Origin of the sequence: Flavobacterium dankookense, assembly GCF_004362665.1 — a bacterium.
Classification (GTDB): domain Bacteria; phylum Bacteroidota; class Bacteroidia; order Flavobacteriales; family Flavobacteriaceae; genus Flavobacterium; species Flavobacterium dankookense.
Genome location: NZ_SNXR01000012.1, coordinates 346,029 through 576,714 on the forward strand (window position 1 = coordinate 346,029; position 230,686 = coordinate 576,714).

General features: G+C 32.6%; 189 protein-coding genes and 2 tRNA genes (2 of these 191 only partly in view). 89 read left to right on the plus strand and 102 right to left on the minus strand.

Annotated features, from left to right (window positions below):
• On the plus strand, positions 1-990 hold the 3' portion of the coding sequence (locus tag BC748_RS05645) for a tail fiber domain-containing protein (RefSeq protein WP_133532491.1). The gene continues 549 nt to the left of window position 1, outside the view; only the last 990 of its 1,539 coding nucleotides appear in the window; its start codon lies beyond the left edge, outside the window; it ends in the stop codon at positions 988-990.
• 59 nt (positions 991-1,049) lie between these two features.
• Here BC748_RS05645 and BC748_RS05650 read toward each other — a convergent pair whose 3' ends face one another.
• Positions 1,050-4,175, minus strand: a complete 3,126-nt coding sequence (locus tag BC748_RS05650) for a T9SS type B sorting domain-containing protein (protein ID WP_133532492.1) — start codon at positions 4,173-4,175, stop codon at positions 1,050-1,052.
• Positions 4,176-4,410: 235 nt separating this feature from the next.
• Between BC748_RS05650 and BC748_RS14160 the strand changes: the two genes are divergently transcribed.
• The 5 genes from BC748_RS14160 to BC748_RS05670 all read left to right on the plus strand — a co-directional run bounded on the left by BC748_RS14160 (position 4,411) and on the right by BC748_RS05670 (position 10,266).
• Positions 4,411-4,563: a hypothetical protein gene (locus BC748_RS14160; RefSeq protein WP_162846417.1), complete on the plus strand. Its 153-nt coding sequence runs from the start codon at positions 4,411-4,413 to the stop codon at positions 4,561-4,563.
• A gap of 49 nt (positions 4,564-4,612) precedes the next feature.
• Positions 4,613-6,619: a tetratricopeptide repeat-containing sensor histidine kinase gene (locus tag BC748_RS05655; protein WP_133532493.1), complete on the plus strand. Its 2,007-nt coding sequence runs from the start codon at positions 4,613-4,615 to the stop codon at positions 6,617-6,619.
• 34 nt (positions 6,620-6,653) lie between these two features.
• Positions 6,654-7,313 (plus strand): response regulator, encoded by a 660-nt coding sequence (locus BC748_RS05660; RefSeq protein WP_133532494.1) that lies wholly within the window; start codon positions 6,654-6,656, stop codon positions 7,311-7,313.
• A gap of 390 nt (positions 7,314-7,703) precedes the next feature.
• Positions 7,704-9,473, plus strand: coding sequence for a tail fiber domain-containing protein (locus BC748_RS05665; protein WP_133532495.1), 1,770 nt, complete (start codon positions 7,704-7,706; stop codon positions 9,471-9,473).
• A 184-nt stretch (positions 9,474-9,657) separates the two neighbouring features.
• Positions 9,658-10,266, plus strand: a complete 609-nt coding sequence (locus BC748_RS05670) for a superoxide dismutase (RefSeq protein ID WP_133532496.1) — start codon at positions 9,658-9,660, stop codon at positions 10,264-10,266.
• A gap of 422 nt (positions 10,267-10,688) precedes the next feature.
• On the opposite strand, the gene BC748_RS05675 is transcribed toward BC748_RS05670, so the two are convergent.
• The 3 genes from BC748_RS05675 to BC748_RS05685 form a co-directional block, all read right to left on the minus strand.
• On the minus strand, positions 10,689-12,587 hold the full coding sequence (locus tag BC748_RS05675; RefSeq protein WP_133532497.1) for an amidophosphoribosyltransferase: 1,899 nt from the start codon (positions 12,585-12,587) through the stop codon (positions 10,689-10,691).
• Positions 12,588-12,662: 75 nt separating this feature from the next.
• Entirely contained in the window at positions 12,663-13,589 is a 927-nt protein-coding gene (locus BC748_RS05680; protein WP_133532498.1) for a PfkB family carbohydrate kinase, read from the minus strand.
• 95 nt (positions 13,590-13,684) lie between these two features.
• On the minus strand, positions 13,685-15,436 hold the full coding sequence (locus BC748_RS05685; RefSeq protein ID WP_133532499.1) for a hypothetical protein: 1,752 nt from the start codon (positions 15,434-15,436) through the stop codon (positions 13,685-13,687).
• Positions 15,437-15,575: 139 nt separating this feature from the next.
• Between BC748_RS05685 and BC748_RS05690 the strand changes: the two genes are divergently transcribed.
• Positions 15,576-16,043 carry a regulatory protein RecX gene (locus BC748_RS05690; RefSeq protein WP_133532500.1) on the plus strand — a complete coding sequence of 156 codons (468 nt, stop codon included), beginning with the start codon at positions 15,576-15,578 and terminating at the stop codon, positions 16,041-16,043.
• 23 nt (positions 16,044-16,066) lie between these two features.
• On the opposite strand, the gene BC748_RS05695 is transcribed toward BC748_RS05690, so the two are convergent.
• From BC748_RS05695 to purN, 3 genes are read right to left on the minus strand one after another with little or no spacing between them, the layout of a single operon-like run.
• Positions 16,067-17,224, minus strand: a complete 1,158-nt coding sequence (locus BC748_RS05695; RefSeq protein WP_133532501.1) for a beta-ketoacyl synthase N-terminal-like domain-containing protein — start codon at positions 17,222-17,224, stop codon at positions 16,067-16,069.
• A 34-nt stretch (positions 17,225-17,258) separates the two neighbouring features.
• Positions 17,259-17,738 (minus strand): ribonuclease HI, encoded by a 480-nt coding sequence (gene rnhA / locus BC748_RS05700; protein ID WP_133532502.1) that lies wholly within the window; start codon positions 17,736-17,738, stop codon positions 17,259-17,261.
• An 11-nt stretch (positions 17,739-17,749) separates the two neighbouring features.
• Positions 17,750-18,316 carry a phosphoribosylglycinamide formyltransferase gene (gene purN, locus BC748_RS05705; protein ID WP_133532503.1) on the minus strand — a complete coding sequence of 189 codons (567 nt, stop codon included), beginning with the start codon at positions 18,314-18,316 and terminating at the stop codon, positions 17,750-17,752.
• A 175-nt stretch (positions 18,317-18,491) separates the two neighbouring features.
• Between purN and BC748_RS05710 the strand changes: the two genes are divergently transcribed.
• The 6 genes from BC748_RS05710 to BC748_RS05735 all read left to right on the plus strand — a co-directional run bounded on the left by BC748_RS05710 (position 18,492) and on the right by BC748_RS05735 (position 23,757).
• Entirely contained in the window at positions 18,492-18,728 is a 237-nt protein-coding gene (locus BC748_RS05710) for an acyl carrier protein (RefSeq protein WP_007137004.1), read from the plus strand.
• Positions 18,729-18,897: 169 nt separating this feature from the next.
• Positions 18,898-20,151, plus strand: coding sequence for a beta-ketoacyl-ACP synthase II (gene fabF / locus BC748_RS05715; protein ID WP_133532504.1), 1,254 nt, complete (start codon positions 18,898-18,900; stop codon positions 20,149-20,151).
• The gene (gene rnc, locus BC748_RS05720; protein WP_425459546.1) at positions 20,117-20,902 is read left to right on the plus strand and encodes a ribonuclease III; all 786 of its coding nucleotides are present in this window, start codon (positions 20,117-20,119) and stop codon (positions 20,900-20,902) included. The genes fabF and rnc overlap by 35 nt, the downstream gene beginning before the upstream one ends.
• 112 nt (positions 20,903-21,014) lie before the next feature.
• Positions 21,015-21,518 (plus strand): IPExxxVDY family protein, encoded by a 504-nt coding sequence (locus BC748_RS05725; RefSeq protein WP_133532506.1) that lies wholly within the window; start codon positions 21,015-21,017, stop codon positions 21,516-21,518.
• A gap of 2 nt (positions 21,519-21,520) precedes the next feature.
• Positions 21,521-22,951, plus strand: coding sequence for a pyruvate kinase (gene pyk / locus BC748_RS05730; RefSeq protein ID WP_133532507.1), 1,431 nt, complete (start codon positions 21,521-21,523; stop codon positions 22,949-22,951).
• 41 nt (positions 22,952-22,992) lie between these two features.
• On the plus strand, positions 22,993-23,757 hold the full coding sequence (locus BC748_RS05735) for a Bax inhibitor-1/YccA family protein (RefSeq protein ID WP_133532508.1): 765 nt from the start codon (positions 22,993-22,995) through the stop codon (positions 23,755-23,757).
• A gap of 68 nt (positions 23,758-23,825) precedes the next feature.
• Here the strand turns inward: BC748_RS05735 and BC748_RS05740 are convergent, their stop codons facing one another.
• From BC748_RS05740 to BC748_RS05750, 3 genes are all read right to left on the minus strand, one after another.
• A complete protein-coding gene (locus BC748_RS05740; RefSeq protein WP_133532509.1) occupies positions 23,826-24,341 on the minus strand; it encodes a PAS domain-containing protein in 516 nt (171 codons plus the stop codon).
• An 82-nt stretch (positions 24,342-24,423) separates the two neighbouring features.
• Positions 24,424-25,506: a DNA polymerase IV gene (dinB, locus tag BC748_RS05745; protein WP_133532510.1), complete on the minus strand. Its 1,083-nt coding sequence runs from the start codon at positions 25,504-25,506 to the stop codon at positions 24,424-24,426.
• 2 nt (positions 25,507-25,508) lie between these two features.
• Positions 25,509-27,536: a recombinase gene (locus tag BC748_RS05750; RefSeq protein ID WP_133532511.1), complete on the minus strand. Its 2,028-nt coding sequence runs from the start codon at positions 27,534-27,536 to the stop codon at positions 25,509-25,511.
• A gap of 85 nt (positions 27,537-27,621) precedes the next feature.
• Here BC748_RS05750 and BC748_RS05755 point away from each other — a divergent pair, with 85 nt between their 5' ends.
• Positions 27,622-28,089 carry a CYTH domain-containing protein gene (locus tag BC748_RS05755; protein ID WP_133532512.1) on the plus strand — a complete coding sequence of 156 codons (468 nt, stop codon included), beginning with the start codon at positions 27,622-27,624 and terminating at the stop codon, positions 28,087-28,089.
• On the opposite strand, the gene BC748_RS14360 is transcribed toward BC748_RS05755, so the two are convergent.
• The 14 genes from BC748_RS14360 to BC748_RS05825 all read right to left on the minus strand — a co-directional run bounded on the left by BC748_RS14360 (position 28,090) and on the right by BC748_RS05825 (position 41,208).
• Entirely contained in the window at positions 28,090-28,641 is a 552-nt protein-coding gene (locus tag BC748_RS14360) for a septal ring lytic transglycosylase RlpA family protein (protein WP_133532513.1), read from the minus strand.
• Positions 28,642-28,720: 79 nt separating this feature from the next.
• On the minus strand, positions 28,721-29,149 hold the full coding sequence (locus BC748_RS05765; RefSeq protein WP_133532514.1) for a hypothetical protein: 429 nt from the start codon (positions 29,147-29,149) through the stop codon (positions 28,721-28,723).
• Between the two features lie 76 nt (positions 29,150-29,225).
• On the minus strand, positions 29,226-30,869 hold the full coding sequence (gene pgi / locus BC748_RS05770; RefSeq protein ID WP_133532515.1) for a glucose-6-phosphate isomerase: 1,644 nt from the start codon (positions 30,867-30,869) through the stop codon (positions 29,226-29,228).
• Between the two features lie 91 nt (positions 30,870-30,960).
• Positions 30,961-32,199, minus strand: a complete 1,239-nt coding sequence (locus BC748_RS05775; RefSeq protein ID WP_133532516.1) for a M23 family metallopeptidase — start codon at positions 32,197-32,199, stop codon at positions 30,961-30,963.
• Between the two features lie 9 nt (positions 32,200-32,208).
• Complete coding sequence (locus tag BC748_RS05780) at positions 32,209-33,144, minus strand: tryptophan 2,3-dioxygenase family protein (protein WP_133532517.1); 936 nt, start codon at positions 33,142-33,144, stop codon at positions 32,209-32,211.
• Positions 33,141-33,920 (minus strand): DUF3108 domain-containing protein, encoded by a 780-nt coding sequence (locus tag BC748_RS05785; RefSeq protein WP_133532518.1) that lies wholly within the window; start codon positions 33,918-33,920, stop codon positions 33,141-33,143. The genes BC748_RS05780 and BC748_RS05785 overlap by 4 nt, the downstream gene beginning before the upstream one ends.
• A 178-nt stretch (positions 33,921-34,098) precedes the next feature.
• On the minus strand, positions 34,099-35,781 hold the full coding sequence (locus BC748_RS05790; protein WP_133532519.1) for a T9SS type A sorting domain-containing protein: 1,683 nt from the start codon (positions 35,779-35,781) through the stop codon (positions 34,099-34,101).
• A gap of 109 nt (positions 35,782-35,890) precedes the next feature.
• Positions 35,891-37,129, minus strand: a complete 1,239-nt coding sequence (locus tag BC748_RS05795) for a hypothetical protein (protein ID WP_133532520.1) — start codon at positions 37,127-37,129, stop codon at positions 35,891-35,893.
• 74 nt (positions 37,130-37,203) lie between these two features.
• Positions 37,204-37,683, minus strand: coding sequence for a hypothetical protein (locus BC748_RS05800; RefSeq protein ID WP_133532521.1), 480 nt, complete (start codon positions 37,681-37,683; stop codon positions 37,204-37,206).
• A gap of 3 nt (positions 37,684-37,686) precedes the next feature.
• Positions 37,687-38,175: a hypothetical protein gene (locus tag BC748_RS05805; protein WP_133532522.1), complete on the minus strand. Its 489-nt coding sequence runs from the start codon at positions 38,173-38,175 to the stop codon at positions 37,687-37,689.
• A gap of 10 nt (positions 38,176-38,185) precedes the next feature.
• Positions 38,186-38,575, minus strand: a complete 390-nt coding sequence (locus tag BC748_RS05810; RefSeq protein ID WP_133532523.1) for a hypothetical protein — start codon at positions 38,573-38,575, stop codon at positions 38,186-38,188.
• Positions 38,576-38,580: 5 nt separating this feature from the next.
• The gene (locus BC748_RS05815) at positions 38,581-39,198 is read right to left on the minus strand and encodes a hypothetical protein (protein WP_133532524.1); all 618 of its coding nucleotides are present in this window, start codon (positions 39,196-39,198) and stop codon (positions 38,581-38,583) included.
• Between the two features lie 10 nt (positions 39,199-39,208).
• Positions 39,209-39,919, minus strand: coding sequence for an RING finger protein (locus BC748_RS05820; RefSeq protein WP_133532525.1), 711 nt, complete (start codon positions 39,917-39,919; stop codon positions 39,209-39,211).
• 2 nt (positions 39,920-39,921) lie between these two features.
• Entirely contained in the window at positions 39,922-41,208 is a 1,287-nt protein-coding gene (locus BC748_RS05825; RefSeq protein ID WP_162846418.1) for an OmpA family protein, read from the minus strand.
• 130 nt (positions 41,209-41,338) lie between these two features.
• Here BC748_RS05825 and BC748_RS05830 point away from each other — a divergent pair, with 130 nt between their 5' ends.
• The 3 genes from BC748_RS05830 to BC748_RS05840 are packed head-to-tail and all read left to right on the plus strand — an operon-like array spanning position 41,339 to position 43,229.
• On the plus strand, positions 41,339-41,875 hold the full coding sequence (locus BC748_RS05830) for an RNA polymerase sigma factor (protein ID WP_133532527.1): 537 nt from the start codon (positions 41,339-41,341) through the stop codon (positions 41,873-41,875).
• A 3-nt stretch (positions 41,876-41,878) separates the two neighbouring features.
• A complete protein-coding gene (locus BC748_RS05835) occupies positions 41,879-42,586 on the plus strand; it encodes a tetratricopeptide repeat protein (protein WP_133532528.1) in 708 nt (235 codons plus the stop codon).
• 31 nt (positions 42,587-42,617) lie between these two features.
• Complete coding sequence (locus BC748_RS05840) at positions 42,618-43,229, plus strand: hypothetical protein (RefSeq protein WP_133532529.1); 612 nt, start codon at positions 42,618-42,620, stop codon at positions 43,227-43,229.
• On the opposite strand, the gene BC748_RS05845 is transcribed toward BC748_RS05840, so the two are convergent.
• The 6 genes from BC748_RS05845 to uvrC all read right to left on the minus strand — a co-directional run bounded on the left by BC748_RS05845 (position 43,215) and on the right by uvrC (position 55,014).
• Positions 43,215-46,226: a CHAT domain-containing protein gene (locus BC748_RS05845; protein WP_133532530.1), complete on the minus strand. Its 3,012-nt coding sequence runs from the start codon at positions 46,224-46,226 to the stop codon at positions 43,215-43,217. The two genes, BC748_RS05840 and BC748_RS05845, sit on opposite strands and share 15 nt — an antisense overlap.
• Before the next feature lie 375 nt (positions 46,227-46,601).
• Positions 46,602-47,762, minus strand: a complete 1,161-nt coding sequence (gene hppD, locus BC748_RS05850; protein ID WP_133532531.1) for a 4-hydroxyphenylpyruvate dioxygenase — start codon at positions 47,760-47,762, stop codon at positions 46,602-46,604.
• 165 nt (positions 47,763-47,927) lie between these two features.
• A complete protein-coding gene (locus BC748_RS05855) occupies positions 47,928-49,085 on the minus strand; it encodes a homogentisate 1,2-dioxygenase (protein ID WP_133532532.1) in 1,158 nt (385 codons plus the stop codon).
• Between the two features lie 377 nt (positions 49,086-49,462).
• Positions 49,463-50,911: an amino acid permease gene (locus tag BC748_RS05860; RefSeq protein ID WP_211338548.1), complete on the minus strand. Its 1,449-nt coding sequence runs from the start codon at positions 50,909-50,911 to the stop codon at positions 49,463-49,465.
• Between the two features lie 83 nt (positions 50,912-50,994).
• A complete protein-coding gene (locus BC748_RS05865; RefSeq protein ID WP_133532533.1) occupies positions 50,995-53,208 on the minus strand; it encodes a patatin-like phospholipase family protein in 2,214 nt (737 codons plus the stop codon).
• Between the two features lie 6 nt (positions 53,209-53,214).
• A complete protein-coding gene (gene uvrC, locus BC748_RS05870) occupies positions 53,215-55,014 on the minus strand; it encodes an excinuclease ABC subunit UvrC (RefSeq protein ID WP_133532534.1) in 1,800 nt (599 codons plus the stop codon).
• 447 nt (positions 55,015-55,461) lie between these two features.
• Between uvrC and BC748_RS05875 the strand changes: the two genes are divergently transcribed.
• Positions 55,462-55,938: a hypothetical protein gene (locus tag BC748_RS05875; RefSeq protein WP_133532535.1), complete on the plus strand. Its 477-nt coding sequence runs from the start codon at positions 55,462-55,464 to the stop codon at positions 55,936-55,938.
• 18 nt (positions 55,939-55,956) lie between these two features.
• Complete coding sequence (locus tag BC748_RS05880; RefSeq protein ID WP_133532536.1) at positions 55,957-56,520, plus strand: 5-formyltetrahydrofolate cyclo-ligase; 564 nt, start codon at positions 55,957-55,959, stop codon at positions 56,518-56,520.
• Here BC748_RS05880 and BC748_RS05885 read toward each other — a convergent pair.
• The 8 genes from BC748_RS05885 to gdhA all read right to left on the minus strand — a co-directional run bounded on the left by BC748_RS05885 (position 56,507) and on the right by gdhA (position 69,585).
• On the minus strand, positions 56,507-57,121 hold the full coding sequence (locus BC748_RS05885; RefSeq protein ID WP_133532537.1) for a lipoprotein signal peptidase: 615 nt from the start codon (positions 57,119-57,121) through the stop codon (positions 56,507-56,509). The two genes, BC748_RS05880 and BC748_RS05885, sit on opposite strands and share 14 nt — an antisense overlap.
• Before the next feature lie 90 nt (positions 57,122-57,211).
• A complete protein-coding gene (locus BC748_RS05890) occupies positions 57,212-57,592 on the minus strand; it encodes a TraR/DksA family transcriptional regulator (RefSeq protein ID WP_133532538.1) in 381 nt (126 codons plus the stop codon).
• A gap of 12 nt (positions 57,593-57,604) precedes the next feature.
• A complete protein-coding gene (gene ileS / locus BC748_RS05895; protein WP_133532539.1) occupies positions 57,605-61,006 on the minus strand; it encodes an isoleucine--tRNA ligase in 3,402 nt (1,133 codons plus the stop codon).
• A gap of 189 nt (positions 61,007-61,195) precedes the next feature.
• Positions 61,196-63,136 carry a DUF3857 domain-containing protein gene (locus tag BC748_RS05900; RefSeq protein ID WP_133532540.1) on the minus strand — a complete coding sequence of 647 codons (1,941 nt, stop codon included), beginning with the start codon at positions 63,134-63,136 and terminating at the stop codon, positions 61,196-61,198.
• Entirely contained in the window at positions 63,133-65,016 is a 1,884-nt protein-coding gene (locus tag BC748_RS05905) for a DUF3857 domain-containing protein (protein ID WP_133532541.1), read from the minus strand. The genes BC748_RS05900 and BC748_RS05905 overlap by 4 nt, the downstream gene beginning before the upstream one ends.
• 72 nt (positions 65,017-65,088) lie before the next feature.
• Positions 65,089-65,802, minus strand: a complete 714-nt coding sequence (gene recO, locus BC748_RS05910; protein ID WP_133532542.1) for a DNA repair protein RecO — start codon at positions 65,800-65,802, stop codon at positions 65,089-65,091.
• Positions 65,803-65,829: 27 nt separating this feature from the next.
• Positions 65,830-68,124 (minus strand): type IX secretion system anionic LPS delivery protein PorZ, encoded by a 2,295-nt coding sequence (porZ, locus tag BC748_RS05915; RefSeq protein ID WP_133532543.1) that lies wholly within the window; start codon positions 68,122-68,124, stop codon positions 65,830-65,832.
• Between the two features lie 117 nt (positions 68,125-68,241).
• The gene (gdhA, locus tag BC748_RS05920) at positions 68,242-69,585 is read right to left on the minus strand and encodes an NADP-specific glutamate dehydrogenase (protein WP_133532544.1); all 1,344 of its coding nucleotides are present in this window, start codon (positions 69,583-69,585) and stop codon (positions 68,242-68,244) included.
• Positions 69,586-69,789: 204 nt separating this feature from the next.
• Here gdhA and BC748_RS05925 point away from each other — a divergent pair, with 204 nt between their 5' ends.
• Positions 69,790-70,578, plus strand: a complete 789-nt coding sequence (locus BC748_RS05925; RefSeq protein ID WP_133532545.1) for a THC0290_0291 family protein — start codon at positions 69,790-69,792, stop codon at positions 70,576-70,578.
• A 3-nt stretch (positions 70,579-70,581) separates the two neighbouring features.
• Here BC748_RS05925 and hflX read toward each other — a convergent pair whose 3' ends face one another.
• A complete protein-coding gene (hflX, locus tag BC748_RS05930) occupies positions 70,582-71,802 on the minus strand; it encodes a GTPase HflX (protein WP_133532546.1) in 1,221 nt (406 codons plus the stop codon).
• 162 nt (positions 71,803-71,964) lie between these two features.
• Between hflX and BC748_RS05935 the strand changes: the two genes are divergently transcribed.
• Genes BC748_RS05935 through BC748_RS05945 form a run of 3 tightly spaced genes read left to right on the plus strand, consistent with a single transcriptional unit; the run spans position 71,965 to position 83,051 of the window.
• Positions 71,965-80,217, plus strand: a complete 8,253-nt coding sequence (locus BC748_RS05935) for a choice-of-anchor J domain-containing protein (protein ID WP_133532547.1) — start codon at positions 71,965-71,967, stop codon at positions 80,215-80,217.
• A gap of 31 nt (positions 80,218-80,248) precedes the next feature.
• A complete protein-coding gene (locus tag BC748_RS05940) occupies positions 80,249-81,166 on the plus strand; it encodes a PorP/SprF family type IX secretion system membrane protein (RefSeq protein WP_133532548.1) in 918 nt (305 codons plus the stop codon).
• Positions 81,167-81,185: 19 nt separating this feature from the next.
• Positions 81,186-83,051, plus strand: coding sequence for an OmpA family protein (locus BC748_RS05945; RefSeq protein ID WP_133532549.1), 1,866 nt, complete (start codon positions 81,186-81,188; stop codon positions 83,049-83,051).
• Positions 83,052-83,338: 287 nt separating this feature from the next.
• On the opposite strand, the gene BC748_RS05950 is transcribed toward BC748_RS05945, so the two are convergent.
• From BC748_RS05950 to BC748_RS05990, 10 genes are all read right to left on the minus strand, one after another.
• Entirely contained in the window at positions 83,339-83,527 is a 189-nt protein-coding gene (locus tag BC748_RS05950) for a hypothetical protein (RefSeq protein WP_133532550.1), read from the minus strand.
• Positions 83,528-83,739: 212 nt separating this feature from the next.
• On the minus strand, positions 83,740-83,916 hold the full coding sequence (locus tag BC748_RS14165; RefSeq protein WP_162846419.1) for a hypothetical protein: 177 nt from the start codon (positions 83,914-83,916) through the stop codon (positions 83,740-83,742).
• Between the two features lie 194 nt (positions 83,917-84,110).
• The gene (locus BC748_RS05955) at positions 84,111-86,219 is read right to left on the minus strand and encodes a capsule assembly Wzi family protein (RefSeq protein ID WP_133532551.1); all 2,109 of its coding nucleotides are present in this window, start codon (positions 86,217-86,219) and stop codon (positions 84,111-84,113) included.
• Positions 86,220-86,236: 17 nt separating this feature from the next.
• Positions 86,237-86,980, minus strand: a complete 744-nt coding sequence (gene deoC / locus BC748_RS05960; protein WP_133532552.1) for a deoxyribose-phosphate aldolase — start codon at positions 86,978-86,980, stop codon at positions 86,237-86,239.
• 77 nt (positions 86,981-87,057) lie between these two features.
• Complete coding sequence (locus BC748_RS05965; protein WP_133532553.1) at positions 87,058-87,456, minus strand: VanZ family protein; 399 nt, start codon at positions 87,454-87,456, stop codon at positions 87,058-87,060.
• Entirely contained in the window at positions 87,428-87,808 is a 381-nt protein-coding gene (gcvH, locus tag BC748_RS05970; RefSeq protein ID WP_133532554.1) for a glycine cleavage system protein GcvH, read from the minus strand. Before gcvH ends, BC748_RS05965 begins: the two co-directional genes overlap by 29 nt.
• A gap of 54 nt (positions 87,809-87,862) precedes the next feature.
• Complete coding sequence (gene sov / locus BC748_RS05975; protein WP_246014008.1) at positions 87,863-95,125, minus strand: T9SS outer membrane translocon Sov/SprA; 7,263 nt, start codon at positions 95,123-95,125, stop codon at positions 87,863-87,865.
• 3 nt (positions 95,126-95,128) lie between these two features.
• Positions 95,129-95,710, minus strand: coding sequence for a Holliday junction branch migration protein RuvA (ruvA, locus tag BC748_RS05980; protein ID WP_133532555.1), 582 nt, complete (start codon positions 95,708-95,710; stop codon positions 95,129-95,131).
• Positions 95,711-95,793: 83 nt separating this feature from the next.
• Complete coding sequence (locus BC748_RS05985; protein ID WP_133532556.1) at positions 95,794-98,091, minus strand: NADP-dependent malic enzyme; 2,298 nt, start codon at positions 98,089-98,091, stop codon at positions 95,794-95,796.
• A 793-nt stretch (positions 98,092-98,884) separates the two neighbouring features.
• Entirely contained in the window at positions 98,885-102,067 is a 3,183-nt protein-coding gene (locus BC748_RS05990) for a reprolysin-like metallopeptidase (protein WP_133532557.1), read from the minus strand.
• Between the two features lie 213 nt (positions 102,068-102,280).
• Between BC748_RS05990 and BC748_RS05995 the strand changes: the two genes are divergently transcribed.
• Genes BC748_RS05995 through BC748_RS06005 form a run of 3 tightly spaced genes read left to right on the plus strand, consistent with a single transcriptional unit; the run spans position 102,281 to position 105,016 of the window.
• Positions 102,281-103,396, plus strand: coding sequence for an NAD(P)/FAD-dependent oxidoreductase (locus tag BC748_RS05995; RefSeq protein ID WP_133532558.1), 1,116 nt, complete (start codon positions 102,281-102,283; stop codon positions 103,394-103,396).
• Between the two features lie 3 nt (positions 103,397-103,399).
• Positions 103,400-104,080 (plus strand): monofunctional biosynthetic peptidoglycan transglycosylase, encoded by a 681-nt coding sequence (gene mtgA, locus BC748_RS06000; RefSeq protein ID WP_133532559.1) that lies wholly within the window; start codon positions 103,400-103,402, stop codon positions 104,078-104,080.
• A 30-nt stretch (positions 104,081-104,110) separates the two neighbouring features.
• A complete protein-coding gene (locus tag BC748_RS06005) occupies positions 104,111-105,016 on the plus strand; it encodes a lipid A-modifier LpxR family protein (protein ID WP_342772709.1) in 906 nt (301 codons plus the stop codon).
• Positions 105,017-105,051: 35 nt separating this feature from the next.
• Here the strand turns inward: BC748_RS06005 and BC748_RS06010 are convergent, their stop codons facing one another.
• The gene (locus tag BC748_RS06010; protein WP_133532561.1) at positions 105,052-105,426 is read right to left on the minus strand and encodes a DoxX family membrane protein; all 375 of its coding nucleotides are present in this window, start codon (positions 105,424-105,426) and stop codon (positions 105,052-105,054) included.
• A gap of 180 nt (positions 105,427-105,606) precedes the next feature.
• On the opposite strand from BC748_RS06010, the gene BC748_RS06015 reads away from it, so the two are divergent.
• A complete protein-coding gene (locus BC748_RS06015) occupies positions 105,607-106,407 on the plus strand; it encodes a TIGR00266 family protein (protein WP_133532562.1) in 801 nt (266 codons plus the stop codon).
• Positions 106,408-106,451: 44 nt separating this feature from the next.
• Here the strand turns inward: BC748_RS06015 and BC748_RS06020 are convergent, their stop codons facing one another.
• The 9 genes from BC748_RS06020 to BC748_RS06060 form a co-directional block, all read right to left on the minus strand.
• Positions 106,452-107,021: a type 1 periplasmic binding fold superfamily protein gene (locus BC748_RS06020; RefSeq protein ID WP_133532563.1), complete on the minus strand. Its 570-nt coding sequence runs from the start codon at positions 107,019-107,021 to the stop codon at positions 106,452-106,454.
• Positions 107,022-107,025: 4 nt separating this feature from the next.
• Positions 107,026-109,404, minus strand: a complete 2,379-nt coding sequence (locus tag BC748_RS06025) for a TonB-dependent receptor (protein ID WP_246014009.1) — start codon at positions 109,402-109,404, stop codon at positions 107,026-107,028.
• A 45-nt stretch (positions 109,405-109,449) separates the two neighbouring features.
• Positions 109,450-109,791: a hypothetical protein gene (locus BC748_RS06030; RefSeq protein ID WP_133532564.1), complete on the minus strand. Its 342-nt coding sequence runs from the start codon at positions 109,789-109,791 to the stop codon at positions 109,450-109,452.
• Positions 109,792-109,904: 113 nt separating this feature from the next.
• Complete coding sequence (locus BC748_RS06035; protein ID WP_133532565.1) at positions 109,905-110,894, minus strand: aspartate-semialdehyde dehydrogenase; 990 nt, start codon at positions 110,892-110,894, stop codon at positions 109,905-109,907.
• 281 nt (positions 110,895-111,175) lie between these two features.
• Positions 111,176-111,553: a large conductance mechanosensitive channel protein MscL gene (mscL, locus tag BC748_RS06040; protein ID WP_133532566.1), complete on the minus strand. Its 378-nt coding sequence runs from the start codon at positions 111,551-111,553 to the stop codon at positions 111,176-111,178.
• A gap of 61 nt (positions 111,554-111,614) precedes the next feature.
• Complete coding sequence (locus BC748_RS06045; protein WP_133532567.1) at positions 111,615-114,071, minus strand: bifunctional UDP-N-acetylmuramoyl-tripeptide:D-alanyl-D-alanine ligase/alanine racemase; 2,457 nt, start codon at positions 114,069-114,071, stop codon at positions 111,615-111,617.
• Positions 114,072-114,074: 3 nt separating this feature from the next.
• On the minus strand, positions 114,075-114,494 hold the full coding sequence (locus BC748_RS06050) for a PIN domain-containing protein (RefSeq protein WP_133532568.1): 420 nt from the start codon (positions 114,492-114,494) through the stop codon (positions 114,075-114,077).
• Positions 114,494-114,754: a DUF6364 family protein gene (locus BC748_RS06055; protein ID WP_133532569.1), complete on the minus strand. Its 261-nt coding sequence runs from the start codon at positions 114,752-114,754 to the stop codon at positions 114,494-114,496. Before BC748_RS06055 ends, BC748_RS06050 begins: the two co-directional genes overlap by 1 nt.
• A gap of 66 nt (positions 114,755-114,820) precedes the next feature.
• On the minus strand, positions 114,821-115,447 hold the full coding sequence (locus BC748_RS06060; RefSeq protein ID WP_133532570.1) for a thymidine kinase: 627 nt from the start codon (positions 115,445-115,447) through the stop codon (positions 114,821-114,823).
• Positions 115,448-115,630: 183 nt separating this feature from the next.
• Here BC748_RS06060 and BC748_RS06065 point away from each other — a divergent pair, with 183 nt between their 5' ends.
• Genes BC748_RS06065 through BC748_RS06075 form a run of 3 tightly spaced genes read left to right on the plus strand, consistent with a single transcriptional unit; the run spans position 115,631 to position 117,809 of the window.
• The gene (locus tag BC748_RS06065; protein ID WP_133532571.1) at positions 115,631-116,602 is read left to right on the plus strand and encodes a hypothetical protein; all 972 of its coding nucleotides are present in this window, start codon (positions 115,631-115,633) and stop codon (positions 116,600-116,602) included.
• A gap of 10 nt (positions 116,603-116,612) precedes the next feature.
• Entirely contained in the window at positions 116,613-117,284 is a 672-nt protein-coding gene (gene rsmI / locus BC748_RS06070; RefSeq protein ID WP_133532572.1) for a 16S rRNA (cytidine(1402)-2'-O)-methyltransferase, read from the plus strand.
• Positions 117,285-117,338: 54 nt separating this feature from the next.
• Positions 117,339-117,809, plus strand: coding sequence for a hypothetical protein (locus BC748_RS06075; protein ID WP_133532573.1), 471 nt, complete (start codon positions 117,339-117,341; stop codon positions 117,807-117,809).
• Positions 117,810-117,864: 55 nt separating this feature from the next.
• Here the strand turns inward: BC748_RS06075 and ade are convergent, their stop codons facing one another.
• Positions 117,865-119,487, minus strand: coding sequence for an adenine deaminase (ade, locus tag BC748_RS06080; RefSeq protein ID WP_133532574.1), 1,623 nt, complete (start codon positions 119,485-119,487; stop codon positions 117,865-117,867).
• Between the two features lie 454 nt (positions 119,488-119,941).
• Here ade and recJ point away from each other — a divergent pair, with 454 nt between their 5' ends.
• Positions 119,942-121,630 carry a single-stranded-DNA-specific exonuclease RecJ gene (gene recJ, locus BC748_RS06085; protein WP_133532575.1) on the plus strand — a complete coding sequence of 563 codons (1,689 nt, stop codon included), beginning with the start codon at positions 119,942-119,944 and terminating at the stop codon, positions 121,628-121,630.
• 55 nt (positions 121,631-121,685) lie between these two features.
• On the opposite strand, the gene BC748_RS06090 is transcribed toward recJ, so the two are convergent.
• Both BC748_RS06090 and BC748_RS06095 read right to left on the minus strand, forming a co-directional pair.
• On the minus strand, positions 121,686-122,441 hold the full coding sequence (locus BC748_RS06090; RefSeq protein WP_133532576.1) for a UDP-2,3-diacylglucosamine diphosphatase: 756 nt from the start codon (positions 122,439-122,441) through the stop codon (positions 121,686-121,688).
• A gap of 274 nt (positions 122,442-122,715) precedes the next feature.
• Complete coding sequence (locus BC748_RS06095) at positions 122,716-123,165, minus strand: 6-pyruvoyl trahydropterin synthase family protein (RefSeq protein WP_133532577.1); 450 nt, start codon at positions 123,163-123,165, stop codon at positions 122,716-122,718.
• 110 nt (positions 123,166-123,275) lie between these two features.
• On the opposite strand from BC748_RS06095, the gene BC748_RS06100 reads away from it, so the two are divergent.
• Positions 123,276-123,349 (plus strand) — tRNA-Ala (locus BC748_RS06100).
• A 37-nt stretch (positions 123,350-123,386) separates the two neighbouring features.
• Here the strand turns inward: BC748_RS06100 and BC748_RS06105 are convergent.
• The gene (locus BC748_RS06105) at positions 123,387-123,959 is read right to left on the minus strand and encodes a DUF3109 family protein (protein ID WP_133532578.1); all 573 of its coding nucleotides are present in this window, start codon (positions 123,957-123,959) and stop codon (positions 123,387-123,389) included.
• Between the two features lie 85 nt (positions 123,960-124,044).
• Between BC748_RS06105 and BC748_RS06110 the strand changes: the two genes are divergently transcribed.
• The 3 genes from BC748_RS06110 to BC748_RS06120 are packed head-to-tail and all read left to right on the plus strand — an operon-like array spanning position 124,045 to position 125,475.
• Positions 124,045-124,620 carry a MarC family protein gene (locus BC748_RS06110; RefSeq protein ID WP_133532579.1) on the plus strand — a complete coding sequence of 192 codons (576 nt, stop codon included), beginning with the start codon at positions 124,045-124,047 and terminating at the stop codon, positions 124,618-124,620.
• A gap of 37 nt (positions 124,621-124,657) precedes the next feature.
• The gene (locus tag BC748_RS06115) at positions 124,658-124,855 is read left to right on the plus strand and encodes a hypothetical protein (RefSeq protein ID WP_133532580.1); all 198 of its coding nucleotides are present in this window, start codon (positions 124,658-124,660) and stop codon (positions 124,853-124,855) included.
• Between the two features lie 11 nt (positions 124,856-124,866).
• Positions 124,867-125,475, plus strand: coding sequence for an FAD-dependent oxidoreductase (locus BC748_RS06120; protein ID WP_133532581.1), 609 nt, complete (start codon positions 124,867-124,869; stop codon positions 125,473-125,475).
• Between the two features lie 283 nt (positions 125,476-125,758).
• Here BC748_RS06120 and BC748_RS06125 read toward each other — a convergent pair whose 3' ends face one another.
• The 4 genes from BC748_RS06125 to BC748_RS06140 all read right to left on the minus strand — a co-directional run bounded on the left by BC748_RS06125 (position 125,759) and on the right by BC748_RS06140 (position 130,313).
• Positions 125,759-127,219, minus strand: a complete 1,461-nt coding sequence (locus BC748_RS06125) for a hypothetical protein (protein WP_133532582.1) — start codon at positions 127,217-127,219, stop codon at positions 125,759-125,761.
• Positions 127,220-127,535: 316 nt separating this feature from the next.
• On the minus strand, positions 127,536-129,113 hold the full coding sequence (locus tag BC748_RS06130; protein WP_133532583.1) for a S41 family peptidase: 1,578 nt from the start codon (positions 129,111-129,113) through the stop codon (positions 127,536-127,538).
• 26 nt (positions 129,114-129,139) lie between these two features.
• Complete coding sequence (locus BC748_RS06135; protein ID WP_133532584.1) at positions 129,140-129,571, minus strand: deoxycytidylate deaminase; 432 nt, start codon at positions 129,569-129,571, stop codon at positions 129,140-129,142.
• A gap of 148 nt (positions 129,572-129,719) precedes the next feature.
• Positions 129,720-130,313 carry a HupE/UreJ family protein gene (locus tag BC748_RS06140; protein WP_133532585.1) on the minus strand — a complete coding sequence of 198 codons (594 nt, stop codon included), beginning with the start codon at positions 130,311-130,313 and terminating at the stop codon, positions 129,720-129,722.
• A 135-nt stretch (positions 130,314-130,448) separates the two neighbouring features.
• On the opposite strand from BC748_RS06140, the gene BC748_RS06145 reads away from it, so the two are divergent.
• Positions 130,449-130,880, plus strand: coding sequence for a tellurite resistance TerB family protein (locus tag BC748_RS06145; RefSeq protein ID WP_133532586.1), 432 nt, complete (start codon positions 130,449-130,451; stop codon positions 130,878-130,880).
• A gap of 30 nt (positions 130,881-130,910) precedes the next feature.
• On the opposite strand, the gene fbp is transcribed toward BC748_RS06145, so the two are convergent.
• Complete coding sequence (gene fbp / locus BC748_RS06150) at positions 130,911-131,918, minus strand: class 1 fructose-bisphosphatase (protein WP_133532587.1); 1,008 nt, start codon at positions 131,916-131,918, stop codon at positions 130,911-130,913.
• 107 nt (positions 131,919-132,025) lie between these two features.
• Here fbp and BC748_RS06155 point away from each other — a divergent pair, with 107 nt between their 5' ends.
• The 10 genes from BC748_RS06155 (at position 132,026) to BC748_RS06200 (ending at position 144,774) form a co-directional block, all read left to right on the plus strand.
• A complete protein-coding gene (locus BC748_RS06155) occupies positions 132,026-132,499 on the plus strand; it encodes a GNAT family N-acetyltransferase (protein WP_133532588.1) in 474 nt (157 codons plus the stop codon).
• Complete coding sequence (locus BC748_RS06160) at positions 132,499-133,752, plus strand: aspartate kinase (RefSeq protein WP_133532589.1); 1,254 nt, start codon at positions 132,499-132,501, stop codon at positions 133,750-133,752. Before BC748_RS06155 ends, BC748_RS06160 begins: the two co-directional genes overlap by 1 nt.
• 151 nt (positions 133,753-133,903) lie before the next feature.
• Positions 133,904-137,302: a hypothetical protein gene (locus BC748_RS06165; RefSeq protein WP_133532590.1), complete on the plus strand. Its 3,399-nt coding sequence runs from the start codon at positions 133,904-133,906 to the stop codon at positions 137,300-137,302.
• A 59-nt stretch (positions 137,303-137,361) separates the two neighbouring features.
• A complete protein-coding gene (locus BC748_RS06170; protein ID WP_133532591.1) occupies positions 137,362-137,964 on the plus strand; it encodes a hypothetical protein in 603 nt (200 codons plus the stop codon).
• Between the two features lie 340 nt (positions 137,965-138,304).
• On the plus strand, positions 138,305-139,282 hold the full coding sequence (locus BC748_RS06175) for a ribonucleotide-diphosphate reductase subunit beta (RefSeq protein ID WP_133532592.1): 978 nt from the start codon (positions 138,305-138,307) through the stop codon (positions 139,280-139,282).
• A 276-nt stretch (positions 139,283-139,558) separates the two neighbouring features.
• On the plus strand, positions 139,559-142,003 hold the full coding sequence (locus tag BC748_RS06180) for a ribonucleoside-diphosphate reductase subunit alpha (RefSeq protein ID WP_133532593.1): 2,445 nt from the start codon (positions 139,559-139,561) through the stop codon (positions 142,001-142,003).
• A 74-nt stretch (positions 142,004-142,077) separates the two neighbouring features.
• Entirely contained in the window at positions 142,078-142,380 is a 303-nt protein-coding gene (locus BC748_RS06185; protein WP_133532594.1) for a hypothetical protein, read from the plus strand.
• 338 nt (positions 142,381-142,718) lie between these two features.
• On the plus strand, positions 142,719-142,943 hold the full coding sequence (locus BC748_RS06190) for a hypothetical protein (protein WP_133532595.1): 225 nt from the start codon (positions 142,719-142,721) through the stop codon (positions 142,941-142,943).
• The gene (locus BC748_RS06195) at positions 142,940-143,386 is read left to right on the plus strand and encodes a GNAT family N-acetyltransferase (RefSeq protein ID WP_133532596.1); all 447 of its coding nucleotides are present in this window, start codon (positions 142,940-142,942) and stop codon (positions 143,384-143,386) included. The genes BC748_RS06190 and BC748_RS06195 overlap by 4 nt, the downstream gene beginning before the upstream one ends.
• Positions 143,387-143,439: 53 nt before the next feature.
• Positions 143,440-144,774 carry a deoxyguanosinetriphosphate triphosphohydrolase gene (locus BC748_RS06200; RefSeq protein WP_133532597.1) on the plus strand — a complete coding sequence of 445 codons (1,335 nt, stop codon included), beginning with the start codon at positions 143,440-143,442 and terminating at the stop codon, positions 144,772-144,774.
• Here BC748_RS06200 and BC748_RS06205 read toward each other — a convergent pair.
• Together BC748_RS06205 and BC748_RS06210 are read right to left on the minus strand one after the other, a co-directional pair.
• Positions 144,771-145,721 (minus strand): DUF3078 domain-containing protein, encoded by a 951-nt coding sequence (locus BC748_RS06205; RefSeq protein ID WP_133532598.1) that lies wholly within the window; start codon positions 145,719-145,721, stop codon positions 144,771-144,773. The genes BC748_RS06200 and BC748_RS06205 overlap by 4 nt on opposite strands.
• A gap of 40 nt (positions 145,722-145,761) precedes the next feature.
• Positions 145,762-147,543 carry a 1-deoxy-D-xylulose-5-phosphate synthase gene (locus BC748_RS06210; RefSeq protein ID WP_133532599.1) on the minus strand — a complete coding sequence of 594 codons (1,782 nt, stop codon included), beginning with the start codon at positions 147,541-147,543 and terminating at the stop codon, positions 145,762-145,764.
• A 37-nt stretch (positions 147,544-147,580) separates the two neighbouring features.
• Between BC748_RS06210 and BC748_RS06215 the strand changes: the two genes are divergently transcribed.
• Both BC748_RS06215 and BC748_RS06220 read left to right on the plus strand, forming a co-directional pair.
• The gene (locus tag BC748_RS06215) at positions 147,581-148,027 is read left to right on the plus strand and encodes a nucleoside deaminase (protein ID WP_133532600.1); all 447 of its coding nucleotides are present in this window, start codon (positions 147,581-147,583) and stop codon (positions 148,025-148,027) included.
• Positions 148,028-148,088: 61 nt separating this feature from the next.
• Positions 148,089-148,847: an SIMPL domain-containing protein gene (locus BC748_RS06220; RefSeq protein ID WP_133532601.1), complete on the plus strand. Its 759-nt coding sequence runs from the start codon at positions 148,089-148,091 to the stop codon at positions 148,845-148,847.
• A 57-nt stretch (positions 148,848-148,904) separates the two neighbouring features.
• Here BC748_RS06220 and BC748_RS06225 read toward each other — a convergent pair whose 3' ends face one another.
• Together BC748_RS06225 and BC748_RS06230 are read right to left on the minus strand one after the other, a co-directional pair.
• A complete protein-coding gene (locus BC748_RS06225; protein WP_133532602.1) occupies positions 148,905-150,608 on the minus strand; it encodes a T9SS type A sorting domain-containing protein in 1,704 nt (567 codons plus the stop codon).
• A 6-nt stretch (positions 150,609-150,614) separates the two neighbouring features.
• Entirely contained in the window at positions 150,615-152,597 is a 1,983-nt protein-coding gene (locus BC748_RS06230) for an O-antigen ligase family protein (RefSeq protein ID WP_133532603.1), read from the minus strand.
• Between the two features lie 82 nt (positions 152,598-152,679).
• Here BC748_RS06230 and BC748_RS06235 point away from each other — a divergent pair, with 82 nt between their 5' ends.
• Positions 152,680-153,993: an O-antigen ligase family protein gene (locus BC748_RS06235; protein WP_133532604.1), complete on the plus strand. Its 1,314-nt coding sequence runs from the start codon at positions 152,680-152,682 to the stop codon at positions 153,991-153,993.
• A 97-nt stretch (positions 153,994-154,090) separates the two neighbouring features.
• On the opposite strand, the gene BC748_RS06240 is transcribed toward BC748_RS06235, so the two are convergent.
• Together BC748_RS06240 and BC748_RS06245 are read right to left on the minus strand one after the other, a co-directional pair.
• Complete coding sequence (locus BC748_RS06240) at positions 154,091-155,635, minus strand: Rne/Rng family ribonuclease (RefSeq protein WP_133532605.1); 1,545 nt, start codon at positions 155,633-155,635, stop codon at positions 154,091-154,093.
• A gap of 381 nt (positions 155,636-156,016) precedes the next feature.
• Entirely contained in the window at positions 156,017-156,310 is a 294-nt protein-coding gene (locus BC748_RS06245) for an HU family DNA-binding protein (protein WP_133532606.1), read from the minus strand.
• 132 nt (positions 156,311-156,442) lie between these two features.
• Between BC748_RS06245 and mutY the strand changes: the two genes are divergently transcribed.
• The 3 genes from mutY to gldD are packed head-to-tail and all read left to right on the plus strand — an operon-like array spanning position 156,443 to position 158,555.
• Positions 156,443-157,483, plus strand: a complete 1,041-nt coding sequence (gene mutY / locus BC748_RS06250) for an A/G-specific adenine glycosylase (RefSeq protein WP_133532607.1) — start codon at positions 156,443-156,445, stop codon at positions 157,481-157,483.
• A 45-nt stretch (positions 157,484-157,528) separates the two neighbouring features.
• Positions 157,529-157,957, plus strand: coding sequence for a single-stranded DNA-binding protein (locus BC748_RS06255; RefSeq protein ID WP_133532608.1), 429 nt, complete (start codon positions 157,529-157,531; stop codon positions 157,955-157,957).
• Between the two features lie 37 nt (positions 157,958-157,994).
• A complete protein-coding gene (gene gldD, locus BC748_RS06260; protein WP_133532609.1) occupies positions 157,995-158,555 on the plus strand; it encodes a gliding motility lipoprotein GldD in 561 nt (186 codons plus the stop codon).
• A 65-nt stretch (positions 158,556-158,620) separates the two neighbouring features.
• Here gldD and BC748_RS06265 read toward each other — a convergent pair whose 3' ends face one another.
• On the minus strand, positions 158,621-159,373 hold the full coding sequence (locus tag BC748_RS06265; protein WP_133532610.1) for a DUF2971 domain-containing protein: 753 nt from the start codon (positions 159,371-159,373) through the stop codon (positions 158,621-158,623).
• A gap of 208 nt (positions 159,374-159,581) precedes the next feature.
• Entirely contained in the window at positions 159,582-159,956 is a 375-nt protein-coding gene (locus tag BC748_RS06270) for a heavy-metal-associated domain-containing protein (RefSeq protein ID WP_133532611.1), read from the minus strand.
• 116 nt (positions 159,957-160,072) lie between these two features.
• On the opposite strand from BC748_RS06270, the gene BC748_RS06275 reads away from it, so the two are divergent.
• Complete coding sequence (locus BC748_RS06275) at positions 160,073-160,939, plus strand: DMT family transporter (RefSeq protein WP_133532612.1); 867 nt, start codon at positions 160,073-160,075, stop codon at positions 160,937-160,939.
• Between the two features lie 97 nt (positions 160,940-161,036).
• Here the strand turns inward: BC748_RS06275 and BC748_RS06280 are convergent, their stop codons facing one another.
• Both BC748_RS06280 and BC748_RS06285 read right to left on the minus strand, forming a co-directional pair.
• Positions 161,037-163,091, minus strand: a complete 2,055-nt coding sequence (locus tag BC748_RS06280) for a M16 family metallopeptidase (protein WP_246014010.1) — start codon at positions 163,089-163,091, stop codon at positions 161,037-161,039.
• 13 nt (positions 163,092-163,104) lie between these two features.
• Positions 163,105-164,430: a M16 family metallopeptidase gene (locus BC748_RS06285; RefSeq protein WP_133532613.1), complete on the minus strand. Its 1,326-nt coding sequence runs from the start codon at positions 164,428-164,430 to the stop codon at positions 163,105-163,107.
• 213 nt (positions 164,431-164,643) lie between these two features.
• On the opposite strand from BC748_RS06285, the gene rplU reads away from it, so the two are divergent.
• Together rplU and rpmA are read left to right on the plus strand one after the other, a co-directional pair.
• On the plus strand, positions 164,644-165,063 hold the full coding sequence (rplU, locus tag BC748_RS06290; RefSeq protein ID WP_133532614.1) for a 50S ribosomal protein L21: 420 nt from the start codon (positions 164,644-164,646) through the stop codon (positions 165,061-165,063).
• Between the two features lie 23 nt (positions 165,064-165,086).
• Positions 165,087-165,347, plus strand: a complete 261-nt coding sequence (gene rpmA, locus BC748_RS06295) for a 50S ribosomal protein L27 (protein ID WP_133532615.1) — start codon at positions 165,087-165,089, stop codon at positions 165,345-165,347.
• A 144-nt stretch (positions 165,348-165,491) separates the two neighbouring features.
• On the opposite strand, the gene ahcY is transcribed toward rpmA, so the two are convergent.
• Positions 165,492-166,808 (minus strand): adenosylhomocysteinase, encoded by a 1,317-nt coding sequence (ahcY, locus tag BC748_RS06300; RefSeq protein ID WP_133532616.1) that lies wholly within the window; start codon positions 166,806-166,808, stop codon positions 165,492-165,494.
• A gap of 127 nt (positions 166,809-166,935) precedes the next feature.
• Between ahcY and BC748_RS06305 the strand changes: the two genes are divergently transcribed.
• The 6 genes from BC748_RS06305 (at position 166,936) to BC748_RS06330 (ending at position 173,355) form a co-directional block, all read left to right on the plus strand.
• Positions 166,936-167,580, plus strand: a complete 645-nt coding sequence (locus tag BC748_RS06305; protein WP_133532617.1) for a 4'-phosphopantetheinyl transferase family protein — start codon at positions 166,936-166,938, stop codon at positions 167,578-167,580.
• A gap of 2 nt (positions 167,581-167,582) precedes the next feature.
• Positions 167,583-168,299 carry a phosphoglycerol geranylgeranyltransferase gene (locus BC748_RS06310; protein WP_133532693.1) on the plus strand — a complete coding sequence of 239 codons (717 nt, stop codon included), beginning with the start codon at positions 167,583-167,585 and terminating at the stop codon, positions 168,297-168,299.
• 37 nt (positions 168,300-168,336) lie between these two features.
• On the plus strand, positions 168,337-168,954 hold the full coding sequence (gene pnuC / locus BC748_RS06315) for a nicotinamide riboside transporter PnuC (protein ID WP_133532618.1): 618 nt from the start codon (positions 168,337-168,339) through the stop codon (positions 168,952-168,954).
• Positions 168,921-170,522, plus strand: a complete 1,602-nt coding sequence (locus tag BC748_RS06320) for a DUF4301 family protein (RefSeq protein ID WP_133532619.1) — start codon at positions 168,921-168,923, stop codon at positions 170,520-170,522. Before pnuC ends, BC748_RS06320 begins: the two co-directional genes overlap by 34 nt.
• Complete coding sequence (gene arfB, locus BC748_RS06325; protein WP_133532620.1) at positions 170,512-170,913, plus strand: alternative ribosome rescue aminoacyl-tRNA hydrolase ArfB; 402 nt, start codon at positions 170,512-170,514, stop codon at positions 170,911-170,913. Before BC748_RS06320 ends, arfB begins: the two co-directional genes overlap by 11 nt.
• 252 nt (positions 170,914-171,165) lie before the next feature.
• On the plus strand, positions 171,166-173,355 hold the full coding sequence (locus BC748_RS06330) for a TonB-dependent receptor (RefSeq protein ID WP_133532621.1): 2,190 nt from the start codon (positions 171,166-171,168) through the stop codon (positions 173,353-173,355).
• Positions 173,356-173,396: 41 nt separating this feature from the next.
• Here BC748_RS06330 and BC748_RS06335 read toward each other — a convergent pair whose 3' ends face one another.
• A complete protein-coding gene (locus BC748_RS06335; protein ID WP_133532622.1) occupies positions 173,397-173,816 on the minus strand; it encodes a Rieske (2Fe-2S) protein in 420 nt (139 codons plus the stop codon).
• Between the two features lie 161 nt (positions 173,817-173,977).
• Between BC748_RS06335 and greA the strand changes: the two genes are divergently transcribed.
• Together greA and BC748_RS06345 are read left to right on the plus strand one after the other, a co-directional pair.
• Complete coding sequence (gene greA / locus BC748_RS06340; RefSeq protein WP_133532623.1) at positions 173,978-174,454, plus strand: transcription elongation factor GreA; 477 nt, start codon at positions 173,978-173,980, stop codon at positions 174,452-174,454.
• Positions 174,455-174,456: 2 nt separating this feature from the next.
• A complete protein-coding gene (locus tag BC748_RS06345) occupies positions 174,457-174,846 on the plus strand; it encodes an HIT family protein (protein WP_133532624.1) in 390 nt (129 codons plus the stop codon).
• A 9-nt stretch (positions 174,847-174,855) separates the two neighbouring features.
• On the opposite strand, the gene BC748_RS06350 is transcribed toward BC748_RS06345, so the two are convergent.
• Positions 174,856-176,019: a sensor histidine kinase gene (locus tag BC748_RS06350; RefSeq protein ID WP_133532625.1), complete on the minus strand. Its 1,164-nt coding sequence runs from the start codon at positions 176,017-176,019 to the stop codon at positions 174,856-174,858.
• 184 nt (positions 176,020-176,203) lie between these two features.
• On the opposite strand from BC748_RS06350, the gene BC748_RS06355 reads away from it, so the two are divergent.
• The 6 genes from BC748_RS06355 (at position 176,204) to aat (ending at position 182,313) form a co-directional block, all read left to right on the plus strand.
• A complete protein-coding gene (locus BC748_RS06355) occupies positions 176,204-176,488 on the plus strand; it encodes a hypothetical protein (RefSeq protein WP_133532626.1) in 285 nt (94 codons plus the stop codon).
• Positions 176,489-176,561: 73 nt separating this feature from the next.
• Positions 176,562-177,281 carry a GLPGLI family protein gene (locus tag BC748_RS06360; RefSeq protein ID WP_133532627.1) on the plus strand — a complete coding sequence of 240 codons (720 nt, stop codon included), beginning with the start codon at positions 176,562-176,564 and terminating at the stop codon, positions 177,279-177,281.
• Positions 177,282-177,355: 74 nt separating this feature from the next.
• On the plus strand, positions 177,356-180,007 hold the full coding sequence (locus BC748_RS06365) for a peptidase associated/transthyretin-like domain-containing protein (protein ID WP_133532628.1): 2,652 nt from the start codon (positions 177,356-177,358) through the stop codon (positions 180,005-180,007).
• 266 nt (positions 180,008-180,273) lie between these two features.
• The gene (locus BC748_RS06370) at positions 180,274-181,149 is read left to right on the plus strand and encodes a flavin reductase family protein (protein WP_133532694.1); all 876 of its coding nucleotides are present in this window, start codon (positions 180,274-180,276) and stop codon (positions 181,147-181,149) included.
• Positions 181,150-181,151: 2 nt separating this feature from the next.
• Positions 181,152-181,526: a DUF3127 domain-containing protein gene (locus tag BC748_RS06375; RefSeq protein ID WP_133532629.1), complete on the plus strand. Its 375-nt coding sequence runs from the start codon at positions 181,152-181,154 to the stop codon at positions 181,524-181,526.
• Positions 181,527-181,671: 145 nt separating this feature from the next.
• Positions 181,672-182,313, plus strand: coding sequence for a leucyl/phenylalanyl-tRNA--protein transferase (gene aat / locus BC748_RS06380; RefSeq protein WP_133532630.1), 642 nt, complete (start codon positions 181,672-181,674; stop codon positions 182,311-182,313).
• Positions 182,314-182,534: 221 nt separating this feature from the next.
• On the opposite strand, the gene BC748_RS06385 is transcribed toward aat, so the two are convergent.
• From BC748_RS06385 to BC748_RS06410, 6 genes are all read right to left on the minus strand, one after another.
• A complete protein-coding gene (locus BC748_RS06385; protein ID WP_133532631.1) occupies positions 182,535-185,666 on the minus strand; it encodes a T9SS type A sorting domain-containing protein in 3,132 nt (1,043 codons plus the stop codon).
• Between the two features lie 19 nt (positions 185,667-185,685).
• On the minus strand, positions 185,686-186,195 hold the full coding sequence (locus tag BC748_RS06390; RefSeq protein ID WP_133532632.1) for a Riean_0653 family protein: 510 nt from the start codon (positions 186,193-186,195) through the stop codon (positions 185,686-185,688).
• 78 nt (positions 186,196-186,273) lie between these two features.
• The gene (locus tag BC748_RS06395) at positions 186,274-186,834 is read right to left on the minus strand and encodes a DNA-3-methyladenine glycosylase I (RefSeq protein ID WP_133532633.1); all 561 of its coding nucleotides are present in this window, start codon (positions 186,832-186,834) and stop codon (positions 186,274-186,276) included.
• Between the two features lie 2 nt (positions 186,835-186,836).
• Positions 186,837-187,178: a HepT-like ribonuclease domain-containing protein gene (locus BC748_RS06400; protein WP_133532634.1), complete on the minus strand. Its 342-nt coding sequence runs from the start codon at positions 187,176-187,178 to the stop codon at positions 186,837-186,839.
• Positions 187,168-187,455 carry a nucleotidyltransferase family protein gene (locus tag BC748_RS06405; RefSeq protein WP_133532635.1) on the minus strand — a complete coding sequence of 96 codons (288 nt, stop codon included), beginning with the start codon at positions 187,453-187,455 and terminating at the stop codon, positions 187,168-187,170. The genes BC748_RS06400 and BC748_RS06405 overlap by 11 nt, the downstream gene beginning before the upstream one ends.
• Positions 187,456-187,468: 13 nt before the next feature.
• Positions 187,469-188,128: a queuosine precursor transporter gene (locus tag BC748_RS06410; RefSeq protein ID WP_133532636.1), complete on the minus strand. Its 660-nt coding sequence runs from the start codon at positions 188,126-188,128 to the stop codon at positions 187,469-187,471.
• Between the two features lie 93 nt (positions 188,129-188,221).
• Between BC748_RS06410 and BC748_RS14305 the strand changes: the two genes are divergently transcribed.
• Entirely contained in the window at positions 188,222-188,677 is a 456-nt protein-coding gene (locus tag BC748_RS14305) for a hypothetical protein (RefSeq protein ID WP_246014011.1), read from the plus strand.
• A gap of 6 nt (positions 188,678-188,683) precedes the next feature.
• Entirely contained in the window at positions 188,684-190,336 is a 1,653-nt protein-coding gene (locus BC748_RS06415; protein ID WP_246014012.1) for a M3 family metallopeptidase, read from the plus strand.
• Between the two features lie 190 nt (positions 190,337-190,526).
• Here the strand turns inward: BC748_RS06415 and tsf are convergent, their stop codons facing one another.
• From tsf to rplM, 4 genes are all read right to left on the minus strand, one after another.
• A complete protein-coding gene (gene tsf, locus BC748_RS06420; protein WP_133532637.1) occupies positions 190,527-191,489 on the minus strand; it encodes a translation elongation factor Ts in 963 nt (320 codons plus the stop codon).
• A gap of 117 nt (positions 191,490-191,606) precedes the next feature.
• On the minus strand, positions 191,607-192,419 hold the full coding sequence (gene rpsB, locus BC748_RS06425) for a 30S ribosomal protein S2 (protein WP_133532638.1): 813 nt from the start codon (positions 192,417-192,419) through the stop codon (positions 191,607-191,609).
• A gap of 185 nt (positions 192,420-192,604) precedes the next feature.
• Positions 192,605-192,991: a 30S ribosomal protein S9 gene (rpsI, locus tag BC748_RS06430; RefSeq protein WP_133532639.1), complete on the minus strand. Its 387-nt coding sequence runs from the start codon at positions 192,989-192,991 to the stop codon at positions 192,605-192,607.
• On the minus strand, positions 192,991-193,446 hold the full coding sequence (gene rplM / locus BC748_RS06435) for a 50S ribosomal protein L13 (protein WP_133532640.1): 456 nt from the start codon (positions 193,444-193,446) through the stop codon (positions 192,991-192,993). The genes rpsI and rplM overlap by 1 nt, the downstream gene beginning before the upstream one ends.
• Before the next feature lie 182 nt (positions 193,447-193,628).
• Here rplM and BC748_RS06440 point away from each other — a divergent pair, with 182 nt between their 5' ends.
• From BC748_RS06440 to BC748_RS06450, 3 genes are read left to right on the plus strand one after another with little or no spacing between them, the layout of a single operon-like run.
• Positions 193,629-194,651, plus strand: a complete 1,023-nt coding sequence (locus tag BC748_RS06440; RefSeq protein ID WP_133532641.1) for a LacI family DNA-binding transcriptional regulator — start codon at positions 193,629-193,631, stop codon at positions 194,649-194,651.
• 47 nt (positions 194,652-194,698) lie between these two features.
• Positions 194,699-195,226 (plus strand): ankyrin repeat domain-containing protein, encoded by a 528-nt coding sequence (locus BC748_RS06445; RefSeq protein WP_133532642.1) that lies wholly within the window; start codon positions 194,699-194,701, stop codon positions 195,224-195,226.
• A 6-nt stretch (positions 195,227-195,232) separates the two neighbouring features.
• Positions 195,233-196,027 carry a T9SS type A sorting domain-containing protein gene (locus tag BC748_RS06450; protein ID WP_162846421.1) on the plus strand — a complete coding sequence of 265 codons (795 nt, stop codon included), beginning with the start codon at positions 195,233-195,235 and terminating at the stop codon, positions 196,025-196,027.
• A 66-nt stretch (positions 196,028-196,093) separates the two neighbouring features.
• Here BC748_RS06450 and BC748_RS06455 read toward each other — a convergent pair whose 3' ends face one another.
• From BC748_RS06455 to BC748_RS06485, 7 genes are all read right to left on the minus strand, one after another.
• Positions 196,094-197,404 carry a serine hydrolase domain-containing protein gene (locus tag BC748_RS06455; protein WP_133532644.1) on the minus strand — a complete coding sequence of 437 codons (1,311 nt, stop codon included), beginning with the start codon at positions 197,402-197,404 and terminating at the stop codon, positions 196,094-196,096.
• A 3-nt stretch (positions 197,405-197,407) separates the two neighbouring features.
• Complete coding sequence (locus tag BC748_RS06460; protein WP_133532645.1) at positions 197,408-197,836, minus strand: DUF1493 family protein; 429 nt, start codon at positions 197,834-197,836, stop codon at positions 197,408-197,410.
• 126 nt (positions 197,837-197,962) lie between these two features.
• The gene (gene polA, locus BC748_RS06465; RefSeq protein ID WP_133532646.1) at positions 197,963-200,839 is read right to left on the minus strand and encodes a DNA polymerase I; all 2,877 of its coding nucleotides are present in this window, start codon (positions 200,837-200,839) and stop codon (positions 197,963-197,965) included.
• Positions 200,840-201,066: 227 nt separating this feature from the next.
• Entirely contained in the window at positions 201,067-203,187 is a 2,121-nt protein-coding gene (locus BC748_RS06470; protein ID WP_133532647.1) for a tetratricopeptide repeat-containing sensor histidine kinase, read from the minus strand.
• The gene (locus BC748_RS06475) at positions 203,187-203,948 is read right to left on the minus strand and encodes a LytR/AlgR family response regulator transcription factor (protein WP_133532648.1); all 762 of its coding nucleotides are present in this window, start codon (positions 203,946-203,948) and stop codon (positions 203,187-203,189) included. The genes BC748_RS06470 and BC748_RS06475 overlap by 1 nt, the downstream gene beginning before the upstream one ends.
• A gap of 108 nt (positions 203,949-204,056) precedes the next feature.
• On the minus strand, positions 204,057-204,377 hold the full coding sequence (locus BC748_RS06480; RefSeq protein ID WP_133532649.1) for a hypothetical protein: 321 nt from the start codon (positions 204,375-204,377) through the stop codon (positions 204,057-204,059).
• 2 nt (positions 204,378-204,379) lie between these two features.
• Positions 204,380-206,245, minus strand: coding sequence for a T9SS type A sorting domain-containing protein (locus tag BC748_RS06485; protein ID WP_133532650.1), 1,866 nt, complete (start codon positions 206,243-206,245; stop codon positions 204,380-204,382).
• A gap of 454 nt (positions 206,246-206,699) precedes the next feature.
• Here BC748_RS06485 and BC748_RS06490 point away from each other — a divergent pair, with 454 nt between their 5' ends.
• Positions 206,700-207,932, plus strand: coding sequence for a metallophosphoesterase (locus tag BC748_RS06490; RefSeq protein ID WP_133532651.1), 1,233 nt, complete (start codon positions 206,700-206,702; stop codon positions 207,930-207,932).
• 26 nt (positions 207,933-207,958) lie between these two features.
• On the plus strand, positions 207,959-208,303 hold the full coding sequence (locus BC748_RS06495) for a thioredoxin family protein (protein ID WP_281275071.1): 345 nt from the start codon (positions 207,959-207,961) through the stop codon (positions 208,301-208,303).
• Here the strand turns inward: BC748_RS06495 and BC748_RS06500 are convergent.
• Complete coding sequence (locus tag BC748_RS06500; protein ID WP_133532653.1) at positions 208,300-208,935, minus strand: polysaccharide deacetylase family protein; 636 nt, start codon at positions 208,933-208,935, stop codon at positions 208,300-208,302. The genes BC748_RS06495 and BC748_RS06500 overlap by 4 nt on opposite strands.
• A gap of 78 nt (positions 208,936-209,013) precedes the next feature.
• A complete protein-coding gene (locus BC748_RS06505; RefSeq protein ID WP_133532654.1) occupies positions 209,014-212,292 on the minus strand; it encodes a glycosyltransferase family 117 protein in 3,279 nt (1,092 codons plus the stop codon).
• Between the two features lie 208 nt (positions 212,293-212,500).
• Here BC748_RS06505 and BC748_RS06510 point away from each other — a divergent pair.
• Positions 212,501-212,571 (plus strand) — tRNA-Gln (locus BC748_RS06510).
• Between the two features lie 52 nt (positions 212,572-212,623).
• On the opposite strand, the gene BC748_RS06515 is transcribed toward BC748_RS06510, so the two are convergent.
• Complete coding sequence (locus BC748_RS06515; protein WP_133532655.1) at positions 212,624-213,448, minus strand: universal stress protein; 825 nt, start codon at positions 213,446-213,448, stop codon at positions 212,624-212,626.
• Positions 213,449-213,616: 168 nt separating this feature from the next.
• On the opposite strand from BC748_RS06515, the gene rimP reads away from it, so the two are divergent.
• Genes rimP through infB form a run of 3 tightly spaced genes read left to right on the plus strand, consistent with a single transcriptional unit; the run spans position 213,617 to position 218,162 of the window.
• Positions 213,617-214,084 carry a ribosome assembly cofactor RimP gene (gene rimP / locus BC748_RS06520; protein ID WP_133532695.1) on the plus strand — a complete coding sequence of 156 codons (468 nt, stop codon included), beginning with the start codon at positions 213,617-213,619 and terminating at the stop codon, positions 214,082-214,084.
• 9 nt (positions 214,085-214,093) lie between these two features.
• Positions 214,094-215,335 carry a transcription termination factor NusA gene (gene nusA / locus BC748_RS06525; RefSeq protein WP_133532656.1) on the plus strand — a complete coding sequence of 414 codons (1,242 nt, stop codon included), beginning with the start codon at positions 214,094-214,096 and terminating at the stop codon, positions 215,333-215,335.
• A gap of 49 nt (positions 215,336-215,384) precedes the next feature.
• The gene (gene infB, locus BC748_RS06530; RefSeq protein WP_133532657.1) at positions 215,385-218,162 is read left to right on the plus strand and encodes a translation initiation factor IF-2; all 2,778 of its coding nucleotides are present in this window, start codon (positions 215,385-215,387) and stop codon (positions 218,160-218,162) included.
• Positions 218,163-218,198: 36 nt separating this feature from the next.
• Here infB and BC748_RS06535 read toward each other — a convergent pair whose 3' ends face one another.
• Positions 218,199-218,588 carry an SPOR domain-containing protein gene (locus tag BC748_RS06535; RefSeq protein ID WP_133532658.1) on the minus strand — a complete coding sequence of 130 codons (390 nt, stop codon included), beginning with the start codon at positions 218,586-218,588 and terminating at the stop codon, positions 218,199-218,201.
• Between the two features lie 220 nt (positions 218,589-218,808).
• On the opposite strand from BC748_RS06535, the gene BC748_RS06540 reads away from it, so the two are divergent.
• The 9 genes from BC748_RS06540 to ruvB form a co-directional block, all read left to right on the plus strand.
• On the plus strand, positions 218,809-220,143 hold the full coding sequence (locus BC748_RS06540) for a c-type cytochrome (RefSeq protein ID WP_133532659.1): 1,335 nt from the start codon (positions 218,809-218,811) through the stop codon (positions 220,141-220,143).
• Between the two features lie 32 nt (positions 220,144-220,175).
• Positions 220,176-223,238 (plus strand): TAT-variant-translocated molybdopterin oxidoreductase, encoded by a 3,063-nt coding sequence (locus BC748_RS06545; protein ID WP_133532660.1) that lies wholly within the window; start codon positions 220,176-220,178, stop codon positions 223,236-223,238.
• Between the two features lie 24 nt (positions 223,239-223,262).
• Positions 223,263-224,672 carry an NrfD/PsrC family molybdoenzyme membrane anchor subunit gene (gene nrfD, locus BC748_RS06550; protein ID WP_133532661.1) on the plus strand — a complete coding sequence of 470 codons (1,410 nt, stop codon included), beginning with the start codon at positions 223,263-223,265 and terminating at the stop codon, positions 224,670-224,672.
• Between the two features lie 8 nt (positions 224,673-224,680).
• Positions 224,681-225,208 carry a DUF3341 domain-containing protein gene (locus BC748_RS06555; RefSeq protein WP_133532662.1) on the plus strand — a complete coding sequence of 176 codons (528 nt, stop codon included), beginning with the start codon at positions 224,681-224,683 and terminating at the stop codon, positions 225,206-225,208.
• Positions 225,209-225,217: 9 nt separating this feature from the next.
• Positions 225,218-225,778 carry a c-type cytochrome gene (locus BC748_RS06560; protein ID WP_133532663.1) on the plus strand — a complete coding sequence of 187 codons (561 nt, stop codon included), beginning with the start codon at positions 225,218-225,220 and terminating at the stop codon, positions 225,776-225,778.
• Between the two features lie 27 nt (positions 225,779-225,805).
• Entirely contained in the window at positions 225,806-227,131 is a 1,326-nt protein-coding gene (locus BC748_RS06565) for a quinol:cytochrome C oxidoreductase (protein ID WP_133532664.1), read from the plus strand.
• Between the two features lie 20 nt (positions 227,132-227,151).
• Positions 227,152-228,327: a cytochrome c oxidase subunit II gene (locus BC748_RS06570; protein WP_133532665.1), complete on the plus strand. Its 1,176-nt coding sequence runs from the start codon at positions 227,152-227,154 to the stop codon at positions 228,325-228,327.
• 37 nt (positions 228,328-228,364) lie between these two features.
• Complete coding sequence (locus tag BC748_RS06575) at positions 228,365-230,173, plus strand: cytochrome c oxidase subunit I (protein WP_133532666.1); 1,809 nt, start codon at positions 228,365-228,367, stop codon at positions 230,171-230,173.
• 81 nt (positions 230,174-230,254) lie between these two features.
• Positions 230,255-230,686: the 5' end (the start) of a Holliday junction branch migration DNA helicase RuvB gene (gene ruvB, locus BC748_RS06580; protein ID WP_133532667.1), read on the plus strand. 591 nt of this gene lie beyond the right edge of the window; the window shows 432 of its 1,023 coding nt (coding positions 1-432); the start codon lies at positions 230,255-230,257; the stop codon falls past the right edge of the window.

Below are 230,686 nucleotides of genomic sequence, written 5' to 3' on the forward strand. Positions count from 1 at the left end.
ACAGGAACATCCACTAGTCTAAACATAACGCATCAAAACGGTTCAATAGGACCAAACATTGGTATAGGTATGTTAGTAACAAACAGTAACACTACAAGCAGTACTCGAGGCGTAAATGTAAAAATGGGTGGCGGTAATTCATCTGTAGGATTTGAATGTGTAAATACTGGTGGTTCTGTAGAAGCTATTGGTTATCTTGGAAAGACAAATGGCACAAGTCCTTTTGAAGCAGCAGTATACGGAATTACTCCTGCAAACGGAAACCAATGGGCTGGATATTTTGATGGAAAGGTATTTTCAACAGGTGGATATTCACAACCATCTGATCAAAAATTAAAAGAAAACATTCAACTGGAGAAAAGTGTTTTAGAAAAAATTGCATTATTAAAACCTGTAACTTATGATTATAAAAATCTTTCAGAAATTAATCTTCCTCGTGGCATTCAACATGGGTTTATTTCTCAAGAATTAGCTACCGTTTTCCCTGAGTTGACAGAAGATGTTCGTAAACCAGTTTATGATAAAGAAAATAATATTTCAAGTAATTTTGATTTCAAATCAGTAAACTATACAGGTTTAATTTCTGTTTTAACAGCAGGAATTCAAGAGTTGAATACTGAGTTAGAAAAACAAAAGCTAAATACAGATAAAGAATTACAAACGCTAAAAGATGAAATTGCAGCTCTAAAAGAAGAAAACACGGCTCAAAAGTTAGCTGCTTCTGCTATAAAGAATGGTTTTTCTTTAGAACAAAATATACCAAATCCTTTTACAGATAGAACAATAATAAATTATTCACTTTCTACAGGAGTAAACAAAGGTAACATCATGATTTTTGATTTAACTGGAAAATTAATCAAAGATTTTCCTGTAAACGAAAATAAAGGTCAAATTACAATTACTGCTTCTCAAATAGGGAAAGGGCTGTTTATTTATAGTTTAGTTCAAAACGGTCAGGAGTTGATTTCTAAAAAAATGATTGTGCAATAAGTTTTACTTTTTACAAACAAATAATTAAACCGTTATACATATATGTGTAACGGTTTTTTTCATCTCTTCAAAGCAAAAGCTGCAGAAAACTTTTTTTGCACACTATTAAAAAGATATTCCACCGTAAACCAATAACTGTCAGATGGCATGAGTTGTCCATTGTAAGTTCCATCCCAACCGTTGCCAATGGTGGAAATTTGTTTCAATAATTTTCCATATCGATCAAAAATATAAATGGGTAAGTTGGGTTGCAAAAACAAATCAGAGATCGTCCAGGTGTCGTTAAATCCATCACCATTGGGTGTAAAAAACAACGGATAATGAATAATCAAAATATCATTTTTAGTAATTGATGTAGCGCAACCATCATTTTGATACACCGTAACACTATGAATTCCAGAGGTAACATTTTGAAAAATATTTGAACTTTGAATACTTCCATCATCCAATTGAAAACTATAATTTCCTATTGAATTGATAATTACAGTAATGGTTGCATTAGTGGAAAAAGGATGACTTACTTCTACCTCAAAATCTTGTAAAGTTATTGGATTGATAGTGATTTCGATGGTTTGATTATTTGCGCATTGACCACTATTTGGCGTAAAAGTATAAAATCCGGAAGTTGTGCTATCGACGATGGATGGCAACCAACTACCAACAATTCCATTGGGCGAAATGCTATTCAAATTAAATGAAGTATCATTTTCACACAGTGAAATAGCACTAAAATCAGGTTGCAAATTGGGTACAATTTCGATTGATAACGTCGTCGAACTAGCACATTGTCCAGCAGTTGGCGCAAAAGTATATACTGTAGTTTGTAAATTATTTAACACTGGCGACCAAGTTCCCGAAATTCCGTTAGTTGAAACAGTTTGCAAAGCCGATAAAGTCGCACCACTACAAATTGGGTTTATGGAAGAAAATGTTGGAGTAACCAAAGGATTTACAGTAATTGTCAAACCTGTTGAAGTGGCACATTGCGCGGCGGTTGGCAAAAAAGTATATACTGTAGTTTGTAAATTATTTAACGCTGGCGACCAAGTTCCTGAAATTCCATTGGTGGAAATCGTTGGCAAAGCGGATAAAGTCGCACCACTACAAATTGGGTTCATGGCAGAAAATATTGGCGTAATCGCAGGATTTACAGTAATTGTCAAGGTTGTCGAACTAGCACATTGCCCAGCAGTTGGCGCAAAAGTATATACAGTAGTTTGTAAATTATTTAACGCTGGCGACCAAGTTCCTGAAATTCCATTGGTGGAAATCGTTGGCAAAGCGGATAAAGTCGCACCACTACAAATTGGGTTCATGGCAGAAAATATTGGCGTAATCGCAGGATTTACAGTAATTGTCAAGGTTGTCGAACTAGCACATTGCCCAGCAGTTGGCGCAAAAGTATATACAGTAGTTTGTAAATTATTCAACGCTGGCGACCAAGTTCCTGAAATTCCGTTATTGGAAATAGTTGTTAAAGCGGATAAAGTTGCACCGCTACAAGTTGGGTTTACAGAAGAAAATGTTGGAGTAACCAATGGATTTACAGTAATTGTCAAGCTTTTCGAACTAGCACATTGCCCAGCAGTTGGCGCAAAAGTATATTCAGTAGTTTGTAAATTATTTAACGTTGGCGACCAAGTTCCTGAAATTCCATTGGTGGAAATAGTTGGCAAAGATGATAAAGTTGCACCGCTACAAATTGGGTTTACAGCTGTGAATGTTGGAGTAACCAATAAACTTACAGTAATTGTTAACGTTGTCGAACTAGCACATTGCCCAGCAATTGGTGTAAAAGTATATTCTGTAGTTTGTAAATTGTTCAACGCTGGCGACCAAGTTCCTGAAATTCCATTAGTTGAAATAGTTGACAAAGCTGATAAAGTTTGTCCGCTACAAATTGGGTTTATATTGGCAAAAGTTGGAGTTATAAGCGTTGTTGAGAGTGTAATAGTTTGTGTAGCTTCGTTGTTGTTTTCGTTGCTTTCTGCTACACTTGAAAAATTTGCTCCAAAATCATCTGCAACAACTCGTAAGGTAAAATTATCAGGTATTGTATCAGGGATTGTAACAAGCTCTGAAAAAGTAAAACTTTCTCCAATAATTAAAGGGAAAATAATACTTTGAACGGTTAATAAAGTGTTATTTGCATAAAAAGCTATTGGAATAATAGGTAATGTTGCATTGCTATTTATGTTTGATATAGTACACTCCACAAGTACATTTCGATTATTACACAATTCTTGACCCGTTACTTGATTGATAGTAACCGTTGCATCGGGAAGTTCAGAGCGGATGGATGTGACAACAGTCTGAATAAAACGAAAAAGCAACGAATTTAATACTAAATTAGCTTGGGTGTCACCAACATTTATATACGGCGATATATCATAAGTATCAATATCTTGGTTCCAGTTTGTGGTGCTATTTGTAAAACTATTGGTTCCATTAAATGGATTATCTGCTGGGTTTAGAGTATTACTTAATAAATTTCCATTAAAAGTTATAAATTCTCCAAGTAATTCATTTGTACTGCCATTCCATCCTACATAAGTCATTTGTGCATTTAAAGTAGAAACAACATTTAAGTTTGAAATAGTGACAGGAGTAACGCCATTATTGAATATGTTATTTACTGCATTGAAACCATCATAAATATTTAGTTGAACATTTGGTAACCCAATTTCTTGGTAAACAACTACAATATGCCATCCGCTAAAATAAATAACATTTGAACAATATGTATCAATAATGCTGTTTAAATCCAGATTTGTAAAGGAATAGGTTGCATTTCCTGTCGTTTGAACTTGAGCTGTAATATCTCTAAATGAACCGAAATATGAAAAAATAAAGTTGTTTTCAGGATAAGCAATCGAAGTTTCACTAGAAATATAATTCACGTTATTTAACTGTATTGTTGGGTTTAATAATCCATCACCTATTCCTGCCCAATACAAATAAGCTCCAACTATGTTTTGATTGGGTTGTAAATTTAATACTGCACTAGATTGAGTAAGCATTTGGCAAGGAGGAACAGGAGTTTGCCAATTATCAAATTCATTGTGGGTATTTCCAATTATTGTATAACCGTAAGGTCCATTAAATTGAGTGCGCAAAGACATAGGCACATCACTTTGTGCGAATACCTGAGAAAATACCAATAAAAAAAGTATAGTATATTTCATTTAAAGCACTTTTTTTCACAATATTATATTGAGTTGGTTACTATATAATTAAGAAGCAATTTGTTTATGGTAGTTAAATCTAATAACAGGATGATAAAAACCAAATCATTAGTAAATATATTTATAATGAAGCTAAAAAAAAAGCATAAAAACTGCTTTATAATGACAATTAAAGTGTTACCTCTTACTTCTTTCACTAGTTACTTTTATAACTATCAATTTAAATCTAATCAAAATGAAAAAAGTAATTATCTATTCGGTAGCCATTCTAAGTGTTTTTTTAACTATTTCATGCACAGCAGATGAGATCAGTGAAAATGAAATTCCTGCACCGCAAGCAAATGTGCTTCAAACGGGAGAGATCAATACAACTCCGCCAAAAAAATAACTTTTTGGATTAATTAAAATTTAATATTTTTACGAATCAAAGCCTTATAATGATTCGTAAAAATATTATTATCCTGTTATTATTTTTTTCATGTAAAAATGAGGATAGAAAAAACAATAACAATTTTAATGATTTAAATCAAATACTTGTTGACGCTAGAAATTCTCCATCAACTGACATGGCTTTGGAGAAGCTTAAAATCGCAAAAAAAATTACAAATAGCTTACCAAGTGATACCATAAAATCATTTTTCAACAGAAAAATTTCCTGTGAATATTATAATTTTAACATTCTAGATGATTATTACAATCTAACCAAAGAAAATATTGAATTTTCAAAAAAAATTAATGATACCTTATTTATAGGTAAGCTATATTATGATTTAGGAGACTATTTTTTTGAAAAAAACATAAACGACTCTTCTTTTTATTACTACCATAAAGCTTTAAAATCAATTTCTAATAATAATAATGAAAAAGTAAGAACTCAATTTAACATTGCAAAATTATTACTAAACGAAAATCAATTAATTGAGTGCGAAGTACAACTATTTAAAACTATCTCATCAGCAGAAAAAAGAAAGGATTTTCGATTACTATACGAATGTTATAGTATTCTAGGAGGAGTTCAAAATGGTCTAAAAAATTTCGATGAAGCACTTTTAAGTTATAAGACTTCACAAACTTATTTAGATAAAATTTCTAATGATCAACAATACTCTATTTTACTCAGTGAAAACTATAACAATACAGCTACTGTATATGTTAGTATGAAAAATTACCAAAGGGCGATTGAATTATATCTTGAAGGTTTAAATAAAGGAGATATTAGAAAAGATTCCCCAAAAGTTTATGCAATTTTAATCGATAATCTTGCTTATGCAAAATTACAAAACGAAACATTACAAAATCCAAATTCTTTTTTTGAAGCGCTAAAAATTAGAGACAGTTTAGATAATAAATTGGGTATTATCATTAGTAATCAACGAATTGGAGAATACTATTTACAACAAAAAGATAGTTTGATGGCTATTAGCTATTTTTCAAAAGCTTATAATTTAGCAAAACAAATTCGGTCTTTTAGGGATCAATTAGCTTTATTGAAGTTAAAAAAACAAGTTGATCCTAAAAATGCTGCAAAATTCCAAGATACCTATATAAATATTAGCGACTCCATGCTCACGGCTGAGCGAACAACACGTAATAAATTCGCAAAAATTGAGTTTGAAACGGAGCATATTCAGCAAGAGAAGAAGGTGTTGACAAAAAAAATGAACTTCATATTACTTTTCGCTACATTGAGTTTTTTGTTACTTGGATTAGTTTATGTTTTGTATCGACAAAAGGTTAAGTATACAGTACTCTTTTTAGAAAAAGAACAGCAAAAAAGTAATGAAGAAGTATACAACTTACTTCTAACCCAGCAACAGCAAATAGAACAAGGTAAAGCATTTGAAAAAAAACGCGTATCTACAGAGTTGCATGACGGTGTTATTAGTAAACTTTTTGGAATTAGAATTCATTTGGAGCGACTTATTTTTTTGGAAAAAAAAATAGACGTTGAAAAGGTAGAAAGTTATTTGGGAAAATTAAATGAACTAGAAAATGAAATAAGGATAATATCACATAAATTATCAGATGATGCAGCATTTACAAATCAAAGTTTTATTCTAATAGTTCAAAATTATCTATCTGATTTTGGTGAAGATAATGGAATAAAAACAGAGCTACATTGTACAAGTTCTGTAAAATGGGAGTCTATAAATAGTGCACAAAAAATGAATCTTTTTAGAATTATACAAGAGTCATTGACCAATATTCGAAAATATGCTCAAGCTAAAAATGTACTGCTGTCTTTTGATATACAAAATGATGCATTTAAATTTTTAATTTCAGATGATGGAATTGGTTTTGACGTTTTGAAAAACAAGAACGGTATAGGTTTAAAAAATATTCATTTTAGACTTGAATATCTAAAAGGTAATCTTATAATTACTTCTGATGACAATGGAACAAGAGTTGAGGGAAATTTTCCCATAGCTTTGTTAATCAATTAAAAATTTTATATTTTTGAAAAAACATCCTTAGTCAATGAAAATAGCTTTAATCGATGATCACCCTATAATAATAGATGGTTACAAGGCTATTTTGATTTCTAAAGAAGTTGAAAAAGAGGAAAATATACTACTTTTAAGTTCCATTTCTGAGGCTATTTTTTTTGCTGAACAATGTTATAAAAAAAAAGAAACAATTGATGTCTTTATCATCGATTATAATATGCCAGAGGATACAAACCGTAAGATAAAAAATGGTGAAGATTTAGCGTTAGTATTACGTAGCATATTCCCAGACACAAAAATAATACTGTTAACATCCGTTTCTACTCCACTTTTATTATTTGATATCATTAATCGTCTACAACCCGAAGGATTGTGGTTAAAAGGAGATGTGAATTTAAAAATTTTTGTCCAAAATTTTAACAACGTAATAACTGGTGGTATAGTTTATAGTGACACCGTAAAAAAATCTTTTAAAAATGTCTTAAATTTTTCACCACTACTAGATGAATATAACCGAAAATTACTTCTGCTTCTTAATGATGGAGTTAAAACCAAAAATCTCCCAAATTTTTTACATCTTTCCTTAGACACTATTAATCATCGCAAAGCCAATCTCAAGGTAATTTTAGGGTTAGAATCTGCTGACGATTTCGAATTAGTTAAAAAAGCTAAATCTTTAGGATTACTTTAAATTTAATTATAGATTTATTTTAAAACTACTTCAAAACAATCAGTTTGTTTTGAAGTAGGCACAAAAACTGCCTAATCGAGGCATAAATTTCGCCATATTTTTATTAATCAGCTATTTACCTTTACAGTAGTTTCAAATTAGTTACTAGTTATTATTCCGTATATCCTTGAAGCGGAATTAAAAATGTCGAGGTTTTGTGTAATTTATTGGTGTATAAAAGCGCTGTTTTGTTAATGTTTTCTTCAAATTGATTTTGATTTTTTTAGTTTAGTTGAATCCGCAATACTACCTTAGTATCTCTAAATTTTTGTAAATAAGTAATCAAAAATTAATTAAAATGCTTATAATAATTTGAAACATTTAAGTTTATTAATCTTTAAATTTTTTATTATGAAAATTAAATTATTATTTTTTATTTTTTTTGTAACAGGATCAATCTATTCACAGAATAGATCGTTTGGGGGTATTTCTACAACTATACCAGCCACTCCAAGTTTAGGTGTTCAAGAAATATTCAGGTTTCGTTCGGGTGCCGTTGGTCAGTTAGATGGCACTACAACTGATTATAACTTTGCTGCAAACAGCAAGTGGTTTGCTTTAGGTAGAGTAAATGCTGGAACACAAAGTTTTTATGGTCTTCGTGTTCAGGAACTACAGCGAGGTTTAGTATTTGGTTATACTAGTTCAAGTCTTAATAATCCTCGTATTGAGTGGATTGGCAGTTCAACACCTGGTGTTGCATCTTTAGGTAATCTAGAGTTTAGGGTTGGAGATGGTTTTGGTGGTCCAGGTGGACCGGGACTAAACACGCTTGTTTCTACTATGACCAGTTCAGGAAATACAATCTTTGGACCACAAACTGGAAATCCATTTACTACATCTACAAATCAACCAAGAGTAGGTGTTTTTTCTAATAATACAGTTGCATTAGATGTTCGCTCAATCAATACAATTGCAACTTCAATAAGTGCATCTGGTGGTAATGTTGGAGTTAGCGCTAATGGTTCTAGTGTAGGTGTTTCTGCTAGTGGTTCTAATGCTGGTGTTACTGGTAATGGTGATACAGGTGTTATTGGTAGCGGTAATACTGGAGTTTTTGGTAAAGGTATAATAGGAGTTTTTGGTTCGGGTGAAGAAGTAGGTGTCAAAGCTGAGGCTGGACAAATTGGTATCGATGTTGTTAGCAAAGTGTTAGGTGCTAAAATTGTTTCCAATGACGGAAGAGGGTTTGAAGTAGAAGCATTTGATAATGATAATTTGGTTAACACTGGAGGTGCTATTATAACAACAACTGGAAAAATTAATACAGGTTTGCTTTTAAAAACTGATGCAGGTACAGAAACTATTGGTGTCAATTCATTTGCTAGTAGTGGAGTAGACAGAAATATTGGTGTTAAAGGAACAACTTTTAGTCAAGGTAATTTTGAGGCAGGTATATACGGCGAAACAGTGAATAATAATGGCAATCAATGGGCGGGTTTCTTTGACGGTGATATTTTTACTTCTAGTGGTTCATTTATTCCATCTGATAGAAAACTAAAGACCAATGTCGTAGAGGAAACAAATGTTTTAGAACTTATAAATAAACTAAGACCTGTTACATATGAATATAATAAAACAGCTGATATAAATTTATCTTCACAGTCGCAACATGGATTTATATCTCAAGAGTTGGCTGAAGTTTTTCCTGAACTTACAAAAGACGTAACAAAACCAACTTTTGATAAGGATGGGAAAACAACATCTTCGCTAACTTTAAAAGCGATTAATTACACAGGTCTAATTTCTGTTTTAACAGCAGGAATTCAAGAGTTAAGCAGTGAATTACAAATTCTAAAAGATGAAATTGCAACACTAAAAGAGCAAAACAACGCTCAAAAGTTAGCTAATTCTGCATCAAAAAATGGTTTTACCCTTGAACAAAATATTCCAAATCCTTTCACTGATAGAACATTGATTAATTATTCTTTATCCAATGGCGTAACAAAAGGAAATATTATGATTTTTGATTTAAGTGGAAAACTTATCAAGGATTTTCCAGTAAATGAAAACAAAGGTCAAATAACTGTTACTGCTTCTCAAATAGGAAAAGGATTCTTTATTTACAGTTTAGTTCAGAATGGTCAAGAATTGATTTCTAAAAAAATGATTATCAATTAAAAAAACAATAAATTTTTTATTAATAAAAACGTTTGGATTTCCAAACGTTTTTTTTATTCATTAATTTTTCAAATAAAAATACAGCAAATTGAAATATAAGAGACTTTAATAATTTTATAACTTAAAACAATTTATAATTCTTAAATTTGAAAATCGAATATTAATTTTAAAAAAAATACTAATTATGGCTTTTGAATTACCACAATTACCTTATGCATACGATGCATTAGAACCACATATTGATGCAAGAACGATGGAAATTCATCATTCTAAGCATCATAATGCCTATACTACAAACCTAAATGCAGCTATTGCTGGAACTGATTTGGAAGGATTAACCATTGAAAACATCTTAATCAATTTGGATATGAAAAACGCTGCGGTTAGAAATAATGGTGGTGGTTTTTATAATCACAATTTATTTTGGAGAGTGATGTCGCCAAATGGTGGCGGACTGCCAACCGGCGAATTATTAGAAGCGATTGAAAGAGACTTCAAATCGTTTGACGAATTTAAAGCGCAGTTTGCCAAAGCAGGTGCGACTCGTTTTGGTTCAGGTTGGGCTTGGCTATGTGTTCACAAAGGCGGAAAACTAGAAGTTTGTTCAACAGCAAATCAAGACAATCCATTAATGCCAGATACGGCATGTGGTGGTTTTCCAATTTTGGGAATGGATGTTTGGGAACATGCTTACTATCTAAACTATCAAAACCGTCGTCCTGATTATATTGAAGCGTTCTTTAATGTAATTAATTGGACAGAAGTTGCAAGGTTATATGCTACTGAAAAATAAGAGAGAATTTTTTCTTTTTTCAAAAACCGATTGTGAAAGCAGTCGGTTTTTTTGTGACTAGTATAAAATGAAACAGGTAGAATTGCTTCTACCTGTTTGCCCCAAATCTACCATAAACTTAACCTACACTAAATACTATGGTACGGCAAATCTAATAACAACTTATTGAATTTCATCATTTTTTGTTAAAAATTTATTGGGATGAGATAAAAAAACAGGTAGAATTCCTGATTTTGATGGTTTTGGAAGGTGCAGAAAATAAAAAAGGAGAAATTTTACTTTCTCCTTTTTTGCCCCAAATCTACCATAAACTTAACCTACTAATGCTATGGTTCAACAAATATATAGGGTGTAGATTGTTGTTTCCAAATCTTTTAGATAAACTGCATCAAAAATCGTTTAAATTCAAAAAATGTTAAAATTTAATATGTTCTAGCATTTTTGCCTTCATAAAAGTTGATAAAAGCACGGTTCACCACGCGATTTCCTCCTGGTGTTGGATAGTCTCCAGTAAAATACCAATCGCCTAAATTTTTTGGGCAAGCGATATGCAAATTATCAACTGTTTGGTAAATTATTTTCACTTCTGCTTTTATTTCTTCAGGATGTAAAAGCGTTGCTATTTTAGTCGAAATTTCTTCATCTGTAAATGGTGCATAAATTTCTTTTACATAATTGATTACTTCGCTGTCTTTCGTTTTCTCTTGCGCTTTACATTTTTTATACACTTCATCGATCACGTTAGTCATTTTCTTTTCTTTCAACAACGTTATCGCTGCTTGAAAGGCAACAAAACCATCCAATGTTGACATATCAATTCCATAGCAATCCGGATAGCGTATTTGTGGCGCAGATGAAACTACAACGATACGTTTAGGATTCAATCTATCCATCATTTTTAGAATGCTTTTCTTCAACGTTGTTCCGCGAACGATACTGTCGTCAATGATAACTAAATTGTCGGTTGGTTTGATAACGCCATAGGTAACATCGTAAACGTGAGCAACTAAATCGTCACGACTACTGTCCTCGGTGATGAACGTTCGTAGTTTAACATCTTTAATCGCTATTTTTTCTGTTCTGATTTTAACAGAAAGTATTTCTTCTAGTTTTTCTTTGGTTAATGTTTTTCTATTATCCAAAATGAATTTGTTTTTTCTTTGGTTTAGAAAATCATTGGCAGCTTCAATCATTCCATAAAAAGAAGTTTCGGCAGTATTCGGAATATAGGAGAAAACCGTGTTGTCTGTGTCGTTTTCAATGGCTTTTAAAACCTCTGGTAAAATTAGTTTTCCTAGTTCTTTTCGTTCTTGATAAATTTCTGCATCGCTTCCGCGAGAAAAATAAATACGTTCAAACGAACAAGCTTTTTTAACGGTTGGTGTAATGATTTCCTGCTCGGAAACGGTTCCGTTTTTCTTAATGATTAATGCATTTCCTGGTTGAAGTTCTTGTACTTTTTCAAATGGAACATTAAAAGTAGTTTGAATAACAGGTCTTTCAGAAGCTACAACTACAATTTCGTCGTCTTCATAAAAATAGGCTGGTCGAATTCCTGCTGGATCACGGAAAACGAAACTATCGCCATGACCTAATAATCCAGCCATAGCATAACCGCCATCCCAACCTTTGGAAGCACGTTTTAAAATTTTTGCAATATCGAGTTTTTCAGCAATTACTGGTGAAGCTTCTCTTTTTGATAAACCATTGTTTTTACATTCTTGATACAAATCGGTTACTTCGTCGTCAAGGAAATGTCCAATTTTTTCCATTACGGTAACGGTATCAGCCATTTCTTTTGGATGTTGACCTAATTCTACTAAACTATTGAAAAGTTCCGTTACGTTGGTCATATTAAAATTCCCAGCTACGATGAGGTTTCGGTGCATCCAATTATTTTGACGCAGAAATGGATGAACACTTTCAATATTATTTTTGCCAAAAGTTCCATAACGAACGTGTCCAAGAAATAACTCGCCGATATAAGGAATGTTGTCTTTTTGATGTTTTACATTGTCGTTGTATTCGGGATGTAAAGTTAGTTCTTCGTTAATGCGTTTATTGATTTGGGCAAAAATATCTTGAATGGGTTGTGCTTTGTTAGAACGAACTCGACTGATGTATCTTTCTCCTGCTTCTACATCGAATTTAATTGAGGCAAAACCAGCGCCATCTTGACCACGGTTGTGCTGCTTTTCCATGAGTAAATACATTTTTTGTATGCCATAGAAAGCCGAACCATATTTTTCTTTGTAAAATTCTAATGGTTTCTTTAATCGAAGTAGTGCAATGCCACATTCGTGTTTAATTGCGTCGCTCATAGTTGTTGTGTTGTTGTAAGTAGTTTGTATGTTATATTTTAAAACAAAAATGCCCCGAAATTTCGAGGCATAAAGTTATTGTAATTCTATTTCAAATTGTGTTAAAGCTTTGAATTGTTTCAAACGCTCGTTCACTTCTTCTTTGGTTAGTGACAGCATTCTTTCGGTTCCGAATTTCTCTACACAAAAAGAAGCTAAGTTAGAACCTTGTATAATTGCGGTTTTCATTGTCTCAAAAGAAATGTCGCCTTGTTGGGTGATGAAACCTGCAAATCCACCAGCAAATGTATCACCTGCACCAGTTGGATCGAATACATCGGCCAAAGGTAATGCTGGAGCGAAGAAAATATGTTCGTTGTGGAAAATCAATGCACCGTGTTCACCTTTTTTGATTACAACATATTTTGGTCCCATCGAGTGGATTTTAGCTGCTGCTTTCACTAATGAATATTCTCCAGAAAGTTGACGCGCTTCTTCATCGTTAATGGTGATTACATCAACACGTTGGATTACTTCTAATAATTCAGGTAAGGCACAATCCATCCAAAAGTTCATTGTGTCTAAAACAACAAGCTTTGGTTTTTGTGTCATTTGATTTAAAACTCCTGTTTGAACAATAGGATGAAGGTTACCTAACATTACAACATCGGCATTTTTAAAGTTCTCTGGAACGATTGGGTTGAAATCTGCCAAGACATTTAGCTCAGTGGCTAAAGTATCTCTCGAATTCATATCGTTATGGTAACGACCACTCCAAAAGAAAGTTTTTCCGCCTTTTACGATTTCCAAACCTGAAACATCGATATTTCTAGCGGTTAATAAATCAATATATTCTTGAGGGAAATCATCTCCAACTACAGAAACAATTGCTGATTGCAGATTGAAATGGGAAGCAGATAATCCAATGAATGTTCCTGCGCCACCAAGGATTTTATCAGTCTTTCCGAAAGGTGTTTCAATAGCATCAAAAGCTACTGTTCCTACTATTAATAGTTTGTTCATTATTTGCGTTTCAAATTAAAGGTGCAAAGATAGGTTTTTAGTTTAAAAGTTTAAAATGGTTTTAAGGTTTAAAGTTACGCGTCAATCTAAGTTATTTACTTTTCATAAAACGTCCAATCATCGGTTAGTTTTGTAACTAATTTGAAATTGTTATTGTAATGGTCATCCCATTCTTTTGGATTTTCTGGGTTGTATTCAGAAATGATATAGTTTCCATTGTCAATAATAAAGCCATTTGGGTTATTAAACATGAAAACCATTTTTTTAACCATGGCGTCACTATTATAATCACAGGATTTATCAATGTAAAGATTGCCTTTATAAATATGGAAACAAGCTCCAGGAAAATTTCGATGAGTACTACTTCTTTTAAGGTCAAATTCCAATGCTTTATAACTTTGTTCTAACAATTCATTGAGTTCCTTTAATCCTTTTGATTTTTGCTGAACGGCATGTCTAATGATAACACTAAACTCTGGTGACTGAATAAGAATGGTGTCATTTTTAGTAAAAGCACCAATTTTTTCTTCAGATGGATAACCTTCTTTTTTGAGTAAATCGATTAATTTATCAGTTATACGTTCCGTTGTTTCGTAGAGAACAACGGGTTCTTTTCGGTTTTCTAATCCATAATCAGCTTGGTCTTCGTTAAGTAAATCGTTGATTTGTTTTTTCAGGTTGACGTTCCATTTAGTTTGAGACAATTTGCAAATGGAATCATATTTTTTGCTGAAACTTTTCCATTCAAGATTTTTTTTCAGGCCATTAAATATTTTTGAATTGAAATAAGGTAATTCAATTCCTTTTTTAGCAAGTTCTTCGCCCCAAATAAAAGCGTTTTTCATATCTCTTGATAAAACTGCTACCCGAATCGCATTATGAATATCTCGCGCAAAAAGAGTTGGATATTCTTTTGCTAAAAGCATGTAAGTTTCTTTCGCTTTGGCATATTGTCTGGTCAAAATATAAGTTTCTGCTTTTTCAGTCAGTTGATAATATAGTGGCACTTCTTTTTTGATTTGGTTTTTAGGATCATTGACTTGAACATTATTTTCAATGATTTTAACAAATCGAGGTGCATTTTTGTCTTTTTTTGGTGAGATTACTCCTTTTCTCTTTTGTTGTGCAAAAAACATCTCTCCAATATTGTAAAAATGAGTATAACAGGACAATTTTCCGATACTTAAAACCGAGTTTTTATCGACTTTGAAACGAACTTTAAACGGTGTCGAGCTAGGAAAGTTTTTCCTGAAATTTAATTTCTGAAAAACTAATGTATTGAGTGTGTCTAAGGGAAAGCTTTGATTCTTTATTTCTCCCTTAAATGTAATAATATATTCTATAATACCATCAATTCCAACATGACCTTTGGTATTAGAATATTCGAAGTTGATAATGGTTGTGCTTTTTTTTAATTCTCCAACAGAAATTTCTACAACATCAACAGGAGGTTTTCCTTTGAAGTCCATAGAATTCCATCCGCCAGTAATTTGACCTTCAATTTCAGCTATACTATCAGCTATTGAAAAAGAACACTTTTCAAAAAACACATCGGTGTAGTACATCTCATAATTCTCAATAAAATTGACCACTTTTTTGTCTTTACTTGCAAAATCAACTCCATAATTTAATATCCCTTTATAGTCTGAAGGATCGAAATAATAAGAAGCCGTGTCGTTTTCTGAACTAAGATAAAAGAAGCTATTTTTTGTTCTTAAATCATATTTGTTTTCTTCAAATTTATAAGCGTTGAAGTCTTTTTGGGTAAATGTTTTAAGAGCTTTTTGTTGAATTTGTCCTAAACAATGAGTTGTTATTAGAGTTAGAATGAACAAAACTGATTTCATCAAGTAAAATTTTTATATTTATAGATAACGAATTTTTTTCAAAATAATTGTTTTAACGAGAAATTATTTCAAAATCAATTGTCTTTTCTTAATTGTCTTGATTTTCGTTAGTTTTGTTTTCTAAAAGTTATAAAGCAAAATGTCTAATCTTTCATCGTTAGCCGAAGTTCAAAAAAAACTAGAATACTATTGTGTTTATCAGGACAGATGTCATCAAGAAGTAAAGCAAAAGTTGTTTGAACTTGGTGTTAATTCAAATGATATGGATATGATTGTGGTGCATTTGATTGAACATGATTTTCTTAACGAAGAACGTTTTGCTCGAAGTTTTGCCCGAGGCAAGCATCGCATCAAGTTTTGGGGTTTGAAACGAATTAAAAACGAATTGACGGCACGAAACATTTCTTTGGCTAACATTAAATTGGGTTTAACAGAAATTAGCAATGAAGAATATCAAGCTACGTTTGAAATGATTTCGGAGCGAACTTGGAATTCAACTCTGGAAAGAAATGCGTTGAAGAAGCGCAAAAAGTTTTGTGATTACTTACTCCGAAAAGGTTGGGAAAGCGAGATGGTTTATGAAAAAGTAAAGGAATTGGAGGATTAGATTTTCAGATTAAAGTAGAAAGTTTAGTTTTTAGAAATCAAAATACTTACTGCATTGCCACCAAAGCCTACAGCATTTATCAAGACGTTGTTTATTTGTTTTCTCTCTTCTTGTTTTTCAGCAAATGGAACGCTGATGAAAGTGTTGTGCCTAATCATTAAGATTGCCATTTCTAAACTTAATATTCCAGATGCGCCAAAAGTGTGACCTAATTTCCATTTGTTAGTGGTTAGCATTGGAAGATTTTTTCCAAATACTTTTTGAATGGCTTTATATTCTGAGGTGTCGCCTTTTAAAGTTCCCGGACAGTGCATTACGATAGCATCAACATCGGATAAATTGTAGTTTTTTAATGCCATTTTCATGGATTTTTGAAAACAATTTGCTTCGTCCGAAATGGAAATGTTGTGTTCTAAATCGTCTGTAGCATAACCAATTCCGGAGATGTAAGCCAATGCGTTTTGCTTTTCGCCTTTTTCTAAACACGCCATTGCAGCTGCTTCTCCCAATACCATAGTGTTTTTGGTTTTGTTCAAATCAAATGCCCGGCAAGGATATTCTTGGTTTTCTTTAGCATAAATTTTTAAAGCATTCATTTGGGCAAAAGTAAAGGCAGTTAATGGTGATTCGCTTCCACCAACTAAGAACTTATCTGCTAAACCTGATTCTAGCCAAGCAACAGCATTCAGAATAGCGTGTAGTGCTGTAGAACAGGTAATGGAATGTGATATTTCGGGACCGTTATTTTTTAAATCATGAGCAACCCAACTTGAGATATTTCCCAAGGTAGTTGTTGGTGAGGAAAGTGTTGCGGTTTTACCTGTTTCTAAAAATTCTTGGTGGTATTTTTCAAATAAATGTGTAGCACCACGAGAGGAACCAATGTTTATTCCAAAATCGTCACCCATTTTCCATTTGGCTTGTTTGATGGCTTGTCGAGAGGTTAGTATTGCCATCAGAACGGTTTCGTCTAAGGCTTTGTATTTAATTTCGGATTGTCGAAGTTGTTCTAGTTCGGTTTTTATGTCAGCCGGAATTTCTGCCATGAATTGATTTATTCCGTTGCATTCTTTTTGGGTGATTAGTGTTTTTGGCGATAAATATTCCTTCCAAATAGAATCAATAGTATTGCCTAGAGGCGAAATAGAGGCTAAAGACGTAATGGCGATTTTGTTTTTCACAACTTTATTTTAGAAATACAAAGGTCGCAAAGTTTTAGAATAGTTTACCATCTTCTTTTTCATAAAATGTATCGATGGAAAGTTTCTCTAATCCAGAGGCATAGACTGCTAGTTCGTCACAACGTTCGTTTTGCGGATGATTGTTGTGTCCTTTTATCCACTTGAAATCTACTTGGTGTTTGCGATACACTTTCAAAAAACGCATCCATAAATCGGGATTTTTTTTACCAACGAAGTTTTTCTTCTCCCAACCGAATACCCATTTCTTTTCTACAGAGTCAACAACATATTTAGAATCAGAAATGACTAAAACTTTCATATTGGGTTGTTTGAGTTTTTCTAGCCCAACAATTACGGCTAACAATTCCATTCTATTATTGGTAGTATGACGAAAACCTTCGTAGAATTCTTTTTTATAAGCTGTTCCAACCATTTCAATTATAACGCCATAACCACCGTTTCCGGGATTTCCTTTGGCTGCGCCGTCAGTGTAGATGTGAATTTGATGATTCAAGTAAACAATAATTAGTGATTAGTAAATAGCTTTTCTATTGCTTTTGGAAAAAATTCATATTCTAATTCTTGAACTTTGGTTGCAATTTCTTCAGCTGTTTTACAGTTTTGAATATTCACTTTGTGTTGGAAAATGAATTCACCTTCGTCATAGTGTTCGTTTACAAAATGAATGGTGATTCCGGTTTCTTTCTCGTTATTTTCCAAAACAGCATTGTGAACATTCATACCATACATGCCTTTTCCGCCATAGTTGGGTAGAAGCGCAGGATGGATGTTGATTATTTTATTGGGATATTCTTTTATAATGTGTTCCGGAAATTTAAGTAAAAACCCTGCTAAAACAATTAAATCAGGTTGAAGCGAATTTATTTTTTCAAGAACTAATCCTTCATTAAGTTCGGATTTGTTGAAGATAACTGAAAAAATGTTGTGTTTTTTTGCTCTGTCTAAAACTTTGGCATGTAGATTGTTAGTAAAGATACCGACTATACTTATAGTATCGTTGTTTTTGAAATACTGAATTATATTCTCTACGTTGGAACCATTTCCAGAAGCAAACAGAACTATTTTTTTCATTTGTTCTTTGTTTTAATTGCACAAAAAAAAGAATATTTAATAGATTTTAAATCATAATAGTGTAAGATTTTGAAATTAATTTTTTACTTTCGTAGTCATATTTAATAACAAAAAGGTTGTCATAAAATAAAGTTTTTTATTTTTGCCAACAAATTAAAATTAAAATTTAAAAATTATGTCAGACATTGCATCAAGAGTAAAAGCGATTATCGTAGACAAATTAGGTGTTGACGAAAACGAAGTTGTAACAGAAGCAAGCTTCACAAACGATTTAGGAGCCGATTCATTAGACACTGTTGAGCTAATTATGGAGTTCGAAAAAGAATTTGATATTCAAATTCCAGACGACCAAGCAGAAAACATTGCTACTGTAGGTCAAGCTATTTCTTACATCGAAGAAGCTAAAAAATAATAATTAAAATACCCGCAAGGATTATTCGTTGCGGGTATTTATTATTTTAAAAACAAATACATCAAGATTGATTTCAATCTAAAAAATATAAATACCCATGTCTCTTTAATGCTTATATTTGAAGAATTCATGGGTATATTTGTTTAAATACAATTCTAAAAAAAATAGTATGACTTTAAAACGAGTTGTAGTTACTGGTCTCGGCGCACTAACACCAATTGGAAATTCCATAGAAGAATATTGGAATGCGCTAATTAGTGGTAAAAGTGGTGCTGCACCAATTACTTATTATGATACTGAAAAGCATAAAACAAAGTTTGCTTGCGAAGTAAAAAACTTCAATATTGAAGATTTTGTTGATAGAAAAGAAGCGCGAAGAATGGACAAATTTGCTCAATATGCTATTGCAGCAAGTGAAGAAGCCATCAAAGATGCTGGTATTACTGATGATAATGTTAACAAGCAAAGAGTAGGTGTTATTTGGGGTGCAGGAATTGGCGGATTAGAAACTTTTCAAGAAGAAGTTATCAGCTATGCCAATGGAGATGGAACACCACGTTTTAATCCTTTCTTTATTCCAAAAATGATTGCCGATATTGCTCCTGCTCATATTTCTATGAGAAATGGTTTTATGGGTCCAAATTATACTACTGTTTCGGCTTGTGCTTCTTCAGCTAATGCTATGATTGATGCGTTCAATTACATCCGATTAGGAATGTGTGACGTTATTATTTCTGGTGGTTCAGAAGCAGCAGTAACTATTGCTGGAATGGGTGGATTTAATTCTATGCAAGCTTTATCAACAAGAAACGAAAGTCCAGAAACGGCTTCAAGACCATTTGATGCTACTCGTGATGGATTTGTGCTTGGTGAAGGTGCTGGCGCTTTGGTTTTAGAAGAATATGAGCACGCAAAAGCTCGTGGTGCTAAAATTTATTGTGAAATTGGCGGTGGCGGAATGTCATCCGATGCATATCATTTAACAGCGCCTCATCCAGAAGGAATTGGCGTAATTGCAGTTATGGAAAATACGCTTCGTGATGCTGGAATGAAACCTGAAGATGTTGACCATATCAATACACATGGAACATCTACACCACTTGGAGACGTTGCCGAGTTGAAAGCCATCAGTGCTGTTTTTGGTGAGCATGCAAAAACAATTAATATCAATTCAACTAAATCAATGACAGGACATTTGCTTGGTGCTGCTGGTGCTGTTGAAGCTATTGCTTCAATTTTGGCTATGAAGCACGGGATAGTTCCTCCAACAATTAACCATACGGTTGTTGATGAAAACATTGATCCAAGCTTGAATTTAACGTTGAATGTCGCACAAAAAAGAGAGGTAAAAGTAGCTATGAGTAATACCTTTGGATTTGGTGGACACAATGCTTGTGTGCTTTTCAAAAAATTGGAAGCGTAATTTTCAGATGAAAAGAATTATTAAAAATATATTTAAAAAATCCCGTTCGAATGAGGACGGGATTTTTTTTGAAAAAATTGAAAAAATACTCGGATTTAAGCCTACTACGATGCTTTATTATCAAAAAGCATTTACCCATCGCTCTTCTAATATTACTGATGTAAAAGGGAATCCGTTAAACTATGAGCGATTAGAATTTCTAGGCGATGCGATGCTAAGTGCTGTTATCGCTGCTCATTTATATAATGAAGTTCCTTCGGGTGACGAAGGTTATTTGACTAAAATGCGTTCTAAAATAGTAAGTCGTGAGCATTTGAATGAACTTGGACGTGATTTGAATTTGATTGAAATGGTAGAAAGTAAAGTGCCTGTTAATCATTTTGGGGAAAACATTCACGGCAATATTTTTGAGGCATTAGTTGGCGCTATTTTCCTCGATAAAGGTTTTTCGCATTGTGAACAGTTCATCCAAAAGAGTGTCATTATTCCTTATGTAGATATTGAAAAACTAGAAGGAAAAGTGATTAGCTATAAAAGCTTATTAATAGAATGGTGTCAGAAGGAGAAGAAAACATTTCATTATGAAGTTTTTGATGATAATGCTATCGATGGACAGCGTTATTTTGGTGTGAAGTTAAGTATCGACAATAAAATAATAGCCAAAGCAAGAGCAACATCAAAAAAGAAAGCAGAAGAAATAGCTTCGAAAAGAGGATATTTTGCATTTCAAGAAAAAATTAACACAAAATAATCCGAATCCCTAAAAACTACAACGATTTCGTTCATAAAATTACGTTAATCACGGATTTACGTTATAAATTCTAGTGCAGAAATAGTATATTTACAACTTATTCTAAAGTGAAATGGTTGTTTATAAATTGCTTAACGATGAACAAGAAAAAGAGGAATACGATAAAATTGATTATCAATTAATTGCTATCCATACTACTTTAGAAGATTATCGATTAGCCTATCAAATCAATAAATGTTTGCCTATTTTGCTTTCTAAAAGTCATTGCGATATTAGTATTAGCCATAAAAATATAGAAATTCAATTTGCTCGATTTGTTTTTGAAGACGAAACAGGTCTTTTTCATTGGAACTTGATCAAAAACAAAAATGAATTTTCTAGCGAAAATATAACTATAAATACTGGTTTATTTGCCAATAATAAATCTCAAATTTCAATCAAAACCTATTTTATCCCAGAATTGAAAAAAGTAGATTATTTTTTGAGAGTTGGAAATAATGTAACTCCGCTCGAAATAGAAAACACCTTACTTCATTTAAAAAAAATAGACAACATCAGTACAGTTTATACTGTTGATGCTGAAAAAATAAAATCTAAAAACAATTTAATTTTTTAAAAATGCCAACTAGAAAAAAAACAAAGATTGTAGCCACACTTGGTCCAGCATGCAGCAGTAAAGAAGTCATCAAAGATATGATTGACGCTGGAGTAAACGTGTTTCGTATCAATTTTTCACATGCTGATTATGCTGATGTAAAGGAAAGAATTGATATTATCAGAGAATTAAATGACGAATTTGGTTATACAACAGCTATTCTTGGCGATTTGCAAGGCCCAAAACTTCGTGTAGGCGTGATGAAAGAAGATGTAGTTGTAAATCCGGGTGATATTATTACGTTTCAAACCGCAGAAGATGTTCCAGGAACTAAGGAACGCGTTTATATGAATTATAAAGAATTTCCAAGAGATGTAAATCCAGGAGAAAGAATACTTTTAGATGACGGAAAACTAATGTTTGAAGCACTCGAAACTAACGGAACAACCGAAGTAGTATGTAAAGTAATTCAAGGTGGACCATTGAAATCTAAAAAAGGAGTCAACCTTCCAAATACTAAAGTTTCATTGCCAGCGTTGACTAAAAAAGACATTAAAGACGCGATATTTGCTATTGAACAAAAAGTTGATTGGATTGCACTATCTTTTGTTAGAACACCAGCGGATTTAGAAGAATTACAAGATTTAATTGCTAAACATTCGGATCATAAAATTCCAATTGTAGCCAAAATTGAAAAACCTGAAGCGGTTGAAAATATTGATAAAATTGTTGCGTTTTGTGATGGATTAATGGTTGCTCGAGGTGATTTAGGGGTTGAAATTCCTGCACACGAAGTTCCATTAATTCAAAAGAAATTAATCCACAGAGCAAAGACGGCTCGAATTCCAGTAATCGTTGCTACGCAAATGATGGAAACGATGATTACTAGCTTAACGCCAACGCGTGCTGAGGTAAATGACGTTGCCAACTCGGTTATGGATGGTGCTGATGCTGTGATGCTTTCGGGCGAAACGTCGGTTGGAAATTATCCAGTTCAAGTAATTGAGAAAATGACACAAATCATTGAAGCAGTAGAAGACTCTCCACTTATTCAAGTGCCACAAACTCCACCAAATGTTAGAACCAAACGTTTTATCACTAAATCAATTTGTTATCATGCTGCCTTAATGGCTAATGAAATCAAAGCAAAAGCCATTTCAACTTTGACTAACAGCGGTTATACAGCGTTTCAAATTTCAGCATGGCGACCACAAGCACACGTTTTGGTTTATACTTCTAACAAACGTATTTTAACTCAATTAAGTTTGCTTTGGGGTGTAAATGCTTTTTATTATGACAAATTTGTAAGTACGGATGATACTGTTGAAGATATTAATTTGATTGCTAAAGAAAACGGTTATGTTCAAAAAGGCGATATGTTAGTTAATCTTGCCGCTATGCCTGTTGTTGACAAAGGAATGGTGAACACACTTAGAATTTCTGAAATTGATTAAATAAAAAGTGTTATTTTTGAAGTAACTTAAAAGCATAAATTATGAATTCAAATAATCCATTTTTTAAAAGTAAAACGTTTACTAATACTTCACGCGCAGAAGAAACTGTTCACGAAGCAAAAGTGATTGATTACAACCAAACGATGACCGTTTCGGGAACTATTAATAAAAGTTTTCTAATGTTGTTGTTGCTTGTTGCTAGTGCTGCTATTACTTGGACAATGACTTTTAATGGTTATAATCCAATAGTTTTGACTATTGGTGGTGCCATTGTAGGTTTGGTATTGGTTTTAATTTCTTCTTTCAAACCTCATTTGTCGCCTTATTTAGCGCCAGGTTATGCTGTTTTTGAAGGATTGTTTATTGGTGGTCTTTCGGCTATTTTTGAAGTTATGTATCCAGGAATTGTTATACAAGCAGTAAGTTGCACTTTTGTAACGTTTATGGTTTGTTTTGGATTGTATAAATATCAAATTGTAAAGGTAAACGAGCGTTTTCGTTCGGTAGTAATTGCGGCAACATTAGCCATTGCTACTTATTATTTGATTTCTTGGGTGATTTCGATGTTTACGAGCTTTGTTCCTGTTCATTATGGTAACTCATTAATGAGTATTGGCATCAGCGTATTCGTAATCGTAATAGCAGCGTTGAATTTATTCTTGGATTTTGATCAAATCGACAAAGGAGTTCAAGAAAAAATGCCAAAATATATGGAATGGTATGGTGCTATGGGATTAATGATTACCTTAGTTTGGCTGTATGTTGAGTTTTTACGATTGTTATCGAAAATTTCGAGTAGAGATTAGTTTTGATACTATACTATTTAAAAAAGCGTTTCAATTTTTTGAAACGCTTTTTTTATTAAAATATTATTCTAAGCCGCTATTTTTTCAAAGGCAATAAAGTTTATTAATCGTCCGGATTTATCAAAAACAGGGTAACCATTGATATGGCATTTGTATAATGAGCCATCTTTACAATAATTAGTTATGATTTGGCTAAAAGGACGTTGCTCTTTCACAGCACTACTAATCTCTTTGGAAACGTTTGAGTCGGTTAATTTACCTTGAAACATTTTTGGAGAATTGCCAATGACTTCTTCGGGTTTGTATCCATTCATCTCAACTATATTTTTTGATGCAAATACGATTTTTAAATTCGAGTCTGTTACCACTATAACGGTATCACTTGTTAGTTCTTTTTGAAAATTCCAATTGCTATTCCAATTGTTTTCTACCGCTATTTTATTTAAAAGAAAAACATCTGGAAGTGCTTTTTTTAATGTGTCAAAAAAGGTGATATAAATATCCCAACTTATTAAAGGAAAGTATTTTGCAGAAAAACTATTTTTATATTTTTTTACCGCTATTTCATATTCAGTAAAATCCATAATTGTATTTTTTTCGCAAATCTAAAAGGATATTTGAAAAAGTATGTACTTCTCTAAGAGTTTAACCTTTGTTCAACTTTTATCAAAACTCAAATTTCAACTGTACCACGACCGTTTTTTTTACTTCTGTATTCAAATTATTTAGTGAAATGCCCAGCAATCGAACCGACTCTTTCATTTTTTCTTGATACAATAATTCTTTAGCGGTTTCAAACAATAAACCTTTGTCTGAAATAAAATAGGGAAGTGTTTTGCTACGGGTTTGTTGGGTGAAATCGCTGTATTTTATTTTTAGGGTTATGGTTTTTCCTGTAATAGTATATTTTTTTAATCTTCGTTCCAATTCTTCGGCAATGCGTTGCAGTTTTTCTTCCATAAAAATTTCAGAAGTTAAATTCTCATTAAAAGTATGTTCGGCTGCCACAGATTTGGCAATTCGATTAGGTTTGACAGCGCTGTTGTGAATGCCACGAACAATATTGTAGTAATGCAAACCACTTTTGCTAAAATGCTCTTCGAGATATTCTCTTGACTTTGACTTTAAATCTTTACCAGTAAAAATGCCAAGTTGGTACATTTTTTCCGTGGTCACTTTGCCAACACCATAGAATTTTTTAATGTCTAGTTTTTCTAAAAAGTCCTCTACTTCCTCAGGATTTACTGTTTTCTGACCATTAGGTTTGTTATAATCACTTGCTATTTTGGCAACAAATTTATTTACTGAAATTCCAGCCGAAGCGGTTAGTCCAAGTTCGTTAAAAATTCGTTTTCTTATTTCTTGAGCAATGAGTGTTGCGCTTGGATTTCCTTTTTTGTTTTGCGTCACATCAAGATAAGCTTCGTCTAGCGAAAGTGGTTCGACCAAATCGGTATATTCATAAAAAATTTTTCTGATGTGTTTTGAAATTTCTTTATAGCGGTCAAATCGTGGTCGAACAAAAATTAAATCAGGACAATTTCTTTTGGCTTGAACACCGCTCATTGCCGATCGAACACCGTATTTTCGCGCTTCATAACTCGCCGCCGAAACTACTCCGCGAATTTCGCTTCCACCAACGGCCAATGGTTTTCCTCTTAATTCGGGATTGTCTAATTGTTCTACAGAAGCATAAAAAGCATCCATATCAATATGAATTATTTTTCTGTAAAGAACTTCAGTTTCCATGTCTATTTATCTTTCACGGGAAAAAAGAATGCTATTGGACGTTTTTTAAAATAAGCCCATGTGGCACTAAAAAGCAAACTCAATTCTGCTAATGGAATATTTCTTGAACGGAAAGCCAAACCGAGAGAAAGCGAAAAACTCACCATAAAATTGACAAATCCAATCACACCAATTCCGATAATTCCCCAGAATATAATCCAATAATCCACAAAAAAATCAGCGCCATATAATCCAAGCGCAAAATTGCCACTAGCAAAGGTGATGTGTCGAATATCGAGATTCAGTCCCAAGAAAATACCTAAAGACGCTGTACTGCCAAGAAAAACACCAAACCAGCCGTTAGAAACTACACCAGCCCAATTATTTTCAAACCATTTGGCTATGGCGTTGGTTTTTACTATTCCTAGATTTTGTTTTAAAACAGGATGTTCTTTTATTCTGTAATAGACTTGATTGTGTTTGTTTTTATTGGAAACATTACCCGAAATAATTCCCGAGAGAAAAAGAAAAACGCCTGCAATAGCAGCATGAAAAATAGCCGATGAAGTCACAGGTGATAAGTCATTCAATAGTTTTGCTGATTTTTCAAAAGCTATGTTGTAATCCAGAAAATAATCGATGAGCCAAATTCCAGCTAATGAAACTGGAAATGCCATAAAAACATTGCCTACAAAAGCAATAAACTGTGAGCGAAACAAACGAGCAAAAAGCTGGGCAAACGAGCTGTGTTTGTTTTCATTTTTTGACTGTTTTTTCATGCCGCTTTCCAGCACATTGATTAAGGTAGAAGCTGTCATTGCAGGTTGTTTTGTCGCTAATGTGTAACCCATCAAATAGATGGCAATAAAACCTAGTGAATAATTTAAACTGTAATAAAACGCATGACCAAAAGCGCTGGTATCTATTTTTGAAAGCAATAATTTGAAAATACAAAGCAATCCAACAATAAATCCACCACCAACAGCTGCTTTTAGCATCGAGAAATATTCCGATTTGCTTTCCGTGATGTAATGTTCGCCGGTTTTTGCAGTATGTTGTGTGATTTCGTACGATATCAATTGTGTACTTTCGTTGATTAATTGGCGAATGTTGTTTTTATAACAATTGTATTTAATCAATCGTAAAACCAATAGAATAGTGTTGTTTTTTTTATCCGTTTCTTTGTTTACAACCAAGGATGAAATTAATACTTTAACTCGATGTAGTTGCTGTCTGATTCGGAGTAAACTTTGATTTACTTTTAATGAAATTCCAAATTTTGAACTGTTGTTGAATGCTTTGTCCACATATTCTTCGCACTGTTTATGGAAAATCATTAACTGCTTGTAATTCATATCGTCAGAAACGACAAAGTGATTATCACTTGATTTTATTTTTTTATGAATGGCATGTAATTCGTTTTCAAAAGCTACAAAAGGACTTTCTAAATCATCGTATTCGGGCACCATTTTGATGACATCTATTTCCATTGCTCTTCCGCTCATGCGTTGGGAAATTATTCCCATAGCGTTCATTACTTCAGCGAGTACAGATTTTTCTTTTACGGATGTATAAATAGTTTCGAGCTCAATTATTTGGAATAATTGTTGCAATTCTTCAAACGGAATTCGGGCTATCCAAATGGGATCGGTGCTTTTGAAAAATACCTGATTGAGGACAAATTCTAGTGTGTCTTTTTCGGGTTGAAAAGGAAGCAGTTTTGCAATAATTCTTTTTTTGACTTCATAGATAAAATCCGAATCTCTCAGAATTCCAGTATCTGAAAGCATTCGGGTGAATTTTCTTTGATGTAAAACCTCTGATAAATACAGCTTTAAAGCATTCGATTTTTCGGGTGAAGAAATCAAGTACTCTAAAAGGGATTTTATGGATATATGATTTCCCCCTTTTGGATTGACAGGACGATAGAATTGCACTAAATCTACTAAAAAAAGTAATTTATCATTGTATTGATATTCGTTTTGCTCAAAATAGAACGTAAACAAATCATCAATGGAAGCGATTAGTTTTTTGTTTCGATAAAAATGCATGTTTAGGAATTTTGGCAATTAAGAATATCGTAAAAATACAATTTCAAAGTTATATATTTCTTAACTTGCTCCTAAATATAAAAAAATGATTGAAATTGAACGTAAGTTTCTAGTGTCTTCGAATGCTTTTGTAAATCAAGCCTTTTCGAATAAACGAATTGTTCAGGCGTATATAAGTTCAAATCCTGAGCGAACGGTTCGGATAAGAATTAAAGGCGACAAAGGTTTTATTACCATTAAAGGGAAAGGAAATGATAGTGGAACAACTCGATTGGAATGGGAACGTGAAATTAGTTTAGCAGATGCCGAATCGCTTTTGTCCATTTGCGAAAGCGGAACGATTGATAAAATTCGCTATGAAGTAAAAGTAGGTCATCATGTTTATGAAGTCGATATTTTTTCGGGAGAAAATGAAGGATTGGTTATGGCTGAAATAGAACTCGAGAATGAAAACGAAACCTTTGAAAAACCAGATTGGTTAGCCGAAGAAGTGACCAACGACGAACGCTATTACAACGCCTATTTGAGTAAAAAACCTTTTACTACCTGGTAGTTATTTTTCTTCTACTACTTCAAGGGTTACGAAAACTACTCCAGAGTTTTTGTTGTCGGCAATTTCCATAAAAGCTTTTTTTGTCAAATCGATTTCACGGACTTTTGAAAATGGTCCACGGTCAGTAATTTCAACAATAACGAATTTTCCATTGACTTCGTTGGTTACTTTTACTTTGGTTCCAAAAGGTAATTTTTTGTGTGCAGCAGTGTAAGCATTGTTGTCGAATTTTTTTCCACTTGCTGTTCTTCTTCCATGAAATTTTTGATGGTAATAAGATGCGTGTGCTTTTTTCTTTAATAGTTTGAAATTGAGATCTGCCAATGCATTTTTTGTGCTGTCAATTTCCTGAACAATGTTTTTAATTTTGAGTTTTGTAGTATCAACTTTTGTTGAAGCTATTACTTTTAATTGTTCTTTGTTTTCTCTTGTGACAGTATTTTTTGTTGTTTTTTCTTTACTTTTTTCCTTTAGTTGTGCTTTTTTTTCCTGTCCTGAAATGGTTAGAACAGACAAACAAGTAAGCAATAGAATTATAAATTTCTGTGTCATAAATCATTTTTTAAAGTGAAAGATACTTTGCAAAAACTATACCTCAGATAAAAAAAGCCCTTTTCAGGACTTTGTTTATTTAGTTATTTAACCACAATTTCCATGGTATTCGACTTAAAATCAATACTAAACCTAACCCGTAAAAAATAGTGATTGATTTAAATTTTGCCAAACTGTTTTCCGCTTTTTTATGTTTTGACCAACCTATTGTTATCAAAACGATAGCAATAATATTGGTTAAAGGATGTTCTAGTGATGTCAATCGAAGTGCTGCATCTTTCATTTGACCTAATGAGTCTAAACCTAGTGGAGAAACAAAATACAACAGTAATCCAACAACTAATTGAATGTGCGTTCCGATTAAACCAAACAAGGCAATTTTTCGGTCTTTTGCAGTGAATTCTTTTTTTGAAATTATTCCCAGAACGGCATTAAAAACCGCAATAAGAAGTAATAAAAGTGCTAAATATGCCCAGCCAGAATGAAATTTTTGTATAAAAGTGTACATAGGTTATTTTTTAAGAATAACAAATATAGCGAAAAGGCATAAAAAAACGACAACCTTGGTTGCCGTTTTTTATAGTTTATTTATTTTTTAGGAAGTGTTTAAGTAAAAATTCAGTGGAAGAATCGTGTTGATTTACTGATTTTGAATTGATTTCGTCCAAAATAGAGTTGGCTAATTGTTTCCCTAATTCAACACCCCATTGATCATAGCTAAAAATGTTCCAAATAACACCTTGTACAAAGATTTTGTGTTCATATAAAGCCACTAACGAACCCAAAGATTTTGGTGTAAGTTTATCAATTAAAATGGTATTTGTTGGTTTATTTCCGCTGAAAACTTTGAAAGGTAAAAGGAAATCTGCTTTTTCGCCAGTAACATTTTGTTTTTCAAATTCGGCTTTTACTTGTGACTCGGTTTTTCCGTTTAATAACGCTTCGGTTTGTGCAAAAAAGTTAGACATCAATTTGTCATGATGGTCTTGATTGCCATACAAAGGTTTCACAAATCCAATAAAATCGGTTGGAATAAGCTTTGTTCCTTGATGAATTAATTGGAAAAAAGCGTGTTGCGAATTAGTTCCTGGTTCGCCCCAAATAATCGTTCCCGTTTGATAATTTATCGGTTTTCCGTCGCGAGCTATACTTTTTCCGTTGCTTTCCATAATTCCTTGTTGAAGATATGGTGCTAACTTTTGTAAATATTGAGTGTAAGGAATTAAAGCTTCGCTTTCAGCTCCAAAAAAGTTGTTGTACCAAATGCTAAGTAATGCTAAAACGACAGGAATATTTTCTTCAAATTCGGCTGTTTTGAAATGATTGTCCATTTCATTTGCACCTTTTAATAATTCATCAAAGTTATCAAAACCAACCGCTAACGCAATGGATAAACCAACGGCACTCCAAAGTGAAAATCGTCCACCAACCCAATCCCACATTGGAAAAACATTGGCTGGATTTATGCCAAATTCGGTTACTTTTTGAATATTCGTAGAAACAGCAACAAAGTGTTTGGCTACATCATCTTGGGATGCCGATTTTAAGAACCAAGCACGAATAGTTTCAGCGTTAGATAACGTTTCTTGTGTGGTAAACGTTTTCGAAGCCACTACAAAAAGCGTCGTTTCTGGGTTTAGTTTTTTGATTATTTCGTTCACGTGATCGCCATCCACATTAGATACAAAATGAACTGTTAAGTGGTTTTTATAAAATTGTAACGCTTCCACAACCATAGCTGGACCAAGGTCTGAACCACCAATTCCAATATTTACCACATCAGTAAATGTTTTCCCAGTAAACCCTTTTCTTGTTCCTGAAATTATTTCTTCAGTGAATTTTTTGATGTTATTTTTTACTTCAAAAACATCTGGAATTACATTTTTTCCATCCACTAAAACCGTTGCTGTTTCTGGCGAACGCAAAGCGGTGTGAAGTACAGCTCTGTTTTCGGTCTGATTGATTGTATCGCCATCAAAATAGCTTGTAATTGCTTGTTTTAGATTGGTTTCTCTTGCTAATTCTTGAAGTAATTGTATCGTTTCAGGTGTAATTCTGTTTTTGGAATAGTCGATCAAGAAATCATTCCATTGAATGTGAAATTTTTCAGTTCTTGAGGAGTCGTTAGTAAACATTTCCTTCATGGAAACATTTTTTAATTGCTCGTAATGTTGATTTAGTTTTTCCCAAGCAGGTGTTTGCGTTGGATTAATAGTTTGTAAAGCCATTTGTCATAAATTGAATGCCAAATTTACAAATATCATTGGGATAAATGGTATGCAATTTTTACGCTAACGTTGTAGTTGAGAAAAAGTAAAGTTATTTTTTAGAATTTGAGGTTGCAACACTGTCTAATTCACGTTTTAGCGGTTGCATGTATTCCATATATTTTTGTTTGTAGCGAGAATCCATAGGAGTAGAATTGGGCAATTTTAAACGCAATGCATCTACTTGAACACCATTTTTCCAAAAACGATAACAAACGTGTGGTCCAGTGGCTAAACCTGTACTTCCAACTTTTCCAATCACTTGACCTTGTGTAACTCTTTGTCCTCGTTTGACCAAGATTTTTGACATGTGAAGGTATTGCGTTGCGTAGGTTCTGTCATGTTTTACTTTAACAAAATTTCCGTTTCCAGTAGTGAAACCTGCTTGTTCTACAACACCTGCAGCGGTTGACATAATTGGTGTTCCGGTTGGTGCAGCATAATCGGTTCCGTTGTGCGCTTTCCATCTTTTTTGTACGGGATGAAACCTGTTTTTTGTATATCGAGATGTAATATTGATGAATTTTAACGGTGCTTTTAGGAAAAAGTTTTTAAGTGTTTTTCCTTCTTCGTCGTAGTATTCTTGTTTTTTTGAATTTTCATCAGGTTTGAACGGAAAAGCATAGATTTTTTTGCCTTTGTATTCAAAAAATGAAGCTTTTAAACTGTCTACACCATCGTAAACTGTATCATTGATAAATCTTTCGGTAAATTTTAGCGCAAATTCATCTCCTTTTTTAAGTTTGAAGAAGTCAATCGACCACGCATAAATTTTGGCAATTCTTGGTGCTAACGAAGGATCAACTTTTAAGTTTTGCAGCGTTTCCGATAATGAACCATTTAATCTTCCTGCAATAGTTCTCGTTTTAAATGTTACAGGTCGAGTTTTTTTATGAGCTTGAATTGTATCTCTAAGATCGATAACATAATAGCTCAACTTATCAGGTTGGTATATGAAATATTGAATTTTGTGTTTTCGGTCTTTTGTTCTAAGAATGGTATATGGTTTTCCTTTTCTAACGGTTCGAACATCAAAAGTGTCTTTGACCTTGGCAACTACGTCAAAAACTTCATTGCCGTTGAGGTTTTGTTTATCGATGATGCTTCCAAAAGTATCGCCAGATTTTATAGTGTCGTTTACTACGTTAAATTCGTTGAGGTTGAAGCCAAAATCAATTACTTTAGGTTTTGGATTTTCTACAACGTATTCTTCCTCTTTTGTTTTTTCACAAGAAATCACAAAAAAGAAGAGCGGTAAAAGGAATAGTATTTTTTGAAGGAATTTTGACATTGTTAGATTTTATAGTCCTTCGCCCCAATTTTTTAATTCGTCTTCACTCCAAAGTTCTGGGAAGAATATTCTTCGTTGGTATTTTGGATGCATGTATTTTTTCCAATCGCTTCCGCCAGTTGCTTCGCCAGAACCTTGACCGCTTTCAATGTATTTTTTGGCAGCATTCAAATGTCCCATAACCCAAGTTACGTTAACGGTGTAATCATAATGACGCATTGCTTTTACTAATTCTAAATCTTTTTGGTCTTCTAAAGGAAGTTGTTTGAATTTTTGCCAAATGTTTATCGTATTGTATTCTTCCATGTAGCGAAGAAACTCTTGGCGGTATTTTTTCTCAAAGTTTACCAATAATGTGCTTTTTTCGCCTGTGTGATAATCTTTTCCTGCAGCTTGCCAATAAAGGTGTTCAAAAGCATGAGAATAAGGCGTGTTTCTGTCAATTGATGCTCTAAATCGGTAGTCGATTAGGTTAATCAAATCAGTTGACGAGAATTCAATCATTCTATATTGTGCGCTTTGAAAACCACTTGCTGGAGTTAAAGTATTTCGGAATTTCATATATTGTTCCACTTCCATTCCGTCGCGCATGATGTCAAATGAAGTAGTCAACATATCAAAATAGCGACTAATTCTTCGTAGTTTTTCAGTAAAATACCCAGTTTCAGGTTTATCTTTATGACACAACTGGTCAATTTCCCAAAGTATCATTTTGAACAATAATTCGTTGACTTGATGATACATAATAAAAACCATTTCGTCGGGTAAAACGGTTCTTTGGGTTTGAAGATTTAGTAACGCATCAGTTTGGATATAATCCCAATAGGTTATTGGTTTTGACCAAAGTAATCCTTCGAGATGCGTTTCGGTTTTTTGGTTTATGGCTTCAAATTTTTGTTCTAAAGCTTCTAATATGGTTTCGTTTTGGTTGGTTAGGTTGCTCATTTCTTTTTTACTTTGACCATAAAAGGATTTTTGAGGCCTTTAAAACCGTCTAAATCGGCTTTTAAAGAACCAACTGCCAAACTGGCTTTAATCCTTAAAGGTAATTTGTTTTCATCATCTGAAATCCAAACGGTTAGACTTTCTTCTTCTTTAAAAACTCTACCAGATTGTACTAAAGGTCTAAAAATCATTGTTGAAACGGTTCCAAATTTAGTTTTTAAATCTTCTCTACCGATGAATTTTAACTTAAACTTAAAAACTTCATCATCAAAAAACATATCAACAATAACAGATTCTCCAACTTTTAGTTTGTCAATATTAGGATGATTTCTAAGAAAATAAAAGGTTGACAATATGTCTTGAACATTCTCTGTAACTGGAAATGTTTTTTCTGTTTTCTTTTTATAATCTTTTACTAGAACTTTGTTGTTGTCTTGATTGAAAAAACCTTCTTGATTTTTAGTATAACCGCCTTCGTCAATTTTTCTAACAAATTGATATGGTTTATTTGTGACTTTGTCAAAATAGCTTTCGTAAGTGTCATCTACTTTGAAAAAAAAGCGCGACATTCCAACGGTATATCCTTTCCCGATAGTATGATATACTTTTTTATTGTCTTTTACACCTTCTTTAACTTCAAGAGTAGCATATCCAGCATTGATAAAACCGTAATGAATTCGGAATTTGAACCATTCGCCAACATCATAGGCAACTGGTTTTTGCGTATTGAAACTTACAGCTATAAAAAACAATAGTAAAACGATAACTTTTTTCATTTAATTTTGATTTTTTTCATTGTAAGTACAATTTCCGTTCCAAAAGTATTAAAACTAAAAATCGTATCAAAAGGAATAGTAGTCTTTTTGACTGAAATCCATTCAGTAAAGTTACTCATTAAAACGATAAAACCTCTGAAACATCCAGAGGTTTTATGATAATTTTATAATAGTCAAACTACTTTTTCACTATTTTTTTGACTGTAATTTCATTAGTTTGATTGTTTTTTATCTTCAAAAAGTAGATTCCATTTTGAAAAGTGCTAATATCGATTTGCGATTGATTATTACTTTCTGTAATTCTAATTTTTCCTGTCACATCAATTAATTCTACTGAAAATCGAATAGTGTCGATTCCGTTTATTTTAACAATTCCATTAGTTGGATTTGGAGAAACTGAAATTTTAATAGGGTTTTCAGTATTTGCGGTGGATAAAGTTGAGTCTGTAATTTTCCAAATTTCATCGCCTTGTGAATTTGTATTTCCAGTAAAATATAATTCACTATTGTATTCAATCAATTCGTTGTAAGGTCTTTTTGGCGTTCCAGTTCCTTGGTCGGATAGACGTTGTAGTATTTCATTTGTGCCATTTGTAACCCAAATTTCTTCTTGAAAAGTAATTTCACTTGGTCGGTAAAAGAATAATTTGTTATTGAATTTTTTAAAATTCCTCAAATTATTGAAGCCTAAATTGGTAAAACTTACTGCTACTTCTGTTTCTGAACTATTGCCGTTTGTTTTGTAAAGTTGCATAGTTTCGCCATTATTTGGTCCATTTGCTTCACGAGCTGAAAAATAAAGATAATTGTTTAATTCGATGAATTCTGTAGCACCATAAACAAAATTGAAAGGAAGCGAACCTTTGTTAAAATCTTTGATTAACGAAATTTCATATTCAGCAGTAGAAGAATTGAAAACACATTTGTATAAATCTTGTCCGGAATCAAAAGTCAAGCCTACAAAAATCAGTTGGTTGTTGAATACTTTAAAACTTGTTGGACCATAAATTCCAGTTGTAAAATTTCTATAGGATATTGTTCCATTGGAAGTACCGTCTGTTTTATATAGTTCTCTTCGGAACGAAATTGGATCAGTAACGTGAAAAAAAAGTTCATTGTTAAAAAGAATTAATTCGCGTGGACTCGAAGAATTTGTTCCAGGATAAATATCTTTTACAATAGAAACTAGATTCGTATTTTCATTGTATTTATATAATTCAAATCCCAAATTGTCTTGAGCAGCTACAAAATATAATTCATTGTTATAAACAATAAATTGGTCTGGTTTTCCAACATCGGAAGTTGTGTTTAAATCGGCTAATTTTTCTGTTCCAGCAATCGTTCCGTCTGTTCGCCATAAATCGTAATTGGTAACGCCACCTTCAGAGGCAAAAAAGTACATTTTATTGTTCATTACTCGAAATTGTGTTTTATTAGATACGTCGAAACCTGCTTCGTTTCCAGCGGCAAATTCCCTAAACAATTCTGTTGTTGTTCCATCGGTTTTATACAATTCAAAGTTTACACCATTTTCGCCAGTTCCAGCTATAAAAAATAGGTTTCCATTGAATTCAAAAAAGTCTCGGGCATACGAACCTGCGCAAGAGTTAATATCGGCTAATTGAGAAAAGGAAGCAATATCGCCAGTGGTTGTCCATATTTCTCTATCTGGCAAAGGTGTTTCAGCACAAGTTTGATTGGTGTTTCCTGCAACGAAATGGAGTTTATTATTGTAAACAAAATAATCAGACGCTTCATTTCCGTTTGAATTAGGTACATAGTTCAACTGTGTAAAAGTGTATTGTGCATTTGAATTTATTTGAAACAAGAAAGCACAAAATAATAAGGTAATTTTTTTCATTGTAAAAGTATTTAGTTTTTCATTAGTGTTTTTTATTGAAAAAGGTAAACATCAAAAAAACCGCTTCAAAAAAATTGAAACGGTTCTCTCAAAAAACTAACCTACTTATTTAACAATTACAAGGTTTTGACATTCCTTGTGTTTCCATTAATTGATTTATTTTTTCATCGCGTTTTTCATCATCATTTTTATATTGATTTATAATTTTGATGTGTTCTTCTTTTACTTTTTCTAATCTGGTTTTTTCATTTTTTGTACATGTAATCAAGCAGTTGTGTCTTTTTATAGCAGTTGCATCATTATTTTTTTGTGCTTCATTTAAACCTGATTGGTGTTCGGCAATCGATTGATTTACAAGACTAATCATCATGTCATAATAATTGGCAGTTGCATCGGCATTATTAACTTGATCTACAAATGGTAAATCTTGAATGTCGCTGGTTTGAGAAAAAGCGCCTGCATTTCCTCCAGTCATTTCTCCTACTGGTTTATACCCTTTTCCGGAAAAGCTAACGTTGGCATTTTCAATGTAATTCATAAAAATGGAAGCGCCATCACCAACAATTCCTGTAATCATATAGGTTGTTCCTGATGGACTTGCAATAAAACCCAAACCCCAATAACCAGAAAGACTGTGAGTAAACTTAGTATCTAACAGAACATCTTCCGGATTGGACAACCAAATAAACATTTTTTTGCCTTCAAATGTTCCTGAATATTCTACTCTTGGGTATTTGTTTCCGCCTACTTTACCCATTTTATTCCCTGTTTTTTTGAAGGTTTTAAAGAATTCTTTGCTCAATATTTCTGTCTGGATATCATGCACAACCATTGATTGTCCGCTTCCTGCTTTCATTACAAAATTGCCTTCTGAGCTTTTGATGTATTGATAAAAATCGTTGTTGGCATTTTTAATTTGTGTCATTTCGCCTTCTGGATTTTCGCTAAGCATGGCTTTAATGCCTTTCCAATCGAGCATGGCGTAACCATTTTTGGTATTGAAATAGAAATAGGAAACCAAATCACCTTCGGGCGCATTTACTGAAAAGCCAATTTTTTTATTGAAAGTAAACTCGCCGTTTAAACCAATTTCGTTAGAAATCGATTGACCCGCATTTGGTATTTTTGGCTTTGGAATTGCAACCTTGATGTCCAACAAATCATTAGGATTGGGTTCGTTACTCTTTATCTCCATTAATTCATCTGTATCGGTCAGTATCGGAACAGTTGTCTTTGGTTTGTCTTTAATCAACGGAATGTTGGTTTTTGGCTTTGTTTTGGTTTTGGACTTTTGTTGGGCAAAACCCGAAAAACTCAAACATAAAATTAATAATACTATTTTTTTCATGACTTTTAAGGAATAAGGTTTGGTTTCAAATCAATAATTGTCGTTTATAGACTTTTATAAGGCGATACTAAATATTACTGTCGTTCGTATGTTTCTATATAAAAAGCGACGTCTTCGGGGTTGTTCTCGTTTTGTAATTCAATGAATTTTAAAATCATTTTGTTTCCTTCAAAAGTTGCTTTTACAGCAATTAGAGTTTCGGAATCATAATTTGGATTACTGGAAATGGTTTGGAAAACATATTGATTAGTATTGCTTTTTGCCCAAATTTTTTCTCCAGCAAAGCTTGAAGTTTGTAATATACAACCACCAAAATCAGTGTTTGGACTGTATCTAATTTTGTCAAATGTGCCGTCTTTTTTTATGATGAAACGGTTTTGTATATCGCAACTGCTTTCAAATAATTGATCGTATTGTTGACTATTGTTTTGAATATAAGTGGATTTTGTATGACGCCAAGTGCCAATTATCTTATCACTGGAATTGTTCTCAGAATCGTTATTTGAACAAGAAAAAGTAAATAAAATGGAAAGGATAAATACTATTTTTTTCATGATTTAGTTGACTTTTAAAAATAAAGTTGTTGAAGTGATTTGTCCTTTTACGCCAATTGGTTTTGCTTCTAAGATAATTTCATAATTACCTTTTGGGATTTCAGAAACGGTCTCAGGCGTATTGGTTTGAATGTTGGATAAAACAGAAATTAAATCGAATGTTTCTATTGGCATGAACATATTGCCGGGAAAGAATGGCATTGGACTGCGTTTTATAGTTCCCATAGTTTTTCCATCTTTTTTTACTGTAGTTGAAAACACAAATTGAACAACTTCTTTTTTGTCGCTATTTAGTGGAACATCTGATACGGTGAACACAAAATGAATTGGATATTTGTTTTCTCTAAAATCGGCAAAAAGATTTACTGCTTTGTTTGATTTTGCGGTAAGCTCCATTTTTGATTGTTCTTTGATGGTGATTTCGCCCTGAACTATTTGAGCGAAACCAGTAAATGCCAGTAAAAGCATGGCTAAGGTTATGATTTTTTTCATGATTTTTAGTCTAAGAATTTTTTAATGTTTCAAATTTTTCTTCCACTATTTTAGTTGGTCTTTTGTCGTGATAGACAAAGGTTGTTTTGATATAGCCCAAATAAATATTCGTTTGACGGTAATGTGTATAACTGATTTCGAAAATGCGTTTGGCAATATTATCCGAGTTTTCTACCGTCATTTGGTATTTGGTTTTGCCATCGCTATTTAACGTTTGTACCGGTGTTTTGTTGAATACATACATGGGTTTGGTTTCTTTTCCAACTTTTGTATAAATGGTTGTTTTTTTATTCCATTCTACTTCAAACAAAGGCATTTTGGAAGATGCATTTGTATTCCAAAACTGGATTTGGGCTTCTGATTTAAGGCAAATAAACAGTAGTAGAATTATTTTTTTCATTGTTTTTAATTTACAGGAACGATACTGTAGACAATTCCCAAATTATATTTCGCTTTATTGAAACGCATGTATCCTGGTCGTGTTGGAATATTGGTTGTGTTTTTAGCTTGATTTAATGTAATTGCTGGCACTTTAGCATCTTTTAAGAAAACAATTACTTCTTGTTTTCCAACAATTTCGTCATTGATTGGCTTGTACACTTTGATTTCATAAACTATTTTGAAATAGGCATTGTCTTCCAGTTCTTTCATTGTTTTGTAGCCATATTTTGCAGGTTCAAACTGGAAGCGAACTTTAGTATTCATTAAGGATTTGATGTTGCCGTTGCTTACTTTCATTCCGGCATTTCTTGGCACTTCAAAAACGCGTCCATAATTGCCGATGTATTTAAAACCAGTGGGTTGAATTTGATCTTCATTTCCCGTAGTTTTATTTTTTACAAACAAACGGCAATAGCCAATTCCGTGAACACTTTCTGTTCCAACGTTAATGTTTTGATTGATGGTATGTGCAGCCAACCAATCAAATTTGAAATCGTATTTTACCATCTCGGGTAATGATTGTGCAAATGAGTTTGCGATAGCGAATACTAGAATAAGTACTGATAATTTTAATGTTTTCATATTTTTTAATTTAAAGTTTGTTACTAATTAATTTTGCAGTTTCAATGCTTTTTTGCTTGTTAATCTTCTCGTCATCTGAAAGTTCGGCTGTAATTTGAAATTGAATTCCTTTGTAAAACACGATGAGTTCTTTGTGTTTGTTGTTCCAAACAGCATACTCGCCAACGCCTTTAATTTCGTCAAACGAAAGACCTTTTGCCATTTCGCTCGCCATTCCTTTAGCCATTTCGGCTTGTGAAGCATCGACTTTTCCTTGTTGTTGCATTTCATTTGCTTTTTCATTCATCACTTTATCGGCATTGGCAAGTTCTTCAGCAGTTGGTGTATGATAATTGAATTTGAATTCTTTTAAATTGGTATTTTTTACCCAAGAAAGTTGAATGAAATCCTTTGCTGGAATATCCATCATTTTACCATTTATAGGATTTTTGATTTGCTTGTTTCTTCCTTTTTCCCATTGATAGGAAACCGAATGTGTAACAGGACTTTTTAATACTTGATTATAGTCTTTTTCAGCTTCTATTGCTGCATAACCCGAAATTTCGGAAGCCATTTCTAAGGTTAACAATTGATCTAATTTTCCATTAAATTCATCGGCAGATTTGCCAACAACTTCATCAATAGCTTGATTGGCTTGACTTTCAAGGTTTTCTTTTTTATCGCCAGAACAAGTGAAAGCAAAAAGGAAAAGGCTGATTACGGATAGGAGTGCTGTTTTCATATTTATAATTTTATAAATTCTACACGTCTATTTTGTGCTTTTTCGGCTGGATTTGCGTTTTTGTTGAGCGGTTGGCTTTCGCCTTTTCCGTCCGTTTCTATTCGTGAACCATCAATACCATAGAAGCTAGACAAGGCTGTTTTTACTGCTGCAGCTCTTTTTTGAGACAAGGTTAAATTGGCAGCATCGGCACCATCACTATCTGTATGACCAATGATTTTTACACTTACTGTTGGATTTTCTTGTAGTGTTGTTGCCATTTCTTTTAGTACAGTTCCGCTTTCGGGCTTGATATTGTCACTGTTCACGTCGAATAGAATTCCGTTGGTTACAAATCTTCCTTCGGTGATGAGTTTATTTCTAGTATCAGCACCAGCAACTGCGAAACGAATGTTAGTTAAATACACTTCACATTCTTCAAAAAAACTTCTAAAAAAAGCAAAATCATAGGTTGTTTTTTCAGTAAAAAATCGAGGAATATCTACTAACTTATTTTCGTTAACATATAATCGCAATCTACCTTGTTGTCTCCAAACCGAAACTTTAACAAATTTGTTTTTCTTTACATTCCATTGCGGCATTGGAATTTCGTTGTTTATTTCGCTTCCGTTTGTTGGAATAATTTGAACATTACAAGACGATGCACCAGGATGAAGATAGACAATAGAAATTCCGGAAGAAAAGAAGCGTTCCAGCATTAAATTATCAGAGTTTGTTGTGAAATTTAGTCCAAAACCAGGATAGTTATTTGTTGGATCGGTATTTATTCCTACTTCAAATTCTAAGGTGAAATTTTCGGGAAGTTTTTTCATATTATCGGGAATGAAAGCACCATTTTTGGTCATAGATAGCCATTTTCCAGATTGTCCATCGACATTCACTATTTCGCCACTCGCATTGGTGTTGAATTCTGCTGGGAAATCTCCAACAGCTAATCGTTCAAAATTGTCGAAATACAATTCTTTTTCACCAGCAACGAAATCGAATTTTGAATTTGACTTTGTTGGTTTACTTGTGTTTTCGTCATTGTTTTCTTGTGATTGCTCCTGACTTTCTTCGTTGGGTTGAGGTGCATCGGATTTTTTCTTTTTGTCTTTCTTTTTGAAGATGTTTTTTATTTTTTCTTCGGCTTTGTTCAGAACCGTTTCAACGCCTTCATCGCCTTTTTGTTCGCCACGCTGATAGGTTTTGTCTTTAGCATTTTTTAAAACTTTTCCGCCAACGGTTTCTTGGGCAGTGATGCATTGGATGCTAAATAAAAATAATAATACAGTTAATAGTTTTTTCATTTTTTTCATTTTTGGTTAAACAAATGGTTATTTCGTTTTAGCATTAGTGAAATGGAAATCAAAAGGTAAACATCGGTTTGAAAAAATATTTTTGATTAGCTTTGTTTACTTTCTAGAAATTCATCCACTAATGGAAAACGCCCCAAAGTTGACAGAGCTTTTAAAAGCCGGAAATGAGAAAGCCATTCGCACCGTTTATGAAGAACATCGCAATGGATTTTTATTGTTTGCCAAACGATATTCGTTGGGTGATGATGAGGTTTTGGATATTTATCAAGATGCCATCATCGCTTTGTGTGAAAATGCCCGAAAAGGAAAGTTGGATGATTTACAAAGTTCTATTTCAACTTATTTGTTCAGTATCGGCAAGTTTATGATCTATCATCGGCTGAAAAAAATAGGGAAACAAGTTACTGTAGCCGACTTTGAACACGTTGAAATGGAATATGAATTGTATGACGAAGAGGAACAAAATTCAAAATTAACCTTGGTTAGAAACTATTTTTCCCAGCTTGGTGAACAATGCAAAAAGGTGTTGACGCTTTTTTATTATGAAGAAAAAAAGTTGGATGAAATTCAGGAGTTATTGGGATATACCAACAAAGATGTGTTAAAAAGTCAGAAATCAAGATGCTTAAAACAGCTGAAAGATTTGATAAACAAATAGAATATGGATCACGAAGAATTAATAGAAAAATATTTTGCCAATAGCTTGAACAACGATGAACAATCAATGTTTGACCAATTGATGCAAACCAACGACACTTTTCGTGAACAAGTGGTTTATGAAGCGGAAGTGCAAAAAGCCATTACGTTGAACGAACGCCAAGCATTGAAAAAGAAACTTCAATCGTTTGAAACAAAAAAACCAAAGCGCAATTATACCGTTTGGTATGTTGCAGCATCGTTTGCAGTGATGTTGGGAATTGGTTTTTGGACATTTTCGAATGACTTTGACACCAATGCGGTTTATGAAGAATATTACCAATCGTATCCCAATGTTGTAGCGCCAACGGTTAGAGGTGAAAATTCAACTGACATAAAATCGGAAGCGTTTTATACGTATGATAGAGGCGATTATGCGAAAGCATTGACGCTTTTTTCTAAACTATACGACACTGAGAAAGAAGATTATTCTTTGTTTTACAAATCGTTGTCGCTGATGGAATTAAAACGTTATGACGAAGCGTTGACATCTTTCGAACAATTTGATTTAAAAAAGAACAACGGGTTTACGCCTTACGTCAAATGGTACAAAGCATTGACGTTGGTTAAATTGGAACAAGAAGAAAAGGCTTTAGTTTTACTGCAGGAATTAGCAAATTCGACAAATCCGATGCAAAAAATGGCAAAAGATATAATAACAGATTTAAATTAAAATTTTTAAAACGCTACTAATAATTACAGTTATGAATAGTACTTTTATCATTCTTATTTGTTTATTACCAATTTTACTTTTTTTAAATTGGACAAAACCATTTAGAGAAAAATATCCAGATACGTTTGGATATATTTTGTCTTTGGTTGGAACCTTTGTAGGTATAGTTTTAGGGCTTTATTTTACAGATATTCAAGAAAATAAATCCAACAAAGAAGCAACAGTAAAATTACTTCAAGCTAGCAAAGAAGAACTAGAATGGTTAATGAAACGATGTGATGTTGTTGCAGAAACAGTAGATACTTTACCTAATAGAAAACGAGATAAATTTTTAGAATTAGATATGCCACCATTTTTTTCGGAAACATTACGTTCGCAGATTATGATTGAAATGCTCCAACCTACAAGCATTGAGCAGTTAAATATCATCAAAGAAAATTTAGTTTTTGACATTAAAATGATGCGTGCTGACTTTAAAAACAAGAAAGTAGAAGAGATAAAACGAGATAAAGCTGATTATAAAAAACAACTTATTCTTACGAATGAAATAATTGATAAAGAAATTGAACTACTTGAAGGTTCAATTTCGCAGGAAACGTTTGATAGTATTTCAACCAAAAATCTTCGTCTATTGATGGAATAATTTATTTTGATTTCTTTTTTTTATTAAATAGAAAACTAATATAGACAGTATTGAACCAATTAGTATTGCACCAATAATATTCCAATCAAAATTTTTAGATTCTATTGGTGAAACATCGCCATTTACTACAAATCCAGCCCAATAAAACGGATGTTGCTTCATTGGATTGTTTGCCAAAAATTGTTTTTTAGCGTTTGCTAAAGCTTCGTCTTTTGTTTGTCCATCTTTTAAGTTTTTATAAAAAGAAACAATAATCTCCGAAGTTTCTTTGTCTGGAACTTGCCACAAACTGTATACAGACGATTGTACACCTGCATAGGTTAATGCGCGCGACAAACTCATTATGCCTTCACCCGATTTTAAATTTCCGTTTCCAGTATCGCATGCGCTTAAAACAACCATTTTTGCTGGAAAACTAAGTCCGTAAAGTTCTGAAAAATAGAGTTTTTCGTTATTTGAAAACACCAAACACGATTCGTTAATATTACTTTCGTCTAGTAAAGAATGCATGGCAAAATGATAAACCCCAAATTGATTTATGGTTTTAAAAAAATTAGTTTTTGAAGCTTTTTCATTTAAAAAACTTGTTCCATCAAAAAGATTTGAAATTGTATTAGCTTCTTCTTTTGCGTATCTCAAATCGGATAATCCACTTCTAATTTTGGCTAATTCTTTATTCTTGTAATTAGGTGCGAAAGCAATTAATGCATCGCTATCTATTTTAATTTTGCTTTTTTTATTAAATAAGAAAAATGATAAGTTATAATCATAAGAAACAGTACTTTGTTGGACTAAAAACTTTTTGTTTTTTGAATTAAAGAGTGTTTCGAAAGGAAGATAGTTTAAGAAACCATCAGCGATAAAAGTGATTTTTTTTGAATTCAAATCAGGCAGTAAAAATTTGGAAATATTATTGGAAACAAGCCTGTTTTTATCAATTTTCTTTGTTAGATTTAAATAGAACTTGATTTCTTTTTTCAACACACTTGTTGATGCTATCTTTTTTATTTCAAATTTTTTTTGAGTAATGTAAAGAGCAAACACATAATTTTTTAAAGTATAGTATTTTACAACTAATTCGTCAGAATCTAAAGTATTTTGAACATTTACTACATCAAAGTTATCGAGAGAATTCTTGTCAATTCCTTGATATGTTTTAGATGTTTTTTTTAGAAGTGAGTTTATGTTACTTTCTATGATTGCGATTTTTTTAGAATTAATTTTTGTCTGACTTTTATAAAAATGTAATTCCTTCTCTAACTCTTTAATTTTATCTAGATTGAGATTAGATTCGTTGTTTTGTGTTTTAATTTTTTTGTAAAACTCTTGTGCTAAATGTTGAGAAGCACTTCTTTCAATTTCATTAATTAATTCCGTTTTTTCTTGAAAAGTCAACTTTTTTTCTAAACTAATCTCAAAAAGTCCTTCAATAATTTCGCTATGATATTTACTTAATTCTTCATTGTATTCGCCTTTCAAATAATATTCTCTGAACAGTTTGTTGCTAATTTTATACAGATTATCGGCTATTTGTAGATCATTTCTATTTTTAAACTTTTTATAATTTTGAAAATATATTTTACCCGATTTATAAAATAGATTAATGAAATCTGTTGAAATTAGTTCTTTTACATCAGAAAACTTTATTTTTTCGATGGTTTTTTTCTTTTTTGAAAGATCAAATAGTAATTGTTCTATAGTATTTTTTATGTTTAAAACAGACTTTTTACTTTGATTATTCTCAAAATAGATTTCCGATTTTAAATATTCTAAAGTGTATTTACTCGAATTAAAATAATTTTTTGTGTTGTTTTTTTGTGCAATTTCATATTGCTTTAGTGCCATTTCTAAATTGTTTTGAAGCTTATATACTTTACCTTTTTTAGTATTTAATGTAACTGAAAAATGAAGTTGAGTATATTTTTTGGATAATGATAATCCTTTTTCAATAAGATTTAAAGCTGAGGAATATTCATTGTTTTCTATTAAATAATCCGCTATTTCTTCATAGCACTGAATTAAATATGTGGAATGATTTTCTTTCTTGTATGGTAATAACTGATTATTTTCAAAATCTTTTAAAAATTGTAATGCTTTATCCTTTTGATTAAGGGCTAAATTCATTCGAATATTACTCAATGAAAAATCAGAGAACGATAGAAAATAGCGCTCATTATCAATAGATTTGATTGATGTATATTTTTTAAAAAAATAATTATTTAGTTTTAAAAGATTCTTCTTTGCATTTTCAATATCGCCATAATTGATGTATTGAAATATTAAATTGTGATAAACTGTGATTAGATAATCTTTATCATTGTTTTTATTTCTATAAATATTCTCCCAAATCTTAGCCGCTTTTTCATAATAAGCAATTGTGTTTTTTTGATTGTAGATATTTGTATAGGCATATGCCAAATTGTTGTAGTTTAAGGCAACTTCATTATCATTTTCGCCATATTGTTTTATGTAAAGAGCAAGTGATTTTTTATAAAATTTAATTCCTTCAAAAGAATTTCCAACTTTGTCGTATAAATATCCTAAATCATACAAATAATCGGTACGTGTTTCTAATTTGGCTTGGTTGAAATCTTTAATTTTATAACTTTTTTCAGCGACTTCTAAGGATGCTTCCCATCCAGTGTTACTGGCTAAATAATGGTATTTTGAAGTTGATAGATTCAACAAAAGTTCAGTTTCAAAGGGATTTCTTTTTTTGATTGAATTTAAATATTGTATGGCTAGGTCTATGTTTTTAATATCCTCCATATCTGACAATAAATAGTCATAAAATAAAATGTAATGTCGTAAAAAAACTTTTTCTGAGGATATTATGGACTGATCTTTTTGAGCTATTTCAAACACTTTTTTAGCTAATAAAAAGTCTTCTGTTTTTTCATAAAAATAAGCTTTTTTTAAAGCTGATTTAAATGATTTAGTTTGCGCACTGATAGTTAATGAAATAAGTAGTGAAAATAATAGTAGTGACCTTATCATAAATTATTTAGTTAATTCAAGTAACTTGTTAGTATACAAAATAATAAAAAGTAAACATTCTATCGAACACTAAATTAAACTATTTTGGTTATTAAAGAAATACAGAGTTACTGTTTTTTTAAGCAATGATATAAAACAAAAAAGCCCAGCCGAGAAACGACTGAGCTTTTATGCTATTAACCAACCAAAAAACTATAAATTATGAAAATTTATCCAAAAATATAAGGAAACCACTCCTTTGTTCTTTTTGATGATGCAAATATATGGCGGTTTGTTGCATTATTACAAGTAAAAAATCAATTTTAACACATATTTGGCAAAAAAGAAGTTACTACAACGTTGTATTTTGATGAATTCGTAATAAAATTAACTTTTTTATAACGTTCCTCTTAACATTTGTTCTCTTTCTATAGACTCAAATAATGCTTTGAAATTACCTGCGCCAAACCCTTTTGCACCCATTCGTTGAATAATTTCAAAAAATAATGTTGGTCTGTCTTCAATCGGTTTTGTGAATATTTGAAGTAAATAACCTTCTTCATCGGCATCAATCATAATGCCTAGTTTTTGAAGTTCATTAATATCTTCTTTGAATTTATTCATGTGGTCTTTCAATCGTTCAGGAATAGCATCATAATAAGCTTGTGGTGGCGTACTCAGAAATTCAATTCCTCGTGAACGCATATCAGCTACTGTTGAAATAATGTCATCTGTTGCTACAGCAATATGCTGAACACCTGAACCTTCGTAAAAATCTAAATATTCTTCTATTTGTGATTTTTTCTTTCCTTCAGCGGGTTCGTTTATTGGGAATTTAATTCTGCCATTACCATTACTCATTACTTTACTCATCAAAGCGGAATATTCAGTAGTGATTTGCTTGTCATCAAAGGAAAGGAAATTTACAAATCCCATAACGTCTTCGTACCATTTTACCCAAGTGTTCATTTCGTTCCAGCCTACGTTTCCAACCATGTGATCTACATATTTTAATCCAACTGGTTCAGGGTTATAATCTGATTTCCACTCTTTATATCCTGGTAAAAATGCACCGTTGTAGTTTTTTCGTTCCACAAACATGTGAACGGTTTCGCCATAGGTATAAATTCCTGCTCGAACTACTTCTCCATGTTCATCTTTTTCTACTGTTGGTTCCATGAATACTCTTGCTCCACGTTTTGTGGTTTCTTCAAAGGCTGATTTTGCATCTTCTACCCAAAGAGCAATCACTTTTACACCATCGCCGTGCTTTTTCACATGTTCACCAATAGGCGAGTTGCTATTCAAAGCTGTGGTTAAAACTAAGCGTATTTTGTCTTGTTTTAAAACATAAGAAGCTCTGTCTCTTAATCCAGTTTCTAATCCTGCATAAGCAAATGATTGAAACCCAAATGCTGTTTTATAAAAATGGGCTGCTTGTTTTGCATTACCTACATAGAATTCTATATAATCGGTGCCCAATAAAGGAAGGAAATCTTGAGCTCCTTCAAATATTTTTTCTAAGCCATACTCGACTGATTTTATTTCTTTACTCATAATTTGTCTTGTTTTTTGCACGCGGATAACACGGATTTTACGGATAAACGCGACTGTTTTTTATAAACTTATTTTTTAGCCCCGATAGTAGTGGAAATCCTTTTGTTTTTTTCTTTTAAAAAAACAAAAGATTGCAACGAATAGCGGGATTAGCTCCTGAAAAAATTACTCCATCCAAGATTTATAATATTTCCCATCGTCAATTCCCATAGCGTATTCAGTAACCATCAATGGACGGAAAGTATCAACCATAACGGCCAATTCCAATGTTTCTTTGTGACCAATACTTCGCTCCATTGCGCCTGGTGCTGGACCATGAGGAATTCCTTTTGGATGTAAAGTGATGTGTCCTTGTTCGATATTATTTCTACTCATAAAATCACCATCTACATAATACAAAACTTCATCAGAATCAATATTACTATGATTGTATGGTGCAGGAATTGCTTTTGGATGATAATCATAAAGTCTTGGACAGAAAGAACATACGACAAAAGTAGCTGTTTCAAATGTTTGATGAATTGGTGGTGGCAAATGCACTCTTCCCGTTATTGGTTCAAAATTGTGAATACTAAATCCATAAGGGAAATTATATCCATCCCAACCGACAACATCAAAAGGATGTGTGGCATAAACTACCTCATGTATCATCCCTTCTTTTTTGATTTTAATTAAAAAATCCCCTTTTTCATCATACGTTTCTAGTTCAGATGGCAATTTGAAATCGCGTTCGCAAAATGGAGAATGTTCAAGATGCTGTCCTGACTCGTTTTTATATCGCTTTGGTGTATAAAATGGTGTAAAACTTTCTACATAGAACAAACGATTTTCTTCGGTGTTGAAATCAATTTGATAGATTATTCCACGAGGAATTATTAAGTAATCACCATATTCAAACGAAATATTTCCCATCATAGTTCTTAGTGTTCCTGAACCTTTGTGGATGAAAATCATTTCATCGGCATCTGCGTTTTTGTAAAAATAGCTGCGTAATGATTTTTTTGGTGCTGCTAATCCAATGGTGCAATCTTTATTGACAAGCATTGGTTTTCTACTATCTAAAAAATCATCTTCCGGTTTTATTTCAAAGCCTTTTAAAAGTAATGATTTTATGTTTTTGTCTATTGCAATTTTTGGTTCAATAGAATAGGATTTTGTAATTTCCTTGACTTGAGTTGGCCTGTGAACATGATACAATAATGAGGAATGACCATGAAAACCTTCTGTTCCAAACAGTTGTTCGTAATAAAAACCACCCGTTGGTTTTTCGAACTGTGTATGTCTTTTTTGTGGAAAATTCCCGAGTTTGTGATATAATGGCATAGTTTTTAATTTGATAATTTAAAAAATCAGATAATTTGAAAATGACATAAATCGAAGTTCAGATAACTAGCTCATTTTCTTATTGACTAATTATCAAATCACAACTTACTCAGGATTTCTCTTGATTAAGAATTTTAAAAATGCCAATAAATCTTGCCAAACAAGTGTCATTTTTATTTGTCTTTTAAATTTTTACCAACGATTATTCCCATTCCAAATGCTGCAATTATTGCTAATAATAGTATCATAGTTGACTTTTTATATTACAAATATCGTAATAATATGAATGCCAAAAAATGATATTTATTAATTTTTAAAAACAAAAAAGGATTAAGAAGTGTTAATTCTTAATCCTTTGTATAAATGTAAATATTGGTTTATTTAGGATTGTTTAGTTTACTGTTTTTCTTTCCATACAAAAAGTATAGCGCAACACCTAATGCCATCCAAATAACAAGTCTAATCCAACTTTCAAGTGGTAATGAGTACATTAAATATAAACATACAACTACACCAGCTATTGGAACAAAAGGAACCAATGGTGTTTTGAAAGCTCTTGGTGCATCTGGCATTTTTTTGCGCATAACTAATACGCCAATACATACTAAAACAAAAGCTAGTAATGTTCCAATGCTTACCATATGACCTAAATCTGAAACTGGAACAAATCCTGCAAACAGACTCACGAATACCAAAAAGAAAAGGTTAGTTTTCCAAGGCGTTCTGAATTTTGAATGTATTTCTCCGAAAAACGGTGGTAATAAACCGTCTTTACTCATGGTATAAAATACACGGCTTTGTCCCATTAACATCACCAACATTACCGAAGTATAACCGGCAAGAATTGCTACAATTAATCCTGTTTGAAGAAAACCATAAGGTGTTTTTGCAAAAGCTGTTGCTGCTGGTTTAGCATCGCCAGCAAATTCATGATAAGGCACTAGTCCAGTCATTACGTGAGCGAATAAAACATATAAAATGGTACAAATTACTAACGATCCTAAAATACCTATTGGCATTCCTTTTTGTGGATTTTTTGCTTCTTGAGCTGCTGTTGATACAGCGTCAAATCCAATAAAAGCAAAGAAAACAGTTGCCGCTCCAGCCGCAATTCCTGACCAACCAAATTCTCCTTTAACTCCAGTATTTTCAGGAATATATGGTGTATAATTGGCTTCGTTTATATAATTCCATCCTAAAACGATAAATAGTATAACAACAGAAACTTTAACAATAACTAAGAAATTATTTATTCCAGCAGATTCTTTTGTTCCACGGATTAGTAAAAGTGATAGCATTGATACTATAAAGACAGCTGGAAGATTGATTAATCCACCTTCAATTAGTGTTCCATCACTCAATTTTAATGTTTCCCAAGGGGAACATATTAAATCAGGAGGTAAATGGATTCCAAATTTGTTTAGTAATTCTAAGAAGTATCTCGACCAACTAACACCTACGGTTGCTGCTCCTAATGCATATTCAAGTACTAAATCCCAGCCGATAATCCAAGCCATGAATTCTCCCATTGTTGCATAAGAGTAGGTATAAGCACTTCCTGCTACTGGTATCATTGAGGCAAATTCTGCATAGCAAAGTCCTGCAAAGGCACAACCAACAGCTGCTAAAACGAAAGACAAGGTCACGGCTGGTCCAGCATGTTCGGCTGCCGCAATTCCGGTTAATGAAAATAATCCAGCGCCAATAATAGCTCCAATTCCAAGTGCAACTAAAGAGCGAGAGGATAATGTTCTTTTTAGTCCTTTTTCTGATTCATCTGCTTCACTTAATAAAACAGCCAACGATTTTCTTTTCCAAATAGACATAAATATATTTTTTGGGTTTTTATAGATTCCAAATATAGTTTTTTTGGAATTAATCAATAAATTTTTTTTCTACTATTAAATTTTTAGAACCAAAACCCAACATTGACCATTGTGTATCCTTTTGCCAATTCGGGTGACCAAGTATATTTTATTTCTATTGGTCCAAAAACAGATTCGTAGCCATATCCTAGCGCATAACCATTGTGTTTTGGCTTACTGAACCAGTTTCCTGTTCCAAAAAGGTTGTCTTCTACATTGGCATAATTGGCAGAAAAATTTATGTGGTTCTTTTTAAAGAGTTCATAATCGATGGTGAAACTTGATTTGATGTAACTATCCGCAGCAATACTAAGGAAATCATATCCATAAAAATGTTTAAAGTTATTAATAGTACTAAAACCATAGCCACCAAGAATAAAATTAAAAAAAGGAGTTGCTTTTCCTCCAGCACTAAATCCTAGTTCTGAATTAATATTTAAGGTTAGTTTTTTAGCAAGTTTTTTTGCAAAAAACACTTCACCTCTTACTACTGAAAATCGCTCAAAATCATTGTTGAAATCGGTTGAATATAAATAAGACTGGATGTCGCCAGAGAAAAGCCAACCGTCTTTTGGGAAGTATTTATTGTCTAATGAATCATATTTTAAATAACCAAAAATACTAAAGTAAACACTGTTTTCGAATACTGGATTATCCTCTTCGAGTGTTTCAGATTTTATTTTTAAATATTTGTGTTCTATTCCACCACCAATTAAATATTTTTGAATAAAAACTGTTTGCATATACGCTTGATTAGTAATGTCTAAAAAGTCAATATTGATTGATTTCAAACCAAGTTGTGTCAAAAGTTCACCATTACTAAAATCAGTTTCCACATTTCGGTTAAAAGTATTTAGTCTTGATTTGAAGCCAAAACTCCAGTAAAATCCATTGTCTACATAATAGTCAATGTTGTAACGAATATTATCTCCTAAAATGGCATCTCCAGAAAAAACATCGTTTTTAAACAATAATTTTTTGTGTGTTAAATTCACCAAAACAGCACTTTTATACAAATCATCGTAGTGCAATCCAAATTTTAAAAAGGTTTTGTTTGGATTTTCAGTTAAGTAGATTTTTAAATCGTCTTTGTTATTGCTGTTTTTTTCTAGAACATAACTTATTCGACTGAAGTTCTGAGTGGCATTAATATTATTTATTCCAGTTTTTAGTTCATCATAAGTGATTGTTTTCCCCGATTTGAAGCGCAACTTTCCTAGAATATATGCTTTTGTGTAATTATCAAGTTTGGTTGTAGTGATATCATTTATGTTAATAAGACTGGATTCATTTTTAAGATTTTGAACTTCATAATTCTTTTGATTTCCGTATTTTTTTATTTGCTCGTAAACAGCAAAAGTCGCTTCTTCTCCTTTTTTGATGATTTCTTGTCCTTTATCGAATGAAATAACGCCATAGTTCGATATATCAGGCTTAATGTAAATGTCTGTCAGCTTAATATTCTCTTTCATTTTGTTAATCATGTCCAAATTAGTGATTTGAACTAAAATTCGGGTAGCGTCTTGAAGTGAATTTCTATCTTTTAAATCGTCTTGAACATCAACACCAATGATGATTTCCGCACCCATTCTACGGAGTTCTTTCACAGGATAGTTATTTGTAACGCCACCATCAATTAAAACTTTTCCGTTCAACTCAACAGGTGAGAATAACGATGGAAAAGCCGAACTTGCCATCATCGCTTGCGCTAAAAAACCATCTCTTAAAATTACTTCTTCGCCGGTTTCAATATTCGTGGCAACACAAATAAAAGGAATTGGCAATTGATTAAAATCTCTGACATGTCTAACGTTGTGCGTTAGTTTTGCTAACATGTTGTAGTTGTATATTCCTTTTGATAATGCCACAGGAATACCAAGTTTGAATTTATTAAATGGCAACGAAACAGAATACATTTCATCATTTCTTTTTTCAAAAAAACTCTTAGAGGTTCGCGGCATATAGTCTTGCAACAATTCATCAAAATTTGTTTCTTGAAAAATAGAATCTATCTGCGTAGCATTATACCCAGAAGCATATAATCCGCCAACGACTGCACCCATACTCGTTCCGCCAATGTAATCTATTTTTACACCTGCTTGTTCTAGAACTTTTAAAACACCAATATGAGCAAAACCTTTTGCGCCACCGCCAGAAAGTACTAAACCAATTTTAGGTCGTTTTTGCGTAATAGTGTCTTGGGCTACAACGAATTGAAGAAAAAAAAGAAAGTAGAAGAATAGTAATGTTTTTTTCATTCGGTGTTATTGATTGCTGATGTTGTAAAATTCGGAAATTTTTTTTGCTTTTGAAGCACCAACCACATCAGAAATTTCTTTTTCTGTGGCTAATTTCAATCTTTTAACACTTTTGAAATGTTTTATTAACGTTAGCATTGTTTTTTCGCCGATGCCTGGAATGGTTTCCATAGACGAATTTAGCGCCGATTTGCTTCGTTTATCTCGGTGGAAGGTAATTCCAAAACGGTGGGCTTCGTTTCGAAGGTATTGAATAACTTTCAGCGTTTCTGACTTTTTATCTAGATATAGCGGAACCGAATCGCCGGGATAAAAAAGCTCTTCCAATCGTTTTGCAATGCCGATTATGGCAATTTTTCCTCGCAAACCTAAATCGTCAATACTCTTTAAAGCCGATGATAACTGTCCTTTTCCACCGTCGATAATGATAAGTTGTGGCAAAGGTTGATTTTCATCCAACAGGCGTTTGTATCGACGGTAAACCACTTCTTCCATAGAGGCAAAATCGTTTGGACCTTCAACGGTTTTTATATTAAAATGGCGATAATCTTTTTTCGATGGTTTTCCGTCTTTAAAAACCACACAGGCCGAAACAGGATTCGTTCCTTGAATGTTAGAATTATCAAAACACTCAATGTGTCGTGGCTCAACCGATAGTCGCAAATCTTTTTGCATTTGAGCCATAATCCGATTGGTATGTCGCTCTGGATCTACAATTTGAATTTGCTTCAATTGGTCCATACGATAGTATTTAGCATTGCGTTCGGATAAATCTAGAATTTGTTTTTTATCACCCAATTGTGGTACAGTAACCTTTATGCTTTCGCCAAAATCCAACGGAAAGGGTAAAATAATTTCTTTTGATGTCAATTTAAAGCGTTCGCGAAGTTCAACAACGGCGAGTTCTAAAAGTTCTTGGTCGGTTTCGTCTAATTTCTTTTTTAGCTCCAGCGTATAGGAACGAATAATAGCGCCATGCGAAATTTGTAGAAAGTTAACATAAGCAACTGCTTCGTCTGAAATGATAGAAAAAACATCGATGTTTGAAATTTTTGGGTTTAAAATCGTGGAACGCGACTGATAATTCTCTAAAACTTCTATTTTTTCTTTTATTTTTTGCGCTTCTTCAAATTGCATGTTGGCAGCAAAGTGCAGCATTTTATTTTTGAAATCTTTCAAACTTTCTTTGAAGTTTCCTTTCAATATTTCGCGAATAGCGTTTACTTGGGTTTGATAGTTTTCGAGGGTTTCATATCCTTCGCAACCACCTTTGCAATTGCCAATATGAAATTCTAAACACACTTTGTACTTTCCTTTTTCGATATTGCTTTCGGTTAAATCATAGTTGCAGGTTCGCAGTGGATACAATTCCTTTATTAAATCTAAAATGGTGTTTACGGTTTTAAAGTTAGTGTAAGGACCAAAATATTCAGAGCCATCTTTAATCATCCTACGCGTTGGAAATATTCTAGAAAAAGGTTCTTTTTTAATGCAAATCCACGGATAGGTTTTGTCATCGCGCAGCAAAACATTATAGCGTGGCTGGAGTTTTTTTATTAAATTATTTTCCAATAAAAGCGCGTCTTGTTCAGAGGAAACTACGATGTGTTTTATCGTTTCAATTTTTCTGACGAGCACATTGGTTTTGCCATTGTCATGCACTTTGTTGAAATAGGAGGCTACTCTTTTTTTGAGATTTTTAGCTTTTCCAACATACAAAATTTTTCCGTCTTTGTCATAATACTGATACACGCCAGGATTGTCTGGAAGGGTTTGTATTTGAAGTTCAAGCGATGGGTTGGTCATTGTTTTGTTTTGTTGTCGGTTGGCGGTTTTGAGTTATCAGTGGTATGCACAAGGTTTGCCATTCAGTAGGAATCTTTCTTTTGCCACAAATAAAACGGATGTTACGGATTATATATTGGTTTAATAGTTATCTTATATTTCTAACAAATTTAATTTAAAATGCCACACAAAACAAATGCAACACTTTTCAATGGATTGAGATATTGAAGATGGCAACTAACAGGACACCATGATGAGTTTAAATACGTATTTTATTAATGGATTTTATTAAAAATTTGATAAAATTCATTAATTATAATATAATAATTATTAAAAAATAAGTACTATACAATTAACAATTAATGTTATTTATAAAAAAATAATTAGTAAATAATAATAGATATATAAAAAGTAATAAAAAATATATAAACTTTATTTATATTTGAATGTATAATTAAATGAAGGAATATGCCAATAGATAATTTAGGAAGTAGTCATTTTACCTCTGAACAAAAGGTGGCTATAAAAGCGGCCTTGGCTCAAATTTTTGAATTGACAGAAAGCTTAGCCGTAAATTTAACTCCCAAAGAGCGCAGTAAATACGGTAAAGTAGGCGAAAAAGGAAAGTTGCTAATTGATAAAGTAAAATCATATCATGATACACAGCCCAACTTGCAATCGCCAGAAGTAGATTGGGTTGAATTTGAAAAAGATTATCAGGATAGGGTTTTTACCACGGGTGTTTTATCGCAATTGGCATCGCTTGAAGAAAGGATGTTGTCTATAAAAATCCTCCGCGATTATGACAATAAAACCGATTCATTGCGTGATTATCAATATGCGAAATACAAAAACAGCTTCGGTTCCCAACCCGGATTTGAGAATAAAATCAATCAATTAAAAGTGTTTTTTCCAAAGACGGGAAAAACTAAAAAAAAGGAGTAAGGTCGTTATAGTATTGTTATGAATAAAACGGATTTAAGAAGTAAGTACAAAGCATTACGAAATCAACTTTCAGAAGAAGAAATTGAAGATAAAAGCCTAGCGATTGCCAATCGATTACTACAGTTCGATATTTGGGAGAAAACCTATTTTCATCTTTTTCTAACCATTGAAGAGCAAAAAGAAGTGGAAACTGAATTTATTCTTCAAATTTTAGCTGGAAAAGACAGAGAGATTGTGGTTTCGAAAACTAATTTTGAAACCAGAGAAATGACGAATTATCTTTTGACGGATAATACTAAATTTCAAAAAAACGAATACAACATTTTTGAACCTGTAGATGGTATTGAAGTTCCAGTTGCTAAACTTGATGTGGTCTTTGTTCCGCTTTTGGCTTATGATAAAAATGGAAATAGAGTAGGATATGGCAAAGGATTTTATGACAATTTGCTCACGAAATGCCGAGAAGATGTTGTGAAAATTGGTTTGTCTTTTTTTGAACCCGAAGACAGTATTGATGATGTTTCAGCAGCTGATGTTCGGTTGGATTTTTGCGTTACACCAAATGGAATTAGTAGTTTCTAATTGATTCTATTTTAGCAAATGCTTTTTTATTGAATACAATTAAAATTCCAATTCCTGTTGAAATAGAAACATCGGCAACATTGAAAATAGCGTTGAAAAACTTGAAGGTTTTTCCACCCCAAATAGGCATCCAATCAGGGAAATTGCCTTCAAATATTGGGAAGTATAACATGTCGACCACTTCGCCATGAAACCAGGATTGATAAGGTTTGTCAGTAAACATTTCGGCTAGTTGATAATGACTATCGCTAAAAAGTCTTCCGTAGAAAACCGAGTCAATAATATTACCCAAAGCACCAGCAAATATTAATGAAATGGCCACCATTAAATAGTTAGAACTACGTCTGTTGCTTGATTCGTAGAGCCAATATCCGATTCCAAAAACCGCTATAATTCTAAAGACAGTTAGGATTAATTTTCCGTATTCGCCTGGAATTTTTGTTCCCCAAGCCATTCCTTCGTTTTCAATAAATAGAATTTTAAACCAATCGAATACATGAACGGTTTCTCCTAATACAAAATTAGTTTTGATATAAATTTTCGAGAATTGATCAACTAAAAGTATAATAGTTATAATTAAAACGGAATTTCGTAATGACATTGTCTAAAAAATTAGTGGCGCAAAAATAGTGTTTTTTTCTAAAAAAATAACGCTCCAAAAAGGAGCGTTAAAGAATTTATTTTTAACGTGTTATCGTTGTAAATTTTTCGCTTCAATACTCATCGTAGCATGAGGAACGATTTTTAATCTTTCTTTGCCAATTAGCTTTCCAGTTACTTTACAAATACCATAGGTTTTGTTTTCTACACGGAAAAGAGCATTTTTTAAGTCGCGAATAAACTTTTCTTGACGAATTGCCAACTGCGAGTTAGCTTCTTTAGACATGGTTTCGCTTCCTTCTTCGAATGCTTTAAACGTCGGCGATGTATCATCAGTACCATTATTTAAATCATTCATATAAGCGCTTTTTATCAACTCTAAATCAGCTTTTGCTTTTTCAATTTTTGCTACAATAATTTCTTTGAACTCTGCTAAATCAGCATCTGAGTATCTTAATTTTTCATCTATCATAATCGTTCGTAATTATTTAGAAATTAATATTCTTGTTTTTATCTCGTCGAATTCTATTTCAGAACCATTTGTCACTTCATTTTCTAAAACCAAAGTTTCAGTTAATGTCTCCGATTTGATATAGTTTTCGTTTTCTTTTATTGCTACAGCTAAACTATCTGTATGTTGTAATTGTACTTTAATTTTATCCGTTACTTCAAAACCACTGTCTTTTCTAAGGTTTTGAATTCTATTGACTAATTCTCTTGCAATTCCTTCGTTTTTCAAAGCTGGCGTTAGTGTAATGTCTAGTGCAACTGTTATGCCATTTGCATTGGCTACCAACCAACCCGGAATATCTTGTGAGGAAATCTCAACGTCTTCGGTTGTTAAAATTATACTTTTTCCTGAAATAACAAGCACTAGCATACCTTTAGCTTCTAGTTCCGCAATTTGTTCGGGTTTGAAATTTTGTATTTCTTTGGAAATCAATCCCATATCTTTACCAAAACGAGGTCCAAGTGTCTTGAAATTAGGCTTGATTTGCTTTACTAAAACACCCGATGCATCGTCTAAAAGTTCAATTTCTTTCACGTTTACTTCGGCTTTTATCAGGTCAGAAACCGCTTCGATTTCAGTTCGTTGATTCTCGTCAAGTATTGGTATCATTATCTTTTGCAATGGTTGACGTACCTTTATCATTTCCTTTTTTCGGAGCGATAAAACAAGTGATGAAACTGTCTGTGCTTTCATCATTTTGCTTTCAAGTGATTTATCAACAAAGTTTTCAACCGAATTTGGAAATTTCGCCAAATGTACAGACTCAAATTCCTCTGAATGTGTTGCCTGCGTTAAATCTCTGTAAAGTTTGTCCATGAAAAATGGAGCGATTGGCGCAGATAATTTTGCAACGTTTAACAAACAAGTATAAAGTGTTTGGTATGCTGCAATTTTATCGGTTCCGTATTCGCCTTTCCAAAAACGACGTCGACACAAACGAACATACCAGTTACTTAAATTTTCTTGAACAAAATCAGAAATGGCTCTTGCAGCTTTAGTTGGCTCATAATCGGCATAAGCTTCATCAACTGTTTTTATCAATGTATGCAATTCCGATAAAATCCAACGATCGATTTCTGGTCTTTCGTTTAATGGAATTTCAGCTTCTGCGTATTTGAATCCGTCGATGTTTGCATATAAACTAAAGAACGAATAGGTGTTATAAAGCGTTCCGAAGAATTTACGACGCACTTCGGCTACACCTTCAATATCAAATTTTAAATTGTCCCAAGGATTCGCATTGGCAATCATGTACCAACGCGTCGCATCCGGACCGTATTCTGCCAAGGTCGTAAACGGATCTACGGCGTTGCCTAAACGCTTGGACATTTTTTGTCCGTTTTTGTCTAAAACCAATCCGTTTGAAACTACATTTTTATAGGCAATTTTATCAAAAACTAAAGTTCCGATGGCGTGTAAAGTATAGAACCAACCACGCGTTTGGTCAACACCTTCTGCAATAAAATCGGCTGGAAAATCTTTGTTTTCGTCAATTTTATCTTTATTTTCAAATGGATAATGCCATTGTGCATAAGGCATTGCGCCCGAATCGAACCAAACATCGATTAAATCACTTTCGCGTTTCATTGGTTTTCCTGAGGCAGAAACTAACGTGATTGCATCGACTACATTTTTATGCAAATCAACTAAATTGTAGTTTTCCTCGCTCATGTTTCCAACCACAAAACCTTTGAACGGATTTTCTTTTTGGAAACCAGCTTCGATTGATTTTTCAATTTCTGAATACAATTCTTCTACTGAACCAATTAGTATTTCTTCGGTTTTGTCTTCGGTTCTCCAAATTGGCAAAGGAATTCCCCAATATCTTGAACGCGATAAATTCCAATCGTTAGCATTTTTTAACCAATTTCCGAAACGTCCTTCACCTGTAGCTTTTGGCTTCCAGTTGATGGTTTCGTTAAGGTCGAACATTCTTTCTTTAACATCAGTTACTTTGATGAACCAAGAATCTAACGGATAATATAAAAGTGGTTCGTCTGTTCTCCAACTGTGCGGATAACTGTGAACGTATTTTTCTACTTTAAAGGCTTTATTTTCTTCTTTTAATTGGATGGCAATTTCTACATCTGCAGAACGTTCTGGAGCAGTTCCAGCATCGTAATACTCGTTTTTAACGTATTTACCTGATAGATTACCCAAACCTTGAATGAATTTCCCTTGTAAATCTACTAAAGGAACAGGATTTCCATTTTCGTCAAGAACCAACATTGGCGGCACTTCTGGCGTTGCTTCTTTCGCAACTTTAGCATCATCAGCACCAAAAGTTGGCGCTGTATGAACAATTCCGGTTCCGTCTTCTGTCGTTACGAAATCTCCTGAAATTACTCGGAAAGCATTTTCTGGATTTTGATAAGGTAAAACAAATTGCATTAGTTGTTCGTAGCGAATTCCGACTAAATCTTTTCCTTTAAATTCGGTTAAAATTTTAAATGGAATTACTTTGTCGCCAGCTTTATAATTTTCAAAATCAGATGAATTTTCGCTCGCAACAAATCCTTTTCCAAATTGTTTTCCAACTAAATTTTTAGCTAAAATAACTTTTACAGGTTCGAAAGTGTATTGATTGAAAGTTTCCACCAAAACATAATCGATTTTTGGTCCAACTGTTAACGCAGTATTTGAAGGCAATGTCCAAGGTGTTGTCGTCCAAGCCAAGATATGAATCGTTCCAAAACCTTGAAGAAAACTTGGTAATGTTTCGTTTTTAGTTTTGAATTGCGCCACAACCGTTGTATCCGTGACATCTCTGTAACTTCCTGGTTGGTTTACTTCGTGAGACGATAATCCTGTTCCAGCTTTTGGAGAATATGGTTGGATGGTGTAGCCTTTGTATAGTAAATCTTTGTTGTAAATTTGTTTTAAAAGCCACCAAACGCTTTCCATATATTTGGATTTGTAAGTTACATATGGATCTTCCATATCAACCCAATAACCCATTTTTTCGGTTAGATCGTTCCAGACGTCGGTGTAACGCATTACGGTTTTTTTACACGCTTCGTTGTATTCTTCGATAGAAATAGTTTTTCCGATATCTTCTTTGGTAATTCCTAATTCTTTCTCAGTACCTAGTTCTACTGGTAAACCGTGTGTATCCCAACCTGCTTTTCGTTTTACTTGAAAACCTTTTTGAGTTTTATAACGACAAAAAATGTCTTTGATTGCACGCGCCATTACGTGGTGAATTCCAGGCAAACCGTTTGCACTTGGTGGACCTTCAAAAAACACATATGGCGTTGCGCCTTCACGTGAAGTTACAGATTGTTCAAAGACGTTATTTTTTTTCCAAAAATCAAGAACTTCTGACGCTACAGTTGGCAGGTCAAGTCCTTTGTATTCAGTAAACTTAGTACTCATTTTTATCGTTTTCTTTAATCAGTTTGCGAAAGTAATCAATTTTGATAAAAGAGAATAGAAAATAGATAAAAGAGAATAGACTTTTGACAAATATTTAGAAAGAATTATGATTTTTTATCTTTTTACGAAAAAACTTCTTTTAAAACGTTTAATGATTTAGGTTTTTAAAATTAAAAATTTTCTTTTGCGTTATTTTGATATAACAACTGAAGATTTATAAAAATCAAATGCAGTGTTTATTAAATCACGGTATTCGTTATATCTTTCTTTTTCCAAGTGTGTGAAATTATAAAATTCTTCGATTGAGATTTTTAAAATGTTTCCTTCGATTGTGGCAATTGAATTAAAATCGGCAATCACTTCTTTGTTTTCATTGTCTTTTAATTGCTTACTAAAAACTAAATTATCAACATTTTTTATTGTATATCCATTTGGAATATTGAGTGTTATAGTGTGAAGGTATTTCTTTGGATAATATAAATCAACTGCATATTTTCGTTCGGTTTCTTGATATAAATCTGTTTGCTTTCCGAGCACTTTACCTATTGAAAATAGGTAGTTTTTGCCTGCATTTTCAATCCATGATTCTTTTATTTGAACTTGAGTGTCAAAAGTGAAGGGTTTGGTATTGTCATAATTAAATTCATATTCTTTATTTGAAATTGTATAATTTTTGATGTCAACATTAATATCCTGAAATACATTTTCTTTGATGTAATCTTTCAATTTATCTTCTGAAATATATTTCATATAATATCTTGAATAATAGGAGCGATATCCTGTTGTTTCCATTTTTTTGTTAACGTTAACAGTTTCCATATCTTCATCGATAGTGATATTGCTATTGGTTTTTACAAGATTTTCATCGACAGTTGGGCTATCGATTGTGACGAAATCATAATAAACATTTTTATTGTTTTTACCCTCTGTTCGAAACATTACGGCGCTATTGTTAATACAAACATTACTAGGTGGACCATAAGGCATCCAATAGTCGAAAGGAGTCAGACGTTTATTGGTTTCAGGTATAAAAATCATGATTTCTGAGAGTGTTTGTGGAACCACGTGTACTTCGTCAAAATGATCTTCAAATTTATTAGTAGATGCAATTAGTTTGTATTTTATGTTAAGGTAATCAAGCACATCTTTATACAAATTCAAAACCATTTTAGGAGTTATTTTTTTGTCTTCAAAGATTTTTTTATAACTAGGTTGGTAGTCTATTTCAAGATTATTTTTTATGTAAATATCCATTTTTTTCAATCTTTCATCAAGTGGTATTGAACTATCATCCAACTTTAAATCTGAAATAAATTTCTTTACCATAGTTTTGGCATTTGTTCCATCGGCGTAATAATTTAAATCGCGAAAAAAGTCTTGAAAATCATAACTTATTGTTCGTGTATAGTAGTAAACTTTAGCCAGATTTGCGTAATTTGTTGCATTTGTTTCAAACTTATAAGCGGGTAGGTTTTTTACATAAAAAATTTTATTTTTATTGGTTGAAGCTTCGGTCATGCCATTATATCCGTAGGCATAAGTGAAAGTGTTTGGAATTTCATTAATTTGAAATTTACCCTCTATTACAGGGATTGTTCTCTGAAAATATTCTACTCCTGATAGTTCAGGAAAGTCTTTAATTACATAAAAGTATTCAATAATATCACCTTTTTCAACACCTTCAAAAACAAATTGGCGTTCGTCAGAGTTTTCTTTTTCTATTATTCTTTCCTTGGGAAGTTCTTCTATTGTTCCATTTTCTTTGATTACTCTTGCTCTTAAATCTCGATAATCACGAACATATTTTTTATCAATAGAAACCTTGTTAAAATTATTCACACCTTCGTTAGAAAGGATTTTAATGGCACTGTGTTTTACAACAAACCCTTTGTAAGTATAATATCCGACACGGTTTTCATAAAAACGGTAATCTTTTAAAACAACTGCTGGATAATTTTCAAACTCTTTTGGAATTTCATTAAATTTTGGAACTGTTTCCCATTCATAATTCTTTACTTCTTCGACTTGTGAAAAAGCAAAAAATTGGGTAAGTATAAACAATAAAATAAAATTTTTTTTATTCAAACAAATGGAATTGTTTGTGTTTTGTTTGAGAATAGTTGATTTCATATTTTGGTGAGAATAATGTTTTGATTATATTGTTTTGTCATGCTTTTTATGGCTGCATTCCAATTGGCAAAATTGTTTTTTTCCAATAGTAATTTATTCAACATTAATTTTTGTGACACTATTATTTTATTGTTTTTTAGTGTATAGTTAACATTAACATCAAGCAATTCGTTTGAAAAAACATAATTTTCTGGCAAGAATTCCGTTTTATAGTCATTTGGTAAAGTTATTTCATATTCGAAATTATATGATTTTTTAAAATCAAATTCCAAAGGGACTTTTCTTTTTTCTTCATCAATCCGTTCATTTGAAAATGGAAAAAATAAAATAGGTTTAAAAATAATTTGATTGTCAATCTGTTTTGTCCATTTTTCAAGCTCAAAATTATGTTTTATTTCCAATGGGTTTTGTGACAAGTCATCGTTTTTAATTTTAATATTGGAGGTAGTTAAATTTTCAATAAAACGAGAAAGGTATTCCTTTAGTACTTCATCTTTATGAAGTGCAGATTTATAAGTACTTAAAAAGTGCGTTTTATTATAACCTTTCAATTTAAATTCTGCTTCACCTATTAATTTATTATTTTCAATACGGTATTGGATTAAACCACTATGTTGGTTGTCTTCGGGAAGAGTTATAGGAACTGAAATTATTTTATAATTATTTGCATCTATTTTTAATAAAGCTTGTTTACCTTGAATAAATGGAGTAAACGAGGGGAAAGTGGTAAACTGACCTGTTGCATCGAGGAAAATATATTTTTCATCAACTTTAGCTACTGCTATCATATGATTATCAACTATTGGTGTTGGGACTGCTTCATAAGTATAATTGTTATGCCGTGTTCCAATCCATGCTATATAGGATTCGATATTGGCATAATGCAACATTTCGTTCAGCAAATTGGCCATGTCTTTGCAATCGCCATATTTTTTTTGAAAAACATCGGCAGCTTCTCTTGGAACAAAACCGCCCATTCCGTCTTCAAATGCTACGTAATGAATTTTGGTTTGGACAAAATCAAAAATCGCTTTAACTTTTTCTGAACTAGATGTAAGTCCTTTAATCAATGATTCGGTTTCCTTTTTTAGAGCTGTTTGATCTGTTTTGTTGATGTCTTTGACTGTTTGATAATAGTATTTATACAAATTGTCAATAGAACCTAACACTTCTTCCTTGCCTAAACTAGTAGTATAATTTTTGATGTAAAAAATTAAATGGGGTAAAAAGTAGGATGGATTTGGCGCATCTTCAAAGTAGTCAACTTTAGTACTGTTAAGTAATTGCCAAGTATAAATGGTATAATCGCCTTCTTTTATTGATGAAAACTGAATAAAATCAGTATCATCTCCTTGAAGAATATAACCTATTTCAACTTTGTTAGACACTTTTAGAGTTACTTTAGAGTCTTTACAATCTAAATTGTCTTTAAAATAGTAAGTGTCCAACAGTTGTGGCACTTTAAAAGTTTTTCTATATGAAGAATAGGTTTGTGAACCTTCTTTTAAATTTGGGAATGAATAATATTTAAATTTCATATCATGATAGAAAATTTCGTCTATTTGGCGATCTTCTGTTCCGATGTACTTAACTTTTTCTTTTTTATTTTCTGGTGAAATGCTGTAGGCTTCGATATCGCTTATTTCTTCAAATGAACTTGTATAATCTATTCGGTTTTGCTTTATAAAAATATTGTCTTTGTCACCTACCCATTTTCGTTCTTCTGAAAATAAGGTTATAACTAGTTTTTCACTTTTTAGGTCAACAATATAATTATCTGTTTTGCTGATGATATATGATTTTGGTTTTGTATTTTGTCCTATTCCGACAAAACAGGTTAAGAGGAAAACGAAAATCTTTAATTTATTAAGTAAAGTCATTTTTTGGCTATAATTGGAAATAAATTTCTTAGAATAGTGCGAAATAACATAAAAATTATGAAAAAATACTCTTTAAGCAAAAACTTCTTTTAAAACGTCTAAAGATTTAGGTTTTTTGAATCCATCAAGGTGAATGGTATAATAATCTAAAATAATTTTCAGAAGAATTTGGCGTTCAATTCCAGCAAAGACTTTTTGATTGCTGTCGAATTTTAGATCAATGAGTTTTTTGAATAAATGGGTTTCATGTTGGGTAAGACAACTTGTTCCTAAAATAGGGGAGAAAATTCCATCTTTCATTTCGAAATGATTGTTTTCGATTTCAGAGACATCGGGATAAAAACCCAAAAATTTTGTTATTTCTAAAAGTAAAATCAAGTGGAAATTGGAGGTTTCCTCATGTGTGTCTAGCCAAAGCAAAGCGGTTTCTAGAAAGGTAAATAAACTTTCGTTTTTTTCTTCTTCTTGAATGCTGTGATGTAACATTTCGGATAGAAAAATAACGATAGTGCTTTTAATAACATCGGTGTTTATAGTTTGATATACCGTTGCAAGCTTAATTTCTTTGAAATGTTCTAAAGTTCCTTTGTTTTTGTGAATGGCTTCGATTTCAAGAATAGTTAATGGTTGAAAATAGCCGATTTTTTGGGATGATTTTTTGTTGGAAAAAGCACTTTGCACAAAATAACTTTTTAATCCATCCGATTGGGTAAAACATTTTACAATCAAGCTTTTTTCTTGATAACGAAGCGATGAAATAACGATGGCTTTAGTTTTTACCAACATTGGAATTTGGGATTTTCGCGTTGGATATTATCTGACGATCATTACTTTTTTAACAGTAGTTTCGGAACCATCTTCGGCAGAAATAAAAATCATATAAACTCCTGAAGCGACTTTGTATTTGCCAAAAGCTGTTGTATCCCATTCTATTGTTCCGCCTTCTGAAGTGGTTTCGTGAACTAGATTTCCTTCGATGTCGGTTATCTTTATTGTTGCTTTTGATATTAATCCAGCAATTTTAACAGTTCCAACAAATTCTGGGCGAACAGGATTTGGATATACATAAACGTTTTTTAAATCATCAGCTGGTTTTGTTGATGTTCCTTGAAAGGAAATCATTCCTCTATCGGTAGCAAAAAACACTTCGCCTGTTGTTGGATTAATAGCTATTTCGTTTACAGAATTACTTGGTAAAGGTGAATTGTCTGTAGTGAAATGATAAATTGTTTCTTGTCCGTTTGGAGAAAATAAAAAAACACCTGAGTCTGCTGTTCCAATCCATTTTCTATTAGATCCATCAACTTCGATATCGGTAACAAATTGTTCGAATAATAATTCTTGACCAATATCGCCGTCTTGAATAACAATTCGGTTAGTATTTATTTGACCTTCATTGTTGTAACTACTTATGCTTGAAAGTACACGCAAACCCTTAGATGTTCCAATCCAAACTTGATTTCGATTGTCAATTGCCAGTGCTCTTACATCTTTTGCTGGCAAATTGCCTTCATCAACGCCTTCGGTTATTTTTTTAAAGACATTGTTATTTTCGTTAAAAGCAATTAGTCCATTTTGTGAAGAACCGATCCATTTAGTTCCATTTCTGTCGATAACAATTCTGCTGTAATCGTTTGCTCCAACTGCAGCAAGAATACTTTCCATATTGTAGGATTGCCATTGGCCATTTGCTCGCAAAACTTTTAACCCATTGTTAATACGGCTATTGGTTATCCATAAGTTATTTGATCGGTCAAAAGCGCTTGGGCCAATTCTTATATTTTCTAACGAGCCAGAAACTATAGATTCTAAGCTACTGTTTGCTGATTGATATAATGTAGTAGGAATATCATTTTCAATTTTTATTAATCCATTGTTGTAGGAACTAATATAGGTTTCGTTTTCATTATTTGGATTTATTGTAGCTCGTGTTAGTGCTTTAGCATCAAGCATTTCAGAATATGGAATATTTAACCAACCATCAGACTCAGAAAATTTGCTTACTCCAAATTGTGATAGTGAAAATCCTATGTATAGATAGGGATTGAATTCAATGTTATAACCGCCATAAACTGCCCATAAATTTGTTGATGAGCTGCTGATTGAAAACATTCTGTTTTTCGATGGACCATCGGGCATAATATATTCAAAACTTGCTGGAGATTCAATTGTTGAAGTTAGAATTCCGTTTTCGTTTGTTCCAATGTAGATTGTATTGTTTATGACTGTTGCACAAGTAAATGTTATTGTTTGGTCTGTGATTTGTGATGATTGAATATGCGCTAATTGATTGAAGCTTGTATTGTAAACATAAACATCATTCAAAGTAGTAATCATTAATTTATCATTATAAGTTCTAATTTCTATGTTGACCTGGTTTAAATTAACAATTTCTTCAAAAAAAGAACCATTATATTTGTAAACTCTATTGTTTAAGTTAGAGCCAACTAATTGATTATTGTAGGTTACTAATCCATTCCAAAAGCCAGCATCAAATGTTTGCCATTGATTGAAATCATTTAAGTTTGGATTTGTTAATGCTGCTCTTTTAATTCCGTTGAAAACAGTTACTGCATAAATTTCATTATTGAGAACAGCAGTCTGGTAAATTTTTATTTCAGTTCCATTTGGACCAATAAAATAGGTATCACCAAAATTTAATGTGTCAATATTATATTGAACAATTCCAAAATCACAAGAAATATAAATTATCCCTTCATGTTCCATGAAATGATTAATTCGTTTTATATTTGGAGGTATGGATTTATTAATGATGTCAACTACATTAGTAACACTTCCATCAATGTCGTTCACAACAATTAGTAATCCATTTTCATAACCAATGATTGTTTTTTTGAAAGTGTTACTATGATGAATAGCTGTTATTGTTTGTCCTGAAAGGCCATCAATTGTATTTGTGGTTTTAATGGTATTCGAAAGAATGTTTTTTGAAAATAATGCGTTTTCACCAGCTCCAATAATTCTATCAGTTGCTTCTGTAATGTCTTTTATCTGATTGTATGAAAAATATCCTTTCCAATTAAGATTTGATTGTGCAAATCCAAATTGAAGAATAAAAATTAAAAAAAGGAATACTTGTTTTTTCATCACAAAAATTATTTACAAATATAGTATAAACGTAAAAAACTCTGTTTTAATATAAATTAAAAAAAAATGCCTTCTTTTTGAGAAGGCAAATTTTGGTTTTGGTTGGTTTTTAATATATTAGACAATTCCTTGAGCAAGCATTGCGTCAGCTACTTTTACAAATCCTGCTATGTTTGCACCTTTAACGTAGTCAACATAACCATTTGCATCCGTACCATATTTTACACAAGCCGCGTGAATATTTGCCATAATTGCTTTTAATCTTTCGTCAACTTCTTCTGAAGTCCAACTTAAGCGTAATGAATTTTGAGACATTTCTAAACCAGATGTTGCAACACCACCAGCATTTGAAGCTTTTCCTGGTGCAAATAAAATTTTTGCATTTAAGAATGCCGTTACAGCTTCTGGAGTTGAAGGCATGTTTGCACCCTCAGCCACACAAATACATCCGTTTGCAATTAATATTTTTGCTTCTTCTTCGTTCAATTCGTTTTGAGTTGCACATGGTAACGCTACATCACATTTTACTTCCCAAGGACGTTTTCCTGCAACGAATTTAGCGTTTGGATATTTTGTTACATAATCTGAAATTCTTCCATAGTTTACGTTTTTAATTTCCATTACATAAGCTAATTTTTCAGCATCAATTCCGTCAGCATCATAAATATATCCAGATGAATCAGACATTGTTACAACTTTTCCGCCTAATTGGGTTGCTTTTTGAGTTGCATATTGCGCTACGTTTCCTGAACCTGAAACGACAACTGTTTTCCCAGTAAAGCTATCGCCTTTAGTAGCCAACATGCTTTGAGCAAAGTACACATCGCCATATCCAGTTGCTTCTGGACGAATTAATGAACCTCCAAAAGTGATTCCTTTCCCAGTTAAAACTCCCGTAAATTCGTTTCGTAATCTTTTGTATTGACCAAACATGTAGCCAACTTCTCTTCCTCCAACACCAATATCTCCAGCAGGAACATCAGTGTCAGCACCAATGTGTTTAGAAAGTTCCGTCATAAATGATTGACAAAATCTCATGATTTCAATATCTGATTTTCCTTTTGGGTCAAAATCTGCTCCACCTTTTCCTCCACCCATTGGCAAAGTAGTTAATGAATTTTTAAAAGTTTGTTCGAAAGCTAAGAATTTTAAGATACTTAGGTTTACAGATGGATGAAAACGAATTCCTCCTTTGTAAGGACCAATCGCAGAGTTCATTTGAATTCTGTATCCTCTGTTTACTTGAGTATTTCCAGCATCATCAATCCATGTTACTCTAAACATGATTACTCTTTCTGGTTCTACCATTCTTTCCAAAAGCATTTTGTTTTGGTATTTTGTATTTTGTTCGATAAAAGGAATAACCGTTTCAGCAACTTCCTTTACTGCTTGCATGAATTCTGGTTCGTTAGCATTTCTTTTAGCTACAGCTTCTAAAAAGGCATCAATACTGTGTGACATAAAAATAATTTTTTGTTTAAGAAAACGATTTCGTTAAGTGGGGCAAATATACATTTTATTGAAATATCGGGTTGTTTTTTTGAAAAATTATTTTAGGAATTTGAATAAGAATGGATTAAATTGGATTTTAGTGCAACTTATCGCTTTTTTTTTTTACAACTGAATGATGTTTTTATATATTTGTCGAGAATTGAATTAATAGTTATGCAAAAGCCCAAATATTTTAGTCTACTATTTTTATGTCTTTTAGTTTTTACTACAAGCGTTAATGCACAGTTTGGTTTCTCACATGAGGTTGGAGTTATCGCCGGTCCAGTTGCTTTTCAATCGGATTATGGTGTTCGTGGAGACTTTGAAACAAATTCAGGTAATACAGGTTATGGTATTGGATTGATACACTATCTTAACTTCTCTTATAAAGCAGAGTGTAATTGTTATACACCAGAAACTTACTTTAATGATCACTTTAAATTGAGAAGTGAGTTGTCTTATAACAAAACGGAGTTACAACATTTTGGTAAATGGGTTGATAAAAGCAGAACTTCACAAATTGCTAATCAATTGAGAGGAATGCGTGGAAGTACTTCGGTTACTAACATTGGGATGCAATTAGAATATTTTCCTTTAAGTATTAGAGATTTTACTGCAACTATTGGTTCTTGGGCACCATTTGTTAGTTTGGGTGGTCAGTTTAGTTTTTATGATCCAGAAGCATATTCAACTCTTGGTGAATTAGATACACCATTAACTACTCCAGTCAAATATTTAGGAGCAACTACAAATCAAGGAGGAACAGTTTGGTCTATTGTTTCAAGTGTTGGAACTCGATACAAATTAACTGAACTTTCCGATTTAATGGTTGATTTACGAGTTCAATATTATTTCTCCAACTGGGTTGATGGTCTAAATCCCGATCCAAAAGTATATACAGAGAACAAAGCCAATGACTGGAATGTTTGGTTTAATGTTGGATATATTTATTATCTACAATAGGATTTAATCCTCAACAGCATCTTTATAATCTGGATATAGGAACTTATTGTAAGGGAATCTTGTTACATGGATTTCTCTTATTGAAGTGTATATTTTTTCTCTAAATTCTTCAAAGTTATCTTTATTGGTTGCCGAAATGAACAAAGCATTTTCAGCTCCAACATTGTTCATCCATGTTGTTTTCCATTCTTCTAGACTATAATGTTTGGTTGTTTTTTCGGTTATTAAATCATCCTCATCAATAGTTAGATGTTTATAAGCATCAATTTTATTGAAAACCATCAATGTTGGTTTGTCATTACTCTTTATGTCTTGAAGAATTTGATTAACCGATTGAATATGATCTTCAAAATCAGGATGAGAAATATCTACAACGTGTAATAATAAGTCGGCTTCTCTAACTTCGTCAAGCGTACTTTTAAACGATTCGATAAGCTGGGTTGGCAATTTTCTAATGAAACCTACAGTGTCTGAAAGTAAAAAAGGTAGATTTTTGACAACAACTTTTCTAACGGTTGTGTCTAAGGTTGCAAATAATTTATTTTCAACAAAAACATCACTTTTACTAATCACATTCATTAAAGTAGATTTACCTACATTGGTATATCCTACTAAGGCAACTCTAACCATTGCGCCACGATTTCCACGTTGAACAGACATTTGCTTGTCGATAGTTTTTATTTTTTCTTTCAAAAGAGCAATTCTATCACGAACAATACGTCGATCAGTTTCAATCTCTGTTTCTCCAGGTCCACGAAGTCCAATTCCTCCTTTTTGTCTTTCAAGGTGAGTCCACATTCCTGAAAGACGAGGTAATAAATATTGACATTGTGCTAATTCAACTTGAGTTCTTGCATAAGACGTTTCAGCTCTTTGTGCGAAAATATCCAATATAAGATTAGTTCTGTCTAAGACTTTACAATCTAAAATCTTAGAAATATTTTTTTGTTGCGATGGAGACAACTCATCATCAAAAATGACAGTTGAAATATTTTTATCTTTAACGAACGCATGTATTTCTTCCATTTTTCCAGTTCCAAGAAATGTTTTTGGATTTGGTCGTTCTAATTTTTGTGAAAAACGCTTAACAACTTCTCCGCCAGCGGTAAAAGTCAAAAATTCAAGTTCATCAAGATACTCAACCAATTTCTCTTCCGATTGATTTTGAGTTATAATTCCAACAAGTACCGTTTTTTCAAAAGCGGCATTTACTTTTTCTAACATAGTTAAATTTTATCTTGCAAAGGTAACTATAAAAGGAGTTAACCTATTTTTTAAAGAATGTTTTTCGTTAAAAATTAAATTTTTGTTATTAATTTCATAAAATTTTCTAAATTTGGAACTCAAAAACCAAAAAATATTAATCAAACAACTAAATTTTCATTTATGAAAAAAATTACACTATTGCTGTTGAGTTTGTTTTTTTCAATAGTTGGCTACGCACAATTTACGCCAACTGTTGAAGGATTTGAAGACACAACAGGACCAGATCCACTTCCTGGTACGAACTGGACACTTAGTACAGGAAATTGGACTGTGTTCACTTTAGGAACAACAGACGCTTCAACCCGTTGGGAGACTATAACTGGTGCTGCAAATGTTAATTCAGGAACAAGAGCCGCTAGATCTAACAGAGGTAATGTTGGGCAAAACGGAACTTTTAAAAATTTCTTAGTTTCGCCACTTGTAAATATGCCGTCTAACGCTGAATTGCATTTTTGGACACGATTATTTCAAGCTGCAAATCAAAACACAGTATTTAGGATAATGATTGCGCCAGAAGGTGCTGATCTATCCTCTGAAAGTTCTTATACAACTGTTCAACAATGGACTGAACTTGATTTGCTTGCAGGCAATTTTAATATTTACGCCGAAAAAGTAGTTGGTTTGTCAGGTTTTGCTCCATCAGGAGCTGATATTCATATTGCTTTCGTTATGGAAGATACTCAAGAAAATCCCGCAGCTAATAGTGATAGATGGTTAATTGATGATGTTAGTGTTGTGGCACAATGTCCTGCGCCAACATTAGCAAGTTTAGCTGTAAGTAGTATTACACAAACTTCTGCTAATTTAAATTGGGATAATCCTAGTGGTGCAACTTCTTGGGAAATTGAAATAATTCCTGCAGCTGCTAATCCAACAGGAACAGGAATTGTTTATAATGGTATTCTACCTTATCTTGCCACAGCAACACAACCTGCAGGTGTAGCTTTTACACCTACTACAGCATATAAGTATTACGTCAGAGCCATATGTTCTGGTGGACCAAATAGTGCTTGGATTGGACCTAAAGAATTTTCAACAACACGACCTGGTTTGAGCTGTGATGCTCCTATTCAGGTTCCGTTACCATTACTATATACTACAACTGATAATACAACAAATTATGCTGATAATAATGATGTTTCTCAGCCAGCAGGATGTGTTGCTGGAAACACGAATTATATGGCAGGTAATGAGGTTTATTATTCTTATATAGCACCAGCCAATGGAACTATAAGCGTTACAATGACACCAAATGCTGCAAACTCTAGTTTGTTTGTTTATCAAGGTTGTGCAAACTTAGCTGTTGCTTGCGTTGGAGGAGTTGCCAATGATACTGCAGCAGTAAGAAGCTTACCAAATATTCCTGTTGTAGCAGGACAACAATATATTATTGTATTATCATCTAGTGCTGCGACACAAACTTATGGATATACTTTAGTAATTCAAGATGTGAATTGTGCTCAACCAGCAGCACCTACTGTTTCTGGAATTACGCAAACAAGTGCTAACGTAAGTTGGCCAGCTGGAGCAGCTACTTCTTGGGAAGTAGTTTGGCAACCTGCTGGTGGACCAATACCATCTGGTTCTGGAACACAAACTAATGTTAACACAAACTTCCCTGTTACACCTTTAACTGCAAATACTTCTTATGATTTCTACGTAAGAGCTGATTGTGGTAATGGAACTGATTTTAGTGCATGGACTGGACCAATCAACATAAGAACATTGTGTGACGCATTCCCAGTTCCTTTTCAAGAAGGTTTCAATTCAACTTCTACTACTGAAGGATGTTGGACTATCTTGAATGTAAACGGAGATGATGATTCATGGAGTACTAACGATACTTTTGATCCATTTGAAGGTGATCAATCCGCTTCAATAAATACTGAAGGCGGAACAACAGGAACTAATGACGATTGGTTAATATCTCCACAAATTAACTTAACAGGAAATCAACGTTTAAAATTCCGTTATAGAGTTCGTTCCGATTTTGAACCAAATGATTTTAGAGTAATGTTATCAACTAGTGGAACAACTCCTGCAAGTTTCACTACAGTTTTGGTTCCTTTGACATCTTACAGTAATGAAAACTACATAGAGAAGGTTGTTAATTTAACAGGTTTTAATCAACCTTCAAATATTGCTTTTCATGTTCCTGCTGGAGGTTTAGATGGTTGGATTTTATATATTGATAATTTTATTATAGAAGATTTACCAACTTGTCCTGAGCCAACGGATTTAGTTACACAAACAGTTTTATCAACAAGTGCTACAATTTCTTGGACAAATGGAAATGCTGAAACAGCATGGCAAATTATAAGAGTACCATGTGGTGATCCTGCGCCAACAGCCACTACAGTTGGTACAGATATTTTTACTAATCCATATACTTTAGAAGGATTAGACCCAATAACATGTTATGATGTATATGTAAGAGCGGTTTGTTCAGCATCGGATTCAAGTCCTTGGTCAAACGTCTTAAGCTTTACTACTCAAGTAGCACCACCAGTGTGTGGTGGTACATTTACCGATCCGGGTGGTGCAGCTGCTCAATATGATGACGAAGAAGATTCAACAGTTACAGTTTGTGCTCCTGCTGGACAAATATTGACTGTAACTTTTTCTTCTTTTAATACAGAAGCCACATATGATGGTTTATATGTTTATGATGGAAATTCAATTACTTCGCAACAAATTTCAAGTGCTAATGGCGCTGGAAATGGGCCATTAACTCAGCCAGGTGCTTTTTGGGGAACTACAATCCCTGGGCCTTTTACTTCTTCAACTGCTGGTGGATGTTTAACTTTTAGATTTTTGACTGATACGTCAGCAACAAGAGATGGATGGGTAGCCAATGTTAATTGTGCAAATTGTAGAACTCCAAATCAGCTAATAACACCTAGCATTACATCGAATTCTATTACTCTAGGCTGGAATCAATTACCAAATGGTGATACAACCACTTCAACAGAATGGCAATTATTAGTCCTTCCATGTGGTTCGCCAGCACCACAAGCAAATGCTACAGGTTTTATAGATAATATAACTACTAATTCTTATCCTATTCTAAATTTAGATCCAAATACTTGTTACGATTTGTATGTAAGAGCGGTTTGTTCTGATACGGACTTTAGTGCATGGGCAGGAATTACAAATATAAGAACGCTATGTGTTCCATTCCCAATACCTTTCCAAGAAGGATTTGATACGGGTTCAATATCAGAAGATTGTTGGACTGTGTTAGATTTGAATAATGACGGTAATACATGGGATTTAGATGATACTTTTGCACCTTACGATGGAAATCAAGCTGCCAATTTAAATACCGAATTCGGGACAACTGGTTCAAATAATGATTGGTTAATCTCTCCAAAAATTGAAGGTTTAAATGGTAATCAGCGTTTACGTTACAGATATAGAGTTCGCTCTGATTTTGAACCAAATGACTTTAGAGTTATGCTTTCTACAACAGGTGTAAACCCTGCGGATTTCACACAAACTCTAGTTCCTTTGGCTAGTTATGACAACGAGGAATATTTAGAAAATATAGTTCAGCTAACGAATATTAGCGGTAGCATTCATGTTGCGTTTCATGTTCCTGCTGGAGGTTTAGACGGATGGGAAGTATTAATAGACAAAGTTATTGTTGAGTCCAATCCAACTTGTATTGAGCCAAATACATTAACTGCTGTAACAACAGCAACATCTGCATTGCTTGGTTGGAATGATATAAATGTTCCAACTGCAACGCAATGGGAAGTTTTAATTCTACCTGCTGGTTCTCCAGAACCACTTCCAAGTTTACCGGTTAATCCAGCTAATATTGTAAATATTAATCCAGCGCCATTCAGTGGTTTAGCATCAAGTACAGAATTTGTTTATTTTGTTAGAGCTATTTGTTCAGATACCGATAGAAGTGCTTGGTCATCAGGGTTTACATTTAGTACTAAACCAGCTAATGATGAGTGTATAGATGCTATTTTTGTACCTGTAAATTCAGGTGCAGATTGTGATAACCTTGTTTCTGGTGTTGTAACTGGAGCATCTGCGTCAGTTGGCGCACCTGCAATAGTTGCACCGTGTGTTGGAACTCCAGATGACGACGTATGGTTCCAATTTATTGCAACAAACCCTTTCTTAAATTTCTCTTTACAAAATGTTCAAGGTAATAATGATGATTTAAATTTTGCGCTTTACTCGGGTAGTTGTGGTGCTTTAACGCAAGTTACATGTGGTGATCCATTTGAATTATCAGACGTATTTAATGGTTTAGTTGTTGGAGATTTATACTATATTAGAGTTTATTCTACAGCCAATACACCTCAAACTATTTCATTTGATTTGTGTATTTCTACACCATCAACTTGTGCAACTGCTTCTACTGTATGTAATATTACTTATGCTAATACAACAGGAGTTGAAGATATAGCTATTAATGAGATCGGGTGTTTATTTACAGCTCCAAACCCAACTTTCTTTACTATTCAGGTATTGACTTCGGGACCAATTAATTATTTATTGAAACAAGCTTCCACGTTAGAACTTTTGAATAGCCCTGACCTAGATGATTTAGACTTAGATGTTGATTATGCTGCTTGGGGTCCATTTACATCACAAGATGTTGCTTGTTCTAATATAGTTTTAGCTAATGGAGATTATCTAGATCCAGGAATTGGTGTTCCAGTAACTTTAACTACAGGTTGTAGTTACTCTTTTGAAGAGTTTGAAATTTTGAATATTGCAAATGCACAAGCGGGTCAATTTTATATTATTGTAATAACCAATTTTGAGAACGCACCAGGTTTTATCTCTTTAACGCAAACGAATGCCGGAGCTCCGGGTGCTGGAACAACTTTTTGTTGTAATGATGCAAATTTTGAATATGATGCTGATGAGTACTGTAAAAATGCATCAACTGCTAATCCTGTAGTAACTATTGAACCTAACTCTGTAGCTGGAACTTTTACATCATTCCCACCAGGATTAGTTTTTGTAGATAATACAACTGGGGAAGTTGACTTACAAGCTAGTGCGCCAGGTTATTATCAAATAACAAACACACTTCCTACTTCAACGCAGTGTCCTAATGTTCAACCACAATTCGATTTTATAAGAATTACTGAACCAGTTTCGGCTACTATCGAGTATCAGGTTACTGAAGTTTGTGATAATCAAACAGCAACTATACCTGTTACTATTACAGGTGCTACTGGTGGAACATTTTCAGTATTACCAAATGGAGGTTTGTTTATTAATACAGAAAACGGAACAATTACGCCAAGTTCTAGTGCACCTGGAATTTATACTATATCGTATAACTTAACTTCAAATGCTCCTTGTCCTCCACCAGCTGGTGCAACATGGACTATGGAAATAAAAGCTACTCCAGAAGTAGTTTCACCTGGTAATCAGATTGTTTGTGGAAGTTATACTTTACCTTCAATTACAGTTGGAAATTACTACACTGCTGCAAATGGTGGTGGAACAATGTTAAATGGTGGTGATGTCATTACGCAAGAAGGAACACAAACTATATATATTTATGCTGATAATGATGGTTGTACAGATGAAAAATCATTTACTTTAACTATTAATCCTGAGGTTGTTGTTGATGAAATTGATGACTTAGGTGTTTGTGCTCCGTTTGAGTTACAACCTTTAACTAGTGGTAATTATTTCTCTGGACCAAATGGAACTGGTACAGCATATAATGCAGGTGATATTATCCCAGTTTCAGCAACTCCAGTTACTTTATATGTGTATGCTTCAAATGCAACTTGTAGTGACCAAGATCAATTCACTATAACTTTTGGTGGATTGGTTGTTACTGCCCCTGAGAGTTTATCAGTTTGTAATACATATACTTTAGAAACGCCAACTTTAGGCAACTATTTTACACAAGCTGGCGGTTTAGGAACACAAATTACTACACCTTTAACTATAACAGAAACTCAGACATTTTATTTATATGCAAATGAATCTGGATGTATAGGTGAGGATAGTTTTACTGTAACAATAAATACAGTTCCTACTGCAGAAGTACAAGTTACTCAGCCTACATGCGCTGTTCAATCAGGTACAATTGTGGTTACTTCTCCAACTGGAACTGCTGGAACTTTACCAACTGATTTATTTATTTCTGAGGTAACAGATTCTAATGCAGGTTCTTTATCTTACATAGAAATATATAATGGTACAGGAAGTGCTAAAAACTTAGCAGATTATAAAATTTCAATTTACAATAACGGAAACAACTTTATTTCTACTAATTGTGAGATGACATTATCAGGTACATTAAATAATAATGATGTATTTGTTCTAGCCGTTGGTGATGTTCAAAATCAAGGAGGAGTTGTTCCAGATTTGGTTGTAGCTAACTGTTTAGGATTTAATAACAATGATAACGTTAGATTAACTACAGTGAGTAATACATTAGTTGATTTGTGGGGAAGAACAGACGGTGAAATATTCACACCAAATAATCAAGCCGGTTATACATACGCAAGAATTCCTTCTGCAACTGTTCCAAAAACAACTTGGGATGCAGCTGATTGGACAACTCTTGATCCAGAGGATTATACCAATGTTGGTCAGTATACTTATACTCCACTTGGTGGTTCAAGTTACCAATATAGTTTAGATGGTGGAACATATCAAACAGGCGTGACTTTTGTGGGAGTTGCTCCGGGTAATCACACAATAACTGTTCAAGATATGACAACTGGATGTTTCTCAGTACCGTTTGATGTGGTTGTAGATCCAATTCCATTAGCTTCTTCTGATACTCGTTTTGTATATCCAACTCCAGTATGTAAAATTGCTACAACAAATCCAAGTCCTATCCCAGTAGATGCTTCAACATTTACAATCAATGGTTTATACTCAGAAGACACAACAATTTCAACAGGATTAACAATAAATGCTACTACTGGTGTTATTGATTTGGCAAATTCAACTGTTGGAGAACATACTGTTAAATATGAAGTTTTAGAGGACTTAGCTAATTGTATTGCTTCTAGTAGTTTCTCTTTTGTAATAACTATTAATGCTGCAACTGCTCCAGATGTAAGATTTAGTTATCCAACTCCAGTTTGTAAAATTGCAACAACTAATCCTGCGCCAAGTTCTGTAGACTCTGCTACTTTCATCTCCGGTGGAACTTACTCTGAAGATACAACAGTTTCAACAGGATTAACAATAAATGCTACAACTGGTGTAATCGATTTAGCAAATTCAACAGTAGGACAACACACCGTTAAGTATGAAGTAGTACAAAATCCTTCAACATGTCAAGATAGTGGTAGCTTCTCATTTGTTATTACAATTAATGCACCAACAGCACCGGTTCTGAACTTTGGATATAGCAATGCTGTACCAACAACAGTTTGTGCAAATAGAGTTGAAAGCTTAAACCCAATTAATGACTTTGGATTTGTACTTGGTGGAACTTATACGGTTACTCCTCCAACAGGTTTAGTAATTTCTTCAACAGGAGTTATTTCGCTAAACGGTGTTTCAACACCTGGAACTTATGACATTGTTTATTCTGTAGAAATTAATCCAGGAAATTGTCAAACGGCTGGTTCGTCGCCAACGGTTAGAGTAGTAATTAGTCCAACTATCAATCTTGTTGCTGATTTTAGTTATTCTCCATCTTCGGTTTGCCCTGATGCTACAATTCAGTCGCCTGAGTATGGTGCTTTAACTACAACTGGTGGAACATTTACTGCTTCGCCAACAGGATTAGCAATTGGTTTAAATACAGGAGATATCAATGTTGAAAATTCAACACCAGGAAATTATACAGTAACCTATCAAGTAAGTGGTACTGGAGCCTGTGAAGTTGGTGATACAGATACTGCTACATTTGTTATTGCTAGTCCATTTAATGTATTAGCTACTGGACAATGTGAAGGTGCAAGCTATCTGTTAACTGCAAGTCCAGTTGAAGGTTCTTTTGATCCAACTGCTGTTACCTATTCTTGGGAAGATAGTACAGGTTTAGTGGTTGGTTCAACTCAAACAATAATAGCTCCAAAAGCTGAAACTTATACAGTAACAGTTACTTCAAATGGTTGTTCAAATACAGCTGATGTTATAGTTGAAACAATTGCTTGTGTGATACAAAAAGGTATATCGCCTAATGGTGATAACGAAAATGATGCATTTGAACTTACAGGTTTAGATGTAAAAAAACTTGAGATTTTTAATAGATATGGTATGAAAGTTTATACAAAAAACAATTATACCAATCAATGGGTTGGACAGTCTGACAATGGTGATGAATTGCCTGATGGAACCTATTATTATGTTATAGAACGTAACAATGGTGAAAACAAAACAGGATGGATTTACATCAACAGAGAACAATAATCAGATATAAATGAAACAAAACAAATTTAAAATGAAAAAAGTATATTTCATTGCCTTTTTAACACTAGTAGGTTTTACTGAGGTTAGCGCACAACAAGATCCGCATTATACTCAATATATGTATAATATGAGTGTTATGAATCCAGCGTATGCAGGTTCTAAAGAAAACATTTCTGGCGGATTGTTATATAGAAAACAATGGGTTGAACTTGAAGACGCACCAACAACAGGAACATTCTTCCTTCATAGTCCTGTCGGTAGAAATGTTGGATTAGGTTTTTCAGCAATCAATGATAAAATTGGTCCAGTTGAAGAGACAAATTTATATGGTGATTTCTCATATACATTAAACTTAGGTGGTGAACACAAACTAGCTTTCGGATTGAAAGCTGGTTTGACCATGCATAAAGTAGATTTTGATGTGATTAGACCAACATTACCAAATCCTGCTGATGAAGCTTTTGGACAAAACCCTAATGCTACATTTTTTAACCTTGGTACAGGAGTTTTCTATTATACAAATAAATATTATTTAGCTTTCTCCATGCCGAATATGTTAAAAGCTAATTATTTAGATTTTAATGGAAGAAAGTATGGAACTGAAAACTTACATTACTTTTTAACTGGAGGATACGTGTTTGATTTAAATCCTAATTTAAAATTCAAACCATTTGCAATGGTAAAATCTTCTGTTAATGCACCAACGTCTCTAGATTTATCTACAAACTTTATGTTTAATGAAAAACTAGAACTAGGAGCAACTTATAGACTTCAAGACTCATTTGGAGCAATGGTAAATTTTGCTATTACACCAAGTTTAAGAATTGGCTATGCTTATGATCATGTTGTTTCTGATTTAGATATTGCAACACCGTCTTCTCACGAATTTATGTTATTATTTGACATAAGCTCTTCGAAAAAGGTTTCACAATCACCTAGATATTTCTAACCAATAAATCAGTAAAAAAATGAAAAATTTATATATAGCATTAAGTTTTGCGGTTGGAACATTAACAATCTCTGCACAAAACAAAGACACTAAAACAGCTGATAAGTTATACAAGAGATACGAGTATGTTGATGCTGCAAAAGAATACCTAAAGTTAGTTGAAAATGGTAAATCTGATGGATATGTTTACAAACAATTAGCTGATACTTATTACAATATGTTTAATCCTGACGAAGCTGCTAAATGGTATGCTAAAGCGGTTGAAACAACTCAAGATGCAGAAACTCATTATCGCTATGCACAAATGCTGAAAGCGAATGGAAAATATGAAGAGTCTAACAAACAAATGCAAAAATTTGCTTCAATGTCGCCAAGCGATTCTAGAGCAAAAGCATTTAAAGAAAATCCTAATTATGTTCCAAGAATTTTAAGTAAAGCAAAAGCTTATAATGTTAATTCTCTTGATATAAGTACTGATAAGTCAGAATTCGGTCCTGTTTTATATGATAATGCATTCTATTTTACTAGCGCAAGAAATGGTGCTAGAAAAAATTATGGTTGGACAGACGAACCTTTCTTAGATATTTATAGAGCTGATTATAACGAAGATGCAACTATAACTAATGCCTCTACAGTAACTAGCCTAAATTCTAAATGGCATGATGGACCAGTTACTATCAGCGCAGACGGAAACACAGCTTATTTTGCAAGTGATAGTTTTAGAGAAAGCTCTTTCTTGAAAGATAAAGAAAACAAGTTAAAACTAGGTAAAAACAGTATTTATAAAGCAACAAAAACAGGTGATACTTGGGGTAACATTACTTTATTACCTTTCAATTCAAAAGAATATTCTTGTGCTAATCCAAGTTTAAGTAGAGATGGAAAAACGTTGTATTTTTCTTCAAATATGCCTAATAGTATTGGTGGTGTAGATATTTGGAAAGTAGCCGTTAAAGAAGATGGAACTTTTGGAACACCTGAAAATCTTGGCTCAAAAGTTAATACAGAAGGAAATGAAACCTTTCCATATATTGCGGATGATAACAAAACCCTATTTTTCGCATCTTCTGGAAGACCTGGTTTAGGTGGATTAGACGTTTTTGAAATTGACTTAACTAGTGGTGAAGCTTCAAACATGGGTAAACCTGTTAACTCTGAAAAAGATGATTTCTCTTTTTCTTTCAACAGCAAAAAGAATGTAGGTTTCTTGGCTAGTAATAGAAACGGAAATGATGATATCTTTGGTGCAATACCAGTTTGTGGTGTTGATGTAATTACAGTAGTTACAGATGCTAAAACAGGTGCTATTTTAAGTGGAGCTAAAGTTGCTATCCTTGATGATAAGAAAAACGTTATAACAACTGAAACAACAACTGCTAATGGTGAAATCAAATACAGAGTAGAATGTGATATGCCTTATGTTGTTCAAGTTTCTAAAGATGGTTATGAAGGTAACACTTTTGCTGTAGCAAAAAGCAAAGGACCAACTGCTAAAGTTGATGCAGCATTACAACCTATTGATGTAATTGTTACACCAACAGAAATTGTATTGAAACCAATCTTCTTTGAATATGACAAAAGCAATATCACACAAGAAGGTGCATTTGAGTTAGACAAACTAGTTCAAGTAATGAAAAACAATGATAAGTTAGTTATTCTTGCTAAATCTCACACTGATAATAGAGGAACTGACAGATACAATATCAATTTATCTGATAGAAGAGCAAAATCAACAGTTCAATACATCATTTCTAAAGGAATTGACGCAAGTAGAATTTCTGGAAAAGGAATGGGTGAGTTAGAGCCAAAAGTTGATTGTGGCGCTGATTGTACTGAAGAGCAACATGCTCAAAACAGACGTTCAGAATTCTTAATAGTTAAATAATTATACTTCTTTTTTATAGCAAAAACCCCAAGCCGAAAGGTTTGGGGTTTTTGTTTGATTTTATTTTAATATAATATTTGTTTAGGGTTGTTTTATACATGTTATTTTCCAGCTAACCTCATTGAATAGTAAATCTTCCTAAAATCAATTTTTAGTTTGTCAAAGAGCTCAAAATTACTCTTGTAAAACGCAAAATAATTTTAAATAGCGATTAATTATACATTATAAATCAATCGTTAATAAATGAATAATGTTATGTCAGTTAAAATATGAATATATTATTTCCTTTAAAAACGTAATTGAAATCCTAATCCGTTTGTATTTGTGATTAATTTTAGTTCTGGTTTTTGGAAATAGGTTACTTTTTTATCTAGAATTTGGTTGTATTGATTTATAGCTGTTTTGATTTTTTTTGTTCCGCCTAACTTAACAGGAAGACCAACAGCACTAGTAGCCAATCCGACGATTAAAAACAATGGCGAACCACTTTTTCATAATCTGCGGCAGAAAGATTAGATAATCCGCCACCAAGAAACATTCCTATACTAACACCAAGGAGAATAGCACACAAATTAGTTTCCTTCTTTCCTTTTTCATAAAGCGATAAGATAGTTGTATTTCTTTTTAATAGTGTAGAAATCTTTTCTGATGTTAGTTTTTGGCCGTTTAAATAAATTTCATTAGCCGATTAAAATTCTAGTTTTTCTGCTAGTCCTATTGAAGTAGTTGTCGCTTTTTTAACTGTATCGTTTGATATTCTGGTTATTTGTTGATTGGTATCTAGTTTAACTACTTTGGCTGTTTGATAAATCGTTGTTCCATTTTCATCTATTATTTTTTTTATAGAATTAAGGGGAAAAGTCATCAAGGTTTGTGAAACTTCATTAAAATATGATGCATTCTGCTTATCAATAGTTAGGTTTTTAAAGTCTAAAGTAGTGTTGCTATTAAAAGTGATATAACCAAATTTGACAACTTTCTTTTTTTGAGAAAAAGAAAAGTTGACGCAACATAATGCGATAACAATAAAAAGTTATTCATCTCAATAAGTTTTTACTGTTAATAATCAAAATACCAATTAAATATATCACAACGAACACCTAAAGATAACCAAGTAGTTGATTCTTTGAAATCGGTCAGCGTTTCAGCATTTGGTGAAAAGTTTCTATAAATAACACTTCCAAAAAGTTTTAGATTGGTAGCAGGATTTATTAAATATCCAGCTTGTAAATCGGCGATAAAGATGGTTGTTTTATTTCCTTGACCAATGTTTACGCCAGTATCTAATGGTCTGTTTACATCATAATCTAAATAGATATTACTTCCATAATTAGCGTTATCGTCAAAATCTAAACCACGTTGTCCAAAAGTGATTTTAGCATCGGCAAAATATCTTCCTTTGTTGTAACGAGCAATAGCAATAAACTCTTTAAAATTACCACCCCAATTGTGTCCTAAACTTTGGTTATTGTGTCCATAGTTGGTTATTGGTTCGCTATGCGCATACACATACGGACGAACATGATTATATTCTAATTGAAGTAACAGATTTTTGATGTTGAAAGCATGGAAGTATTTTGCGCCAAGTTGGTATCCAAATTTGTTTTTCCAGCTTTTTTCACCTGCTTTAATATCATTTAAAGAGAATTCATCTAACAAAAATTGTCCGTAAAAGTTAACTTGATTGTTGAACTTGTATTTTGATGTAAGTCCAAGCAACGCATTTCCGCTTCGAGATGATGAACCGAACTCCACTGCACGATAGAAAATAATTGGGTTAACAAAACTCATATCAAAACCACGATCGTTCTGATTGGTCCATACAACCGATTCGAAGAAACCAAGATTTAATTTCTTAGTCACATTTAAACTTAAATAATGACTAGCTACATACTTCGTAGCATACGTTCTATCAAGAGTCACTTCTGGTCGAACATCTTTTAGCCAAGTATAAATATTGGTATATTTTATTTTCCAGAAGGTCGTGTTCAATTTCACATAAGGATAAGGACTTGCACCATCACTTAACAGTAACGAACGATAACCATCACCAATAAAATTGCGACCATAACCTAAATTTAAATTGATGAATTTACTTGGCGTAAATGCTAAATTGGCTTCCGCCAAAGGAAAATCATAAGCATCTGATTTGAAATCTTTTGCAATTCCAATTCCAGGAATAATAGCAGGATTTCCCCCAGAAGGTTTTATCGATTCGGCATAACGGTTAAAATAACCAGCAAATCGTCCTTGACTTTCATAAATAGTTGTGGTGAAATTTATTGTTTTTCCCAATCCTCCATTAAATTGTATTCCTCTAGTATTCACGAAAGTGCTATTGGATTCATCCGATTGACTTCTTCCTAATTGTAAATCTAGAATTGGGTTTAGCGTAAACCAATAATCTTCACCTTGGATTTCGACTAAATTTTCGTTCCAAAGTTTTTTTCCCCACCAACCTGATTTGGATTTGTATAATTTTTCGTTTTCGGCTTTTAGATTATAATATTTAGAAACATCGGCATAGGCAAATGGTTTGGAACTTGTGTGATTGTTTGCCCCAATTTGGTTCATTTCATCATCAAATTGCGCATAATAACTATGTGAAAATGGAATATTCAAATGACTTTCAAATTGTGGTTTGTCAAACGTTTTATAGTTTATACCATCTACTTCATTCAATTCTTTATTGTTTGGAAAATATCTTTTTGAATTGGATTGCGTAATAGCTTCTGCTTCTTTTGCTGCTTGAATTTGAGCAATACTTTGCAACGGAATATTTATTTTTATCGTATATTTTGAATAGGTAGGTTTTCCATTGTAAGTAGGTGGACTTACTTGAGGCATTTTCCCAAAAACAGCTTTACTCTCTGTAATTAAATCTGCTTCATTAGCATCAACATATTGAACTACAAATTTACCTTGGTCAGTAACTTCAAAAAGAACAATCACACTTCCTTTGTATTGCTTTTCTGCCAATGCGTCAGAAACCTTGAAATTGTTGTAAACAAAATCATGTACTTGATTATAAAAACAAGTTTCTAAACTTGTGTTTTGTTGTCCTTCGCAATCAGGAAAAACAGGAAAACGTTCTGATATACTTGAATTTTCTTGCGCATTAGAAATGAATGCTGTTAGTATAAATAGTAGTACGATTAATTTTTTCATAAGTAATAAAACTAAATTTAATAGTTATTGGTTGAAACGTTTCCGTTAGCAATGGTTTTGGCAGCAGAAGTTCCAATTCTTTTAACACCTAAGCGAATCATTTCAGCTACATCTTCATAGGTTCTAACACCACCAGCTGCTTTTATTGGTAATGGTGAAGCATTTTCAATCATCATGATGATAGCAGGTATTGTAGCTCCATTTGGCAAACCATTTTCTGTTTTATAAAAACCTGTCGACGATTTGACAAAAACATTTTGATATAAGTCTTCTTTGAAATTTGCTATTACTACATTTTTTATTAAAGCCGAGATTTGAATGATTTGCGCATCGGTCAAAGCAGCCACTTCAATAATCCATTTGGCTACTTTGTGATTATGAAAAGCATGTCGAGTAAGAATAAAAACTTCATTTTTTACCAATTCTATTTCTCCTTTTTTAAATGCTTCATAGTTACAAACAAAATCCAATTCATCGGCACCATCTAAAATGGCTTGTTCCGCTTCGTCAATTTTTTCGTCTAAAGAATTAGTTCCATCTGGAAAAGAGATTACTGTTCCAACAAGCACTTTGGATTTTTTTTCGTCAATCATTTTTCGTGCCATCTTAACCATATTTGGACGAATCATAATAAGTTTAAAGTTTTCATCAATAGCTTCTTGAATAAATTGCTTGACAATTTCGGTATTTTCTGCTTCCGAAACGCCAGCTTGTTCTGCCGTTTTCAGATAAGTAGAGTCGAGATAGTGTTTAATATTCATGTCTTTGCTATTAATCAACTGTTTGTAGGGTATAAAAGTAAAAAAATCCCATCGAAATGGGACTTTTAATTCTATTTTTAATTTGATTGTTTTTTTAGCGTTTTTTTAGCTATTAGTCCGGCAACTAAAGCTCCAAAAGTATTGGACAATACATCAAAAAAATCTGCTTGTCTTGTTGTTGTAAAAATTCCTTGCAAGAATTCTATGCTTACGCCAAATAAGAAAGAACAAAAAATTATTGTTGTTATCAATTTTACCGTTACTACTTTTCTGGAAGCAAAAAAATAAATCGCCCAAAGCAGTGTAAATAAAAAATGAAATCCAAAATGAACTACTTTGTCTAATCCAGACACTTTAATTCCTATAGAAGGTAAATCGCTGTCTTTAACTAAGCATAAAAGCGCAATTGTAACAGTCCAACTAACTGCTAAAAAAAAACAAGTTTTTTTATGCTCCGATAAGTGCTTTATAATCATCACTTGATAATAGTTGGTCAACTTCTGAAGTGTCAGAAATTTTAAGTTTAATCATCCAACCTTTACCATAAGGATCAGTATTTACGCTTTCAGGATTCGATTCTAACTCATCGTTAAACTCAATCACTTCACCAGTTAAAGGTAAAAACAAATCAGAAACGGTTTTCACTGCTTCAACTGTTCCAAAAACTTCGTCTTTGTTTAAGGTTTGATCTAAAGTTTCTACTTCAACATAGACAATATCGCCTAATTCTTTTTGTGCAAAATCGGTAATTCCTACGGTTGCTACTTCACCATCAATTAGAACCCATTCGTGGTCTTTGGTGTATTTTAAGTTTGCTGGTATATTCATTTAGTTTATTGTTTTAATGTGTCAAATTTAAGATTTTAATTTTGGATAAAAACTTTAGTTTCCAAAATTATATCGCATCGTAAATCCTGCTCTAATATTTGTTAATGGAAATGAGGTTGAAATTACTGGTTTTGAGAACGAATGATCGTAGAAGAAAATGGCAGTTAAGTTTTTACTAAACGAATAATCGGCAGTTAATCTTGCAGACCAAAGGTTTTGTCCACCACCAAGTTGATTGTTATCATAATCTAAATAACGAACTATAGTTTTACTATTTCTATACGAAAAATCAATTTTAACATTGATATCACTTTTAATGATTCCCGTTGGATTGTCAGCTAGTTGAGAGGAAAAGATAACATCTTTTATACGGTATCCAAATCCTAAAATATATTCTAAACCTTGAACCTCTGTCAACAAATTATTATCAAAACTTAGTGATAAACTTCTGTCTTTCTTCATTTCGGCAAGAATTTTTAATGAATTTTTCATTTCAAAATCAACTCTAATTAATGGATTGAATTGTTCTACTAAGTTAGCATTTCCAATGATAGTTTGTCGTTGATAATTTCCTCCAGCATCTACTTTGTTGGGGTTAGTTCTATCATATTCTAGATTAGAACGAAATGAATTTAATGTATAAGATGCACGATAAGCATGTTGAATAGAAAAACGTTTGAACGTATCTTTGAAGAATTTATAACGCATTAAGCCAGTATATTTTACTGTCCAGTTTGGAATTGGAATGTTTCTTAATGCGCTTAATGAAATATCTTTAGCACTATCATTAGCTCCAGTTGAATATAAGCCAGTATATGCTGCAAGAAAAGCTGGAAGTAAAACGGCTTGACTGTTTTTGCCAAATCCAATTGGATAACCTTCTGCATCTCTTGAATATGAAGTATTTCCATAAAATTGTGTCGCTAATCTATCAGCAATAAAAATTCGGTTTCCTCTAAAATCATTAAAAGCAGAGGAGAAATTTTCGTCACTAACTTTGAATGCTGATTTTAACATTACCGTTGAGATTTCAAAATTCCCAAAACTATATGGTGAGCGTGATTCGTAGACTCCACCAACAGCATCATACTGTTCGGAATAGTTATCTGCATAAGCTCTTTTGGCAGTTAAATCAATTTTAAAATCAGGAAATAAATCTACGTTTGCAGTCATATCAAGTGTTTTAGTAACCACTTGTGTATAGTTTTGATTAAAGTCTGGATAATCAGTTAACCAACCATTTTTTGCAGCTTCATAACGTACATCATCTTGTGACCCAAAAATAAATCCTATTCCTGGTTTTGATGAACCAAAGAAACCTAAACTTGGTAAAAATCCTGGAAGAACTGTTCCTTCGTTTTGTGTATAGTTAATTTGAACGTTTTTCACACTTGTCAAAACACCTTTCAATCCATCAAGAAACACATTTGTTGATTGTACAGGTTGCGCTTTAGTATTTGTTATTTTTTCTCCTGGTTTTGGTGCTGCAGGTTTTGGCGCATTCGCTTTTGGTGTTTTTTTGCCTAAACCAATGTACTTATAAAACGTTTCCATATTGAAAGCAGTATTCAATCGATGCGCTCCTGAGTTTTGAACAGTGTTTCCTAAATTATATTCAACACCATTCAGAGGAACTGTCTCAAATGCAAGCGATGCTCTTTGCCAACTGTAACCACCAGTATAAGAATAAGTAGGTTTGACAAACGCTAGTAATGGAATTTTGTTGATTGGCAAATCATAGTTTATTACAATTTGTTGGTTGTGTTGGTTAGGTGTTCCAATGTTCCAAAAGTCAGTCCAAACAGTATATGAATTATCTGGTTGGTTATTTTCGTCAATGTAACTTCTAACAATATTTTGAGAAGCTGCTGTATAATTTATTTTCAGTGCTTTGGTCAAATTATAATTAAATCCATATTGATAATTGAACGAATAATTTCTTCTGTACAAAGCATCAAGCGGCAAGCCAACTTCAACTTGTCTGAATTGTTGTTTATTAAATTGTCTTATAATATTCGAGCTAAAAGAAATATTGGTTGGTAAATAATTAAAGTTAAATTCTCTTAACAATTTCCAATAATCACTTTTCTTGAACACTTTTGTATTCTTAAAAGGTTCAATTGTTTTTGGTTTGAATGTGTAAGTGTAATCAACAGTTGTATTAACTTGTTGGTCTATAAAATTTTCAATTTCAAAGTTATGTTTTTTAATCTCATTATAAGAATAGGACAATGTCAAATTCTCAGGGTCGTAAATGCGTTGTTTTTGTTCTGGAGCTCTTTCTTTTTTTACACCTATAAAATTGATGCTTTTTCGTTTGGTATAATCTATTGCTCTTTTTTCAATATTATCTCTTTCTGCAGAATCTGAAGTATTATCTAAAAGTTGTTGTAATCTAATATCTTGATTGAATGGATCATATTCTGGTGTGATAATTTCTTCTCCAACAGCATAGTTGAACGGTAGGTTGATTCCCCATTTTTTTGGGAGTAATTTACCTAAACTAACATTGGTTACTAAATTATATTGTTGAATATCTTCTCTACTTCTTTCATTTGGTCCTTCTTCTAAAGCGCCAAATCCAATGGTACTCATTCTTCCTGTAGCAGAAAGAGTGGCAAAATCAGCCATGTTTGCATCCATGTTTAACACTGCGGCCATTCCGCCTTTGTTACTCATATCTGCTAATCGCAATTCGTTGAACCAAACTTCTCCTTTTACACCATCAAGAGTTGTATTGTTTCTAATACCAACCATCAAGGTTCTAACTAATCCAAAGTTTGGATTTCCTTTAATACCAATTCTTAATTTTCCTCTAGAAGTATTGCTAGCTAATGAAGGATCTAAATCAAAATCATTTGCATATCGAATTCCATTATCATCTTCTGGTGGCGCACTTGGTCCCATTGCTAAAATTTTTAGCTTGGTTAACAAAGCAGTTGGTAAATCAATTTCATTCAATTCTGGCCATATGAGTTCCGGATCACCAGAACCAGTTACTGGAGTTGTAACTTTCAAGGGTATTTCAACTTCATAAAAGTTATCTGTAAAGTCATTTCCAAAACGTATAAAAGCAGCCATTTGGTCTTCTTGCAATTCTGGAGTAACACCTGGCAATGACTCTGCGTGTAAAAACATTTTCAATTTATTGAACTGACGCATGTCTATGTTTACGTTTTTGAAAACAGCTCTAGAATCGCCAGCCTCTAATCCATCACCTGAAGCTCTTAATGACAACGATTGCTCGTTTTGACTGATAATAGTATTGTTTTGATTTACTTGCTCACGAACAACTCCTGGTGGCGTTACATAAGGAATTGGTACACGTTGTGCATTTTCTTGGATGTTTACTGAAAGCACGTCAAAGTTTGTTCCATCATCTGCTGGATTATTATCCGTAAATTCAAATGAATTATCATAGCGTCTCCATTCGCCACGTACTAAATCTAATGCTCCAAAACGAATAGTAATTGGTTGTGTAAACCCTGTCATGAACATACGCATAAAACGAATAGAACGAAAATCTGAAATTCCACCAACAGCGTTTTCAAATTCTTTTACAGGAATCTTAAATTGCAACCAACGAGAACTTGTAGTTAGACCGTTTGGTAAATTTACGTTTTCAGTAAGTTTATAATCGGTGATGTAGTTGTTACCAACATTAGTTTCAGCTAAATCTGCTGGACTTACTTTAATGCTATATTCATAATAAGCATTAATTGTATTCATGGTATTGTCACGATTGATATCTTCAACATCTGGTAGCGTTGTTGAACCACGATTTGTATCTGTAACTGCAATTGGAGAATTTCCATCAACACCATTATAGTTTTTATAACGGTCAAAGATGCTACTTCCGCTCGCATTTAAAAAGTATTGATAATTATCCGCAGCTGGATCTGGCAATGAAGCAAATGCAGGATCGATACCAGCAAGTGTACTTTCAGCAGCATCATTTAATCCGTCAAAACCAACGTCTTGCGAACTTCTTGCAGCACCGTCAACATCAAATGCATAAATCAACGATTGAGCTGATGGAACTTTTCCCCAAACAGTTGAATTGGTTAATGATTGAGAAGCATTATCCGCTGGTAAACCATTTTCATATTGTTTGCGTTCGTCTTTAAGAACGTCTTCTGAAATTTCACCAAGATTGAAATATATTTTACCTGTATTAGCTGGATTAGAAACAGCATCAGGATTTGTTGGGTCAAAATAAGGATCCATAATCCAAAACTGGATGTATTCAACATTACTTTGTTCAAAGTTAGTGGAATTAATAGCGCGTGTTATTCCACCAAAATTTTCTTGAGGATTAGGTAATAAACCTGTTGAAGCAGCACTTGGATTATAATTATATGGTCCGCGTTCGGATGGATAATACGTTAAGTCTAGAGTATTAATTACTTGCGACTGTCCAACAGCTATCTGTTGATTTGGAAATAATTCATTGTTAAAAATCCTTCTCGTTGAGTTGAGTGAAATTCCATCTTGACCAATTTCATTTGGTGTTTGCACGTATATTGTTGGGTCAATGCTATACCAATTTAGTTTGGCTCTTTTATGACCGTATTCAAGTGATAGTGAATTGGCATTAAAGTTATAATCGATTGGTGTTGTTGGTGTTTCATCCACAATTGGTACGCTGGATAACGACCACGATAATGGTGAACGCATATCAATTGTTGTTTGTGAACCTTCAAAATCATCAACATAAACAGTTGACTCTCCTTCAAATCTATCTTGCTTAGGCGTATCAGGTTGAAGGAAAGCTATTTCTCCGCGCAATGATAAATTAGACGGAACATCAGTATCAATATTCGGTAATTTATTAGCTAATCTAGTTAAGAAAGGAACTTCAGTGGAGTAGTTTGCATTGAAACCAAAAATGGTATTGTTTACTGACTCTTGACCATAATTTGATTTTTGGGTAAATGGTCTTTCGGTCATTTTGATGAAAGTAGCACCAAGCATTAATTTATCTGAAAATTTATGCTCTACATTAATTCCCATAAAACGTCTAGTTTGCTGACCAAAAGTAGAGTTATTTTCAACCGAAACTTCGATTGGCGTATTTGATGCTTGTAAAGATGGATCTAAGATTTGAACTCTTCCAGCTTGGTAATTAACACTATAATCAACACCTTCTACCAAAAGTCTTCCGCCAGCAGTTACTACAACTGAACCTCTTGGAACGTTGAATGCACCAATTGGAATTCCATCACCACCAGCGGATTTGTATCTTCCTTTTAATTGAAATTTATTTCGAGTTGCATCTTGCAATGCGGCAGCTTGTGTGCTTCGATACATTTCACGGAAAACATATTTTGCTTGGTTAGCATTGAACGTTGCAGTTGTTGGCAATTGATCCGCTTCGTAGTTTTCAAAATAATTTTCCGTTGCATTCGTTCTTAATTTTTCGAATAAATGTTTACCAAATGGCTCAACGGTTGTAAAAATAAGTCGTCCATTTTGTTGGTCAACAGTTAATCCAGGCATAAAGTCGAAGAAACCATCACCACCTGCTTGTGGGTCATTATTATAATTTAATTTATCAATATTAAATACTTTTAGCAAAGGTGTTTGCTCAACATCAGCTGGTAAGGGCGAAGTTGTATTGGCCTGTGTTATATAGTTTAATGGCGAAGGATCAGTGTATAAAATGTTAAATCTAAAATCTTCTTGTTGCAGTTGATATCCACCAGGAATTTGGTAGATATTTTTCATTAATAGATTCCAAATCGGTTTTTTAACGTTGGTTAAGTTACTTTTCAGCATTTTTAGTATCAAACATTGTGTTGAAACATTTGGATCTGCTTCTGTTCCGCTAACTACTGTAGATTCAACTCCATCAGTTCCAAATTCTCCTACTTGATACACTTGGTCACCGATTGTATATTGATATGCAACTGCAAGAACTTCATCATTTGCTAACCGTTGTTGTAGTGAGATATAACCTAATTGTGGATGAAAAGTATATTCGTTTGCATTTAATTTTCTAGCGTTTTCAAGTTTGGAATAATCTGTTCCTTCACTAACAGGAACTGAGTTGTTAAATCCTTGACTAGTCGTTACAATTTCTCTAATATTTTGGTTTAAAAAAGAACCAGGTTGATTGATATTTGCCGGATCGTATTTGTTATTTTTATTAGCCGTTGGAGAATCTATTGGTGACAAAAAGAAACCAGGAATATCTAATGCGGCAATTGCTACTACATCATCATCTGGTAAACCAGTTAGTTGTGCTTCTCCTAAATCTTGAAGCGCAATAATATTTCTTAAATTATTGTTGGTTCCGTTTACGCGATTTTGCCTATTAGTAACCCAAACTTCCATACGAGTAATTTGAACTCTACTCTCAATGAATGGATAATTGGCAAGTGCTTGGTCATATTTACTTCTAAAAAATTGAGATAAGAAAAAGTGTCTGTCTGCATCATAATCTAGAGCAAACAATTCAAAGTCTTGAATAGTTCCACCGCCTTGAGAAGTTACCGAACGTGTTTGCGATTTTTGTTCAGAGAAAACTCCAGTAATGGTAGTCTTTCCGAATTGGAATTGTGCTTTTACACCAAATAAACTCTGCGCACCACGAATCAATGAATTAGTTAATGGCATACTAACGTTACCAACTTCAATTTTTTGAATGATATCGTCCTCAGTTGGTGAATATTCTAACTTGATTAAATTTTGAAAAGCAAATGTTGACTCAGTATCATAATTGGCATTTACGTTCAAACGCGTTCCAACTTTACCCATCAAACTCATGCTGATTCGTTGGTCAAAGTCAAAGGTAGTTTGCGCTCTATTTCTTGGTGAAAATGCTGGATTGTCTTGTTTAGTATATCTTGCACCCAAATCCATTTCTACAGAACCCGTTGGTTTTACATCTATAGTATTAGAACCAAAAATAGTTTCAAAGAAACTTGAATTAACGTAATATCGAGGCAATAAATCTTTTTTATCAGCATCCGTTCCTTTTCCATCAATGGCATTTGATTTTTTCTTGAAATAATCACGCATTGACTCTCTCAGAACTAATTCTTCGTATTCTTTTGGAGTTAAAATAATTGGATAATTGATGTTAAAACCATCGACTGTACTTGTATAAATATATCGGTTTGTGATTGGATCGTACGTATAAAGATCAACAACACTTGTAGGGTTTTTTATTTCAACTCTTCCTGTCGAATAACCAATGGTATCTTTTACAGGTTCATCTTCTTGAGAAAAGACATTGGCACTCAATAAAACAGCAAGTCCAATAAAAACCTTTTTAAGTTTTGATGATATAGTATTAAAGTAATTTGTTTCCAAGAATTATAAATTTTTTAATGCTTGTTTGATTATTGCCTCTACAGTTGCAGTAGGATTTTCATTTAGAATTTTCTCTACTAGTCGTTCGGATGTTTTTCTAGGATATCCCAAAACTTCCAAAGCAGATAACGATTCTTCTTTGTTTATATTGTGTGGTGCCATTGAAATTTCTTCCAAATCATAGATTTTTAACACTTTATCCTTCAAATCTAGAATAGCTCTTTGGGCTGTTTTCGCTCCAATTCCTTTGATGGATTGAATAGTTCCAACGTCGCCATTAGCTATAGCTTGTATAATTTGTTTGGGATCGATAGAAGAGAGCATTGTTCGAGCAATGTTAGCACCAATTCCTGAAACGGATAATAATAATTTGAAAATTTCTCTTTCGGATTTTTCTACAAAACCATACAACGAATGCGAATCTTCTTTTATCAGAAGAAAAGTAAAAAGTTTTATAAAATCACTTGATGGAAGTAACGAATAGGTATGTAGTGAAATGTTGACATGATAACCAACACCATTGCAGTCAATTACAACTTCTGTCGGCGATTTTTCAACTAATTTTCCTTGTATGTGTGCTATCATTTAATAAGAAATGTGAACCAAATATAACAAAATTCTTTTTGTAGTTGATTTACAATACAAAAACTAAAAAAAAATGTGATTTTTTATTTATTTACTGCCATCATTTTTAGTCGTTTTTCTTTCTCTTGCGCATCTACAACGGATACAGCAACCATGTTTACCATTTCTTCCACACTTGCTCCAAGTTGGAAAACATGGACAGGTTTATCCATTCCCATCATTATTGGTCCAACCGAGTCTACTTTATACAATTCCTTCAAAAGTTTATAGGTAATATTTGCTGATTCAAGATTAGGGAAAATAAGTGTATTTACTTTTTTTCCAGCTAGTTTTGAAAACGGAAACTTCTTCAGCAGCATTTCTGGGTTGAGTGCAAAATCCGTTTGAATTTCTCCATCAACGATCATATCTGGATAATATTTATGAAGATAAGCTACAGCTTCTCTAACTTTTGTAGCGCTTGGATGGGTCGAAGAACCAAAATTTGAAAACGAAACCATCGCAATTACAGGTTCCATACCAAACATTCGCACTGTTTTTTCAGTCATTAAAGCAATTTTTGCTAAATCATCGGCTGATGGATCTGGATTGATAGCGGTATCAGATAAAAACATTGGTCCACGATTGGTCATCATCATATTAGTAGTAGCAATCAGCGAAATACCTGGTGCTTTTCCAATAAGCTGGATTAACGGTTTAATGGTCGAAGGATAACTTCTCGAATATCCCGAAACCATTGCATCAGCGTCACCTTCGTTAACCATCATAGCAGCAAAATAATTGCGCTCACGCATCCATCGTTGGGCATCCAATTGCGAAATTCCTCTGCGCTGTCTTTCGTTCCAATAAATATCACCATATCGTGTGCGACGTTTGTCTTCCTCTTTCGTTTTTGGATCAATGATAGTCACTTCGGCGTCAAAACCGAGCTCTTCTTTCAGTTCAAGAATAACTTCTTTGTTACCTAATAAAATTGGTTTTGCAATACCATCTTCATAAGCAATTTGGGCTGCTTTTAACACTTCCAAATGATCGGCTTCTGCAAAAACTACGCGCTTTGGATTGGTTTTAGCACGATTAGTCAATAGTCGAACCATTTTATTATCAGAACCCATTCGTTCTAACAATTCGTCTTTATATTTTTCCCAATCCGTAATTGGATTTAATGCAACACCCGATTCCATTGCCGCTTTAGCAACAGCAGGAGCAACCATCGTAATCAAACGTGGATCAAACGGTTTTGGAATGATATAATCGCGACCAAAATTTAGTCGGGTTTCGCCATAAGCAATATTAACTTGTTCAGGAACGGATTCTTTCGCTAGTTCGGCTAATGCTCTAACGGCAGCCATTTTCATAGCTTCATTAATTTTTGTAGCGCGAACGTCTAAAGCACCACGAAAAATATAAGGAAACCCCAAAACATTATTCACCTGATTAGGATGATCCGAACGACCAGTTGCCATGATGATATCTTCACGAGTTCGAATAGCCAAATCATAATCGATTTCAGGAATTGGATTAGCCATTGCGAACACAATTGGATCTTTTGCCATGCCTAACAACATTTCAGGAGTTAGAATATTTCCAGCCGAAAGACCAAGAAAAACATCAGCATTTACTAGAGCTTCCGCTAAAGTCGTTCCTTGTTTTCCAGAAGTATATTTTTTTTGTAGGTCAGACAAATCGGTTCGTTCTTTGCTCAACACACCATCTTTGTCAAACATAATGATGTTTTCATATTGTACGCCAAGCAAAACATAAAGATTCGCACACGCCAATGCAGCAGAACCAGCACCAGAAACCACAATTTTCACTTCTTCAATTTTCTTTTCAGCCAATTCTAACGCATTCAACAAAGCTGCCGAGGATATGATTGCTGTTCCATGTTGGTCATCATGCATTATTGGAATATTCAATTCTTCAACCAAACGTCTTTCTATTTCAAAAGACTCGGGAGCTTTGATATCTTCCAGATTAATACCGCCAAAAGTAGGCGCAATATTTTTTACCGTTTCAATAAAAGCATCAATGTCTTTTGTTCCAATTTCAATGTCAAAAACATCAATATCGGCAAATATTTTAAAGAGCAATGCCTTTCCTTCCATAACCGGTTTTGATGCCTCTGGACCAATATCGCCAAGTCCCAAAACGGCGGTTCCGTTGGTGATAACGGCAACAAGATTCCCTTTAGAAGTATATTTATAAACGTTGTTTACATCTTTAGCAATTTCCAAACAAGGTTCGGCAACGCCAGGCGAATAGGCAAGAGACAAATCTCTTTGTGTGGCATATTTTTTTGTTGGAACAACTTTAATTTTTCCAGGAGTAGGTTTTGCGTGATATAAAAGTGCTTCTCTTCGCTTACTGTTCTTGTTCATTGTCTTTTTATTGGAAATACAAAGGTAGAAGACTGAATGTAAAAAGGAAATTTTTAACGGTTTCTTTTTTAGAGAATGTTGTATTGTTCGTTTAAAGTTGTTTTCAGAAGCGAATCACTTGCGCTGTCATGCTTTCCATATTCCCGCTGTTCGTTTCAATCTCTGCGAGGATTTCCACTTCCATCGTGGCTAAAAAATAAACTAGTTGAGTTCTTGGTTTCGTTCATCTCCAACTTTGCTTAATGCAAATCGAGTTTTGTTTTAACCAAATCAAGTAACTCTTAATCCAAATCGAGTTTTGTTTAAACCAAATCGAGTAACTCTTAATGTAAATAGAGTTTTGTTTAAACCAAATAGAGTTACTCTTAATGCAAATCGAGTTTTGTTTAAACCAAATCGAGTTACTCTTAATACAAATTGAGTTTTGTTTAAACCAAATAGAGTTACTCTTAATGCAAATCGAGTTTTGTTTAAACCAAATCGAGTTTTGCTTAATACAAATCAAATTCTCATAAGGCATTTTGTATTAAGACAGAGCCTTGCTCAGCGTAATGTTTTTCATGTCAATTCGCTCCGTACGTGTTTCTGACTTTGCAAAATGAAATTAATTATAGCAATTGTATTTCACACATGAATTTGAATTTAAATATTTTTCATAAAACAAATGCTAATCATCCAATGTTCAATAATTTTAAAAATTCAAATCAATCGACTGGTATGATGCTTCAGAATCATAAAAAAGCAAAAACCACTCTTTTCACAGAGTGGTTTTTAAGTAAAAGAATTGGTTAGGTTATTCTTTTATAAAACGTTTCGTAAGTGTTTCACCACCCGAACTAACTTCAATTAAGTAAGCGCCAGCTTTTAGTGAACCAACATAAATAGTGTTGTCCTCAATTTTTCCTTTGCTTAATTCTTGTCCCATAACATTGAATACTCTATAACTAGCTGTTTGATCTAAATCAGCAAGATGTAAAGCATCTCCTTTCACAGGATTAGGATACAATTTGAAAGTAAGCTTTGCTACACTTGGAGTTTCTTCATCAAATCGTCCAGAAGCAACAATGTTTACCGTATAATCTTCTACTTCTCCATAAGAGAATGTCTCACACGATGTTGGCGAAGCATTATATTTCATAGAAACACGCATTCTAGTTTGTCCAATTAAAGCAGTAGCTGGAACAGTAAAGCTTCCCGAAATCGGAGTAGCAGTTGTTCTAGTTCTATTAAACACTTGTTCCCCAGTATCAGCAAAATCACCATCTTGGTTATAGTCAATCCAAACTCTATATCCTTCGCTATAAACAGTTCCTGTCCATGCTGGAGTAATAGTAATGGTATTGCTTGTGCTACGAGTTAAATTAGTAGAAAGAGCAGTAAAGTTACCATAACCAGCGTTATTTCCTGATAAATTATTGATTGAACCTAATTGTACTCTGTTGATATACTCATCAGCAGTACTATTTCCTTTTGAAGCACAATAAGTAACCGTTGGAACGGCTAAAGTCGTTACACTAACTACATTGCTATCAGCAGAAATATTTCCTGCAGCATCTTTGGCTCTAACGCTAAATGAATAAGTAGTTGAAGCAGTTAAACCAGTCACTGCATAAGTAGTAGAAGCCGTTGAACCCAATAAAGTCGTTCCTCTATAAACATCATAACCTGTTACCGCTACGTTATCAGTAGCACCAGACCAAGATAGATTAGTTGTAGTAGTTGTAGTTCCACTAGCAGCTAATGTTGGAGCAGTTGGCGCAGTAGTATCTAGAGTAGGAGTAAGCGTAGTTACACTAACTGTATTACTATCAGCAGAAACATTTCCTGCAGCATCTTTTGCTCTAACAGTAAATGAGTAAGTAGTGGAAGCAGTTAAACCAGTCACTGCAAAGGTAGTTGAAGCAGTTGAACCTAATAAAGTTGTTCCTCTATAAACATCATATCCAGTTACAGCAACGTTATCAGTAGCACCAGACCATGATAAATTTGTGCTAGTTAATGTAGTTCCACTTGCATTCAAAGTTGGTGCAGTAGGAGCAACGGTATCTGTTGTTCCAGAGGTAATAGTAAAGTTAGTATTTGAAACATCAAAGAAAATATGATTAGTTCCTTTTACCATAATTCTATTGGTAGTTCCAGCAGTATTTGGAATAGTTACGGCCTGTGAACCATCGTTTGGTGTAGCCGCTAATAATGTTGACCATGTTGTTCCACCATCTGTAGAAATTAAAATATCTACGTTAGCACAATTTACTCCGTTGGCAGTTGTTCCAGCAACATTCCAAGTAACCGTTTGTGAAGTTCCTCCAACATAAGAAACTGCTGTGTTTGGAGCACTTACCGAAAATGGTCCAGCAGTTCCATTAACAGTAACAACCATATCATCACTATTATTTCCTGCACCTCCAGCTCTGTTATCACGAACAGTTAATCTGAAATTCATAGTTCTTGCAACCGAAGGCAATGCTTCTACAACAATTTCTGTTCCTTGTGTAGTTGTTGCACCAGCCAATACTCGTGATAAGTTTGGAAAATATCTAACAGGTGTAGTTGAAGAATTGTATGATCTAAATGTTGGACCTGTTGTTCTTGTAGCACTTGCTGCAGAACTTGCTCCTGTTGCAGTTGAAGCGGCGTTATCAAATTGTTCCCAATTATAGGTTAACACATCACCATTTGCATCTGTTCCAGAACCAGTCAACATAAATGGTGTGCTTTTAGGAATTGTATAATCTAAACCAGCATTTGCTGTTGGAATTGAGTTTCCAGTTGGAGTATTTGTTTGACAGGTTTTTGTTTTAACGTTGTTAGTTACTTGTTGGATACTTGCCGCGTGAAAATAAGCATCAGAATTGGTTTGAACATCCTGACTAGTAATACCAGCATATCCCATAATTGTCGAACCAGAACCTGGTTCCATGTTTACACCAGTTCCTTCATTACTCATAGAGAAAGTATGGTTAGCTCCAAATTGATGACCAATTTCGTGTGCTACATAATCAATATCAAATGTATCTCCTGTAGGAATTGTACTCGATGTAAATCCGCTTCCTTTTCCTGAAGCACAAACACATCCAATACATCCAGCATTTCCATTGTTTGAAGCTCTAACGAATACATGTCCAACATCATAGTTTGCATCTCCAATAACTGAAGTTAATGTGCTTTGCAGTTGGCTATTATAACTAGTAGTATATGGGTCAGTCGCAGCATCAGTATAAAGGACTAAATCATTATTAGCAATTAACACCATTCTAACTGCAAAATCTTTCTCAAAAATACCATTGACACGTGTCATAGAAGCGTTAATTGCTGCTAATGCTTGCGCTTTTGTTCCTCCAAAATAAGCGGCATATTCTCCGGTACACGAAACAGCCAAACGGAATGTTCTTAAGGTTGAATCATTTGCATTTCGTAACATCATAGTTGGACTAGAAATTGCATTATCAACTACAGAACATTCAAATTGATTTAAAGATTTACTTTTGTCTGCTCTTCTATAAACAGTATAAGTCGTTAAATCTGTAGAAATTGGTTCAATAAATTCAGCTGATTTATCTGGACTCAAAACCATTGATTTAAATCCTAATGGTGAAACACTAAAATAGGCAGTCGCTAAAGGATTGTCAATTCCAATTCCAATATAAGATTTTATTTCAGGATATTTTGCAGCCAATTCAGCTTCCATGGTAGTGTTTTCAAAAACTCTAAAACGCTCTAAATTTCCATCTGCATTTGGAATAGAAATTATGTTTTGAGATTGACCGTTTGCCATTCTCTTTGGTGCTGCATTCAGATTGGATCGCAGTGTGTTTAAGTTTAATTCAAAAATCTTGTTTTCAGGTAGTTGCAAGCTTTCTTCAAGCGCAACCATTGTGGTTTTTTTAGTGGTTGCATTCCAAAGCGTGCCTTTGCCTTGTGCAAAAGTCATACTTGTAAACGCTAGCAAAGCCACCGAGAGTAATTTGTACTTCATAATTTGTTTGGTTTTTGGTTAATTAGTGTGTCAAATGTATAATTAAAATTAAATTATCATAATTAATTTTAATAAAAATATTAACAATTCGATAAACTACAATTTAATTAATTGAGATATGTTTATCAATTCTTTTATTTTTATGCGTAAATCATATTTAATAATTGTTTTGTGTTTGATTATTTATAATTACTTTTAAATCAAATTTTGAATATGAATTTTAGTTATTGGGAAATTAAAAATTGGTTTACGGCTGTTGATTTTACTATTGTTGGTAGTGGAATTGTTGGTTTACATTGTGCTCTAACATTACGAGAAAAATATCCAAACAGTAAAATTCTAGTTCTAGAAAAAGGAATATTGCCTCAAGGTGCAAGTACTAAAAATGCTGGTTTTGCTTGTTTTGGTAGTGCTTCAGAAATTTTAGATGATTTAAAAAATCATTCTGAAGAAGAAGTTGTTCAACTGATACAAAAACGCTGGGATGGTTTGCAATTACTTCGTAAAAATCTTGGCGACTCAGCAATAGATTTCAAACCTTTCGGTGGTTATGAATTGTTTTTAAAAGAAGACGAAAGTAGCTATAACGAATGTCTCCAAAAGCTTCCTTTTATAAACGAAATTCTAAAACCGATTTTTAAAAATGATGTTTTTAATAAAGAGGTCGATCGATTTGATTTTAAAGAGATTCATGAATACTTAATCTTTAATCCTTTTGAAGCTCAAATTGATACCGGAAAAATGATGCATTCTTTGTTGCAAAAAGCAATTGCTAACAATATTATGATTCTAAATCATATAGAAGTCGCTGCTTTTCATGAAAATAATATTGGAGTACTAATTAGTTTCGATGATTTTAGTTTTATATCCAAAAAGCTTTTATTTGCTACCAATGGTTTTGCTCAAAAGCTAACTAATAATCAAGTAAAACCAGCTAGAGCACAAGTTTTGATAACGGAACCAATTCCCAATTTAGACATCAAAGGAACATTTCATTTAGATAAAGGATATTATTATTTTAGAAACATTGACGATAGAATTCTCTTTGGCGGTGGAAGGAATTTAGATTTTAGCGGAGAAACTACAACCGAATTTGGTCAAACAGAATTAATTCAAAATCATTTGGAAAAATTATTAAAAGAAGTAATTTTACCCGATACTGATTTCAAAATCGCTCATCGTTGGAGCGGAATTATGGGAATGGGTTCGAGTAAAAATCCTATTGTGGAACAACTTTCAGATAATGTTTTTTGTGGAGTTCGCCTCGGCGGAATGGGAGTCGCAATTGGAAGTTTGATAGGAAAAGAATTAGCGGATTTAGTACAATAAGTTATGATTAGAAAAGTTTTTCGTTGGATTTGGAAAGCCACACTTTGGTTTATTGGTTTGTCAATCTTGTCTGTAATTATATTTAAATGGGTTCCAGTTCCAATTACACCTTTAATGATAACTCGTGCTGTTGAAAATAAATTAGAAGGAAAAGATGCTCTACTAACTCATGATTGGGTGTCGATTGAAAATATTTCGCCTAATCTCCAAAAGGCAGTTATCGCTAGTGAAGATGGAAACTTTTTAAAACACAATGGTTTTGATTTTAAAGCCATGCAAAAAGCATTTAAAAATAACCAAAAAGGCAAACGATTAAAAGGAGGAAGTACTATTTCGCAACAAACGGCTAAAAACGTTTTTCTTTGGCAAGGCAGAAGTTATATTCGCAAAGGGTTAGAAGCTTATTTTACTGTTTTGATAGAACTCATTTGGGGAAAAGAACGAATTATGGAAGTGTATCTCAACTCAATAGAAATGGGAAATGGGGTTTATGGTGCCGAATCAGGAGCGAGACATTGGTATAGAAAAAGCGCTGCAGATTTAACAAAAAAAGAAGCCGCAGGAATTGCAGCCATTCTTCCTAATCCGAGAAAATATAAAGCCACGAATTCCTCTTCCTACATCAACAGAAGAAAAGAAAAAATCGTTAGAGTGATGCAACATATAGGTAAAATTGACTATTAAATGGTTAAATTTTTCATTCCTTTTTTCTTCATGGTGTTCATTAGTTTTAGTCAAAATAAAAAAGCTTTTGAAATGGGAGTACTACTTGATAACGATTCGTTTTCATCACTAGTCAATGATAAATATTACACTAACGGAATGGAAATTTTTGGAAATTATATCTCAAAAAAATCCAATCAAGACGTTTTCAAATCGAATGGATTTAAAATTGGACAATATATCTTTAATCCTAAATGGGTTAAGTCAGATTTTAAAGAAGATCATAATCGACCGTATGCCGGATATTTATTTGCTGAATTTAATCAAAATAGGTTTTATAAAAATCAAACCGTTTGGATAACTAAATACCAAATTGGAGTTGTTGGACCTTCATCAAAAGCGGAAGATTTTCAAAAATGGATGCACAATGCTTTTGGGTTTGGGAGATTATATGGATGGCAACATCAAATCAAAAATACAGTAGCAATTCAATACAATACCATTCTTTCTTCCAAAGTTTTTGATAAAATCACTACAGATAAAATAGATTTTCATTGGCAATCAAAAGCCGAAATTGGAACCGTTTTTTCGAGCATAACAACTGGAATTTTATCGAGAATTAGTTTGTCCAAAAACCTAAAATCGATGCAACAATCTAATTTTTTTAATAGTTTGATGTTTGATGATAAAAATGTAAATGAGCTGTATTTTTATTTTTTACCAAAAATTAATTTACAGTTCTACGATGCTTCCATTCAAGGAAGTCTTTTTGATGATGAAAGTCCATTAACATTTACACCCAATTTATTTCGATTTAAATTAGAAACTGGTTTGAAATACCAAATACAAAATTGGAATTTGGGCTACACATTTCACTACACAACCCAAGAAATAAAAAGTAATTCTGTAACTGGATTTTATTATGGTTCTGTTGGATTGTCTTATATTTTTAAATAAAAAAACTCTTCTGATGGAGAAGAGTTTTTCTTTTATTAGTAAAACAAAGGTTTATACTGTTGCCAATGTTTGTAGATTAATATCGAATTTATTACAACAATAAGTAGCGCAAATAATAATCCTGGAATATCTAAAAACAAGTGGAAAAGCAAAATATTAATAGAAATAGGAGCTAAAAGAATCAAAGCGAAGGCAACCCATTTTTTCAGTAAAAGCATCACTCCAATGATAACTTCTAAAATACCAACAACAGGAAAAATATAACCAGTTGTATTTAGTGAATTCATAAACTCACCAGCAGAACCTGTTGGTGCTTCCATTGGGATAAAATATAAAAATTTATTAGCTCCAAAAACAAGAAGCATTAATCCTAAAACAATTCTAGCGATTTTTGTAAACATTGAATTCATAAAGAGGCAAATTTTTGGTTAGTAATATGGTAAAAATAGAATTATTTTTTTAAATTATAAACTATTTTTAAATCTATTTAATGAAATATTCATAATTATAATGTTAAATCTATAATCTACAAAGTATGTTGTAACTTTTTAAAGAAATGAATAACTTATAATAAATTAAAAAATAATACAATGATAGCACACGAAATCGATTACCACATTTATGGTGAAGAAATGCAATATGTAGAGATTGAACTTGATCCGCAAGAGATTGTTGTTGCCGAAGCAGGAAGTTTTATGATGATGGACAACGGCATTCAAATGCAAACTATTTTTGGCGATGGTTCAGCTCAACAGCAAGGAATTTTTGGCAAACTGCTTTCGGCTGGAAAAAGAGTTTTAACAGGCGAAAGTCTTTTTATGACGGCTTACTTAAATCAGAATAATTCGAAGAGTAAAGTATGTTTTGCTTCGCCTTATCCTGGAAAAATTATTCCAATAGATTTGCGTCAATTTCATGGGAAATTCATTTGTCAAAAAGACGCATTTCTTTGTGCCGCAAAAGGTGTTTCGGTTGGCATTGAATTTTCTAGAAAATTAGGTCGCGGACTTTTTGGTGGAGAAGGTTTTATTATGCAAAAATTAGAAGGCGATGGAATGGCATTTGTACATTCTGGTGGAACTTTAGCCAAAAGAGAATTGGCTTCGGGAGAAGTTTTAAAAGTAGATACAGGTTGTATCGTTGGCTTTACCAAAGACGTAGATTATGATATTGAATTTATTGGCGGTATTAAAAATTCCCTTTTTGGTGGCGAAGGATTATTTTATGCAACACTTCGCGGACCAGGAACGGTTTATGTACAATCGTTGCCATTTAGCCGTTTAGCCGATAGAATTATAGCTTCTGCGCCACAAAATGGAGGAAGTTCCAGAGAAGAAGGAAGTCTTCTTGGCGGTTTAGGCAGAATGATTGATGGTGATAATAGATTTTAAAAAAAAATGCGACTTAATTAAGTCGCATTTTTTAATTTCATAATTTAGTTGGCAATTACAATTGGATAAGTTACTTGTGCATCAGTTGCACCACCAGCATTTGTAATATCGCCAGCAGCAACTCCAGCTGCCGATTTATTTGGCAAATGTCTCAATGTTACCGTTAAATTTCCTGTTCCAGCATTTCCAGTTGTGTAAGTAAACGTCAATCCAACTGGTTTAGCATTCACATCAAAATCAGTGTAACCAAATGTTCCTAAAGCTGCTGGAATTTGGTAAAATACTTGATGCTCTTCGCCTTCTTCTTCAACTTCAACAGTAATGTCTTCTGCTGGCGTATCTAATTCATTTAAAAAAGTCGTTTCGCCATTATAAACCGTGTTTGCTGTCAAATTTCCTGAAACCGTTACAAGCGGATCATTTGGTCCATCACCATCTAAATCTCTTGAAGTTAAAGTTATAGTCGTTGCACCATTTGTTAAAGTAGTCGTAACCGTTGTGATTACTTCTTCCTCATTTACTGGATCATCATCATTATTACATGACGTTATTGATACAGCTGCAATTGCTAGAAAAAAGATTTTTGTTTTGTTTAAATTATTCAATGTTTTCATGTTTTTAATAATTAATTTTTAATTGAATTTGAAAGTTTCTACCCAATTCGTCGGCATAGAAACGTTGTCTATTTAAATAATCTCTGTATTTGGTATCTAATAGGTTAAATACAGAAAAACCTAGTGTTGCCATAGAATTATTGGCGATTTTGAATTGAAAATCAGATGCAAAATGCAAAAGATGATACGCAGCTGGCGGCGAACTAATATCTACTTCTACAGGAGTTAACTCGCCATCTACAATAATATTTGTAATAAAATTGTTGTTTGGGAATTGGGTTTGTCTAAAAACCATTTCGCTCTGCAGTTCGAGTGTCAAATTGTTCCAATCTTTTTTGTTGAACGAAATTCGGTTGTTGATGTTCAATGGCGGCATATCGATAATAAAATCGTCATTGGTTTTATCTTTTCCGTTTACATACGATAAAAGCAAACGATGTTGCCAATGTTCACTGATTTGCCACTCGGAATTCAAGTCAATTCCAGTCAACAAAGCATTAATTTGTTGGTATTCCCAAACTGGAAAAGCACCGCGAATTGTGGTTTCAAAGCCAACTGGTTTCAAAAACATATAATCTTCGATATAATTCAAAAACGGATTGATGTTTATCTTGAAATTCTTCCATTGTTTTTGCAAAGAAGTACTGATTTTATTCGACTTTTCATGTTCTAAACGCAAATCGCCCAATTCAATCATACCACTCGAATGATGCAATCCATCACTAAAAAATTCGGAAGGATTTGGATTTCTAACCGCACGACTGACGTTAAAATACCATTCATATTCGTTTCCGAAGGAATATTGCGTTCCAACACTTGCTGAAAAATTATGGAAAGTAAACGTTGGTTTGGTCAACCATTGTGTTCCAAAATCTCCTTCGATTAAATGGTTGAATTCCGGACTGTAATTTCGCTCGTCCCAACGTGATTTCAGATAATATTTCGTCGCTTCAATCGTTGAAAAATCGTAGCGAATTCCGGCTTCAACCGAAAAATCATCCGAAATATGATTGTCAACAATAGCATAAATTCCAGCATCAAATTTATTATAACTTGGAATTAACGGACGAACGCCAGTATTTGGATTTGCCGAATTATTTTGGAACAATCCCATAATTCCTGATTTAAAATCCCAACTATTAATACTCAATTTATAATCGGCATTAAAAGCATGCGTCATCAAGTTTAAGTCCAAAGCTGCTCTAGAATCTGAAACGCCAGTTCGCAAATCAAACTCTTTTCGATTATTGAATTGAAAAGCATATTGTAAGCCAATAGATTCGCCGTCTTTGATATAATAATTATAATTCAGTTTTGCCAAATGATGTTGCACTTGTTGCTTCGGATTTTTAATCGAATAAGTGAAATCTCTTATAGTTGAAGGTATTTGATTATCAATTGAATTCTCCAAATCAGTAACATTTCCAATATGCGAAGCACTTAAAATTCCGATAGTGGCGTTGTACAAACTGTAATAAGCAGAGAAATCGAATTTTTTGCCAATATATTTTACATCGCCTGAAAAATTTGCTTCGCGGTTTCCAGTATTCGACAAAATATAATCGGGCGATTCTCTGTCGCCAAAATATTTAAAACTTCCTTGTGCATTCCAACTCCAGTCGCAAAAATTTCCTTTGTGTAAACTAGAAGAAATAGTTCCGCCACGACCATTGGATTCCATTGTCATAATGGTTTTTCCAAAAAGTGTGTCTTTTTTGGTGCTGAAAGGTTCAATAATTACAATTCCACCAATGGCATCGCCACCATATTGCAAACCAGATGCGCCTTTTAAAACTGTAATTTTTCCGGCTGCATTTATGTCAAAATTTGGAGCATGTTCTGTTCCCCATTGTTGGTCTTCGAGTTTTACATTATTGTTGTAAATACTAACTCGGCTGCTATGCAAACCATTAATTACAGGTTTTACAATCGTGCTTCCGCTTTTCAATATTGAAACTCCAGAGACTTCTTTGAGTGCATTTCCTAGCGATTGACTACTGAATTTTTCAATGGTTTTCTCTTTGATTTTTTGTTCCGAAACCGAGTGATTGAAATAATTGTTTTTATGTTTTACCACAATTTCTTCCAATTGTTCACTTTTTTGTTTCATCTGAAAATTAATCTCAAGATTTCCACTGACATCAATAATCGTATCAATAGGTTTGTAGCCAACATAAGTGATTAGCACTTTTGCCGAACCATTTGGAACATTTCGAATAATGAATGAACCATCTTTTTTACTATTTGTCGATTTTGATGAAATGTGAATGTGACTTTTTTCCAATGCCATATTGTTTTCATCAACTATTTTTCCGCTTATGGTGTTTTGACTGTAAATAATACCAAAACACAACAAGCAAAAAAACATACTGAATTTTTGCATTTTGTTGTTTTCTAATTCGTTAACACTAGATTAGGTCAAGAAGTTTTAAACAATTGGCGGTCCGCGAAGAGAAAAAAAACTTCCGTTGAAAAAAGAAATATTTTCGGAAGTTGGGAAATACAATGCCTTATTATAAAAAACAGGCTTTTCAAATGAAAATACAGCCGTTTTATTTTCGATAGTTGGACTTAGAGCAAAGTCACAAACTTGACATTTTTCCCAATAATGACTATGATTTAAAGTTGCGCCTTCGGCATATTTGTGAATACAACTTTCTTCAGAAAACTGTTTTGCCAAATGCTCAATAGTATGTATTGGCTGAAATAGTACTGCAAAAAGTACTGCCAATCCTAGTAAAACATTCAAGAAATGTAATTTTCCTTTCATTGATGCAAATGTAGTTTAATCCAAAAGAAAATCCGTTTGATTTTAACAAATTTTAGGATTTGAAAAACCAAACGGATTGTTTTCTTTATGTCTTCCGCGAAAGCGAAAATATACTATACTAAATTGTTGGCAACAAGATATTCCGCAATTTGAACGGTATTGGTTGCAGCACCTTTTCTCAAATTATCAGCAACAATCCACATGTTTAAGGAGTTTGGCTGACTTTCGTCACGGCGAATTCTGCCTACAAAAACATCGTCTTTTCCTTGAGCAAACAAAGGCATTGGATAGGTGTAAGTATCGTTATTGTCCTGAACAACTACACCATCAGTATGATGCAAAATAGAACGGATTTCGTTTACGTCAAAGTCATTAGAAAATTCAACATTCACCGCTTCGCTATGTCCGCCAACTACTGGAATTCTGATGGCTGTTGCTGTTACTGCAATCGATTTGTCGCCAATGATTTTTTGAGTTTCACGAACCAATTTCATTTCTTCTTTGGTGTATCCGTTTTCTTCAAAACTATCACATTGTGGAATAGCATTTCGATGAATTTGGTATTTATAAGCCATTTCTCCTTGAATTCCAACGTATTCATTTTCTAATTGTTGAACCGCTTTTACACCAGTTCCAGTAATGGATTGATAAGTAGAAACGATCACACGTTTGATATTGTATTTTTTGTGTAATGGAGCTAAAACCATCACCATTTGGATAGTAGAACAGTTTGGATTAGCAATGATTTTATCATCTTTTGTCAATTCAGATGCGTTGATTTCAGGAACGATTAACTTTTTTGTTGGATCCATTCTCCAAGCCGATGAATTATCGATAACGGTTGTTCCAGCTTCAGCAAATTTTGGAGCCCAAGCCAATGAAGTTTCTCCACCAGCAGAAAATAAAGCTATATCCGCTTTCATGTCAACTGCTGTTTGTAAACCAACTACTTTGTATTTCTTACCTTTAAATTCAATTTCCTTACCAACTGATTTCTCAGAAGCTACAGGAATTAATTCGGTTACAGGAAAATTTCTTTCCGCTAATACTTGAAGCATCACTTCGCCAACCATTCCGGTTGCGCCTACAACAGCAACTTTCATACTTTATATATTTATAATTGATAAAATTTTTGAAGTACAAAAGTAAAGAGAAAATTGGGTTTCCTTTTCTTTTAAGTATAAAAATTACTGAATTTCAGAAAGGAAAGTTTGTTTTTTTACTTTAAAAGATATTTTTACAACTTGTCATTCTGAGGAACGAAGAATCGCATGTTAATTATTCTGATTATGTGATTCCTCCTTCGTCGGAGTGACAAAATAAAAGCAAAAAAAAACCGTCTCAATCAAGAAACGGTTTAGTTAGAATATATAATGTAGCGGAATTATTTTTTCAATAAATCTCTAATTTGTGTAAGTAATTCTTCTTGAGTTGGTCCAGCTGGTGCAGCAGGTGCAGCTTCTTCTTTTTTCTTCATGCTGTTTAATGCTTTTACCATAATAAAAATCACGAAAGCAATTACTAGAAAACTAATTACCGCAGCTAAAAATTTTCCGTAGAGAATTCCACCTTCGGTTTTTAAATCTGCCAAATTTTCAACTTGTGCTGCTTTTAGTGCAGGATTTAATAATGCAGGTGTAATTACATCTGCTACTAGTGAATTTACAATGGCGCCAAAAGCTGCTCCAATGATAACTCCAACTGCTAAATCCATTGCGTTTCCTTTTGCAATAAATTCTTTAAATTCTGAAATCATTCCCATAATTTGTTTTGTTTTGTGGTTATTAATAAACGAATTTAATAAAATTTTAACAAATACTAAATTATTCTCTATAAAATATTCGTTTTACTCGTTGCGAAATACTTGTTAAAACTTCATATGGAATGGTTTGCAATAGTTTCGCAATTTCATTAACGGTTGGTCTTTCGCCAAAAATAATCACCGTATTTCCTTCTTTGCATTCAATATCGGTTACGTCAACCATTAGCATATCCATACAAACACTTCCTAAAATTATCGCTTTTTTCTGATTTATAATTACATAACCAACGCCATTGCCCAAATGTCTTGAAATTCCATCGGCATAACCAATAGGAATTGTAGCAACTTTGGTTTGTTTTTCTGCCATAAATCGTCTGCCATAACCAACGCTTTCTCCTTTTTCAATAGTTCTAATTTGAGAAATAACGGATTTTAAAGTACCAACATTTTCAAGGTATTTTTGTTCTTCATCATCGTTGGAAACGCCATACAAACCAATGCCTAATCGAACCATATCGTATTGTGCCTCAGGATAATTTGAAATTCCTGAGGTATTCAAAATATGTCTAATTGGTTTTGTTTTTAACGCTGAAATCAATTGAGAAGAAAGATTTTCAAAAAGCTCAATCTGCGAAATCGCAAATGCTTGATGCGCTAAATCATCGCTGGTTGCCATGTGCGACAAAATACTTTTCACTTTTACCGTTTCGTTTCCTTGCAGTGTTTTTATCAATTCTAATAAATTATTTTCTTGAAAACCAAGACGATGCATTCCTGTATCTAATTTTATATGAATAGGAAAATGTTTCAATTTTTTTTGTTCCGCTATTTTCAAAAACGCTTTTAATCCTTTTATCGAATAAATTTCGGGTTCTAATTGATGCTGAATTATCGATGAAAAACTAGTAGTTTCTGGATTTAAAACCATAATCGGAACTGAAATCCCACCATTTTTCAACGAAATTCCTTCATCGGCAAAAGCCACTCCAAGATAATCTACTTTGTGATGTTCGAGTAATTTTGCAATCTCAAAACCGCCATTACCATAACCAAAAGCTTTGACCATAACCATCAATTTGGTTTTCGGCGCCAATTTTGATTTGAAGAAATTCAAGTTATGACTAATCGCATTAAGGTTGATTTCCAGAACGGTTTCGTGCGTTTTTTCTTCGAGCAACGATACAATTTCTTCAAAATGAAAATCTCTTGCACCTTTGATTAAAATGGTTTCATTTTCGAAATTCAATTTCGAAGTTTCGGGATCAAAAGCGGCGATAAATTCGTTTACATTTTTGAAACAAATTCCGTTGATGAACTTGTTTTTAAACTTTGAAATCGTTTCGCCAATGCCAATCACTCGCGTAATTTTATTGGAAATAATTAACTGAGAAACCTGCGGATACAATTCTTCATTGGTTAAACCACTTTGAAAAATATCCGAAAGAATAATCGTTTTTTTCTTGTGTTGTTTTTGATGTTCTAGAAAATCTAAAGCAATTTTTAGCGATTGAAAATCAGAACTATAACTATCGTCAATTATTGTGCAATTGAAAATTCCATTTTTGACTTTCAAGCGCATTTCTACTGGATATAATTGTGTCATTCGGGTTTGAATGACTTTTTGATTGTACCCAAAATACAGCATAACCATCAAACAATGTATGGCGTTTTCGACCGAAGCTTGGTCTTGAAACGGAATTCGAACTGGAAACGTTTCTTCTTGATAGGTAATGTTCAGTTCCGTTATTTCGTCAAGTTTCTTTTTGGTTACAAAAACATCAGCACTTTTGTCATCCGACGACCAATTGAACTGCTTTATTTTTGGATTAACAAAAGCACAAATCGTTCTGTTTTTATTCAAAATCAATACTTTAACCGAAGTAAAAAGCTTGAGTTTTTCTTTGATTTTTTCGCCAATATCGGCAAAACCTTCGTCGTGAGCCGAACCAATATTGGTCAAAACACCAATGGTTGGATCAATGATTTTTTGCAGTTTTTCCATTTCGTTTTTCAACGAAATTCCAGCTTCAAAAATACCTAAATTGTGCTTTTCATTAATAGCAACAATAGAAAGCGGAACACCAACCTGCGAATTATAACTTTTTGGACTTCGGATGATGTTGTAATCTGGACTTAACAGAAAATTTAGCCATTCTTTTACGATGGTTTTTCCGTTACTTCCAGTAATTCCAATGATTGGAAAATCAAATTGATTTCTGTAGAAAGCTGCAAATTTTTGCAACGCTTCTAGAGTATTTTCTACAACAAGAAAATTAGCTTTGCTTTTTAGATTTTCATCAAAATGAGTGACCACAAAATTCTGAACACCTTGTGAAATCAATTCTTCTATATATTGATGACCATCATGATTTGGACCGGAAATGGCAAAAAACAAAGTATGTTTGCCATTTTGCAACGTGCGACTATCAATAGAAATAGTATCGATGATGCTTATATCATTATTCCCAAACCAATTGGCTTTTATAATTGGAATAATATTTCGGATGGAAAGTGTCAAATTTTATTTTTTATTAAAAATTTCCAAAAACTTGTTTGGGCTCATTACAGGAATTTCAGAATTTTTAAAATCTTTCTCGTTCCTTGTAATAAGTATATCGCATTTGGCTTGAATAGCACTATAATATTGAACGGCATCTTCGAAATCTGTAAAGTTAGAAAATAAACTTTCGTCAATTACGAGTTCGTCAACAGAGGAAACATCACAAATTACTCTAAACTTTTTTAATGACTCAATTACGCGATTATTTTCAGTTTTTTTTCCTAAAACATAAAACGTGTTAACAAACGAAATGGAAGAAGCAACTAATCTAACTTGGTTGTCTTCAGCTAAACTAGAAATTTTAGCAATTTCATAAAAAAATGGATTTCTCTTATCTAAGAAATCAATCAGTACATTTGTATCAATAAATAATTTTTTCATTATTTATATTTTTCAACCAAATACTCTTGTCTATCTTTTTTAAAGTCAAAATCAGCTGGAATTTCTCCATTTCCTACAGGAATACTATTAACAAAGTCAGAAATTTTAATTTCTTCTTTTTGGTCACTTTTCTCCATGGAAGTAATTGCTTTTAAATAATTTTCGACAATAAAAGACACGCTAATTTTTTGCTTCGCAGCATATTCTTTAGCTTTTTCAATTACTTTTTTATCAAGCTTTAAGGTGAGTTTAGTATCCATAATAACATTAAATTTAATTGTTATACGTGCAAAATTAAAAAAAGTTACCGTACAGAAGATTTTTCTTTATTCTTCTTTTTCTTCAGATAAATGTTCGGCGTCTTTTACAACCATATTTTCTCGCATCGCATTGAAATAAGCAGCACGACTTAGCGGTTCATATTCTTCGGTTTCGCCTAATAAAACGAGTTTATCATTATCGGTTTTTCTAAAACTGTAATGGGCTAAATTTCCAGTTCGTGTGCAAACGGCGTGAACCTTGGTAACATATTCAGCAGTTGCCATCAACGCAGGCATTGGTCCAAACGGATTTCCTTTAAAATCCATGTCCAATCCAGCCACAATTACTCGAACTCCTGAATTCGCCAAATCATTACAAACAGAAACAATTTCGTCATCAAAAAACTGTGCTTCATCAATGCCGACAACATCGCAACCTTGCGCTAAAATTCGAATATTCGCTGCAGCTGGAACTGGCGTGGAACGAATTTCGTTTTTGTTATGAGAAACAACCATTTCATCGTCATATCGAGTGTCGATTGATGGTTTGAAAATCTCCACTTTTTGCTTGGCAAATTGTGCTCTTTTTAGTCTTCGGATGAGTTCTTCTGTCTTGCCCGAAAACATCGAACCGCAAACGACTTCAATCCAACCAAATTGTTCTTTATGATTTACTGTATTTTCGAGAAACATTTTCTAATTTTCTTGCGCTTAAAATGAATAGTTTTTATTACTTTGTAACAAAACTTATCGATATAAATTTTATACATTTACATCGTTTCAAATTTAGAAAAATTTATTCACGCATTGATTAAACTTTGGTCAAATAACGATTAAAAAAATAAACATAATTTCATCTCAATATAATTTATACACATGAAGAAAAGATTGGAAGCTGAATTAATAAGCATTGCACATCGAATTTTGAAGTTAAAAAATAAGTCGGAAATCGACCAATTGTATAAAGAAACCCGAAAATTATACGAAGCGCTTTCGATTCTGAAATTTCATGAAGAAAATTATGCAGTACTAAAAAATGAGGTTTCTCATGAAGAAATTGAGCAAAAGGTAGAATCGTTTTTGGCACAAGAAGAAATTACTACACCAATAGATTTACCAATTGTTGAAGCTGAACCAATTGCTGAAGCAAAAGAAGAAATCATCGAAACGATTGAACAAGTTGAGGAAGAGGAACCAATCGTTGTTGGCGAAATTATTCTTGAGGAAGAAGATGAGGTTGAAGACGAAAGTTTTGAAGATAATGATGTAGCCGAAGCAAAAGACAAAGAAGATCACGAAAGCGATGCTTTGGCTGGCGGAAATTTTAAACCTGCTTTTGAACTTTCTTTTGAGGCTGAAGATGAAACAGAAACGGAAGAAGAACCTGAAATTGAAGCCGTAATCGAAGAAACGCAACCTGAAGTAATTGAGGAAAAAAAACCAGAACCTGTTGAAGCCAAACAGGTTACAATGGACGATATTTTTGGTGATAGTTACAAAGAACCTGTTTTTGTAAAACCAAATGAAGTAACATTAAACGATAAGTTCATCTCGGTTTTTGACCAAGAACAAAAAGAAAAAGACGAACCAAAAGTCGTTTCGCTCAACGATGTATTGTCCAATTCAATTTCTATTTCGTTGAATGACAGAGTTGCTTTTGTAAAGCATCTTTTTAACGAAAGTAACGAAGATTACAACCGAGTTTTATCGCAATTGAATACGTTTGACACTTTTGCTGACGCGAAAAACTTCTTAAATGAAATGGTTATTCCGGAATACAATTACTGGGTTGGAAAAGAAGAATATTTGGAGCGATTTTTAGAAATCGTGGAGAAAAAATTCAAATAATTTCGCTTAAATGTCCAAACTTTATATAGTTCCAACGCCAATTGGTAATCTTGACGACATGACTTTCAGAGCAATTCAGGTTTTGAAAGAAGCCGATTTGATTTTGGCAGAAGACACACGAACTAGCGGAAAACTTCTCAAACATTTTGAAATTTCCACACACATGCATAGTCATCACATGCATAACGAACACAAAACGGTGGAAAATTTAATCAAACGATTGCAAGCCGGAGAAACCATTGCGTTAATTAGCGATGCTGGAACGCCAGCTATTTCCGATCCTGGATTTTTGTTAACGCGCGCTTGTGTTGAAAATAATATAGAAGTCGATTGTTTGCCTGGCGCAACGGCTTTTGTTCCTGCGTTGGTCAATAGCGGTTTGCCAAATGACCGATTTATATTCGAAGGTTTTTTGCCCGAAAAAAAAGGAAGACAAACTCGATTTTTAGCTCTTGCTGAAGAAACCCGAACGATGATTTTCTATGTTTCGCCACATAAATTAGTAAAAACTTTAGCGGAATTCATCCAATATTTTGGCACCGAAAGACCGGTTTCAGTTTCACGAGAATTATCTAAACTACACGAAGAAACCATTCGCGGAACAGCTGAAGATGTTTTAAAACACTTTGAAGTTAAACCTCCGAAAGGAGAAATTGTTGTGGTTGTTGGCGGGAAAAAATAGTGTTCAGTATTCAGTTTGTAGTTAGCAGTTGAATATTTTTATTTATAATGAATTATGAAAAAATATCTTTTCCTTTTGTTAATATCAGCAATCCTGTTTTCTTGTATAAAAGAAGAGAAAGATGATAGTTATGAGTTTCTCTATAATAATTTTATCGAATCAATACGTTATAATAATATAGAGAATAAAAATTTTTATTTTGCGGGTTTGCAAAAATATAAATCCGATTCTTTAGAATTGAAAAATTGTGAATTTCACTATAACTTGACTTCTAATATATCAAAAAAGTTAAATAATTTAGATTATACAGACAGAGTTAAGGTTTTTAAATTTAGAGATTCCGTTTTGAAAATTCTTAATAGAAATTTTAAATACTATAAAGAGCATGACAAACTTAATCTAAATGATAGTGTTTTTAAAAAAATGATACAATATAAAATGTCAATGGTTTTAAATGAATATCTTTCTTTTCATATTTTTAAACCAACTGCATTAAGAGTTGCTGAAGACGAGGAAAATAAGTAGTTTATATACTAAAAATATAGTTTTGGGTTTTCACAGAGTTTTTTCTCCCTTAAAACTATTCCACAACCAAATCCGTAAACGCAAAACTTTTTCCACTAAACAAACCTTTATCCGATAATTTCAAATCAGGAATGACGAGCAATGCCATGAATGACAATGTCATAAACGGTGCTTTTAACGAACTGCCTAATTCTTTTGCCATAGCGTCAATTTCTTGATACAATCGTCCAGCTTCCCAGCCGTTTTGGTCGCTCATAATTCCTGCAACTGGCAAGGCTAATGATTTTTTCTCGTTACCGTTTACTGCACAAATTCCGCCCGTGTTTTCAATTATTAGATTTACCGCGTTTAAAATTTCTTCGTCAGATGTACCAACAACCACAATATTATGACAATCATGCGCTACTGAACTGGCAATCGCACCTTTTTTCAATCCAAAGTTTTTGATGAAAGCTATCGCTGGTTCAGCATTGGAATACCGATTAACAACCGCCATTTTTAATACATCATTTTCCACATCGGAAACTAAATTTCCATCCACAATTTTTGGCGTGCAATGAATTTCATTAGTAATCAATTGTCCTTCCAAAGCTTCAATAACGCGAATGGTTTTTGCCGAACTTTTTACTTCAAAATCGTTTAAAACTTTAGCCGAAGTATTGAAATTATTTGGTTTTTCAAAATCAACATGTTGAACAAATGATTTTCCGTTTTCAGCAACCAATTCGCCATTGATATACGTTTGTTTTACTTTGAAATCGGTTAAATTTTCTACAACAATAAAATCGGCAGCATCGTTTTCTTGCAACAAACCAACATCCATTTTGTAATGTTTCACCGGATTGATACACGCCACTTGCAACACTTTGAAAACATCAAAACCTTTTGCAATTGCTCGTACGCAAAGTTGGTTGATATGACCAACAATCAAATCATCTGGATGTTTATCATCGGAACAAAACATCATGTTTTCATAATTTTCGGGAAGCAAATCAATCAGCGCCTCAAAATTTTTGGCAGCACTTCCTTCACGGATAATGACTTTCATTCCAAGCGACAATTTTTCGGCAGCTTCGTCATAGGTAAAACATTCATGATCGGTAGAAATTCCGGCAGAAATATATTTTTTTATTGGTTCGCCTCGCAATCCTGGCGCATGACCATCAATGGGTTTGTTGAAATGTTTTGCCCAAGCTATTTTTTTCAAAACTTCTTCATCATCAAACAAAACACCAGGATAATTCATCATTTCTGCCAAATAATAAATATCGGGATGTGCCATTAATTCCTTAATTTCTTCTGAATCAATCACAGCTCCAGCAGTTTCAAAAAACGTTGCCGGAACACATGATGGCGCACCAAAATGAAATTTCAACGGTACTTTTTTTCCATTTTCAATCATATAATAAACGCCATCTTTCCCCAGAACATTCGCTATTTCATGCGGATCCGAAATCGTCGCTACAGTTCCATGCAAAACCGCAATTTTAGCAAATTCCGACGGAACCAACATCGAACTTTCAATATGAATGTGCGAATCGATAAATCCCGGAAGAATATACTCTTGAACGTTGTGTTCTTTTTCGATTATGGAACTAATTTTTCCGTTTTCTATAGTAATTTCACCCGAAAAAATTCGTTTGTTTAGAATATCGACAATTTGACCTTGAATTTGCATTTGAAAAATATTATTATTCAAAAGTAACAAATTATAAATTGAAAATACTTGTTCTTTTTTGTAGTGTTTTTTGTATTTTTGGTAAATGAACAAAGTTTATAATCAAGAAATATTTACTTCTCTGATGAAAGAATTTCTTCTTCTTCAGTTTGTTGTTGTATTGATAACTTTTTTTATCTATAAATTTTATATGGATAATCTAAAAAAAGGCAAAGTGATTTTTTTAGTTAACGTAGTTATATATTCAATTCTAAACTTTTATCTGATTTATCAAATTTTTATTGAACCTGATTTGAGAGTTGGTGGAATAAGTTTTGCTTTTGAAATGTATAGTTTGTTTTTAGCACTACTTTTTATTGTTGTTTTATTACTTGAATATGTTCTGTTGAAATTTATAGTTTTTAAATTTTTGTTTAAAAAATCATAATTCGTAATTCTCAATTCGTAATTAATTATGCGCTGGACTATAAAACCAAAACCTTCTCAAGAAAAAGTAAAACATTTAGTTGATGAACTCAAAGTGGATGAGTTGATTGCTACGCTTTTGGTGCAACGTGGCATTGAAACTTTTGACGATGCGCGACAGTTTTTTCGTCCGAGTTTGGATGATTTGCACAATCCGTATTTAATGAAAGATATGGACAAAGCGGTTTCTCGCATTGAAAAAGCGATTGTAGATGGAGAAAACATTTTGGTTTTTGGCGATTATGATGTGGATGGAACAACAGCAGTTTCATTGATGTCGAGCTATTTAAAAAGTTTTTATCCCAACATTGCGACTTATATTCCCGATCGATATGATGAAGGTTATGGTATTTCGTATAAAGGAATTGACTTTGCCGAAGACAATGGTTTTTCACTGATTATTGCGTTGGATTGTGGTATAAAATCGATTGAGCATGTGCTTTATGCTAAAGAAAAGAATATTGATTTTATCATTTGTGATCACCATCGACCGGGCGAAACTTTGCCCGAAGCTGTTGCTGTTTTAGATCCAAAACGTGATGATTGCAGTTATCCGTATGATGAACTTTGTGGTTGTGGTGTTGGTTTTAAATTGGTTCAAGCCTTAGCACAAAACCGAAATCAAACCATTGAAGATTTAATTCCTTATTTGGATTTGGTTGCTACGGCAATTGCGGCTGATATTGTTCCGATTACGGGAGAAAATCGGGTTTTGGCAAAATTTGGATTAGAAGTTATCAATTCCAATCCACGACCAGGAATTAAGGCTTTGATTCAAAATGTAAAAAAGAAAGTTTTAACCATTACGGATGTCGTATTTATCATTGCACCGCGAATTAATGCTGCGGGAAGAATAAAACACGGTAACGAAGCGGTGGCATTACTAACGGAATATGATTTAGATCAAGCGGAAATTTTTGCTTCCGAAATTGAGCAACACAATTCGGATAGAAAAGATTTAGACAAACAAATTACGGTGGAAGCGCTTTCGCAAATAGAAGAAAATAACGAAAAAGAAAAGTTTACTACCGTTGTTTATAATGAAAATTGGCACAAAGGCGTGATTGGAATTGTGGCTTCTCGATTGACTGAAACCTATTATCGTCCGACGATTGTTTTTACGAAAAGTGGTGATAAATTGGCTGCTTCGGCACGATCAGTGAAAGATTTTGATGTTTATAATGCGTTGGAAGCTTGTGCGGAACATTTGGAGCAATTTGGTGGACACATGTATGCTGCAGGAATGACTTTGAAGGAAGAAAATTATCTTGTTTTCAAAGAAGCTTTTGAAAAAGAAGTGGAAAAAACCATTCCTCCTGATTTGTTAATTCCGGAAATATCGGTTGATGCTGAAATTGACTTATCCGATATTAATGAAAGATTGATTAGAATTTTAAACCAATTTGAACCTTTCGGGCCACAAAATATGACACCGGTTTTTATGTGTAAAAATGTAAAAGATACGGGTTATGGTAAAACAATTGGTCAAAGTGATGAGCATTTAAAACTTTTTGTTAAGCAAAATGGAAGTGAAGGTTTTGGCGTAATTGGTTTTGGATTGGGAAATAAATTGGAATTGACTAAAAATCAAAATCCGTTTGATATCGCTTTTTGTATTGATGAAAATGAATTTAATGGCAATGTTACGGTTCAATTGCGATTGAAGGATTTGAGGTGATTTTACTCTGAACTCTAACAGAGTTTCGAACTCTGTTAGAGTTGAAAGTTTATTTCTATTTATATTCTTTCAACTCAAAGTTTTCTCCATCAAAAACACCATAAGTGAAATAACCAATCCAATCGCCGAGGTTGGCATATTGTGAGTTTTCGCCAACTGGAATTATCATCGGTAAATGGCGATGGCCGAAGACAAAGTAATTGTAGTGTTTGATTTCTAGTTTTCGTTTGGCATATTGCACTAACCATTCGTTTTCTTCGCCTAGGAATTTAACATCGGCTTCGCCAGAAATTAATTTGTTTTTTACGGAAAGATATTGTGCTAATTTCACGCCAACATCAGGATGCAGCCATCGGAACAGCCATTTTGAAAACGGATTGGTGAAAACTTTTTTCATTCGTTTGTAGCCTTTGTCGCCTGGACCTTTTCCGTCGCCGTGACCAATTAGAAAGGTTTTTCCATTGAAGGTATATTCTTGATTGTCATGATAAACCGGAATATTGAGTTCTTTTTCGAAATAATTGTGCATCCACAAATCATGATTGCCTACAAAGAAGTAAATTGGAATTCCGCTGTCGCGAATTTCGGCTAGTTTGCCTAAAACTCTCACGAAACCTTTGGGAACAACGGTTTTGTATTCAAACCAAAAATCGAACAAATCACCTAATAGAAAAATGCATTCTGCATCTTTTTTTACATCGTCAAGCCAAGCAACAAATTTTTGTTCGCGTGGAAAACTAGCTTCGGCGGTTGGTGCGCCAAAATGCTGGTCGGAAGCGAAGTATATTTTTTTATTGGGTTGGATTTGCATTTGGTAAAATTAGTGATTTTTTTTAAGAGACAAATAGATGATAGATTGGTAGACGATAGACTTTTATGTTTTTTCTGTTTGTCTTTTATCCTTTTGTCTATTTTTTTAAATGATTGCCCAAACGTATATAAATATTCGATTTGATCAATTGATAGCCCAGATTGTAGTGAAAATACAAGCTTTTTTGCTTGTATTGTAACGAAAAGCTGGAATGACATCTACTGATATTTCCCGAGCGATTCGCTTCTTCCTACGACAAGCCTAGGATGACAGTTTAGTTATCGGAAGCATACCATTCGGCGAATGAGGTTTCGGTTTCTTGTAGTTTTAAGGAATGTAGTAGAATTTCTTTTGGCAATCGGTCTTTAATTTTTTTGGCAAAATCGATGACCATGTTTTCACTTGTTGGTTGATATTCGACTAAAATTACATGATGACCACGGTTTTTTAGCTCGTTTGCTAACTCAATATGTGGTGTGTTTTGGTTGAAAACAGTGGCGTGATCAAAAATATCGACAATTTCTTCTTTGACAATTTTTTTCAAATCAGAAAAATCGATGACCATTCCAAATTTGACATTGGAGTTGTCGGTTATGGGTTTTCCGATTACGGTTACGGATAATTTATAGCTGTGTCCGTGAACGTTTTTGCATTTTCCGTCATAGCCGTAGAGTGCGTGACCTGTTTCGAATGAAAATTGTTTGGTGATTCTGATGTTACTCATGAAAGAAGTTTTATAAGTGCAAATTTAGTAAATAGTAAGTTATCTATTTTAGAAATTTAACCGATGCTTTTTTTGATGGTAAAAAGTAGTATATTTGGACTTTCAATTTTGGGGGATTAGCTCATTTGGCTAGAGCGCTACGCTGGCAGCGTAGAGGTGATCGGTTCGAATCCGATATTCTCCACAGAAAAAGCCAGCATTTTTATATGTGCTGGCTTTTTTTATTTCTCTTTTTTTAAATCTTCGGCAACTTTTTCTAATTCGGAATACCAATCGGCACCAAATTTTCTTATTAAAGCTTCTTTAACAAATTTATAAACAGGAACTTGAAGTTCTTTTCCTAGTGTGCAAGCATCGTTGCAAATATCCCAACGGTCATAGTTTACAGCTGCAAATTCTGAAAAATCTTTTACTCTAATTGGGTATAAATGGCATGAAACGGGTTTTTTCCAGTCAATAATTCCTTGATTGTAGGCTTGTTCAATGCCGCAAAGTGCTGTTTTTCCATCAAAAATAACATAAGCACAGTCTTTATTATCAATTAGAGGTGTTTCTAAATCTTGGTCGGTTCCAACAACCCAAGTTCCAAGTCTTTCGATAACTTCAATGCCTTCTTTGCGGAGAAAAGGTTTTACTTTTGGATAAATTTCTTCTAAAATTTTGGTTTCTTCTTGACTTAAAGGTGCGCCAGCATCGCCGTCAACACAACAAGCGCCATGACAAGCGGAAAGATTGCAAACAAAATCTTTTTCTAAAATATCTTCTGAAACTATAGTTTTTCCTAACTGAAACATTTCTTTTATTTAATGGAGCAAAAGTACAAATGAAAATTGGCTTCTGTGAACTATTAAAAACTTAATTTTGCAAAAAATAATGGAAATGAATTTAGATTTTAGAGAAATAGCAACGGCAACAATGGTTCTTTTTGCTGTGATTGATATTGTTGGAAGTATTCCAGTCATTATTGATTTGAGAACAAAGTTTGGACATATTCAATCGGAAAAAGCTTCTTTGGTTTCGGCTGGAATTATGATTGCTTTTCTTTTTGTTGGAGAAGAGATTTTAAAATTAATTGGAATAGACGTGAACTCGTTTGCTGTGGCAGGTTCTTTTGTATTGTTTTTTTTGGCACTCGAAATGATTTTAGGTATTAGATTATATCGAGATGAAGAAGCCAACTCCGCTTCGATTGTTCCAATTGCGTTTCCTTTAATTGCTGGAGCAGGAACGATGACAACTTTACTTTCACTTAGAGCGGAATTTCATTCTATAAATATTATTGTTGCTATTATTTTGAATATAATTTTAGTTTATGCCGTATTAAAATCATCTTCAAAAATTGAAAAAATGCTGAGCAAAAACGGATTGAGTATCATTAGAAAAGTATTTGGGGTTGTTTTACTGGCAATTGCTGTTAAATTATTTGCGGCTAATGTTAAAGACCTTTTTGTATAAGATTCTTATTTGTATTTTTGTCTCATAATTTTATTTCATGAAAATTTTTACTACCATATTAATTGTTATTGCCTTCGGATTAATCGTATTCAATGTTACTTTATTGGATTTTGATAAACCATTTGAAGGTGAAAGTTCCATTGCTTTAATTGGAATTGCAGCAGCGTTGTGTGCCGTTTTCATTCTTTTAATTTTTAGAATGTCTAAAAAAATTGAAGATAAACTCAAAAATTAATTTTTCTTTATATGTTTGATGTTCTGATTATTGGCGGTGGCGTTTCGGGAATGTCGTGTGCTTTGGTTTTGGGTTCCGCTCGTAATAAACCATTTGTAATCGATAAAAAAATTGGAATTATCACTCATCAAAAAGCATCGTCTTTGCAAGATGCTCTTTTTAATAATGCTTATGGTATTTCTGCAGGAAAACTAGGTTCAGAACTTTTAACAGAAAGTGTTGAACAATTGCAACAATTATATCCGCATGTTACTCAAATTCCGAATGAAAAAGTTATGAAAATTGACGGTGAGTTTGGAAATTTCACTATTACAACTAACAAAAATATATATCGTTCGCAACTGGTTGTCATCAGTATTGGTGCTGGAAATCCTTTTACCATTGAAGGTTTAGACGAATATGTCATTCCACATCAAAAAACAATTCCCGAGAAAAATAGAATTCAATTAAAAAATGTTGATCACAAAGTAACCGAAGGTATTTATGTTACTGGAACTCTTGCTGGTTGGCGAAGTCAATTAGCCATTGCTTCTGGTAGTGGTGCAGCAGTTGCTACAGATATTTTAACGCTTTGGAATAATGGTGTTCATGTTCAGGTGCATGATAGTGTTAGGAAGTAAAAAGACATTGAAATGAATTTAATAACAATGTCTTTTTTCTGTTTTACTTTATGATTTTTATCTTTATGAGTATATCAAAAAAACTGTCTTGAATTGGTTAAAGACATTAAGCTTTTTTACTTTTTTTAAAAATCCAGAGAATTAATCTATACAGGAAAAAAATTACACTGATTTGAAATACTAATGATAAAATTTGAAATATCACTAATCCTAAACTTGACCCAACATTTATTTCTTCCATTTTTTATTTTTTAAAATTAAATAACTTAAATATTTTTTAGTTTTATGGTAATCCAATTATTTGTCCTGATACTGGTTGTCCAGTAATTGGATTCACATATACTATAAAAGTTAAATGATATGTATGAATAGTTCCTAATCCTTGAATGAAAACATTAAAATTAAGATTGCCTGAAAACTTAATTTTTGTAAGGTTTTCAGATATTGTCGTTATTTCTGATGCGTTATTAGGTGTAGTTTGTTCGTAAGATATCGAAAATGTGTTTCCTGATATATTTGAACTAACATTTTCAACAGAAAAAGGATTAATTTTTTGTTGAACTTCAACATTAAAATCTGTAAAAAAGTTTACAACAAACTTGAATTTTGCAATTTTAGTATCGCCATCTACAAATTCTATTGCGGGACCTATATTGTCATTAATTTGGTTAAAAAATTCTTCAAACTCCTCCAAACTTTGAAAATTCATTGAATTTTGAGAATTTATATTATCATCGTAAATAAAATTTCCGACACTTGGTTTAAAAAACCAGTTTTTAACTTGAGAGGTTGAAATATTTGGATTTAAAATTAAATAATCAATCAATTGCTCGACGTAAAAAAATACACTCAAATTATTTGGATGTTGATTTACATATTCTTCAATTTCTTTTCTAACATCTAAATTTTCTTGAGCGTGCCACCAATATTGCTGATCGGTGTTTAATCCCGTAATAAAATCTTTAAAATTAATTTGTGTAGGTGTCAGACCAATTATTGAAGTAATGATTTGTGGAATCGATGAGTCATTATTCACATTAGTTCCAGAACTTCCACCACTACCAGGAACATTAATACCATCGATATTGCTTCCACCAGAATTACCAGCAGATGCACTTCCGCTTGTCGTGCCACCACCACCTGAAGAAACCCAATCACAAAAAGTTGTAATTTCAGTAACAACTTCAAGTTGACAAGTGTAACCATTTGAATGGGTTTCTTGACATCCATTTGGATAAACTAAAAAACGATTAATAACATCAAAACAAAGTAAATATCCGGCTTCTCTATAGACCTGAATGTTTAAATTACTTTTTTCAATCTCTGTCAGGTTATTAAAATTTTCTGGTTTTATATTGTATTTTATAAAATATAAATCAAGTAGACCATTATCTTTTGGAATAAACAATATGTTTTCTAAGTTTTCTTCACTTTTTCTAAACATTGGAAAAGTATAATATAAATTACCTCCATCTTGTATTGCTTTTCCGTTATCATAATCAATATATAAATCTAAATCATCATTGTATGTAAATCTATTTGCTTGATTGTTTAAATTCGATTTGTTTTGATTGAATGTACTTTTCAACCCTTTCACTTTTTCTAGAATCTTAAATGATGTGTTGTTGTCAATATCAGATAATCTGATTTTGTCAATCTTTAGTTTTCTTGAACTATTTTTAATTGAATCTTCGTATAAATCTTTTTCACAACTAGTAAATAAAATTGTGGCTATAACAAACATTAAAACGGATAAATTTTTTTTTCATGTTTTTTAATTTTTAAAATGAATAAATTAAAACATAAAAAAGCGTAAGCAGAACCAAATACTCGTTTCAGAGGTTAGTGGAAACCTAAACACAAAAGCAAATGGAACGCCTAGGCAAATTGTAGACGTATCCAACTTTACTTCTCCATGTGTTTCGAAATTTTCCACGATTCCTGAAAACAGAGATTTTTAAAAGCTAGAACGCAATTATATATTTTTTTAAAGTAAGAACGTAAATGATTTAGTTATAACTAAATCAAACTTAATAAATAATTCTTTACTTACAAAATTTTTATTGATTTTTTTTCAAAACCGCTTTTATCATCGCATCGTCTTTCAATAAAATTTGATAATATTGAATTTCTCCAAAAAGTTGTCTTGCAAATTCGGCAATCAAATGGGTTTTGACAATTTCTTTATTGTTTGATAGTTTAAGTTCCAATCCAGCGTTTTTAAGATAGTCTTCAAACTTTGAAATAAAGCTATCGTCTTTTCCAAAATTGGTTAAAAAAGCTGCGTAAGTCATGTCTTTAAATGCATTTCTGTCTTTGTCAATTTGCTCAAAAACAAAATGATCAACTACTCCAGAATTTAATAAATAAGCTAATCCTTCTTCGCCTTTTTTTACTTCAAGTGGTACAAAAATATCGGGAACGATTCCGCCGCCGCCATATACTATTCGTCCTTTTTTGGTTTTAAATTTCAGCGAATCGGCAACTTTAATTTTGTCTTTGGCATATAATTCGCCGTTTTCAAAACGAGTTTCAAAATCGTGACTGTATTTTTCGCCTTCGCCTTTGGTGTAAGGTTTTTGAATAGAACGACCGCTTGGTGTATAATATCTTGCTGTGGTTAACCGAACAGCCGAACCATCTTCAAAATCAACTTCGCGTTGCACTAATCCTTTTCCAAATGAACGACGACCAACAATTGTTCCTCTATCATTATCTTGAATGGCTCCAGCTAAAATTTCGCTGGCTGACGCTGAGTTTTCATCAATTAGAATGGTAACTTTTCCGTTTTCAAAAATACCTTCACTAGTAGCAAAAGTTTTATTTATGATGGATTTTTTGTTTTTTGTAAAAACAATAAGTTCGTCTTCTTTTAGAAATTCATCTGCAATTTCAACTGCTTTTTCTAAATATCCGCCACCATTATTTCTAACATCAACAACGATACTTTTTGCTCCTTTTTGTTTTAAATCACGCAATCCTTTTAGGAATTCATCGTAGGTTGTTTCGGCAAAACGATTTATTTTAATGTAGCCAGTAGTTTTATTTATCATCAAAGCAATGTCAACACTTTTTATAGGAACTGTGGCGCGAGTGACAGTTAGATTGATTTTTTTATTGGTACTTTTTCTGTAAACCGTTAAATTTACTTTGGTTCCTTCTTCGCCTTTTAATTTGGTAAATAAACTATCCGAAGGTAAATTTCTTCCATAAAGTTTTGATTTTCCTGCAAATAATATTCGGTCACCAGCTTGAATTCCAGCTTTTGCTGCTGGACCATTTGGCAATGGATTTACCACCGTAACGGTGTCTTTATACATGTAGAAATTCACACCAATTCCAACAAAATCACCTTTCATAATTTCGGCTTCAGTGGTTTGTTCGCTTGGTGGTAAATAGATAGAGTGTGGATCTAGTTTTTCTAAAATACTGTTGACAGTTAAATCCACAATTGAATCCGAATTGACATCGTCAACATATTCATTATTGATGAAATCAATTAATTTGTTGAGTTTTGCTTTTGGAGCGTTTTTTGGGGTTGAATAATGTTCGGGGAAGTTTATAATTCCTCCAATCATGATTCCTAAGCCAACGCAGGCAAAAAGTAAAATGGGTAAATATTTGTCTTTTGATTTCATGGATTTACTGAATTGTTTCAGTATTTTTAACTTTCTAAATCTTGAATTTGGGTAACTTCAATTCCGGCTTTTTCTAAAAATTCTAATCCTGAAGCGTCACGATAACCATTTTGAAAAACAACACGTTTAATTCCAGATTGATGAATTAATTTACTGCATTCTTTGCACGGCGAAAGTGTAATATATAAAGTAGCATTTTCGCAGGTTTGTGTAGAACGCGCTACTTTTGAAATGGCATTGGCTTCGGCATGGAGAACATACCATTTGGTTAAACCTTCTTCGTCTTCACAACAGTTTTCAAAGCCTGATGGTGTTCCGTTGTAACCATCGGAAATTATCATTCTATCGCGAACGATAATTGCGCCAACTTGCTTTCGTTTACAATAAGAAAGTTTGCTCCATTCGGCAGCTATTCTTAGATAGGCTACGTCGTATTTGTGTTGTTTTTGTTCTTTCATAAATTCAAATGGTTTCCTTTCTAGCCCCGATTGTAATGTAAATCATCCCGATTTATCGGGATATTGAAATGGAAAGCGGGAAAATGGATAACAAAGATACCTAAACGATTCGCTTCTAGAAATAGTTTAAGAATTATTTAGTTAAATATTAGTTTTGCCAAATTTCACTGTTCAAAATCATAGGAATTACGACACCAATTATGAAGGCCGAAACGGTTAAAATCCAGTCGCGTTTTGAGAATTTGAATAGGGTTTGAAAGACAAATGCGAGAATTAATGTGGCAATGACAATGATGATTTGTGCAGCTTCGATTCCGAGTGCAAATTCAAACATGGGTAATAATTTGTCGGTTGCTGAGCCTGAAAGAATATTGTTGAAATAGTTGGAAAAGCCCAATCCATGTATAATTCCAAAGAATAGCGTAACGAATCCGATGAAAGTTATGTTGTCTTTTTTGGCTGATTTTCCTGTGGAATAGATGTTGAAAATTGCGGTGATTAAAATAGTTATCGGGATTAAAAATTCGACAAAGGTTGGGTTGATTTTTACAATTCCAAAAACGGCTAAAAATAATGATAATGTGTGTCCAAGTGTGAAAAGTGAAACTAGTATTAGTATTCTTTTCCAGGCTTTTGCATCATAAGGAACGGTTAATGCAAGCAAAAATAAGACATGGTCATAGGCATGAATATCAAGCACGTGTTTTAGACCAACGTTGAAGTAAATCCAGAAGTCTGACATAGCAAAAAAAGTAGTTTTAGGTATGTAAACTTAGTAAAAAAAATAAAATCTCAATAAAAAACACATGAAAACATTGTAGAATGGTTTTCTTAAAATGGTAAATTGAATTATATTTGCACAACAAAAATTAAAATTATGTCCATTTCAGATTTATTTGATAGCGAGTTTAAAAGTAGAAATAAAGGTCATTTTTCGGCTATTGTTCGTGTTGCCATTGCCGATGGTGATATGAGTAGAGAAGAAAAAGAGTTTTTGGATAAACTGGCTGTTCGTTTGGAAATTTCGGCTTCAGAATATGAAGAGATTTTAGAAAATCCTTTGAAATATCCAATTAATCCACCGTATTTGCATTCTCAACGCTTAGAGCGTTTGTTTGATTTATCAAGAATGGTTTATGCTGATCACGTTCTTGGACCAAAGCAAAAAGAAATCTTAACTAAGTTTGCATTAGCATTGGGTTTTACACCAGGAAATGTACCTTTGATTATCGATAAAGCAATGTCTTTGCTGATTTTAAATGTAGATTTGGATACGTTTGTATATGAAATGACACATATGAATAAATAAAAAAACTCCCAAGAAATTGGGAGTTTTTTTTTAACAATATTTTGCCATAAACTCTTCCGCTTTGCTAACCATATTATAACTTCCGCAGAAGAAAGGAACACGCTGATGCAATTCTGTTGGATTTATTTCCATAATTCGTCCAAAACCATCAGAAGCTTTTCCGCCAGCTTGTTCGGCAATAAATGCCATTGGGTTGCATTCGTATAGTAATCGTAATTTTCCGTTTGGCGATTTAGAACTTGTTGGATAAATATAAATGCCGCCTTTTATCATATTTCTATGAATATCAGAGACTAAACTTCCAATGTATCGCGAAGTATAAGGTCTGTTTTCTTCTTCCAATTGACAATATTTTAAATAATCTTTTACTCCTTGTGGAAAATGAACATAATTTCCTTCGTTGATGGAATAAATGGTTCCATCTTTGGCAAATTGCATATTGGGATGTGAAAGGTAGAATGTTCCAATTGCAGGATTTAAGGTAAAACCGTTTACGCCATGACCAGTTGTATAAACTAACATAGTTGAAGTTCCATATATTACATATCCAGCTGCTACTTGCTGTGTTCCAGGCTGAAGAAAATCTTCAATTGTTACTGGAGTTCCAACAGGAGTTTTTCTTCTAAAAACCGAAAAAATCGTTCCAACAGAAACGTTTACATCAATGTTAGATGAACCGTCAAGCGGATCCATCAAAACGACGTATTTACTACTGTGACTTTTATCAGAGCCAGCAACGGTAATGAAATCGTCGTTTTCTTCTGAAGCAATTCCGCAAACAATTTCACGGTTTATTAACGTTTGAATAAAAACTTCATTAGCATAAACATCTAGTTTTTGTTGGTCTTCGCCTTGAATGTTTTGGTCGCCAGCTGCGCCAATAATATCAACTAAACCAGCTTTGTTTACCTTATAGTTTACGACTTTTGCCGCTAATCGAATGGAATTGATAATTCGAGATAATTCTCCCGAAGAATATTGAAATTCAGATTGTTTTTCGATGATAAATTCACCTAGAGTTTTGTTGCGTTCTTCCATTACGAAATCGTTGTAGTTAGTTTTGCAAATATCGATAAATTTGTTAAAGAAAAAAGCGCTTTCAAGAAGAAATTATTAATTGTATTTTTGTTCCAAATTTTTTTAAAATGATTATCCGTAAAGGAGAAAAAAAAGACATGAAAGCCGTTCTTGAACTCATTCAAGAATTAGCTACTTTCGAAAAAGAACCTGATGCTGTTGTAGTTACCGTTTCCGATTTAGAAAAAGATGGTTTTGGAGAAACTCCTTTGTTTCACACTTTTATTGCTAAGATAAATGACGAAATTGTTGGTATAGCACTTTATTACTATCGCTATTCGACCTGGAAAGGTAAAACAATTCATTTGGAGGATTTAATTGTGAAAGAAAAAATGCGTGGTTCGGGAATTGGTTTTGCATTGTATTCAAAAATAATAGAACAAGGAAAAAAAGACAATGTCCGCCGAATAGAATGGGCAGTTTTAGACTGGAATATTCAGGCAATTAATTTTTATAAAAAATCAGGCGCAAAAATTCTTGACGATTGGCGCGTAGTCCAAATGGATGAACAAGGAATAAATGAATTTTTAACTAATTTATAATGAGAATTTTCAAATTTGGTGGTGCATCAGTTAAAGATGCTGATGGAATAAAAAATGTGTTTAGCGTTCTTGAAAAAGTTGGTCATGAAGATACGCTTTTAGTAATTTCCGCTATGGGAAAAACTACAAACGCTTTAGAAACAGTTATCAAGAATTATTTCGAAAAGTCCAACGAACTTCATGCTTCGTTACAAGAAGTTCGAAAGTACCACAACCAAATTTTGATGGACTTGTTTGACGACGAGGAACACGATGTTTTTTATGCCGTAAACAGTCATTTTGCTGATTTGGAATATTTTATTCGAAGTAATAAATCGCCTAATTACAGCTTTGTTTATGACCAAGTAGTTAGTTATGGTGAAATTATTTCGACTACAATTGTAAGTCATTATTTCAATCATGCTGGACTAAAAAACAACTGGATTGATGTTAGAAATTTCATCAAAACGGACAATAATTACCGTGATGCAAATGTTGATTGGGAAAAAACACAACAGTTAATTTCAAAAGGTGTAAAGAAAAAAGCACTCAACATCACACAAGGTTTTTTAGGTTCTGATGAAAATAATTTCACAACTACTTTAGGTCGTGAAGGTTCTGATTATACAGCAGCAATTTTTGCCTATTGTTTAAGTGCCGAAAGTGTAACAATTTGGAAAGATGTTCCTGGAGTTTTAAATGCCGATCCAAGATATTTTGAAAATGCAGTTTTGCTAAATCAAATTTCTTATCGCGAAGCAATCGAATTAGCGTTTTATGGCGCGTCGGTTATTCATCCAAAAACATTGCAACCATTACAGAGAAAAGAGATTCCGCTTTTTGTAAAATCGTTTGTCAATCCTTTGTTGCCAGGAACAAGTGTTTCAAAAGGCGCTGATTTAGAACCACAAACGCCATGTTTTATCGTAAAGAAAAATCAGTTGTTGATTTCGCTTTCGTCTATTGATTTTTCATTCATCATGGAAGAAAATATCAGTGAGATTTTTGCCTTATTTCATCAATTTAAAATAAAAGTAAGTTTAATACAAAACTCAGCGATTAGTTTCTCGGTTTGTGTGGAAGATAAGTTTGGTAATTTTGGCGAATTGAAAAATATCCTTTCTAAAAAATTCAAAGTGGCTTACAACGAAGAGGTTTCGCTTTATACCATTCGTCATTTTGATGAAAAAGCAGCACAAATTGTTGAAAATGGTAAAAATGTTTTGGTGAAACAAATTTCTAGAGAAACGATGCAATTGGTAACTAAGGAGTAGAAACATTTATGAAAAAAAACAGAACCATTAAGAAATTAAGTTTCATTTAGAGTTGCGGAACTTAATTTTCTTAATTTCTTAATGGTTTTTTAAATATTTGAATTAGTGTTGTTTTTATACTCAAAATAGCTTTTTTACGTTATAAGTATGTATGCTAAAAAAACTTTTTTTATTGATAATCTTCGTTGGGTTTTCCAAGCTTTCGGCTCAGGAAACAACATCGTTGTATCAAACTAAAAAAGTTGCTGTTTCTGCCGATACCATTAGCATTGAAAAAGTAAGCATCAATTCGGGTTTTTTCAAAATGCGATTAGCAGATGGAACGCCAATTGACACTTCTTTTTATAAAATCGATTTCAAAAAAGGAAAACTACTCTTCAAAAACGGGTTTAGTGCCAAAGACAGCATAACCGTTCAATACCTAAAATATCCCGATTTTTTAACCAAAACCTATAGCATTTACGACCAAGACCGAATTGTTCCCAACGAAGAAGGAAATTTGTATAAAGTCAATCGCTCGGTTAAAAAATTTGTGCCTTTCGACGGACTAAACACTTCCGGAAGTATAACTCGTGGCGTAACGGTTGGAAATAACCAAAACGCAACAGTAAACTCCAACCTCGATTTGCAAATCACTGGAAAAATTTCTGATAAAGTTTCACTTCGTGCTTCTATTCAAGACAGCAATATTCCGTTGCAAGATGGCGGTTATTCTCAAAAATTAGATGAATTTGACCAAATTTTCATCGAATTGTTTACCGATAAATGGAACATTCGCGCTGGAGATTTATTTCTTGAAAACAGACAATCACGCTTTCTAAATTTCAATAAAAAAGTACAAGGACTTTCTACACATTTTACCTTTGGTGGCGAAGAAAACAAAACTGATATTTTCGCCTCGGCGGCTTTGGTTCGCGGACAATATGCTCGAAGTTCGTTCACTGGACAAGAAGGAAATCAAGGTCCATATAAACTGCGAGGAAATAATGGCGAATTGTTTGTTTTAGTAATTTCGGGTTCAGAACGTGTGTACGTCAACGGAATTCAAAAAAAACGTGGCGAGAACAACGATTATATCATTGATTATAATGCTGGCGAAATTACTTTCACATCGCTTTTTCCTATTACTTCTGAAATGCGTATCGTTATTGAATACCAATATTCGGATAGAAGTTACACGCGTTTTGTGACGTATGCTGGAGCAAATCATGAAGCAAAAAAATGGAGTTTAGGTGGATATTTGTATTCTGAAAATGATGTAAAAAACCAACCGCTACAACAAAATTTATCTCCAGAGCAAGTTGAAATTTTAAAAAATGCTGGTGATAATTTAAATTTAATGAATGCGCCATCGGCTTATCTCGATACGTATTCCGACAACAAAGTTCTGTATAAAAAAGTAATCATCAACGGCATTGAAGTTTTTGAACAATCTAACAATCCAGATGACGAATTATATAATGTCAAATTCACTTTGGTTGGCCAAAATCTTGGGAATTACAATTTGATTACTTCCAATTCTATTGGCAAAATTTATCAGTATGTTGAACCAATCGCTGGAATTCCTCAAGGAAATTATGAACCAATAACTCGATTAATTGCACCAACAAAAATCCAAATCGCAACCGTTGTTGGAAAATTCAATCCAAACGAAAAAACGCTAGTTGATTTTGAAATTGGCGTAAGCAATAACGACCAAAATTTGTTTTCTTCTATCGATGACAACAATAATAAAGGAATTGCTGGAAAATTGAATTTCAAACAGCGATTGCTTAGTAAAAAATGGCAAATCGATGCTTTTGGAAACTATCAATTTGTTCAAGAAAATTTCCAAACCATAGAGCGATTGTTCAATATTGAGTTCAATCGCGATTGGAATTTAACGTCTTTTGAAGGAAATCAAAGTTTACTCATCAATGGTTTGGATTTTATTTTACCCGAAAAAGGAAAGCTAACCTATCAGTTTGAAAAGCTTGATTTTTCCAAAAGTTTTTCAGGAAATCGGCATTTGGTAAATGGTTTTTTCAAATTAAAAGATTGGAATATTTTGCAAAATGCCAGCGTTTTAAAAAGTGATGGAAGTTTTGCAACGTCTTCTTTTATTCGAAATCAAACACAAGCAAGATATCATTTTAATAAAAATTGGATTGGCGGAAGTTTACGTTTAGAAAACAATAAAGAAAAACTTGTCGCAACTAATCAGCTTTCTGCTTTAAGTCAACGATTTACAGAATATGGCGCGTTTGTTGGTCGTGGCGATAGCACAAAAGTTTTTGTAGAATTGGGTTATTTACAACGTGTAAATGATAGTTTGCAAAATGGATTGCTCCAAAAAGTAAATACTTCCAATTCGTATTATTTGAAATCTAAATTGGTTCAAACCAAAAAAAGTGATTTATCTGTTTTTATCAATTACAGAAACCTGAAATTTGAAGATAACTTGCGTGGAAACGAACCTTCGCTGAATTCTAGATTGTTGTATAACGATCAATATTTCAATCAATTGATGCAAATAACAACATCTTATGAAACTACTTCGGGAACCATTGCACAACAAGAATTCACCTATCTTGAAGTTGAACCAGGTCAAGGAGTTTTTACTTGGATTGATTACAATAATAACGGAATTCAAGAGTTGCAAGAGTTTGAAGTTGCGCCTTTTCCTGATCAAGCCAAGTATGTTCGGGTGTTTTTGCCAAATCAAGAATTTGTAAAAACCCACCAAAACCGTTTTTCGCAATCGTTGACATTGAATACATCGCAGTGGCAAAATGCAATAGGTTTTAAAAAATTATTGTCTTATTTTTATAATCAATCATCTTATTTGATTGAACGGAAAATTTTCAGAAATGGCGATAATTTCGATTTAAATCCGTTTTCAACAGACGAAGAAAATCTATTGGGATTGAATACCAGTATTAGAAACAGCTTGTTTTATAATCGTGGAAAACAGAAACATTCGATGACTTATACTTACACCGAAAATCGATTGAAAAGCTTACTTTCAGTAGGTTCGCAAGAAAGCAAAAACAAATCCCATCAGTTGCAATATATTCATTTGTTGAAAAAAACATGGTTGTTTACGTTGAACACAAAATCAATTTCAACCGAATTGTTTTCTGAAAATTATGCCAGTAAAAATTTTATTGTAAACGGTTATCAAATGAACCCAAAAGTGTCTTATTTATTCAATAAAAATGCCAGTTTAGATGTTTTTTATGAATATCAAAATAAGGAAAACCAACTTGGAGATGGCGAATCTTTGCTTCAAAACCGTTTTGGAACATCTTTTTCCTATTCTGGCGAAAAGAAATTTACGGTCAATGGCGAGTTTTCATTGTATCAAAATAAATTCAATGGCGATGCTTTGTCGCCTGTTGCATTTCAGATGCTCGAAGGATTACAACCTGGACAAAACTTAACTTGGCGATTACTTTTGCAGAAAAATTTAACCGAATTTTTAGACATCAACATTAATTATTTAGGAAGAAAAACAGAAACGAGCCAAACCATTCACACTGGAAATGTTCAATTAAGAGCCTATTTTTAATTGGCATGTATTTTGTAATAAAAAAATCACTAATTTTAAATTATTAAAAATCTATTATCATGAAAAAACTAATTTTATTATGCCTGGTATTTGTCTTTTCTAATACCATTTTTGCTCAAACTGTAAAAGAAAAAGCAAAAGCAAAATCCGAAAAATCAGCTGCGGCTAACAAAGCTAAACTTGAAAAGTTAAAAGACGAAAAAGCAAAAGCAAAAAAAGACGCTGAAAAAGACGCTAAAAAAGCAGAGAAAGAAGCCAAAGCAAAAAATTCTAAAACTAAAAAAGAAGTAGAAGAAAAAGCAACAAAACTTAAAAAAGACGGAACACCAGACAAACGCTTTAAAGATGCAGCCGAAAAAGAAGCTAAAGCGACCAAAGCCAAAGCAAAATCTGTTTCAGCATCAGCTAAAGCAACAGAAGGAAAAGCCAAAGCAGAAGCAAACAAAACAGCTGCAAAAGCGAAAAGCACTGTAGCAAAAACCAAAAAAACAGCTGCGGAAGAAACCGAAGACATGAAAGAAACTACACTTTCTAAATCGGCTGAAAAGAAAGTGAAAGACAAAGTTACAGGTTCATATAAAGGTAAAAAAGTATTCACTGGACCAAGAGGTGGAAAATATTACATCAACAAAAACGGAAATAAAACTTATATTCAAGAATAAGGTTTTCAAATAAAATGACAAGAGCAATTTTCAATAGAAGATTGCTCTTTTTTTTGCTTTAAAAATTAGATTTTAGCGCTTTCAAAAATGTTAAAATATTTCGATGCGTATTTTCTTAATATCCTTTATCTATGCGGTTTGCGTAAAATAAATTAATTTTAAATAATTGATAATCAATTATTTGTAAAATTTCTAAAAACGTTAAACAAAACTTCAGTTTGTTAAAAACTAGCTCGATTTGTGGATAAGTTTGACTTTCTTTTTCCGTTTCGTTTGACAATCTTTGTATCACACTCAAAAGGTCAAAAAATCACCCAAATAATTTTAAAATAAATTCAAAATGGCGACTATCGAACCAATTTTACAAGAAAACAAAAACCGCTTCGTGATTTTCCCAATCAAACATCATGATATTTGGGATTGGTATAAAAAAATGGAAGCTAGTTTTTGGACAGCCGAAGAAATTGATTTGCATCAAGATTTATCCGATTGGAATAATAAACTAAACGATGATGAAAAATACTTCATCAAGCATATTTTGGCATTTTTTGCTGCTTCTGACGGAATTGTGAATGAAAATTTAGCCGAAAATTTTGTAAACGAAGTACAATATCCAGAAGCAAAATTTTTCTATGGTTTCCAAATCATGATGGAAAACATTCACAGCGAAACCTATTCACTTTTGATAGACACGTATGTAAAAGACGAAGCCGAAAAAGCCTCACTTTTCAACGCATTAGAAGTTTTTCCTGCCATCAAGAAAAAAGCAGATTGGGCTTTAAAATGGATTGGTTCCGATTCTTTTGCCGAAAGATTAATTGCTTTTGCAGCCGTAGAAGGAATTTTCTTTTCAGGTGCATTTTGCTCGATTTTTTGGTTAAAAAAACGCGGTTTAATGCCAGGTTTAACGTTTTCTAATGAGCTAATTTCTCGCGATGAAGGCGTTCACTGCGACTTTGCTGTGCATTTACACAATCACCATTTGATAAACAAAGTTTCAAAAGCCAGAATTACCGAAATCATTACAGACGCTTTACTTATTGAACGCGAATTCATTACAGAAAGTTTGCCAGTTTCATTAATCGGAATGAACGCCAACTTGATGACACAATATTTAGAATTCGTAGCCGATAGATTATTAGTAGAATTAGGTTGCAGCAGAGTTTATAATTCAAGCAATCCGTTCGATTTCATGGACATGATTTCATTACAAGGAAAAACAAATTTCTTTGAAAAACGTGTTGCCGAATACCAAAAAGCAGGCGTAATGTCAAAAGACACCGAAGACCAAAAAATTAGTTTCGACGCTGATTTTTAATCTGAATTTATTTGATTGAAGTTCAATGGCGTTTAGTTACGAAACCAAGCCATTGATTAGCTTAGCCCAGATTGAAGTGGAAATCCTTTTATTTCGTCAGTTCGAGTTCGCTTGCAAAGCGAGTATCGAGAACAAGAAATAAAAGATTGTAACGGAAAGCTGGATTGGCTTCAAAAAAAATCTATAGAACGAAAATTTTATAGAAGTTAAGGGATTAACAAAAAACAAAACTAACCGAAATAGAGAAGGGATTTTCTATTTCAAAAAACAAAAAGTATGTACGTAATTAAAAGAGATGGTCACAAAGAACCAGTAATGTTTGACAAAATCACAGACAGAATAAAAAAACTGTGCTATGGTTTAAATGAATTAGTTGATGCCGTAAAAGTGGCAATGAAAGTTATTGAAGGTTTATACGATGGTGTAACAACTTCTGAATTAGATAATCTTGCAGCCGAAACTGCTGCTTCTATGACAGTTACACATCCTGATTATGCTCAGTTAGCAGCACGAATTGCCATTTCCAATCTACATAAAAACACCAACAAATCATTCTCGGAAACGATGAACGAAATGTTTCACTATGTAAACCCAAGAACCAACCAAGCTGCGCCTCTTTTATCCGAAGAAGTACATAAAGTTATCCAAGAAAATGCCGAGTTTTTAAACTCTCATATTATATATAACCGCGATTTTAACTACGATTATTTTGGTTTCAAAACCCTAGAACGTTCTTATTTATTAAAAATCAATGGCAAAATCGTAGAAAGACCACAACACATGTTGATGCGTGTTTCTGTTGGAATTCATTTAAATGATTTAGAATCAGTAATCGAAACCTACGATTTGATGTCTAAAAAATTCTTTACGCATGCAACACCAACATTGTTCAACGCCGGAACGCCAAAACCGCAAATGTCTTCGTGTTTCTTATTATCAATGCAAGACGATAGCATCGACGGAATTTATGACACGCTAAAATCAACTGCAAAAATTTCACAGTCAGCTGGTGGAATTGGATTATCAATTCATAACGTTCGTGCAACAGGTTCATACATTCGTGGAACAAACGGAACATCAAACGGAATTGTGCCAATGCTACGTGTATTCAACGATACAGCACGTTATGTTGATCAAGGTGGCGGAAAACGTAAAGGAAGTTTTGCTATTTATCTAGAAACGTGGCATGCCGATATTTTTGACTTTTTAGATTTGAAAAAGAACACTGGAAAAGAAGAAATGCGTGCACGCGATTTATTTTTTGCCATGTGGACTTCCGATTTATTCATGAAACGTGTACAAGAAGATTCTACTTGGACGTTGATGTGTCCAAACGAATGTCCTGGTTTGTATGATGTTTATGGCGATGAGTTTGAAGCATTATATACTTCGTATGAAGCTCAAAACAAAGGAAGAAAAACCATCAAAGCACGTGAACTTTGGGAGAAAATTCTAGAATCGCAAATCGAAACTGGAACACCATATATGTTGTATAAAGATGCAGCAAACAGAAAGTCAAACCAAAAGAATTTAGGAACGATTCGTTCATCGAATTTATGTACTGAAATCATGGAATACACTTCAGCAGACGAAATTGCAGTGTGTAATCTGGCTTCGATTTCATTGCCAATGTTTGTAGAAAACAATACGTTCAACCACGAATTATTATACAACGTAACCAAACGCGTTACTCGAAACTTAAACAAAGTAATCGATAGAAATTACTATCCAGTAAAAGAAGCCGAAAACTCAAACCTTCGCCATCGTCCAGTTGGATTAGGTGTTCAAGGATTAGCAGATGCATTTATTTTGTTGAGAATGCCATTTACTTCGGATGAAGCAAAAAAATTAAATCAAGAAATTTTCGAAACCATGTATTTCGCTGCCGTTACAGCTTCTATGGAAATGGCAAAAGAAGAAGGTCCATATTCTACTTTCAAAGGTTCGCCAATTTCGGAAGGATTATTCCAGCACAACCTTTGGAACATCAAAGATGAAGAACTTTCAGGTCGTTGGGATTGGGCAAGTTTAAGAAAAGAAGTAATGGAAAATGGTGTTAGAAACTCGCTATTAATGGCGCCAATGCCAACCGCTTCAACATCGCAAATTCTTGGAAACAACGAAGCATTTGAACCTTATACATCTAATATCTACACACGTCGTGTACTTTCTGGAGAATTTATCGTGGTAAACAAACATTTATTATACGATTTAGTAGAAAGAGGTTTGTGGAACGAAACAACGAAGCAAGAAATTATGCGTCACAACGGTTCGGTGCAAAACATCGATTGTATTCCAGCAGATTTGAAGGAATTATACAAAACCGTTTGGGAAATGTCGATGAAAGATATTATCGATATGTCGCGTCACAGAGGTTATTTTATTGACCAATCGCAATCGTTGAACTTGTTCATGCAAGATGCTAACTATTCAAAACTAACGTCAATGCATTTCTATGCTTGGCAAAGCGGATTGAAAACAGGAATGTATTATTTGAGAACAAAATCAGCTGTTGATGCTATCAAATTCACTTTGAATAACGACAAAAAAGCGGAACCAATACCATCAACAATCGCCGAAAAACCAGAAGCTGTAGCCGTTGAGGTTGTTGCGCCAACAGAAAATGGAGAAATGACTGCCGAAGATTTTGCCGCAATGGTAGAACGCGCCAGAAACGCCGCTGGAAATGTTGGTGATGATTGTGAAATGTGTGGTTCATAGAAGAAAAGTATAAAAAATTGTTTTTCCATCAATTTTTTCTATACTTTTGTATAGTAAATGATAAATACAATTTTATGAAAACACATTTAACAAATTTGATTATATCTTTTTTAGAAGATTCATTGGAACAATTCAATAAATATCAGACTGTTGATAAAAATGAATATTTTAAAATATCAGATTGCTTGTCTTTATTTAAAAATGAATTTGACACAGAGGAAAAGCATAAATATCTTTTTAGATTTATTAATCAGCCACATAGAACAGCTGAAAAACATTTATTTGAAAAAGCAATTATAAATGGTGATTTAGATGAATGTAATTTTTTAAGGATGAATAATTATTTACTTGGCATTAAAGATTGGATAAATAAGTAAAAAACAAAAACAGCTGTCAATTTGATAGCTGTTTTTGTATTTTAATTACATTTAATAAATTTTAAAAAATGAAAAATTATACAAAATACTTGATTGTACTATATATGGTTATTTTAGTTTTCATATGCCTATATTTTGTCCCTTTTGAAATCGAAAAAACTAATTACGGTCCATTCGGTGAAAGAAATCCAGTATATTATTCATATATACACTCTGATATTTTTAATCTAGAAGGTAGTTTAATATATTCTAGGTTAATATTTTATCTAATTATTCCAGCAATTATAATTTATTTAATTAATAAGCTTTTAACAAAAAATTAAAAAAAGGTAAAAAAAATGTCAAAAGAAAAAAAAGGAGTTTACACCGGAATCATAGAAAAAGACGAAAACGGAAATTATTTCTGTGGTGAATACTTGCTGGATTACCAATATACCGAAGCGAGTTTCAAACTTGGTGACGAAATCAACATCAAATCCGTAATCGCCAATCCAAGCGATAAAAGTTTTAATCAATATCCAAAAAAGTCTAGAAATTTTTTCTTGGCAAACGATAAAAAATGAAACTACTAAAAATCAATTCCAATCATCCCGATTTTCAAAAGTTAACCCGACTTTTTGATGATTATTTGGTTGAAATTGATGGCGATGAAAAAGACTTTTTTGCGCAATACAATCAAATATATATTGATAACGTAATCGTTTGTTATGAAGATGATATCGCTGTTGGTTGTGGTGCGTTTAAAGAATATGAACCAATGGTTGCCGAAATAAAACGAATGTTTGTCTTACCCGAAAAACGAGGCAAAGGAATAGCTTCGACTGTGTTGAATACGTTGGAAAGTTGGGCAAAGGAAAACGGTTTTCAGCATGCTATTTTGGAAACGTCAAACCAGCTGACAAACGCCATTTCATTGTATAAAAAAAGCGGCTACGAAGTCATTCCAAACTACGGACAATACATCGACGTAGAAAGTAGCGTATGCATGAAAAAAATCCTCAAATAAAGTTATCTTTAACTTCTAAAATCAAAAATAGTTAATCAACAATCTGAAATCAAATGACCTGGGAACAACTTTTATCTTTAAAACGTCAAGGCGATACGAGCAAACGTTTACGCATCGAACAAGACGACACACGATTGGGTTTTGAAGTCGATTATGACCGAATTATCTTTTCGTCGGCTTTCCGCAGTTTACAGGATAAAACGCAGGTTATTCCGTTGTCAAAAACCGATTTTGTTCACACACGTTTGACGCATAGTTTGGAAGTTTCGGTTGTTGGTCGTTCCATCGGAAGATTGGTTGGAAAAAAAATCATCGAAAAATATCCACATCTTTCTGCCGTTCACGGTTATCACATGAACGATTTTGGTGCTATTGTTGCCGCAGCAGCTTTGGCGCATGACATTGGAAATCCGCCGTTTGGTCATTCAGGTGAAAAAGCCATTGGAGAATATTTTTCTATTGGAAAAGGGCAACAATTCAAAGACAAGTTAATGCCAAAACAGTGGCAAGATTTAATCGATTTTGAAGGAAATGCGAATGGTTTTTCGGTTCTAACGAGTACACGTCCAGGAATTGAAGGAAGTTTGCGTTTGTCTTATGCAACGCTTGGCGCATTTACCAAATATCCAAAGGAAAGTTTGCCAAAAAAACCAACCAAAAATATTTCGGATAAAAAATATGGTTTTTTCCAATCAGACGCAGCTTTTTTCAAAGAAGTTGCCGAAGAATTAGGCATGATTTCCAATAAATCGGGCGAAGATATTGGTTATGAACGTCATCCGTTGGCATTTTTAGTCGAAGCTGCCGATGATATTTGCTACACGATTATCGATTTTGAAGACGGAATAAATCTCGGTTTGGTTTCCGAAGATTTTGCTTTGGAATATCTAATTAAGTTGGTAAAAGACACAATTGATGCTGCAAAATACCAAACTTTAACCACCAAAGAAGATCGAATTAGTTATTTGCGCGCTCTGGCAATTGGAAATTTAATCAACGATGCCGTTCGTGTTTTTGTTGAAAATGAAGAAGCTATTTTGCAAGGAAAATTTCATTTTGCTTTAACCGATAAAAGTAAATACAAAGCCCAAATGGATGATATCATCAAATTGAGTGTGAAAAACATCTACCAAAGTCGGGAAGTGATTGAAAAAGAACTTTCGGGTTACCAAATTATCAATACCTTACTCGATAAATTTATTACCGCTTTCAATAACAATCACGAAGGAAAAGCAACAAATTATGACAAACTTTTGCTAAAAATTCTTCCAGAAAAACACCATTTAGAAAAAGAAAATCTTTACGACCGATTATTGCATATTTGTCATTACATTTCCATGCTAACGGACGGAAAAGCGGTGGAATTGTTTAAGATAGTTTCGGCTTAGAAATTGTAAACCAAACCAACACCAAGCAATTGTTTTAGCTGAAGTTTTGGACCAAGTGTAACTTGTTCGCCATTGCGTTCTTCTTTGGCTTTGATATCATCGTCATAAATAAAATGCGCGCCAATATTTGCTTTAACATATTCGTTTACAACTAATTCTAATTGCATTTGCCAATCAACATCAATGTTCCCAAAACGGTTGATGTAATCCGAATACAAACTCAACCGATTTTCCCAAATAATGTTTTTATAGATTTCTTTTTTGTAAAAATTAGTTACTAAAAAACCGAGTTCCATTCGATATAATTCACCTTCTTTGATGAGGTTTCCATTAATGTCATAAATCGCTTTGTTCACTCCAAACGCACCTTGATTTGCTAAAGTTTGGTCTAAAACCAAAGTTGTTTTCATCGTTATTGGTGAAATATATACGTTCAGTTTTTTGGGTTTGTTTACATATTCTGAACCAACTCCAAGGAAAATGTATGCTGGCGCAAATGGTTTTGAAATGGCTTTAGAAGTGTTTGGATAAGCATAACCATTGGTAAACTGCGTATTAAAATTGAATTTTGCCGACGAATACCAATTTGAAATGGTATCTTTTCGATAACCTAAAGTCGAATTAACTTGAAAAACATCATCTGTTTTTCGTAGTTCAACACCATCTTGTTTGTTGACACCATAACGAATAATCATTTCGTTAACCCATTTTAGATTTCCTTTTTGATATTTTCGAATAAAATTCCCTTTCAACAATCCCGAAACCGAACTAACACCACCAGCATTCCAGTTTACAAAAGCAATTTGACTGATGTCCAAACCTGCGGTATTTTTCTTTTCCCAATGTGAAATAGTGTCGAGAGTTGTTGTTTTTTCATCATTTTGAGCAAAGAAACAAGTGGAAAAAAGTAAAGCAAGTAAAAGGAAAATCTTTTGCGAAATTTTCATGTTCTAAAAAAATGGTTTGACAGTGCAAAAGTCGTTTTTTTTAATAGTTTAAAAAAAGACTTTCTAAACTTTTTACATCAATTCCACACATTTTTTGTAATTCTTCAACCGTTCCGTGCTCGATAAAAGTATCCGGAATTCCTATCACTTTCACAGGTTTTGAATAGTTGTTTTCTGAAGCAAATTCAACAATAGCAGAGCCAAAACTACCTTTTATCGTTCCGTCTTCAATAGTAATTATAGTTTCAAATGAATTGAAAATTTCGTGCAACAGTTTTTCATCCAAAGGTTTAATAAACCCAAAATCATAATGCGCAATAGTTTCAGGTTGATTTCTATTTTCTAAAGCCAATGAAACATTATTTCCGATAAAACCCGTAGATAAAACCGCTGTTTTTGTTCCGCTTTTCAGCAAATGTGCCTTCCCGATTTCAATTTTTTCAAATTCGTAATTCGTAATTTTTAATTGTAGATTTGAGTATTTTCCTCTTCCACGCGGATAGCGAATGGCTATTGGATGTGGTAAACCTAATGAAGCAGTATAAAGAATATTTTGTAAATCGAGTTCGTCTTTTGGTGCATAAATAATCATGTTTGGAATACATCGTAGATAAGCAATATCAAAAACACCGTGATGTGTCGCACCATCTTCACCAACCAATCCAGCGCGATCCAAACAAAATATTACGGGTAAATTTTGCAAAGCTACATCATGAATTACTTGGTCGTAAGCACGTTGTAAAAAAGTAGAGTAAATGTTGCAAAAAACAATCATACCTTGCGTTGCCATTCCTGCCGAAAGCGTAACTGCATGTTGTTCGGCAATGCCAACGTCAAAAGCTCTGTCTGGAAAAGCATCCATCATAAATTTCATCGAACTTCCACTAGGCATTGCTGGAGTAATTCCGATTATTTTCGGATTATTTTTGGCTAATTCGACTAAAGTAAGTCCAAAAACATCTTGAAATTTCATCGGTAAATGTGCTTCCGATTTTGGAGTAATTTCTCCTGTTTTAGCATCGAATTTTCCTGGCGCGTGATATTTTACTTGGTCTTTTTCGGCTTGTTCCAAACCTTTGCCTTTCGTGGTTACGATATGAAGAAATTTTGGTCCTTTGGTCTTTTTTAATCGTTCCAATTCCGAAATCAATTTGGGTAAATCATGACCGTCAATCGGACCAGAATAATCAAAATTCAACGATTTAATCATGTTGTTTTGCTTCGGGTTTTTCCCTTCTTTAACCGAAGTCAAATAGTGTTTCAAAGCACCAACGCTTGGATCAATTCCAATAGCGTTATCATTTAGAATAACCAACAAATTAGCAGCTGTGACTCCAGCGTGATTTAAACCTTCAAAAGCCATTCCGCTGGCAATTGAAGCATCGCCAATCACCGCAATATGATGTTTATTTTCACCTTTTAGTTGAGAAGCAATAGCCATACCCAAAGCTGCAGAAATAGAAGTAGAAGAATGACCAACGCCAAATGTATCATAAACGCTTTCGCTTCGTTTTGGAAAGCCCGAAATGCCGCCAAGCTGACGATTCGTGTCAAATTTAGTTCTTCGTTCGGTTAAAATTTTATGACCATACGCTTGATGACCAACATCCCAAACCAATAAATCATTTGGCGTATCAAAAACATAATGCAATGCAATCGTTAGTTCAACAACACCAAGACTTGCGCCAAGATGACCTTCTTTTACCGAAACAATATCAATGATAAATTCACGCAATTCTGTAGCCAAATCGGGTAATTCCGAAAGAGATAATTTTCGTAAATCGGTTGGATTGTTGATATGTTCGAGTAAATTTTTTGACATGCAACAAATGTACAAATTGAAATCGTATTTTTGTTTTATGGAAAACCCTTTTACCGACGAATATTTTATGAAAAAAGCGTTGCAAGAAGCCGAAATGGCTTTTGAGCAAGGCGAAATTCCCGTCGGTGCCATAATCGTTATCGACAATAAAGTTATTGCTAGAAGTCACAATTTAACCGAAATGCTTAACGACGTAACTGCACATGCCGAGATGCAAGCTATAACTTCCGCAGCAAATTACATCGGTGGAAAATATTTGAAAGGTTGTACATTGTATGTTACACTTGAACCCTGTCAAATGTGTGCTGGCGCATTGTATTGGAGCCAAATTTCAAAAATAGTTTTTGGCGCACGCGATGAACAACGCGGTTTTATGACTTTGGGAACGCAATTACATCCAAAAACGGAAGTAAAATTTAGCGTTTTGGCAAAAGAATCGACAGAGTTAATGATTCGTTTTTTTGCACAAAGAAGAAAAAAATAATCTACCTTTAACATACTATTTAGTAGTTATTCACGTTTTAGTATAAATCAACTTGATCAATATGGAAAAAATTAAATCTTCGATAATTATTGGTGTTGCCATAATTATCACCGCTTGGATTTTGGGAAAATCATTTCAAAACCGCAATCAAAATCTGGATTCAATATCAGTAATTGGTTTAGGAACAAAAGATTTTGTTTCAGACGAAATTCTTTGGTCGGGTAGTTTTAATGCACAAAGTATGGATATTAAAACGGCTTATAATAAAATAGTATCTGACCAAAAAATAGTACGCGATTTTTTTATTTCCAAAGGATTTAAAACCAACGAATTTAGTTTTGGAGCAGTAAATTTTCAAAAAAAATTCAGAGAAATTAGAAGTGAAAATAACGAAAACAGCTATCAAACGCGCTACGAACAAGTTTTTGATGGTTATGAAGCAACACAAACCATTTCTTTTTCGGCAAAGAAAAATCCAAGTTTGATGAAACGCATCGAGGATGTTTCTGGCAAAACATCAGAATTGGTTAATTCAGGAATTGAATTATCATCCAATTCCATTCAATATACTTTTTCGGGCTTGTCAAGTTTAAAACAAAGCTTGATTGAAAATGCTACTAAAGATGCCAACGAAAGAGCGTCAAAAATTGTAAAAACAGCTGATGGAAGTTTAGGTAAATTAAAACGAGCTAGTATGGGAGTTTTTCAAATAACTGGTCAAGGTTCAACCGAAGACGATAGTTATGGCGGAATAAACGATACCTATAGCAAAAACAAAACCGCTCGAATTACCGTTAGATTGGAATATGAATTAGATTGATTTTTGAAATGTTACAAAATAAAAAAACCGTCTCACAAAAAGACGGTTTTTTTATTTTTACTCTTTAATAAACTTAGTATTTAAAGTTCCCTTGTTGGATGATATAGTAATTATATAACTTCCTGATTTCAAAATTGAAACATCAATACTTTTGCTTGGATTTTTTTCAGAAAACAGCAATTGACCTAACATGTTATAAATATTTATTTCTTTTATTTCCAGAAGTTCTTTTGTTTCAATATTCAATTCTGATTTTACAGGAACAGGAGATAGTGAAAATAAATTATTTAAATCAAAGTCCGCTGTATTTAATTGATTAACTATTCTTGTTGTATATGTATTGGTAATTATTGGCAAATTGTAATCAAAGTAAATAGCAGCAGTGTTGCTAATATTTGTCCCAAGTGTTAAATTAGATTTTGTTTTGATTTTAAAAGCTACATAACCATCGTTATTAGCATCATCAAAAGGAAGGTTGATGTTTTCAAATATAAATTCTACTTGATTATTATTTAAAATTTTTGTTGTGAATGAATGACTTGCTGATAAAACGGTTAAAGTGTTAATATCAAATTTACTTGTATCGATATTGTCGCGAATTACAACAAATTCCGCATTTGCAGTTCCTGTATTCTCAAAACGAATAACATAAGTCAAAAATTTTCCAACTTCACTAAGCAATAATTCTTCACCTTGAGTACATGTTTTGTCATTTGGATCATAGGAACCAACTACAATTTGGTTTAAGGTTGATGTATTGTTTAGTGGTGTTTCATCGTTGTTGTTGCCATCACAATTTGCTGTGAAGACTAAATTATCACCATTGTTAACTGGTGGATTTTCAGAAGGTGTATTAACATTCATTTTGAAAGTGATAATCCCGCTTTGAAAAGGTAATAAATTAGTAAAATTCCATGTTATTGAATTTGTAACTTGCGCATTTGCTATAGGAGTAGATGAAATTAAATCCATTAAACTATCATTGAAGTTTAAATTTATACTTCCAGATTGAACTGAATTTCCTTTGTTTTTGTAAATTATTTTATAATCAGAATTAAATCCTGGTCTGGCATCATTTAATGCAATTATACTTATTTCAAGGTCATTGTGAATTCCATTAGGTGAGATACAAAAATCTTGAACAATAAGATTGTTATTGGCAGATAATACTACATTAGCATTATTTGGAGTAATAGTAAAATAGGAAGGATTTTCTATTACTGGTGTAAATGTATAATTGCCTGCTTGCACATCATAATAATTATAAAATCCAGTTTGATTTGCAATTAAATTACCTGTAGTAGAACCATTAGTAAATGTTATTTGTTGATTAGGAACGATTACATCAGAAGCATCGCATCCATTGTTATTACTGTCATAGCGAATATTTCCTTGTAGTGAATAGGTGTAACTATTATTTACTGTAAATCCATCACTTAAAGTGTAGTTTAAATTACCACTATCATCAAATACATTTACATCATATAGACCAGGAGTAGCATAACCAGGTATTGATAAGTTAACAAGTAATTCATTTTCAGAAATTATTTCAGCCCATTCTGCAGATAAAATATTAGAAAACTGATCAATAAATGAGACATTTATTATTGGAGTACTTGTCACAAAATCAACATCCTGACTTGTGATAGTAACTTGTAAATTTTGTCCTTTATTTCCATTATCAGGTGTCACTGAAATTATCGATTGACTTTGAATTAAATTACAAGCCAAAATAAGAAAACCAAGTATTATTTTTTTCATTTTCAATTATTTATAATTTGTTATGAAGTAATCAAATGTAGTCTGTTTTTTTTTACTTTCAAAATAAAATTGCTGTAAATCATTTTCAGTTTTTATTTTTTCAACAATACTTCTATTTAACTCAGGGTTATTAATTTTCACAAGAGTCATGTTTAATTTTTTCTCAATAATTTTAGTTAGAAACTGTTTGTAATTTTCATTATTTGTGTCAATACTGCATTTATCAATTGTTTCAAAAGCGGTATTATATTCTCCAATATTAAAATAGGTTGCTGCCAAATTTATTCTTGCATCTTCGTAATTTGGTGAAATATTTAATGCTTCTTTATAATATTTTATCGCATTTTTAGTGTCATTATTTTTTATATATGTCGACGCTAAGTCATTAATAATTATAATGTTGTAAGGGTTTCTTTTGTATGCGTTTTTGAAATACTCTAACGACTCTTCAAAATTCTCTTTATAATAGGTTTCTTTAGCAATATGCCAATCATTTGGGAAACCATAAGTATCAATAATTGAAAATGAAGTATTTGCTTTTTTAAATTCTAATATTGATGTTTCGTAGTCTAATTTTTTTTCTAAATCAAGAGCTTTTGCTATATGTTTTTCTCCAGATATGGCACTAGCTGTAATTATAATGATATACGTCAGAAATGAAAAAAAGAATATAAAAAAAAGGTAAGGAGAAAGTTTATATATTTTTGTTTCTCGAGATAATAGATATTTTGAACTTACTATTGAAAACACTACCATCAATAGAATTTGATGTTCAATCCGACTTAATGGAAAATCAAAAAATGCTATAATCAGATAGCAAAAGACAAAAAATAATAAATAAATTACTTTTTTCTTTTCAGTTGGATTGACTTTATTTTTCGTTAAAATTATTGCTTGATATATTATTATAAAAAAAAGACCTAAATAGCACAAAAAGCCAAACAGTCCAATTTCAGAAAATACATGTAAAAAATCATTATGAGGATTAGCAATTATAGTTCTTGAATTTATTATTGAAGAGTCTTGAAAATTATATAATCCATATTTCGGATATGCAATCATCCAATTTCCTAAACCAACACCACTTAAAAAATTATCTTGTATCATATAGATAGATTGTTTCCAATACTCTATTCTCGATAATAGGGTATATGAGGAAAATAATCTTTTAAAATACATTGATGTAGTTTCTGGGAAATCATTAAAATTTGTTTTTATACAAGAAAAAAAATAAATGACACTACTAATTGCTGTTATAAAAACAACAAGAAGCCATCGGCCTATTTTCTTAGAAAATCTATTTTTAATTTCATGAATAAAAACTAAGAGAAAATAGAAGCATAAGGCTATTAAAACTACTCTAGTTCTGAGTAAGATTAGCAATACGACGGTAATTATTATTGCTACAAAAGAAATAAATCTCACTTTTTTTGACATTAAAAGGCCAATAAAATAAAACGGTAAACAAAAAAATAAAATTGAAGATAAAAAGTTTTTATTGCCAAATGTTCCAGTTATATTATGAACATTAACAAATAAATTTTGATTGTTTATTGTTTTATTAGTGAAAGCTAATGTTGCAATACTAATTGATATGAGGCCAAAAATAATTATTGAAACAATAATTTTATTTAAGTCAACTAATTTTTTGACTAAAAGATGTCTAATTATAATAAAAAAAAGGAAAAATAAAATATACTTGGAAAGTATAACATTACTTAGTTCATAGATGTTTGATTTTGAAATAGAAATAATTCCAAATGAAATGAAACCTACAAAGAGTATAACTAATTTATCAATTACAAAGTAATCATTAATTTTTTTATTGACTATTAAAAATAAAAAGATTATGAATAAAACGACTGTTGTTAATAATTGTCTTGCAAGTAGAAATGGATCCGAAACTGTGCTAAAAAAAACAAACGGAAGTGAAATAAAATAAATAAATAAAAAGAAATTAAAACTTTTCACCCTGTTAATTAAATCCATATAAGTAAATTTTAAATGCACTTCAAAATTACATCTATTTATAATATATTTTTATATTTATGCTTTTTTCTAACCCAATGCAATGTCCCAAAGAAATCAAGTATATTTAATTTTATTACACATTGGATTAGGTGTTTTAATTGCTAAACTTCCTTTTTTCTCAAAATTTTATGCAATTCTAATTTTCCTTGCCGGACTATACGTAGTTGTAAAAAACAAAAACAGGAACAACGAAATACTTTATGTAATAGCATATATTGCAGGTAGTGAAGTATTATTAAGAACTACCAATGGAGGTTTTTTTTACGAGTACGGAAAGTACCTAATGCTTTTTTTTACTTTTTTAGGATTTTTATTGTCAGGTCTGCCAAAAATTAAAAATCCGTATTGGTTTTTCTTATTTTTACTTTTACCTTCCATTTTTATCTCTTTTCATTTTTTAGAAAATGATTACAGAAGAAAAATTTCCTTTGAAATATTAGGACCAATTTGTCTTGGGTTCTTGTCCGTTTATAACTATAATAAGTCTCTTTTTTTAAAAGAGATTAAGCTTATTTTGAGTAGTATAGGATTTCCTTTAGTCACCACTTGTTTTTATTTGATCATAAACTATACGTACAATCTTGATAAAGTAAATATGTATGGATCAAATTTTTATTATTCAGGAAATTTTGCGCCAAACCAACTCGCTACAGTTCTTGGATTTGGTTTTTTTATTTATTTTTTAAAAGTTTTTCAAGCTAAAAAGTATTCAATGGTCTTTTATTTTTATCTATTGTTATTTTGTTTAATTTTTTACAGAGGGTTATTAACCTTTTCTCGCGGTGGAATCGTATCGGGTATCATTGCAATTTTCTGTTTCATTTTAATAGTTCATTTATCAAAATTAAATACTTCCAGAGTGAAAGAATATATACTTATATTCATTTTATTCTTGTCGGTAATTACAATTGTTGATTATCAAACAAAAAATAGTTTATCAAGCAGATATACAAATATAACTAAGTTTGATTTTAGTGAAAAAAAGTTAAAAAAGGGAAGATACATGTTAGTTTCTTCTGATGTTAATAATTTCATTGAAAATCCTGTTTTTGGAGTTGGAGTAGGAGTTGGACAAGAAATTAGAAAAGCAAACTATAACAATAATATAAACACCCATAGCGAAGTAACACGATTAGTGTCAGAACACGGTCTGCTTGGGCTTACTTGTTTTTTTATACTCATTATTTTCCCAATAATTAACTTTAAACACAATATAGGGAATATCTATTTAATTCCTTTGTTCGTTTTTTGGTTTTTATCAATAAATCATTCAGCTACAAGGATTATTCTTCCTTTATTTTTATATTCCTTGACACTAATAAAAATTTATCCTAATCAAGAAGAAAGAAATTAAACTTGAATGAAATTCTAATTTTATTTAAATTGAATTAAACAAAAAAACCGCTAATCTTTCGAAAAGCGGTTTTTCATTTTCTGAATTTATTTCAGAATTATTCTTTAATTTTTTTTCCTTGATCATCATAAAAATGATATTCAAGATACGTGTAAGCGTCACGAGGTATGATTTTCACCCATTTTTTATGTTCAAAAAACCATTTTGAACGTAATGATGGAAAACCTTTGGTAAGGTATGCTGCCACAAAAGGATGAACGTTTAGTTTTATTTTTTTGTGGTCTTTAATGATTTTTTCAAGCGAAAAAGTAATCTTGTCTATAATCTGAATTGGTGCATCTACATCGCCACTCAAATTATTCGGATTCTCTTCCCTTGTTTCAATATTTACTTCTGGTCTTACACGCTGACGAGTAATTTGAACTAATCCAAATTTACTTGGCGGTAAGATTTTGTGTTTGGCTTTATCATCGCTCATTTCTTCTCTAAGGAAGTTGAACAACACTTGACGGTTATCAGAATTTTGCATATCGATAAAATCAATTACAATAATTCCACCCATATCGCGAAGTCGCAACTGTCGTGCAATTTCTGCAGCAGCAATCATGTTTACTTCTAATGCTGTGTCTTCTTGATTGGAAGCTTTGTTCGAACGATTTCCACTGTTTACATCAATTACATGAAGTGCTTCAGTGTGTTCAATAATCAAATAAGCACCTTTGCTCATAGAAACAGTTCTTCCGAAAGAGGTTTTTATTTGTCTTTCGATGTGGTATTTCTCAAACAACGGCGTGTCTTTTGATTGATAAAACTTAACAATTTTTTGTTTCTCCGGAGCTATTTCGGCTAAATAGTCCTTTGTTTCTTGGTACAACTCTTCGTCATCTGTTTGAATACTCGTGAAAGTATCATTGAATACATCTCTAAGAATAGACGAAGCTTTGTTGAGCTCGCCTAAAATCTTCGACGGATGATGAGCAGTTGGTAATTTTTTACACATTGCAGTCCATCTATTCATTAAGTTCTGCAAGTCTTTTTCTAATTCGATTGTACTTTTGCCTTCGGCTACTGTTCTTACAATAACGCCAAAACCTTTTGGTTTGACTGCTTGTACTAGTTTTTTAAGTCGGTCTTTTTCTTCTTTAGATTCTATTTTTTGCGAAATAGAAATTCTATCCGAAAACGGAACTAAAACTACAAATCGGCCCGCAAAAGAAAGCTCGGCGCTTATTCTTGGACCTTTTGTTGAGATTGGTTCTTTTACTACTTGAACTAATACAGATTGATTGGCACTCAGAATATCTGAAATAGAACCATTTTTATCAATCTCTTTTTCAAACTGAAAGTTTTTTAGGGAGAAATCTTTTATTTTACCTGCGCTTACAAGTTTTATGAATTTCAAATAAGAAGCTAAACTCGGACCAAGATCGTGATAATGTAAAAAGGCATCTTTTTCATAGCCAACATTTACAAAAGCAGCATTCAATCCAGCAACTGGTTTTCTGATTTTGGCAATAAATATATCGCCAACCTGAAAGTTACTTGTGTCTTCTTGTTTGTGTAATTCAATTAGTTTTCCATCTTTTAATAAGGCAAAATCTACAGCATCTTCACCACTACGGATGATTAATTCTTTATTCATGTTGTAAATTTATATCTGTTTTTTGAGAAAATAGAGAATAGAGAAAAGGAAATAGATAAAATCTATATATCTGAAAATCTAAAATCTAAAATCTTATTTACAGATGGATTAAACATTTTAAACAGGTATTTTGTTACCCGGAGAAAGTTAGTGTTCAGTTTACAGTTTTTAGTTTGCAGTAATTGTTTACTAATTACTGACCACTGATTACTAAATTTCAATTTCAATGAACGTTTAAAAAGAAAAAAGTAGTTTAGAACTACTTTTTCTTTTTGTGACGGTTAGCTCTCGCTCTCTTTTTACGTTTGTGAGTCGCTACCTTATGTCTCTTTCTTTTTTTACCACTTGGCATACGTTAGGGTTTAGTGATTAATAATAAGTTTATACTGGTACTTCAGTATTTGTTTTAACTGATTCTACAAATACTTTTGCAGGTTTAAATGCAGGAATGTTGTGAGCAGGAATCTTGATAGTTGTATTTTTTGAAATGTTTCTTCCAGTTTTTTCAGCTCTTGTTTTGATAATAAAACTACCAAAACCTCTTAAATAAACATTATCACCAGTTTCTAATGAAGTTTTTACTTCTTCCATAAACGCTTCAACTGTTGCTTGAACATCTCCTTTTTCAAGACCTAATTTTTCTGAAATCTTTGCTACGATATCTGCTTTCGTCATTTTCTTTCGTATTTAATATTATGAGTAATTTTTTGAGGTTGCAAATATATGAATTAAAAAAACAATATTTCAAGCATAATCTATTAAAATTTAATCACATAAAGATTTATTTTTGCAAACCACTTTTTTGCTATGAAATTCGCTAACTCTTTAATTCAATGGTATTTAGAAAACAAACGTGATTTGCCTTGGCGAAACACGACAAATCCATATCCAATTTGGCTCTCCGAAATTATGCTTCAACAAACGCGAGTGGCTCAAGGTTTGCCTTATTTTTTACGATTTACAGAAGCTTTTCCAACCGTATTTGATTTGGCGAAAGCCGACGAAGAACAAGTGCTAAAACTTTGGCAAGGTTTAGGTTATTATTCAAGAGCAAGAAATTTGCACAAAACGGCTCAGCAAATTGCTTTTGAACTCGATGGAAATTTTCCTTCATCCTATAAAGAATTATTGAAATTAAAAGGAATTGGTGAATATACTGCCGCAGCCATTGCTTCGTTTGCTTACAACGAAAATGTTCCTGTGGTTGATGGAAATGTGTTTCGGGTTTTGTCGCGCTATTTTGATGTTGAAACTGATATTGCTTCGGCTGGAGCCAAAAAAGAATTTACACTTCTAGCGAGTGAATTATTGCCCAAAGGAAAAGCTAATCTTTTCAATCAAGCCATTATGGAGTTTGGCGCGTTGCAATGTGTTCCTAAAAATCCAGATTGTACTTCCTGTGTTTTAAACGATAGTTGTTTGGCTTTGCAAAAGAAAAAAGTAGCACAACTTCCAGTAAAATTAAAGAAAACTAAAGTTACACCTAAGTTTTTTAACTACCTTGTTTTTTTAGATGAAGATGGAAATACCTTAATTAATAAAAGAACGGAAAAAGGAATTTGGCACAATTTATATCAGTTTCCTTTGTTAGAAACAGCAACAGCTCTTGATGATGATGCTATTTTAAGTCTAATTAAAGAGCAAAATTTCATTGCCAACGAAATTGATACTGTTGTTTTGTATAATACAGAAAACATTATTCATAAATTATCGCATCAGCATTTGACGATAAAGTTTTGGAAAGTTACTGTAAAAGGAAAAATCAATGGCGGAATTGACTGTAAATCAGCGGCAGAATTTCCTTTTCCGATTGTGATTTTTAATTTTATTTCAAAATATTGGTTTTAATTTTCAAAAAAATTAGTAAATTTGAAATAATTAATACCTCAAACAATGAATGGCACCTTAAATAAAGTAATGTTAATTGGTCACCTTGGCGACGATGTGAAAATGCATTATTTCGAAGGAGGAAATTGTATTGGGCGTTTTCCGTTGGCTACTAACGAAGTATATATCAATAAAACTACCAACGAAAAGATAACTTCTACTGAATGGCATAATTTAGTTGTTCGAAACAAAGCTGCCGAAATTTGCGAAAAATACCTATCAAAAGGTGATAAAATCTATATTGAAGGTAGAATAAAATCCCGTCAATGGCAAGCCGAAGACGGAACTACAAAATATACTACAGAGATTCAGGTGACAGAGTTTACCTTTTTAACCACTAAAAAAGATGTGGAAGGAATTAAACAAAATCATGCTTCTGAACCTAAAAACACTAACTTTGAAGCGTCAAGTCCTGAGAATGATTTGCCATTTTAATGTTTTTCACACTTAGATTTTTTTGCTTTATTATTTTATGAAAAGAAAAATAATTTTCAGTTCTTTTTTTGCTTTTTTGTTATTGGTAACGAGTTGTAAAGACGATGTTTTGCCAAAACCTCCTAGTCAGCTTCGATTGGACTATCCTTTAGCCAGTTATGCTACTTACAGCAATGGTTGTCCATTTACGTTTGATGTCAATGAAGATGTTACTATCAAAGAAGACAAAAATTGTGGGTTTAGTATTCAGTATCCAAAAATGAAGGCAACTATTTATTTGACTTATAAACCAGTTAACAATGATATAACAAAGTTGCTTCGCGATGCCCAAAAATTGACTTTTGAACATGTTGTAAAAGCAGATGATATTACCGAATTACCTTTTTTAAACAGAGATAAGAAAGTATATGGAATGTTTTATAAAGTAAATGGAAATGCGGCTACCAATGCCCAATTTTATGTTACGGATAGCATCAACCATTTTGTAACAGGTTCTGTTTATTTTTATGCAAAACCCAATTTTGATTCCATCATGCCAGCCACAAGCTATGTCAAAGACGACATGCAACACTTAATGGAAAGTTTGCAGTGGAAGTAGGTTGTTTGATTTTTTTATTTATGGATTGATGTAACGAACTTTACCTTATAACTGTATTATTTGTTTTAATAAATCGGATTATCATTTAAATTTGAATTAACAACATTAAAGTCAAATCCGAACTTTTTGCAAGTTTCTGATACTAATTCAAATAACCATTTTGGTGAATCAGGAGAAATAAAAACATTATCAATTAAGTCATTTAAATTTATTTTTATTTTACAACCACCATTTTGTAAATCAATTTTATTTACATTAGCTGGAGCTTCAATAGGTAAAATCGCCCTAAGTTCATTTTCGTGAGAGAAACTTTTCCTTTTATGAACAAAAGGTGAAAAATCATTTTCAAATTTTATATTATCTTTTTCATAGTCAATATAATTTACTGTTCCAATAAAAAACTCAAATTCAGAGTTTTTGAGAACCTTGTTGAGTTTCTTAAAATTTGATTGGATAGCAATTCCTTCATTAGATTTTACATATATTTTCCACATTGCGGCTGACTCATAATCATTCATATGCCAGCAATTAATTCCAAAATCTTGACGGTTCTGCTTTAAATATTCTCTATAAATTTCAGGGTCTTGAAAAACATCTGTTTTTATTCCATTTATAAATTTTTGATGTATTGGGATTCTTCTTGTTTCGGCAGTTTTTATTGGCACTGAACCTTCAAAAATATCTTCAAATTTGTCTACTCTTGTAAAATATAAAGATTCGGAATTTAGTAAATCAATAAATTTTGTAAAGTCAACATATCTCCAAATTTTTTGATTGGGATTTTTTGGTTTTAAAAATGAAGAATGTTCTAATATCATTTTAATAATTTAATTGGTTCAATTTAAATTGATTTTTAATCAATCATTAACGCCAATATCCAAATATACGAAACTACAGCAAAAACTCAAACAACATTCTTTTAACAAATTGAAATAGTATTTTTGAGAAGTTTTATACTTCCAATAATTAAAAAGAAAAGTAAATTTTTAATAAATAAAAAAATCCCGACAATTTCGGGATTTTAAATTATGCTTTTGTTTTTATATCAGAAACCTTATAGGTTTTGCCATCGGCTGTGGCTTCGACGGTTTTTGATAATTTTTCTGGTGTTAAAATCGCTGCGTCAAAACTAACAGTTGCTTCTTTTTTGTCGAAATCTACTTTTGCTTCTTGAACGCCTTCGGTTTCGGCTAGTTTTCTTTCGATGGTTTTGGCACAACCCATTGAACAGGTCATTCCATCAATTTTTAAAACTGCCGTTTCGGGTTTTAGAGCTGCTTTCTTTTCAACAGTTGCTACTTCGTCTTTAGCATTGGTTTCTGGCTTGCTTCCAGTTTCTTTACAGGATACAAAAAATAACGAGCTTAAGGCTAGAGTTACTATAGATTTTGTAAAATTCATAATGCTATATTTTTAATGTTGTGAAATCAATATTGTTTGTGAGGACAAAAATAATTAAAAATTAAAGTTATTATTCTTAAAATAATTACAAAATTTGAACTCAATAAATCAAAGGCATGAAAGCACAACAATTGAAATGGGGATTTTTAATCGTTTTAGCACTAATTTGGGGAAGTTCATTTATTCTTATCAAAAAAGGATTGATTGGATTGTCCGCTTTTCAGTTGGGTTCGCTGAGGATTATTTTTTGTGCTTTGTTTTTATTGATAATCGGGTTTAAAAGTGTAACGCAAATTCCGATGCACAAATGGAAATATGTTGCAATTACCGCTATGTTTGGAACATTTATTCCAGCTTATCTTTTTGCTATAGCACAAACACAAATCAACAGTTCGGTAAGTTCCATTTTAAATTCGTTAACACCATTGAATACGCTTATTCTTGGTGCATTGGTTTTTGGATTGGATTTTAAACGAACACAAATCTTTGGAGTTATTGTTGGTTTGGTTGGAACAATGTTGTTGATTTTTAATGGCGCAGTGAATAATCCTGGGCAAAATTATTGGTACACCATTTTGGTTTTAATCGCTTCCGTTTGCTATGCTACGAATGTAAATTTGATAAAAAAATACCTTTCGGATATGAAACCATTAACCATAACTACGGGTAATTTTTTAGTCATGTTAGTTCCAGCTTTTTGCATTTTGCTCTTCACCGATTTCTTTTCAGTAATTCATGTTGAAAAAGTGAAACACTCAATGCTTTTTGTGGCGCTTTTGGGAATTGTTGGTACAGGAATTGCGAATGTTTTGTTTTATAAATTGATACAAATTTCGTCGCCCGTATTTGCAACATCGGTTACTTATTTAATTCCGGTTGTGGCTTTCTTTTGGGGATTGTTAGATAATGAAATGTTGACGCCAGTTCAGTTTGTTGGCGCATTTATTATTTTAGTTGGAGTTTATCTTTCGAGTAAAAAATAGTTCTTTCATTTATTTTGAAAAACACTACGAAGTTTTAAATAAAAAAACCGTTTCAAATTGAATGAAACGGTCTTTTTATTTTATGATTTTGTTCTAATTACTGAAAATCAGCATCTAAAACTCCTTCGTTGATTTTTACTTCAGACATTTTAATATCTAATTCAAATCCAACATTTCTGATTGTGTTGAAAGGTATTTTCACTCCTTTTACATCTCTATAATCATTGAAATAAGTAAATAAAGTTACTTTTTGACCTTCTTGATCAGATGTTGTTGATTGAGCTGTTTTTAGTCCAGATTTTACGTCAAAATAATAGGTATTATTACCATCAATGATTGCGTAAGCATCAGAACCGTTGATTGGTTCAATAGCATCCATTTTCACGTCAGCTTTGGTTGCCAATGAAGTCTCAGCAAATAAGATAGCGTCAGATTTCATTTCTTTTAATTCATTAGCTTCAAAAGCTTTTTTCTGACCTTGCTGAGACATATATCCAGTTTCGCCATTGATAACTCTTTTCATTATTGAACCCATTCCTGCCATAGTTAATTCTTCCATCATTCGTATTTTAGAATCAATTTTTGAGGTGTAAGATAATGGCATTGGAACTTGAGGTATTTTTGTAGAACCAATAGAAACGATTGACTTTACTGATTTCACAGCTTTGTCTCCGCCGATAGCGTTGATATAATTATCTACTACTGATTTAACGGTTACTCCTGCAGGAACTGGTTTTTTTATAGCTGGTTTCTCTGTTGGATTTCCGTATTTATCAAAATAGAACATTGGGATTTTTAGTTTTTCCAAAGCAGGAATTACTTCTGAACCTTTTCCAACTACTAAAATTCTCAAATTGTCAGCTAGCATATATTTGTTAGCTACTCTCATAATATCGTCAGCGGTAACTGCATTGATACTTTTGATGTAATTTTCATAGAAATCAGCAGGTAAACCTTGTGTTAAGGCATTTACTGCATAACGAGCCACAGTTGCTGGTTTTTCAACTTGCATTACAAATCGACCGATGTAACCAGCTTTAACACCGCTTAACATTTCATCAGAAACTTTTTCGGTTCTAATTCTTTTTAATTCTTTTATTGCTTCAACGATTGCGCTATCTGTAACAGCGTTTCTAACTTGAGAACTAGCAACAAATTTTGAATCAGTATATTTATTTGCATCAACATAAGAACTTGCACCATACGTCCAACCATGAGCTTCACGTAAATTCATGTTCAAGTAACTATTGAAATCTCCACCAAAAACTTGGTTAGCCAAGATTACAGGAAAGAAATCAGGATCAGCCATTTTTAAGCTTACAGTGTTCATTAAAATCATTTCTGATTGAACAGCGTTTGGCATATCAACAAAATTGATTTGAGAATACTGAACATTAGTTGGGTTTGAATAGGTAAGGGTAGGAGCAGTTGCTTTTACCCAAGAACCAAATAGTTTTTCAACTGATTTTTTGATTTCTTTAGTTTTAACATCACCAATAATAACTAGGTAAGCGTTTTGTGGAACAAAATAAGTTCTGTAATTATCTTTTACATCAGCCAATGAAACATTTTTGATGGTTTCTTCTGAAAGATATTCTCCAGCTGGATGTGATTTTCCATAAGCTAAAACATTTTCAACTCTTGAAGCTACAGCAGAAACACTTTTTTCTTCGGCTTTTAAACCTTCAATTAATTTGTCTCTTTCTTTGTCGAATTCTTCTTGAGTGAAGTTTGGAGTTAAAGCACCTTCTGCCATCAATTCTAAAATTCTTTTAGCGTGTTTTGATAAACCACTAGCTGATGCTCCAGAAGCATAAAAATTAATGTTAGCTCCTAAAAAGTCAATTTCTTCATTAAAAACGTCTTTTGGAGTTTTAGTTGAGCCATTTCCAATTAAACTACTTGTTAAATCAGAAACTCCTTTTTTATCGCCTTCTGCATATGGTGCATTGTCAATAGAAAGACTGTAAGCAACTCGAGGAAGTTTGTGGTCTTCAACAATTAATACTTTTAAACCATTTGGCAAGGTAAAAGTTGTTGGTTTTTTCAAATTAATCGCTGGCGATGGTCCAGGTTTTGGCTGTGATCTGTCTTGTGCTTGCATTATTAATGTTAAAAACAAGCTTGATAATATAATTATAGATTTTTTCATAATACGTAATGTCTTAGTTTTGAGCTTTATCTTTACCTGGAACATAATCCAAAATCAACCTTTGATTAGGATTTAAATATTTTTTAGCTGTATTTTTTATCTCTTCTCTTGTGATAGAACGATACATTTCTATTTCTGTATTAATAAGGTTTACATCACCATATAATAAGTAAAAAGAGGCTAAGTTTTCTGCAACTCCTTCAACGCTAGCATTATTGTTGACATAGTTGTTCTCATATATGTTTTGAAGTTTTTGAAAATCTTTTTCAGAAATTAATTCGTTTTGAATTTTTACAATTTCTTCGTCAATTTCTTTAATTAAATCTTCAGATGTAGCTGTACCTTGTGGCATTCCATAAAGAATATATTGACCATAATCTTCTTGACTGTAGTTAAATGCACCAATTTGTAGAGCCATTTTTTTATCGTCAACTATTTTTTTGTAAAGCTTAGAACTTTTTCCATTGCTTAAATAAGTAGAAATCATGTCAAGAATTCTTGCATCACGTGTTTTCATTGATGGAGTTCTATATGAAGCTACAACCATTGGTATTTGGATGTTTGGGTCTTCATATCTAGCTCTTATAGTTTCAGTGATTGGTTCTTCAACAAAAGTTTGCTTTGTTATTTTTTCACCTCTTGGAATTGGCCCAAAATATTTTTGTATCCAAGCTTTAGTTTGAGCAATATCAATTTGACCTGCAACAACTAAAACGGCATTGTTTGGACTATAGAATTTTTTGTTAAACGCTTGAAATTCGGCTAATGTTGCTGCGTCCAAATGTTCCATAGAACCAATTGGCGCCCAACGGTAAGGATGAACTTTAAACATGTTTTTCTTTACTTCAGCAATCAAGCTTCCGTAAGGTTGGTTGTCAACACGAAGTCTTTTTTCTTCTTTTACAACTTCATTTTGTGTGTCAACACCAATTTGGTTGATAACTGGATGCATTAATCTTTCCGATTCCATCCAAAGACCAATTTCTAAACTATTTGAAGGAAATACTTCAAAATAAAAAGTTCTGTCTTCCGAAGTGTTAGCGTTGTTTGTTCCACCATTGGCGGTTACAATTTTAAACCATTCACCTCTTTTAATATTTTCCGTACCTTCAAATAATAAGTGTTCGAAAAAGTGTGCAAAACCAGTTCTCTCTGGATTTTCGTCTTTTGAACCTACATGATACATTACCGAAGTGATTACAACTGGAGCCGATTGGTCATTGTGTAAAATTACGTGCAAGCCATTGTCCAAATCGTATTCTTCAAAAGCAACCTTTTGAGCAGAAGCTGTTCCTACTAGCATAAGTATTGAACTTAAAGCAATTAATGATTTTTTCATAAAAAATTGAAATTTTTTCGTTGATAGTATAATTAGTAAATAAACATTACTTTTTGTTACATCAAAATTACTTTTTTATTCAGAAAGACATGTAAATTAATTAAAATAAAAAGAGTGTTTAATTATGTAACGAATCTTTTTTTTAAAAGCACTTGTAAATAAAGGAATTAGTTGTATATTTGCAAACTCAAAAAATTAATTAAACAATTTGTTATGTACGCAATCGTAGAGATAGCAGGGCAACAATTCAAAGTAAGCAAAGACTTAAAGGTTTATGTTCACCGTTTGACTAATGAAGAAGGTTCAAAAGTTTCTTTTGACAAAGTTCTTTTATTAGATGATAATGGAAATGTGACTTTAGGCGCCCCAGCTATAGAAGGTGCTTCAGTAGAAGCCAAAGTGTTACAACACTTAAAAGGTGATAAAGTAATCGTTTTCAAAAAGAAAAGAAGAAAAGGTTACAAAAAGAGAAACGGTCACCGTCAATATTTGACACAAATTCTTATTGAAGGAATTAGTGCAACTGGCGGAAAGAAAGCAGCTCCAAAAAAAGAAGCAGCTCCAGTAGTTGAAGAAGCAGAAGCTCCAAAGAAAAAGGTAGCTAAAGCTAAAAAAGAAGATACTCAAGAATAATTAACTTATAAAACCAAAACATCATGGCTCACAAGAAAGGTGTCGGTAGTTCGAAGAATGGTAGAGAATCAGAATCGAAACGTTTAGGCGTAAAGATTTATGGTGGACAAGCTGCAATTGCTGGAAATATCATCGTTAGACAAAGAGGTTCTAAACACAATCCAGGTGAAAACGTTTACATGGGTAAAGATCATACTTTACATGCAAAAGTTGACGGGATTGTTAAATTCCAGAAAAAAGGAGAAAACAAATCATTTGTTTCAATTCTTCCTTTCGAAGCATAAGAACAACTCTTATTAAAATACAAAACCCATTCAGCAATGAATGGGTTTTTTTTATGAGAACTTTTTTTAGAAATAATTTTGATAAACAAACAAAAAACCCTCACTTTTCAGCAAGGGTTTTATAATTAAAAATCTAACTTTAGATTAGTATCTGTAATATTCAGGTTTGAATGGACCTTGTACTTCTACACCAATATATTCTGCTTGGTCTTGACGTAAAGTTTCTAATTCAACACCTAATTTAGCTAAGTGTAAAGCAGCCACTTTTTCATCTAAATGTTTTGGTAACATATACACTTCATTTTTGTATGCTGCGCTGTTAGTCCATAATTCAATTTGAGCTAACGTTTGGTTTGTAAATGAATTACTCATTACAAAACTTGGATGTCCAGTTGCACAACCTAAATTCACTAAACGACCTTCAGCTAAGATAAGAATATCTTTTCCAGCGATTGTATATTTGTCAACTTGTGGTTTGATTTCAACTTTAGACGCACCGTGGTTTTTGTTCAACCAAGCCATATCAATCTCATTATCAAAGTGACCAATGTTACAAACGATAGTTTTATCTTTCATTTGCTCAAAGTGCTCACCTAGAACGATATCTTTATTTCCAGTTGTTGTAATGATGATATCAGCATTAGTAATAACAGTGTTTAATCTTTTCACTTCAAATCCGTCCATTGCAGCTTGTAAAGCACAAATTGGATCAATTTCAGTTACAGTTACAATAGAACCAGCACCACGGAAAGAAGCCGCAGTTCCTTTTCCAACGTCACCATATCCACATACTACAACTCTTTTTCCAGCCAACATGATATCTGTTGCTCTTCTTACAGCATCAACAGCAGATTCTTTACAACCATATTTGTTATCAAATTTCGATTTAGTAACCGAATCGTTCACATTGATAGCTGGCATAAATAAAGTTCCGTTTTTCATTCTTTCATATAAACGGTGAACACCAGTTGTAGTTTCTTCTGATAAACCTTTAATTCCAGGAATTAATTCTGGATAACGGTCAAAAACCATATTAGTTAAATCACCACCATCATCTAAAATCATGTTCAATGGTTTTCTATCTTCACCAAAGAATAAGGTTTGCTCAATACACCAGTCAAAAGACTCTTCATCAAGTCCTTTCCAAGCATACACTTGAATTCCAGCAGCAGCAATTGCAGCAGCAGCTTGATCTTGAGTAGAGAAAATGTTACAAGATGACCAAGTAACTTCTGCACCAAGAGCAATTAAAGTTTCAATTAAAACTGCTGTTTGAATAGTCATGTGAAGACATCCAGCAATTCTCGCACCTTTCAACGGTTGACTTGCTCCATATTCAGCTCTTAAAGCCATTAATCCTGGCATTTCAGCTTCAGCCAATTCAATTTCTTTTCTTCCCCAAGCTGCCAGTGAAATATCTTTCACTTTAAAAGCCACGTAAGGTAATGTTTGTGTACTCATCTATTATGTATATTTGTTTTTTATAATTCGGTGCAAAATTACAACATAGGTTTTGATTTTAATAATTTATTTTAAAATTTATGAAATGTTTGATTGTTTAATCTTTTGAAAAACAGTAAAATACTAAATGCCATTACATAAAGTCGTCTATTTATCTAATAACACTAAACTGTATCTTTGGAAGATCACAGAAGATTTTGATACGCTTTTCAATGAAGTTTCTTTGAAAGATAGTTCTTTGAAGCGACTGAAAGATATGAAATCTGAAAGTCACCAAAAAGGATTTTTAGCAGTTAGAATGTTGTTAAAATACCTCGATTATACAGATTTTGATTTGTATTATGATGAATTTGGAAAACCACACATAAAGCCACAAGGTTGTAGCATCAAAGAAGTTGAAATTTCTATTTCACATTCTAATGATTTTTCAGCAGTTGTAATCAGTGAACAGAAAGTCGGTTTGGACTTAGAACAACTCAAAGAAAAAACATTGAAAATAGCACCAAGATTTATGGATGTTTCTCATCTTGATAATCTTTCACAAGAAGAAAAAATTAAAAAGGCTACGGTTGTTTGGGGAATTAAAGAATGTATTTTTAAAATAAAAAACGAGAAGGGAATTAGTTTTCCCAATCATATTTTTGAAGATGATTTTTCTTTTGAAGATAAAAAATCAACGGCAACATTAATATTCAATGGTAAAGAAGAAAATTTTAATATTCAATTTGATGCCGTAGAAGATTATATCTTTGTCTGCGCTTTTCAAAATTAATGATGACAAATATTTATAAAGAAATATTACAAGCTAAATCTCAAAAAAATAAACTATTAGCAATTTTAATCGACCCAGATAAAGTTGTGATAGAAACAATTTTTGATTTGATTAAAAAAATAAATCAATCATCAGCAACACATATTTTTGTTGGCGGAAGCTCATTTGATGGAAATCATTTAGACGAAATAATTATTCTTTTAAAGCAAAACATAAACTTACCAATAATTCTTTTCCCAGGAAATCCATCGCAAATTTCTTCAGAAGCCGATGGGATTTTATTTCTGCAATTACTTTCTGGAAGAAATCCCGATTATTTAATCGAACATCAAATAGATGCCGTTACAATTCTTGAAAAAACAAAATTAGAAGTAATTTCTACAGGTTACATTCTTATTGAAAGTGGAAGCGAAACTGCAGTAGAGCGCGTTAGTAAAACCAAACCTTTAGATAGAAATAATATTGATTATGTGGCTCAAACCGCAAAAGCAGCTGAATATATTGGAAGCAAACTAATTTACTTGGAAGCAGGAAGTGGTGCAGAAAAAGCTGTTCCTTTGGAAATGGTTTCAGAAGTTTCAAAGAGAATTTCATTGCCATTAATTGTAGGTGGCGGAATTAGGTCAAAAAAAGCAATCGAAGAAACTTTTCTTGCTGGAGCCGATATGGTCGTCATTGGAACTGCTTTTGAAAACGATATAAATTTTTTTGATAATTAACTTAATGTCACACTGAGCGCAGTCGAAGTGCAAAAAAATGATAGATTTCCTTTTTTCTCAATATAAAAATTATCCTAACTATGAAATTGCGTTAGAGTTAACTGCAATTTTTTTTGGATTATTGAGCGTTTGGTTTGCCAAAAAAAATAATATTTTGGTCTTTCCAACTGGAATTATCAATACTGCAATTTATGTTTATTTACTTTGGGAATGGTCATTGCTTGGCGACATGATGATTAATTTTTACTATGTAATCATGAGTGTTTATGGTTGGTATATTTGGACAAGAAAAAAAGACAAAGTCGATGAATTTCCTATTTCAAAAATTACTTCTTCCGAAATAAAAAAAGGAATGTTACTATTTCTTGCAAGTATAGCATTAGTTATTTCGGTTTATATCTTTTTTGATAAATTAACACATTGGACATCCTATATTGATACATTTGTAACAGGAATATTTTTCGTTGGAATGTGGTTAATGGCAAGACGAAAGATAGAAAACTGGATTTTATGGATAATTGGTGATATAATTTCTATCCCAATGTATTTTGCTAAAGGATATACTTTCACGAGTATTCAATATGTATTTTTCACAATTATCGCCATTTATGGTTATTTAGAATGGAAGAAAATTTTACAACAAAAGACAAATTAGTCAACACATACGGATTTACAGAAGCCGATTTTAATCAAATTAACGAACATGGAATTGATTTGACTAAAATTGAAGCAGAACTTGCTATTTTCCAAACTGGAATTCCAAAAATGTATTTGGCTCGTCCAGCAAAAATTGATGATGGGATTTTAAAACTCTCTGAAGATGAATTCAATTCAAAATCAGCATTTTTTGACGAAAAAAAATCAGCTTTAAAGTTGAAAAAATTCGTTCCAGCATCTGGTGCTGCCAGTCGAATGTTCAAATTTTTGAGTGAATTTCTTAATGATTTTGATATAGAAAATGAAACGATTAATGCATACATTAATAGAAAGAAAGACAAAAATCTTCCAACCTTTTTAGCAGGAATTGAGAAGTTTCCTTTTTTTGAAGAAATAAAATCGAAGGTTAAATCGTTAGTTCCTGACTATTATTCGTTAGAAAGTCATGAAAAAAGTTATCATTTCATCAAAACGATGTTGTCCAGCGATTATTTTGATTTTGCAAATAAACCAAAAGGTGTTTTAGATTTTCACAAATATCAATCACACATTGCAACTCCAGTGGAAGAACATTTGAATGAATGTGCCTTTTATGCCACTTCAAATTCGGTGTCGCACTTACATTTTACTGTTTCAGAAAATCATGAAACTTTATTTCGTAAAATTGTAGAAAATGTTAAAGAAAAAGTGGAAAATAAGACCGAAACCACTTTAAATGTGACATATTCTTATCAGCATAAATCAACGGATACGATTGCTGTTAACTTGAATAACCAACCATTTCGCAACGAAAACGGACAATTAGTATTTCGTCCTGGCGGACACGGCGCGTTAATAAACAACTTGAATTCACTTGATGCCGATGTGATTTTCATCAAAAATATTGATAATGTAATTCAAAATCACATCAAAGAAATTACTTTGTATAAAAAAGGTTTGGCTGGAATTTTACTTGAATTTCAAGAAGAGATTTTTGCCATTTTGAATGCAATCGGAAAGCAAGAATTTCAAGAAAATGAAGTGGAAAATGTTGTTGATTTTATGAAATCAAAACTTAATATCAAGGTTAGAGATGATTTTCAAAAGTTTACATTTGAACACAAAATTGAATTCATCAAAACCAAATTAAACCGACCAATTCGCGTTTGTGGAATGGTTAAAAACGAAGGCGAACCTGGCGGCGGACCATTTTGGGTAAGAAATTCAAAAGGTAATTTATCGCTCCAAATTGTTGAAAGTTCTCAAGTTGATACAAACGATTTTGTTCAAAATGAAATTTTATCAAAAGCAACTCATTTTAATCCTGTTGATTTAGTTTGTGCAATCAAAGATTATCAAGGAAATAAATTTGATTTAACACAGTTTGTTGATAATACATCTGGATTTATTGTTCAAAAAAACAACAAAGGAAAAGAACTGAAAGGATATGAACTACCAGGGCTTTGGAATGGTGCAATGGCAAAATGGATAACTGTTTTTGTAGAAGTTCCGCTCTTAACATTCAATCCGGTTAAAACGGTAAACGATTTATTAAAACCAGCGCATCAATCACAATATGAAAACTGATTTACTTTTAACTGAATTGCAATACAAAGCCGTTAGAAGTTCTGGTGCTGGCGGACAAAACGTAAACAAAGTTTCCTCAAAAGTGGTTTTGACTTTTGATTTGAATGCATCTCAAGCACTTTCTGAAGAGCAAAAAATACTTATTTCTGAAAAATTGGCAACCAAATTAACTTCAGAAAACATTTTGATTTTAAACTGCGATGAAGACCGAAGTCAACTGAAAAATAAAGAAATTGTTACCAAACGTTTTTTGGAAATACTTAAAAAAGCATTAGTTGTTCCAAAGAAAAGAAAACCAACTTCAGTGCCAAGATCAGTTGTTGAAAAAAGAATTAAAGACAAAAAAACCAATTCTGAAGTAAAGCAAAACAGAAAAAAACCTGATTTGTAAAATCTAATTGGTCCAAAATTCTAATAATCTAAAAATCTTTTTTACTTTTGCTTCGTCTCAAAAAGGGGTGCTCAAAATTACGAGCTGAGATTATACCCAATGAACCTAGAACAGGTAATGCTGTTTAGGGAAAAGTGACTTAGTATGTCATTCCGAACTCGTTTCGGAATCTATTTGTCACAGGAAACAAACATTTTTTATTTTTTAACTAAGAATAATTACCTCTTTTTATTCGTATAATTTATTTTACGAATGGAAATTTTATTCAAAAACAGTACAAAGTACAAAGTACAAACTAGGGAAAAATTAGCAACAACTATTTGTTTTTCTCTTTTCTCTTTTCTCTCTTTCTCCCAAGAAAAAGTGCAAGACACCACAAAAGTCAATCAGCTTAACGAAGTAACAGTTTCTTCTGTTAGAGCAAAAGGCAAAAATCCAATCACTTTTTCTAATGTTTCTAAGGAAGAAATTGCGCCACGAAATTTAGGTCAAGACATTCCCATTTTACTCAATTATTTGCCATCTGTAGTTTCTACAACCGATGCAGGAAATGGTGTTGGTTATACTTACATGAGAGTTCGTGGTGCCGATGGTTCGCGAATTAACGTTACGCTCAACGGAATTCCATTCAATGACAGCGAAAGTCAAGGAACATTTTTTGTCAATTTGCCCGATTTTGCTTCGTCGTTGGAAAGTGTCCAGCTGCAACGTGGCGTTGGAACATCGACTAATGGTGCAGGAGCTTTTGGCGCAAGTTTAAACATGCAAACCAAGTCGTATCAAGAGAAAGCCTATGCAGAAATTGCAAATTCCGCAGGAAGTTTTGGAACTCGAAAACACACGTTGGCTTTTGGAACCGGTTTGCATAACAATTTTGAAATCAACGCAAGACTTTCCAATATTGCCTCGGATGGATTTATCGACAGAGCTTCATCCAAAATGTTTGGTTATTTCTTCAATGGAAATTATGTCAAAGAAAACACTTTGATTAAGTTTCTTGCTTTTGGTGGAAAAGAAAAAACATATCAAGCTTGGTATGGAATTGAAGATCCAGAAAAGTTGAAAAACGACAGAACGTTTAACGTTGCTGGTATGTATTTTGACGAAAACGGAAACATGAAATTCTATGATGATGAAACCGATAATTATTGGCAAAATCATTTTCAGTTGCATTGGTCTGAAAAATGGTCTGAAAAATGGATTTCAAATGCAGCGTTGCACTATACTAAAGGAAAAGGCTATTTTGAACAATATCGAGAAGATGAAACGTTTTCAGATTACAACTTGCCTAATTTTGAAGGAAATACAATAACTGATTTGGTTAGAAAAAGATGGCTAGACAACGATTTTTTTGGTGCTACTTTTTCATTAAATTATAAAACAAAAAACACCGATATTTTAGTTGGCGGAGCAGCAAATCGCTACTTAGGTGATCATTTTGGAGAAGTTGTTTGGACACAATTTTATGTGCCAAATTCCAATCGTTATTATGATAATTTTGGAAACAAAGACGATGTAAATGTTTATGCAAAAGCATCACAGCAAGTAGGAAAGCTTAATCTTTTTGCGGATGTACAATATCGTATGGTCTTTTATCAAGCAACAAGTTTCCGTTTTGATGATGTAAACGATACGTTTCGATTTTTTAACCCGAAAGCTGGTTTGAATTATCAATTAAACGATAAAAATTCTTTTTATGGTTATTTTGGAATTGCCAATAAAGAACCAAGACGCGATGATTATGAAGCTGGAGCAATCAAACCAGAACGTTTGTTTGATTATGAATTGGGTTGGAAATATTCATCTAAAAAAGTGAAAGTTTCTGCCAATGCATTTTATATGAATTACCAAGATCAATTGGTTTTAACTGGTGCTTTAAACGATGTTGGTTCGCCTGTTTTCACCAATAGCGGAAAAAGTTATCGAATAGGTTTAGAAGTTGAATCAGTAATTGCAATCACAGACAAATTAATTTGGAACCCAAATGTTACTTTTAGTCAAAATAAGAATCGTGATTTCTACTTTCAACAAGATGGTATTTTACAGAATTTAGGCAATACAGATATTGCATTTTCGCCGAATTTAGTAGCAGGAAACCGAATTACATTTTTGCCAATAAATGATTTTCAAGTTTCATTTCTTTCAAAATTTGTGAGCGAACAATACATGGGAAATATCGACTCGGAAAATTCAAAGTTAGACGCTTATTTTGTTAGTGATTTGAACATTTCTTATGAATGGAAAATCAATAAAGGTTTAAAATCGATGGTTTTCTCGGCATTGGTAAATAACCTATTTGATTTAGAATATGAGTCTAATGGTTATTTCTATACCTTTGATGACGATTTTAGTAATCCTGGAAATATTATAACACAAGAAGGCGCTGGATTTTATCCACAAGCAGGAATAAATTTCTTAGCCGGAGTAACGTTGAAATTTTAATTAAAAAATCCCGTCGAGTTTAAAACTGGACGGGATTTTTTTTAATTGTAAACCAATAATGTATTTCCATTAACTTCAACACGGTATTGTTTTAATGGATATTGTTTTCCTTCGCTTTGCCCTGTAAAAAGGCTATATTCAGCTTCATCACATGGACAAACGGCATTTAAACCGTCAATTGTCATTGTTGAACAGGAACTTAATTCTTGATTTGGACATGCCATTTCGAATGCCACAAAATTATTGTTTCCTAAACTAAAAACAACGACTCCTCTAACTCCTTGAGAGAAATTTGTAGCTTTATTTGTTGCGAAATTTAGATTACTATATAACGGCAAACTTAAATCAATCATCCAATTTACTTGAACATTTGGAATGTATGGATTTCGATTGTTAAAACCTTCCGATTCACATCCTATTGCCAAACCAAGGAATAAAATAATAATAGCAATTTTTTTCATCTAAATTTTATTTCTAATTATTTGAGTAAACAAAAATAAATTATTTAACTTTGACAAACACTATTGTGTGAAACAAATTTAAATCAAATCAAAAACAGTATCTTTGCAAAAAGAAATCCCGTTGCGATGGGATTTTTTCTATTTATATAAAGGAAGAAATTATGAGTACAGTATCTTATTACACAGCAGAAGGATTAAAAAAATTAAGAGAAGAATTAGATCAATTAAAAAGCATAGAAAGACCAAAGGCATCACAAGCAATTGCAGAAGCTAGAGACAAAGGCGACTTGTCTGAAAATGCAGAATATGATGCGGCAAAAGAAGCACAAGGAATGTTAGAAATGCGTATCGCAAAATTAGAAGAAGTTCATGCTAATGCTAGATTAATTGACGAAAGTCACTTGGATACTTCTAAGGTTTTGGTTTTGTCTAATGTGAAAATTAAAAATCAAGCCAACGGAATGGAGTTGAAATACACATTGGTTGCTGAAAGCGAAGCCGATTTAAAATCAGGTAAAATTTCAGTTACTTCGCCAATCGGAAAAGGATTATTAGGAAAATCAGTAGGTGAGATTGCCGAGATTACGGTTCCAAACGGAAAATTAAATTTTGAAGTTTTAGAAATTACAAGAGACTAATTATGGCTAGTGTTTTCACCAAAATTATTAACGGAGAAATTCCTTGCTACAAAGTAGCCGAAGATGAAAATTATTTGGCTTTTTTAGATGTAAATCCAAATGCAAAAGGTCATACACTTTGTATTCCGAAGGAAGAAATCAATAAGATTTTTGACATGGAAGAAGAAGACTATCTTGGATTGATGAAATTCTCAAGAAAAGTGGCAAAAGCATTAGAAAAAACAGTAGAATGTAAAAGAATTGGCGTTGCTGTTGTTGGACTTGAAGTGCCACATACGCACGTACATTTAATTCCGTTGCAAGATATGGATGATATGCGTTTTCAGCGAAAAACTTCACTCACAAAAGAAGAATTTGAAGCGTTAGCCCAAGCAATTCAAAACAATTTATAAAAAAACGCCTCATTTTTGAGGCGTTTTTTTTATGTCTTTTTTAAACGAGACTTGTAACGTTGTTCCTTTATCAATTTCGGAATGTAGAACTCTAATTTTTCCCTTGTGATATTCTTCTACAATTCGTTTTGTGAGCGATAAACCCAAACCCCAACCACGTTTTTTTGTTGTAAAACCTGGTTCAAAAACGCGTTTGAATTGTTTTTTTGGAATTCCTTTTCCGCTATCGCTAACGAGAATTTTTACCAAATTATTTTCTTCAAAGATTTCTATAGAAAGTGTTCCGCGACCTTTCATAGCATCAATAGCATTTTTCACTAAGTTTTCAATTGTCCAGCTGTGAAGTGCCGAATTCAAAGAAACTAAAATTGGTTGTTCTGGCGCTTTGAAAGAGAAGATAACTTGTTTAGAAAAACGTGATTTTAAATACTCAAACGATTGTTCCGTTTCTTCAATAATGTTTTTGGGTTCAAGTATTGGCTCTGATCCAATTTTTGAAAATCTATCTGTTATGGTTTGCAGTCTATTGATGTCTTTTTCTATTTCGGAAACTGTAGTTTCATCTACATTGTCGGCTTTCATGATTTCGAGCCAACCGATTAGCGATGATAATGGCGTTCCAATTTGATGTGCCGTTTCTTTTGCCATTCCTGCCCAAAGCTTGTTTTGAGTTGCCATTTTGGTACTACGATAAAAATTATAAACAACAGTTCCAAAAAGAAAAATGATAAGTAATAAGGCAATAGGATAATATTTTAATTTATTGAGCATAGAAGAATCGCCATAATACAAATACTGCGATTTTCCTTTTGAAATCTCCATAACAATAGGACTGTTTTGCAGTTTAAGTTTTTCTAAATAATTTTTGAGTTTTCTTTTGTCTTTTACAATATCGTCATCAATATTTATGGTGCTTGTAATTGAGTCGTTAATAGATAAAATGATTGGAATAGTAGGATTTTCAATAATGGCAAACGGCAATTCTAAATCAGCGTTTAGGTCATCGGTATTGATTTTTTTTTGTGCCAATGCCCAATTTTTCATTTTGACACGTTCTTCACTTTTAAAGATTTGAAAAAAGGAATACGTGTTCCAAAGAATCAAACTTACAATAACGAACGATGTCATTATGATTATCCAGCGAGTTGTGTTTCTTCTTTCGGAAAATTGCATTGAAATTTTTTATAAATATAGCCAAAAGTAATAAAAATGTTGTTTTTTGAAATTCAAAAAACAGTTTTAAGACATTTTTAAAATTAAATCATTAATGTTAAAGTTTTGAAATAATTGTAAATAAATTTGCACAAGTCATTTTTTTTTTTTTGTTTAGCGTGTATAATTTTAAATATTTTATACAATGAAAAAAAATTTAATGATTGCAGCGTTTATGTTTTCAGCAGTTACTTTTGCGAATACTGTTGAAAAAGAAAATTTATCAACAAACTGTCAGGAAACTGAAGAAGTTAGTTGCGCTTATACAAGTCAATATACTTGGTATAGAGCAGAAGTTAAAAAAGTGTTTACTATGGCAGGTGTTAAAGATGAAATTGTTCTAATTCCTCAATCAATTTGTACTAATTGTTATTCACTTGGAGGAAGTGGAAGCTCATCAACTGTGACAACAACTTGTGTTAACTTTTAATTCAATTTTTGCTCGTAAATAGGCAACTTACAATTTATTCTAAGTTGATTATTTACGAGCTAAACTTTAACTTATGAAAAAGTTTTTTTTAATAATATATACTATCTGTGGAACTTTTTGTTTTTCTCAATCTGTTGAGATAAAATACTTTGAGAATGAAATAAATTTAAATTCAGTTGAGTTTAAAGAGTTGCCAAAAAATCTTCAAATAATTTACGAACCAAATTTTTATTCCTACAAGTTAATAACTGATGAAAATCAATCAAGTTATCTTAATGAAAAGATTCAAAAAAAATTTGAAACAGAAGAGGTTTCTGAGACCACATTAATAACAGAAAATGGTGATACAATTAAAAAGTTTATAAAATCAGCACCATTTGACATAAAAACTAAAGAAAAATTTATATTTAAAGATTTCAATAAAAATAAAATTTATGAGGAGTTATTTCTTGATGAAAAATTTAATGTCTACGACGACATTGTAGAATGGAATTGGGAAATTTTAAATGAAACAGAAATTTTTTTAGGCTATAAGTGTAAGAAGGCAAAATCAAATAGTTATGGGAATGAAGTAATAGCATGGTTTACTGAGGATATACCCATTGCAAATGGACCAGCAAGATTTAACGGATTACCTGGTTTAATCTTAAAAATTAAGCTCTCTTTTCTAGAGATAAATGCTTATGAGGTAAAATTTAAAAAAGAAAAAATAAAAGTTGAACAACCTGTTTTGGATAAGAAGACTTTTACCTACGCTGAATTGATGAGGAAAGTTAATTCAAGTAGTAAGTAACAGTTCTTGAGTAGTAAAAAAATTAGTTTTTACTTAGTAATTTTTTTCACTTACTTGCTAAATACTAGAAATAAATGAGATTCAAAATATACCTTTTTCTTCTAATGTTTTATTCTGTTAACTTACACTCACAAGAATTAAAAGGAAAAGTTATAGATGAAATGCAAAGGCCAATTTCTAATGCGAATATTCAGTTATTAAAATTAGAAAATAATGAGTTGATAACATTTTCAAAGTCAAATGAAATTGGTTTTTTCTCATTTAAAATAAAAGAAATTTCTTTTCCTCTAGTACTTAAAATAACACATTTTTTTTATGAAAAACAAGAGTTAGAAATTTTTAGTTTAAAGGACTTAAATGTTGTTCTAAAAGAAAGAGTTAATGAGTTAAAAGAAGTAGTAATTGAAAAAAAACAACAAGATATTGTTGAAAAAAATGATACTCTAACATACAATTTAAATAATCTTTTAGTCGGTTCAGAATTAAAGTTGAAGGATATACTTGAAAAACTACCAGGAATTACAATAGACAACAATAAAAAAATTAAATTTAAAGGAGTAATTATTGATAATCTTTTAATAGATGGAGATGAATTTTTTAAAAACAATCATCAGTTAGCGATTGAAAATTTAACTGCTGAAATGATAGAGAAAATTCAAATGCTTAAAAATTATAAAGATTTGTCAAATATTGATGGTTTTGAAAACAATGGACAAACTGCATTAAATATTGGTATTAAAAAAAAGTTCCGAGATTTATTCAAAGGTAATTTTGATGCTGAAGGCGGAATTAAAGAACGATATAAGCTTCACAGTAATCTTTATAATTTTGGAAAAAAATCCAAATTAAATATTATAACAGATTTTAATAATCTGAATGAAAATATTTTTTCTCCTATTGATTATATAGAAATGCGAAAGATAGCTGGTAAGAATTTATTAGTTGATAAATTCTCAACAGGAATAACCACGTCAAACGAAAATGGCCTTCCACCTTTTATATTTTCTCAGGATAATATAAATACAATTTCTACTAAAAATAACACTGTAAATTTTGCAAAAAAGCCAACTAAAAATAAACGTTTTGAGTTCATTTCTATCTTAAATCAAACTCGATTAACAGAAAATAATAAAAGTCTTCAAACTTTCTTAGATAGAGTTAGTTCAGCTATATTGGATGATTATCAATCTATAGGGAAATCACTATATTCTTCAAACATAATTAAGTTTGAAAATAAAATAAATGATAAAGACTATTTTCAAACAAATGGTTACCTCTTTATGAGTATGGATGAGCAAAATCAGGATTTAAACAATGTTATTGTTGACAATCAAGACCAAACATTATTTAAAAATCAAACAGAATTAAATAGTTTAAAAGTTGGCTTTAATGGCACATACAAATCAAAAATTTCTAAAATTTTTTTAATTGAAGGTGCAGTTTTTAATGATTACAGTTTTAATAAAACCGATAAGAATTTTATTTCTAATAAAAATTTTATCGGTTTTGATTTTGATGAAAAAAATATAAACCAAACTACAAATTATCAATGGATTAGTTTTGGAGTGAAAGCAAAAGCATCTATTAAACTTAAAAAAAGTGATTTAATAGTAAAATTTAATTCGATTATCGATAATGAAACTTTAACAAATAATTCAAATATTAGTTCAGATTATAAATTTAAAGACACATTTAGTATTTTAAGTAATAATCTCAGTGTTTCATTTTCATCAACATTAACTAAAAAAATCAAATCTACAATCGGTGTTGAATATGTCAACAATAATCAATTTAAACCTAATACTTTCAATGAAAAAATAAATTTGATATTACCATCAATTAATTTAAGTTTTAAAATACTTGAAAAATTCAGTTGTTTTATTGGGTATTCTATGAAGCAAAACAATCCAAATATAAATAATTTTATTTCAGGAAATTTACTTGAAAATCAAAGAACTTTTTGGTTGAAAAGTAGTTTAAGAAGTCAAGAAATGTTATCTGATAATTTTAATACAGGTCTATTTTACACAGATATTACAAAAAATATTTTTGCGAACTTTTTTGTAATGTATAACGACAATAGAAATCAAATAATAAACAATTTTATTAACTCAAATATAGTAACCCAACAAGAATATAGATATATCGATTATGGAAATAGTCTTATTTTTAATTCTTTCTTTAGTAAAAAATTAAAAACAATTCCTCTTGCAGTAAACTTTTCCGCTACTAATACATTCTCTAATAGCAAAACTTTAACTAATAATCTTCTAAATGACAATAGCTTTAATCAAAATTCCTTTGACTTTAGTTTAAAATCATATTTTAAGAATAAGATCAACTTTGATATTGGAATAATACATCTTAGTAATTTCAACTCATTTGAAGCACAAAATTCTTTAAACAAAAGTAAATTAATCACTACTAGTCCGTTTATCAAATTGGATGGTACACTTTTTAGTAAAAAAATTAATTGGAAATTAAACACAACATATCATATTTTTAATTCAAGTTTTTCTAATTCGAATCCAATTTTAGATACAAGCTTCAAAATTAATTACATAACAAAAAGTAAACTCAACTTCTACTTAAACTCAAATAATATTTTTAATATTAGGGAAAATAATTTTAAAAATAATTTTATGCAGAATGATTTGATGACACAACAAATAATCATGAATACATTATCTGGTTTTATTAATCTTGGAATTACTTATTCTTATTAGTATAATAGAATATTTAATTTTCTTGCATTAAAATATTCTATTATACAAGACGATTGACTTCTAGCCCTGATAGGAGTGGAAATCCTTTTTATTGTTTTGAAAAAAAACATCTCGACTGCGCTCGATGTGACAAAACAATAAAAAGATTGAAACGAATAGCAGGAAAAAGGACAACAAGAATTCCCGAACGTTTCGCTCCAAATCTCAACTAAATTGTGATGGATAATAAATGAATTAAAATTGTATTTTTGGAAAAACTAAAAACCATGCTTTCTTTTGAACCACATACACTATCTCCGGCGCAACTACAAGGTTATTTGCAAAGTGCTGTAGCGCCAAGACCGATTGCTTTTGCTAGTACGATGGATGGTAATGGGAAACCTAATTTGTCGCCGTTTAGTTTTTTTAATGTGTTTAGTTCCAATCCACCAATTTTGGTTTTTTCGCCTGCACGACGCGTGAGAAATAATACAACTAAACATACGTTGGAGAATTGTCAGGCAACAAAACAAGTGGTGATTAATGTGGTGAATTATGATATTGTTCAACAAATGTCGCTTTCGAGTACGGAATATCCTGATGGTGTGAATGAATTTATAAAATCTGGTTTAACGATGTTGCCTTCGGATATGGTAAAACCGTATCGTGTAGCAGAAAGTCCTGTGCAATTTGAGTGCAAAGTCAACGAAATTATTGCTCTTGGAAATCAAGGTGGCGCAGGAAATTTGATTATTTGTGAAGTCGTAAAAATTCATGTTAACGAAGCGGTTTTGGACGAAAAAGGGACGATTGATCAAAACAAAATTGATTTGGTTTCTCGTTTGGGCGGAAATTGGTATTCGCGTTCCAATCAAGGATTGTTTGAAGTAGAAAAACCTTTGGTTACACTCGGAATTGGTGTGGATGCTATTCCTGATTTTATCAAAAAAAGTACTGTTTTTGATGGAAATGATTTGGGCAAATTAGGAAATGTAGAAGCGTTGCCAACCGAAGAAGAAATTACTATATTTGTAAAACAAAATTTTGCTGTGAAAGGTGTTTTAAGTTCAGATGATGAGCAAAAAATTCAGTTAAAAGCAAAAGAATATTTGAATAATAATGATGTGCTTTCGGCTTGGAAAGTACTTTTAGCTAAATTATAATTATGGAAGTTACCGGAAAAATTAAAGTAGTAAATGCGGAGCAACAAGTGAGTGCTAGCTTTAGAAAAAGAGAATTGGTTGTGGCTACAGAAGAGCAATATCCACAGTTTATCAGTATCAATTTTGTACAAGATAAATGTGATTTGTTGAACAACTATAATGTGGGTGAAGCGGTAAAAGTTTCTATCAATCTTAGAGGAAGAGAATGGGTTAATCCACAAGGAGAAACTAAATATTTTAACGATATTCAAGGTTGGAGAATCGAAAGACTTCAAGCAGAACAACCAGCTGCAGCTATGGCACCAATGCCACCAGCAGAAGCTTTTGCTCCAGCAACTGATTTTAAAGAAGAAGAACACGACGACTTACCTTTCTAGAAAGTTAGAAGTCAGAAGATAGAAGTCAGAAGTTTAAGTAATACTTGAATTTCTGGCTTTTTCATTACAATTGAGTTTTGTCTCGTCTTTTAGGACGAGATGATTTTTGAAGTTGAATTTTGTAGTTGATTTTTGTTATTGAAGAATGTATTTTTTAACCAAAGAACTTTATTTTCCTCCTGTTGACGAAGCTTCCTATGAAGGTATTTTGGCGGTTGGAGGCGATTTATCCGTTGAGCGATTATTGTTGGCGTATAAAAACGGTATTTTTCCTTGGTTTAGTGATGATGAACCGATTCTTTGGTGGTCACCATCAGAACGAATGGTGGTCGTACCTAAATTATATAAAGTATCGAAAAGCACTCGAAATCTTATAAATCAGAATAAATTTAAAGTTACTTTCAATCAAAATTTCGCTGAGGTTATCCGCAATTGCCAACAAATTGAACGTATTGGTCAAGAAGGAACTTGGATTACTGAAGACATTATTGCTTCTTACACTATATTACACGAAATGGGAATTGCCAAATCGGTTGAAGTTTGGCAAAATGACGAATTAGTCGGAGGTTTGTATGGCTTAGATTTAGGACATGTTTTTTGTGGTGAAAGTATGTTTTCCAAAGTTTCTAATGCCAGTAAAATTGCGTTTGTATGGTTGGTTAATTATTTAAAAGAAAACAATTACTTGTTGCTTGATTGTCAAGTTCACAACGATCATTTGGAAAAATTAGGTGCTTTTGAAATTTCGAGAGATACTTTTATGAGAGTTTTGAAATCTACAGTTTGATTGATTTTCTTTGATACATGAGTATCTCAATAAATGTATCATATTTTTTGAAGATAGGTGAAACATAACTATAAAAAACTGACTTTTTGTAATTCCAAAAAAATTTCTATAGAGTATATAAAATATTGCATAACTCCATTCATTGAAAATATCTAAAAAATATTTAAAAAGAACCTGTTTTTATTATCTAAAACACAGGTTCTTTGAAATTTAGAAAAGATTTATTCTACAGCTATTTGATGGCTTTCTACTTCATCATTAATATATATTTTTAAAACATAAATTCCTTTTGGTATATCTGTAACAGAAAAAATAGCTTTATTGTTGATTATTTCAACTCTTGCTTTAGAAAATCCCATTAAATCGAATAACTCACCTGATATTTTGGCGGTTATTTCAGGTTGATTATTACTATCTCTTAAATCTATATTAACAATGTCTTTTGAAGGATTTGGATAAACTATATAAGTTGAAGACTCTGTACTTCTTAATGCTATATTTGAATTACAATTAATTGCATTATAGGTAAACGTTTTCCAATCAGAAATACCACAACTATTGGAAACTCTTACTTTAAATGATAAAGCACCAGGAACTGATGGGTTAATGGTAATCATACCATTGTAATGACTGTAACTAAAATAGCCTGATAGTTTCACAATTTCCCATTGCGAGTTACTATCAAGACCTGCTACGCAGATTGTCCTGCTGTTGTCTTCACTGTAATTTCCTGCACATAATGTTGTTGATTCAATAGGACAAAAAGTACCATCTACAAAATACTCAAGTTCATTAGGATTTGGATTAGCACCAAAAACATAAGGCTTACCCACCCAAATATTTATAATAAATACTGCATTTCCACAACGCCCGTTTCCTGTATTGTTTGGGTCATCTCCCATAGTCACTTGTAATTTTACACGTCCATATCCTGTAGAAAGTGTTGTAATTGTAAAATTTTGTGTGTTAGAACCAATTGAGGAAGCAATTAAATGTGAACCATCAATAATTTGCCAATTGTAGAAGGTTCCGCCTGCTGGCGCTGTAAAAGTAGCTGAATTTGAATTGCAAATTAGATTTGTACCTGATATGTTGTTGACTTTGTCATCGCAAGCATAAGAGCAAGAAAAAATTTGAGGAGTGCCAGATATTTCATTTCTTAACCAAAATCCATTGTTTAATGTAAATTGAATATGAGCTTCACTTGTTATTGAATTTGTAAAAAAGTTATTAAAAGGTACATTTTTTGGAGCAGATGGAGGTGATTGAGGATTATATTTTTTAGTTAAATCACTTGGAACAATTGTTGCATTACCACTGCCTACATCTAAACTACTATATGCGGGTATAAAATTAAAACGTCTTTGAAAGACATAATCTTCAAACTCAGTTGGTAACTCAGCAAAATTCTCAATATCATAAATACCACCATTAGCATTGTCCAATGCCAACATAGTTGAACTTGAGTTTAAGGTTTTTTCATTAATTAATGGTTCGTTTACATTTATAACAAATAGAATTGTTTTTTTTATGTAAATCCTACCTTTGTATATTTGTTTTGACTGAAGTGATGGTAATGCTTTAAGTGTAAATTGTGCTTTTAAATCTGTATTTGTACTCAAAACCGATGTTATTACTTTAATTGGATTTATTGAAATACCATTTGTAATAGCCAAAGCGATATTTGTTAAAAAGAAAGGTAAATCAACTTGTATATTTGCATTTACTATATCTGCATAAGGATTAAAATTGAGTGGATTTCCACATTCTGAACCGTTTGCAATGGCTATGTTTCTAATATTGTCTTGTATAGGATATCCCATATTTTTATATTCATTTAAGAAACTGCTGTTTAATGTGCTGTTATTTATTGATATTCCAGCACCTGTACCTTGTAATTGGTAAATTAACATTTGTTGAGCTGCTGGAGATTGCAATAAGGCAAAACCGTCACTTAACCCATCAACGTTGTCTTCTAAATCTGCAATAGGAACACTAAATAAACTAAAAAATACTGGAAGAGATATTTGTTCACCAACTAGATGCCTAACAAGTGCTTGTGCCGCTAGAGGAACATTTGCACCTTGATGCGGACTGTCATGACTGATGTAAAGTTTAGTTTCATGAGTTTCGCCACTAGTTTCCATATGTCTTAAAGCATAACGACCAACTAAACCACCCATACTCATACCTAAGACAACATTTTTCTCGTTTCCTACTTTAAGTTGGTTAATTTGTCTTATAACTTCTTCAACCATATAAGCATTTCGTTGAATGTAATCGGTGCTATTTACAAAATTGATAAAAACCAAATCATAATCTTCATCTTCTATCGCTTGGTTAAGTGTTAAAAATGGTTGTCCAGTTTGACTTATTTGGATATTTAAACCTCCTGGACCATCATCATTAATTAAATCCAAATAATTAAAACTATTTTCAGGATCAAAACCTTCAATGATAATTAATGGTTTTGTTAACTGTGTATGCCCAGGTGCTAATTCAATAGTTACAAGACCTGTGGCAGCACTACCATTCCAATTGTTTCCTGGAACCGCATGGTTTACCCAAAACATATCGCTACCAAAACCGTTAAAGCGAGCTTGTGCACTTGGGATAGAATTAATGTAATCTACCCAAATTTTAGACTGACTTTCAACGATGGATCCGTTTGTATATTGAAATTTTACTTTTATTATTTTTTCTCCACCAGTTGTATAAGATATATTTTTAACTTCATTTACAGCTATATTTTGATAACCTTGTCCATTGTTAAAATCAACAGTAATTTGACTTATTGTAACTCCAACATTAGAGTAAATTAAATTACTTGGTAGTTTGAAATTGAAATTACTACCTTGTAGGTTTTGTTTTAATGGCGTAATAGCAAATAGTGTTTTACTATCGTAAGGGTTTCTACCTGTAACATCATAAATTTTATCATTTGTAATGATTACATCACCATTAGTATGTGCATTGGTTTTATATTGCTGGTAATTGAAATGTTGTACTGCAATAAGAATATCATTGGAGTTGCTTTGTGCTGTTTTTAAATTGGTATTTACAACGCTAGGTGCAATCATATTCTGGGCAACTGTACCAACACGCATAGAATAAAGAGAATTATACAAATTATTCCATTCTTTTAAAGTGACATAATTATTGGTAGATAAACTACCGTTACAAACTTCTATATTAGCAAAACGTACTCCAAATTCTTTAAGATAACCTGTAGTTACTTTAGATTTATTGATGTTACCAAATATATACTGCATACGATTGGCATAAGCCGTGTTTTGAGCTTGTACATTGTAAAAAGTAGCCAAACACAAAAGAAATAATAAAATTCTTTTCATTTTTTATAGATTTTAAAAGTTAGGGTATATATTGTAAGTCAAAACGACCATTAGTAATATTTATATTTTCGCATTCATTTGTTTCAGTAGAAAAATTAAATGTGCCTGAAATTATAAAGTTAGTTTGGTCAAAATTTGTTATAGTTACCGATCCAGATATAGTGTTAGCAAAGTCATAATAACAACCGTTTCCGTTGTTAATGAATAAAGATTGATTAAATGGTATATTTGTTAAGCTATAACTTGTATTTATAGAAATGCTTTCGCTTATCCTTAAAATTATATTTACATCCATGTCCGAATTATCAATACTTCCACCAATTTGTAAAACACCTCCTTGATATATTGCAGTTTGGTTTGATGTGTTTGATACTACAAAAGGTTCACCATTAATTAAGCACCCAAATGTGTTTGCACCAGTTTGTGTAGCTGGTGGTAGTTGGTCTATAGGGTTTTGTGGTTTGTCATCTTCATTGTTACAACAACTTAAAGTAAAAGTTGTGAGCAAGAGTAGGAATAATTTTTTCATATTTTTTGCTTTTTCAAAATTAGTAATCTATTATTATCTAAAAGTAATTTTTTATGTTACATTGGTTTTAATTATGAACTAACCTCTTTTCCAACAATCCTCAACGTGATCATTCACCATTCCTGTTGCTTGCATGTGCGCGTAAACTACGGTTGAACCTACAAATTTAAAGCCACGTTTTTTTAAATCTTTACTTAATGCATCCGAAATTGCAGAAGTTGCTGGAATATCTCGCAATACTTTGGGTTGATTGTCAATTGGTTTTCCGCCTGTAAAACCCCAGATATATTTTGAAAAACTACCAAATTCTTCCTGAACTTTCATAAAAGCAATGGCGTTATAAACCGTTCCGCGAACTTTCAATTTATTTCTGATTATACCTTCGTCTTGAAGTAATTCTTGAATTTTATCTTCGTCGTATTTTACAATTTTTTTATAATCAAAATTGTCAAATGCTTTTCTGAAGTTTTCTCTTTTCTTTAAAATGGTATACCAACTTAATCCGGCTTGAAATGTTTCCAAAACTAAAAACTCAAAAATTGTTTCGTCATCATAAACTGGATTTCCCCATTCGTTATCGTGATAATCGCGATACAAATCATCTTTTTCACACCAAGCACATCGAACTTTATTTTCCATCTTTAATCAAAATCCTTAATGATGGTTGTAATATCTTTTTTGAAATCAGGAATTGTTTTTAAAATTGTTTCCCAAACAAAATTCAAGTCAACAGAGAAATATTCATGAACAATGAAATTACGCATCGATTTTGCGCCACGCCAATTTATTATAGAATACTGTTGCTTTATTTCTTCATCAATATTAGCAACAGCTTCGCCTATAACGATAAAGTTTTTAAGAATTGCATCCTGAATTATCCAGTTTTTTAGAAATTCTTCTTTAGAAGTCGTTGTAGTTATTTCTTCTAATTTTTCAATAGATTCAAGAATATGTAAAAGAAATATTTTGGAATTATTCTTCATAAATATATTTTACTTCTCTCAAAACTCGTTCTTTAATAAATTTATTCAATCCATTTTCAGAAACTAAATCTACTTTTTTATGAAGCTTTTGTTCCAATTCAAATTGCAAATCAGAAAGCGTAAATAATCCAATTGGGTTTTGTAATGAAAACAAAATATCAATATCACTCGATGCTGTTTCTTCATTTCGAGCAACAGAACCAAACAAACCTATTCGTTTTGGGTGAAAAGGTTTAAGTGTTTCAATGATGATATTTTGTTGACTTTTTGTAAGCATAATGTAAAAGTAACTATTTTTCCAATAAACTATCTTTTGAAATATATTTTTGTATTACATAATGTCCTATATAAATCATTGGCGTCATCAAAACGGCTATAACTAATTTAACCGTATAACCTGTCAATCCAGAGATAACATAGGTTTTAAAATCCATAATCCCAGGCAGATAAAAGGCAATTCCCAACACGATAAAACTGTCAAAAAACTGCGAAATTACCGTCGAACCAGTACTTCGAAGCCAAATCATTCTGTTTCCTGTTCGTTTTTTTACAAAATGAAAAATCGTAACATCGATTAATTGAGATACTAAAAACGCTGCAATACTTCCAACAATAATCAACTGACTTTGCCCAAAAACCGATTTGAATTGCTCACTCGTTACCGAACTAATTCCAGTTGAAGGAATTTGAATGGCAAAATACAACACGAAAAAAGTGTAAGCAATCAATCCAGCTGTGATGAGCGATAATCGTTTCACTCCTTTTTCGCCAAAATATTCATTGATTAAATCGGTTGTAACAAAAACAATTGGCCAAGGCAAAATTCCAATACTCATCGGAACGCCAAAAACATCAATTAGTTTTCCGCCAGTAAGTTCAGCAACAATAGCATTGGTGATGAAAATACCAGCTAGTATAATATAAACGGTGTCTTTTCTAGTCTTAAACATGAAAATAGATTTTCTGATTTCTCAAATTTATGTAATTCAGAGGAATAAATACCAAACGAATTTTCATTACTTTTGAAGAAACGCAAACTAATTATGAAAAAAATAATTTTAACGATTCTTATGAATGCTCCAATCTTAGTTGCCAATGGGCAAGAGTCTAATAACCCTTTATTGAAAAACTGGACTGGACCTTATGGTGGTGTTCCTGCTTTCAATGAATACAAAATAAACGATTTAAAACCTGCTATTGAAGTCGCTATTCAGGAAAAGCTAAACGAAATTAACGCTATCGCTACTAATCCAAAACCTGCAACTTTTGAAAATACAATCGTAGCAATGGAAAAAGCGGGTAAAAAACTAACCCAAACCTATGCTGCTTTCGGGATTTTTAGTTCCAATATGAGTAGTCCTGAATTTGAACCAATAGAAGCCGAAATCACACCAAAATTCTCTGAATTAAACAATAAAATTTATCAAAACGCAAAGCTATTTCAAAGAATTGCTTCCATTTACAACGCTAAAGAAAAAGATAAACTAACCGCAGAATAACAACGTTTGGTTTGGAATTATTATTCCAATTTCGTTCGCGAAGGTGCAAAAGCCGATGCTAATAGCAAAAAAAGAATTGGTGAAATCAATCAGCAATTAGCTGGATTATTTACAAAATTTAGCCAAAATCAATTGGCTGATGAAAGCAATTATTATTTAGAACTCAAAACAGAAGCCGATTTTGATGGACTGCCTATTGAACTAAAAAATGCTGCCATTGCTGATGCTAAAGAGAGAAAGTTAAACGTTCTTGGTTGCATTGCCAACACACGTTCGTCAATTGAACCGTTTTTGACTTTTTCAAATAACAGAAGTTTAAGAGAAAAAGCATTTCAAATCTTTACCAATCGTGGCGATAACGAGAATGCGAACAACAACAACGAAATACTCGTTCAAATCTTAAAACTCCGTGCCGAAAAAGCAAAACTACTTGGTTTCAAAACCTTTGCCGATTGGAGTTTGTCAAATACTATGGCAAAATCACCACAAAGAACACTAGATTTAATGGAATCCGTTTGGAAACCAGCCGTTGATAAAGTAGCCATTGATGTAGCCGAAATGCAAAAAATTGTCGATGCCGAAGGCGGAAATTTCAAAATATCTCCTTGGGATTATCGCTATTATGCCGAAAAAGTTCGTAAAGCAAAATACGATTTAGACCAAAACGACGTAAAACCCTATCTTCAATTAGAAAAATTACGCGAAGGAATGTTTTGGGTAGCAGGCGAAATTTTTAATCTAAACTTCAAGCAAGTATTCAATGTTCCAGTCTATCACCAAGACGTTCGCGTTTGGGAAGTGACTAACAAACAAACTGGTAAAACTGTTGGTGTTTGGTATTTTGATCCTTATGCTCGAAAAGGGAAACGCTCAGGTGCATGGATGAACGCTTTGCGCGAACAAAGTAGAGTAGATGGCGAAGTGCTAACCATCGTAACCAACAACTGCAATTTCATTAAAGGAAATGAAGGCGAACCAATCTTAATTTCTTGGGATGATGCCACGACACTTTTCCATGAATTTGGGCACGCGCTACACGGATTATGTTCAGATGTAACCTATCCTAGTCTTTCAGGAACCAATACACCAAGAGATTATGTAGAATTTCCATCCCAAATTTTAGAACGTTGGTTAGCAACTCCCGAAGTCTTGAATAAGTTTGCTCTACATTACCAAACAAACGAACCAATGCCACTGTCACTAGTAGATCGTTTAGAAAAAGCAGCTACTTTCAACGAAGGATTTTCAACCATCGAGACCATTTCAAGTGCTTTAGTTGATATGAAATTACATTTACTAGAAAATCCAAACATTAATCCAAAACAATTCGAAAAAGAAACCTTAGATAAGTTAAACATGCCATCACAGATTGTAATGCGTCACAGAATTCCTCAGTTTGGTCATATCTTTTCAGATGATGCCTATGCTGCTGGATATTATGGTTATCTATGGGCAGATGTTATTAGTGCAGATGCAACCGAAGCCTTTACCGAAGCCAAAGGTGGTTTGTATGACAAAGAAGTGGCAAAACGTTTATTAGAAAATGTTTTCAGTATCGGAAACACTATCGATCCCGAAATCGCCTATAAAAAATTCCGTGGAAGAGAAGCCAAAACCGATGCGTTGATGCGAGCAAGAAACTTCCCTATTGCAAAGTAAAAAATGGTTTAAAAAATGCCTTATGCTTGTTTTTAGCCCCGATGGAAGCGGCATCCTTTTTCTTTTTAGAAAAAGATATAGCGAACAGCGGGAAGAAATGTTTTAAAAAAGCAGAAGCGTGTTGCTCCTTAAAATAAAAAACCTCGTTTCAATAAAGAAACGAGGTTATTATCTAAAATTTGATATTGTATTATCCTAAAGTAACACGTTTGAAACCTGTGATTTCTACATTAAATCCTTTAACATAATCACCAACTTTTTTACTGTCATCTTTGATGAAGTTTTGGTCTAATAATGCTTTTTCTTGGTCTAAAGTAGTGTTGTCAGAGATGAAACGTTGTATTTTTCCTGGAATAATTTTATCCCAAATTTGCTCTGGTTTACCTTCAGCTTTTAATTCAGCTTTAGCATCTTCTTCTGCTTGCTTGATAACTTCTGGAGTTAATTGAGAGAAAGAAATATATTTAGGAACATTTTTCAAAGTTTTACCTAAACGTTTTGCCTCTTCATTATCTTTTTCGATTACAGCAATACGAGCAGCAAGTTCAGATTCAACAAAAGCAGGATCAAAATCCTTATAAGATAATGTATCAGCTCCCATTGAAGCCACTTGCATAGAGATGTCTTTAGTCAATGTCTCAGCATTGTCAACTCTAGCAGAAACTGCTGTTAAAGCTGCGATTTTATTAACGTGAACATAAGATCCAACAAATGCACCTTCTAAAATTTCAAAACCACCGATTTCGATTTTTTCACCGATAACACCAGTTTGTTCGATTAATTTTTCAGCAACAGTAATTCCGTTGAAATCTGATGCTAAAAAGTCTTCTTTAGAAGAGAAGTTGATTGCTTTTTCAACTAAATTTTTAGCTAAAGTTACAAAAGCTTCGTTTTTACCTACGAAATCTGTTTCACAGTTTAAAGTGATAATTGCTCCTCTAGTGTTGTCTGCATTGATAAAAGAAACAGCTGCACCTTCAGAAGAATCACGGTCAGAACGATTAGCAGCAACTTTTTGTCCTTTTTCTCTAAGGATTTGTATTGCTTTATCGAAATCGCCTTCAGCTTCAACTAAAGCTTTTTTACAGTCCATCATTCCGGCACCTGTAGATTGTCTTAATTTATTTACGTCTGCAGCAGTAATTGTTGCCATTTTGTTTTTTATTTTAAGATTAATAAAATTCTTTTAAAAAAAATTACGAATTGCAAACTTAAAATTACGAGTATAATAATTCGTAATTCTTAATTCATAATTCGTAATTATTGGTTTTTATTCTTCAGATTTTGTTTCTGTAGCTTCCACTTCAGGAGCAGCTTCAACAGCTGGTGCTTCAACAGCAGCAGTAACTTCTTCTACCGCTTCTACTTCTGGAGCATCAACTTCTTTGTCAGAAGTTCTGTTAGCTAATCCGTCTTTCACAGCGTCAGTAACTAATGATAAAATTTTATCAATTGATTTAGAAGCATCATCATTGGCTGGAATAACGTAATCTACTTCACGTGGATCAGAGTTAGTATCAACCATTGCGAAAACTGGAATGTTTAATTTTTGTGCTTCTTTAACTGCGATGTGTTCCGCTTTGATATCTACTACAAATAATGCAGCAGGTAATCTTGACATATCAGCGATAGAACCTAAGTTCTTCTCTAATTTTGCACGAAGACGATCAACTTGTAATCTTTCTTTTTTAGAAAGCGTGTTGAAAGTTCCATCTTTCTTCATTTTATCAATAGAAGCCATTTTTTTAACCGCTTTTCTAATAGTAACGAAGTTAGTTAACATACCACCTGGCCATCTTTCAGTGATGTAAGGCATGTTACATGCTGCAGCTTTTTCAGCTACAATGTCTTTAGCTTGTTTTTTGGTAGCTACGAAAAGTACTTTTCTACCTGATGCTGCAATTTTTTTCAAAGCTTCATTAGCTTCTTCAATTTTTGCAGCTGTTTTATATAGATTAATGATATGAATACCATTTCTTTCCATATAAATGTATGGAGCCATGTTTGGATCCCATTTACGAGTCATGTGTCCAAAGTGAACACCTGCTTCTAATAAATCTTTAACTTCAATTTTGTTTGCCATTGTGTAATAGTTTACGTTCCGTTGATTAGCAATGCGTCACCTTTTTCGCTTAATAAATTAAGACTTTGTACTGCATTTCGATGCTAAACTAATTCCCTTTTAAAAGGAATATCGACAACTTTGTTTTAAATTCTATTTTAATTGTAAAAAAGGTTTGAAAAAAATATTCTGATATAAATCGAATATTAACGTTTCGAGAATTGGAATCTCTTTCTCGCTTTTTTCTGACCGAATTTTTTACGTTCTACCATTCTTGGATCTCTTGTTAATAATCCTTCTGGTTTTAAGATAGCTCTGTTTTCAGCTTCCACTTCACACATTGCTCTTGCAATAGCCATTCTCACAGCTTCTGCTTGACCTGTTGAACCACCACCATAAACATTTACTTTTACATCAAAGTTTGTAGCATTGTCTGTCATAGACATTGGCTGCATCACTTTGTACTGTAAAGTAGCTGTTGGAAAGTAAGTTGCAAATTCTCTTTTGTTTACAGTGATTTTCCCTGTACCTTCAGTAACATAAACACGTGCAACAGCACATTTTCTTCTACCGATTTTGTGAATAACTCCCATTACTTTAAGTCGTTTAGGTTAACTGTTTTAGGCTTTTGTGCACCATATTTGTGCTCAGTACCTACAACAACATTTAAATTTCTGAAAAGTTCTGCTCCTAATTTGTTTTTAGGCAACATACCTTTCACTGCCTTTTCAACAAGTGCAGCAGGGTTTTTTGATTGCAAAACCTTTGCAGTCAAACTTCTTTGTCCTCCTGGATAACCTGTGTGACGAATGTAAGTCTTGTCGTCAAGTTTGTTACCCGTAAGGTTGATTTTGTCTGCGTTGATAACAATTACGTTATCTCCACAGTCGACGTGAGGTGTGTAACTTGGTTTGTATTTACCTCTAAGAATCATAGCGACCTTTGAAGCAAAACGACCTAAGTTATGACCATCAGCATCTACAATGATCCACTCTTTTGTAACAGTGGCTTTGCTTGCAGATTGTGTCTTGTAGCTTAATGCGTCCATAATAATATTTTAATTAAACATTCCATTCCTAATTAAAGGAGTGCAAAAGTACAAATAAATATCATATATGCAAACAGTCATAAAAAAATTCTTTTAATTGCTTTTCAACGATTTAGCGAATAAGAATAAATATAACTTTTCTATAAAATATTTTGCTATTTTTACACATTAACATTGATCAAATGAAATCGAAAGCCACATTAAAACAAATAGCAAAAGAATTAGGAGTTTCAGTTTCTACTGTTTCTAAAGCTTTAAATGGAAGTCCTGAAATCAGTGAACCAACGAAACAGCGCGTTCAGGAATATGCAAAACTGAAAAATTATAAGCCAAACGTAATTGGTTTAAACCTAAAAAATAGAAGAACTAGAACTATAGGAGTAATAATTCCTAATATTTTGAATTCATTTTTTGCCAAAGTTTTTAGTGGTATTGAAAAAGTTTGCGATGAAAAAGGATATAAAGTCATCACTTGTATTTCAAATGAATCATTGGAAAAAGAAATTAACGCGCTCGAAATGTTGAGTAACGGAACGATAGATGGTTTTATTCTTTCCATTTCTGAAGAATCTCAAAAACTTCAAAGCTTCAATCATTTTAAAGAAATTATAAATGACGGAACACCAATCGTAATGTTTGATAGAATTGCTGATGAAGTTAATTGCGACAAAGTTATTGTGGATGATTATGAGTCGGCAATCAACGCCATGGAACATTTAATAAAAACTGGTTGTAAAAAAATAGCGTTATTATCAGCAATTGATAATTTGAGTGTTGGAAAACTCCGAGCCAAAGGTTTTTTCAAAGCACTTGAAGCAAACGGATTACAAGTAGATGAAAATTTAGTCATATTAACTAATAATAATGAAGAATTCAATTCCAAAATTGGAGGTTTCTTTATTAAAAATAAACCTGATGGTGTTTTCGCAGTCGATGAACATGCTTCCGTTACAGCATTAAAATTAGGGATTCAAAACGGATATAAAATTCCACAAGATTTATCAATTATCGGTTTTGCCGATGGTGTTTGGTCGCGAAGAATGACACCAAGTCTTTCAACCGTTAGTCAGCATGGTCCAGAAATCGGCGAAGTTGCTGCTCAATTATTGATTGATAAACTCGAAAGTAATGATGAAAATTTGACTTTTTCTACTACAACAATCAAAACAGAATTACGACAAAGAGACTCAACCAAAAAGATTTAGAAAATTGGCGCAACCTTTTCAAAATTTTAACATCTGTTAAATTAATTATGTATTCAAAATCTTTTTTATCGCTTTTAATACTTTTTCTCTTTTCTTCTTATGCAGTTGCTCAAGAAAAGCTAGATGCGTTTGAAATTGCTAGAAAAGGAACAGTTGATAATGCAAAAGAATTGCTTAAAAACAATCCAAAAGCTTTTAATGTTGTTAATGATGAAGGTTTTTCGCCTTTGATTTTAGCTTGCTACAGAGGAAACAATAATGTAGCTAAGTTTTTAATTGAGAACAATTACGAAATTAATAGCAAAAGTAAAATGGGAACTCCTTTAATGGCAGCAATAGTTAAAGGGAATAATGAAATTGCAAAACTATTAATAGAAAATAAAGTAGATGTTAATGCTGAAGATGAAAATGGAACTACAGCCTTAATTTATTCAGTACAGTTTGGCAATAAGCAAATTTTAAAACTGCTACTTGAAAATAATGTAGACAAAACGCACAAAGACAACAAAGGAAAAACAGCTTTTGAATATGCAGTTTTTTCAAAAAATGACGAAATTATCAATCTTTTAAAATAAATGTTTATGAAAAAAACTTTACTTCTAATTACACTTATCAGCATCAGTACTTTTGCCCAGCAAAAAACAACAGGTTTAGTTAACCTGCTCAGTAACACAACTGCAACATTATTGTTAGATAATTCTGCTCAAACTGCTACACTTACCTTAACTGGACCAAACGACAGGTGGTTTGCGTTACAATTTGGCTCATTCCCAGATGATAGCGATGGAATGGGTGGTGGAATGGGTGATGGATTAGATTTAGTTTATTGGAATAATGTAACCTTGGTTGATGCCTCACACAATGGAATAGGAATTGCACCAACTCCTGATGCTACAAACAATTGGACTTTTATTTCAAACACTGATAATTCTCCTTCAACTGGATTGAGAACAATAGTTTTTTCAAGACCTTTTAATACAGGTGATGCGAATGACTATCAATTTAATTTTAACGATAGTTCAATTGATTTTGCATTTGCTAGAAGAAGTTCTGCTGGATATACTTTAAATAGTCATGGATTTTCTAATAGAGGATATGCTGTTGATGTATCATTGACAACTCTGGGTGTTGAAGATTTTTCTTTAAATGCAACTCAAATTTATCCAAATCCTTCAAATGGTGAGTTTTTAATTAAAGCAAAAACAACTTTGAGAGAAGTTAATGTTTATTCACAAACTGGTACTTTTGTTAAAACAATTAAAGTGGAAGAATCAGACACAACTGAAATTAATATTAAAGGAATGCAAACAGGCGTTTATCTTTTAGAATTAGTAAACGATACTGAAAAATCTTGGAAGAAAGTTATTGTAAAATAGTCTACAACTTATATCAAAAAAAGCCGAAACAATTTAGTTTCGGCTTTTTTGTTTTAAAAATAAAATTTATTCTTTAACAAATTCGAATTCCATTGTTCCTTGTTTGAAATTCATTTTATTTTCTCCAAATTTCAATTGAATCATAGCGGCTTCAAAAACAAATTCGGTTTCGCTTTTTGCGGTTAATTGAAATGAACTTTGCCCGGTTGCTTGCGCTAATAAATTGCCATTTTCAACAAAAACTTTAATTTTCATTGGAAATGCAGCCGATTTATACGTTCCTGAATATTGCTCCAAAATCGCTTTCGAAACCTCAAATTGCTTGAATTCTGGAAATGAATAGTCACTACCATAAAACAAACTCAACACACCAATCATAATATCGTTTCTACTATAATTATCGCCATTTACAATAATAGCAAAACCTGTTTTATCCTCTGGATTATAACCTGCAGCGGCACGAAAGTTTTCAATTCCGCCAGTATGTCCATAGAATTTTCGGTCTTCAAATGGTGCAATAATTAATCCTTTTCCATAATAATTTTCCATAGATTTCATTTGCTCCAAAGAAGATTTTGAAGTTAATTTACCTTCCAATAAAGCTTCTAAAAACAGATTCAAATCATCTGTTGTTGATACCATTGCGCCAGCTGCAAACGACAATGAACTATGCCATTCGGGTACTTTTGTCCAATTTTTTCCATCAAAAAAATAAGAGTTGCCTTCGTTCTTCGAAATATCAATTTTAGTTGGAAATAGCGTGTTTTTCAAACCTATTTTCTTAACAATTCGAGTATTTAGATTTTCGGAAAAACTTTTTTTGGTAATATCTTCAATGATATAACCGAGCAAATTATAGTTGGAATTACTGTATTTGTGTTGCGAATTGGGTTCAAATGCAGAAGTGTAATTCTCTATTCGCTTTACCAAATCTTCCTTTTTATTTTCTACATAAATGAATTCTCCAACCGTTGGATCGTCATTCAAAAAATCAGGAATTCCAGTTCGGTGATGCAACAAATGATGAATGGTAATTTTATCAGCGTTTGGAATTTTTGGATAAAATTTTGAAAGTTTTGTCTCCAAAGTCAGTTTCTTTTCGTCAACCAATTGCATAATCATAGTTGCCGTAAAAGTTTTAGTAATTGAACCAATCTTCAATTTAGTGTTTGCGTCTAATTTTTTTCCGCTTTCAACATCAGCAAAACCATAGGCTTTACTAAAAACCATTTTACCTTTTTCGATTATGGATAATTCGCCCATAAATTTATTATTGGTATTCAAAAAAGTCAACAAACTATCAATTTTTTGAAATTTCGTTTGTTGCGAAAATGCAAATGATGTTGATAATAATAAAAGGAAAAGGAGTTTTTTCATGGTTTAATTTAAATATTTTTTTGCTAAGGAAATAATTAGCCAAAATATTATAGTAATAAATAAAATAGAGTTTATTATCATATCATATCGATATTTTGGTAATTTATGTTCAGGATAATCAATTTTCCATTTTTTGTCATTAGCAAATTTGGTTAACATTTTTGGTGTTATTGGAATTTCTTTAACTCGTTGGTGAGGATTTTTCGAGAATAAACTACCTATGTTAAAGGTCAAACTTCCTTCTTCCTGATAATGAAAATACCAAAGAAAATTACTCATGTCAACAGCATATTTTTCTGCATATTTTAATAGAAATTCATCACAGTCATCGCCATCAATTCCAACTTCTGAGAAAACATCAGAGTCAGAAGTAAGTTTTGTTTCCCAAAATTCTTTTTTGATGAAATCGATTATTTCTTGTTCAGTAATCATAAAATTAATTTTGAATTTTGTCATTTCGACGAAGGAGAAATCACATAATCTAAATAATTTGATACGATTTCTCCTTCGTCGAAATGACAAAGTTTCTCAACTGCTAACTGCCACTGAACACTAAAATCAATGCGCTTCCAGCCAATTTTTCCCAACACCAATTTCAACATCTAATGGAACATCCATTTTGAAGGCGTTTTCCATTTCGTGTTTAATCATTGGTTTAATTTTCTCTAATTCGGAATTGTGAACGTCAAATACAAGTTCGTCATGTACTTGCAATAACATCTTAGATTTCCAATTTTCGGAAGTTAGTTTTTTGTGAATATTAATCATCGCAATTTTGATAATATCGGCAGCCGAACCTTGAATTGGTGCATTTACTGCATTTCGTTCCGCGCCACTTTTCACCATCATATTGGCTGAATTGATGTCTTTTAAATAGCGTCTTCTTCCTAAAACCGTTTGCACATAACCATGTTCTCTGGCGAAATCAACTTGATTTGACATATAAGATTTCAGTTTTGGATACGTTGCATAATACGCATTAATCAACTCGGCACTTTCTTTACGAGAAAGCGATGTTTGATTAGAAAGTCCAAATGCTGAAACACCGTAAATGATTCCGAAATTCACTGTTTTGGCATTGCTACGTTGTTCTTTTGTAACTTCTTCTAACGGAACATTGAACACTTTTGCGGCAGTACTTCTATGAATATCTTCGTTATTTTGAAACGCTTTAATCATGTTTTCTTCACCAGATAAAGCTGCGATAATTCGAAGTTCTATTTGCGAATAATCGGCAGAAACTAAGGTATAATTTTCATCACGAGCAATAAATGCTTTTCTAATCAATCTTCCTCTTTCTGTACGAATCGGAATATTTTGCAAGTTTGGATTATTAGAACTCAAACGACCTGTGGCTGCAACAGTTTGCATATAATCGGTGTGCACGCGACCAGTTTTTTTATCGACTTGATTAGGTAAAGCATCGATGTAAGTACTTTGCAATTTCACCATTTGACGCCAGTCCAAAATATCTTTTACAATTTGGTGTTCATTGGCTAAATAACTCAAAACTTCTTCGCCAGTCGCATATTGACCGGTTTTGGTTTTCTTTTGTTTGGCACCACCAATTTTCATTTTGTCAAATAAAACGTCTCCCAATTGTTTTGGTGAAGCCAAATTGAATTTCTCGCCAGCAGTTTCATATATTTTTTGTTCTAATTCTGAACTTTCTTTTGCCATTTCAACCGACATTTCTTTCAAAAACGGAACGTCAAGATTGATTCCTTCCAATTCCATTGCGGCTAAAACAGGAATTAACGGAATTTCGATTTCGTCAAATAACTTTTTGGTTTCGGCCTTATCTAAAATCGGACTGAAATTTTGTTTTAATTGATAGGTTACATCAGCATCTTCAGCAGCGTATTCTTTGATTTCTTCCAAAGCAACATCGCGCATTGATTTTTGATTCTTACCTTTTTTACCAATTAAATCTTCAATTGATTTTGGAGAATATTTTAAATAGGTTTCTGATAAAACATCCATATTGTGACGCATATCAGGATTTATTAGATAATGCGCAATCATGGTATCGAATAATTTTCCTTTGATTTGAACACCGTAATTCGAAAGAATCTTCAAATCATATTTAATGTTCTGACCAATTTTTTCGATGGTTTCATTTTCAAAAAACGGCTTGAATTTATCTACCAAAACCTGAGCTTCTTCTTGATTTTCTGGAAAAGGAACATAGAAAGCTTCACCTTTTTGCCATGAAAATGACATTCCAACCAGTTCAGCATTCAAGGCATCAATTCCGGTGGTTTCGGTATCAAAACAAACCGAAGTTTGATTGAGTAAATTTTGCAAAAACAATTTTGTACCCAATTCACCTTGAATAATCGTGTAATTATGATTGGTATTTTCTAACGTTGCATAATTGGAATTGGTTTTGACTTCACCACTTTCCTCATCCGAAAATCCGAATAAATCAAATTGATCTTCGTTGGATTTTTTTGCTACTGTTTTCTTTTGTCCCGAAGTTTCGGGATGATTTTTGTCATTGCTAATGTCATTGCCATTGCCATTCGTGTCAATTTCGTCGTATTCTTTTCCAGTTCCGAAATATTTATCAAACTGCGCTTTCATTTGACGAAATTCCAACTCTTGAAATAAAGCATCGGTTTTTTCAACATCAGGTTTAGAAAGCTCGAAATCTTCAGCATTAAATTCAACAGGACAATCCAATAAAATGGTTGCGAGTTTTTTTGACAATAATCCCAACTCGGCATTGGCTTCAATTTTATCTTTAATCGCACCTTTAAGTTCATGCGTATTTGCTAAAAGGTTTTCCATCGAACCATATTCTTTCAAGAATTTCTTAGCTGTTTTTTCTCCTACGCCAGGTAATCCCGGAATATTATCGGCTGCATCGCCCATCATTCCTAAGAAATCGATGACTTGTTCTGGTCGTTCAATTTCAAATTTTTCTAACACTTCTGGAATTCCCCAAATTTCGATGTCGTTACCCATTCGAGCAGGTTTGTACATAAAAATATTTTCGGAAACCAATTGTGCAAAATCCTTATCGGGCGTAACCATATATACTTTGAAACCTTCTTTTTCGGCTTGTTTAGCCAACGTTCCAATTAAATCATCAGCTTCAAAACCTGCTTTTTCCATAATCGGAATGTGCATCGCTTTCAACAATTCTTGAATATATGGAACGGCTATTTTAATCGCTTCGGGTGTTTCGTCACGATGCGCTTTATATTCTTGATACATTTCGTAACGATAATCGCTTCCACCTTTGTCAAAAGCTACGGCTAAATGATCGGGTTTTTCACGTTTGATAACGTCCATTAATGCATTCATAAATCCCATAATGGCCGAAGTATCCATTCCTTTAGAATTGATTCTAGGGTTTTTTATAAAGGCAAAATAGCCGCGAAAAATTAGTGCGTAAGCATCAAGAAGGTAAAGGCGTTTTTGTGACATTTTATCATAATTAGACTGTAAAAATAACAAAGAAATCTTCATTTCGTGAACTAAATTATACAGTTCATGAATTTTTAATACAACATCTTTTTATTACCGTTTTATTTGCAGTAAAAAAATAAAATGGAAATAATTATTAAAAACTTTAATTTTAAATTTTTGCTTTTAGCGATTATTACACTTGCAATTATTGGATTGAATATTTATTATTTAATTTGTTTTTAGTATCAAGCAAAAGGAATTTTAATTACAACTTTTGTTCCTGTTACTTCGTTTTGTTCATTGATTAAATCGGAATAGGTCATTAAATCTGAAAGTTGTGTTTTTTTGTTTAATAATTCAAGACGTTGTTCAATGGATTGTGTTGAAAAAGAATTGTGGTTAGTGTTGTTTTTCGCTTTAATTTCAGCTGATTTTTTCCGACCAACCCCATTGTCAATAACAGTACATATTAGATAAGTTTCATTTTTGTCAATATCAAAATGAATTTTTACTTTTTTTTCTCCTTTTTGGTGTAATAATCCGTGTTTGATGCTATTTTCTACAAACGGTTGAATTAGCATTGGTGGAATTTTGTGATAATCTTCATCTATGTTATTCGAAACGTTTATTGAATAAGTAAAATCTTTTTTAAATCGCAATTGTTCTAGCTCAAGATATTTAGTTAGGATTTCAAATTCGTCTGAAATTGGGATATTTTTTTTGCCTGAAACATCAAGAATTTTTCTAGTTAAATACGTGAAATTATTTAGCTGCTCGTTGGCAACCATTTTATCGCCATACATAAATTGTACTTGAATGCTATTGAGTGCATTGAAAATAAAATGAGGATTCATTTGACTTTTTAGGGCTTTGAGTTCGCTTTCGGTTATTTTTTTTTCGGCTTCGAGGAGTTTTTCGGCTTCGAGGAGTTTGTTTTCAAGTAATTCATTTTTCTTTTTTTCTTTGTAACGAGAAAACAAAACATAACTTGTGGTTGCAATTCCAGTAAAAAAAAGAAGGACTAAATATAACGTGGTCGTTTTCTTTTTCGATTCGAGTTCAGTAATTCGATTTTTTTGATTTAGGACTTTGATGGCAGCTTCTTTTTTTTCGGTTTCGTATTGGTACGTGGCTTTTAAGGCGATGTCTTTACTTTCGTCAAAGTAAATTTCTTCACTAATGTCAGAAGCAATCGATTTGTATTTATAAGCATTTTTAAAGTCTTTTTCTTTAGAAAAAATTTGGCTTAAAATTTCAGCAGCGTTTTTTTGATCGGATGGGAAATTGGTTTTTTGTGCCAATTCAAATGCTTTTAATCCATATTCTTTGGCTTTTGATATTTGATTTTGATTGAAAAAAATAGTCGCCAATTTGATTTGTACTTTCGAAAGATGAACGCCACTGTTTATTTTTTTAAATAATTGTTCGGCTAATAAATAGTTGGATTTCGCCTTTTCGTTTTCCTTTTTCTTAAAATAAATATCTCCGTAGTTTTTGTGCGAAGTAGCAATTAAATCTTCATTATTCATTTGAGTTGCCAACTGAAAAGCTTCGTCGTTGAATTGCAGCGCTTTTTCTAAAAAATTCAAGTTAGTGTTGGTTGCAGCCAAACTATTTAAAATTAAACCCAAACGTTCTTTATTGTTAGTTTTCCGGTCGATTTCCAAGCATTTTAAATAATACAAATAGCTCGTTTTAAAATCGTTTTGATTGTCAAAAATGCGTCCGAGTGCAAAATTGGTGCGCTCCAAACCTTCTAAATCGTTCAGTTTTTCAAACAAAGGCAAGGCTTCTAAATTGTATTTTATGGCTAAATTGTTGTTGCCTAAATTGTTGTAGACGTAACCCAAATCGGTCAAAACATAGGCAATAGATGATTTGTTTTTGGAACGTAAAGCAAATTGATGTGCTCTTTTCATGTACACCAACGTACTGTCAATTTTACCTAAATAATCAAACGCAGTTCCAATGTTTTGTAGCGAAAGAGAACTCCCGATGTGAAACTGAATGGAGTTGGCCGTTTGCAGTGATTTTTTGTACAATAGAATGGCTTTATCGTATTTCTCATTGTACAATTCATACGCGCCATCGTTGTTGTATGAAATCGACAAATATTTGATGTAAGTATTTTTTAGCGTTTTGTTGTTCTCTTTTTTACTATTTTCCAAAGCTATTTTTTGAAGCTCTTGATTGTATTTGATCCAGATATTGTGATCGTTTTCGGTTTCAATGATTTTGTTGAGAAGAAAGCAACGTGTAGTGTCTTTTTGAGGATGATTTTGAAGTTGGATAAGGTCGGAATTGGTGTTTTGAGCCAACAGCAATTGACTGAAAAATAGTCCAATAAAAACCAACCAATGCTTCATTATAAAATGTTGTTGAGTTGCATAAATTCTTCAAATTCTTCTTTTTTTTCACGCGATATAGGAAGTAGCGTTCGGTCGTCGTAGGTAACTGATAAACCGTCTTTTTTGCTGTATTTTTTGATGAGAGAAACATTGATTAAGTATGAGCGATGAATGCGGAAAAACCGTTTGTCATTCGCCAACAAATCTTCAAAATGTTTGATTTTTTTTACGGTCAAATCAGTGCCATTTTTGTGGTGAATGGTCGTGTACGAACCTTCGGCCTCAAAATAGAGAATGTCGTTTAAATCCATAAAAACAATGCCGTCGCCAATAAGAATACCGATTTTCTTGATTTCTTTTTCGACTAAATTTTCTTTTAATGCGGCGATGTTATCCGAATTTGAATTTTTGTTTGCTAATTTACTTTCTACTTTTTCGATGGCTTCTTTGAGTTTTATCAATCCGATAGGTTTCAACAAATAATCGGTAGCAGAAACTTCAAAGGCTTTGATGGCATACTCGGAATACGCGGTACAAAAAATGGTTTCGAAAGTGGGTTTGTTGAAGTAATCAAAAAGAGCAAAACCGTTTTCGTTTGGCATTTCTATGTCGAGAAACACCAAGTCAATTTGGTTTTTATTAATGAGTTTTACAGCCGATTTTACGTCTTCGGCTTCGTCAATTATTTCAACTGTTGGACAATAATCGGCAATAAAATTTTTAATTATTAAACGTGCGTTTTCTTCGTCGTCTACTACTATGGCTTTGATGGTTTTCATGGTTGTTGAATAGGGAAACAAGATAGTATTTTTTTCAAAACGAAAAACCCGCTCAAGGAGAAATGAATTCTTTTGAGCGGTATTTTCCAAAAAACTACTACTTTACTTTTATATTTTACTCAATAGCTGTACTTTTCCGTGCATGGTTGCAGTTGCGGTTAAGATTAAAGCGCCTTTTTTGCCTTTTTCATAATAGTGTAATTTGTCGCCTTCCTCCATTTTTATGGTTGTGGTTGCGTTTTTGGTCAATCGGTAACTTCCACCGCTTCCAGCATTGATTACACTCACTTCATCGTCTAAATCATTTTTAATTTTGATGTCGAATTTTTCTGCAACAACAACTGATTTATCTGTGTTTTTAATTGATGATATTGTATTCATAGACATTAATCCAAATGCTAAGAATAAATAGAGAATAATCTTCTTCATAATTATTTAATTATTAGTTTTTGTGTTGCAATAGCATTGTTTGAATCTTCAATACGAATTAAATAGATTCCTTTCGATAAGTTAGAAACATTAATTTCTTTTGAACTAGCAGTCATCACTTTATGACCTTGAAGCGAATAGATTTCTACTGATTTTACTTCATTTTCCATTTCAATTGAGAAATTATCTGAAGTTGGATTTGGGTAGATTGTTGCTTTTAGATTATTTGAATTAAAATCTTGATTTGAAAGCACGCTTTGATTGTTATATAATGCTATAACTTCTGATGAAGAAAGTGCAATATTGTAAATTTCAAAATCATCAATGTGTGCGTTCAAACTAATACTTGACGCACTACTTCCTCCAGCGTAATTTCCAAAAATTAAATTAGTTCCTGTGCTATTCCATGCTCTTGATGAAGTGCCTAATAGCGTTCCGTCTTTATAAGCACTTGCTGAAGTTCCATTAAAAGTTAAAACATAATGTGACCAACTTGAATTGTGTCCTAAACCTGTAATTACAAAATCATTTCCCCAACCATAATAATTTAAGTTTCCACTTCCAGCATTAATTAACATACCATAAGCTTGATTAGTTGCAGGAGTTCCCCAGGCAAAAACTAAATGATTTTGATCGGTTACTCTTTTCATCCAAAAAGAAACTGTTCTTTGTGCATTTCCTTGTGGTAAATTAGAAATCGAAGCATTCATTTGTTGGTTATTGATAAAAACAGCTTTGTTAGGTTGACTAAATCGATTGTCTACAAAAGTTGGACTAGTTGATAAAGGACTCAAAGAGATTGTATTGTTTTCGTTGTTCAAAGAATTATCAAATGGAAATTTTTGAATTAAATTATAACTTAATGTATATATTGGTGATACTGTTGTTCCATCAGCATTGGTTGCCTCAATTTGATAATAATAAGTATTGGAAGATGATAAACCAGAAATTGAAGTACTTAAATTTGTATTAGAATTTCCTGAAGCATTTCCACCTGTAACTTGATTTGTCAAAGCAGTACTAGAATTACCATATTTAATTACAGAAGTTGTTGCTAATCCTGAAGCATTAATTGTGTAAGAAACTGTTGCACTAGAAGATATAAAAAGTGAAGCAACATTTGAAATAACAGGTGTTTGTAAAATACCAACAGATGAATTTTTGACCGCAAGAATTTCAGCAGCTGATAATTCTCTATTGTAAACATATAATTCGTCTAATTTTCCATTCATACATTTTGCAGTGTTAATTACACCACCATTTGTTCCACCGCCAAAAGTAAATTTATTTGTTGCTAAATTTAAACCGGAGTAATTCAAAAGCCAAGTGTTAATACTTAAAGCACCGTTTAAATAATAACTAACCGAAGTTCCGTTGTGAACAACAGCATGATGTACCCAAGAGCCAGCCAAAGTTGCTTGTTCTTGTAAAGTAAGACATCTGTAGGCTGGACCATCTAACAAACCAAATTCATATCTATTAGGATAATATGTTGGCGCATAACAACCAGACGAGTTTGTTGCTCTATAATAGTTTGTTTCTCCCAATTCAAAAGAAGTTGAATAATTAGTTGGAACACCTATTGGTCTGAATTCCCACCATGCAATTGTATATTTGGCTTGTGATGTTATTGCACTTGAGATTGTAGAATTCACTAAAGTTTCTGCTCCAGTATATGAAACACCTTGTCCATAGTAACCAGTATTATAAGTTATGTTTGTTGTTGTTCCGTTTGTAAAACTGTGCGTTGGAGAATTACTATTTAAAGTATTCTCAAAGTTAAAGTAACTAATTAATCCATTAGTTGGAACTTGTGCAAAAATAAGTGTTGAGGTAATCAAAGTTGTAATAAGTAATACTCTTTTCATGTGATTTGGTTTTAAAATTTTGAGCAAAAATCAGGTGACAATTTCTAAAAAAGTTAAAGTTTTCACGAAACAGCAGTTTTTTTTCATGAAACGTAAAACAATATTTTTAAAACAAAAATTCATTAAATAATTATCGGAAATTCAAATAGAAGATCATAAAAAGCAGAAAATAGATTATAACTAAAATGATTTCTAGTCGAAATTGCTGTATTTTTTTCATAAGAAATGTGTTTTAATGAAATTGTAAACATTGCAAATCAAATAGTTTGTTTTTGTAAAATGTTTTATTTTTCATGAAAGTGATGACGTTTTTTATGAAATTGGTTATTATTTTTATGAAGTAAAAATCAATAGAAAGTTATCTTGTATTTGCTTTTACTTAACACACGTTAAAAAAACCATAACAATGTAATTTAGTGATTACTTTATTCGTTATTTTGCCGAAAATATTTGTATGTTTCGTTGGTTATTTCTCTTCATAATCATTGCTATTGTTGAAATTTATTCTTTTCAAGCGATAAGAACAATTTCAAAATCTAGAGTTGTACTTTCAGTATATTTGATAGTCTCTATATCAGTAATCATTTTTATTTTCTACCAATTTTCAAAATTTGATAGAAGTGTTGGACAAACGCAAATGTCATTATTTACTTTAGGATTGTTGTTGTTGGTGCTTGTTCCAAAAATTATATTGACATTATTCATGTTTTTGGAAGATATTTTCCGGATTTTTAGCGGAACAATTACTCATTTTATGGGCGATAACGATTCGGGAAATTTTTTGCCAAACCGACGAAAATTCATCAGTCAGATGGCTCTAGCAATTGCGGCAATTCCGTTTACTTCACTGTTATACGGAATGACGAAAGGGAAATACAATTATAAGGTAATCAAACAAACGCTGTTTTTTTCAGATTTGCCCGATGATTTTGATGGTTTCACAATTACTCAAATATCCGATGTTCATAGCGGAAGTTTTGATAATCCAGAAAAAATACAATATGCAGTTGATTTGATTAATCAACACAAAACCGATTTGATGCTTTTTACTGGCGATATTGTCAATACACATGCTACGGAAATGCATCCTTGGATTGAAACTTTTAATAAAATTGATAATCATCAATATGGAAAATTCGCGGTTTTAGGCAATCATGATTATGGAGAATATGTAACTTGGCCATCGCAAGCAGCAAAAGACGAAAATTTTGAAGCCATTAAAAAAGTATATGGCGATATTGGTTTTGATTTGCTTTTAAACCAAAACAAAAAAATCAAAAAAGGTACTAGTGAAATAGCTATTGTTGGAGTAGAAAATTGGGGTAAAAACTTCAAGCAAGCTGGAGATTTGAATAAAGCGTCAGAAGGATTGACCAATGAAGATTTTAAAATATTAATGAGTCATGATCCAAGTCATTGGGAATATGAAGTTAAAAACCATGATAAAAATTTCCAATTAACGCTATCTGGACATACACACGGATTGCAATTTGGAATTGAAATACCCGGAATTATCCGATGGAGTCCAGTACAATATGTTTACAAACAATGGGCTGGATTATATGAAAATTTAGGACGATATATCTATGTAAATCGCGGTTTTGGGTTTCATGCTTATCCTGGTCGTGTTGGAATTTGGCCAGAAATAACGGTTTTCGAACTAAAAAAAGCAGAAAAAGTAGCATAATTAGTTAAAAATGCTACATTTGTAGTATTCTAAATTCATTTCTTTATAAAAGAAAATTAAAATATTTTGGTTTTATGTCAAAATTTGGAGAATTAATTAACGCTCAAGTACCTGTGTTGATAGACTTTTACACAGAGTGGAACGATTCATCAGTTTCAATGCATCCTGTAATTAGAGATGTTGCAGCCGCACTTGGTGATAGAGCCAAAGTGATTAAAATTGACGTTGATAAAAATCAAGAACTTGCCGAAGCACTTCGCATCAAAGGTTTGCCTACTTTAATGATTTATAAAGAAGGTCAAATGGTTTGGAGACAATCAGGCGAATTAGATGCTAATACGTTGATTGGAATTGTACAAGAGCAACTTTAGTCGATTTTTTCGCAGGTAAATCCTTTCTCTTTTAAAAACTCTAATGTTTTTGGTAAAACATATTCTAGGTTTTGCCAGGCTTTTTTGCTGTCGTGAAAAACAATAATACTTCCGCTTTCTATATTTTTCAAAACATTTTCAAGACATTTTTCTTTTGATGTATTTTCGTCAAAATCATAAGAAATAATATCCCACATAATTATTTTGTAACCCATTTCTCTAAGCTTTTTTGCTTGTGAACGTTTTATTTTTCCGTAAGGTGGACGAAAGAGTTTGCAGTTTTCTGTACTCAGTTTATAGTGTTCAGCTTCATAGAGTTTTGCATTGTTAATGTAATCTTCCGTTGAGGTTTCCCAGCCTTTAAGATGGTTAAAAGTATGATTTCCAATGGAATGATTTTCTGAAATTACTTTTTGGAATATTTCAGGATATTTTCTGCAATTATCACCAATACAAAAGAAAGTAGCTTCGGCATTGTAGTTTTTTAGTTGTTCTAAAACCCATTCCGTTATTTCAGGCGTTGGTCCATCGTCAAAAGTTAAGTACACTTTTTTTTCATCGTTAGGTATTGACCAAACATAGTTGGGGAAAAGTATCTTAATAAGCCGATTTGTTTTTATCCATAAACTCATGTTGTAAATGTAATAATAAAAAAAATGTGCCAAAATGAATTTTCATGATGACACATTTCAATTTTTTTGAATTAAAAATTACTCCATTTCTCTGCCAAAACGTTCAAAACGTTTATTTAATGAATTGAAAGCTGCTTTGTTTTTAGTATAGAATTCAAGGTCTTTGTTGTCTTTCATGACATATAATAAACTTCTATATCGTTCAATATCAGTAATAATGTCTGAAGCAATTCCGTTTTGAATTGATGGTTGAATTCCTGAAAAGTAAGTTAAGCTTTGTTTGTATTTGTTAATCAAACGATCTAATAATTGTCTTGCTTTTTCTTTTTCGCCTAATTTGTAATATCCAGCTGCAAATGGTTCAACCATAGTGTAATAGCCATAATAATCCATCGGCATTTTAGTCATCGCCATTTCAATTACTTTTTTAGCTTTTTCGTTTTGACCATCATTGATTAATTGTTCCATCAATCTGGCCATATTGGTTCGGTAGGAAATACTATTTTTTCTAGTTTCCGGATCGTGATAAATAGTTGTGAGTTCGCCATTACCCCATTGCCATTTTGAAATTAAATTATACATTTTTTCGCTGTCAATTTGTCCCATATCCATTGGGTTTTCTTCGTCGATTTTAGTTTTTACAGGAACCAATTTATAAACCAATCCGTCCAATTGTAAATAGTCTTTCATCCATAGATAATCATCATCACCAAAACTTCCACCAGTAAAGTAGATAGGTCTTTTCCAGTCATTGTTAGCTAAAACATCTAGCATGATTAGTCGGTTTTTGTACATCGCACTACCTTTTACATCTAAATCAATGAACGGAACAATAGAGTCAAAGTATTTTGGATTTACTACTTTGTTTTTTATGATGTTCTCTTTGTTGATTGGAATTCTAATTTTATTTGTTGGATAAAAATGGATAGTTTGACCATTTTGTAAATCAACAGTAGACTGAGGATTTTTAATGAATTTGATGAAGTCTTTCAAATCCCATCTTGCATCAGTTTTTGGAATATGCGCAACATAATCCAATTTATCACCAACATATTCGTTGTGTGTAAATGAAATAGGCATTCCTTCTGCAGTATATGTTTTGTACTTCATTTGGTCAATATACCAATCTGTCATTAATAAACTGGTACAACAAATTTTAACATCTGGTCTGATGCCTTCGATTTCTTGAGCATACCAAAGCGGGAAAGTATCATTATCGCCAATAGTATATAAAATAGCATTTGGCTCACAGGATTCTAAATAATTTTTAGCCATTGCAATAGCTGTATATTTATTTGAACGGTCGTGATCATCCCAGTTTTGTGTCGCCATTAATATAGGTGAAGCTATTAAGCAAGCTGTAATTACTATTGGTTCAACTAGTTTGGATTTGATATAACCAGCAACTATTTCATAAATGGCATAAACACCAAAACCAATCCAAATAGCAAAAACGTAGAAAGAACCAACTAGCGCATAGTCTCTTTCTCTAGGTTCAAAAGGTCTTTCATTTAAAAAGATTTTTAATGCGAAACTTGTAAATAAAAATAAAACTAATAATACGTAGAAGCTTTTTAAATCTTTTTGCGCATGATACATTAATCCGATTAAACCAATAAGGAAAGGTAAAAAGTAATATACATTTCTTCCTTTGTTGTTTTTTATATCTTCCGTTAGGTTGGTTTGAGTTCCTTTTCCAAGGTGAATTTCATCGACAAAATCAATTCCGCTAATCCAGTTACCGTCCAGATTGTCATATCGTCCTTGAACATCATTTTGTTTTCCAACAAAATTCCAAAGTAAATAGCGACCATACATATAGCCAAATTGATATTCAACCATAAAGCTAAGATTATCCCAAGTTGATGGTTTTTCAATTATTAAGTAATCGCTATATTTTTTTAGAAAACTAACATAATCTTCGTTGTCAACTTTCTTTTGAGCATAAGCTGTTTTGAATTCGTTGATGCTATTTTGAAGTTCTTCTTTTAATTGCCCAACAGCTTGCATTGCTTGTTCTTCTGTCAAGCTGTCTAAGTTAACACCATATTGCGCTAAATCTTCTTCAAATGGATAATTATGATTGATTTCAAACTTTGGAACATCTGTAAAATTGATGTAGTTTTCAATATGTTCAGTACTCCAAAGACGAGGCAAAATAGCTTTGTGTTTATTATCGCTGTTTTGTTCAGCATTTTTATAATTGTTTACAATAACATATTTACCTGTTTTATAATCTCTTTCATAGTTGGGTGCTTTGTCCAAATAGGGTTCGTTTTCATCTAAACCAGCAAAAGTATCTGTATATTGCGGTCCATAAAACAACGGATTTACACCATATTGTTCACGATTATAATAAGCCAAAACTTCGGCAGCATCTGAAGGTTTATTTTCATTGATAACTACATTCGCATTTGCTCTAATTGGCAACATTAACCAAGTTGAAAAACCAATTAATACAAAAAGAATACAAAGTATAACTGTATTGTAAAACGGATGACCTTTTTCGCGCGTGTATTTTAATCCAAAATAGAAAAAAGCTACAATTAGTAAAAACGCAAAAATGGTTCCAGAGTTGAAGGGTAAACCAAAACTATTCACCATAAATATTTCCATTTTACCAAAAAAAGCTAAGGTATATGGCAATAATAATTTGAAGATGAACAATAAAACGGCAACAATAATAATGTTTGCAATAATGAAGTTTTTAACCGTTATCGTTTTATAATTTTTAAAGAAATATAAAAATCCGATAGCAGGAATAGTCAATAAAGCCATGAAATGCACACCAAACGAAAGCCCGATAATCAATGAAATTAGTAACAACCATCTATTTCCTCGAGGTGTATTCATTTCTTGTTCCCATCGAAGTCCAAGCCAAAAAAGCAATGCAATTAACAAAGATGCCATTGCATAAACTTCGGCTTCAATAGCGCTATTCCAAAAACTATCAGAAAAAGTAAACGCCAACGAACCAACAAAGGAACTGCCCAGAATCACAACTAATTTGGAGTTGTCAAGTTCGGTATAATTACTCACTATTCGTCTCAGTAAAATAGTACTCGACCAGTACATGAACAATATTGTAAATGCGCTAGAAAATACCGAAAGCATATTTACCATCAATGCAACTGTTTCGTTTGAAGTTGCAAACATGGAGAAAAACGCTCCTAAAATTTGATATAAAGGTGCTCCAGGTGGATGACCAACTTCTAGTTTGGCTGCTGTGGAAATGTATTCGCCACAATCCCAGAAACTCATTGTAGGTTCTACGGTAAGTGTGTAGGTGATTAAGGCAATTGCGAAAGAAGACCAACCTAAAATGGTATTCCATTTATTGAAATTGAAGTTTTGCATAATTCAATAATAAGTGTTTTACTTTTTTTGTGCTACAAAGAAACTATTTTTTTTATGCAAATAAAGGTGGTTTAACAAAAAAAACAACATCATAGAAGGTTAATCGTGAGTTAATAATGATTTGATTGAAATATTGTTTCAATTTTTTACCATATTTATTTGTGTAGAATAAAATTTGTTATAAATTTGCACTCGCAATAAGCAAAACTGGTCTATGGTGTAATGGTAACACAACTGTTTTTGGTGCAGTCTTTCAAGGTTCGAGTCCTTGTAGACCAACAAAAAATCCCAACTGAAAGGTTGGGATTTTTTGATTCTATTATTTATTTAATTATATTTTGAAAGTAACGACAGGTCTAACAGCATGATTTACCAAGTCTTCACTAATGCTTCCATTAAAAAAGTGGGCTAAACCTTTTCTTCCATGTGTACTCATTCCAATTAAATCAGCATTGATATGGTTGGCAAAATTCAAAATTCCGTTCTCAACGTTAGTGTCGTTATAGATATGAGTTGAAAATTTATTTATCACAAATTTTGAAACAAAATTATTCATAATTTCATGCGCAACGTGTGTTGGTTTGAAACTACTTGGCGTATTTATCATGACTAAATGTAATTCGGAACCAAATTTATTAGCAAATTCTACTACTTTTTCAAAAGGCTTTCTAATTTCATCTGTAAAATCAGAAGCAAAGACAAATTTTTCTACATTGAAAGTTGATTGTTCTTTTTTGATGATTAATACAGGAACGTCAGAATTTCTAACAACTTTTTCTGCATTCGAACCAATAAACATTTCTTTGAACCCACTTGCGCCGTGTGAACCCATAACAATTAAATCAATATTGTTTTTCTTGCTCACGGTCATAATACCATCAAAAGCCAATTCAAATTGAACTACTTCAGATACTTTTAATCCATCTAAGCATTCATCATCCATTAAATCTTCCAATTTATTTATGGCGGCATTTTTAAACAACATGATTTCAGGTAAGTCATGTCCGCTACCGATAGCGTCACCTGCTTGATGAGGTAATTCTAGCATATGAAGCAAAATAATCTCTCCGTTATTTTTTTTAGCAATTTCTGAAGCAACTTTAAGTGCATAGTGAGCGTGATCTGAAAAGTCTGTTGGCACTAATATTTTTTTCATAATAAAAATGAGTTAATAGGTTGTATAAATTAATAGAATAAAGTTACTATTTTTTTTTGATTTGACAATGAATTTTTGATTTATAAAAAAATCATTATATTTGCACCGTTATTTACCATTCAGTTTTAAATAATGAGGGAAGCTTTGCTTCCCTCTTTTTATACGACTATGACATTTAAAGAGAAAATTGCTGATATAATTGAACGTGGATTGTTAGAGAAACCATCGTTGTTTCTTGTAGATTTAAGCGTTTCAGATGCTTATAAAGTTACTGTAGCACTAGATGGTGATAATGGCGTAACGCTGCAAGATTGTATAGATATCAGTAGGATTATTGATAATAGTCTTGATAGAAAAGAACAAGATTTTTCGTTAGAAGTAGCTTCGGCAGGAGTTTCTTCTCCATTAAAAAACATAAGACAGTATAAAAAAAATATAGGAAGAACTTTAAAAGTAAAAACAAATCATGAAACAATTGAAGCTGAATTAGCTGCTGCAAATGATGAGTTTATTACCTTAAAATGGAGTTCAAGAGAACCAAAGAAAATAGGAAAAGGAAAAGAAACTGTTGAACACAATCGTGAAATTCCTTATTCAGAGATAAAAGAAGCACTTGTTATAATAATATTTAATTAAGAATTTGGCATGGAAAATATTGCATTAATCGAATCATTCTCAGAGTTTAAAGACGATAAACTTATTGATCGAGTAACGCTTATGGCGATTTTAGAAGATGTTTTTAGAAACGCTTTAAAAAAGAAATACGGTTCAGATGATAACTTTGACATCATTATCAATCCTGATAAAGGTGATATGGAAATTTGGAGACGAAGAATTGTAGTAGCTGATGATGATTTAGATTTAGAAAATGAAGAAATCACATTGACTGATGCAAGAAAAATTGAGCCAGATTTTGAAATTGGCGAAGAAGTTTCAGAAGAAGTAAAGTTAATAGATTTAGGAAGAAGAGCTATTTTAGCATTGCGCCAAAATTTAATTTCAAAAATTCACGAGCACGATAATACTAATCTTTATAAACAATTTAAAGATTTAATTGGCGAAATTTACACAGCCGAAGTACATCATGTTCGTCCTAGAGTTGTAATTCTAGTTGACGATGAAGGAAACGAAATTGTTTTACCAAAAGAAAAGCAAATTCCATCTGACTTTTTCAGAAAAGGAGATAACGTTCGTGGTGTAATTGAAAGTGTTGAATTGAAAGGTAATAAGCCACAAATCATCATGTCAAGAACAGCAGATAAATTTTTAGAGAAATTATTCGAACAGGAAATTCCAGAGGTTTTTGATGGTTTGATTATGATTAAAAAAGTAGTAAGAATTCCGGGTGAAAAAGCAAAAGTAGCCGTTGATTCTTATGATGATAGAATTGATCCTGTTGGAGCTTGTGTTGGTATGAAAGGTTCTAGAATTCACGGAATTGTTCGCGAATTAGGAAATGAAAATATAGACGTAATTAATTATACAACTAATGCTTCATTGTTAATCACGAGAGCATTAAGCCCTGCAAAAGTTTCCTCAGTAAAAATTAATGAAGAAACAAAAAGAGCTGAAGTATTTTTAAAATTAGAAGAAGTTTCAAAAGCAATCGGACGTGGTGGACATAATATTAAATTAGCTGGTTTACTAACTGGTTATGAATTAGATGTAATAAGAGAAGGAACCGCTTTAGAAGAAGATGATGTTGAATTAACTGAGTTTTCAGATGAAATCGATGGTTGGATTATTGATGAGTTTGCAAAAATTGGATTGGATACTGCTAAAAGTATTTTAAGCCAAAACGTGAACGACTTAGTAAGAAGAACTGACCTAGAAGAAGAAACTATTTTAGAAGTGATTAGAATATTAAAAGAAGAGTTTGAAGACTAATTCTTTAAAACGACAACACAACACAAACAGATAACATTAAAAAGATTTTATGTCTGAAGGAAATATTAGAATTAATAAAGTTTTAAGGGAATTAAATATTTCTTTGGAAAGAGCTGTGGATTATCTTAAAGATAAAGGAATTGCTATTGAGGCAAGTCCAAACACAAAAATTTCTGATGATGTATACAATATTCTTTGTGGTCAATTTGCTGGCGACAAAGGAAACAAAGAAGCTTCAAAAGGCATTAGCGAAGAGATCAAAAAAGAAAAAGAAGCTCTTAGAGTTGAAAGAGAAAAAGAAATTGAGGACAAGCGAAGACTTGAAGAAGAACGTCAACGCTTAGAATTAATTAAAGCTAAAGCAGTTGTTACAGGACCAAAACAAGTTGGTAAAATTGATTTAAATCCAAAACCAGCAACAGAAGCGCCAAAAATTTCTCCAAAAAAACCCGAAGAAAAAATCGAAGCTATTAGTAAACCTGTTGTTGAAGCTAAAATCGAACCAGCTAAACCGGTTGAACAAGTAAAAGAGGTTGAGCCTATAAAAGTAGTTGAACAACCAAAACAACAAACGGAAGAAGTTGCTCAAGATGAAACGCATACAACTCAATATCAAAATCTTTCTGGACCAACTTTAACAGGACAAAAAATTGATTTATCTCAATTTAATAAACCTAAAAAGAAAAAAGAAGAGTTCAAGAAAGACGCAAATAAACCAAGTCCTGCCGGAGCAAACAATGCAGCGAATGCAAACAATGCTAATGCAAACAAAAATAAAAGAAAACGTATTCCGCCAAAACCAGGTGATAAACCTGCTATTACAAGCGGAGGAAATAATACACAAGGTGGAGGAAAATTTGTTCCTAACAAACCAGGTTTTCAAAAAGGAAATCGTCCTGCTATAGTTCAAAAAGTTGAGCCAACAGAAGAAGAGGTTAAAAACCAAATCAAAGAAACGTTAGAACGTCTTCAAGGTAAAGGTTCTAAATCGAAAGCGGCAAAATACAGAAGAGATAAAAGAGATTCACACCGTCAACGTTCTGATGATGAGCAAAAAGCGTTAGACGAAGGAAGCAAAACAATCAAAGTGACAGAGTTTGTTACTGTTGGTGAAATTGCAACCATGATGGATGTGCCAATCACAAAAGTGATTGGAACTTGTATGTCACTTGGAATTATGGTTACCATGAACCAACGTTTAGATGCAGAAACATTATCAATTGTTGCTGACGAATTTGGTTATGAAGTTGAATTCATTACTACTGATATCGAAGAAACGATGGAAGTAGTTGAAGATAGACCAGAAGACTTAGTGTCTCGTGCGCCGATTGTAACTGTAATGGGTCACGTTGATCACGGTAAAACGTCTTTGCTAGATTATATTCGTAAAGAAAATGTAATCGCTGGAGAGTCTGGAGGAATTACTCAACATATTGGTGCTTATGCTGTACAATTGGATAATGGTCAAAAAATCACTTTCCTTGATACTCCAGGTCACGAAGCGTTTACCGCAATGCGTGCTCGTGGTGCTCAAGTAACAGATATTGCTATTATTGTAGTTGCTGCTGATGATGATATCATGCCGCAAACGAAAGAAGCAATTAGTCACGCTCAAGCAGCTAATGTTCCAATGATTTTTGCTATCAATAAAATTGATAAACAAGGTGCAAACCCTGAAAAAATTAAAGAGAAATTAGCGGCTATGAATTTATTAGTAGAAGATTGGGGTGGAAAATACCAATCACACGATATATCTGCTAAAAAAGGAACTGGTGTTAAAGAATTATTAGAAAAAGTATTGCTTGAAGCTGAAATTTTAGACTTAAAAGCCAATCCAAATAAACCAGCTGTTGGAACTGTTGTTGAAGCGCAACTTGACAAAGGAAGAGGTTATGTTTCAACCATATTAGTACAATCAGGAACGTTAAGAGTTGGTGATTACGTGCTAGCTGGAAAAAATCATGGAAAGGTTAAAGCTATGCATGATGAAAGAGGTCACAACATTAAAGAAGCCGGACCATCAACTCCAATCTCTATTTTAGGTTTGGATGGTGCGTCAACTGCTGGAGATAAATTTAACGTATTTGAAGACGAAAGAGAAGCAAAACAAATTGCTACTAAACGTTTACAATTAATGCGTGAACAATCAGTTAGAACACAAAGACATATTACTTTAGCAGAAATTGGTCGTCGTATTGCTCTTGGTCAGTTTAAAGAATTAAATATAATTCTAAAAGGTGACGTTGATGGTTCTGTAGAAGCATTATCAAGTGAGTTTGCAAAATTATCAACTGAAGAAATCCAAATTAACATCATTCACAAAGGTGTTGGAGCAATAACTGAAACGGATGTAATGTTAGCGTCTGCTTCTGATGCCATCATCATTGGATTTAACGTTCGTCCTGCTGGAAACGCCCGTCAATTAGCTCAAAAAGAAGAAATTGACATCAGAAGTTATTCAATTATCTATGATGCAATCAATGAGTTGAAAGATGCAATGGAAGGAATGTTGTCGCCTGAGATGAAAGAAGAAATCACAGGAACAGCCGAAATAAGAGAAATATTTAAAGTTTCTAAAATTGGTTCAATTGCTGGATGTATGGTTACTGATGGAAAAATATTCAGAAACTCTAGAATTCGTTTAATTCGCGAAGGTGTTGTAATTTACACTGGTGAATTAGCAACATTAAAACGTTTCAAAGATGATGTGAAAGATGTTTCTAAAGGATACGATTGCGGTATGCAAATTAAGAACTACAACGATATTGAACAACTTGACATAATCGAAGCTTTCCAAGAAGTTGAAGTGAAGAAAAAGTTGAAATAATACATAACAAAAAGTCCCGATTTAATCGGGACTTTTTTATTTATTCGGTTTGATTAGGAAAGCATTCGGAAACTTCTTTTTTAGTAGTTGAAGGTTTTTTTCTGCATCAATTCTTGTCTTAAAATTTCCAACCCAAACTTTATACATTGGTGTGCTAAAAACAATAGTTCCATCAATATTTTTGTTTTCCTTCTTAAAGTTGATGAGTGCTTTTTTAGAATTTTCGCTATCACCATTAAAAATCTGGATTTTATAACGATCATTAATAGTAATTGAGCTATTAATTTTTCGTTTTTCATTTAATAATTGTTCAAACTTTACATCTTGATTTACACTAACTTTTGCCTCTTGAGCATAAGAAAATGAACTTATTTTCAAGGTGATTGCAATGATAAAAAATGAATTTTTGGCACTTAATATTTTCATAATGGTTTGATTTTAATGCAAATGTAAAACTTAATAAATTAAACAAAACAGAAATTATTATTTAGAATTAATATAAATTGGTATTTATGATATATTTAAGGTTTTGAGAATAGAGCATAAGTCGTATTTTTGTGCAAGTTTTTAATAAAGCGGTGGTTTTTTACAAGTATATTCTAGTATAAAAATCATGCCAAATTAGTCGATAATCATTAATAAAAATATGAAAAAGGTGGGTAACCATAGTTCGATTTCAAGGAAAATACTCTTCGCTTTAGCTCTAATGCTAACGTTCTCCTTCACTTCATTTTCACAAACAACTCCTCCAGCAAAAGATTCAGCAGCAGTTGCAGCTCCAGCGGCAGCAGGAACTGGTGATGCTGTGGCAGGAAAAGCTTTGTTTAATGCAAATTGTGCTGCTTGTCATAAGTTAGACGCAAAAGCAACTGGTCCAGCATTAAGAGGTGTTGCCAATAAATATGACAAAGCTTGGTTGTACAAATGGATTAATAATAGTTCTGCTTTTATTAAATCTGGTGATGCAAAAGCAATTGCTATTTTTGAAGAGTATAATAAGTCTGTTATGACTTCTTTTCCTCAATTGTCAACAACAGATATTGATAATATCATTGCTTATACTTCTGAACCAAAAGCTGAAGCTCCAGCAGGACTTGCTATTAAAGATGGTGGTTTAGCATCAACTTCAAATGAAGGTGGAGTTTCAAACAACGTAATTCTTGGTGCATTAGCAGTAGTGTTATTAATGTTAGTAGTGATGTTGTTCTTCGTGAATAACCTTTTAACAAAAATCGCTAAATCAAATGGTATTGAAGTTGCTAAAAAAGAAGCATCATTACCAATATGGAAAGCATTTGCTAAAAATCAATTTTTAGTTTTAGTAACAGCAGTATTTTTGTTATTGGCAAGTGGTTATTTTGTTTACAGCTGGATGATGCAAGTAGGTGTTGATCAAGACTACGCACCAATTCAACCAATTCATTATTCTCACAGAATTCACGCTGGTAGTAATGGTATCGACTGTAAATACTGTCACTCTGCTGCTAGAGTTAGTAAAAATGCTGGAATTCCTTCCTTGAATGTTTGTATGAACTGTCACAAGAATATTGCGGAAGTAGCAGATACTACTGCAACAGCAGAATACTCAAAAGCATTTTACGATGGAGAAATCCAAAAACTATATGATGCTGTGGGTTGGGACAAAACAGCTCAAAAATATACAGGAAAAACGAGTCCAGTGAAATGGGTTAGAATTCACAACTTACCTGATTTTGCTTACTTCAATCACTCACAACACGTAACTGTTGCTGGAATTGAGTGTCAAAAATGTCACGGTCCAGTTCAAGAATATGAAATTCAAAAACAATTTGCTCCTTTAACAATGGGTTGGTGTATTAAATGTCACCGTGAAACTGATGTTAAAATGGAAGGAAACGCTTATTACGATAAAATTCACGATGAACTTTCTAAAAAATATGGTGTAGAAAAATTAACTGCAGCACAAATGGGAGGTTTAGAATGTGGTAAGTGTCACTATTAATAAAATTATTAAGAAGCTAATATTTATATACGATGTCATCTAACAAAAAATACTGGAAAAGTGTTGAGGAACTAAACGAAAATAGTTCTATTGTTGAGACGCTTAGAAATAATGAATTCGTGGAAGCAATTCCAACAGATGAATTTTTATCTGACAAGGACTCATTATCATCTTCATCAACTACTCGTCGTGATTTCTTAAAATATGTTGGATTTAGTACAGCTGCAGCAACATTGGCAGCGTGCGAAGGTCCAGTTCATAAATCAATTCCTTATGTTCTTCAACCAGAACAAATCATTCCTGGTGTTGCAGATTATTATGCAACAACTATGTTTGATGGTTTTGACTTTGCTAATTTATTAGTAAAAACTCGCGAAGGTCGTCCAATTAAAATTGAAAATAATACAGTTGCTGGAGCAAAATTTGCAGCAAATGCAAGAGTTCATGCTTCTGTTTTATCTTTATATGATAATTTAAGACTGAAGCAAACTAAGATTGCTGGTAAAACTGCAACTTGGCAAGAAGCTGATTTGAAAGTTAAAGCTAGTCTAGCTGATGCAAAAGCAAAAGGTGGACAAGTTGTAATCTTAACTAACACTTTAGCTAGTCCATCCACTGAAAAGTTAATCGCTGAATTCATTGCAAAAAATCCAACGGCAAAGCATGTTGTTTATGATGCAGTTTCTGAATCGGCAGCACTTGATGCTTTTGAAGCAGTTTCAGGAGAAAGAGCTTTAGTAGATTATGATTTTTCAAAAGCTAACGTTATCGTTTCTGTTGGAGCTGACTTTTTAGGAGATTGGCAAGGTGGCGGATTTGATACAGGTTATGCAAAAGGAAGAGTTCCGCAAGCTGGGAAAATGTCAAAACATTTTCAGTTTGAGGCAAACATGACTTTGTCTGGAGCCGCAGCTGATAAAAGAGTTCCAATGACTGTAGCTAATCAAAAATTAGCTTTAGTTAAAATATACAATATAATTACAGGCTCATCAGTTGCTACTGGAAAAGTGGCAAATGAAGATGTAGTAATTAAAGCGGCAAAACAATTAAGAGATGCTGGTTCAAAAGGGGTTTTAGTTTCTGGTATTCAAGATAAGAACGCTCAATTACTTGTTTTAGCTATCAATCAAGCATTGACTAGTGAGGCATTTTCAACTATCGGAACAAGACAAATAAGAAAAGGTTCTAACGAAAAAGTAGCTCAACTTGTTGCTGATATGAATGCAGGAACTGTTCATACTCTTTTGTTAAGCGGAGTTAATCCTGTTTATACATTAGCAAATAGCGATGCTTTTGTTTCTGGTTTGAAAAAAGTAAAATTGTCTGTAGCTTTTTCTATAAAAGAAGATGAAACAGCATCAATTACAAATATTGCAGTTCCGGCACCTCATTATTTAGAGAGTTGGAATGATTTAATGTTGACAAAAGGAACTTATTCTTTAGTACAACCAACAATCAAACCATTATTTAGTTCTAAGCAATTTCAAGAAGCATTGTTAGACTGGAATGGGAATACAGTTTCGTTTTACGATTACATAAAATCAAATGCAGCAGCATATATTAATGGTGCAACTTGGAATAAAACATTGCATGATGGTGTTTCAGTTGGAACTTTAGCTGCAGCAACAGTAGGTTCGGCTGATTTTTCTGGAGCAGCAAATGCTTTGGCTCAATCTAAATCTGCACAAGGTTTTGAATTAAATTTATATACTAAAACTGGTTTAGGTGACGGACAACAAGCAAACAATCCTTGGTTGCAAGAGTTTCCAGATCCAATCACAAGAGTTTCTTGGGATAATTATGTTACTGTTTCTAAAGCTGATGCTGATAAATTAGAATTAGCAAATGAAATTGTTGCAAACGGTGGATTAAATGGAAGTTATGCTACTATTAAATCGGGTAAAACTGAAATTACTGTTCCTGTAATTGTTCAACCAGGTCAAGCGGTTGGAACTTTAGGTTTAGCCTTAGGTTATGGTAGAAAAGCTTCGATGAAAGAAGAAATGCAAGTTGGAGTTAATGCTTATGCTTTGTATGCTAACTTTAATAATGTACAATCGGTTACCATTGAAAAAGCTAGTGGAGAACACGAATTTGCTTGTGTTCAATCACAAAGAACATTAATGGGTAGAGGTGATATTGTTAAAGAAACAACTTTAGAAATATTCAGTACAAAATATAATGAACCACAGGTTTGGAATCCTGCACCGATGGTTTCATTAGATCACAAAGAAGTAGAAGCAACGTCTGTTGATTTATGGGAATCATTTGATCGTTCTATCGGTCATCATTTCAATTTGTCAATTGATTTGAATTCTTGTACGGGTTGTGGTGCTTGTGTTATTGCTTGTCACGCCGAAAACAACGTACCAGTTGTTGGAAAATCTGAGGTTAGAAGAAGTCGTGATATGCATTGGTTGCGTATTGATAGATATTATTCTTCTGAAGAAACTTTTGAAAAAGATAACGAGAAGAAAGAAAATTTCAACGGATTATTTGGAGATAATGGTTCATTAGGTGGTTTTGGAGAAATGGAAAATCCATCGGATAATCCTCAAGTTGTTTTCCAACCAATTATGTGTCAACACTGTAATCACGCGCCATGTGAAACAGTTTGTCCAGTAGCTGCTACATCTCACGGTCGTCAAGGTCAAAACCAAATGGCTTACAACAGATGTGTTGGAACTAGATATTGTGCAAACAACTGTCCTTATAAAGTACGTCGTTTCAACTGGTTCTTATATAATAATAATGACGAATTTGATTTCCATATGAACAATGACTTAGGTCGTATGGTTATTAATCCAGATGTGAATGTTCGTTCTCGTGGAGTTATGGAAAAATGTTCTATGTGTATTCAAATGACACAAAAAACAATTCTTACTGCAAAACGCGAAGGAAGAGAAGTAGCTGTTGATGAATTCCAAACTGCATGTTCTGCTGCTTGTTCTACTGGCGCGATGGCATTTGGAGATATAAATAATAAAGCAAATAAAATTGCTGAATTAGCAGAGGATAAAAGAGCTTACCACTTATTAGAAAGTGTTGGAACAAAACCAAATGTGGTTTACCAAGTTAAAGTAAGAAATATATAATAATTACAAACAATATAAAGGATTATGTCGTCTCATTACGAAGCACCCATTAGAAAACCTTTAGTTATAGGTGATAAAACTTATCACGACGTAACAGTTGATGTAGCTGCTCCAGTTGAAGGTAGAGCAAACAAACAATGGTGGACAGTTTTTTCCATCGCATTGATCGCTTTCCTTTGGGGAATTGGTTGCATCATTTATACAATATCTACAGGTATTGGAACTTGGGGATTAAATAAAACAGTAGGTTGGGCTTGGGATATCACCAATTTCGTTTGGTGGGTTGGTATTGGTCACGCTGGAACTTTGATTTCTGCAGTACTTTTATTATTCCGTCAGCGATGGAGAATGGCAATTAACCGTTCTGCTGAAGCAATGACCATTTTCTCGGTTATTCAAGCTGGTTTGTTCCCAATTATTCACATGGGTAGACCTTGGTTAGCTTATTGGGTTGTTCCAATTCCGAATCAATTTGGTTCTCTATGGGTAAACTTTAACTCACCGTTACTTTGGGACGTATTTGCAATCTCTACTTATCTTTCTGTTTCACTTGTTTTCTGGTGGACTGGATTATTGCCTGACTTTGCAATGTTAAGAGATAGAGCTGTAACTCCTTTCAACAAAAAGATTTACTCTATTTTAAGTTTCGGTTGGAGCGGAAGAGCAAAAGATTGGCAACGTTTTGAAGAAGTTTCTCTTGTATTAGCAGGTTTAGCAACTCCACTTGTACTTTCTGTACACACTATTGTATCTTTTGACTTTGCTACTTCTGTAATTCCTGGATGGCATACAACAATTTTCCCACCATACTTCGTTGCTGGTGCTGTATTCTCTGGATTTGCGATGGTAAATACATTGCTTATCATCATGAGAAAGGTTTCTAACTTAGAAGCTTACATCACTATACAACATATAGAATTAATGAATATTGTAATCATGATTACAGGTTCTATTGTAGGTGTTGCTTACATAACTGAGTTATTTGTTGCATGGTATTCTGGTGTAGAGTATGAACAGTATGCATTTTTGAACAGAGCAACTGGACCTTACGCATGGGCTTATTGGGCAATGATGACATGTAATGTGTTTTCACCTCAGTTCATGTGGTCTAAAAAATTAAGAACAAGTATCATGTTCTCTTTTATAATCTCAATTGTAGTAAATATTGGAATGTGGTTTGAGCGATTTGTAATTATCGTAACATCACTACACAGGGATTATTTACCATCATCTTGGACAATGTTCTCACCAACATTTGTTGATATTGGAATTTTTATTGGAACAATCGGTTTCTTCTTTGTATTATTCCTTTTATATGCTAGAACTTTCCCAGTGATTGCTCAAGCAGAGGTAAAAACAATTTTGAAATCTTCGGGTGAAAATTATAAGAGAGAAAGAGAACTAAAAGGAGATAATCATTCAGATAAACATTAATATTTGTCATGAGTAGTACTAAAGTTATACACGCAATATATAATGATGATGACATCTTGATGGATGCTGTAAAGCAAACCAAAAAAGCACATCACCATATTGAAGAAGTTTTTACACCATTTCCTGTTCACGGATTGGATAAAGCAATGGGAATTCCACCAACAAGATTAGCTATTTGTGCTTTTATCTATGGTTGTATTGGTTTGACAGTTGCAACAGTTATGATGAATTACATCATGATTGAAGATTGGCCACAAGACATTGGAGGTAAACCAAGTTTTGCATACTACCAAAATATGCCAGCTTTTGTTCCTGTTATGTTTGAGATGACTGTATTTTTTGCTGCTCACTTAATGGTAATCACTTTTTATATGAGAAGTAAATTATGGCCATTTAAGCAAGCTGAAAATCCTGATGTAAGAACAACGGATGATCATTTCTTAATGGAAGTATCGGTAAATAATAATGAAGACGAACTAGTTAAGTTTTTCCAAAACACTGGTGCAGTAGAAGTTAAAGTTGTAGAAAAGCATTAATAATAAAGTATGAAAAATTTACTTAAAATAGTATTTATAGTAGTGATAATAGTTTCAACGGTATCTTGTAAAGATGACTTGAAACCAAATTACCAATACATGCCAAACATGTATGAGTCGGTAGCTTATGAAACTTATGTAGAGTCTGATGCTTTCAACTCACCAACAGGTTTGAAAGGGAAATCAGGACAATTGCCTCCAGATGGAACGATTAAAAGAGGTTTTGAACCTTATGAATATCCAAACACTACAGCAGGATATGAATTAGCTAAAGCCAACTTGAAATCACCTTTGGACTCAACTCAAGTTGATATGAAAAAAGCTCAAGAATTATATGATATTTATTGTGCTATTTGTCATGGAACTTCTGGAAATGGAAAAGGTAAACTAGTTACTAATGAAAAGTTTCTAGGTGTTCCTAGTTACGCAGATAGACCAATTACTGAAGGTAGTATTTTTCACGTAATTACTTATGGATTAAATTCAATGGGTTCTCATGCTAATCAGTTGAGCAAAGAAGAAAGATGGCAAGTTGCCGCTTATGTTCAAAAATTGAAAAGCGAATTATAATTGTAGAATAAACAGATTGTTATAGATATGTATACTTTTTCTAGTAAATTAAAAACACTTTCTTTGGTCTTAATGCTCGTTGGAGTATTGGGAATTGGTTATGGTTTTTTCACAGCACCAAAAACAATTCAAGACGTAGAGACAATTCTTGCAGCTGATAGTCATGGTCATGGAGATTCCCATGATTCACATGCGGTTGAAAAACATGATGCAAAAGCAGAAGCTGCTCACAAAGAGCATTTAGAACATGTTTTACACCAACTTCAAAATAAACCTTGGGCAGCGCTTTATGTAGCATGTCTATTTGTTATGTTGATTTCTCTTGGGGCATTAGCTTTTTATGCTATCCAACAAGTGGCACAAGCAGGTTGGTCTCCAGTATTGTTCAGAGTAATGCAAGGTGTTACTTCTTATCTATTACCTGGTTCTATAATTTTCTTTGTTTTATTATTATGTTCTGGTTTCCACTTAAATCACTTATTTGTTTGGATGAACGATGGAGTAACCGAAGTTGGACACGAAAATTATGATCATTTAATTGCTGGTAAGTCAGGATATTTGAACTTTCCTTTTTGGATTATTAGAGCTATATTGTTCTTAACAGTTTGGAATTTATATAGACATTATTCTAGAAAAAATTGTTTAGCTCAAGATGAATCTAATGACAATTCATTTTACAAAAAGAACTTTAAGTTGTCAGCGGCATTTTTAGTTTTCTTTATAGTTTCTGAATCAATTATGGCTTGGGATTGGATTATGTCAGTTGATCCACACTGGTTCAGTACTTTATTTGGATGGTATGTTTTTGCAAGTTTCTTTGTGAGTGGAATTACAGCTATTCAAATGGTAACTATTTACTTAAAATCAAAAGGATATTTAGAAAATGTAAACTCAAGTCATATTCACGATTTATCAAAATTCATGTTTGGTATTAGTGTTTTCTGGACATACTTATGGTTTTCACAATTCATGCTTATTTGGTATTCTAATATCCCGGAAGAAGTTACTTATTTCAAAACTAGAATTGAACACTTCAATCTACCATTCTTTGGTGCAGTAGTTTTAAATTTTATTTTCCCAATATTATTGTTAATCAACACCGATTTCAAACGTGTTTTCTGGATTATAGTAATGGCAGGTATCATAATTCTGTTTGGTCACTATGTTGATTTCTTCAACATGATAATGCCGGCAACGGTTGGTGACAGATGGTTTATTGGAATTCCAGAAATTGCATCTATTTTATTCTTTGTTGGATTGTTTATCTATGTTGTATTTACGGCACTTACTAAAGCTCCGTTAGTTCCAAAAAGAAATCCATTTATTGAAGAAAGTAAACATTTCCATTATTAATATTTTAAAGTAAAAAACAAATGACAACTCTTTTGATACTTATAGTTGTAGCTTTATTGGCAGTTGCCTTGTGGCAGTTAACAAAGATTTTCGACTTAACTCAAGTTGGTGCAAATGTTAACGATACTCAAGTTGCAAATGACAATGACAATAAAGTAAACGGTTACTTAATGTTTGCTTTTCTTGTATTCATATATTTAACAACTATATATTGTGTTCTAAATTATGGTCACTTCCCATTGTTAAGCGATTCTGCTTCCGAACATGGTCCATTAGTAGATAACTTAATGATTATTTCATTGGTTTTAATCTTTGTTGTACAAACAATTACTCAAGCATTGCTTCATTATTTCGCCTATAAATATAGAGGTAAAGAAGGTCAAAAAGCTTTATATTTTGCAGACAATAATAAATTAGAAGTAATCTGGAGTTCTATCCCGGCAGTAGTTTTAGCAGGTTTAATCCTTTATGGTTTATATGCTTGGAATAATATTATGTTTGTTGATAAAGAACAAGAGCAAGATTCTATCGTTATCGAGTTATATGCTCAACAATTTAATTGGGAAGCAAGATATTCTGGAGCAGATAATGTTTTAGGTAAAGCTAACGTAAGATATATTGAAGGTGTAAATAATTTAGGTGTCGATTTATCTGATCCAAATGCTCAAGATGATTTTGCATCTAAAGAATTACATATCCCAAAAGGTAAAAGAGTAATTTTTAGAATGCGTTCTCAAGATGTATTACACTCAGCTTACATGCCACACTTTAGAGCACAAATGAATTGTGTTCCTGGAATGGTTACAAGTTTTTCTTTTATTCCAACATTGACTACTGCTGAAATGAGAGATAGACCAGCAATGATAGAGAAAGTAGCAAACATTAATGCTATAAGAGCTAAGAAAAGTCAAGAATTAGTAGCAAAAGGTCAAACAGCACTAGATCCATATGCATTTGATTATTTATTGTTATGTAATAAGATTTGTGGTGCTTCTCATTACAACATGCAAATGAAAATTGTGGTTGATACACCAGAAGATTTTAAAGCATGGTTAAAAGATAAGCAGACTATTGTCAGTGCAGTAAAAACCTCTTTAGCGGAAGAAAAATTAAAAGAAACTGAAGGTAAACCAGTAAAAAACGACACAGCTTCAACAAAAGTTAAAACAGACTCTACACTTGTTGCTCAAAAATAATTATAATAATTTTACATAAAATTTAAAGTACAGTATTATGTCAGCAGAAGCTCACAATCACGCACACGATAATGATCATGGTCACGACCACGAACATCACCATAAAGATACTTTTATAACCAAATACATTTTTAGCATCGATCACAAAATGATTGCTAAGCAATATCTGTTAACGGGTATTATCATGGGTGTTATTGGTGTTGGAATGTCATTGCTTTTTAGAATGCAATTAGCTTGGCCTGAAGAATCATTCAAAATATTTACTTTTTTCTTAGGTGAAAAAATGGCTCCAGGCGGAGTAATGACTAATGAAGCTTATCTATCATTAATTACAATACATGGTACTATCATGGTATTCTTTGTATTGACAGCTGCCTTGAGTGGAACTTTCAGTAATTTACTTATACCATTACAAATTGGTGCTAGAGATATGGCATCTGGTTTTTTAAACATGGTTTCTTACTGGTTATTTTTCCTGTCAAGTATCATAATGATTTCTTCACTTTTTGTTGAATCTGGACCTGCATCTGCTGGTTGGACTATATATCCGCCGTTAAGTGCTCTTCCTCAAGCAATATCTGGTTCGGGAACAGGTATGACTTTATGGTTAGTGTCTATGGCTGTGTTTATTGCTGCTTCGTTACTTGGTTCATTGAATTATATTGTTACTGTAATAAACTTAAGAACACAAGGAATGTCAATGACAAGACTTCCATTAACAATTTGGGCGTTTTTTATTACTGCTATTATTGGTGTAATTTCGTTTCCAGTTTTATTATCAGCAGCTCTTATGTTGATTATGGATAGAAGTTTTGGAACATCATTTTTCTTGTCAGACATTTATTTAGCTGGAGAAGTTCTAAACTACCAAGGTGGTTCACCTGTACTATTTGAGCACCTTTTCTGGTTCCTTGGACATCCTGAAGTATACATCATTTTACTTCCTGCTCTAGGTATTACTTCTGAAGTTATTGCAACTAATTCGCGTAAACCAATCTTTGGTTACAGAGCAATGATTATGTCAATTATAGCAATTGCATTCTTATCAACTATCGTTTGGGGTCATCACATGTTTATTTCTGGAATGAATCCTTTCTTAGGTTCTGTATTTACATTTACCACCTTGTTGATTGCAATTCCTTCTGCAGTAAAAGCATTTAATTACATAACAACTCTTTGGAAAGGTAACTTACAATTAAATCCTGCAATGTTATTCTCTATTGGATTGGTTTCTACATTCATCACCGGAGGTTTAACAGGTATTATTCTTGGTGATAGTACACTTGATATTAATGTTCACGATACTTATTTCGTAGTTGCTCATTTCCACTTAGTAATGGGTATTTCTGCTCTTTATGGAATGTTTGCTGGAATATATCATTGGTTCCCAAAAATGTTTGGAAGAATGATGAATAAAAATTTAGGTTATATTCATTTCTGGGTAACAGCAGTATGTGCTTATGGTGTATTCTTCCCAATGCACTTTATTGGAATGGCAGGTTTACCAAGAAGATATTATACAAATACAAACTTCCCACTTTTTGATGATTTAGCAAACGTGAATGTAATTATTACGGTATTTGCTTTAGTTGGTGGTGCATTCCAATTGGTTTTCTTATACAATTTCTTTAGTAGTATATTTTATGGAAAAAAATCAGTTCAAAATCCTTGGAAATCGAATACGCTAGAATGGACTGCTCCAGTTGAACATATACATGGAAACTGGCCTGGAGAAATCCCTCATGTTTACAGATGGCCATATGATTATAGCAAACCTGGACATGATGAAGATTTTGTTCCTCAAAACGTGCCGATGAAAGAAGGAGAAGAAGTGTTACATCACTAAATTTCTTTGTAAAATATAAAAATGCCTTTCCTTATCGAAAGGCATTTTTATTTGCACACAACTTTATCCTATATTTGTAATATGAATGAAAATCTCAATCCTACGAATTCTAATTTCAACCCTGAAGAACTTGACTTAGAAAAAAAGTTAAGACCTCTATCTTTTGATGATTTTACTGGACAAGAACAAGTTTTAGATAACTTAAAAGTATTTGTTGAAGCAGCTAATCAAAGGGATGAAGCGCTAGATCACACGTTATTTCATGGTCCGCCAGGATTAGGGAAAACTACTTTAGCCAATATTTTAGCAAATGAACTTGGCGTTGGAATAAAAATAACATCTGGTCCAGTTTTAGATAAACCCGGTGATTTAGCTGGATTGTTAACTAATTTAGAAGAAAGAGATGTTCTGTTTATTGATGAAATTCATCGATTGAGTCCTGTTGTAGAAGAATATTTATATTCTGCAATGGAAGATTTTAAAATTGACATTATGATTGAATCGGGTCCAAAT

Bases quoted from the DNA above. Each gene is read 5' to 3' on its own strand.
- BC748_RS14305 (WP_246014011.1), top strand. From the start codon at position 188,222: ATGAAAAAAATAATTTTAACGATTCTTATGAATGCTCCAATCTTAGTT.
- BC748_RS06240 (WP_133532605.1), bottom strand. From the start codon at position 155,635: ATGAATAAAGAATTAATCATCCGTAGTGGTGAAGATGCTGTAGATTTT.
- hflX (WP_133532546.1), bottom strand. From the start codon at position 71,802: ATGTTAGAAAAAGTAAATGCCGCTTTTGAAAAAACGGTACTTGTTGGA.
- BC748_RS06515 (WP_133532655.1), bottom strand. From the start codon at position 213,448: ATGAAAAAAATATTAGTGCCAACAGACTTTTCAGATCACGCTCACTAT.
- BC748_RS06130 (WP_133532583.1), bottom strand. From the start codon at position 129,113: ATGAAATCAAAAGACAAATATTTACCCATTTTACTTTTTGCCTGCGTT.
- BC748_RS06125 (WP_133532582.1), bottom strand. From the start codon at position 127,219: ATGTTTGTTATAGCCACAATTTTATTTACTAGTTGTGAAAAAGATTTA.
- BC748_RS06570 (WP_133532665.1), top strand. From the start codon at position 227,152: ATGACAACTCTTTTGATACTTATAGTTGTAGCTTTATTGGCAGTTGCC.
- BC748_RS06405 (WP_133532635.1), bottom strand. From the start codon at position 187,455: ATGCTTACAAAAAGTCAACAAAATATCATCATTGAAACACTTAAACCT.
- BC748_RS06355 (WP_133532626.1), top strand. From the start codon at position 176,204: ATGAAAAAAAATTTAATGATTGCAGCGTTTATGTTTTCAGCAGTTACT.
- BC748_RS05845 (WP_133532530.1), bottom strand. From the start codon at position 46,226: ATGATAAGGTCACTACTATTATTTTCACTACTTATTTCATTAACTATC.
- fabF (WP_133532504.1), top strand. From the start codon at position 18,898: ATGACTTTAAAACGAGTTGTAGTTACTGGTCTCGGCGCACTAACACCA.
- BC748_RS06200 (WP_133532597.1), top strand. From the start codon at position 143,440: ATGACCTGGGAACAACTTTTATCTTTAAAACGTCAAGGCGATACGAGC.
- BC748_RS06185 (WP_133532594.1), top strand. From the start codon at position 142,078: ATGAAAACACATTTAACAAATTTGATTATATCTTTTTTAGAAGATTCA.
- BC748_RS05710 (WP_007137004.1), top strand. From the start codon at position 18,492: ATGTCAGACATTGCATCAAGAGTAAAAGCGATTATCGTAGACAAATTA.
- BC748_RS05825 (WP_162846418.1), bottom strand. From the start codon at position 41,208: ATGAAAAAACTATTAACTGTATTATTATTTTTATTTAGCATCCAATGC.
- BC748_RS14160 (WP_162846417.1), top strand. From the start codon at position 4,411: ATGAAAAAAGTAATTATCTATTCGGTAGCCATTCTAAGTGTTTTTTTA.
- BC748_RS06035 (WP_133532565.1), bottom strand. From the start codon at position 110,894: ATGAAAGTTGCTGTTGTAGGCGCAACCGGAATGGTTGGCGAAGTGATG.
- BC748_RS05775 (WP_133532516.1), bottom strand. From the start codon at position 32,199: ATGTCAAAATTCCTTCAAAAAATACTATTCCTTTTACCGCTCTTCTTT.
- BC748_RS06065 (WP_133532571.1), top strand. From the start codon at position 115,631: ATGAAGAAAAGATTGGAAGCTGAATTAATAAGCATTGCACATCGAATT.
- BC748_RS05945 (WP_133532549.1), top strand. From the start codon at position 81,186: ATGAAAAATTTATATATAGCATTAAGTTTTGCGGTTGGAACATTAACA.
- BC748_RS06145 (WP_133532586.1), top strand. From the start codon at position 130,449: ATGTCCATTTCAGATTTATTTGATAGCGAGTTTAAAAGTAGAAATAAA.
- BC748_RS05935 (WP_133532547.1), top strand. From the start codon at position 71,965: ATGAAAAAAATTACACTATTGCTGTTGAGTTTGTTTTTTTCAATAGTT.
- BC748_RS06165 (WP_133532590.1), top strand. From the start codon at position 133,904: ATGCTAAAAAAACTTTTTTTATTGATAATCTTCGTTGGGTTTTCCAAG.
- BC748_RS05795 (WP_133532520.1), bottom strand. From the start codon at position 37,129: ATGAAAAAAATAGTATTATTAATTTTATGTTTGAGTTTTTCGGGTTTT.
- BC748_RS06235 (WP_133532604.1), top strand. From the start codon at position 152,680: ATGTCCCAAAGAAATCAAGTATATTTAATTTTATTACACATTGGATTA.
- BC748_RS06490 (WP_133532651.1), top strand. From the start codon at position 206,700: ATGTTTCGTTGGTTATTTCTCTTCATAATCATTGCTATTGTTGAAATT.
- nusA (WP_133532656.1), top strand. From the start codon at position 214,094: ATGGAAAATATTGCATTAATCGAATCATTCTCAGAGTTTAAAGACGAT.
- BC748_RS05665 (WP_133532495.1), top strand. From the start codon at position 7,704: ATGAAAATTAAATTATTATTTTTTATTTTTTTTGTAACAGGATCAATC.
- BC748_RS06395 (WP_133532633.1), bottom strand. From the start codon at position 186,834: ATGGAAAATAAAGTTCGATGTGCTTGGTGTGAAAAAGATGATTTGTAT.
- BC748_RS05785 (WP_133532518.1), bottom strand. From the start codon at position 33,920: ATGAAAAAAGTTATCGTTTTACTATTGTTTTTTATAGCTGTAAGTTTC.
- BC748_RS06480 (WP_133532649.1), bottom strand. From the start codon at position 204,377: ATGAAGAAGATTATTCTCTATTTATTCTTAGCATTTGGATTAATGTCT.
- BC748_RS06330 (WP_133532621.1), top strand. From the start codon at position 171,166: ATGGAAATTTTATTCAAAAACAGTACAAAGTACAAAGTACAAACTAGG.
- tsf (WP_133532637.1), bottom strand. From the start codon at position 191,489: ATGGCAACAATTACTGCTGCAGACGTAAATAAATTAAGACAATCTACA.
- BC748_RS06030 (WP_133532564.1), bottom strand. From the start codon at position 109,791: ATGAAAGGAAAATTACATTTCTTGAATGTTTTACTAGGATTGGCAGTA.
- greA (WP_133532623.1), top strand. From the start codon at position 173,978: ATGAGTACAGTATCTTATTACACAGCAGAAGGATTAAAAAAATTAAGA.
- porZ (WP_133532543.1), bottom strand. From the start codon at position 68,124: ATGAAAAAACAAGTATTCCTTTTTTTAATTTTTATTCTTCAATTTGGA.
- BC748_RS06540 (WP_133532659.1), top strand. From the start codon at position 218,809: ATGAAAAAGGTGGGTAACCATAGTTCGATTTCAAGGAAAATACTCTTC.
- deoC (WP_133532552.1), bottom strand. From the start codon at position 86,980: ATGAATATTAAACACTATCTCGACTCTACTTATCTGAAAACGGCAGAA.
- BC748_RS06320 (WP_133532619.1), top strand. From the start codon at position 168,921: ATGGAAGAAAATTTTACAACAAAAGACAAATTAGTCAACACATACGGA.
- BC748_RS06180 (WP_133532593.1), top strand. From the start codon at position 139,559: ATGTACGTAATTAAAAGAGATGGTCACAAAGAACCAGTAATGTTTGAC.
- BC748_RS05725 (WP_133532506.1), top strand. From the start codon at position 21,015: ATGGTTGTTTATAAATTGCTTAACGATGAACAAGAAAAAGAGGAATAC.
- BC748_RS05755 (WP_133532512.1), top strand. From the start codon at position 27,622: ATGATTGAAATTGAACGTAAGTTTCTAGTGTCTTCGAATGCTTTTGTA.
- BC748_RS06190 (WP_133532595.1), top strand. From the start codon at position 142,719: ATGTCAAAAGAAAAAAAAGGAGTTTACACCGGAATCATAGAAAAAGAC.
- rpmA (WP_133532615.1), top strand. From the start codon at position 165,087: ATGGCTCACAAGAAAGGTGTCGGTAGTTCGAAGAATGGTAGAGAATCA.
- purN (WP_133532503.1), bottom strand. From the start codon at position 18,316: ATGAAAAAAATAGTTCTGTTTGCTTCTGGAAATGGTTCCAACGTAGAG.
- BC748_RS05815 (WP_133532524.1), bottom strand. From the start codon at position 39,198: ATGAAAACATTAAAATTATCAGTACTTATTCTAGTATTCGCTATCGCA.
- infB (WP_133532657.1), top strand. From the start codon at position 215,385: ATGTCTGAAGGAAATATTAGAATTAATAAAGTTTTAAGGGAATTAAAT.
- BC748_RS06160 (WP_133532589.1), top strand. From the start codon at position 132,499: ATGAGAATTTTCAAATTTGGTGGTGCATCAGTTAAAGATGCTGATGGA.
- BC748_RS06210 (WP_133532599.1), bottom strand. From the start codon at position 147,543: ATGTCAAAAAATTTACTCGAACATATCAACAATCCAACCGATTTACGA.
- ruvA (WP_133532555.1), bottom strand. From the start codon at position 95,710: ATGATAGCACACATACAAGGAAAATTAGTTGAAAAATCGCCGACAGAA.
- BC748_RS05840 (WP_133532529.1), top strand. From the start codon at position 42,618: ATGAATAGTACTTTTATCATTCTTATTTGTTTATTACCAATTTTACTT.
- hppD (WP_133532531.1), bottom strand. From the start codon at position 47,762: ATGAGTAAAGAAATAAAATCAGTCGAGTATGGCTTAGAAAAAATATTT.
- BC748_RS05830 (WP_133532527.1), top strand. From the start codon at position 41,339: ATGGAAAACGCCCCAAAGTTGACAGAGCTTTTAAAAGCCGGAAATGAG.
- recJ (WP_133532575.1), top strand. From the start codon at position 119,942: ATGCGCTGGACTATAAAACCAAAACCTTCTCAAGAAAAAGTAAAACAT.
- BC748_RS05765 (WP_133532514.1), bottom strand. From the start codon at position 29,149: ATGTACACTTTTATACAAAAATTTCATTCTGGCTGGGCATATTTAGCA.
- BC748_RS06105 (WP_133532578.1), bottom strand. From the start codon at position 123,959: ATGTTTCAGTTAGGAAAAACTATAGTTTCAGAAGATATTTTAGAAAAA.
- BC748_RS06265 (WP_133532610.1), bottom strand. From the start codon at position 159,373: ATGATATTAGAACATTCTTCATTTTTAAAACCAAAAAATCCCAATCAA.
- BC748_RS06500 (WP_133532653.1), bottom strand. From the start codon at position 208,935: ATGAGTTTATGGATAAAAACAAATCGGCTTATTAAGATACTTTTCCCC.
- BC748_RS06220 (WP_133532601.1), top strand. From the start codon at position 148,089: ATGGAAAAAATTAAATCTTCGATAATTATTGGTGTTGCCATAATTATC.
- BC748_RS06310 (WP_133532693.1), top strand. From the start codon at position 167,583: ATGACAAATATTTATAAAGAAATATTACAAGCTAAATCTCAAAAAAAT.
- BC748_RS06360 (WP_133532627.1), top strand. From the start codon at position 176,562: ATGAAAAAGTTTTTTTTAATAATATATACTATCTGTGGAACTTTTTGT.
- BC748_RS05675 (WP_133532497.1), bottom strand. From the start codon at position 12,587: ATGAGCGACGCAATTAAACACGAATGTGGCATTGCACTACTTCGATTA.
- BC748_RS06370 (WP_133532694.1), top strand. From the start codon at position 180,274: ATGCTTTCTTTTGAACCACATACACTATCTCCGGCGCAACTACAAGGT.
- BC748_RS06445 (WP_133532642.1), top strand. From the start codon at position 194,699: ATGTATTCAAAATCTTTTTTATCGCTTTTAATACTTTTTCTCTTTTCT.
- BC748_RS06225 (WP_133532602.1), bottom strand. From the start codon at position 150,608: ATGAAAAAAATAATACTTGGTTTTCTTATTTTGGCTTGTAATTTAATT.
- BC748_RS06455 (WP_133532644.1), bottom strand. From the start codon at position 197,404: ATGAAAAAACTCCTTTTCCTTTTATTATTATCAACATCATTTGCATTT.
- BC748_RS06170 (WP_133532591.1), top strand. From the start codon at position 137,362: ATGAAAAAACTAATTTTATTATGCCTGGTATTTGTCTTTTCTAATACC.
- rimP (WP_133532695.1), top strand. From the start codon at position 213,617: ATGACATTTAAAGAGAAAATTGCTGATATAATTGAACGTGGATTGTTA.
- BC748_RS06460 (WP_133532645.1), bottom strand. From the start codon at position 197,836: ATGATTACTGAACAAGAAATAATCGATTTCATCAAAAAAGAATTTTGG.
- mscL (WP_133532566.1), bottom strand. From the start codon at position 111,553: ATGGGAATGATTTCAGAATTTAAAGAATTTATTGCAAAAGGAAACGCA.
- BC748_RS06275 (WP_133532612.1), top strand. From the start codon at position 160,073: ATGAAAGCACAACAATTGAAATGGGGATTTTTAATCGTTTTAGCACTA.
- BC748_RS06565 (WP_133532664.1), top strand. From the start codon at position 225,806: ATGTATACTTTTTCTAGTAAATTAAAAACACTTTCTTTGGTCTTAATG.
- BC748_RS05900 (WP_133532540.1), bottom strand. From the start codon at position 63,136: ATGAAATCAACTATTCTCAAACAAAACACAAACAATTCCATTTGTTTG.
- arfB (WP_133532620.1), top strand. From the start codon at position 170,512: ATGAAAACTGATTTACTTTTAACTGAATTGCAATACAAAGCCGTTAGA.
- BC748_RS05650 (WP_133532492.1), bottom strand. From the start codon at position 4,175: ATGAAATATACTATACTTTTTTTATTGGTATTTTCTCAGGTATTCGCA.
- rsmI (WP_133532572.1), top strand. From the start codon at position 116,613: ATGTCCAAACTTTATATAGTTCCAACGCCAATTGGTAATCTTGACGAC.
- BC748_RS06245 (WP_133532606.1), bottom strand. From the start codon at position 156,310: ATGACGAAAGCAGATATCGTAGCAAAGATTTCAGAAAAATTAGGTCTT.
- BC748_RS06270 (WP_133532611.1), bottom strand. From the start codon at position 159,956: ATGAATTTTACAAAATCTATAGTAACTCTAGCCTTAAGCTCGTTATTT.
- BC748_RS05670 (WP_133532496.1), top strand. From the start codon at position 9,658: ATGGCTTTTGAATTACCACAATTACCTTATGCATACGATGCATTAGAA.
- BC748_RS05885 (WP_133532537.1), bottom strand. From the start codon at position 57,121: ATGTCATTACGAAATTCCGTTTTAATTATAACTATTATACTTTTAGTT.
- BC748_RS05855 (WP_133532532.1), bottom strand. From the start codon at position 49,085: ATGCCATTATATCACAAACTCGGGAATTTTCCACAAAAAAGACATACA.
- aat (WP_133532630.1), top strand. From the start codon at position 181,672: ATGTATTTTTTAACCAAAGAACTTTATTTTCCTCCTGTTGACGAAGCT.
- BC748_RS05735 (WP_133532508.1), top strand. From the start codon at position 22,993: ATGAATTCAAATAATCCATTTTTTAAAAGTAAAACGTTTACTAATACT.
- BC748_RS06230 (WP_133532603.1), bottom strand. From the start codon at position 152,597: ATGGATTTAATTAACAGGGTGAAAAGTTTTAATTTCTTTTTATTTATT.
- BC748_RS06155 (WP_133532588.1), top strand. From the start codon at position 132,026: ATGATTATCCGTAAAGGAGAAAAAAAAGACATGAAAGCCGTTCTTGAA.
- BC748_RS05690 (WP_133532500.1), top strand. From the start codon at position 15,576: ATGTCTAATCTTTCATCGTTAGCCGAAGTTCAAAAAAAACTAGAATAC.
- BC748_RS06025 (WP_246014009.1), bottom strand. From the start codon at position 109,404: ATGCAAAAATTCAGTATGTTTTTTTGCTTGTTGTGTTTTGGTATTATT.
- BC748_RS06060 (WP_133532570.1), bottom strand. From the start codon at position 115,447: ATGTTTCTCGAAAATACAGTAAATCATAAAGAACAATTTGGTTGGATT.
- BC748_RS06140 (WP_133532585.1), bottom strand. From the start codon at position 130,313: ATGTCAGACTTCTGGATTTACTTCAACGTTGGTCTAAAACACGTGCTT.
- BC748_RS05905 (WP_133532541.1), bottom strand. From the start codon at position 65,016: ATGACTTTACTTAATAAATTAAAGATTTTCGTTTTCCTCTTAACCTGT.
- BC748_RS05685 (WP_133532499.1), bottom strand. From the start codon at position 15,436: ATGAAATCAGTTTTGTTCATTCTAACTCTAATAACAACTCATTGTTTA.
- polA (WP_133532646.1), bottom strand. From the start codon at position 200,839: ATGTCACAAAAACGCCTTTACCTTCTTGATGCTTACGCACTAATTTTT.
- BC748_RS06450 (WP_162846421.1), top strand. From the start codon at position 195,233: ATGAAAAAAACTTTACTTCTAATTACACTTATCAGCATCAGTACTTTT.
- BC748_RS05995 (WP_133532558.1), top strand. From the start codon at position 102,281: ATGAATTTTAGTTATTGGGAAATTAAAAATTGGTTTACGGCTGTTGAT.
- BC748_RS06440 (WP_133532641.1), top strand. From the start codon at position 193,629: ATGAAATCGAAAGCCACATTAAAACAAATAGCAAAAGAATTAGGAGTT.
- BC748_RS06535 (WP_133532658.1), bottom strand. From the start codon at position 218,588: ATGAAAATATTAAGTGCCAAAAATTCATTTTTTATCATTGCAATCACC.
- BC748_RS06410 (WP_133532636.1), bottom strand. From the start codon at position 188,128: ATGTTTAAGACTAGAAAAGACACCGTTTATATTATACTAGCTGGTATT.
- BC748_RS14165 (WP_162846419.1), bottom strand. From the start codon at position 83,916: ATGACTTTTCCCCTTAATTCTATAAAAAAAATAATAGATGAAAATGGA.
- BC748_RS06335 (WP_133532622.1), bottom strand. From the start codon at position 173,816: ATGAAAAAAATTGCTATTATTATTTTATTCCTTGGTTTGGCAATAGGA.
- rplM (WP_133532640.1), bottom strand. From the start codon at position 193,446: ATGGACGCATTAAGCTACAAGACACAATCTGCAAGCAAAGCCACTGTT.
- BC748_RS05680 (WP_133532498.1), bottom strand. From the start codon at position 13,589: ATGAACAAACTATTAATAGTAGGAACAGTAGCTTTTGATGCTATTGAA.
- ade (WP_133532574.1), bottom strand. From the start codon at position 119,487: ATGCAAATTCAAGGTCAAATTGTCGATATTCTAAACAAACGAATTTTT.
- BC748_RS06020 (WP_133532563.1), bottom strand. From the start codon at position 107,021: ATGAAAACATTGAATAATTTAAACAAAACAAAAATCTTTTTTCTAGCA.
- BC748_RS06385 (WP_133532631.1), bottom strand. From the start codon at position 185,666: ATGAAAAGAATTTTATTATTTCTTTTGTGTTTGGCTACTTTTTACAAT.
- ahcY (WP_133532616.1), bottom strand. From the start codon at position 166,808: ATGAGTACACAAACATTACCTTACGTGGCTTTTAAAGTGAAAGATATT.
- rplU (WP_133532614.1), top strand. From the start codon at position 164,644: ATGTACGCAATCGTAGAGATAGCAGGGCAACAATTCAAAGTAAGCAAA.
- BC748_RS05750 (WP_133532511.1), bottom strand. From the start codon at position 27,536: ATGCATTTTTATCGAAACAAAAAACTAATCGCTTCCATTGATGATTTG.
- BC748_RS06375 (WP_133532629.1), top strand. From the start codon at position 181,152: ATGGAAGTTACCGGAAAAATTAAAGTAGTAAATGCGGAGCAACAAGTG.
- nrfD (WP_133532661.1), top strand. From the start codon at position 223,263: ATGTCGTCTCATTACGAAGCACCCATTAGAAAACCTTTAGTTATAGGT.
- BC748_RS05860 (WP_211338548.1), bottom strand. From the start codon at position 50,911: ATGTCTATTTGGAAAAGAAAATCGTTGGCTGTTTTATTAAGTGAAGCA.
- gdhA (WP_133532544.1), bottom strand. From the start codon at position 69,585: ATGTCACACAGTATTGATGCCTTTTTAGAAGCTGTAGCTAAAAGAAAT.
- BC748_RS06470 (WP_133532647.1), bottom strand. From the start codon at position 203,187: ATGAAGCATTGGTTGGTTTTTATTGGACTATTTTTCAGTCAATTGCTG.
- BC748_RS06175 (WP_133532592.1), top strand. From the start codon at position 138,305: ATGGCGACTATCGAACCAATTTTACAAGAAAACAAAAACCGCTTCGTG.
- gldD (WP_133532609.1), top strand. From the start codon at position 157,995: ATGAAAAGAAAAATAATTTTCAGTTCTTTTTTTGCTTTTTTGTTATTG.
- uvrC (WP_133532534.1), bottom strand. From the start codon at position 55,014: ATGACCAACCCATCGCTTGAACTTCAAATACAAACCCTTCCAGACAAT.
- rnc (WP_425459546.1), top strand. From the start codon at position 20,117: ATGCTTGTGTGCTTTTCAAAAAATTGGAAGCGTAATTTTCAGATGAAA.
- BC748_RS06205 (WP_133532598.1), bottom strand. From the start codon at position 145,721: ATGAAAATTTCGCAAAAGATTTTCCTTTTACTTGCTTTACTTTTTTCC.
- BC748_RS06505 (WP_133532654.1), bottom strand. From the start codon at position 212,292: ATGCAAAACTTCAATTTCAATAAATGGAATACCATTTTAGGTTGGTCT.
- BC748_RS05780 (WP_133532517.1), bottom strand. From the start codon at position 33,144: ATGAGCAACCTAACCAACCAAAACGAAACCATATTAGAAGCTTTAGAA.
- BC748_RS05940 (WP_133532548.1), top strand. From the start codon at position 80,249: ATGAAAAAAGTATATTTCATTGCCTTTTTAACACTAGTAGGTTTTACT.
- BC748_RS05800 (WP_133532521.1), bottom strand. From the start codon at position 37,683: ATGAAAAAAATAGTATTTATCCTTTCCATTTTATTTACTTTTTCTTGT.
- BC748_RS06055 (WP_133532569.1), bottom strand. From the start codon at position 114,754: ATGGATACTAAACTCACCTTAAAGCTTGATAAAAAAGTAATTGAAAAA.
- recO (WP_133532542.1), bottom strand. From the start codon at position 65,802: ATGTTGGTAAAAACTAAAGCCATCGTTATTTCATCGCTTCGTTATCAA.
- BC748_RS05835 (WP_133532528.1), top strand. From the start codon at position 41,879: ATGGATCACGAAGAATTAATAGAAAAATATTTTGCCAATAGCTTGAAC.
- BC748_RS06305 (WP_133532617.1), top strand. From the start codon at position 166,936: ATGCCATTACATAAAGTCGTCTATTTATCTAATAACACTAAACTGTAT.
- BC748_RS06110 (WP_133532579.1), top strand. From the start codon at position 124,045: ATGAATTTAGATTTTAGAGAAATAGCAACGGCAACAATGGTTCTTTTT.
- BC748_RS05990 (WP_133532557.1), bottom strand. From the start codon at position 102,067: ATGAAGTACAAATTACTCTCGGTGGCTTTGCTAGCGTTTACAAGTATG.
- BC748_RS06050 (WP_133532568.1), bottom strand. From the start codon at position 114,494: ATGAAAAAATTATTTATTGATACAAATGTACTGATTGATTTCTTAGAT.
- BC748_RS05820 (WP_133532525.1), bottom strand. From the start codon at position 39,919: ATGAAAACAGCACTCCTATCCGTAATCAGCCTTTTCCTTTTTGCTTTC.
- ileS (WP_133532539.1), bottom strand. From the start codon at position 61,006: ATGAGTACTAAGTTTACTGAATACAAAGGACTTGACCTGCCAACTGTA.
- rpsB (WP_133532638.1), bottom strand. From the start codon at position 192,419: ATGGCAAACAAAATTGAAGTTAAAGATTTATTAGAAGCAGGTGTTCAC.
- BC748_RS06135 (WP_133532584.1), bottom strand. From the start codon at position 129,571: ATGAAAGAACAAAAACAACACAAATACGACGTAGCCTATCTAAGAATA.
- BC748_RS05875 (WP_133532535.1), top strand. From the start codon at position 55,462: ATGCCAATAGATAATTTAGGAAGTAGTCATTTTACCTCTGAACAAAAG.
- BC748_RS06285 (WP_133532613.1), bottom strand. From the start codon at position 164,430: ATGAAAAAATCATTAATTGCTTTAAGTTCAATACTTATGCTAGTAGGA.
- BC748_RS05865 (WP_133532533.1), bottom strand. From the start codon at position 53,208: ATGAAAAAAACATTACTATTCTTCTACTTTCTTTTTTTTCTTCAATTC.
- BC748_RS06115 (WP_133532580.1), top strand. From the start codon at position 124,658: ATGAAAATTTTTACTACCATATTAATTGTTATTGCCTTCGGATTAATC.
- BC748_RS06015 (WP_133532562.1), top strand. From the start codon at position 105,607: ATGATAGCACACGAAATCGATTACCACATTTATGGTGAAGAAATGCAA.
- BC748_RS06095 (WP_133532577.1), bottom strand. From the start codon at position 123,165: ATGAGTAACATCAGAATCACCAAACAATTTTCATTCGAAACAGGTCAC.
- BC748_RS05890 (WP_133532538.1), bottom strand. From the start codon at position 57,592: ATGATAGATGAAAAATTAAGATACTCAGATGCTGATTTAGCAGAGTTC.
- BC748_RS06195 (WP_133532596.1), top strand. From the start codon at position 142,940: ATGAAACTACTAAAAATCAATTCCAATCATCCCGATTTTCAAAAGTTA.
- rpsI (WP_133532639.1), bottom strand. From the start codon at position 192,991: ATGGGAGTTATTCACAAAATCGGTAGAAGAAAATGTGCTGTTGCACGT.
- BC748_RS05660 (WP_133532494.1), top strand. From the start codon at position 6,654: ATGAAAATAGCTTTAATCGATGATCACCCTATAATAATAGATGGTTAC.
- dinB (WP_133532510.1), bottom strand. From the start codon at position 25,506: ATGGAAACTGAAGTTCTTTACAGAAAAATAATTCATATTGATATGGAT.
- BC748_RS06350 (WP_133532625.1), bottom strand. From the start codon at position 176,019: ATGCAATTTTCCGAAAGAAGAAACACAACTCGCTGGATAATCATAATG.
- BC748_RS05740 (WP_133532509.1), bottom strand. From the start codon at position 24,341: ATGGATTTTACTGAATATGAAATAGCGGTAAAAAAATATAAAAATAGT.
- BC748_RS06390 (WP_133532632.1), bottom strand. From the start codon at position 186,195: ATGAAAAAATTATTCCTACTCTTGCTCACAACTTTTACTTTAAGTTGT.
- BC748_RS05880 (WP_133532536.1), top strand. From the start codon at position 55,957: ATGAATAAAACGGATTTAAGAAGTAAGTACAAAGCATTACGAAATCAA.
- BC748_RS06545 (WP_133532660.1), top strand. From the start codon at position 220,176: ATGTCATCTAACAAAAAATACTGGAAAAGTGTTGAGGAACTAAACGAA.
- BC748_RS05655 (WP_133532493.1), top strand. From the start codon at position 4,613: ATGATTCGTAAAAATATTATTATCCTGTTATTATTTTTTTCATGTAAA.
- fbp (WP_133532587.1), bottom strand. From the start codon at position 131,918: ATGGAAGAACGCAACAAAACTCTAGGTGAATTTATCATCGAAAAACAA.
- BC748_RS06575 (WP_133532666.1), top strand. From the start codon at position 228,365: ATGTCAGCAGAAGCTCACAATCACGCACACGATAATGATCATGGTCAC.
- BC748_RS06090 (WP_133532576.1), bottom strand. From the start codon at position 122,441: ATGCAAATCCAACCCAATAAAAAAATATACTTCGCTTCCGACCAGCAT.
- BC748_RS05985 (WP_133532556.1), bottom strand. From the start codon at position 98,091: ATGAACAAGAACAGTAAGCGAAGAGAAGCACTTTTATATCACGCAAAA.
- BC748_RS05810 (WP_133532523.1), bottom strand. From the start codon at position 38,575: ATGAAAAAAATAATTCTACTACTGTTTATTTGCCTTAAATCAGAAGCC.
- pgi (WP_133532515.1), bottom strand. From the start codon at position 30,869: ATGGCTTTACAAACTATTAATCCAACGCAAACACCTGCTTGGGAAAAA.
- BC748_RS06560 (WP_133532663.1), top strand. From the start codon at position 225,218: ATGAAAAATTTACTTAAAATAGTATTTATAGTAGTGATAATAGTTTCA.
- pnuC (WP_133532618.1), top strand. From the start codon at position 168,337: ATGATAGATTTCCTTTTTTCTCAATATAAAAATTATCCTAACTATGAA.
- BC748_RS06485 (WP_133532650.1), bottom strand. From the start codon at position 206,245: ATGAAAAGAGTATTACTTATTACAACTTTGATTACCTCAACACTTATT.
- BC748_RS05805 (WP_133532522.1), bottom strand. From the start codon at position 38,175: ATGAAAAAAATCATAACCTTAGCCATGCTTTTACTGGCATTTACTGGT.
- BC748_RS05965 (WP_133532553.1), bottom strand. From the start codon at position 87,456: ATGATTATAAAGCACTTATCGGAGCATAAAAAAACTTGTTTTTTTTTA.
- BC748_RS06075 (WP_133532573.1), top strand. From the start codon at position 117,339: ATGAAAAAATATCTTTTCCTTTTGTTAATATCAGCAATCCTGTTTTCT.
- BC748_RS05925 (WP_133532545.1), top strand. From the start codon at position 69,790: ATGCAAAAGCCCAAATATTTTAGTCTACTATTTTTATGTCTTTTAGTT.
- BC748_RS06010 (WP_133532561.1), bottom strand. From the start codon at position 105,426: ATGAATTCAATGTTTACAAAAATCGCTAGAATTGTTTTAGGATTAATG.
- pyk (WP_133532507.1), top strand. From the start codon at position 21,521: ATGCCAACTAGAAAAAAAACAAAGATTGTAGCCACACTTGGTCCAGCA.
- BC748_RS06255 (WP_133532608.1), top strand. From the start codon at position 157,529: ATGAATGGCACCTTAAATAAAGTAATGTTAATTGGTCACCTTGGCGAC.
- BC748_RS06120 (WP_133532581.1), top strand. From the start codon at position 124,867: ATGTTTGATGTTCTGATTATTGGCGGTGGCGTTTCGGGAATGTCGTGT.
- BC748_RS06555 (WP_133532662.1), top strand. From the start codon at position 224,681: ATGAGTAGTACTAAAGTTATACACGCAATATATAATGATGATGACATC.
- BC748_RS06280 (WP_246014010.1), bottom strand. From the start codon at position 163,091: ATGAAAAAATCTATAATTATATTATCAAGCTTGTTTTTAACATTAATA.
- mutY (WP_133532607.1), top strand. From the start codon at position 156,443: ATGAAATTCGCTAACTCTTTAATTCAATGGTATTTAGAAAACAAACGT.
- BC748_RS06345 (WP_133532624.1), top strand. From the start codon at position 174,457: ATGGCTAGTGTTTTCACCAAAATTATTAACGGAGAAATTCCTTGCTAC.
- BC748_RS06400 (WP_133532634.1), bottom strand. From the start codon at position 187,178: ATGAAGAATAATTCCAAAATATTTCTTTTACATATTCTTGAATCTATT.
- gcvH (WP_133532554.1), bottom strand. From the start codon at position 87,808: ATGAATATACCAGCAAACTTAAAATACACCAAAGACCACGAATGGGTT.
- BC748_RS06215 (WP_133532600.1), top strand. From the start codon at position 147,581: ATGGAAAACCCTTTTACCGACGAATATTTTATGAAAAAAGCGTTGCAA.
- BC748_RS06365 (WP_133532628.1), top strand. From the start codon at position 177,356: ATGAGATTCAAAATATACCTTTTTCTTCTAATGTTTTATTCTGTTAAC.
- BC748_RS05790 (WP_133532519.1), bottom strand. From the start codon at position 35,781: ATGAAAAAAATTACCTTATTATTTTGTGCTTTCTTGTTTCAAATAAAT.
- BC748_RS06005 (WP_342772709.1), top strand. From the start codon at position 104,111: ATGGTGTTCATTAGTTTTAGTCAAAATAAAAAAGCTTTTGAAATGGGA.
- BC748_RS06475 (WP_133532648.1), bottom strand. From the start codon at position 203,948: ATGAAAACCATCAAAGCCATAGTAGTAGACGACGAAGAAAACGCACGT.
- BC748_RS14360 (WP_133532513.1), bottom strand. From the start codon at position 28,641: ATGACACAGAAATTTATAATTCTATTGCTTACTTGTTTGTCTGTTCTA.
- mtgA (WP_133532559.1), top strand. From the start codon at position 103,400: ATGATTAGAAAAGTTTTTCGTTGGATTTGGAAAGCCACACTTTGGTTT.
- BC748_RS05955 (WP_133532551.1), bottom strand. From the start codon at position 86,219: ATGAAAAAATTAATCGTACTACTATTTATACTAACAGCATTCATTTCT.